The organism is Rhodococcus koreensis, from assembly GCF_017068375.1.
Lineage (GTDB): Bacteria > Actinomycetota > Actinomycetes > Mycobacteriales > Mycobacteriaceae > Rhodococcus_F > Rhodococcus_F koreensis.
Genome location: NZ_CP070609.1, coordinates 6,887,626 through 7,116,590, shown reverse-complemented (window position 1 = coordinate 7,116,590; position 228,965 = coordinate 6,887,626). Strand labels below are relative to the sequence as shown.

208 protein-coding genes and 2 tRNA genes (2 of these 210 only partly in view) are annotated in these 228,965 nt (G+C 68.1%); 82 read left to right on the top strand and 128 right to left on the bottom strand.

The window, feature by feature from the left end; genetic code table 11:
* The 9 genes from nuoD to JWS14_RS32270 all read right to left on the bottom strand — a co-directional run.
* Positions 1-549 carry the 5' portion of an NADH dehydrogenase (quinone) subunit D gene (gene nuoD / locus JWS14_RS32310; protein WP_206015103.1) on the bottom strand. The gene continues 768 nt to the left of window position 1, outside the view, so only the first 549 of its 1,317 coding nucleotides appear in the window; its start codon is at positions 547-549; its stop codon lies beyond the left edge, outside the window.
* Entirely contained in the window at positions 549-1,271 is a 723-nt protein-coding gene (locus JWS14_RS32305; protein ID WP_095861107.1) for an NADH-quinone oxidoreductase subunit C, read from the bottom strand. Before JWS14_RS32305 ends, nuoD begins: the two co-directional genes overlap by 1 nt.
* Before the next feature lie 84 nt (positions 1,272-1,355).
* A complete protein-coding gene (locus JWS14_RS32300) occupies positions 1,356-1,910 on the bottom strand; it encodes a NuoB/complex I 20 kDa subunit family protein (protein ID WP_005574811.1) in 555 nt (184 codons plus the stop codon).
* A 49-nt stretch (positions 1,911-1,959) separates the two neighbouring features.
* Complete coding sequence (locus tag JWS14_RS32295) at positions 1,960-2,319, bottom strand: NADH-quinone oxidoreductase subunit A (RefSeq protein ID WP_015889709.1); 360 nt, start codon at positions 2,317-2,319, stop codon at positions 1,960-1,962.
* Between the two features lie 218 nt (positions 2,320-2,537).
* Positions 2,538-2,960, bottom strand: coding sequence for an Rv3143 family two-component system response regulator (locus tag JWS14_RS32290; RefSeq protein ID WP_206015102.1), 423 nt, complete (start codon positions 2,958-2,960; stop codon positions 2,538-2,540).
* A 106-nt stretch (positions 2,961-3,066) separates the two neighbouring features.
* Complete coding sequence (locus tag JWS14_RS32285; protein WP_072940575.1) at positions 3,067-4,275, bottom strand: serine hydrolase domain-containing protein; 1,209 nt, start codon at positions 4,273-4,275, stop codon at positions 3,067-3,069.
* 190 nt (positions 4,276-4,465) lie between these two features.
* Positions 4,466-5,365, bottom strand: coding sequence for a restriction endonuclease (locus JWS14_RS32280; RefSeq protein ID WP_005253670.1), 900 nt, complete (start codon positions 5,363-5,365; stop codon positions 4,466-4,468).
* Positions 5,366-5,407: 42 nt separating this feature from the next.
* On the bottom strand, positions 5,408-6,820 hold the full coding sequence (locus tag JWS14_RS32275) for a chloride channel protein (protein ID WP_206015101.1): 1,413 nt from the start codon (positions 6,818-6,820) through the stop codon (positions 5,408-5,410).
* Entirely contained in the window at positions 6,817-8,448 is a 1,632-nt protein-coding gene (locus JWS14_RS32270) for an amidohydrolase (protein WP_072940580.1), read from the bottom strand. The genes JWS14_RS32275 and JWS14_RS32270 overlap by 4 nt, the downstream gene beginning before the upstream one ends.
* A 138-nt stretch (positions 8,449-8,586) precedes the next feature.
* Here JWS14_RS32270 and JWS14_RS32265 point away from each other — a divergent pair, with 138 nt between their 5' ends.
* Complete coding sequence (locus JWS14_RS32265; RefSeq protein ID WP_206015100.1) at positions 8,587-9,717, top strand: NADH:flavin oxidoreductase; 1,131 nt, start codon at positions 8,587-8,589, stop codon at positions 9,715-9,717.
* 9 nt (positions 9,718-9,726) lie between these two features.
* On the opposite strand, the gene JWS14_RS32260 is transcribed toward JWS14_RS32265, so the two are convergent.
* On the bottom strand, positions 9,727-10,245 hold the full coding sequence (locus tag JWS14_RS32260) for an OmpA family protein (protein ID WP_072940585.1): 519 nt from the start codon (positions 10,243-10,245) through the stop codon (positions 9,727-9,729).
* 302 nt (positions 10,246-10,547) lie between these two features.
* On the opposite strand from JWS14_RS32260, the gene JWS14_RS32255 reads away from it, so the two are divergent.
* Positions 10,548-10,685, top strand: a complete 138-nt coding sequence (locus JWS14_RS32255; RefSeq protein ID WP_167372164.1) for a hypothetical protein — start codon at positions 10,548-10,550, stop codon at positions 10,683-10,685.
* Positions 10,686-11,010: 325 nt separating this feature from the next.
* On the top strand, positions 11,011-12,252 hold the full coding sequence (locus tag JWS14_RS32250) for an esterase/lipase family protein (protein ID WP_206015099.1): 1,242 nt from the start codon (positions 11,011-11,013) through the stop codon (positions 12,250-12,252).
* 6 nt (positions 12,253-12,258) lie between these two features.
* Here the strand turns inward: JWS14_RS32250 and JWS14_RS32245 are convergent, their stop codons facing one another.
* A complete protein-coding gene (locus JWS14_RS32245; protein WP_095861109.1) occupies positions 12,259-13,029 on the bottom strand; it encodes a CPBP family intramembrane glutamic endopeptidase in 771 nt (256 codons plus the stop codon).
* Positions 13,030-13,207: 178 nt separating this feature from the next.
* Here JWS14_RS32245 and JWS14_RS32240 point away from each other — a divergent pair, with 178 nt between their 5' ends.
* A complete protein-coding gene (locus JWS14_RS32240; RefSeq protein WP_206015098.1) occupies positions 13,208-14,905 on the top strand; it encodes a fumarate hydratase in 1,698 nt (565 codons plus the stop codon).
* Positions 14,906-14,956: 51 nt separating this feature from the next.
* Here JWS14_RS32240 and JWS14_RS32235 read toward each other — a convergent pair whose 3' ends face one another.
* Together JWS14_RS32235 and JWS14_RS32230 are read right to left on the bottom strand one after the other, a co-directional pair.
* Entirely contained in the window at positions 14,957-15,634 is a 678-nt protein-coding gene (locus JWS14_RS32235) for a L,D-transpeptidase family protein (RefSeq protein WP_206015097.1), read from the bottom strand.
* A 55-nt stretch (positions 15,635-15,689) separates the two neighbouring features.
* A complete protein-coding gene (locus JWS14_RS32230; RefSeq protein WP_206015096.1) occupies positions 15,690-16,499 on the bottom strand; it encodes a class I SAM-dependent methyltransferase in 810 nt (269 codons plus the stop codon).
* A 130-nt stretch (positions 16,500-16,629) separates the two neighbouring features.
* Between JWS14_RS32230 and JWS14_RS32225 the strand changes: the two genes are divergently transcribed.
* Complete coding sequence (locus tag JWS14_RS32225) at positions 16,630-18,024, top strand: acyl-CoA dehydrogenase family protein (protein ID WP_206015095.1); 1,395 nt, start codon at positions 16,630-16,632, stop codon at positions 18,022-18,024.
* Positions 18,025-18,036: 12 nt separating this feature from the next.
* On the opposite strand, the gene JWS14_RS32220 is transcribed toward JWS14_RS32225, so the two are convergent.
* From JWS14_RS32220 to JWS14_RS32190, 7 genes are all read right to left on the bottom strand, one after another.
* Positions 18,037-18,387, bottom strand: coding sequence for a hypothetical protein (locus tag JWS14_RS32220; RefSeq protein WP_072940606.1), 351 nt, complete (start codon positions 18,385-18,387; stop codon positions 18,037-18,039).
* Between the two features lie 25 nt (positions 18,388-18,412).
* The gene (locus tag JWS14_RS32215) at positions 18,413-18,982 is read right to left on the bottom strand and encodes a mismatch-specific DNA-glycosylase (protein ID WP_072940608.1); all 570 of its coding nucleotides are present in this window, start codon (positions 18,980-18,982) and stop codon (positions 18,413-18,415) included.
* 88 nt (positions 18,983-19,070) lie between these two features.
* Positions 19,071-20,060 (bottom strand): NAD-dependent epimerase/dehydratase family protein, encoded by a 990-nt coding sequence (locus JWS14_RS32210; RefSeq protein WP_206015094.1) that lies wholly within the window; start codon positions 20,058-20,060, stop codon positions 19,071-19,073.
* A 6-nt stretch (positions 20,061-20,066) separates the two neighbouring features.
* The gene (gene htpG, locus JWS14_RS32205; protein WP_206015093.1) at positions 20,067-21,995 is read right to left on the bottom strand and encodes a molecular chaperone HtpG; all 1,929 of its coding nucleotides are present in this window, start codon (positions 21,993-21,995) and stop codon (positions 20,067-20,069) included.
* A gap of 103 nt (positions 21,996-22,098) precedes the next feature.
* Positions 22,099-22,311 carry a DUF4287 domain-containing protein gene (locus tag JWS14_RS32200; RefSeq protein ID WP_206015092.1) on the bottom strand — a complete coding sequence of 71 codons (213 nt, stop codon included), beginning with the start codon at positions 22,309-22,311 and terminating at the stop codon, positions 22,099-22,101.
* 64 nt (positions 22,312-22,375) lie between these two features.
* Positions 22,376-22,750, bottom strand: a complete 375-nt coding sequence (locus tag JWS14_RS32195; RefSeq protein WP_206015091.1) for a type II toxin-antitoxin system death-on-curing family toxin — start codon at positions 22,748-22,750, stop codon at positions 22,376-22,378.
* Positions 22,747-22,950: a CopG family transcriptional regulator gene (locus JWS14_RS32190; RefSeq protein ID WP_072940618.1), complete on the bottom strand. Its 204-nt coding sequence runs from the start codon at positions 22,948-22,950 to the stop codon at positions 22,747-22,749. The genes JWS14_RS32195 and JWS14_RS32190 overlap by 4 nt, the downstream gene beginning before the upstream one ends.
* 177 nt (positions 22,951-23,127) lie before the next feature.
* Here JWS14_RS32190 and JWS14_RS32185 point away from each other — a divergent pair, with 177 nt between their 5' ends.
* The gene (locus JWS14_RS32185; protein ID WP_206015090.1) at positions 23,128-23,778 is read left to right on the top strand and encodes a hypothetical protein; all 651 of its coding nucleotides are present in this window, start codon (positions 23,128-23,130) and stop codon (positions 23,776-23,778) included.
* Between the two features lie 118 nt (positions 23,779-23,896).
* Positions 23,897-25,552 (top strand): alkaline phosphatase D family protein, encoded by a 1,656-nt coding sequence (locus tag JWS14_RS32180; RefSeq protein WP_206015089.1) that lies wholly within the window; start codon positions 23,897-23,899, stop codon positions 25,550-25,552.
* Here the strand turns inward: JWS14_RS32180 and JWS14_RS32175 are convergent.
* Positions 25,546-26,016 (bottom strand): SRPBCC family protein, encoded by a 471-nt coding sequence (locus JWS14_RS32175; protein ID WP_206015088.1) that lies wholly within the window; start codon positions 26,014-26,016, stop codon positions 25,546-25,548. The two genes, JWS14_RS32180 and JWS14_RS32175, sit on opposite strands and share 7 nt — an antisense overlap.
* 132 nt (positions 26,017-26,148) lie before the next feature.
* Between JWS14_RS32175 and fusA the strand changes: the two genes are divergently transcribed.
* Both fusA and JWS14_RS32165 read left to right on the top strand, forming a co-directional pair.
* The gene (fusA, locus tag JWS14_RS32170; RefSeq protein ID WP_206015087.1) at positions 26,149-28,182 is read left to right on the top strand and encodes an elongation factor G; all 2,034 of its coding nucleotides are present in this window, start codon (positions 26,149-26,151) and stop codon (positions 28,180-28,182) included.
* A gap of 123 nt (positions 28,183-28,305) precedes the next feature.
* On the top strand, positions 28,306-28,728 hold the full coding sequence (locus JWS14_RS32165; RefSeq protein WP_206015086.1) for a hypothetical protein: 423 nt from the start codon (positions 28,306-28,308) through the stop codon (positions 28,726-28,728).
* Positions 28,729-28,735: 7 nt separating this feature from the next.
* Here JWS14_RS32165 and JWS14_RS32160 read toward each other — a convergent pair whose 3' ends face one another.
* Entirely contained in the window at positions 28,736-29,779 is a 1,044-nt protein-coding gene (locus JWS14_RS32160; RefSeq protein ID WP_206015085.1) for a LuxR C-terminal-related transcriptional regulator, read from the bottom strand.
* An 86-nt stretch (positions 29,780-29,865) separates the two neighbouring features.
* Between JWS14_RS32160 and JWS14_RS32155 the strand changes: the two genes are divergently transcribed.
* The 3 genes from JWS14_RS32155 (at position 29,866) to JWS14_RS32145 (ending at position 31,672) form a co-directional block, all read left to right on the top strand.
* Positions 29,866-30,333 (top strand): cupin domain-containing protein, encoded by a 468-nt coding sequence (locus JWS14_RS32155; protein WP_206015084.1) that lies wholly within the window; start codon positions 29,866-29,868, stop codon positions 30,331-30,333.
* Positions 30,330-30,734 (top strand): DUF1304 domain-containing protein, encoded by a 405-nt coding sequence (locus JWS14_RS32150; protein WP_206015083.1) that lies wholly within the window; start codon positions 30,330-30,332, stop codon positions 30,732-30,734. The genes JWS14_RS32155 and JWS14_RS32150 overlap by 4 nt, the downstream gene beginning before the upstream one ends.
* 68 nt (positions 30,735-30,802) lie before the next feature.
* On the top strand, positions 30,803-31,672 hold the full coding sequence (locus tag JWS14_RS32145; RefSeq protein WP_083395577.1) for a PE-PPE domain-containing protein: 870 nt from the start codon (positions 30,803-30,805) through the stop codon (positions 31,670-31,672).
* Positions 31,673-31,675: 3 nt separating this feature from the next.
* Here JWS14_RS32145 and JWS14_RS32140 read toward each other — a convergent pair whose 3' ends face one another.
* Positions 31,676-32,206 (bottom strand): winged helix-turn-helix transcriptional regulator, encoded by a 531-nt coding sequence (locus JWS14_RS32140; protein ID WP_206015082.1) that lies wholly within the window; start codon positions 32,204-32,206, stop codon positions 31,676-31,678.
* Between the two features lie 61 nt (positions 32,207-32,267).
* On the opposite strand from JWS14_RS32140, the gene JWS14_RS32135 reads away from it, so the two are divergent.
* Positions 32,268-33,668 carry an MFS transporter gene (locus JWS14_RS32135; protein ID WP_206015081.1) on the top strand — a complete coding sequence of 467 codons (1,401 nt, stop codon included), beginning with the start codon at positions 32,268-32,270 and terminating at the stop codon, positions 33,666-33,668.
* Here the strand turns inward: JWS14_RS32135 and ychF are convergent.
* Positions 33,658-34,737, bottom strand: a complete 1,080-nt coding sequence (gene ychF / locus JWS14_RS32130) for a redox-regulated ATPase YchF (RefSeq protein WP_072940641.1) — start codon at positions 34,735-34,737, stop codon at positions 33,658-33,660. The genes JWS14_RS32135 and ychF overlap by 11 nt on opposite strands.
* A 46-nt stretch (positions 34,738-34,783) precedes the next feature.
* Positions 34,784-35,194: a CD225/dispanin family protein gene (locus tag JWS14_RS32125; protein WP_206015080.1), complete on the bottom strand. Its 411-nt coding sequence runs from the start codon at positions 35,192-35,194 to the stop codon at positions 34,784-34,786.
* Between the two features lie 119 nt (positions 35,195-35,313).
* Here JWS14_RS32125 and JWS14_RS32120 point away from each other — a divergent pair, with 119 nt between their 5' ends.
* From JWS14_RS32120 to JWS14_RS32105, 4 genes are all read left to right on the top strand, one after another.
* Complete coding sequence (locus JWS14_RS32120; RefSeq protein WP_206015079.1) at positions 35,314-36,891, top strand: FMN-binding glutamate synthase family protein; 1,578 nt, start codon at positions 35,314-35,316, stop codon at positions 36,889-36,891.
* A 126-nt stretch (positions 36,892-37,017) separates the two neighbouring features.
* Positions 37,018-39,321: a carbon starvation CstA family protein gene (locus JWS14_RS32115; protein WP_206015078.1), complete on the top strand. Its 2,304-nt coding sequence runs from the start codon at positions 37,018-37,020 to the stop codon at positions 39,319-39,321.
* The gene (locus tag JWS14_RS32110; RefSeq protein WP_043826878.1) at positions 39,314-39,505 is read left to right on the top strand and encodes a YbdD/YjiX family protein; all 192 of its coding nucleotides are present in this window, start codon (positions 39,314-39,316) and stop codon (positions 39,503-39,505) included. The genes JWS14_RS32115 and JWS14_RS32110 overlap by 8 nt, the downstream gene beginning before the upstream one ends.
* A gap of 77 nt (positions 39,506-39,582) precedes the next feature.
* A complete protein-coding gene (locus JWS14_RS32105) occupies positions 39,583-40,794 on the top strand; it encodes an AI-2E family transporter (RefSeq protein ID WP_072940647.1) in 1,212 nt (403 codons plus the stop codon).
* 7 nt (positions 40,795-40,801) lie between these two features.
* On the opposite strand, the gene JWS14_RS32100 is transcribed toward JWS14_RS32105, so the two are convergent.
* Both JWS14_RS32100 and JWS14_RS32095 read right to left on the bottom strand, forming a co-directional pair.
* On the bottom strand, positions 40,802-43,783 hold the full coding sequence (locus JWS14_RS32100) for an AAA family ATPase (protein WP_206015077.1): 2,982 nt from the start codon (positions 43,781-43,783) through the stop codon (positions 40,802-40,804).
* Positions 43,780-44,964 carry an exonuclease SbcCD subunit D gene (locus JWS14_RS32095; RefSeq protein WP_206015076.1) on the bottom strand — a complete coding sequence of 395 codons (1,185 nt, stop codon included), beginning with the start codon at positions 44,962-44,964 and terminating at the stop codon, positions 43,780-43,782. The genes JWS14_RS32100 and JWS14_RS32095 overlap by 4 nt, the downstream gene beginning before the upstream one ends.
* Before the next feature lie 352 nt (positions 44,965-45,316).
* Here JWS14_RS32095 and JWS14_RS32090 point away from each other — a divergent pair, with 352 nt between their 5' ends.
* Positions 45,317-46,183: a DUF6542 domain-containing protein gene (locus JWS14_RS32090; protein ID WP_206015075.1), complete on the top strand. Its 867-nt coding sequence runs from the start codon at positions 45,317-45,319 to the stop codon at positions 46,181-46,183.
* 28 nt (positions 46,184-46,211) lie between these two features.
* On the opposite strand, the gene JWS14_RS32085 is transcribed toward JWS14_RS32090, so the two are convergent.
* Positions 46,212-47,222, bottom strand: a complete 1,011-nt coding sequence (locus JWS14_RS32085) for a 4-hydroxy-3-methylbut-2-enyl diphosphate reductase (protein ID WP_072940657.1) — start codon at positions 47,220-47,222, stop codon at positions 46,212-46,214.
* Positions 47,223-47,364: 142 nt separating this feature from the next.
* Between JWS14_RS32085 and JWS14_RS32080 the strand changes: the two genes are divergently transcribed.
* Genes JWS14_RS32080 through JWS14_RS32070 form a run of 3 tightly spaced genes read left to right on the top strand, consistent with a single transcriptional unit; the run spans position 47,365 to position 49,485 of the window.
* Positions 47,365-47,997, top strand: a complete 633-nt coding sequence (locus JWS14_RS32080) for a lipid droplet-associated protein (protein ID WP_072940660.1) — start codon at positions 47,365-47,367, stop codon at positions 47,995-47,997.
* Entirely contained in the window at positions 47,994-49,250 is a 1,257-nt protein-coding gene (xseA, locus tag JWS14_RS32075; RefSeq protein WP_072940662.1) for an exodeoxyribonuclease VII large subunit, read from the top strand. The genes JWS14_RS32080 and xseA overlap by 4 nt, the downstream gene beginning before the upstream one ends.
* A gap of 4 nt (positions 49,251-49,254) precedes the next feature.
* The gene (locus tag JWS14_RS32070; RefSeq protein ID WP_015889667.1) at positions 49,255-49,485 is read left to right on the top strand and encodes an exodeoxyribonuclease VII small subunit; all 231 of its coding nucleotides are present in this window, start codon (positions 49,255-49,257) and stop codon (positions 49,483-49,485) included.
* 9 nt (positions 49,486-49,494) lie between these two features.
* On the opposite strand, the gene JWS14_RS32065 is transcribed toward JWS14_RS32070, so the two are convergent.
* Complete coding sequence (locus JWS14_RS32065; RefSeq protein ID WP_009479114.1) at positions 49,495-50,064, bottom strand: DUF4245 domain-containing protein; 570 nt, start codon at positions 50,062-50,064, stop codon at positions 49,495-49,497.
* A gap of 189 nt (positions 50,065-50,253) precedes the next feature.
* On the opposite strand from JWS14_RS32065, the gene glpX reads away from it, so the two are divergent.
* Both glpX and JWS14_RS32055 read left to right on the top strand, forming a co-directional pair.
* Entirely contained in the window at positions 50,254-51,294 is a 1,041-nt protein-coding gene (glpX, locus tag JWS14_RS32060) for a class II fructose-bisphosphatase (RefSeq protein WP_072940665.1), read from the top strand.
* Positions 51,295-51,391: 97 nt separating this feature from the next.
* Positions 51,392-52,795 (top strand): class II fumarate hydratase, encoded by a 1,404-nt coding sequence (locus tag JWS14_RS32055; protein ID WP_072940668.1) that lies wholly within the window; start codon positions 51,392-51,394, stop codon positions 52,793-52,795.
* Positions 52,796-52,856: 61 nt separating this feature from the next.
* Here the strand turns inward: JWS14_RS32055 and JWS14_RS32050 are convergent, their stop codons facing one another.
* Positions 52,857-53,714, bottom strand: a complete 858-nt coding sequence (locus tag JWS14_RS32050; RefSeq protein WP_095861413.1) for an acyl-ACP desaturase — start codon at positions 53,712-53,714, stop codon at positions 52,857-52,859.
* 156 nt (positions 53,715-53,870) lie between these two features.
* Here JWS14_RS32050 and JWS14_RS32045 point away from each other — a divergent pair, with 156 nt between their 5' ends.
* Together JWS14_RS32045 and JWS14_RS32040 are read left to right on the top strand one after the other, a co-directional pair.
* On the top strand, positions 53,871-55,481 hold the full coding sequence (locus JWS14_RS32045) for a serine hydrolase (protein WP_206015074.1): 1,611 nt from the start codon (positions 53,871-53,873) through the stop codon (positions 55,479-55,481).
* A 27-nt stretch (positions 55,482-55,508) separates the two neighbouring features.
* The gene (locus JWS14_RS32040; RefSeq protein WP_206015073.1) at positions 55,509-55,940 is read left to right on the top strand and encodes a limonene-1,2-epoxide hydrolase family protein; all 432 of its coding nucleotides are present in this window, start codon (positions 55,509-55,511) and stop codon (positions 55,938-55,940) included.
* 75 nt (positions 55,941-56,015) lie between these two features.
* On the opposite strand, the gene JWS14_RS32035 is transcribed toward JWS14_RS32040, so the two are convergent.
* From JWS14_RS32035 to JWS14_RS32025, 3 genes are all read right to left on the bottom strand, one after another.
* Entirely contained in the window at positions 56,016-57,383 is a 1,368-nt protein-coding gene (locus tag JWS14_RS32035) for a PhoH family protein (RefSeq protein ID WP_072940675.1), read from the bottom strand.
* Positions 57,384-57,692: 309 nt separating this feature from the next.
* A complete protein-coding gene (gene glyA, locus JWS14_RS32030; protein ID WP_206015072.1) occupies positions 57,693-58,988 on the bottom strand; it encodes a serine hydroxymethyltransferase in 1,296 nt (431 codons plus the stop codon).
* A 66-nt stretch (positions 58,989-59,054) separates the two neighbouring features.
* Positions 59,055-60,275 carry a DUF885 domain-containing protein gene (locus tag JWS14_RS32025; protein ID WP_206015071.1) on the bottom strand — a complete coding sequence of 407 codons (1,221 nt, stop codon included), beginning with the start codon at positions 60,273-60,275 and terminating at the stop codon, positions 59,055-59,057.
* 169 nt (positions 60,276-60,444) lie between these two features.
* Between JWS14_RS32025 and coaA the strand changes: the two genes are divergently transcribed.
* A complete protein-coding gene (gene coaA, locus JWS14_RS32020; protein ID WP_005238987.1) occupies positions 60,445-61,377 on the top strand; it encodes a type I pantothenate kinase in 933 nt (310 codons plus the stop codon).
* Positions 61,378-61,418: 41 nt separating this feature from the next.
* Here the strand turns inward: coaA and JWS14_RS32015 are convergent, their stop codons facing one another.
* Positions 61,419-62,186, bottom strand: coding sequence for an isoprenyl transferase (locus tag JWS14_RS32015; protein WP_072940685.1), 768 nt, complete (start codon positions 62,184-62,186; stop codon positions 61,419-61,421).
* A 161-nt stretch (positions 62,187-62,347) separates the two neighbouring features.
* On the opposite strand from JWS14_RS32015, the gene trhA reads away from it, so the two are divergent.
* Positions 62,348-63,016 (top strand): PAQR family membrane homeostasis protein TrhA, encoded by a 669-nt coding sequence (gene trhA, locus JWS14_RS32010; protein ID WP_072940688.1) that lies wholly within the window; start codon positions 62,348-62,350, stop codon positions 63,014-63,016.
* Positions 63,017-63,022: 6 nt separating this feature from the next.
* Here the strand turns inward: trhA and JWS14_RS32005 are convergent, their stop codons facing one another.
* The 3 genes from JWS14_RS32005 to mca are packed head-to-tail and all read right to left on the bottom strand — an operon-like array spanning position 63,023 to position 66,251.
* Positions 63,023-65,038 carry a thioredoxin domain-containing protein gene (locus tag JWS14_RS32005; protein ID WP_206015070.1) on the bottom strand — a complete coding sequence of 672 codons (2,016 nt, stop codon included), beginning with the start codon at positions 65,036-65,038 and terminating at the stop codon, positions 63,023-63,025.
* 17 nt (positions 65,039-65,055) lie between these two features.
* Entirely contained in the window at positions 65,056-65,376 is a 321-nt protein-coding gene (locus JWS14_RS32000; protein ID WP_072940693.1) for a hypothetical protein, read from the bottom strand.
* Positions 65,373-66,251 (bottom strand): mycothiol conjugate amidase Mca, encoded by an 879-nt coding sequence (gene mca, locus JWS14_RS31995; protein ID WP_087555983.1) that lies wholly within the window; start codon positions 66,249-66,251, stop codon positions 65,373-65,375. The genes JWS14_RS32000 and mca overlap by 4 nt, the downstream gene beginning before the upstream one ends.
* A gap of 190 nt (positions 66,252-66,441) precedes the next feature.
* Here mca and JWS14_RS31990 point away from each other — a divergent pair, with 190 nt between their 5' ends.
* Together JWS14_RS31990 and greA are read left to right on the top strand one after the other, a co-directional pair.
* Positions 66,442-66,867, top strand: a complete 426-nt coding sequence (locus JWS14_RS31990) for a DUF4307 domain-containing protein (RefSeq protein WP_072940696.1) — start codon at positions 66,442-66,444, stop codon at positions 66,865-66,867.
* A gap of 225 nt (positions 66,868-67,092) precedes the next feature.
* Entirely contained in the window at positions 67,093-67,587 is a 495-nt protein-coding gene (gene greA, locus JWS14_RS31985) for a transcription elongation factor GreA (RefSeq protein WP_005238978.1), read from the top strand.
* 80 nt (positions 67,588-67,667) lie between these two features.
* On the opposite strand, the gene JWS14_RS31980 is transcribed toward greA, so the two are convergent.
* Both JWS14_RS31980 and JWS14_RS31975 read right to left on the bottom strand, forming a co-directional pair.
* Entirely contained in the window at positions 67,668-69,017 is a 1,350-nt protein-coding gene (locus tag JWS14_RS31980) for a C40 family peptidase (RefSeq protein WP_206015069.1), read from the bottom strand.
* A gap of 146 nt (positions 69,018-69,163) precedes the next feature.
* On the bottom strand, positions 69,164-71,056 hold the full coding sequence (locus JWS14_RS31975; RefSeq protein ID WP_206015068.1) for a YecA family protein: 1,893 nt from the start codon (positions 71,054-71,056) through the stop codon (positions 69,164-69,166).
* A 120-nt stretch (positions 71,057-71,176) separates the two neighbouring features.
* Here JWS14_RS31975 and JWS14_RS31970 point away from each other — a divergent pair, with 120 nt between their 5' ends.
* Both JWS14_RS31970 and JWS14_RS31965 read left to right on the top strand, forming a co-directional pair.
* Positions 71,177-71,368 carry a hypothetical protein gene (locus JWS14_RS31970; protein WP_009479096.1) on the top strand — a complete coding sequence of 64 codons (192 nt, stop codon included), beginning with the start codon at positions 71,177-71,179 and terminating at the stop codon, positions 71,366-71,368.
* 25 nt (positions 71,369-71,393) lie between these two features.
* Entirely contained in the window at positions 71,394-72,164 is a 771-nt protein-coding gene (locus JWS14_RS31965) for an FAD:protein FMN transferase (RefSeq protein ID WP_206015067.1), read from the top strand.
* Positions 72,165-72,172: 8 nt separating this feature from the next.
* Here JWS14_RS31965 and ilvA read toward each other — a convergent pair whose 3' ends face one another.
* From ilvA to JWS14_RS31945, 4 genes are all read right to left on the bottom strand, one after another.
* A complete protein-coding gene (gene ilvA, locus JWS14_RS31960; protein WP_072940706.1) occupies positions 72,173-73,405 on the bottom strand; it encodes a threonine ammonia-lyase in 1,233 nt (410 codons plus the stop codon).
* Between the two features lie 72 nt (positions 73,406-73,477).
* On the bottom strand, positions 73,478-74,650 hold the full coding sequence (locus JWS14_RS31955; RefSeq protein WP_072940709.1) for a cystathionine gamma-synthase: 1,173 nt from the start codon (positions 74,648-74,650) through the stop codon (positions 73,478-73,480).
* Positions 74,651-74,671: 21 nt separating this feature from the next.
* Positions 74,672-75,205, bottom strand: a complete 534-nt coding sequence (locus JWS14_RS31950) for a hypothetical protein (RefSeq protein ID WP_072940711.1) — start codon at positions 75,203-75,205, stop codon at positions 74,672-74,674.
* Positions 75,206-75,309: 104 nt separating this feature from the next.
* The gene (locus tag JWS14_RS31945; protein WP_072940714.1) at positions 75,310-76,695 is read right to left on the bottom strand and encodes a cystathionine beta-synthase; all 1,386 of its coding nucleotides are present in this window, start codon (positions 76,693-76,695) and stop codon (positions 75,310-75,312) included.
* Positions 76,696-76,830: 135 nt separating this feature from the next.
* Between JWS14_RS31945 and JWS14_RS31940 the strand changes: the two genes are divergently transcribed.
* Positions 76,831-77,853, top strand: a complete 1,023-nt coding sequence (locus JWS14_RS31940) for an SGNH/GDSL hydrolase family protein (RefSeq protein ID WP_206015066.1) — start codon at positions 76,831-76,833, stop codon at positions 77,851-77,853.
* A gap of 107 nt (positions 77,854-77,960) precedes the next feature.
* Positions 77,961-79,178, top strand: a complete 1,218-nt coding sequence (locus tag JWS14_RS31935) for an acetyl-CoA C-acetyltransferase (RefSeq protein WP_072940718.1) — start codon at positions 77,961-77,963, stop codon at positions 79,176-79,178.
* Positions 79,179-79,296: 118 nt separating this feature from the next.
* Here the strand turns inward: JWS14_RS31935 and JWS14_RS31930 are convergent, their stop codons facing one another.
* The 3 genes from JWS14_RS31930 to JWS14_RS31920 form a co-directional block, all read right to left on the bottom strand.
* On the bottom strand, positions 79,297-80,151 hold the full coding sequence (locus JWS14_RS31930; protein WP_174705482.1) for a Bax inhibitor-1/YccA family protein: 855 nt from the start codon (positions 80,149-80,151) through the stop codon (positions 79,297-79,299).
* A gap of 163 nt (positions 80,152-80,314) precedes the next feature.
* Positions 80,315-81,457 (bottom strand): class I SAM-dependent methyltransferase, encoded by a 1,143-nt coding sequence (locus JWS14_RS31925; RefSeq protein ID WP_072940723.1) that lies wholly within the window; start codon positions 81,455-81,457, stop codon positions 80,315-80,317.
* Position 81,458: 1 nt separating this feature from the next.
* Entirely contained in the window at positions 81,459-82,166 is a 708-nt protein-coding gene (locus tag JWS14_RS31920) for a nitroreductase (RefSeq protein WP_095861129.1), read from the bottom strand.
* A 103-nt stretch (positions 82,167-82,269) separates the two neighbouring features.
* Here JWS14_RS31920 and JWS14_RS31915 point away from each other — a divergent pair, with 103 nt between their 5' ends.
* Genes JWS14_RS31915 through JWS14_RS31905 form a run of 3 tightly spaced genes read left to right on the top strand, consistent with a single transcriptional unit; the run spans position 82,270 to position 87,439 of the window.
* Positions 82,270-85,758, top strand: coding sequence for a serine/threonine-protein kinase (locus tag JWS14_RS31915; protein WP_206016236.1), 3,489 nt, complete (start codon positions 82,270-82,272; stop codon positions 85,756-85,758).
* A 58-nt stretch (positions 85,759-85,816) separates the two neighbouring features.
* The gene (locus JWS14_RS31910) at positions 85,817-86,545 is read left to right on the top strand and encodes a flavodoxin family protein (RefSeq protein WP_072940749.1); all 729 of its coding nucleotides are present in this window, start codon (positions 85,817-85,819) and stop codon (positions 86,543-86,545) included.
* 24 nt (positions 86,546-86,569) lie between these two features.
* Positions 86,570-87,439 (top strand): class II glutamine amidotransferase, encoded by an 870-nt coding sequence (locus JWS14_RS31905; RefSeq protein WP_072940752.1) that lies wholly within the window; start codon positions 86,570-86,572, stop codon positions 87,437-87,439.
* Between the two features lie 8 nt (positions 87,440-87,447).
* On the opposite strand, the gene JWS14_RS31900 is transcribed toward JWS14_RS31905, so the two are convergent.
* The gene (locus JWS14_RS31900) at positions 87,448-88,503 is read right to left on the bottom strand and encodes a ferredoxin--NADP reductase (RefSeq protein ID WP_206015065.1); all 1,056 of its coding nucleotides are present in this window, start codon (positions 88,501-88,503) and stop codon (positions 87,448-87,450) included.
* A 157-nt stretch (positions 88,504-88,660) separates the two neighbouring features.
* Complete coding sequence (locus JWS14_RS31895; RefSeq protein WP_072940758.1) at positions 88,661-89,422, bottom strand: SDR family NAD(P)-dependent oxidoreductase; 762 nt, start codon at positions 89,420-89,422, stop codon at positions 88,661-88,663.
* Positions 89,423-89,535: 113 nt separating this feature from the next.
* Here JWS14_RS31895 and JWS14_RS31890 point away from each other — a divergent pair, with 113 nt between their 5' ends.
* Positions 89,536-90,309: an SDR family oxidoreductase gene (locus JWS14_RS31890; protein WP_206015064.1), complete on the top strand. Its 774-nt coding sequence runs from the start codon at positions 89,536-89,538 to the stop codon at positions 90,307-90,309.
* Between the two features lie 76 nt (positions 90,310-90,385).
* Here the strand turns inward: JWS14_RS31890 and JWS14_RS31885 are convergent, their stop codons facing one another.
* Genes JWS14_RS31885 through JWS14_RS31860 form a run of 6 tightly spaced genes read right to left on the bottom strand, consistent with a single transcriptional unit; the run spans position 90,386 to position 96,017 of the window.
* Positions 90,386-91,198, bottom strand: coding sequence for a MaoC/PaaZ C-terminal domain-containing protein (locus JWS14_RS31885; RefSeq protein WP_072940764.1), 813 nt, complete (start codon positions 91,196-91,198; stop codon positions 90,386-90,388).
* A 2-nt stretch (positions 91,199-91,200) separates the two neighbouring features.
* Positions 91,201-92,379, bottom strand: coding sequence for a lipid-transfer protein (locus JWS14_RS31880; RefSeq protein ID WP_206015063.1), 1,179 nt, complete (start codon positions 92,377-92,379; stop codon positions 91,201-91,203).
* Complete coding sequence (locus JWS14_RS31875; protein WP_072940769.1) at positions 92,376-92,807, bottom strand: MaoC family dehydratase; 432 nt, start codon at positions 92,805-92,807, stop codon at positions 92,376-92,378. Before JWS14_RS31875 ends, JWS14_RS31880 begins: the two co-directional genes overlap by 4 nt.
* A complete protein-coding gene (locus JWS14_RS31870; protein ID WP_072940772.1) occupies positions 92,804-93,916 on the bottom strand; it encodes an acyl-CoA dehydrogenase family protein in 1,113 nt (370 codons plus the stop codon). The genes JWS14_RS31875 and JWS14_RS31870 overlap by 4 nt, the downstream gene beginning before the upstream one ends.
* Positions 93,916-94,854 carry a bifunctional MaoC family dehydratase N-terminal/OB-fold nucleic acid binding domain-containing protein gene (locus JWS14_RS31865; RefSeq protein WP_206015062.1) on the bottom strand — a complete coding sequence of 313 codons (939 nt, stop codon included), beginning with the start codon at positions 94,852-94,854 and terminating at the stop codon, positions 93,916-93,918. Before JWS14_RS31865 ends, JWS14_RS31870 begins: the two co-directional genes overlap by 1 nt.
* Positions 94,851-96,017 (bottom strand): acyl-CoA dehydrogenase family protein, encoded by a 1,167-nt coding sequence (locus JWS14_RS31860; protein WP_206015061.1) that lies wholly within the window; start codon positions 96,015-96,017, stop codon positions 94,851-94,853. Before JWS14_RS31860 ends, JWS14_RS31865 begins: the two co-directional genes overlap by 4 nt.
* A 139-nt stretch (positions 96,018-96,156) precedes the next feature.
* On the opposite strand from JWS14_RS31860, the gene JWS14_RS31855 reads away from it, so the two are divergent.
* A complete protein-coding gene (locus JWS14_RS31855) occupies positions 96,157-96,597 on the top strand; it encodes a nuclear transport factor 2 family protein (RefSeq protein ID WP_095861134.1) in 441 nt (146 codons plus the stop codon).
* Here JWS14_RS31855 and JWS14_RS31850 read toward each other — a convergent pair.
* The 3 genes from JWS14_RS31850 to JWS14_RS31840 are packed head-to-tail and all read right to left on the bottom strand — an operon-like array spanning position 96,581 to position 100,369.
* Positions 96,581-97,468, bottom strand: a complete 888-nt coding sequence (locus JWS14_RS31850; RefSeq protein ID WP_206015060.1) for an LLM class F420-dependent oxidoreductase — start codon at positions 97,466-97,468, stop codon at positions 96,581-96,583. The two genes, JWS14_RS31855 and JWS14_RS31850, sit on opposite strands and share 17 nt — an antisense overlap.
* A 13-nt stretch (positions 97,469-97,481) precedes the next feature.
* Complete coding sequence (gene casI / locus JWS14_RS31845) at positions 97,482-99,149, bottom strand: steroid-22-oyl-CoA synthetase (RefSeq protein ID WP_206016235.1); 1,668 nt, start codon at positions 99,147-99,149, stop codon at positions 97,482-97,484.
* Positions 99,150-99,175: 26 nt separating this feature from the next.
* On the bottom strand, positions 99,176-100,369 hold the full coding sequence (locus tag JWS14_RS31840) for an NADH:flavin oxidoreductase (protein WP_206015059.1): 1,194 nt from the start codon (positions 100,367-100,369) through the stop codon (positions 99,176-99,178).
* Between the two features lie 154 nt (positions 100,370-100,523).
* On the opposite strand from JWS14_RS31840, the gene casG reads away from it, so the two are divergent.
* Positions 100,524-102,185 (top strand): steroid-24-oyl-CoA synthetase, encoded by a 1,662-nt coding sequence (casG, locus tag JWS14_RS31835; RefSeq protein ID WP_206015058.1) that lies wholly within the window; start codon positions 100,524-100,526, stop codon positions 102,183-102,185.
* A 73-nt stretch (positions 102,186-102,258) separates the two neighbouring features.
* Here the strand turns inward: casG and JWS14_RS31830 are convergent, their stop codons facing one another.
* From JWS14_RS31830 to JWS14_RS31805, 6 genes are all read right to left on the bottom strand, one after another.
* Positions 102,259-103,071 carry a mycofactocin-coupled SDR family oxidoreductase gene (locus JWS14_RS31830; RefSeq protein WP_206016234.1) on the bottom strand — a complete coding sequence of 271 codons (813 nt, stop codon included), beginning with the start codon at positions 103,069-103,071 and terminating at the stop codon, positions 102,259-102,261.
* 22 nt (positions 103,072-103,093) lie between these two features.
* On the bottom strand, positions 103,094-103,744 hold the full coding sequence (locus tag JWS14_RS31825; protein ID WP_206015057.1) for a PaaI family thioesterase: 651 nt from the start codon (positions 103,742-103,744) through the stop codon (positions 103,094-103,096).
* Complete coding sequence (locus JWS14_RS31820; protein WP_206015056.1) at positions 103,741-104,613, bottom strand: MaoC/PaaZ C-terminal domain-containing protein; 873 nt, start codon at positions 104,611-104,613, stop codon at positions 103,741-103,743. The genes JWS14_RS31825 and JWS14_RS31820 overlap by 4 nt, the downstream gene beginning before the upstream one ends.
* Position 104,614: 1 nt before the next feature.
* Positions 104,615-106,816, bottom strand: coding sequence for an acyl-CoA dehydrogenase family protein (locus JWS14_RS31815; RefSeq protein WP_206015055.1), 2,202 nt, complete (start codon positions 106,814-106,816; stop codon positions 104,615-104,617).
* 22 nt (positions 106,817-106,838) lie between these two features.
* Positions 106,839-108,002, bottom strand: a complete 1,164-nt coding sequence (locus JWS14_RS31810) for a steroid 3-ketoacyl-CoA thiolase (RefSeq protein WP_072940805.1) — start codon at positions 108,000-108,002, stop codon at positions 106,839-106,841.
* Positions 108,003-108,203: 201 nt separating this feature from the next.
* Positions 108,204-108,815, bottom strand: a complete 612-nt coding sequence (locus JWS14_RS31805; protein ID WP_072940808.1) for a TetR/AcrR family transcriptional regulator — start codon at positions 108,813-108,815, stop codon at positions 108,204-108,206.
* A 184-nt stretch (positions 108,816-108,999) separates the two neighbouring features.
* Here JWS14_RS31805 and JWS14_RS31800 point away from each other — a divergent pair, with 184 nt between their 5' ends.
* Positions 109,000-110,538 (top strand): FAD-dependent oxidoreductase, encoded by a 1,539-nt coding sequence (locus JWS14_RS31800; protein WP_206015054.1) that lies wholly within the window; start codon positions 109,000-109,002, stop codon positions 110,536-110,538.
* Here JWS14_RS31800 and hsaA read toward each other — a convergent pair whose 3' ends face one another.
* Complete coding sequence (gene hsaA, locus JWS14_RS31795; protein ID WP_206015053.1) at positions 110,539-111,705, bottom strand: 3-hydroxy-9,10-secoandrosta-1,3,5(10)-triene-9,17-dione monooxygenase oxygenase subunit; 1,167 nt, start codon at positions 111,703-111,705, stop codon at positions 110,539-110,541.
* Positions 111,706-111,871: 166 nt separating this feature from the next.
* Here hsaA and JWS14_RS31790 point away from each other — a divergent pair, with 166 nt between their 5' ends.
* Genes JWS14_RS31790 through JWS14_RS31780 form a run of 3 tightly spaced genes read left to right on the top strand, consistent with a single transcriptional unit; the run spans position 111,872 to position 114,082 of the window.
* Positions 111,872-113,035, top strand: coding sequence for a 3-ketosteroid-9-alpha-monooxygenase, oxygenase component (locus JWS14_RS31790; RefSeq protein ID WP_095861416.1), 1,164 nt, complete (start codon positions 111,872-111,874; stop codon positions 113,033-113,035).
* A complete protein-coding gene (locus JWS14_RS31785; protein ID WP_072940814.1) occupies positions 113,013-113,267 on the top strand; it encodes a hypothetical protein in 255 nt (84 codons plus the stop codon). Before JWS14_RS31790 ends, JWS14_RS31785 begins: the two co-directional genes overlap by 23 nt.
* A gap of 23 nt (positions 113,268-113,290) precedes the next feature.
* Entirely contained in the window at positions 113,291-114,082 is a 792-nt protein-coding gene (locus tag JWS14_RS31780) for an SDR family NAD(P)-dependent oxidoreductase (protein WP_095861144.1), read from the top strand.
* 11 nt (positions 114,083-114,093) lie between these two features.
* Here JWS14_RS31780 and JWS14_RS31775 read toward each other — a convergent pair whose 3' ends face one another.
* Positions 114,094-114,879 carry an SDR family NAD(P)-dependent oxidoreductase gene (locus JWS14_RS31775; RefSeq protein ID WP_206015052.1) on the bottom strand — a complete coding sequence of 262 codons (786 nt, stop codon included), beginning with the start codon at positions 114,877-114,879 and terminating at the stop codon, positions 114,094-114,096.
* 231 nt (positions 114,880-115,110) lie between these two features.
* Between JWS14_RS31775 and JWS14_RS31770 the strand changes: the two genes are divergently transcribed.
* On the top strand, positions 115,111-115,926 hold the full coding sequence (locus JWS14_RS31770) for an alpha/beta fold hydrolase (protein WP_206015051.1): 816 nt from the start codon (positions 115,111-115,113) through the stop codon (positions 115,924-115,926).
* A 70-nt stretch (positions 115,927-115,996) separates the two neighbouring features.
* Entirely contained in the window at positions 115,997-117,223 is a 1,227-nt protein-coding gene (locus tag JWS14_RS31765) for a low temperature requirement protein A (RefSeq protein WP_206016233.1), read from the top strand.
* A 16-nt stretch (positions 117,224-117,239) separates the two neighbouring features.
* Here JWS14_RS31765 and JWS14_RS31760 read toward each other — a convergent pair whose 3' ends face one another.
* From JWS14_RS31760 to JWS14_RS31705, 12 genes are all read right to left on the bottom strand, one after another.
* Positions 117,240-118,076, bottom strand: a complete 837-nt coding sequence (locus JWS14_RS31760) for a DUF427 domain-containing protein (protein ID WP_072940825.1) — start codon at positions 118,074-118,076, stop codon at positions 117,240-117,242.
* A 19-nt stretch (positions 118,077-118,095) separates the two neighbouring features.
* Complete coding sequence (locus JWS14_RS31755; protein WP_072940827.1) at positions 118,096-118,695, bottom strand: helix-turn-helix domain-containing protein; 600 nt, start codon at positions 118,693-118,695, stop codon at positions 118,096-118,098.
* Positions 118,695-119,072 (bottom strand): PEP-utilizing enzyme, encoded by a 378-nt coding sequence (locus tag JWS14_RS31750; protein WP_179377543.1) that lies wholly within the window; start codon positions 119,070-119,072, stop codon positions 118,695-118,697. Before JWS14_RS31750 ends, JWS14_RS31755 begins: the two co-directional genes overlap by 1 nt.
* A 3-nt stretch (positions 119,073-119,075) precedes the next feature.
* Entirely contained in the window at positions 119,076-119,462 is a 387-nt protein-coding gene (locus tag JWS14_RS31745; RefSeq protein ID WP_206015050.1) for a hypothetical protein, read from the bottom strand.
* Between the two features lie 78 nt (positions 119,463-119,540).
* Positions 119,541-120,692 carry an alpha/beta hydrolase family protein gene (locus JWS14_RS31740; RefSeq protein WP_206015049.1) on the bottom strand — a complete coding sequence of 384 codons (1,152 nt, stop codon included), beginning with the start codon at positions 120,690-120,692 and terminating at the stop codon, positions 119,541-119,543.
* Positions 120,689-121,600, bottom strand: a complete 912-nt coding sequence (gene bphC / locus JWS14_RS31735) for a biphenyl-2,3-diol 1,2-dioxygenase (RefSeq protein ID WP_206015048.1) — start codon at positions 121,598-121,600, stop codon at positions 120,689-120,691. Before bphC ends, JWS14_RS31740 begins: the two co-directional genes overlap by 4 nt.
* Before the next feature lie 87 nt (positions 121,601-121,687).
* On the bottom strand, positions 121,688-122,866 hold the full coding sequence (locus JWS14_RS31730) for an acyl-CoA dehydrogenase family protein (protein ID WP_206015047.1): 1,179 nt from the start codon (positions 122,864-122,866) through the stop codon (positions 121,688-121,690).
* Between the two features lie 40 nt (positions 122,867-122,906).
* On the bottom strand, positions 122,907-123,965 hold the full coding sequence (gene dmpG / locus JWS14_RS31725; RefSeq protein ID WP_072940841.1) for a 4-hydroxy-2-oxovalerate aldolase: 1,059 nt from the start codon (positions 123,963-123,965) through the stop codon (positions 122,907-122,909).
* A 38-nt stretch (positions 123,966-124,003) separates the two neighbouring features.
* Entirely contained in the window at positions 124,004-124,909 is a 906-nt protein-coding gene (locus tag JWS14_RS31720; protein ID WP_206016232.1) for an acetaldehyde dehydrogenase (acetylating), read from the bottom strand.
* A gap of 7 nt (positions 124,910-124,916) precedes the next feature.
* Entirely contained in the window at positions 124,917-125,702 is a 786-nt protein-coding gene (locus tag JWS14_RS31715) for a 2-keto-4-pentenoate hydratase (RefSeq protein WP_095861150.1), read from the bottom strand.
* Entirely contained in the window at positions 125,702-127,414 is a 1,713-nt protein-coding gene (locus JWS14_RS31710; RefSeq protein ID WP_095861151.1) for an FAD-binding protein, read from the bottom strand. Before JWS14_RS31710 ends, JWS14_RS31715 begins: the two co-directional genes overlap by 1 nt.
* The gene (locus JWS14_RS31705; protein ID WP_095861152.1) at positions 127,411-128,286 is read right to left on the bottom strand and encodes an alpha/beta fold hydrolase; all 876 of its coding nucleotides are present in this window, start codon (positions 128,284-128,286) and stop codon (positions 127,411-127,413) included. Before JWS14_RS31705 ends, JWS14_RS31710 begins: the two co-directional genes overlap by 4 nt.
* Before the next feature lie 197 nt (positions 128,287-128,483).
* Between JWS14_RS31705 and JWS14_RS31700 the strand changes: the two genes are divergently transcribed.
* On the top strand, positions 128,484-129,020 hold the full coding sequence (locus JWS14_RS31700) for a flavin reductase family protein (protein ID WP_095861153.1): 537 nt from the start codon (positions 128,484-128,486) through the stop codon (positions 129,018-129,020).
* Positions 129,021-129,053: 33 nt separating this feature from the next.
* On the opposite strand, the gene JWS14_RS31695 is transcribed toward JWS14_RS31700, so the two are convergent.
* Positions 129,054-129,947, bottom strand: coding sequence for an IclR family transcriptional regulator (locus JWS14_RS31695; RefSeq protein WP_095861154.1), 894 nt, complete (start codon positions 129,945-129,947; stop codon positions 129,054-129,056).
* 200 nt (positions 129,948-130,147) lie between these two features.
* On the opposite strand from JWS14_RS31695, the gene JWS14_RS31690 reads away from it, so the two are divergent.
* Both JWS14_RS31690 and JWS14_RS31685 read left to right on the top strand, forming a co-directional pair.
* On the top strand, positions 130,148-131,044 hold the full coding sequence (locus JWS14_RS31690; RefSeq protein WP_095861155.1) for a TIGR03619 family F420-dependent LLM class oxidoreductase: 897 nt from the start codon (positions 130,148-130,150) through the stop codon (positions 131,042-131,044).
* On the top strand, positions 131,041-131,523 hold the full coding sequence (locus JWS14_RS31685; protein ID WP_072940861.1) for a nuclear transport factor 2 family protein: 483 nt from the start codon (positions 131,041-131,043) through the stop codon (positions 131,521-131,523). Before JWS14_RS31690 ends, JWS14_RS31685 begins: the two co-directional genes overlap by 4 nt.
* A 71-nt stretch (positions 131,524-131,594) precedes the next feature.
* Here the strand turns inward: JWS14_RS31685 and JWS14_RS31680 are convergent, their stop codons facing one another.
* Entirely contained in the window at positions 131,595-133,058 is a 1,464-nt protein-coding gene (locus JWS14_RS31680) for an MFS transporter (protein ID WP_072940864.1), read from the bottom strand.
* A 247-nt stretch (positions 133,059-133,305) separates the two neighbouring features.
* On the opposite strand from JWS14_RS31680, the gene JWS14_RS31675 reads away from it, so the two are divergent.
* The 5 genes from JWS14_RS31675 (at position 133,306) to JWS14_RS31655 (ending at position 137,501) form a co-directional block, all read left to right on the top strand.
* Entirely contained in the window at positions 133,306-134,241 is a 936-nt protein-coding gene (locus JWS14_RS31675; protein ID WP_072940866.1) for a 3-oxoacyl-ACP reductase, read from the top strand.
* Between the two features lie 25 nt (positions 134,242-134,266).
* Positions 134,267-135,010 carry an SDR family NAD(P)-dependent oxidoreductase gene (locus JWS14_RS31670; protein ID WP_072941198.1) on the top strand — a complete coding sequence of 248 codons (744 nt, stop codon included), beginning with the start codon at positions 134,267-134,269 and terminating at the stop codon, positions 135,008-135,010.
* Positions 135,011-135,033: 23 nt separating this feature from the next.
* Positions 135,034-135,867 (top strand): mycofactocin-coupled SDR family oxidoreductase, encoded by an 834-nt coding sequence (locus tag JWS14_RS31665; protein ID WP_072940868.1) that lies wholly within the window; start codon positions 135,034-135,036, stop codon positions 135,865-135,867.
* Between the two features lie 91 nt (positions 135,868-135,958).
* Entirely contained in the window at positions 135,959-136,498 is a 540-nt protein-coding gene (locus tag JWS14_RS31660; RefSeq protein ID WP_095861156.1) for a MarR family winged helix-turn-helix transcriptional regulator, read from the top strand.
* Positions 136,499-136,514: 16 nt separating this feature from the next.
* Positions 136,515-137,501, top strand: coding sequence for an AraC-like ligand-binding domain-containing protein (locus JWS14_RS31655; RefSeq protein WP_095861157.1), 987 nt, complete (start codon positions 136,515-136,517; stop codon positions 137,499-137,501).
* Here the strand turns inward: JWS14_RS31655 and JWS14_RS31650 are convergent.
* Both JWS14_RS31650 and JWS14_RS31645 read right to left on the bottom strand, forming a co-directional pair.
* Complete coding sequence (locus JWS14_RS31650) at positions 137,473-138,075, bottom strand: metallophosphoesterase (protein WP_072940877.1); 603 nt, start codon at positions 138,073-138,075, stop codon at positions 137,473-137,475. The two genes, JWS14_RS31655 and JWS14_RS31650, sit on opposite strands and share 29 nt — an antisense overlap.
* Positions 138,072-138,506, bottom strand: coding sequence for a hypothetical protein (locus JWS14_RS31645; RefSeq protein WP_072940880.1), 435 nt, complete (start codon positions 138,504-138,506; stop codon positions 138,072-138,074). Before JWS14_RS31645 ends, JWS14_RS31650 begins: the two co-directional genes overlap by 4 nt.
* Positions 138,507-138,677: 171 nt before the next feature.
* Here JWS14_RS31645 and JWS14_RS31640 point away from each other — a divergent pair, with 171 nt between their 5' ends.
* The 4 genes from JWS14_RS31640 (at position 138,678) to JWS14_RS50275 (ending at position 141,091) form a co-directional block, all read left to right on the top strand.
* Positions 138,678-139,121, top strand: a complete 444-nt coding sequence (locus JWS14_RS31640) for a hypothetical protein (protein ID WP_072940882.1) — start codon at positions 138,678-138,680, stop codon at positions 139,119-139,121.
* 154 nt (positions 139,122-139,275) lie between these two features.
* Positions 139,276-139,647 carry a hypothetical protein gene (locus JWS14_RS31635; RefSeq protein ID WP_095861418.1) on the top strand — a complete coding sequence of 124 codons (372 nt, stop codon included), beginning with the start codon at positions 139,276-139,278 and terminating at the stop codon, positions 139,645-139,647.
* 17 nt (positions 139,648-139,664) lie between these two features.
* Positions 139,665-140,441 (top strand): class I SAM-dependent methyltransferase, encoded by a 777-nt coding sequence (locus JWS14_RS31630; protein WP_095861158.1) that lies wholly within the window; start codon positions 139,665-139,667, stop codon positions 140,439-140,441.
* A 71-nt stretch (positions 140,442-140,512) separates the two neighbouring features.
* A complete protein-coding gene (locus tag JWS14_RS50275) occupies positions 140,513-141,091 on the top strand; it encodes an HNH endonuclease (RefSeq protein ID WP_241031531.1) in 579 nt (192 codons plus the stop codon).
* Positions 141,092-141,325: 234 nt separating this feature from the next.
* On the opposite strand, the gene JWS14_RS31620 is transcribed toward JWS14_RS50275, so the two are convergent.
* From JWS14_RS31620 to JWS14_RS31595, 6 genes are all read right to left on the bottom strand, one after another.
* A tRNA-Leu gene (locus JWS14_RS31620) sits at positions 141,326-141,402 on the bottom strand.
* Between the two features lie 50 nt (positions 141,403-141,452).
* A complete protein-coding gene (locus JWS14_RS31615) occupies positions 141,453-142,397 on the bottom strand; it encodes a Ppx/GppA phosphatase family protein (protein ID WP_095861159.1) in 945 nt (314 codons plus the stop codon).
* Positions 142,394-142,948 (bottom strand): DUF501 domain-containing protein, encoded by a 555-nt coding sequence (locus JWS14_RS31610; RefSeq protein WP_072940892.1) that lies wholly within the window; start codon positions 142,946-142,948, stop codon positions 142,394-142,396. The genes JWS14_RS31615 and JWS14_RS31610 overlap by 4 nt, the downstream gene beginning before the upstream one ends.
* Positions 142,945-143,667, bottom strand: coding sequence for an FtsB family cell division protein (locus JWS14_RS31605; protein ID WP_072940893.1), 723 nt, complete (start codon positions 143,665-143,667; stop codon positions 142,945-142,947). Before JWS14_RS31605 ends, JWS14_RS31610 begins: the two co-directional genes overlap by 4 nt.
* A 33-nt stretch (positions 143,668-143,700) precedes the next feature.
* Positions 143,701-144,987, bottom strand: coding sequence for a phosphopyruvate hydratase (gene eno / locus JWS14_RS31600; RefSeq protein ID WP_072940896.1), 1,287 nt, complete (start codon positions 144,985-144,987; stop codon positions 143,701-143,703).
* 198 nt (positions 144,988-145,185) lie between these two features.
* Positions 145,186-145,956, bottom strand: coding sequence for a lytic transglycosylase domain-containing protein (locus JWS14_RS31595; RefSeq protein WP_095861419.1), 771 nt, complete (start codon positions 145,954-145,956; stop codon positions 145,186-145,188).
* 246 nt (positions 145,957-146,202) lie between these two features.
* Between JWS14_RS31595 and efeU the strand changes: the two genes are divergently transcribed.
* From efeU to efeB, 3 genes are read left to right on the top strand one after another with little or no spacing between them, the layout of a single operon-like run.
* Positions 146,203-147,138, top strand: coding sequence for an iron uptake transporter permease EfeU (efeU, locus tag JWS14_RS31590; protein ID WP_095861160.1), 936 nt, complete (start codon positions 146,203-146,205; stop codon positions 147,136-147,138).
* Positions 147,139-147,154: 16 nt separating this feature from the next.
* Positions 147,155-148,294, top strand: a complete 1,140-nt coding sequence (gene efeO, locus JWS14_RS31585) for an iron uptake system protein EfeO (RefSeq protein ID WP_095861161.1) — start codon at positions 147,155-147,157, stop codon at positions 148,292-148,294.
* 2 nt (positions 148,295-148,296) lie between these two features.
* Complete coding sequence (gene efeB / locus JWS14_RS31580; RefSeq protein WP_095861162.1) at positions 148,297-149,577, top strand: iron uptake transporter deferrochelatase/peroxidase subunit; 1,281 nt, start codon at positions 148,297-148,299, stop codon at positions 149,575-149,577.
* A gap of 18 nt (positions 149,578-149,595) precedes the next feature.
* On the opposite strand, the gene JWS14_RS31575 is transcribed toward efeB, so the two are convergent.
* The 25 genes from JWS14_RS31575 to JWS14_RS31455 all read right to left on the bottom strand — a co-directional run bounded on the left by JWS14_RS31575 (position 149,596) and on the right by JWS14_RS31455 (position 184,962).
* A complete protein-coding gene (locus JWS14_RS31575) occupies positions 149,596-153,564 on the bottom strand; it encodes a bifunctional diguanylate cyclase/phosphodiesterase (RefSeq protein WP_095861420.1) in 3,969 nt (1,322 codons plus the stop codon).
* 409 nt (positions 153,565-153,973) lie between these two features.
* The gene (locus JWS14_RS31570; RefSeq protein ID WP_095861163.1) at positions 153,974-154,813 is read right to left on the bottom strand and encodes a glycoside hydrolase family 16 protein; all 840 of its coding nucleotides are present in this window, start codon (positions 154,811-154,813) and stop codon (positions 153,974-153,976) included.
* A 56-nt stretch (positions 154,814-154,869) separates the two neighbouring features.
* Positions 154,870-156,978, bottom strand: a complete 2,109-nt coding sequence (locus tag JWS14_RS31565) for a hypothetical protein (protein WP_095861164.1) — start codon at positions 156,976-156,978, stop codon at positions 154,870-154,872.
* Positions 156,971-157,768 carry a glycoside hydrolase family 16 protein gene (locus JWS14_RS31560; RefSeq protein WP_072940910.1) on the bottom strand — a complete coding sequence of 266 codons (798 nt, stop codon included), beginning with the start codon at positions 157,766-157,768 and terminating at the stop codon, positions 156,971-156,973. The genes JWS14_RS31565 and JWS14_RS31560 overlap by 8 nt, the downstream gene beginning before the upstream one ends.
* A 31-nt stretch (positions 157,769-157,799) precedes the next feature.
* A complete protein-coding gene (locus JWS14_RS31555; RefSeq protein ID WP_072940912.1) occupies positions 157,800-158,471 on the bottom strand; it encodes a DUF998 domain-containing protein in 672 nt (223 codons plus the stop codon).
* 2 nt (positions 158,472-158,473) lie between these two features.
* A complete protein-coding gene (locus tag JWS14_RS31550) occupies positions 158,474-159,715 on the bottom strand; it encodes a hypothetical protein (protein ID WP_095861165.1) in 1,242 nt (413 codons plus the stop codon).
* Positions 159,702-161,075: a lipopolysaccharide biosynthesis protein gene (locus tag JWS14_RS31545; RefSeq protein ID WP_095861166.1), complete on the bottom strand. Its 1,374-nt coding sequence runs from the start codon at positions 161,073-161,075 to the stop codon at positions 159,702-159,704. The genes JWS14_RS31550 and JWS14_RS31545 overlap by 14 nt, the downstream gene beginning before the upstream one ends.
* Positions 161,076-161,077: 2 nt before the next feature.
* Positions 161,078-162,871 (bottom strand): serine aminopeptidase domain-containing protein, encoded by a 1,794-nt coding sequence (locus JWS14_RS31540; protein WP_072940920.1) that lies wholly within the window; start codon positions 162,869-162,871, stop codon positions 161,078-161,080.
* Positions 162,855-164,165 carry a glycosyltransferase gene (locus JWS14_RS31535; protein WP_095861167.1) on the bottom strand — a complete coding sequence of 437 codons (1,311 nt, stop codon included), beginning with the start codon at positions 164,163-164,165 and terminating at the stop codon, positions 162,855-162,857. The genes JWS14_RS31540 and JWS14_RS31535 overlap by 17 nt, the downstream gene beginning before the upstream one ends.
* Positions 164,162-165,112 carry a glycosyltransferase family 2 protein gene (locus JWS14_RS31530; RefSeq protein WP_095861168.1) on the bottom strand — a complete coding sequence of 317 codons (951 nt, stop codon included), beginning with the start codon at positions 165,110-165,112 and terminating at the stop codon, positions 164,162-164,164. The genes JWS14_RS31535 and JWS14_RS31530 overlap by 4 nt, the downstream gene beginning before the upstream one ends.
* 6 nt (positions 165,113-165,118) lie before the next feature.
* Positions 165,119-165,946: a glycosyltransferase family 2 protein gene (locus JWS14_RS31525; protein ID WP_072940928.1), complete on the bottom strand. Its 828-nt coding sequence runs from the start codon at positions 165,944-165,946 to the stop codon at positions 165,119-165,121.
* Between the two features lie 305 nt (positions 165,947-166,251).
* Positions 166,252-167,118, bottom strand: a complete 867-nt coding sequence (locus tag JWS14_RS31520; protein WP_072940930.1) for a nucleoside triphosphate pyrophosphohydrolase — start codon at positions 167,116-167,118, stop codon at positions 166,252-166,254.
* Between the two features lie 4 nt (positions 167,119-167,122).
* The gene (gene mfd / locus JWS14_RS31515) at positions 167,123-170,770 is read right to left on the bottom strand and encodes a transcription-repair coupling factor (RefSeq protein WP_095861169.1); all 3,648 of its coding nucleotides are present in this window, start codon (positions 170,768-170,770) and stop codon (positions 167,123-167,125) included.
* A 119-nt stretch (positions 170,771-170,889) separates the two neighbouring features.
* Positions 170,890-173,325, bottom strand: coding sequence for a glycosyl hydrolase 2 galactose-binding domain-containing protein (locus JWS14_RS31510; protein WP_095861421.1), 2,436 nt, complete (start codon positions 173,323-173,325; stop codon positions 170,890-170,892).
* Between the two features lie 32 nt (positions 173,326-173,357).
* Positions 173,358-174,323, bottom strand: coding sequence for a DUF1839 family protein (locus JWS14_RS31505; protein ID WP_072940938.1), 966 nt, complete (start codon positions 174,321-174,323; stop codon positions 173,358-173,360).
* Positions 174,320-175,270, bottom strand: coding sequence for an amino acid--[acyl-carrier-protein] ligase (locus tag JWS14_RS31500; protein WP_072940941.1), 951 nt, complete (start codon positions 175,268-175,270; stop codon positions 174,320-174,322). Before JWS14_RS31500 ends, JWS14_RS31505 begins: the two co-directional genes overlap by 4 nt.
* Positions 175,267-176,472 carry an acyl-CoA dehydrogenase family protein gene (locus tag JWS14_RS31495; RefSeq protein ID WP_095861170.1) on the bottom strand — a complete coding sequence of 402 codons (1,206 nt, stop codon included), beginning with the start codon at positions 176,470-176,472 and terminating at the stop codon, positions 175,267-175,269. The genes JWS14_RS31500 and JWS14_RS31495 overlap by 4 nt, the downstream gene beginning before the upstream one ends.
* A complete protein-coding gene (locus JWS14_RS31490; RefSeq protein ID WP_015889559.1) occupies positions 176,469-176,711 on the bottom strand; it encodes an acyl carrier protein in 243 nt (80 codons plus the stop codon). The genes JWS14_RS31495 and JWS14_RS31490 overlap by 4 nt, the downstream gene beginning before the upstream one ends.
* A complete protein-coding gene (gene acpS, locus JWS14_RS31485) occupies positions 176,708-177,145 on the bottom strand; it encodes a holo-ACP synthase (RefSeq protein WP_072940945.1) in 438 nt (145 codons plus the stop codon). The genes JWS14_RS31490 and acpS overlap by 4 nt, the downstream gene beginning before the upstream one ends.
* Positions 177,146-177,404: 259 nt before the next feature.
* Positions 177,405-178,835 carry a sugar transferase gene (locus tag JWS14_RS31480; RefSeq protein ID WP_241031529.1) on the bottom strand — a complete coding sequence of 477 codons (1,431 nt, stop codon included), beginning with the start codon at positions 178,833-178,835 and terminating at the stop codon, positions 177,405-177,407.
* A 292-nt stretch (positions 178,836-179,127) separates the two neighbouring features.
* A complete protein-coding gene (locus tag JWS14_RS31475) occupies positions 179,128-180,972 on the bottom strand; it encodes a putative bifunctional diguanylate cyclase/phosphodiesterase (RefSeq protein WP_095861171.1) in 1,845 nt (614 codons plus the stop codon).
* Positions 180,973-180,986: 14 nt separating this feature from the next.
* Positions 180,987-183,110: an Rv1355c family protein gene (locus tag JWS14_RS31470; protein ID WP_095861172.1), complete on the bottom strand. Its 2,124-nt coding sequence runs from the start codon at positions 183,108-183,110 to the stop codon at positions 180,987-180,989.
* Positions 183,107-183,883, bottom strand: coding sequence for a hypothetical protein (locus JWS14_RS31465; protein ID WP_095861173.1), 777 nt, complete (start codon positions 183,881-183,883; stop codon positions 183,107-183,109). The genes JWS14_RS31470 and JWS14_RS31465 overlap by 4 nt, the downstream gene beginning before the upstream one ends.
* A 192-nt stretch (positions 183,884-184,075) precedes the next feature.
* Positions 184,076-184,501 (bottom strand): hypothetical protein, encoded by a 426-nt coding sequence (locus JWS14_RS31460; RefSeq protein WP_095861174.1) that lies wholly within the window; start codon positions 184,499-184,501, stop codon positions 184,076-184,078.
* Positions 184,498-184,962 (bottom strand): GyrI-like domain-containing protein, encoded by a 465-nt coding sequence (locus JWS14_RS31455; RefSeq protein ID WP_072940954.1) that lies wholly within the window; start codon positions 184,960-184,962, stop codon positions 184,498-184,500. The genes JWS14_RS31460 and JWS14_RS31455 overlap by 4 nt, the downstream gene beginning before the upstream one ends.
* A gap of 347 nt (positions 184,963-185,309) precedes the next feature.
* On the opposite strand from JWS14_RS31455, the gene JWS14_RS31450 reads away from it, so the two are divergent.
* From JWS14_RS31450 to JWS14_RS31435, 4 genes are read left to right on the top strand one after another with little or no spacing between them, the layout of a single operon-like run.
* Positions 185,310-186,569, top strand: a complete 1,260-nt coding sequence (locus JWS14_RS31450) for a class I SAM-dependent methyltransferase (protein WP_095861175.1) — start codon at positions 185,310-185,312, stop codon at positions 186,567-186,569.
* Positions 186,566-187,354, top strand: a complete 789-nt coding sequence (locus JWS14_RS31445; RefSeq protein WP_095861176.1) for a glycosyltransferase family protein — start codon at positions 186,566-186,568, stop codon at positions 187,352-187,354. Before JWS14_RS31450 ends, JWS14_RS31445 begins: the two co-directional genes overlap by 4 nt.
* Positions 187,355-187,357: 3 nt before the next feature.
* Positions 187,358-188,008 carry a PIG-L deacetylase family protein gene (locus JWS14_RS31440; protein WP_072940958.1) on the top strand — a complete coding sequence of 217 codons (651 nt, stop codon included), beginning with the start codon at positions 187,358-187,360 and terminating at the stop codon, positions 188,006-188,008.
* Position 188,009: 1 nt separating this feature from the next.
* Entirely contained in the window at positions 188,010-189,050 is a 1,041-nt protein-coding gene (locus tag JWS14_RS31435) for an NAD-dependent epimerase/dehydratase family protein (protein WP_095861177.1), read from the top strand.
* A gap of 19 nt (positions 189,051-189,069) precedes the next feature.
* Here the strand turns inward: JWS14_RS31435 and JWS14_RS31430 are convergent, their stop codons facing one another.
* A complete protein-coding gene (locus tag JWS14_RS31430; RefSeq protein WP_095861423.1) occupies positions 189,070-189,636 on the bottom strand; it encodes a dTDP-4-dehydrorhamnose 3,5-epimerase family protein in 567 nt (188 codons plus the stop codon).
* A 62-nt stretch (positions 189,637-189,698) separates the two neighbouring features.
* Here JWS14_RS31430 and JWS14_RS31425 point away from each other — a divergent pair, with 62 nt between their 5' ends.
* Positions 189,699-190,868, top strand: a complete 1,170-nt coding sequence (locus JWS14_RS31425) for a transferase (protein WP_095861424.1) — start codon at positions 189,699-189,701, stop codon at positions 190,866-190,868.
* Here JWS14_RS31425 and JWS14_RS31420 read toward each other — a convergent pair.
* From JWS14_RS31420 to JWS14_RS31400, 5 genes are all read right to left on the bottom strand, one after another.
* Positions 190,823-191,371 (bottom strand): YdcF family protein, encoded by a 549-nt coding sequence (locus tag JWS14_RS31420; RefSeq protein ID WP_241031528.1) that lies wholly within the window; start codon positions 191,369-191,371, stop codon positions 190,823-190,825. The two genes, JWS14_RS31425 and JWS14_RS31420, sit on opposite strands and share 46 nt — an antisense overlap.
* Positions 191,372-192,940: an oligosaccharide flippase family protein gene (locus JWS14_RS31415; RefSeq protein ID WP_241031527.1), complete on the bottom strand. Its 1,569-nt coding sequence runs from the start codon at positions 192,938-192,940 to the stop codon at positions 191,372-191,374.
* Positions 192,941-192,954: 14 nt separating this feature from the next.
* The gene (locus JWS14_RS31410) at positions 192,955-193,983 is read right to left on the bottom strand and encodes a glycosyltransferase family 2 protein (RefSeq protein WP_095861178.1); all 1,029 of its coding nucleotides are present in this window, start codon (positions 193,981-193,983) and stop codon (positions 192,955-192,957) included.
* Positions 193,984-193,985: 2 nt separating this feature from the next.
* Positions 193,986-195,305 carry a nucleotide sugar dehydrogenase gene (locus JWS14_RS31405; RefSeq protein ID WP_072940966.1) on the bottom strand — a complete coding sequence of 440 codons (1,320 nt, stop codon included), beginning with the start codon at positions 195,303-195,305 and terminating at the stop codon, positions 193,986-193,988.
* Between the two features lie 78 nt (positions 195,306-195,383).
* Positions 195,384-197,540 (bottom strand): heparinase II/III family protein, encoded by a 2,157-nt coding sequence (locus tag JWS14_RS31400; protein ID WP_241031526.1) that lies wholly within the window; start codon positions 197,538-197,540, stop codon positions 195,384-195,386.
* 74 nt (positions 197,541-197,614) lie between these two features.
* Between JWS14_RS31400 and JWS14_RS31395 the strand changes: the two genes are divergently transcribed.
* Positions 197,615-199,006: a putative glycoside hydrolase gene (locus tag JWS14_RS31395; RefSeq protein ID WP_241031525.1), complete on the top strand. Its 1,392-nt coding sequence runs from the start codon at positions 197,615-197,617 to the stop codon at positions 199,004-199,006.
* A gap of 14 nt (positions 199,007-199,020) precedes the next feature.
* Here the strand turns inward: JWS14_RS31395 and JWS14_RS31390 are convergent, their stop codons facing one another.
* From JWS14_RS31390 to JWS14_RS31370, 5 genes are read right to left on the bottom strand one after another with little or no spacing between them, the layout of a single operon-like run.
* Positions 199,021-200,226: a glycosyltransferase family 4 protein gene (locus tag JWS14_RS31390; RefSeq protein WP_095861180.1), complete on the bottom strand. Its 1,206-nt coding sequence runs from the start codon at positions 200,224-200,226 to the stop codon at positions 199,021-199,023.
* Positions 200,226-202,505: a glycosyltransferase gene (locus JWS14_RS31385; RefSeq protein WP_241031524.1), complete on the bottom strand. Its 2,280-nt coding sequence runs from the start codon at positions 202,503-202,505 to the stop codon at positions 200,226-200,228. The genes JWS14_RS31390 and JWS14_RS31385 overlap by 1 nt, the downstream gene beginning before the upstream one ends.
* The gene (locus tag JWS14_RS31380; protein WP_095861181.1) at positions 202,502-203,566 is read right to left on the bottom strand and encodes a glycosyltransferase family 4 protein; all 1,065 of its coding nucleotides are present in this window, start codon (positions 203,564-203,566) and stop codon (positions 202,502-202,504) included. Before JWS14_RS31380 ends, JWS14_RS31385 begins: the two co-directional genes overlap by 4 nt.
* Positions 203,563-205,086, bottom strand: a complete 1,524-nt coding sequence (locus tag JWS14_RS31375) for an O-antigen ligase family protein (protein ID WP_143548879.1) — start codon at positions 205,084-205,086, stop codon at positions 203,563-203,565. Before JWS14_RS31375 ends, JWS14_RS31380 begins: the two co-directional genes overlap by 4 nt.
* A gap of 9 nt (positions 205,087-205,095) precedes the next feature.
* The gene (locus JWS14_RS31370; protein WP_095861183.1) at positions 205,096-206,574 is read right to left on the bottom strand and encodes a P-loop NTPase family protein; all 1,479 of its coding nucleotides are present in this window, start codon (positions 206,572-206,574) and stop codon (positions 205,096-205,098) included.
* Positions 206,575-206,810: 236 nt separating this feature from the next.
* Between JWS14_RS31370 and JWS14_RS31365 the strand changes: the two genes are divergently transcribed.
* A complete protein-coding gene (locus JWS14_RS31365) occupies positions 206,811-207,512 on the top strand; it encodes a GNAT family N-acetyltransferase (RefSeq protein WP_095861427.1) in 702 nt (233 codons plus the stop codon).
* 57 nt (positions 207,513-207,569) lie between these two features.
* On the opposite strand, the gene JWS14_RS31360 is transcribed toward JWS14_RS31365, so the two are convergent.
* On the bottom strand, positions 207,570-208,913 hold the full coding sequence (locus tag JWS14_RS31360) for a polysaccharide pyruvyl transferase family protein (RefSeq protein WP_072940989.1): 1,344 nt from the start codon (positions 208,911-208,913) through the stop codon (positions 207,570-207,572).
* A 206-nt stretch (positions 208,914-209,119) separates the two neighbouring features.
* Here JWS14_RS31360 and JWS14_RS31355 point away from each other — a divergent pair, with 206 nt between their 5' ends.
* Together JWS14_RS31355 and JWS14_RS31350 are read left to right on the top strand one after the other, a co-directional pair.
* A complete protein-coding gene (locus JWS14_RS31355) occupies positions 209,120-210,490 on the top strand; it encodes a glutamate-1-semialdehyde 2,1-aminomutase (RefSeq protein WP_072940992.1) in 1,371 nt (456 codons plus the stop codon).
* A gap of 150 nt (positions 210,491-210,640) precedes the next feature.
* Positions 210,641-211,516, top strand: a complete 876-nt coding sequence (locus JWS14_RS31350) for a class I SAM-dependent methyltransferase (protein ID WP_095861184.1) — start codon at positions 210,641-210,643, stop codon at positions 211,514-211,516.
* Between the two features lie 127 nt (positions 211,517-211,643).
* On the opposite strand, the gene JWS14_RS31345 is transcribed toward JWS14_RS31350, so the two are convergent.
* The 3 genes from JWS14_RS31345 to JWS14_RS31335 all read right to left on the bottom strand — a co-directional run bounded on the left by JWS14_RS31345 (position 211,644) and on the right by JWS14_RS31335 (position 213,982).
* Positions 211,644-212,480, bottom strand: a complete 837-nt coding sequence (locus tag JWS14_RS31345) for a polysaccharide lyase family 20 protein (RefSeq protein ID WP_241031523.1) — start codon at positions 212,478-212,480, stop codon at positions 211,644-211,646.
* A 131-nt stretch (positions 212,481-212,611) separates the two neighbouring features.
* On the bottom strand, positions 212,612-213,253 hold the full coding sequence (locus JWS14_RS31340) for a ScbR family autoregulator-binding transcription factor (RefSeq protein WP_072940999.1): 642 nt from the start codon (positions 213,251-213,253) through the stop codon (positions 212,612-212,614).
* A gap of 117 nt (positions 213,254-213,370) precedes the next feature.
* Entirely contained in the window at positions 213,371-213,982 is a 612-nt protein-coding gene (locus tag JWS14_RS31335) for a TetR/AcrR family transcriptional regulator (RefSeq protein WP_241031699.1), read from the bottom strand.
* Positions 213,983-214,220: 238 nt separating this feature from the next.
* Between JWS14_RS31335 and JWS14_RS31330 the strand changes: the two genes are divergently transcribed.
* From JWS14_RS31330 to JWS14_RS31295, 8 genes are all read left to right on the top strand, one after another.
* A tRNA-Gln gene (locus JWS14_RS31330) sits at positions 214,221-214,291 on the top strand.
* Between the two features lie 76 nt (positions 214,292-214,367).
* Positions 214,368-215,870 carry a bifunctional UDP-N-acetylglucosamine diphosphorylase/glucosamine-1-phosphate N-acetyltransferase GlmU gene (gene glmU, locus JWS14_RS31325; protein WP_095861185.1) on the top strand — a complete coding sequence of 501 codons (1,503 nt, stop codon included), beginning with the start codon at positions 214,368-214,370 and terminating at the stop codon, positions 215,868-215,870.
* Positions 215,867-216,847 carry a ribose-phosphate diphosphokinase gene (locus JWS14_RS31320; RefSeq protein ID WP_072941005.1) on the top strand — a complete coding sequence of 327 codons (981 nt, stop codon included), beginning with the start codon at positions 215,867-215,869 and terminating at the stop codon, positions 216,845-216,847. The genes glmU and JWS14_RS31320 overlap by 4 nt, the downstream gene beginning before the upstream one ends.
* 71 nt (positions 216,848-216,918) lie before the next feature.
* Positions 216,919-217,554: a DUF2461 domain-containing protein gene (locus tag JWS14_RS31315; RefSeq protein ID WP_005238799.1), complete on the top strand. Its 636-nt coding sequence runs from the start codon at positions 216,919-216,921 to the stop codon at positions 217,552-217,554.
* Positions 217,555-217,819: 265 nt separating this feature from the next.
* Positions 217,820-218,383, top strand: a complete 564-nt coding sequence (locus JWS14_RS31310; protein WP_072941010.1) for a hypothetical protein — start codon at positions 217,820-217,822, stop codon at positions 218,381-218,383.
* A 43-nt stretch (positions 218,384-218,426) separates the two neighbouring features.
* Positions 218,427-218,813 carry a hypothetical protein gene (locus JWS14_RS31305; RefSeq protein ID WP_095861186.1) on the top strand — a complete coding sequence of 129 codons (387 nt, stop codon included), beginning with the start codon at positions 218,427-218,429 and terminating at the stop codon, positions 218,811-218,813.
* A gap of 55 nt (positions 218,814-218,868) precedes the next feature.
* Entirely contained in the window at positions 218,869-220,086 is a 1,218-nt protein-coding gene (locus JWS14_RS31300; protein WP_095861187.1) for a cytochrome P450, read from the top strand.
* Positions 220,083-220,676 (top strand): TetR/AcrR family transcriptional regulator, encoded by a 594-nt coding sequence (locus JWS14_RS31295; protein WP_095861188.1) that lies wholly within the window; start codon positions 220,083-220,085, stop codon positions 220,674-220,676. Before JWS14_RS31300 ends, JWS14_RS31295 begins: the two co-directional genes overlap by 4 nt.
* 36 nt (positions 220,677-220,712) lie before the next feature.
* On the opposite strand, the gene JWS14_RS31290 is transcribed toward JWS14_RS31295, so the two are convergent.
* Positions 220,713-222,200, bottom strand: coding sequence for an APC family permease (locus JWS14_RS31290; protein ID WP_095861189.1), 1,488 nt, complete (start codon positions 222,198-222,200; stop codon positions 220,713-220,715).
* Between the two features lie 230 nt (positions 222,201-222,430).
* On the opposite strand from JWS14_RS31290, the gene JWS14_RS31285 reads away from it, so the two are divergent.
* From JWS14_RS31285 to JWS14_RS31265, 5 genes are all read left to right on the top strand, one after another.
* On the top strand, positions 222,431-224,494 hold the full coding sequence (locus JWS14_RS31285; protein WP_095861190.1) for an acetate--CoA ligase family protein: 2,064 nt from the start codon (positions 222,431-222,433) through the stop codon (positions 224,492-224,494).
* Positions 224,495-224,529: 35 nt separating this feature from the next.
* Positions 224,530-225,360: an SDR family oxidoreductase gene (locus JWS14_RS31280; protein WP_095861191.1), complete on the top strand. Its 831-nt coding sequence runs from the start codon at positions 224,530-224,532 to the stop codon at positions 225,358-225,360.
* The gene (locus tag JWS14_RS31275) at positions 225,357-226,790 is read left to right on the top strand and encodes an aldehyde dehydrogenase family protein (protein WP_095861192.1); all 1,434 of its coding nucleotides are present in this window, start codon (positions 225,357-225,359) and stop codon (positions 226,788-226,790) included. The genes JWS14_RS31280 and JWS14_RS31275 overlap by 4 nt, the downstream gene beginning before the upstream one ends.
* 80 nt (positions 226,791-226,870) lie before the next feature.
* Entirely contained in the window at positions 226,871-228,031 is a 1,161-nt protein-coding gene (locus tag JWS14_RS31270; RefSeq protein ID WP_095861193.1) for an acyl-CoA dehydrogenase family protein, read from the top strand.
* Positions 228,032-228,134: 103 nt separating this feature from the next.
* Positions 228,135-228,965, top strand: the 5' portion of a protein-coding gene (locus tag JWS14_RS31265; protein ID WP_095861194.1) for a thiamine pyrophosphate-binding protein. The gene runs 771 nt beyond the window's last position; the window shows 831 of its 1,602 coding nt (coding positions 1-831); it begins with the start codon at positions 228,135-228,137; the stop codon falls past the right edge of the window.

The following is a 228,965-nucleotide window of genomic DNA, read 5'->3' as shown; positions in this document are numbered from 1 at the left end:
ATGGTTCATGCGCAACCCCGTGATGTACTCGAACACATCCAGGACCAACTCACGTTCCCGGAAACCGAACAGCATCGCCGTCACCGCGCCCAACTCCATCCCGCCCGTGGCCAGCGCCACCAGATGCGAGGAGATGCGGTTGAGCTCCATCAACATCACCCGGATGACACTCGCCCGCTCCGGCACCTGATCCGTGATGTCGAGCAACTTCTCCACCCCGAGGCAATACGCCGTTTCATTGAAGAACGGCGACAGGTAATCCATCCGCGTCACAAACGTCACGCCCTGCGTCCACGTCCGATACTCGAGATTCTTCTCGATCCCCGTATGCAGATAGCCGATCCCGCACCGGGCCTCCGTGACCGTCTCACCCTCGATCTCCAAGATCAGCCGCAGCACCCCGTGCGTCGACGGATGCTGCGGACCCATGTTCACGACGATGCGCTCCTCGCCGCTCCCCGAACCCGCGTCCTCCGACGCCGCCTTCACCGCATCGACAACCTCGTCCCAGTCCTGACCGGCAACCGTGAAAACCGTGTCCTCGCTCATCAGCTGTACCCCCGCCGCTCGTCCGGCGGCGCGATCTCCGCGCCCTTGTACTCGACGGGGATACCGCCGAGCGGATAGTCCTTCCGCTGCGGATGACCCGGCCAGTCATCCGGCATCTCGATCCGCGTCAACGACGGATGACCGTCGAACACGATCCCGAAGAAGTCGTACGTCTCCCGCTCGTGCCAATCATTCGTCGGATACACGTCGTACAACGACGGAATATGCGGATCCCCATCCGGCACCGCCACCTCCAGACGGATCCGCCGATTGTGCGTAATCGACAACAACGGATACACCGCATGCAACTCCCGGCCCGCATCCTGCGGGAAATGCACACCATTCACACCCAGACACATCTCGAACCGCAGATCCGGCTCATCCCGCAACGCACGCGCCACCGGCACCAAGAACTCGCGCCGCACACCGAACGTCACCTCACCCCGAAACACCACCACCGACTCCACCGCCACCTCGAAGCCCACCCCCGACTCCGCCAGCGCCGCCCCCAACCCATCCGCCACCTCGTCGAAATACCCGCCGAACGGCCGCGGCGTACTCCCCGGCAACAACACCGGACGCACCAACCGCCCATACCCCGACGTATCCCCACTACCCCGCACCCCGAACAAACCCTTACGCACACCGATCTGCTCTGGGACATGGCTCGCTGCGCTCGCGGGTGCCGGAGCTTGGTCGTGCGGTCTTCCCTCGTCACTCACTCGCTACGCTCCCTCGATCCTCAGTCCAGACCGCACGGCTCCGGCACTTGCTCGGGTTGCTCCGCTCCCTCGCTGCGCGCGCCGTCACCGGAGCAGGCCCTTCATCTGGATGGTGGGGGTGGCGGCCAGCGCGGCCTGCTCAGCCGCACGCGCCACCTCCTCCCGGTGAACACCGAGCGGCATCTGCTGGATCTTCTCGTGCAGCGCGAGGATCGCGTTCAGCAGCATCTCGGGCCTCGGCGGGCACCCCGGCAAGTAGATGTCGACAGGGACGATGTGGTCGACACCCTGCACGATCGCGTAATTGTTGAACATCCCACCCGACGACGCGCACACGCCCATCGCCAGCACCCACTTCGGCTCCACCATCTGGTCGTAGATCTGCCGCAGCACCGGCGCCATCTTCTGGCTCACCCGGCCGGCGACGATCATCAGATCGGCCTGCCGGGGTGAGGCACGGAACGCCTCCATGCCGAAGCGGGCGATGTCGAAGCGTCCGCCTGCGGTGGCCATCATCTCGATCGCGCAGCACGCGAGCCCGAAACTGGCGGGCCACAGCGAGCCCTTCCGGACGTAGCCCGCAAGCCCCTCCACCGTGGTCAGCAGGAAGCCGCTCGGCAGCTTCTCCTCGATGCCCATATCCGACTCTTCTCTTCCGACTTAGCTTTTCGATCGCTGACGGGACCGATCAGTCCCAACTGAGACCGCCACGCCGCCACTCGTACGCGTAGGCGACGGAGACATTGAAGATGAACAGGGCCATGGCCCCGAGACCGAAGAAGCCGAGGGCGTCGAAATGAACAGCCCACGGATAGAGGAACACGATCTCGATGTCGAAGATGATGAACAGCATGGCCGTCAGGTAGTACTTCACCGGGATGCGGCCCGCGCCCAGCGGCGAGGACGTCGGCTCGATCCCGCACTCGTAGGCGTCGAGCTTGGCACGGTTGTAGCGTCTCGGACCGACGATCCTCGCCACGATCACGGAGAACACCGCGAACGCGACCGCAATCGCCCCGAGCACGAGGATCGGCACGTAGACATTCACGCCGTCTCAGCTCCCCTCTTCCCGAGCCTGTCCGCCCGATTCCCGGGCGGTCGTTTCCGAAGCTACGCTCTTGTGAGTTATGCCACAGCGTACAAGGGAAGTCGTCGGGCCCGGCCGATTTGACCGAGCGAGTTCAAGGCGATCTGGAAATGCGGAAAACCGCTGCGGGACAGGCGCTCGATGCGCCTTCGGACGGCGGAATCGGAAGTCAGGAGACCCTAAGCAGAGAGTCGGGTGCGGAGCAGCGCTATGACCGCTTCGGACAACCGGATCGGGTCGAGCGGGTGCGGCACCGCGGCCTCCGCGCGCGACCAGCTGGCCAGCCAGGCGTCGTCGGGACGTCCGGTCAGGACCAGGATCGGCGGGCACTCGTCGATCTCGTCCTTCAACTGCTTGGCGATCCCCATCCCGCCCGCGGGCACCGCCTCGCCGTCCAGGACGGCCAGGTCGATGTCGCCGGCATCCATCTCCCGGATCACCACGGGCGCCGTCGCCACCTCGACGTACTCCAGCTCCGGAAGGTCGGGGTGCGGACGCTTCCCCAACGCCAGCACGACCTTCTGGCGGGTGCTCGCGTCGTCGCTGTAGACGAGGACACGCAACCGATCAGAACGGCTGGTGTGGGCGGTCGCGTCGGTCACGGAGACGATGCTACCGGTCCCCCGCCTTCCAGACCGGCGGCTCGCGTCGATCGAAAAACGGCGCGTCGAAATCGAATTGGTTTGGCCGGCGGCCGCAGCTGCCCGGCTACAGTCTCTCCGCGATGGCGAGCGCCGTGGAACCGAGCTTCGGCAGGCGGAGATCCGCGATGGGGGTCAGCATGTTGCCGAGCCGGTTGGTGACGAAGGCGATCGACAGGCCCGTGTCGGCGTCGGCGAACGCGCCAGACCCACCCAACCCGTAGTGCCCGAACGTATTCGACGGCTGCTTGCGGCGCGCGACCATTCCCGCGTGGTAGCCGAGCCGCCAGTTCATCGGTATGCCCAGTACGTAGTCGCGGGCCGTGGTCTGCACCTGGCTCAGCTGCGCCACGACCTCCGGCGGGAGGAATTCGACACCGCCGACGGTTCCGCCGTTGGCCAGCGCCCCGTACATGCGCGCCAGGGCGCGGGCACTGAACACGCCGTTCCATCCCGGCATCACGCTGTCGTGGATCGCAGGGTTGCGGACGAGGGCGTCGAAACCGGCGGGCATGCCGGCGTCGGCGACGTTGCGGAGACCGGGCAGCCGCGCCATCGCGAACGACGTCGCACCCCACGGAACACCGAACGGGTTGATGTGCGGGAAGGTCCTCGCGATGCGGGACCGCTCGGCGGGCGGCACCTCGTACCAGAATTCCTTCACCCCGAGCGGTTCGGCGACCTCGGTGCGCACCAGTTCGGTGAACGGTGTTCCGGCCGCACGGGACGTCAGTTCGGCGACCAGCGAGCCGAATGTCACGGCGTGATAGCCGGGGGTCTTCAGCCGCCGCCGATCCGGGGTCGCCGCGGCCAGGGCGGCACTGACCAGGCCATGGTCCATCAGACTCAGGGGGCCCGGAACGAGTCCGCGAACGCGGTGCAGTCCGGCGCGGTGCGACAGCAGTTCGCGCACCGTGATCTCGTCCTTGCCCGCGGTGGCGAACTCGGGCCAGTACTGCGCCACCGGTGCGTCGTAGTCGATGATCCCGCGTCCCGCGAGACGGTGCAGCACGGTCGACGCGACGCCCTTGCCCGTGGAGAACGTGAGGGTGACCGTGTCCTCCTGCCAGAACGTGTCGCGGCTCGCCCACCCGGCCCACACGTCGACGACCGGCTCACCGTGGAGGTAGACGGCCAGCGCACCGCCGCCCTGGCCGACGTCGTGGAAGAGCCGGAAGAACTGGTCGACGAGCACCCCGAATCGCCGGTCCGCCAGCATCCCCGCCGGTGGCCGTACGGTGCGGCGCCTCAACGGCCACGGCGATGTGGTCGTCATATCGACTTCCCTCGGTCGCTCTTCACGTCAGTGACATGTGCATTTAACTTCCTCTTTACACACGGGAGAACGCCGTCGGCACCGCTTCAGAGCCTGCGTGATCGCTTCGTGGCCATACCGCAACGGGAAAGAGTGTCCGGGGCCCGGAGGGGTGACTCGACCATGACCCCGGGAGGTGACCCGACCATGATCATTTCGGCTCGAGCGAGTGGAAGTAATCGGACCTGACCTCGACGTCCTCGACGAGACGCGTAGTGGTCTGCACCCCCAGTGAATGCTCCTTCAACAGGTCGCACAGCCGGTCGCCGTCGATCAGGTCGATGGGCGGGGCGCCGTCCCTCTTGGACTCCGTGCGGGCGTCACCAGTGAAGGTTCCGGTCGTGATGAGCAGACCCTTCTCGCCGCGACCCGCCATCGCGCCACGAAAATCGCGCACTGCCCCGGCGCCGACACTGCCGCTGTAGCGCTTGCACTGGAAGAACACGGGGAAACTGAGCAACGACAACTGGTACACGCCGAGGCCCTCGATGTCCCCGTCGCCGCCGCGACCGGTGACGGACGCGCTCGAGAATCCGGCCTCCCGCAGCAACCGCTGGGTCAGCCGCTCGAACGCAGGCGGCGACATCTTCAGAACCGTGTCGAGCAGCAGGTCCTTCCAGTCCGCGTCGTTCTCGGCCTCGGCGATGTTGGCGTCCGGTTCGTCGTTCCTCCGGGATGCGGCCTTCGCCGATTTGCGGGCGGCATTCTTCTTGCGGTTCTCGGCGGAGAACTCGGCGTGCAACGGGCGGATCTCGCTCTCGGCGACCTCGCGGCCCTTCTCCGTCACACTCCACACCCCGCGACGGCTGTTGGTGAGCAGACCCATCCCCTTGAGGTAGGTGCGGGCCCACGCCAGCCGGTACTCGATCTCGGTGCTCGGACCGTCACCGTGCAGCACGCCCTGCACGTCGGACGAAAGACCTTCTCGCTCAACGACTGCGCTGTCGAGCTCCTCGTTGGACGCCGAACCACCGAGAGCAATGGCAGCCTGAAGCGCTGGCCAGAGGAGGTCGACGTACTGAGGAACGTGAACAGTCATGGCCACAAGCATGCCCGAATCCTCCGGGCACTCCGCACACGGACCCCGACCCGATCACCCCGGCGAACCCTGGGCAAGCCGAGCCTCCGCCCGGTTCTCGAGCTGCGCCCGGTAGATCGTCTTCCCCGATCGGCGCACGATGAGGTAGGCGAGTCCGACCGCGATCATCCCCGGCACGAGCACGCCGATGCTTCCCGTCATCTCCGCGACCATCAGCATCACCGCGAGCGGCGCGCGGGCGATGCTCCCGAAACACGCCATCATGCCGACGATGACGAAGGGCGCCGGATTGTCGGGGACGCCCGGGGCGATCGGCTCCAGCAGTCGCCACACCGCGGCACCGGTGAACGCCCCGATCACCATGCCCGGACCGAAGATGCCGCCCGATCCACCGGATCCGATGGACAGCGACGTCGCGAGGATCTTCGCGAACGGCAACAACAGCACCACCCACAGCGGGATGGCCGCGAGGTCGTCGCGGGCCATCGATTGCTGGATCCAGCCGTATCCGCTGCCCAGCACCTCCGGCAGCACCAGTGCCATCAGTCCGACGAGCAGCCCGCCGACCGCCGGCTTGACGATCCGGCTGCCCGGCAGGCGGTGGGTGAGGTCGACGGCGGTGTAGAACGTCCCGCTGTACAGCAATCCGATCAGGCCGCCGAGCACACCGATGAGCGCGAACCACACCAACTGGGCCGGGGTGTCGAAGACGTAGTCCTGGGCGGCGTACCCGAACAGCGGCCCGAAGCCGAGGAAGCTGCCGAACACGGTGTAACTGACGATCGACGTGACGAGCGCAGGCACGAGCACCTCGAAATCGAAATCCTCCTTGTACGGGATGGTGCAGCACAGCACCGCACCGCCGAGCGGGGCGCCGAAGATGGCGCCGATGCCGGAGCCGATGCCGATCGCCACGGCGATGCGGCCGTCCCGCGGGGACAGGTCCAGCCTGCGGGCGAGGAGCGATCCGAAACCCGCCGAGATCTGCGCGGTGGGCCCCTCTCGACCGCCGGACCCGCCGGACCCGATCGTGATCGCCGACGCGACCAGCTTCACCAGCACGACGCGGACGCGGATCATGCCGGGGTCCCGGTGCACGGCCTCGATCGCCGCGTCGGTGCCGTGCCCCTCGGCCTCGGGGGCCAGGGTGAACACGAGGATGCCCGACACGAGACCGCCCAGGCACACCACGAGCGGAATCGCCCACGGTCTGGTGAACTCCCTGCTGCCGCCCGCGCCGCCGTCACCGGCCGCGGTCGGCGGGTGGTACCCGCCGATGTCGACGATCAGCAGTTGCGTCGCCTCCGACAGCGCGACGTAGAACACGACCGCGCCGAGCCCGGCGACGATGCCGATGACGACACCGAGGACCAGCCATTTGCGGGTGTAGCCCGCGGTGCGGATCCAGGCTCCGGCCGGCGCCCCGATCGACCGCAGAGCCCGCGACCAGGACGCCACCCGGATCACTCCAGCTTTCCGAAGACCGTTCGACCCTCCAGGATCGTGGCGAGCACTTCGAGGTCCGCGATGTCGTCGGGATCCACCAGAAGCGGGTTGGCCGACAGCACGACGAGATCGGCGTGCAGCCCGGGGACGATCGCCCCGATCGCGTCCTCGCTCCGGAGGTGCCACGCCGAGTTGATCGTCTCCGCACGCAAGGCGTCCGGGACCGAGATCCGCTCCTCGGGGGCGAGCACCCGTCCCGACCGGGTGCGGCGAGTGACGGCGTCGGCGATGTTGCGCAACGGGTTGGTCGGGGTCACGGGACCGTCGTTGTGGAACGAGATCCGCTGACCCGCCGCGATCGCGGAAGCTGCAGCGGCCCAACATGCTCCGCGTTCGGGACCGAACAGGTCGTCGACGAGCACGTCGCCCCAGTAGTAGAGGTGGTCGACGAAAAGGCTGCACGTGACGCCGAGTTCGGTCGCACGGCGGAACTGCTCCGGGGTCATCGCCCCCACGTGCTCGAGTCGCAGTCGGTGATCGTCGCGCGGCGACTCGGCGAGCATCCGCTCCCACGCGTCGAGGGCCAGGGTGACCGCGGCGTCACCGTTGGCGTGGCAGGAGATCTGCCAGCCGTTCTCGAAGTACGGCTTGCTGATCTCGAGTATCTCGTCCGCGGTGTAATTGGCCTTGCCGCGCGATCCGGCGAGGCCGAGCGACCGGGTGACGTCCGTGTCGAGATACGGGAAACTCGTGGCCGCGTTGCCCACCCACGGCGAGCCGTCCGACCAGATCTTGATACCCACCTGGCGCAGCAGGTCGTCGCCCACTCCGGGTGACACGTCCGTGGAGCGCTCCGGGTTCGACATCTCGTACAGCCGCAGCCGGGTGGTGAGAGCACCGGACCGGGCGATCGCGGTCAGGGCGCTCCGGAAGCGTGGGTCGAATGCCATCTCGCTCGCGGTGGTGATGCCTGCCGCGTTCATCCGCGCGCATTCCGCGGCGAGGAGTTCCGGCAGCCGGGTGGACGCACCGTCGAGGATCGAGGCTGCCACCGCCATCACCGCGGGCGCCTCGAACGCCGAACCGTTCAGGTCGCCCGACTTGTCGCGACCGAAGCTGCCGCCCTCCGGGTCCGGTGTCTTCTTGGACAATCCGGCTTCCCGGGCGGCGACGTCGTTGAAATACGCGACGTGACCGGTGTTGTGCAGGATCACCAGGGAGGTGTCGGGAGCGACGGAATTGAGCCATTCCCGGGACGGTTCCGGCAGCCCCTTCTGGAGCAGAGGGTCCCAGCCGTTGAGCACGGCGCCGTCGGGGTGCTCGTCGACGGCGCGGCGGACGGCGTCGACCACCTCGCCCGCGTCGGCGATGGTCACCGGCCTGATGTCCACCACCGGTTCGCCGAGCAGCACCGCCGAGTTCAGCGGGTGACCGTGCGCCTCGACGAACCCGGGGAGGATGCAGGCGCGGTGCACGTCGACCGCGATCGTTGCCGGTCCGATCAGCGGAAACACCGCGGCGTCGTTGCCGACGGCGGCGATCCGCCCGTCCCGAACCGCGACCGCCCGAGCGCGCGGCGCGGCGTCGTTCATGGTGACCACGTCACCGAACAGCACCAGATCGGCAGGTTTTCCGTCGTTCGTGCCCATCAGTGCACCCTCCCGTCAGACCGGGCGCGGGCGAGTGCCCATGCGCCGGCAGCGAGTGTCGACTGTGACTTCAGATTACAACTACGCAGCAGGTCATATGCAGGAATAGTGCGTACCCGCGATCGGTTACAGACAGGCATGACCGAAACACCTCTGCCCGTGGACGGCCTCTTCGAGCCGTTCGCCGTCAAATCCCTCCAGCTCCGGAATCGCTTCGCGATGGCACCCATGACCAGGGCTTTCTCCCCTGACGGCATTCCCGGGGAGGACGTGGCGGCGTACTACCGCCGGCGTGCGGCGGGCGGGGTCGGTCTCGTCATCACCGAGGGGACGTACATTCCGGACCCCGCAGCCGGATCCCACACCCGGGTGCCGCTCCTCTACGGACAGGACAGCCTCGCGGGCTGGAAGTCCGTGGTGGACGCGGTCCACGAGGAGGGCGGGCAGATCATCCCGCAGCTGTGGCATCTGGGCGTCGAACGCGGCCCGCAGCCGCGCATGAACCCCGAGGTGACGACGGCCAGCCCGTCCGGAATCGCGCTGGACGGAACCCGGCTGGGACGCGAATTCACCGGGTCCGATCTCGACGCGCTGCGCGAGGCCTGGGTGGCGGCCGCCGTCAACGCGCGTGACGTGGGCTTCGACGGCATCGAACTGCACGGCGCCCACGGCTATCTGCTCGACCAGTTCCTGTGGGACCGCACGAACGTCCGCTCCGACGGTTACGGCGGATCTCTCGAGGCCCGCACCCGCTTCCCGGTCGAGGTGGTCGCAGCGATCCGCGAGGCCGTCGGGGACGACTTCGCGATCGTCTACCGCTTCTCCCAGTGGAAGTCGAACCACTACGACTCGCGCATCGCGCAGACCCCCGACGAACTCGCGGCCGTGCTGACGCCCCTCGTCGCCGCCGGTGTCGACGTGCTGCACCCGTCCACCCGCAGGCACTGGGACCCGGCCTTCGCCGAGCTGTCCGGTGAGGACGGCGAACTCGGCCTGGCCGGATGGACCAAGCGGCTGACGGGACTGCCCACGATCACGGTCGGTTCGGTGGGTCTCGACGACGTGTTCACGACGGCCTTCACGTCGGACGGCGCCTCGAACACCGCCGGTGTCGACCGCCTGCTCCGGCAGTACGAGAACGGCGAGTTCGATCTCGTGGCCGTCGGCCGCGCACTGCTGTCCGATCCGGAGTGGGTGCTCAAACTCCGCGACGGCAGGACCGCCGAGCACATCCCGTACAGCAACGAGCACCGGGCGGTCCTGCACTGACCGCGCCGGTCAGCTGTCCTCGACGGTGATCTCCACCTGATCGACGTTCACGCCTTCGGGTGGGTTCGCCGTGCCCTCGGTCGAGATGCGGCTCTTGTCGACCCCCTGCGCCTCGAGGGCGTTCGCGACGGCCTGAGCGCGCTGGTCGGCGAGGAGTTCGGCGGCCGCCTCGTCCGTGTTGCTGGCGTACGCCTCGATCGCGATCTTGGCGTCGCCCGCCTTCATCGCGGCGGCCACCGCCTTGACGGTCACGTCCGAGAGGGCGTTGAGTTCGGCGGTTCCCGACTCGAATCCGATCGGGACCGCCGCGATGGCCGAGTTGATCGCGTTCTGGGTGGCCTCGCGCGCGGTGTTCACGGCGGACGACGCCGTGGCCTGCACACTGCTGATCGCGCCTTCCACCCGATCGGACGCGGAGGCCGTCGTCGTGGTCGCGATCGGAGCCTCGTTCGAGTCGTTGGAACAGCCGGCCACGCCGAGCAGCGCGAGGGCCGCGACCGCGATGCCGGTGACGATGGTCTTGCGCATGATGGTTTCCCCTATACGTCCGTATGTCCGGAAAGCGCTACACGTCGTGGGACGAGGATAGCCCCGCCCGCACCCTCGAAGGTGGGATTCGAACACGGCCCAAGCTCCCACATCGTGAGATTTCTCGGACGGATGTGAATCCGGACACAGGCTTCTCACCTGCCCAAAAACCGTTGATTCGCCTTCCGTTTCAATTCGGTTAATTCCACGGATTGCGATCTCATTTCAATAACGGTAGAAATGAATCCGGCGCCCGCTCAGCGCCAACATAAATGCCCACAACCGAGCAAGGAGTTACACGCATGGATCTCGCCTTCCTGTCCGAATTCTTCTCCGCCTTCTCCGACCTCGCCGGTGCCCTGGACTTCTTCTCGGGTTCCGCCGACGCATTGGGCGGTGGCGCAGACGCCGCAACGGCGGCCGCAGCCACGCTTGGCTAGCATTTCCGCTGGCACAAGACTTGAACACCCGCGACGGGGTTCGTGCGCTCAGGCGCGCGGGCCCCGTCGCGGCGTTGCCGGCAGCGTCACGATCGTGTCGATCACGTATCTATTACGATGAATAATTCGCGACGTGAACATGTTCATTATCCGCGTTACCAGCATTTTCCCCGGAATTGGTCGGTCGACCAATTGATTCGCCATTCGCACGATCAACATTTCCGTTTCACCGTTGGTTTATTCGCGAAATAATCGCGCGCGCTGCACATTTCGGCGGTTTCGCAGCACGCGCACATCTCAGTGCACATGCGTACACTCAAATCTCGTGACCGACCCGCAGATCAGACGCCGCTCCGAGGTGCGGGCACTCGCCCGGCTGGCCCTCGACGAAATCGGGGCCGCCGCCGGCGGCCTCGGCAGCATCCACCGCGCCGTCGCGGACCGGGTCTTCGCCGGAGTACGGCTCGGCGTCGGCACCCATGCCGTCCCCGCAAAGGCGCTCCACGACGAGATCACCGCCGCCGTGTATGCGCTCGTCGCCGACACCGCCCGACTCGGGGGTTCCCTCGCGGGACAGTTCCTCGACTTCCCGTCGGCGGAGAACGTCCCGCCGTCCCAGACGCGCCGCGGAGCCCGGGCCATCGCCGCGATCCAGGGGCTGATCGGCGACGTACTGGAATCGGAGGGGTCCGTGCTCGCCGAACCCCTGGCGATACGGGTAGGCGGCGTCGCACTCACGGCGGCCGAGTCCACGCTCGCCGATGCCTTCCCCCACGCCCGCGGCCGCATCGTCGTCTTCCTGCACGGACTCGTCGAGACCGAGGACGCGTGGTCGCTGGGCGGCCGCCCGACCTACGGTGAACGACTCGAGACCGACCTGAGATACACGGCGCTGCAGATCCGCTACAACTCCGGCCGGCACATCTCCGACAACGGCAGGAGCCTGTCCGACCTTCTGGACGCGGTCACCGAGCACTGGCCGGTGGACGTCGAGTCGATCGCACTCGTGGGGCATTCCATGGGCGGCCTCGTCGCCCGCAGCGCCTGTCGAATCGCCTTCCTCGACGACCGCCCGTGGGTGCGGCGGGTGCGGCAGGTCGTGAGCCTCGGCTCACCTCACCTCGGCGCCCCGCTGGAGCAGGCTGTCCACTTTGCGAGCGCCGGTCTGGCCGCACTGCCCGAGACGCGGGCGATCTCCGGACTCCTGCGCCGGAGGAGCGCCGGCATCCGGGATCTGAATCAGGGTTCGCTCGTCGACGAGGACTGGCGCGGTCGCGACCCGGACGCCCTCCGTGCCGCGGCCACCAGCGAGGTCCCCCTCCTCGACGGCGTGACGTACTGCTTCGTCTCCGCGACCATCACCCGCAGCCCGCGGCATCCGCTGGGCCGCCTGCTCGGCGACGGCATGGTGCTCGTGCCGAGCGCGTCCGGACGGAACCGGACGCGGATGATCGGCTTCCGCGACGAGGACGGCATGCACCTCGCACCCGCGAATCATTTCACGATGCTCAACCACGAGTCGGTGTACGAGAAGCTGCTCGAGTGGCTTGGCGCCCCGAAGACCTGACCCTGCTCAGGCCATGGTCGTGTGCCACACGACGGCGGCCGCGAGCGCACCCGCGCCGTTCAACGACCAGTGCAGCGCGATGGGCGCGATCAGACTGCCGCTGCGGCGGCGGAGCCAGGTGAACACGATGCCCGCGGCCGCGGTGGCGACCACCGCGGCGAGGATCCCGAGCACCTGCCCGAGGACGCCGCCGCCGAGAAAGCTCGACAATCCCTTGTTGCCCGACGTCAGTCCCAGCGAGGACGCGATGTGCCAGAGACCGAACATCAGCGATCCCGCCGCGAAGACGCCGCGGGCGCCGTACACGCGGTCGAGGGTGCCGTGCAGCACGCCGCGGAACGCGAGCTCCTCGGGGATGACGGTCTGCAGCGGGATGACGATCATCGACGCGATCAGGGCGCCGGAGATCGTGGCGTACCGGTCGGCCATGAAGAACGGCCGGGTGATCGGCAGGGCGGCACCGATCGCGACGACGCCGATCACGAGGCCCATCGCCGCGAGGGCGTACAGCGACCCCTTGCGCCAGTGCCGAGGCGAGAGCCCCAGTTCTGCCCAGCCGAGTCCGCGGCGCCGGGTGAGCATGAGCAGCACGACGGCGGCGATGGGAACGGTCGCGATGCTGGCCCACGCGGTGGTGAAGTGCGCGATCAGATTCGTGGCCGCGAGGACGACCACCACGATCGCGATGTCGAGGTAGGCGTGCAGTACGGGCCGCTTGGCACGTGCACCGGACGTCTCGTCGTCAGCGGCTCCGGCGTCCTGGACTGCAAGGGTCATTCGGCCGGCCGATCTCGTTCCGTGTTCAAGCATCCAGTCAAGTGTACGGATTTACTTGTGAGAACTCTGTGAGCCACACCACTGTGCAGGTGAAAGCATGCCCCCGCGTCACAGGGCCGCCGGAGCCCGCGTCTAGCCTGAAGACGAACTTCACACAACCAGCTGTCCAGGAGATAGAATGGCCGACTTCCTCTACGAGGACTTGCTGCCGATCGGTGAGGACCCCACCGAATATCGGCTGCTGACCACCGAGGGGGTGTCGACTGTCGAAGGACCCGGCGGCCGCACCTTCCTGTCCGTCGAGCCCGAGGCGCTGCGCCTGCTCACCGAGACCGCACTCCACGACATCTCGCACTACCTGCGCAGCGACCATCTGACGCAGCTCGCGAGCATCCTCGACGATCCCGAGGCGTCGGGCAACGACAAGTTCGTGGCGCTCGACCTGCTGAAGAACGCCAACATCTCCGCCGCAGGCGTGCTGCCGATGTGCCAGGACACCGGCACCGCGATCGTCATGGGCAAGCGCGGCCAGCACGTCCTCACCCCCGGCGACGACGAGAAGGCCGTCGCGCGCGGCGTCTACGACGCCTACACCCGGCTCAACCTGCGGTACTCGCAGAACGCGCCGATCACGATGTGGGACGAGAAGAACACCGGCAGCAACCTCCCCGCCCAGATCGAGCTCTACGCCGACACGGCGACCGGCCACGAGAACACGTACAAGTTCCTGTACATGGCCAAGGGCGGCGGCAGCGCCAACAAGTCCTACCTGTTCCAGGAGACCAAGGCGATCCTCAACCCGGACGGCATGATGCGGTTCCTCGAGGAGAAGATCCGAGCCCTCGGCACCGCAGCCTGCCCGCCGTACCACCTCGCGATCGTCGTCGGCGGCACGTCCGCGGAGTTCGCGCTGAAGACGGCCAAGTACGCGTCCGCGCACTACCTCGACGAACTCCCCAACGAGGGCGCGATCACCGGTCGCGGCTTCCGCGACCTCGAACTCGAGGAGAAGGTGCTCGAGCTGACCCGTCAGATCGGCATCGGCGCACAGTTCGGCGGCAAGTACTTCTGCCACGACGTCCGCGTCATCCGCCTCCCCCGCCACGGCGCTTCGCTGCCCGTCGCTCTCGCCGTGTCCTGCTCGGCGGACCGCCAGGCCAAAGCGAAGATCACCCCCGAGGGCGTCTTCCTCGAGCAGCTGGAGTTCAACCCGGGCCGGTTCCTCCCCGAGGTCACCGACGCCCAGCTCGATGCCGAGACCGACGGCATCTCCGGCACCGGCAAGGGCGCCGCCGTCAAGATCGACCTCACCAAGCCGATGCCCGAGATCCTCGCCGAGCTGTCCAAGCACCCGGTGAAGACACGGCTGTCGCTCACCGGCCCGCTCGTCGTCGCCCGCGACATCGCCCACGCCAAGATCAAGGAACGGCTCGACGCCGGCGAGGAGATGCCGCAGTACCTCAAGGACCACCCGGTGTACTACGCCGGTCCGGCCAAGACCCCCGACGGCATGGCGTCCGGTTCCTTCGGCCCCACCACCGCCGGTCGAATGGACTCCTATGTGGATCAGTTCCAGGCCGCGGGCGGCTCCATGGTGATGCTCGCGAAGGGCAACCGGTCCAAGCAGGTCACCGACGCATGCAAGTCCTACGGCGGCTTCTACCTGGGGTCCATCGGCGGTCCCGCGGCGCGTCTCGCCCTCGACTGCATCAAGAAGGTCGAGATCGTCGAGTACGAAGAGCTCGGCATGGAAGCGGTCTGGAAGATCGAGGTCGAGGACTTCCCCGCGTTCATCGTGGTCGACGACAAGGGCGAGGACTTCTTCGCCGGCGTCTCCACCCCCACCCTCACCATCGGCAGGCGCCCCGGCCTGTAGGCGGCTCCGCCGCCCGTGAGTGGTTGACGAGTCCAGACACTCGTCAACCACTCACGGGTGCGAAGCGCCTACGGCGATCTCGATCACCGGATTCTTTGCCGGGTCGAGCCGGCCGAGGAGGGTCGTCAGCGTGCCGCGGTCGACGGCGACGCACCCTTCGGTGGTGGTGCCGTCCGTGACGTGCAGGAACATCGCCGAACCGAGGCCGGGGATGCGGGCGGCGTTGTACCCGATCGCGAGCGCGTAGTCGTAGAGCGGTCCGGCCGAGTAGAGGTTCTCGCTGTTACCGCCGGGGCTCGCGTCCTGCCGGACGTGCGTGTTGTACGTCGGCGAGAGCGGATTCGAATCCCACCAGTCACGCCGATCCGACTGGAAGTACGGCATCGCCGTCGCCGGAGCGGGCTGCCGGCCGAACGCCTGCGACAGCGGGAAGACACCGGCGGGGGTGCGGGTGGAGAATTCGTTCGCCGCACCGATTCCTTCCGCGCCGACGTCGGCGGCGACGGGACCCGCGAACACCTGCCACGTGCCGTCCGAGCCCCGCTCCCAGGCGGTCAGTTCGGCGCTCACCGACCCCGCCGACGGGGCGTAGACGGTGATCACCTGGTCCGAGTCTCCGGAGAAGACCGCTCGATCCGGGGCCGCGGAGGCACCGGGCGCGAACACCAGCCCGATCAGAATCACCATCAGCCCCGGCAACCACAGTCGACCCACGCGCAACGTCGTCATGGGGCGAGTGTTCCATTCCCGGGCGCCGGTCGCGAGAATTTCGCTTCGCGGTGCACTACACCCGGCAGAGGATCTCGCTGTGCAGGAGCGCGAACCAGCCGTCGTTCTCCCGCACCCACGCACGCCAGCCGGCCGCGATGCGGTCGAGGTCTGCCTCGGTGGCGAGCCCCAGCGCGAGCGCCCGGTCCGCGTAGGCCGACCGCAGCGAGCGGTCGGCCCAGGACCCACCCCACCACTCGCGATCCTCGTCGGAGGAGAAACACCACGTGCTCGCCGTGTTCACGACGTCGCCGAGACCGGCCTCGTGCGCCCACGCCCGCAGGCGACGGCCGGCGTCGGGTTCACCGCCGTTCGCCCGGGCGACGGCCTTGTAGAGCGCCAGCCATTCGTCGAGTTCGGGTGTCGGCGGATACCACGTGAAGGTGCCGTAGTCCGCGTCGCGGGCGGCAACGATTCCGCCGGGTCGGCACACCCGCTTCATCTCGCGCAGCGCCTGCACCGGATCGCCGACGTGCTGCAGGACCTGATGCGCGTGCACGACGTCGAAGCTGTCGTCGGGGAAGTCGAGTGCGTGGACACCCGATACGACGGTCTGGACGTTCGCGATTCCCCGCTCGGTGAACTCGTTGCGCGCGAGCGAGAGCGCCTCGTCGTTCATCTCGACGGCGGTGACTGCTCCGGGCGCGACGAGTCCCGCGAGGTCGGCGGTGATCGTGCCCGGCCCGCACCCGACGTCGAGCAGCGTCAGGCCTCCGCGCAGATGCGGAAGCAGGTAGCCGGCGGAGTTCTCGGCGGTGCGCCATCGATGGTTCCGCAGCACCGACTCGTCGTGGCCGTGGGTGTAGACCGTCTCGTCGCCGTCCATCCCTCGACGCTAGCAACTCCGATCAGATAATGGGATTGCTGTCCTACTCCTCAGGATTCTGTGATCCACGGTTCTCGAAGACCGTGAGTGTTACGTTGGTGCACACCAACACGGCAACCGAGGGACTGCCATGACTTTCAGCCTCGCGCTCACCCCCGCGCAGAAGAACCTCGTCGAGCGGACGCACGCTTTCGCGGAGAACGTGATCCGGCCGGTGGCCGCCGAGCACGACCGCGCGCAGGAGTTCCCGTGGGACGTCCTCGAGAAGGCCGCGGAAGAGGGCTTCTACAGTCCGCTGTTCTATCGCGACCTGATCGGCGACCCGACCGGCCTGTCCCTCCCCCTGTTCATGGAGGAGCTGTTCTGGGGATGCGCCGGAATCGGCCTCGCCATCGTGATGCCCGCGCTGGCGCTGTCGTCGATCGGACAGGCCGCGACGCCGGAGCAGATGCTGCGCTGGGCACCCGAATGCTTCGGCGAGCCCGGCAACCTGAAACTCGCCGCACTGTGCATCTCCGAACCCGAGGGCGGCAGCGACGTCCGCAATCTGCGGACCACCGCGACACGCGACGGCGACGACTGGGTGATCGAGGGCCACAAGATGTGGATCGGCAACGGCGGCATCGCCGACGTGCACGTCGTGAACGCCACCGTCGACCCGGAGCTGGGGCATCGGGGGCAGGCCCTCTTCGTGGTTCCCGGCGGAAGCCCGGGGATCGAACTCGTCCGCAAGCTCGACAAGCTGGGCTGCCGTGCGTCGCACACGGCGGAGCTGAAGTTCCACCGGGTGCGGGTGCCCGCCGACCACCTGCTCGGCGGCGACGACAAACTGCAGCACCGCATGCGGAAGGCCCGTGAGGTGCAGGAGGAGGTGGCCACCGGCGCGCCGCGGCGGAAATCGGCCACCCTCGGCACGTTCGAGCAGACCCGTCCGATGGTCGCGGCTCAGGCGCTGGGCATCGCCCGCGCCGCGTTCGAGTACGCCACCGAGTACGCGAACCGGAGGGAGGCGTTCGGCGGTCCGATCATCGACAACCAGGGCATCGCGTTTCCGCTGGCCGACCTCGCGACCCAGATCGACGCCGCACGACTACTGACGTGGCGGGCGTCGTGGATGGCGGCGGCGGGCGTGGAGTTCCGTCACGGCGAGGGCTCCATGGCGAAGCTCGCGGCGTCGGAGGTCGCGGTGAGAACCACCGAACGTGCGCTGCAGACGATGGGCGGGTGGGGGTACATCAGTGACCATCCCGTCGAGAAGTGGTATCGGGACGCCAAGCTGTACACCATCTTCGAGGGCACCAGCGAGATTCAGCGGATGGTGATCGGGCGTGCACTCGGCGCCGCGGACGGCGCCCCGCCGCTGCACTTCGATCAGCCGACCGAAGGATCCGCGTTCAACCGGCTGTTCGGGAGGGGCACGTCGGTGCGCACGAAGGCCGGCGAGTTCGCGATGTCCGTGAAGGACCGGATGCCCGAGTCCGCGCAGCGGTTGGCGATGAAGTTCCTTGCCCCACCGAAGAAGTGAACGGGCGCGGGATCAGGTCCAGAGGGCCGCCACGAGCACGGTGACGATGCCGAGCCCACCGACCACGTGCACGAGGTTCGGGCGCTCCTGCCCTCGCTTCTGCTTGCCCCGGACGATCTCGGCGAGCGCGACCACCACGAGGGAGAGCAGAAGCTTCACGCCGATCTTGATGTGGTTGTAGTCCTTGTCCAGTGCGGCCTCCCCCAGCCCGACGAGGATCAGTCCCGTCACGAACTGGAGCCGCGCACCCCACACCATCACCTCGGAGATCCGCGGCGCTGCGAGCACCGCGAAATAGCCGCCGACGAGGGCGGCCATGCCGAGCAGGTGGCAGACGAAGAGGAGGTTGTAGACGACGGTCATCTCCGCAGCCTAGCGACCTGCACGGTCAGCTCGAGACGATTCCGGCCTCGATCGCCGCCTCCCGGTACGACGCGGCGAGGGTGGCGACGGTTTCGTGGGCGTTGAGCCCGCTGGGATTGGGCACCAGCCACAACTCTGCACCCTCGAGGGTGCTCGGCTGTTTGCCCTTCTTCGCTGCACGCTCACCGAATGCCGTGCGATAGGCGGTGATTCCGGCTACGGCGACCACCCTGGGAGCGGTGTCGCGGACGACGGAGCGCAGGCGCTCGGCGCCGACGGCCAGTTCCTCGCCGGTCAATTCGTCGGCTTTCGCCGTGGCACGCGGGGCCAGATTGGTGATGCCGACGCCCCGCTCGATCAGGTGGTCGCGATCCGCGTCCGACATGCCTGCCGTCGGATCGATAGGTCGCTCGATGATCCCGGCGCCCAGCAGAGCCGGATAGAAGCGGTTGCCCGGACGTGCGAAATGCGCCCCGGTCGCGGCCGTCCACAGTCCCGGGTTGATGCCGACGAACAGCAGGCGGCAGCCCGGTCCGATGAGGTCCGGAACCTCGGCGTCCCGGAACGACTCCAACTCCGCGCGGGTGAAGCTCACAGCCGGCCCGCCTCCGCACTCACAGTCGGCCCGCCTCCGCACTCACAGTCGGCCCGCCTCCGCACTCACAGTCGGCCCGCCTCCGCACTCACAGTCGGCCCGCCTCCGTCAGCCCGGCGACGGTGTCGGCCAGGGTCTCCGCCGAATCGCGGTACTTCACGCCGAGTTCGGTTTCGCTCGGCCGGTCGTCCGTGTCGGGCATCCGCGTGTAGTACTCCATCGCGGCCTCAGAGATCGGAGTGCCGAAGGGGACGAACCGGTCGATCGCGTCCACGAGTCTGCCCACCAGACGCAACGCGGCGTCCGGCACCGGGTACACGCCCATCCGTCTGCCGGTGATCGTGGCCAGCATGTCGGCGATCCCGGCGATCGGGATCCGGGGACCTCCGAGCATGAACCGGCGGGCGCCGCTCCCCGACTGGAGGAGGGCGGCGTGCGCTGTGGCCACCTCACGCACGTCGACCATCGTCCATGCGGCGCCCCGCCCGGGCAGACCCCGCAGGTGGACGGCGGCCTCGACTGCCTGGGCGGCCTCGCCGAACTGCTTTCCCGCGGGCGGGCCGACGATCATGCCCGGGTAGGTGATCGCGATGGGTGCGCCGTCGGCCTGCAGGTCACGCGCGTACTGCTCCACGCGCGCCTTGCTGCGGCCGTAGGCGTCGGGGGGCCCGCACACCGGGAGGTCGGGGGTGAGCAGCCGGGCCCCCGGCTGGAACAACGCGGCGATGCTCGAGACGTAGACGATCGGATCGAGGCCGAGTTCGACCGCCGTTCCCAGCACGTTCTGCGCGCCGGCAAGGTTGGTCTGCAGCATCTCCTCCGCGCGACGCGGGTCGACCGCGACGACGGCCGCGGCGTGGATGACGGCATCGCAGCCGTCCAGGGCACGCCGCACGGACGCGGCGTCCGTGATGTCACCGACCACGTGATCGGACGTGTCGAGCCCGAGCGCCGCCGCGCTGGTCACGAGGCGAGCAGGATCCCGCACGAGGAAGCGCACCCGGTGACCGGCGTCCACCGCCCCCTTCGCGCTCCACGCCCCGACGAAACCTGTTCCCCCCGTGACCAATACCAGCAAGGGGAATTACACCGTCCTGGCGAGACGGTTGGCGAGCATGGTGGTGAACCGGGCGGGATCGTCGAGTTCGCCGCCCTCGGCCAGCAACGCCATCCCGTAGAGAAGCTCCGCGGTCTCCCCCAGCGCGGGATCCTCGTTGCGCTCGCCGTGTGCTTCCCGCAGCCCGGTGACGAGAGGGTGGGCAGGGTTCAGCTCGAGGATGCGCTTCGTGGTGGGAACCGGCTGCCCGGACGCCCGGTACATCCGCTCGAGTGCCGGGGACATGCTGAACGCGTCGCCGACGATGCAGGCCGGTGACGTGGTCAGCCGCGTCGACAGCCGCACCTCCTTGACCTGCTCGGTGAGCGCGTCGGCCATCCAGGAGAGCAGGCCGGCGAAGTCATTCTCCTGCTCCTCCCGCTCCGACTCGTGCGCCTTCTTGTCTTCCTCGGTGTCGAGATCGACCTCACCCTTGGCGATCGACTGGAACGACTTGCCCTCGAATTCCGGAACCGCACCGACCCACATCTCGTCCACGGGGTCGGTGAGCAGCAGCACCTCGAAGCCTTTCGCACGGAAGGCCTCCATGTGCGGGGAGCTCTCGAGCAGCTGCCGGGATTCGCCGGTCGCGTAGAAGATCTGCTCCTGACCGTCCTTCATCCGCGACACGTAGTCTTCCAGCGAGGTCAGCTCCTCCTCGCTGTGGGTGGACGCGAACGACGAGATACCCAGCAGCACATCCCGATTGTCGCTGTCCGACATCAGGCCTTCCTTGACCGCGCGGCCGAACTCTGCCCAGAACGTGCGGTAGTCGTCGGGCCGCTCGGCCTTCAGGTCCTTGATCGTGGTGAGGACCTTCTTGGTGAGCCTGCGGCGGATGGCACGGATCTGCCGGTCCTGCTGCAGGATTTCACGGGAGACGTTGAGGGAGAGGTCCTGAGCGTCGACCACACCCTTGACGAAGCGAAGGTATTCCGGCATCAACTGGTCGCAGTCGTCCATGATGAAGACGCGCTTGACGTACAGCTGCACACCCGTCTTCCCGTCCCGCATGAACAGGTCGAACGGCGCGTGAGACGGAATGAACAGCAGGGCCTGGAACTCGAACGTGCCCTCGGCCTTCATCGGGATGACCTCGAGCGGTTCGTCCCAGGCGTGGGCGATGTGCTTGTAGAACTCCTTGTACTCGTCCTCGGAGACGTCGTCCTTCGAGCGCGCCCACAGCGCCTTCATCGAGTTGATCGTCTCGGACGTCGTGGTGACCTCGTCCCCGCCGTCGCCCTCCGCGGGGACCGTGCGTTCGACGTCCATCCGGATCGGCCACGCGATGAAGTCGGAGTAACGCTTGACGAGTTCCTTGATCTTCCGTACCGACGTGTAGTCGTGCAGGTGATCCTCGGTGTCCTCGGGCTTGAGGTGCAGGGTGACGGAGCTGCCCTGCGGGGCGTCGTCGACGGCCTCGATCGTGTACGTGGCCTCGCCGCTCGACTCCCAGCGCGTGGCCTCACTCTCGCCGGCCTTCCGCGTCAGCAGGGTGACCTTGTCTGCGACCATGAACGTCGAGTAGAAACCGATGCCGAACTGTCCGATCAGTTCCTCGGAGGCAGCGGCGTCCTTCGCTTCCCGCAACTTGCGGCGCAGGTCCGCGGTGCCGGACTTGGCCAGCGTGCCGATGAGGTCGACGACCTCCTCGTGGGACATGCCGATGCCGTTGTCGCGGACCGTGAGCGTGCGCTTCTCCGCGTCCACCTCGATCTCGATGTGCAGATCCGACGTGTCGACGTCGAGGTCCTTGTTGCGGAACGCTTCGAGACGCAACTTGTCCAGCGCGTCCGAGGCATTGGAGATGAGCTCCCGCAGGAACGAGTCCTTGTTGGAGTACACCGAGTGGATCATGAGGTCCAGGAGCTGGCGGGTCTCCGCCTGGAACTCCAGTTGTTCGATTTTCGTGCTCACTTCGATTCCCTTCGAACGCAGAACCCTCGACACCAGATTCGTCGGAATGATATCCCGCGGCAAAATTCCGGATTCATCGCGGCGAGCTACCGCCGGTGGCCCGTCAGCCGGCGGCGTCCTCCTTCAGGGTGTGCGCGACCAGCGCGTTGGCGTGGCCGTGACCGAGGCCGTGCTCGGACTTCAGCCAACTCACCAACTCCATGTGCTTGCTCAGCTCGGACGACCGGATGAGCGTCTGCCATTCACTGATCGGCCGACCGTACTTCTCCTCGATCGACGGGAAATAGGACGCGGGACCCTTCACTGGTTCAGCCATGCGCGACACGCTAGCGGAACCCGCCGACACATCCTGTCCGACAAGCATCTTCAGGAAGCGACACTCAGACGGAATGTGCCCATTCGGCGAGCTGGGGCGACACCTCCCGGTACCCCCACTCCCCGCTCGAAACAGCGATGACCAAGTCGTATGCCGGACCTTCGGGAGCATCCAGGTCATAGCCGTTCAATCCGTAGAACACGTGAACCGCCAACCAGGACAGCCGCGTGTTCCCGTCAACGAGGGCATGATTCCTCGTCAAGGACTCGAGCAGGACGGCCGCCTTGTCGTGAATCGACGGATACACCTCTTGGCCGAGCAACGACGTCTGCGGACGGTGGGCCGCCGAGTCGAGCAGCCCGAGATCCCGGACCGACGCAACGCCGAGATCCTCAGCCAGCGAGAGCAAGTCCTCGAGAGTCAGATAGTCGATCGTCACCGCGAGAGGCGGTCCAGCAAGGTGGCGTACCGGTCGCGGCCGCGGCGGGACAGAGCGCGAACCCGCTCGTCATGGGTGTGCCGAGCGGCAGCCTCCAGGATCGCGCGAACCGTCGCTTCCTGCTTACTGACGCCTTGAGCGTCGGCGAGAAGCGTCAGCGCACGCTCCTGCTCCTCCGTCAGTCGCAATGTCATGGCCATATGCCGATGATACCAAAGTGGTAGCAGCTGGCCCTGTAACCCGACCTTCGATCAGGACTTAACCAACAGCAGCGTTTCGTCCTCGCGCGGGACCGGCCTCGCGACCGTACTTGTCGGTCACGTCTGTCAACATATCGCCGATTACTTACATCAGATCTTTGGAAACTCGGGGGAAGAATGTCGATCGAATGCGAATGCGGACGTACGCCACCGGCGGACTACGAATACTGCGGTTGCGGTTCACCAAATCTAGGATTTTCCTCCGCCACTGAGGTGCTGCCACCGACGCTCCACTTCGGATCCAACAACGACGGAATACAGGCAGGTAACGACATCACTGTCGGCGGCAACTTCATCGTCGGCAAGACTCCAGACGATCCGTTCGAACACCGAACTGAGATGCACCGTAAAGTGAAACGCCGCGTGTGGTTACCGGATAATTGGTTGTCAGTCGTCGGTGTGTCACTAGGAATTCTAGTTGCCATCGTGAATCTGAAGTCGAATCAAAGCAACTACATTGCGACCATCGTGGCCTGTGCAATTGTCGCGTTGAGCGGATTTGCCCTGACGATAAATCTCACATTGAGCGCAACAAGATTTCGACCATTTCGGTTCGGGTTACCAGGCTATGCCCTCGAGAGGGACACCGAAGGACAGACCTTTCTCACAGTCCCGAGGGCACGCCACCTTTGGTGCCCGACCGAGCGTTACATGCGTCTCCAACCCGTGGAAGGTCGATCTGAGCTGAAATGGGTCTGCCCGGCGAACCCTGTGCAACATCAGATCGGCTTTGACTTCACCCAGCTACCGAGCCTCGACTCCGCCTAGTGAAACAAATATTCCGCCGAACGTCCCGAGGTGCAGAAGCCTCCCCGCGGTAGCGCGGGGATCCGTAGGCTTATCGCATGTACCGGTCACGCGCGAAGAATCCGGCAGGGTGACGAAAGTGGCGAAGCTGATTCTGGGACCGCTGCTCAGACATGTCGGCACGTCCGACGCGACGGTGTGGGTCGAGACGTCGGAGCCGTGCACGGTCCGGGTCCTCGGCCACGAGGAACGCACGTGGAACGTGTCGGGTCACCACTACGCACTCGTCGTCGTGGACGATCTCGAACCCGGGTCGACCACTCCGTACGACGTGACCCTCGACGGCCGTCCGGTGTGGCCGCTGCCGAATGCCGTCCCGTCGGTGATCCGCACGCTCCGCGAGGACGACGACACCCTCGTCCTGACGTTCGGATCGTGCCGGTTCGCGACGATGTCCACGACGGAGGACAACCGGCACCTCGGCGCCGACGCCCTCGACGCCTACGCGGTGCGGATGGCCGGACAGTCCCCGGACCGGTGGCCCGACGCCCTGCTGCTGCTCGGGGACCAGGTGTATGCCGACGAACTCTCCCCCGAGACCGAGGCGCGCGTCGCCGAGATCCACGACGTGAAGGAGCCACCCGGCCCGCAGGTGCGCAACTTCGAGGAATACACCTGGCTGTACGCCGAATCGTGGTCGGACCCCCAGGTGCGCTGGCTGATGTCCACGGTGCCCACGTCGATGATCTTCGACGACCACGACGTGCGGGACGACTGGAACACTTCCGAGTCCTGGCGCGACGACGTCGAGGCGACGTCGTGGTGGGAGGAGCGCATCGTCGGCGCGTTGTCGTCGTACTGGGTCTATCAGCACCTCGGGAACCTGTCGCCGAGTCTCCTCGCCGAAAACGATCTGTACCAACGTGTTCGGAAGCACGGCGGCGACGTCGAACCGATGCTCCGGGAGTTCGCGTCCGCCGCCGACGAGGAGGCGGACGGCGCGAAGGGCACGCAGTGGTCGTATCGCCGCGACCTCGGCGTCGCGAGGCTGCTCGTCATCGACTCGCGGTGCGGGCGCATCCTCGCCGGCGGTCGCCGCGCGATGGTGTCCGACCCCGAGTTCTCCTGGATCGAGCGTCAGACCGAGGGCGACTACGACCACCTGCTCGTCGGGACGTCACTGCCGTGGTTGCTGCCCCGCGCCCTCCACGACCTGGAGTCCTGGAACGAACGCCTCGCCGGCGGATCCCGCGGCCCCCGGGTGGCGGCCTGGGCCGAGAAGATCCGGCGCGCGGCGGACCTGGAGCACTGGGCAGCGTTTCGTGACTCGTTCGACCGGCTCGCCCGGCTCCTCGCCGATGTCGGCAGAGGCCACCGGGCCGGGCCGGGTGGGCGCGCGCCGTCCACCATCTCGGTGCTGTCCGGCGACGTCCACCACGCCTACGCCGCGCAGGCGCACTACCCCGAACCGCTGCAGTCACTGGTCTATCAGCTGACGTGCTCGCCCCTGCACAACTACGTACCGGCCGCCATGAACGTGACGTTCCGGATCTCGTGGCGGCGCGCCACCGAGCGGACCGTGCGTTTCATCCTGGGCCGGGTGTCGCGGGTGCCGCCCGTTCCCCTCGACTGGTCCAAGGTCGCCGGACCGTTCTTCGGCGATCAGGTGGCGACCCTCCACCTGAAGGGACGGTCGGCCCGCCTCGTGATGGAACAGGCCCGCAACGACAGCGACGGCACACCCCGGTTCAAGACCATGACCGACCTCGAACTGGCGACGGGAAAGGACTACTGACGCTGCTCGGCCGCCGCCTTCAGCTGCGCGAGCCCCTTCTCGAAGTCCTTGCCCACCATCTTGTCCATCGGGAAGACGACTCCCACGATCCTGAAGAAGAAGTTGTTCTTGCCGGTCATCTGCCAGCGGACGGTCGTGCCCGCACCGTTCGGTTCGAGGAGGAACGTCGTGACGTTTTCCGCCTTGAACGGTTTGAGGAAGGTCAGGTCGAGCACGACCTTCGAGCCGGGCACCGACTCGGTGATCACCATCTGTCCCGAACCCGCCTTGCGATTGCCCTCCCATGCGTAGGAAGCGCCCACGCCCGAATCCGGGCCGGAGTACGTGCGCTTCAGATCGGGATCGACGTCCTCCCACGGCGACCACGACTGCCACTTCCGGAAGTCGTCGAGGAGTGGCTGAACGACGTCGGGGCTCGCATCGATGACGGTGGAACGTTCGACGAGGAACTCGGCCGAAGCCATGCGGTCTCCATTCGGTGTCGGGTGTGGCGGACCGAGGTCGCGACCACCTCTTCACGTGGAAGATAACGCCTCGCCACCGGTCGCGCGCGCGGTATCGTCGGGAGCGACCCGTACGACATGGTGGGGGTAGCAGTGACGACCGAGACGGATCTGATCCGCAATATCGCCCTGGTGGGGCATCAGGGTAACGGGAAGACGACGCTCGCGGAGGCGATGCTCTTCCGCGCCGGTGTCGTCACGCGACCCGGACGGGTCGAGAGCGGCAACACCGTGCTCGACACCCAACCGGAGGAACACGACCGCACCCAGTCGCTGACGCTCGGCCTGGCCTCGTTTTCCTGGAACGACTACCGGATCAATCTCCTCGACCCGCCGGGCTACGCCGATTTCGCCGGCGACGCGATGACGGCGCTCCGGGTCGCCGACGTCGCCGTGTTCGTGATCGACGGGGTCAGCGGTCTGCAGGTGAACGACGAACTGCTGTGGCAGGCGGCCACCGAGCGAGCGATCCCGCGCATCCTGTTCGTGAACAAGATGGACAAGGAACGGGCGTCGTTCGACGCCGTCCTGGCCGGGATCCGCGACCATTTCGGGTCCGGAGTCGAACCGGTCGACCTGCCCGTCGGCGAGGCGTCCGCGTTCACCGGCGTCGCCGACCTCCTCACCGAGCACGTCATCCTCTACGACAGCGGGTCCGCGAACACGAGCGACGAACTGCCCGCCGACATCGCCGACCGCGAACACGAACAGCACGAGCATCTCGTGGAGGACGTCGTCGAGATCGAGGACGACCTGCTCTCGAAGTACCTCGACGGCGAGGACATCTCCGTGCCCGAACTCGAGCACGCGCTCCGCGCGGGTTTCGCCGCGGGATCGCTGTGGCCGGTGCTGTGCGGGTCGGCCGTCGATGCGATCGCCGTCGACCGGTTGCTCGACTTCGTGTGCCGGATCGCGCCGGCACCGTCGGAGGTCCCGGGCATCGAGGTCCGCGGTGACGGGGACCGGGTCGCCGAGGTGCGGTGCGATGCGTCCGGCGACCCGCTCGCGTACGTCTTCAAGACGCAGACCGACGAATACGTCGGCCAGGTGGCGTTGCTGAAGATCCTCTCCGGCAGCGTGCACGCGGACGATGTCCTCGTCAACCAGCGCACCGGCGCGAAGGAGCGCCTGCACAACCTCCTTCGCGTCCTCGGCAGCAAGCACACCCCGATCGACAGCGCGGAGGCCGGCGACATCGTCGGCGCCATCAAACTCACCGATGTCTCGACGGGCGACACCCTCGCGCCGATCGGCTCGCCGCTCACCGTCCCCCCGATCGTGCACCGCCGTCCCGTCTACGGACTCGCGGTGGCCGCCGAGAGCGCCGGCGACGAGGACAAACTCGCGACAGCCCTGGCCGAACTCGTCAGCGACGACCCGACGCTGGAGGTCACGCGCGACAGCGAGACCCACCAGACGGTGGTCCGGGGCGCCGGCGACGTGCACGTGCAGGTGGCGCTGACCCGGTTGAAGCGGCGGTACGGCATCACCCTCCTGACCGAACCGGTCAAGATCGCGTACCGCGAGACACTGCTCGGCACCGTGGAGACGGAGGGCCGCCACAAGAAGCAGAGCGGCGGCCACGGCCAGTTCGGGGTGGCGACGGTCCGCTTCGAGCCGCTCCCCCGCGACGAGGGCTACGAGTTTGTCGACGAGACCCGCGGCGGTGTGATACCCAAATCCCTCATTCCCGCGGTCGGAAAGGGGATCGCCGAATCGATGGGACGCGGCGGCAGGCACGGGTTTCCGCTCGTCGACCTGCGCGCCACCGTCCTCGACGGCAAGCATCACTCCGTCGACTCCGACGATTTCAGCTTCCGGATGGCAGGGGCGCTCGCCCTCCGTGCGGCCATCGAGAAGGTGGGCACTCTCGTCCTCGAACCCGTCGACCACGTCGAGGTCACCGTGCCCTCGACGCTGCAGGGTGACGTGATGGCGGATCTCGGCCGGCGACGCGGCCAGATCGAGGGCACCGAACCGGCAGGGGACGGCGAGGTCACTGTCATCGCCTCGGTGCCGACGAGCGAGGTCACCGACTATCCGGTCGCCCTGCGCTCGATGACGCACGGGCGTGGCCGTCTCGCCCTGAGTTTCAAGTGCTACCAGGAGCGGCCCGAACCGCGCTGACAGTGCCCTTCCAGCGCGCACGCAGCGTTCTCCCAGCTTCCCGCGGTGTAGTGGTGTCTCACTCACAGAGGAAGGGCATCGATCATGCGTTCACAATTGGTTCGCGGCATCGGTGGAGCGGCGATGGCAGTAGGTCTCGCATGTTCCGTCGTCGCGTGTAGCTCGGGCGAGTCTTCGTCCGGCACTTCGTCGACCGGCACCGCCGGCAGCGCCGCGCAAGGCGGCACCGCCGGCAGCGCCGTGCAGGGCGGCACCGCCGGCAGCGCCGCGCAGGGCGGCTCCGCCCCCGCGGCGATGAGCGACGTCCTCCAGGCCTGCCTCGAGGACAACGGCGTGCCCGCACCGCCCGACCAAGCCGGCGGCGGGGCACCGGGCGGTATGGCGCCGCCCAGCGGCGAAATGGCATCGCCGGAGGGCGACGGTTCGGCCCCACCCCAGGGCGGCGCGCCGGACGAGTCAGCCGCTCCTCCCGGGATCGACAGTTCGACGTGGGCGGCGGCGCAGAAGGCCTGTTCCCCGCTGGCGACGGGCACCACCGGGTCGTGAGCGGTCGTTAGTTCTCGCGACCGGTCCGCAGCCGCGCGGCGAGTTCCGCGCGGCTGCGGACCCCGGCCTTCGCGTACACCGATTTCAGGTGGTCCTGGACGGTGTTCGCGGTGATGCCGCGACGTCGTGCGATCTCGGACGTCGCGTAGCCGGCCAACACGTCGGCGCACACGTCACGCTCGCGTGCAGTGACCGCATACGCTGCGAGTAACAACCCGGTGAGCTCACCGTCGGCGGCGGGTTCGAGGGTGACCACCGTCTGCGGTTCGTCGCCGCCGATCAAGGCCGTGGCGCGCACCAGAATCCAGCCGCCCTCCGCGTCGCGCACACGCGCCTTGAAGATCCCCGAACCGCTCGACCGCGCCCCGAACGTCGCGGCCCGCAACACCACGGTCAACCTGCCCGGGGCGACCTCGTCGAAGCGGTCCTGCCAGCCGCGGGCAGCGGCTGTGAGCGCAATCGGATCGCCGGCGGCGTCGGTGACCACCACCGCCGGACCGTGGTCGCCGCGACCGGAGATTGCCGGGGCGTGCACGGACGCGGCCCGCGTCGCGACCGCCAGGCCAGGAGCCACGAGTGTGAGGAACTCGAGCTCACGGTCGGTGAAATCCGGCCCGGACCGCACGAATCCGGCCGCACCCCAGCACACCCCGTCGACGCGGAACACGATCCGGACCTCGCTGCGGAGCCCCAGCGGCGCCCACACCGCGCCGTGGCGGAGGCTGTGCGCGACCGCGTCCACGGGTAGGTCCGATGCCCGCACAACGGTCCGGCCGCTGCGGGCGAGTTCGGCGAACGTGCCCGGATCGTCGCCCTTGTACTCGGATTCGGCAAGCAGCGGTTCGTACTGCTGCGGTATCCGGCTGCGCCCGCTGGTCATCGAACTGATCGCGAGGGTCTCCGGGTCGAGCATCGCCCAGCACGTCAGGTCGGTGCGCACCGTCTCACCGACCAGTTCGATGGCGCGCTCGTGCAGCTGCGTGACGCCGGCTCCCGCTCCTGCGAACGCGAGCACCTCCCGCCGCAGCTTTTCCGCCCGAACCTCCAGCATGACCACAGTATGCGCTGGTCACAGGCACACCACCATCCCACATTCCTGGGATGGGTAGAGCGGTGAGCCGGTCCTACCGTCGCAGTATGTCCACCCACGTTCACGTAATCAGAGCAGGCGACGGCAGGCGGTTCACCGCGCCGGACGCCGACATCACGGTCCTGGTCGGCGGCGATCACACCGGCGGAACGTACGAAGTCTTCCTCGTCGAAGCGTCCCGGAGCGCACCGGACGGTCCACTGCACGCCGAGCCGTGGTCGAAGTCCTACCACGTGCTGCGCGGCCGGATACTCGTCCAGGCCGGGGACACCGGGTACGAACTCGCGGCGGGGGAAACGGTCGCCATCGAGGCGGGAACGATGAATACGTTCACAGTCCTCTCCGAGTCTGCCGACTTCCTCCTCGTCGCCGCCGGGGCGTCCCACGGTCGCTTCTTCGGTGATCTCGACGTGGTCGGCCGTGGCGGGCACTCGCCGGAGGTAGTGGCCCGACTGCTGCACGAGGTCACCGACCGCTATGGCGTCGAACTCGCGACCGGGGCGGGTGCGTCATGACCGTCGTCGCGCAGATCGCCACCCTGATCGCCGCGGGAGTGCACCTGCTGGCATTCGTGTGGGAATCGCTCCTGTTCCGCAGACCGTCGGTGCACGAGGGCATCTTCCGTATCCCGGGGGGCGACGTGCCCGCCGCCCATCTGTGGGCGTTCAACGTCGGCTTCTACAATCTGTTCCTCGCCTCCGGCGCCATCGCCGGCGTCATCCTGTGGTGGGCCGGTCAGGACACGCCTGGTCGCACACTCGTCGTCTACACCTGCCTCTTCATGTTCCTCGCGGGCATCGCCCTGGCCGCGTCGGATCGCATGGCGCTGAGCCGGCAGCGTGGCGACGGCGTCGTTGGCGCACTGTCACAGAGCGCGCCGCCACTGGTGGCTCTGATCTCGCTGGCGATCGGGTGACAACCCTTCGCAGTCGATTGCCAGAAACTTCTCAGGGTCGACCGATCGAATCCTTATCGTCCGTCGGCATGATGGACGCCATGCCCCAGGTGACCGTTCTCGCCATCGGTGGTACCGGAGAGTCCCACCCCGATGACCACCGGCGCCACGTCTCCGGACTGTTGTGTGACGTCACCGACGCCCTCGACGACCGATTCGAGTCTCGGTGGGTCGGCTATCCGGCGTCGTACGGGCCGGTCGCCGCGGGCGGGCTCAGCTATCGGCAGAGCACCGAGGTCGGCGTCCGCCGGTTGATCGACGCCATCGACGACGCTCCCGGACCTGTCATGCTGATCGGGTACTCGCAGGGATGCACCGTGATCCGTGAGGTGCTCGGACAGATCGCCACCGGCACCCTGCGCTCCGGCAACCTCGCCGCCGTGGGTCTCGTCTCCGATCCCGAGCAACCGGCGGGAGTGGCTCCGGGGTGCTTCGGGCGCGGTGTCGCGGGTGTCGGCGCGCCGATCCCCGAGTCGATACCGGTCCAGTGGATCGCGCACCCGGACGACATGATCTGCAATGCCAGCGAAGACAGCTATGTCCGCGACATCGCCGACCTCACGCGGTGGATGTCATTCCGCGCAGTTCGGACGTGGCTCACGCAGACGTGGGAACTGATCCGCAGCAACAGCTTCCAGAATGCGGGCAAGACACGATTCAGCCCTCGGCAGTGGCGCACCGACGCCCGTCGCCTGCGGACCGCGATGATCGAGGTGCTCGGCTACCTTCCGCCGCACCTCGCCTGGCGCGGTGTGCGTGTCGTCAACACGCGGGGCGGGCGGCACATCGCGTACGCCAGCGAACCACTCGACGCGAGCGGGCTCACCGGATGTCAGATTCTCGCCCAGTGGCTGCAGGTACGGGCGACGTTCGAACCGCCCCTGCGCGTCGCGGCGTGACGGTCAGGCATCGCCGCGTGACCGCAGCGGGGTGAGCATCCGGCGGGGTTCGCGCAGGGCCACGGCGACGGCGTCGCTGCGAGGGTGGGCGGCCTCGCCCGGCCCGGGGGCGACCACGAGGTCTTCCGGTCCCGGGATCGTGCCGCAGTCGGGGCACCGCCCGAAACGGTCGAGTTGCGTCCCGCATTCGGCGTGCGAGAACATCCGGCCGGGATAACTGCCGGGCGACACGTACTGCTCACCCCATTGGGAGAGCGCATAGATGCTCGGCCACAGCGCCTTTCCCGCCTCGGTGAGTTCGTACTCGGGATGACCGCCGTCGGCGACGCGGACGAGGACACCGGCGTCGACGAGTGCGCCCAGCCGATCCGTCAGGACGGCGCGGGAGATGTCGAGGTGTGCGAGGAGATCGCTGAAGCGGCGGACGCCGTAGAAGCAGTCGCGCAGCACGAGCATCGTCCACCGCTCGCCTACTACTTCGAGCGCGCGAGCGAGGTTGCAGTTCTGCTGCGAGTACCCGGTTCCCAGTGCCATTTCCCCATGCTAGCCCAGCTCGGTCTTGTCACCAGACCAAAATAGTTCTAAGTTCAGTCTCGTGAACAGACCAACCGCGGTTGCCCCACCCGTCCGAGCCCACGCACCCCGCCCGGGAACCACACTGTCCGTCGCGTCGCTCGGCACGTTCGTCGCCCTGATCGCGTTCTGCGCCCCGCTCGGCAACATGCCCACCGTCGCCGCGGCGCTGTCGGCCGGCCCCGCGGCGCAGACGTGGATTCTCAGTTCGATGAGCGTGGGCCTCGCCGCGGTCCTGCTGACCGCGGGCGCGCTCGCCGACGACTACGGCCGGCGCCGGGTGTTCCATTGGGGCGCCTGGCTTCTCGCACTGGGAGCCGTGGTCGGCGCGGTCAGCCAGGAACCCGTTCTGTTCATCGTCGGGCGACTGATCCAAGGGGTGGCGGGTGCAGCGCTCATCGCGGCCAGCCTCGGCGCCGTCGCCCACGCCTTCGCCACTCCGGCGGCACGCGCGACGGCGAGTGGGATCTGGGGCGCGAGCGTCGGCGCAGGCATCGCGGTCGGTCCCGTGCTCGCAGGACTCCTCGACCTCGCCGGATGGTGGCGCGGCCTGTACTGGGCACTCGCCGTCGCATCGCTCGCGATCGGACAGGTCGCGACACGGGCACTGGCGGAGTCACGGTCCGCCGTCCCGAAGCGGATCGACGTCCCCGGTGCGGTCACGCTCTGCGCCGCGATGGTGCTGGTCCTCGTCGCACTGGTCGAGGGCAGGCAAGGCAACACTCCCGCCACCGCCCTCTGCGGTATCGGCGCCGCCGTGTTCACCCTCGCGTTCGTCGGCGTCGAGCGGCGGCGCCCGTTCCCGATGCTCGATCTCGCCTTGTTCCGCCGACGCGACTTCCTCGCCGCCACCCTCGCGGCACTCGCCACCGGGGCGGGCATCATCGGTCTGATGTCGTTCGCGTGCACGTTCCTCGTCAAGACGATGCACGTCAGCACGCTCGCCGCAGCCGGGGTGATCGCGCTGTGGTCCGGCACGAGCGTCGTGGCGTCACTGCTGGCGCGGACACTCCCAGCGCGGCTCGCCGGGACCCCGCAACTCGTCATCGGACTCGCCGGCGTCGGCATCGCCATGCTCACGATGACGGGCCTGTCCCCCGACTCGTCGCTGCTGCGCCTCGTCCCGGGCCTGCTGCTCGCCGGCATCGCCAGCGGGTTGCTCAACGCCGGCCTCGGCCGGCAAGCCGTCGCCAGTGTCCCCGCCGACCAGGGCGGACTCGGCAGCGGCGCCAACAACACCGCCCGCTACCTCGGCTCCTCCATCGGCGTCACCGTCGTCAGCATCATCGCCCTCGACCCCGCAGGCACCATCGACGGCATGATGACGGGCTGGAACCACGCCGCCGTCACCACCGGGCTGATCTCACTCGTCGGCGCAGGAGTCGTCGGGGTGCTGGTGCGAAGAACCGCCGTCAGACGTTGAAGCGGAACTCCACCACATCGCCGTCGGCCATGGTGTAGTCCTTGCCCTCCATGCGGACCTTGCCCGCGGCCTTGGCAGCGGCCATGGATCCGGCGGCGACGAGGTCGTCGAAGGAGACGATCTCGGCCTTGATGAAGCCGCGCTCGAAGTCGGTGTGGATGACGCCGGCGGCCTGCGGGGCGGTGTCGCCCTTGTGGATGGTCCAGGCGCGGGATTCCTTGGGACCTGCGGTGAGGTAGGTCTGCAGGCCGAGGGTGTGGAATCCGGTCCGGGCGAGGGCGTGCAGGCCGGGCTCGGACTGTCCGATCGAGTCGAGCATCTCCTGCCGGTCCTCTTCGTCCAGTTCGAGGAGTTCCTGCTCGACCTTGGCGTCGAGGAACACGGCGTCGGCGGGGGCGACGGAGGCACGCAGTTCGGCGACCTTCGCTTCGTCGGTGAGCACGGCCTCGTCGGCGTTGAACACGTACAGGAACGGCTTGGTGGTGAGCAGGCTCAGCTCGCGCAGCAGCGCGAAGTCCAGCTTGTCCTTCGCGCTGAACAGGGTCGTGCCCGAGTCGAGGACTTCCTGCGCCTTCAGCGCCTCCTCGTGGATGGGCTTGAGCTCCTTGTTCTTCTTCGCTTCCTTCTCCAGGCGCGGCAGGGCCTTCTCCAGCGTCTGCATGTCGGCGATGACGAGCTCGGTCTCGATCACCTCGATGTCGGATGCCGGGTCGACGCGGCCGTCGACGTGCACGACGTCGTCGTCGTGGAAGACGCGAACCACCTGGCAGATAGCATCGGCCTCGCGGATGTTGGCGAGGAACTTGTTGCCGAGGCCGGCGCCCTCGGAGGCGCCCTTGACGATGCCGGCGATGTCGACGAACGACACCGTGGCGGGCAGGATGCGCTCGGAACCGAAGATCCGGGCGAGCTCGGACAGCCGCGGGTCGGGCAGTTCGACCAGGCCGACGTTGGGTTCGATGGTCGCGAACGGGTAGTTCGCGGCCAGCACGTCGTTGTTGGTCAGCGCGTTGAACAAGGTGGACTTGCCGACGTTGGGCAGTCCGACGATTCCGAGGGTAAGGCTCACGGTCGTTGGATTCTACGGCGTCGGCGCCGGATCAACGACCACGCCCTCACCAGCTGTTGGTATTGCTGTTCGCGACGAGGGCGATGATCAGGATGGCGTACCCGATGACGAAGACGACGATCAGCGCCACCCAGATCCACAGAGCGATCTTGCCGAGCCCCTTGGCGCGGTCGGACGCGTACTGGGCACCCTGGTAGTCGCCCATCGCCCACTTCGGGTAGACGTCGTGGACGTGGTTGAACGCGGCGAACGCGAGCGGCCAGAAGAAGAGGACGGCGGCCACCGCCCACCCGGCGTTCGACGGCGGCAGCGGCGGCGGGCCGTACTGTCCCGGGTAGGGCTGCGCCTGCGGCTGTTGCTGCTGCGTCGGGTACTGGTAGCCATAGGCACCCGTGTCGCCCGGCTTCGGCGGCACCGGATTGCTCGACGATTCCGGATTGATCGGTGACTCCGACATGACGCCCCCCTGTCGTGGCAGCTGACCTCGTGCCTCCACTATCCCATCCCCTCCCCATGTGAGTGGGAAAGTGCGCCGGAGTACGCGTCGGCGCTCACGTGAGGTTCTAGTCTCAGCACGTGACCCGATGGTTGATCGTCCTCGCGATATGGATCCTCGGCCTGGGCGCTCTCGCCCTGACCGTCGCTGTGGCCACGGGATGGTGGTTCGCCGCCCTCCTCCTGCTCGCGACTGCCGCTCTGGGCACGTGGGACCTGCTGCAACGGCGGCACAGCGTTCTGCGGAACTACCCGGTGCTGGGGCACGCGCGGTTCCTGCTGGAGAAGATCCGCCCCGAGATTCAGCAGTACTTCATCGAATCGTCCACGGATGGAACGCCCTTCGACCGCGACACCCGCGACCTCGTCTACGAGCGCGCCAAGGGCACGCTCGCCGAGGAGCCGTTCGGCACCGAGCGGGACGTCCACGCCGTCGGCTACGAATTCATGGTCCATTCGCTGCGCGCACGGATGGCCCCGCCCGAACCGCCGACCGTCCGCCTCGGCGGACCGGACTGCGAACAGCCCTACGACATCGCGCTTCTCAACGTGTCGGCGATGAGCTTCGGCTCGCTCTCCGCCAACGCCATCGAAGCCCTCAACGCCGGGGCCGCGCGCGGCGGGTTCGCGCACGACACCGGCGAGGGCGCGATCAGCCCCTATCACCGCAAGCACGGCGGCGACCTGATCTGGGAGATCGCGTCCGGCTACTTCGGCTGCCGCGCGGAGGACGGCCGGTTCGACCCCGCCAAGTTCGCCGAACACGCGGCACTCGACCAGGTGAAGGCGATCTCCATCAAACTGTCGCAGGGCGCGAAGCCCGGACTCGGCGGGGTGCTGCCCGGCGCGAAGGTGTCGAGGGAGATCGCCGAAACGCGTGGCGTGCCGGTCGGGAAAACGGTGATCTCCCCGCCCGCGCACACCGCGTTCTCCACCCCGAACGAGCTCATCGACTTCATCGTCACCCTGCGGAAGCTCTCCGGCGGCAAACCCGTCGGGTTCAAACTGTGCGTCGGATCGCGCATCGAGTTCCTCGGTATCTGCAAGGCGATGTTCGAACGCGACGTCACCCCGGACTTCGTCATCGTCGACGGCTCCGAGGGCGGAACCGGCGCGGGTCCAGTGGAATTCGAGGACAACATGGGCATGCCCCTCACCGAGGGGCTGATGCTGGTGCACAACGCGCTCACCGGCACCGGCCTGCGGGACCGCGTCAAGATCGGCGCGTCCGGGAAGGTCGCCAGCGCATCCGACATCGTCAAACGGATCATCCAGGGCGCCGATTTCACCCTGGCGGCCCGCGCGATGATGTTCGCCGTCGGGTGTATCCAGGCGCAGATGTGCCACACCAACCGCTGCCCCGTCGGGGTGACCACCCAGGACCCGGCGCGGACCCGCGCACTCGACGTCCCCGACAAGGCGGCCAGGGTGTTCCGCTTCCAGAAGTCGACGGTGGCAGGCGCCCGGCAGATGGTGGCATCGATGGGCCTCGACAGCTTCGACCAACTGACACCGGCGATGCTCAACCGCCGGATCGACGGCGTCACCACCCGCACCTACGCGGAACTGTACGAGTGGCTGATGCCCGGCGAATTACTCGAGGACCCACCGTCGGGTTGGCTCACCGACTGGATCGATGCCGACTCGACTCGCTTCTGACGTCGTTTTTTCGTCGAACTGAACGTCGGCGCAATAGGGTGACGGGGGCCACAAAAGATGTGGCACCTGTCGACGGCGTCGCCCCTGGCACACAATGACGACGGGGACGCCGGGAAGGAGTTCGCGATGGCCCTGAGAGCCGCCCCCGAATCCGAGGTCGAGTACCTGAAAACGGATCCGGATCTGCCGCCGGTCGGCGTCGTGGACCGCACCCCGATCTCACCGGCGGCGCGGATCACGTTCGCGGTCCTCGGCCTTCTCGGCGGCATCGCCTGGGTGATGATCGCGTTCGTTCGCGGCGAGAACATCAACGCCGTCTGGTTCGTCGTGGCCGCCGTCTGCACCTACCTCATCGCCTACCGCTTCTACGCGCGGTTCATCGAGCGCAAACTCGTCCAACCCCGTGATGACCGGGCCACGCCCGCCGAGATCCTCGAGAACGGCAAGGACTACATGCCGACGGATCGGCGTGTGCTGTTCGGGCACCACTTCGCCGCCATCGCCGGCGCAGGGCCCCTCGTCGGCCCCGTCCTCGCCGCCCAGATGGGTTATCTGCCCGGCACGCTGTGGATCATCATCGGCGTCGTCTTCGCCGGAGCCGTCCAGGACTTCCTCGTCCTGTGGATCTCGACGAAGCGCCGCGGCCGCAGCCTCGGCCAGATGGCACGCGACGAACTCGGCGTCGTCGGTGGCATCGCCGCGATGATCGGTGTCTTCGTCATCATGATCATCCTCATCGCGGTGCTCGCCCTCGTCGTCGTCAACGCGCTCGCGGAAAGCCCGTGGGGTGTCTTCTCCATCGCCATGACCATCCCGATCGCCCTCTTCATGGGCGTCTACCTGCGGTACCTGCGCCCGGGCAAGGTCGCGGAGGTGTCGCTGATCGGCGTCGTGCTGCTGCTCCTCGCCATCGTCTCCGGCGGCTGGGTGGCCGACACCGGCTGGGGCGCCGACTGGTTCACGCTGTCCAAGGTGACCATCGCCTGGCTGATGATCGCCTACGGTTTCGCCGCCTCCGTCCTGCCCGTGTGGCTGCTCCTCGCCCCGCGCGACTACCTGTCGACGTTCATGAAGATCGGCACGATCGTCCTGCTGGCCATCGGCATCCTGGTCGCGCAGCCCGCCATCAAGATGCCCGACGTCACGACGTTCGCCATCCAGGGCAACGGCCCCGCCTTCGCGGGTTCGCTGTTCCCGTTCCTGTTCATCACGATCGCGTGCGGCGCGCTGTCCGGCTTCCACGCCCTCATCTCCTCCGGCACGACGCCCAAACTGCTGGCGAAGGAAAAGCAGATGCGGCTGATCGGCTACGGCGGCATGCTCACCGAGTCGTTCGTCGCGATCATGGCGCTCGTCACCGCGTGCATCATCGACCAGCACCTGTACTTCGCGCTGAACGCGCCGGCCACCCTCACCGGCGGAACCCCCGAGACGGCCGCGACGTATGTGAACAGCCTCGGACTCTCCAGCCCGAACATCTCCGCGGACACCCTCGCGCAGGCCGCGGCGGGCGTCGACGAGGAGTCGATCATCTCGCGCACCGGCGGTGCCCCGACGCTCGCGTTCGGCATGTCGGAGGTGCTCAGCCAGTTCCTCGGCGGCGCTGCCCTCAAGTCGTTCTGGTATCACTTCGCGATCATGTTCGAGGCGCTGTTCATCCTCACCACCGTCGACGCCGGCACCCGGGTCGCCCGATTCATGCTGTCGGACTCGCTCGGCAACTTCGGCGGACCCGCCCGCAAGTTCAAGGATCCGTCGTGGCGCATCGGCGCGTGGGTGTGCTCGCTCGCCGTCGTCGGACTGTGGGGTGCCATCCTCCTGATGGGCGTCACCGACCCGCTCGGCGGCATCAACACCCTGTTCCCGCTGTTCGGCATCGCGAACCAGTTGCTCGCCGCGATCGCGCTGACGGTGGTCCTCGCCATAGTCATGAAGAAGGGCCTGTTCAAGTGGGCCTGGATTCCCGGTGTTCCCCTCGTCTGGGACCTGATCGTCACCATGACCGCGTCGTGGCAGAAGATCTTCTCCGGCAACACCTCCGTCGGCTACTGGTCCCAGCACGCCGCGTTCAAGGAGGCGAAGGAAGCGGGCAAGACCAGCTTCGGATCCGCCAAGACCCCCGAGGCCATCGACGCCGTCATCCGCAACACGTTCATCCAGGGCACCCTGTCGATCGTATTCGCCGGCCTCGTCCTCGTCGTCGTGGTGGCCGGAGCGCTCGTGTGCCTCAAGGCGTTCCGGGCCGGTGGACTGCCAACCACCGAGGCACCCGAGAAACCGTCGAAGATCTTCGCACCGGCCGGGTTCGTCACCACCGCCGCCGAGAAGGAACTCGACAAGGAATGGAACGAACTCATCGCCTCCGGCGCGGTTCGCGCACCGGGCGCGGCACACACCCACACGGACAGGGCACATCATCATGATGAATAGGGTCGTGGGGGCCGTCCGGACCGCCTGGTGGTGGACGGGGGCGCTGATGGGCGACCACGACTACAGCAGGTACGTCGAGCACCTTCGCCGCCACCATCCGGACGCCGAGGTGCCGAGCGAGCGGGAGTACTGGCGAGCGCGCTACGCGGACGCCGACGCCAACCCGGGCGCCCGCTGCTGCTGACCTCACCGTGCCGGCCCGGCGTTCCCCAGTACTGTCAGTACTGATCGGCTGAGCAGACACGGCAGGGAGGACCATCTGTGACGGAGAAGGAAGCCCCGGCACCGTCCGGGAGCGCGGTCACGAAACCGGACCGCGGGCACCTCATCGGGGTGGGTGCGATGTGGCTGGCCAAGTGGTCGCTGGTCCTCGCGGCAATCGCGCTGGGCGCGTTGCTGTTCGGATGGATCATCGAGAAGCTGTGGGTGATCGTCCTCCCCGTGCTGCTGGCGGTGGTGGTGTGCACGGTGCTGTGGCCGCCGACGCGGGCGATGACGAAGCGGCGTATCCCCCCGGCTGCGGCCGCCGCGACGACGCTCGTCGTGTTCATCGCCGTCGTCGCCGGGATCATCGCCGGCATCGTGCCGTCCGTCGTCAGGCAGGCCCCCGAGCTGGCCAACAAGGCCACCCAGGGCATCAACCAGGTGCAGGACTGGTTGAAGGGTCCACCGATCAACCTGCAGGACGATCAGATCGACCAGGGCATCCACACGATCATCGTGAAGGTCCAGGAGAGTGGAACGGTCATCGCGTCCGGGGTGTTCACCGGTGTCAGCACCGCCAGCTCGCTGCTGATCACGCTGGGCCTGGTGCTGGTGCTGTCGTTCTTCTTCATCAAGGACGGCCCCCGGTTCATCCCGTGGCTGCATTCCGTCAGCGGCGGCCGCGCGGGCCGTCACCTCGAAGAGGTGCTGGGCCGCATGTGGGACACACTCGGCGGTTTCATCCGCACCCAGGCACTGGTCAGCCTCATCGACGCCGTCTTCATCGGCGCCGGACTGGTGATTCTCGGCGTGCCGCTGGCACCGGTCCTCGCGATCCTGACGTTCATCGGTGGCTTCATCCCGATCGTCGGTGCGTTCGTCGCCGGCGCACTCGCCGTGTTGGTCGCGTTGGTCGCCAACGGTCTCACCACCGCGGTGATCGTGCTGATCATCATCCTCGTGGTGCAGCAGATCGAGGGCAACGTGCTGCAGCCGGTACTCCAGAGCAAGAGCATGAAACTGCACGCCGTCGTGGTGCTGCTCGCCGTCACCGCCGGTGGTTCCGTGTTCGGGATCGTCGGAGCCTTCCTCGCGGTGCCCGCCGCCGCCGTCGCCGCCGTGGTGGTGCGCTACATCGGTGAGCAGATCGACGAGCACAGCGCCGAAAGCAACATCCCCGACGCCGTCGCCGCGAACGAAGACCTCGACGACGCCGAACGGGAGGGCGTCACCGTCGACGAGACCGCCGTCGCGTCCAAGCCGGACTGACCGGCGGTCAGCCGGCCACCATCTCCACGGCGGAGCCGGTGCGTCCGCGGATCACGTGCAGCCTGCTCGGGATTCGCTGACGCAGCTCGTCGACGTGACTGACGATGCCCACCACCCGGCCGCCGTCACGCAGCTCGTCGAGGACGCCCATCACCGAGTCGAGGGTGTCAGCGTCGAGGGTGCCGAATCCCTCGTCGATGAACATCGTGTCGAGCACGACGCCACCCGACTCGGCCGCCACCACATCGGCGAGACCGAGCGCCAGCGACAGCGACGCCAGGAACGACTCACCGCCGGACAGGGTCTTGGCCGACCGCACCACCCCGGTGTAGTCGTCGCGGATGTCCAGTCCCAGGCCGCCGCGACGGCCTCGCGGACCGGCCTCGTCGCTGTGGACGAATTCGTAGCGCCCGGCCGACATCCGGCCGAGTCGCGCGGACGCCGACACCGCGACCTCTTCCAGCCGGGCCGCCAGCACATACGACCGCAGCGACATCTTCCTGGCGTTCTGGCCACGGCCCGCGATCACCTCGGCGAGCGCGGCGAGTTCCTCGTGCGCGGCCTGCATCGGGGCAATCGTCTCGGCGGTCTTGTCGAGCTGAGCGACGTACCGTTCCAGATCGAGCAGTCGGCGCTCGGCGTCGGACGCCGCAGCGACGGCGACGTCCACGACCTCCGCCGCCGCGTCGTGAGCCTGCTGGACGGCCGCCAATTCCACGGGTTCCGCGTCGGCGACAGCGGCGACCTCGGGGTCGTCGAGGACGCGGCGCGCCCCGACCTCGGCATCCCGCGCCGCCGTCAGGGCGGCCTCGATCTCACCCCAGCGGGCGGCCGGCCGGACCGCGGCCACGGCGTCGTCGATACTGCCGAAACCGGCGTCCCGGGCGAACGCGCCGGCCTTGGCCGCGAGTTCACGGGCCGCGGACTCTGCTCCGGCGCCGGCGTCCCGCGCGTCCAGCAGTTCCGATGCCGCATCGGCGAGGGCGTCGAGTCGGGCGCGCCGGTCCTCGACGCTCGGGTCGTCGCCCGCCGCCTGACTCACCCGGGCCCGGATCTCCCCGAGCTGGGTCCTGCTCGCAGCGATCCGCTCGGCCACCGTGGCGGCGTCGGCTCCGACGTCCCGCGACCGTTCCTGCAGCCGGCTCTCGCGGTCCCGCAGTTCGGCGAGAGACGCGGACCGGTGCTCCACCTGGTTGCCGAGCGCAGTCGCCTCCCCCACCGCCGTCTCCGCGGCCGAGAGTGCTTGCGCGAGTTCGTCCGCGTCGCCGTCGCCGCCGCGCTGCACGAGCACGTCGATCGCGCGTTCGGCGGCGCCCAGTTTCTCGGTCGCGGTCGTCAACGCCGCCGCGGCCTTCTGCTCCGCCGCGCGTGCCTTGTCCTCGTCGGCCTTCGTGACCGACAGCTCGGACGGTTCGGCGGGCTGCGGATGCTCGGGTGAACCGCACACCTGGCACGCGACACCGTCTTCGAGCGTGCCCGCCAGTTCGGCGGCCATGCCCGCGATCCGGCGTTGCAGCAGGTCGAGCCAGTGTTCGCGCGCGTCCTGGTGCTGCTCCCGGGCCTCGAGCGCCGCGCCCTCGAGGCGATCCCGCTCGACGCGGCGGGTGCGGAGATCCGCCGCCGCGGAGGCTGCGTCGGCTGCCCGGTCCCGGGTGTCGACCAGGCCGGGCAGCGCGGCGCGGGCCTTCTCCGCCGAGTCGAGAGCCTTCTCTGCTTCCCGCAGGGCGAGTGGCAGTTGGTCCCGCTCCCGCGACAGCGCGGCACCGGTCTCGGTGAGTTCGGCCTGCCGGGCGCGCAATTGCTCCACCTCGACGGCGAGGCGTTCGGCGGCAACGGATTCGGCGAGTGCCCCGTCGAGGCGCACGATCTCGTCACGCCAGGTGCGGATACCGGCCCGGATGTGTTCGCGTTCGTCTGCGGTCGGCGGCCAGGACAACTCCGCAACGAGGTCGGCGCCGCCCACCGTCGCGCGCAGTCCGTCGGTGATCGCCCCGACGTTCCGCGCTGCGGCCGCGGCCTTGGCGCGGGCGGCGTCGGCGTCTCGCGCCACCGTCGCGACCGGTTCTGCCCGGCGCGCATCCGCCAGTTCGGCGACGAGTTCGGCCCGCTGGTCGGCACCCGCTGCGTGGGTGTCGAGTTCCGTCTCGGCTCGCCGCCGGCGGTTCTGCAGTTCGAGGACACGGCGCGCCTCGGTGAGCGCGTCACGGGCAACCTTCGCCCGGCTCTTGGCCTTCTGCAGGTCGTCCGCTGCCAGGTCGCGGGTTTCGCGCGCCTCGTCCTCGAGCTTGTGGGCCCAGGTCACCGGATCGGCGTCGGCGCCGCCCTCGATCCCGGCAGCGGTCGCGACCCTCGCGAGCAGCACGTCGACGGCCCGCTGGTGCTCGTCGAGTTCGTGGGCGCTGGTGCGCCTGCGGTCGAGGAACCACTCCTCCACCGTCTCGAATCGGGTGGTGTCGAACAGCCGCTCCAGCAGCTGACCGCGCTCCTCGGTGTCGGCGCGAAGGAACTTCGCGAACTCGCCCTGCGGCAGCAGCACCACCTGGAAGAACTGGTCGGCGCTCATCCCCATCAGCCGCCCGACCTCGTCGGCGATGTCGGGGATCCGGGACAGGTTCTCGCCGTGACCGTCGAGCCACGTCAGCGTGGCCTTCGCGTTTTCCTTGATCGTCCCCGACCCGCGACGCTTGGGCCGCTCGAACTCCGGGCTGCGGACGAGCCGCAGATGCCGGCCGGCGATCGTCGCCTCGAGCGTCACCGTCGGAACGGATCCGGCGGGCGCGTGGTCGGACAGGAGGCGCTTGCCGTCCTTCCGCGCCCCGGGCACGGTGCCGTAGAGCGCGAACGCCACCGCGTCGAGGACCGTCGTCTTGCCGGCCCCGGTATGACCGTGCAGCAGAAACAGCCCGTCCGCACCGAGCCGATCGAAGTCGACTTCCACAGATCCGGCGAACGGCCCGAAGGCTTCGACTTCGAGTCGATGCAGCCTCATGCCGTCTGTTCCAGCGCGACGACCTCGGCGGTGTCCTCGCCGGTCCGGTCGGCGTAACCGAGAGCGGCCTCCACGAGCCGGATCTCGCCCGTCGTCGGTTCGCTGCGCAAATCGGTGAGGAAGCTGCGGGTGATCTGCAGATCACTGCGCCCGTGCACCTTGTCGCGGTACCGCAGATCGTCGGCGCCGTCCGGGCGTTGCCACTCGAGGTGGACGGCGAACGGGAACCGGGTCTGGAGTGAGCGCATGGCGTCGACCGGACGTTCCGGGTCGGTGAGCACCGCCGACACGTAGCAGTCTTCGGCGTCGCGGAACGCGTCGTCCTCGAGCAACTGCTGCACCGTCCCGGTCAGCTGCTTCAGACCGCGGACCACCGGCAGATCGACCCGCTCGACGGAGTGCAGTCCGTCGGCGTCGAGGTCCACCAGGAAGACGGCCTTGCCGTGGGTGCGTTCACCGAACGAGTACGGCAGCGGCGAACCCGAGTAGCGGATGTTCTCGGTGAGGGTCTGCGGCGAGTGGAGGTGGCCGAGCGCGACGTAGTCGACCCCGCCGAAAGCCGAAGCCGACACCGTTTCGACGCCGCCGACGGAAATGGACCGTTCCGACCCGGTGGCCTCCGCCCCCACCACGAACGCGTGGGCCAGCACCACTGATCGGGTACGCGGTGCGTTCTCGCGGCGCGCATCGAGGTCGGTGTGGACACGGCCCATCGCGGCGTCGAGGATCTCGGCGTGCGACCGGGCGGACGGCACGTCGAGTTGGGCGCGGGTGATCTCGGGCTCGAGATAGGGAATGCCGTAGAACGCGACGGGTCCGTGCGCGTCCTCGAGCACGACGGGCGCGCCGATCCCGGCGACCGTCGTCATGAGGTGCAGCCCGCCCGCCCGGGAGAACGCGGCACCCGCGCCGAGCCGTGCTGCGGAATCGTGGTTGCCGGACGTGGCGACGATGACCGCGCCCGCGTCCCGGATGGCTTCGAATCCGCGATTGCACACGGTGACGGCGTCCGCGCTGGGGATCGACCGGTCGTACACGTCTCCGGGAACGACGACGACGTCCACACCGCGCTCGGCGACGAGAGCGGCGATCGCGTCGAGCACACGGGCCTGGTCGGTGAGCAGGTCCACCCCGTGGAACGTGCGTCCGATGTGCCAGTCCGAAGTGTGCAGGATCCTCATGTCCCGAGACCGTAGAGCACGGTGCCGACAACCTCGAACACCTCGGCCGCGTGGCGTCCGAGCGATTCGACGTGTCGGTGGGCGGGTGCACCATGAGCCACACGAATGCACTCGCTGCACTCGGAATGCTGCCGGCGCCGGCCGCGGTTCGGCGCGCCGCCGCCCGGGCGTGGATGGAGTCCCGGGTCACAGTCACCGCCCGCAAGCTCCACGACCTCCACGTGTTCGACGGCGACGTCACCGAGGTCAGCGCCGTCGATTCGTGGCCGCGACGCACAAATCTCGGGGATCTCTCGGGCTCCACCGGTCACGCCAACGGAGCTAGTCAACAAGTTGCCGCTACTGTCGTTGTGTGTCTGCAACCCAACGTGCTCGCTCTGGGGTGCCGCTCGACAGGCGGTCGATTGTCCCTACGGTCCCCGGTCTCCCCTGGTGGGGTGTCATTCTCCTGGCCGTCGGAGTCAGCTTTGTCGGATTCGCTGTCGATGCGGCTCGTGGCACCGAACTCACGGCGGCGTTTTCCACCTTCTACTTCCTCGGCTGTGTCCTCGCCGTGGCGGCTGCCGGCAACCGGGCCCTGTTCACCGCGATCGTCCAGCCGCCGCTGATTCTGTTCGTCGCGGTGCCGCTCGGGCAGAGCCTGATCGCGGAGGAGAACAGCACCGCACTGAAAGACCTGGCGATCAACGTCGCGTATCCGTTGGTCAACCGATTTCCGGTGATGCTCGCCGCCACCGTGGTGACGCTGCTGATCGGTGGGCTCCGCCTCTTCCTGCTGCAGCAGCGCACGACCGGTCCTGCGCGGACCTCGGAGCGGCGCCGTGCGCAGCGGGCGCCCCGCACCGCCCGTCCCCGGCGCGCAGCCGAAGGGTCGGAGCAGTCCCCGCCGCCGCGTCGGGCGCGGGACAGGGACAGGGACAGGGACACCTCGAGGGACGCCGCACGGGAGCACCCTCGGTCGTCGCGACGGGCAGCCACACCGCCGCCCCGCCGCTCGTCCTCGTCGGGCGGGCGCACAGCGCCTCCACCACCGATGGTCGACCGGGCAGCGCAGGCGCCCCGGTCGGCACCGCCGCGGACCACGCAGGCACCGCGATCGGTCCCGCCGCGGACCACACCGCGGCCGCGGCCCGACAACGACGTGCCTGCCCACCCCATTCCGCAGGTGCGCTACCGCGACCGGTACGAGCCGCCGTTCGAGTCGGAGCAGCCCCGCTAGAGGGGCGACAGCGCCGGTAGCGGGCCGATCAGGTCCGCGCGGCGCGAAGCTCGCGCGGCAGTGCGAAGACCAGCGTCTCGTTGGCCGTGGTGACCGGCTGGACGTCGTGGAATCCGTGCTCGTCGAGCAGATCGATCACACCCCGCACCAGGATTTCCGGCACGGACGCGCCCGACGTGATCCCCACCGTCCGGACACCGTCGAGCCAGGCCGGATCCACTTCGCGGGCGTAGTCGACCAGGTACGACGCCTTCGCGCCCGCACCCAGCGCGACCTCGACGAGGCGAACCGAGTTGGAGGAGTTACGGGATCCGACGACGATGACGAGATCACATTCGGGGGCCATCGCCTTGACCGCCACCTGACGGTTCTGGGTGGCGTAGCAGATGTCGTCGCTCGGCGGGTCCTGCAGACTCGGGAAACGCTCCCGCAGTCGGGCGACCGTCTGCATCGTCTCGTCGACGCTCAACGTGGTCTGCGACAACCAGATGACCTTCGATTCGTCGCGGACCGTCACGGCGTCGACGGAATCGGGGCCGTCCACGAGTTGCACGTGATCGGGGGCCTCGCCGGCCGTGCCCTCCACTTCCTCGTGGCCCTCGTGGCCGATGAGGAGGATGTCGAAGTCGTCGCGGGCGAAACGCTTGGCTTCCTGGTGGACCTTCGTGACCAGCGGGCACGTGGCGTCGATGGTGCGCAGATTGCGTGCGGCGGCCGATTCGTGGACCGCGGGAGACACGCCGTGCGCGGAGAACACGAGCAGCGCACCTTCGGGAACCTCGTCGGTCTCGTCGACGAAGACCACCCCCTGGTCGCTCAGCGTCTCGACGACGTGGCGGTTGTGGACGATCTCCTTGCGCACGTAGATGGGGGCGCCGTGCTTCTCGAGCGCCTTCTCCACCGTTTCGACGGCGCGGTCCACGCCGGCGCAGTAGCCGCGGGGCTCCGCGAGCAGTACGCGCTTCCCGCCGTCGGCACGCGACGCTCCCGAATCTGCCGAACGTGTGATACCCACATTGAGTGGAACAGCCGAAGACATGGTTCCAGACTACGGGTCACCCCGGACGGACGACACTTTCGCGGGGCCTCGGCGGGGTAGTGTGCGCATCGTCGCACCGAAGTCGTCGACGCTGTGGGCACGTCGGCTACCCAAACGTGCCGTTGTCAGGCAGGCTGTGGGAATGATTCGTCCCCCGTTCGTGGCGCGTGTCGCCGCCGGAATCGCCGTGACGGCCGTCGAAGAGGCCAGGAAACTGCCGACCACCGCGGCGACCCTGCCCATGACCGCGGTCAGTCAGGTGCTGCAGACCACGATGCGCGTTCAGCAGTCCATGACGGCACTGGCCATCAAGGGCGACCAGGCCTTCGCACTCATCAACTGGACCCACGACGACGAGCAGCCCGCCTGGGCCGTCTTCGACGAGGACACCGATCCGGCGCCCGGCGTCGACGGCGCCGCCGAGGAGCGGTCTGCCGGACCGGGCCGGTTCGCGCTGTACTCGCTGAGCCCGCAGGACGAGAGCGCACCCGAGAAGGTCTCGGCCCCGAGGGCGGCACCCGCCGCCACCAACGGCGCCGCCACCACGAAGACGGCGAGCAAGAAGCCCGCCGCCGCCCGGCCTGCCGTGGCCGAACCCGAGATCGCCGTGGTCCTCGACTACGGCACCCTGACCCTGGCCCAGTTGCGGGCACGTCTGCGCAACCTGTCCGTCGAGGACCTCACGGCGCTGCTGGACTACGAGAACGCGACCCTGGCCCGCGCGCCGTTCCAGACCATGCTGACCAACCGCATCACCACCGCCAAGGCCAAGTGACCTCCGCACAGCCCCGCGCAACCAGTACCGGACCGAGTACCGCCGAGCAGCCGTGGCCGGTCCGCACCGTGTCGGCCAAGGTCGCACAGTGGATCGACCGGCTCGGGAGTGTCTGGGTTGAGGGACAGATCACCCAGATCAACGCCCGTCCGGGCACCCGGACGGCGTTTCTGGTGCTGCGCGACCCGTCCGTCGACATGTCGCTGTCGGTGACCTGCTCCCCGCAGTTGCTGCAGAACTCCCCCGTCCCGCTCACCGAGGGCAGCCGGGTGGTGATGTTCGGCAAGTTGTCGTTCTACACGGGCCGCGGATCGGTCTCGTTGCGGGTCACGGAGATCCGCGCGATCGGGATCGGTGAACTCCTGGCCCGGATCGAGCGGTTGCGCGCGCTGCTGGCCGCCGAGGGCCTGTTCGACCCTCGGCTGAAGCGTCCGCTGCCGTTCCTGCCCGGCACCATCGGGTTGATCACCGGTCGTGCGAGCGCCGCCGAGCACGACGTCCTCAGCGTGGCGCAACGCCGCTGGCCCGCCGTGCGCTTCGAGGTGCGCAACACTCCGGTGCAGGGCGCGACCGCGGTGCCGCAGATCCTCGACGCGTTGAAGGAATTGGACGCCGACCCGCACGTCGACGTCATCATCCTCGCGCGCGGCGGCGGCAGCGTGGAGGATCTGCTGCCGTTCTCCGACGAGACGCTGTGCCGGGCGATCGTCGCGTGCCGCACCCCGGTGGTCAGTGCCATCGGCCACGAACCGGACAGTCCGCTCAGCGACCACGTCGCCGACCTGCGGGCCGCGACACCGACGGACGCCGCCAAGCGGGTGGTGCCGGACGCCGTCGCCGAGCAGGCACTCGTCGGCGAACTGCGGTCGCGGAGCGCGGCCGCCCTGCGCAACTGGGTGCAGCGCGAGTCGCATCTGATCTCCCAGCTGCGCAGCAGGCCGGTCCTCGCGGACCCGTTGCGCGCACTCGACCACCGGTCGGACGAGGTCGAGCGGCTGCGGGAGGCCGGGCGACGCGACATCAGCCGGGCGATCGCCGCGGAGAGCACCACGATCGAGCACCTCCGGGCAAGGCTGACGACCCTCGGGCCCGCCGCGACCCTGGCCCGCGGCTACTCCGTGGTCCAGCGGATCGTGCCGGACGGCGACCCGGAGGTCCTGCGTTCGGTCGACGACGCCCCGCCGGGAACCCAGATTCGCGTTCGAGTCGCCGACGGCGCAGTCCGCGCCGCGGTGATGGGAAAGGACAAGTAGGAACATGAGCAACCCCACCGGAAACGACACCGACATCGCGGAGCTCGGTTACGAGGCGGCGCGCGACGAGCTCGTCGACGTGGTCAAGGTGCTCGAACAGGGCGGCCTCGACCTCGACGCGTCACTCGCGCTGTGGGAGCGCGGCGAGGCGCTGGCCAAACGCTGCGAGGAGCACCTCGCGGGCGCCCGCAAGCGCGTCGAGACTGCCCTCGCCCACGCCGAGGACGAGGGCTGACACTCGTCGTCAGGCGGCGAGGATCGGGGCGTCGGCCGCCGCGGTGGTGAGCTGCTCGAACGCCTCGGGTGACGCACTGCCCGTGACGAGGAGCCGGACGTCGCCGAAATCGGACACCCAGATCGGTTCGACACCCTCCCCGCCGTACACGATCCAGCTGTGACCTGCGACGTCCTCGGTGCCCGTCGCCGTCCGCGGACCACCCGCGACGAACGGCACGAGCACCGTCTCGACGGCGTTGCTCTGCGTCAGCTGGATGTAGCGGCCGGCCTCGGTGATGAATCCGACGGTGCTCGAATCGCCGCCGCCGTCACCGCTGACGATGCTGCGGCTGCCCGAGTTGGGCGTCCAGCCCTCCGGCGTCTCCGGCTTGCGGACCGGGAACGGCAGGTCCTGCGCGTCGTACTTCAGCGCCGCGTCCACGTCGAAGCTGGGAATCGGGCCGCTCGTGGGTCCGCCCGGGCTGAACGTGCATTGGCTGGCGATACCCGCGATCAGCACACAGAACAGGACAAGGGGTACGAGCGACCACACCATGTCGCGGTTGTTGTGCAGGATGCGGGGTTTATCAGATGCCACGCCCACCAGTATCCAGGGTCGGTCCCGGAACAACGATTCTCGGTCCCCTGATTCGCGCCCCAGCAGCGCACGTCACACATCTTTCTGGGAGAATCAGCAGCGAGATCCACCCGACACTCGGCGGCCGACGGCCACCGACACAGCGTCGACGTACAACGTCGACCGTGACTGCACCAGGAGGCACTGCCCATGACGGCTAGCACCACTTCGAGTCGCCGCGAGGCCCCGGACCGAAATCTTGCTCTGGAATTGGTCCGAGTCACCGAGGCTGGTGCGATGGCTGCCGGTCGCTGGGTCGGCCGTGGCGACAAGGAGGGTGGCGACGGCGCCGCCGTCGACGCCATGCGCCAGCTCGTGAGCTCGGTCTCGATGCGCGGCGTCGTCGTCATCGGCGAGGGCGAGAAGGACGAAGCCCCGATGCTGTTCAACGGCGAGGAAGTCGGCAACGGCGACGGACCCGAGTGCGACTTCGCCGTCGACCCGGTCGACGGCACCACCCTGATGGCGAAGGGCATGCCCAACGCGATCGCCGTCCTCGCGGTCGCCGAGCGCGGCGCGATGTTCGACCCGTCCGCGGTGTTCTACATGGAGAAGATCGCCGTCGGTCCCGACGCCGCCGATGTCATCGACATCACTGCGCCCGTCGCCGAGAACATCAAGCGTGTCGCGAAGGTCCGCAAGGCGTCCACCTCCGACGTGACGGTCTGCATCCTCGACCGTCCCCGGCACGCCGGACTCATCCAGGAGGTCCGGGACACCGGCGCCCGCATTCGCCTCATCTCCGACGGTGACGTCGCGGGTGCGATCGCCGCCGCGCGTCCGGACTCGGGCACCGACATCCTGATCGGCACCGGTGGAACCCCGGAGGGCATCATCGCCGCCGCCGCCATGCGCTGTATGGGTGGTTCGCTGCAGGGCCGGCTGGCCCCGACGGACGACGCCGAGCGGCAGAAGGCCATCGACGCAGGCCACGACCTGGATCGCGTGCTGACCACCGAAGATCTCGTGTCCGGTGAGAACGTCTTCTTCTGCGCCACCGGCGTCACGGACGGCGACCTTCTCCGCGGTGTCCGCTACTACGGTGGCGGCGCTTCGACGCAGTCGATCGTGATGCGGTCGAAGTCGGGCACCGTCCGCATGATCGACGCGTACCACCGTCTGGAGAAGCTGCGCGAGTACTCGTCCGTGGACTTCACGGGCGAGGACGGCGCCATCCCGCCGACGTTCTAGGACCTTCGGCCTCGTGCGCCTTTCCGGTAGCAGCAGCAACCGGAAAGGCGCACGGGGAGCACCCCCACGACGCGCTCGAAAGTGGCATGTTTGACGCATGACCGAGAGCAACGAGCAGCAGTACCGGATCGAACACGACACCATGGGCGAGGTGCGGGTGCCCGTGGATGCGCTGTGGCGCGCGCAAACTCAGCGCGCCGTCGAGAACTTCCCGATCAGCGGTCGAGGTCTCGAGCGCACCCAGATACGCGCGATGGGTCTGCTGAAGGCAGCCTGTGCGCAGGTCAACAAGGATCTCGGGCTCCTCGACGCCGAGAAGGCGGATGCCATCATCGCCGCGGCGGGCGAGATCGCCGAGGGCAAGCACGACGACCAGTTCCCCATCGACGTCTTCCAGACCGGTTCGGGCACCAGTTCCAACATGAACGCCAACGAGGTGATCGCGTCGATCGCCGCGGCGAACGGTGTGGTCGTCCACCCCAACGACGACGTCAACATGTCGCAGTCGTCCAACGACACCTTCCCCACCGCGACGCACGTCGCGGCAACCGAGTCGGCGGTGAAGGACCTGCTGCCCGCCCTCGACCACCTGCGCCTCGCCCTGCTTGACAAGTCCACCGAGTGGAAGACCGTCGTGAAGTCGGGCCGCACCCACCTCATGGACGCCGTCCCGGTGACCCTCGGTCAGGAGTTCGGCGGGTACGCCCGTCAGATGGAGGCCGGGATGGAGCGGGTGGTGGCCTGCCTTCCGCGGCTCGGTGAGCTGCCCATCGGCGGCACCGCGGTCGGGACGGGACTCAACGCCCCCGACGGATTCGGACCGAAGGTCGTCGCCGAACTGGTCAAGGCGACGGGCGTCGACGCCCTCACCCCGGCGAAGAACAGCTTCGAGGCGCAGGCCGCGCGTGACGGACTGGTGGAGGCTTCCGGCGCGCTGCGCACGATCGCGGTGTCCCTGACCAAGATCGCCAACGACATCCGCTGGATGGGGTCGGGTCCGCTCACCGGTCTCGGCGAGATCCGTCTCCCCGACCTGCAGCCCGGCAGTTCGATCATGCCCGGCAAGGTCAACCCGGTTCTCCCGGAGGCCGCCACCCAGGTTGCCGCACAGGTGGTCGGCAACGACGCCGCGGTCGCCTGGGGCGGTGCGGCGGGCGCCTTCGAACTCAACGTGTACATCCCGATGATGGCGCGGAACCTGCTCGAATCGCTGACGTTGCTGTCCAACGTGTCGCGACTGTTCGCCGACCGGTGCGTCGTGGGGCTCGTCGCGAACACCGAGCACCTCAAGACCCTCGCGGAGTCGTCGCCGTCCATCGTGACGCCGCTGAATTCCGCGATCGGGTACGAGGAGGCCGCGGCCGTCGCCAAACAGGCGCTGAAGGAGAAGAAGACCATCCGCGAGACCGTCGTCGACCGCGGTCTGATCGGCGACAAGCTGACCGAGGAAGAACTCGACAAGCGTCTCGACGTGCTGGCGATGGCAAAGGTGAAGGACTGACCCCGGCCGACGCGAGAGGGCCCGCACTCGAACCGAGTGCGGGCCCTCTCGCGTCGAAGTCCTACAGCAGCGCGGACAGCTCGTCGCGGGCCTTCTCGCCCTCGGTGCCGAGGTCGGTGCGTCCGGCGATGTTCCACGAGCGGAGCAGCGGGGCGAACACCTTCTCCCCCTGCTGGGCGGGGTCGTAGATGCCGGCCTCCGCGAGCACCGCGGTGCTGTCGGTTCCGCCGGGCAATGCCACGCTCGGCACGTCGAACGCGACGATCCGCGAGGCGATGGCGCGCATCGTCTGGTCGGGCACCAGCTCGAACGCCGCCTCGACGACGTTCCGGTAGAACAGCGACTGCAGTTCGTCGTCCGAGGCCAGCCGCTCGGCGATCACGGCCACCAGCGGGTCCTCACCGAGCGCGGCCGTGTTGTGATGACGCACGGCCGCGGCCTTCTCCTCGAATGCAGAGTTCGCGAGCATCTCGATCAGATGCATCGGCGGCATCGCGTAACCGCGGACCATCTCGTCCATCCGGGCGCGCTCGAGGGCGACGGGATCGACGGCGCGCGTCACCATCAGGTAGTTCCGGAGCACGATGGAGTGCCGGTTCTCCTCCGCGGTCCAGCGGCCGACCCAGCGCCACCACGGGCCCACCAGGGCCAGGTGCTTGGCGATCTCACGGTGGTATGCGGGCACGTTGTCGGCCACCAGCACGCCCACCGTCAGCGCGAGTGCCTCGACGTCGCTCAGGGTCGACTGATCTGCCGACCAATCCGTTCCACCCATGAACGCGAAGTTCTTGCCCTGGTCCCACGGAACCAGATCGTGCGGCTGCCAGCCGTCCGCCTCGGCGATGTGACGTGTGAGGTTTTCGTCCACCACCGGGGCCAGCTCACTGAGCAGCTGCGAGTCGTTTTTTTCAATCGGCATCCGCACACCGTAGCGTCCGCGGCCCGGAGCCGGGTCGACCACCGGTGGATTCGACGTGAACAACGCCGGCGTTGTGACGAAAACATCCAGGTCATGGGCTTGCGATCGTTAGGCTGACAGCTGACGGCTTCCCCGGGCCCGAGCGGAGGATCACCAATGCGCAGACTTCGGAACCTGACGATACTTCTCTCGGCTGTCGCTCTCGGCGGGTCACTCGTGACCGGGTGCGGCTCCGACGCGGACGACGCAGGATCCGCCGACGCGTCCGGCGCCAATCCCACCTCGGAGTCCTCCGGCCCGCCCAACCCGGCCGCCGTCGCGGGCGTCGACATTCCCGACGGCCAGATCGACGATGCCGTGGGCCGCCTCGACGACCTGGCGAACGAGTTGATGGAGAGCTCCGGAATGCCGGGCATGGCGGTCGCCGTCGTCCACGGCGGGCAGACCGTCTACGCGAAGGGATTCGGGGTGCGCGAGGCGGGTACCGATCAGAAGGTGGACGCGGACACCGTGTTCCAACTGGCGTCGATGTCGAAGTCGGTGGGGTCGACGGTGGTGGCCCATCAGGTCGATGCCGGCGTCATCGGCTGGGACACTCCCGTGGTGTCCAAGCTGCCCGGTTTCGCCCTCGCCGACCCGTGGGTCACCGAGCACGTCACGGTGGGCGATCTGTACTCACACCGGTCGGGCTTGCCCGATCATGCCGGCGACCACCTCGAGGACCTGGGGTACGACCAGCAGCAGGTGCTCGACAAACTCCGGCTCGACCCGCTGAACCCGTTTCGGATCACTTACGAGTACACCAACTTCGGTCTCACTGCGGCGGCTGAGGCCGTCGCGGCGGCATCGGGGACGGATTGGGCGACGCTCTCCGAGCAGGCGATCTACGGGCCGCTGGGAATGTCGTCCACGAGTTCGCGGTTCGCCGACTACGAGGCCCGCAGCGACCGCGCCGTCGCGCACCAACTCGTCGACGGCAAGTACGTCGCCGATGCGGTACGCAACCCCGACGCGCAGTCCCCCGCAGGCGGGGTGAGCTCGTCCGTCAACGACATGGGCAAATGGCTGGCAATGCTGCTGGCCGACGGAACGTTCGAGGGCAAGGAGATCGTCTCCCCCGAGGCGCTGCAACCGGCGGTCAGTCCTCAGATCGTGTCCAGCCCACCGCGTTCGATGGACAGCCGTCCGGGATCGTACGGTTACGGGTTCAACGTCTCGACCACCCCGGCCGGCCGGGTCTCCCTGAGCCACTCCGGCGGGTTCCAGCTCGGGGTGGCGACGAACTTCGTCGCGATACCGTCCGCCGACGTCGCGATCGTCGCGCTGACCAACGGGTCGCCCATCGGAATTCCCGAGACCCTCACCGCCGAGTTCGCCGACCTCGTCCAGTTCGGGGAGATCCGCGAGGACTGGAGATCGTTGTATCGGCAGGCCATCTCGCCGATGTCCGAGCCCGAGGGCAGTCTCGTCGGCCAGACGGCCCCCGCGAATCCGGCGCCACCGCAGCCGCTGCCGACCTACACGGGCACCTACAACAACCCGTACTGGGGGCCCGCGGTCGTCACCGAGAGCAACGGCGCGCTGACGCTCGGGCTCGGGCCCGCCGGGCAGACGTACCCCCTGACCCACTGGGACGGCGACACCTTCACCTTCACGCTCAGCGGGGAGAACGCCCCGCCCGGAACCATCTCGAAGGCCACGTTCGCCGGCAACGACGTCACACTCGAGTACTACGACACCGAAGGCACGGGGACGTTCGTCCGCTGAGCCGACACAACCGACGGGGAGAAGATCATGAACACGAACTCGCATGCACCGACGGGAACCGATCGCACGGAGACGGCGGATATCCAAGTGGTCCGGGCATTCCTGGACGCCCTCGTCGCCGGCGATCCGGACACCGCGCAGCAGTATCTCCACGACGACATCGTCTGGCACAACGTGTCGCTGCCGAAGATCCGCGGCATCGGCGCCGTCATGCGGATCTTCCGCGGAATGAGCCGTCCCGGTTTCGGATTCGACGTGCGCCTGCACCACATCGCCGGCGACGGAACGGCCGTGCTGACCGAACGCACCGACGTCCTCATCTACAAGCGGCTGCGCAGCGAATTCTGGGTGTGCGGCACGTTCGAGATGAGGGATGGCAAGATCGCCGTCTGGCGCGACTACTTCAGCAACCGGGATGTCCTCTGGGGCACCCTCAAAGGCATCGTGCGCGCGTTCTGACGTATCCGCCCGATGTCACCTCGGTTCGTTTCGGACCGTGGCGACATCGGGCGGATCACGCTGCAGGGCAGTCGCCTACGGCGTCGGCCCGAACTCCTCCAGCATCTCCGTCACGAGCGCCGCGATCGGCGAACGCTCACTGCGGGTCAACGTGATGTGCGCGAACAGCGGATGCCCCTTGAGCTTCTCGATCACCGCGGCCACACCGTCGTGACGTCCGACCCTCAGGTTGTCGCGCTGGGCGACGTCGTGGGTGAGGATCACCCGGGACCCGGTACCCAGCCGGGACAGCACCGTGAGCAGCACGTTGCGTTCGAGCGACTGCGCCTCGTCCACGATCACGAACGAATCGTGCAGCGACCGTCCGCGAATGTGCGTGAGCGGCAGCACTTCCAGCATGCCGCGGCTGATCACCTCGTCCATCACCTCGGTGCTGGCCAGTCCGTCGAGAGTGTCGAAGACCGCCTGGGCCCAGGGACCCATCTTCTCGCTCTCACTGCCCGGCAGATAGCCGAGTTCCTGGCCGCCCACCGCGTAGAGCGGCCGGAAGACAACGACTTTCCGCTGAGTGCGACGCTCGAGCACCGCCTCCAGTCCCGCCGTCAACGCCAGCGCCGACTTTCCGGTGCCCGCCTTGCCGCCCAGGGACACGATGCCCACACTGTCGTCCAGCAGGATGTCGAGGGCGATCCGCTGCTCGGCCGAACGTCCGTGCAGGCCGAACGCCTCCCGCTCCCCCCGCACCAGCTGCACCCGCTTGTCGGCGTTCACGCGGCCCAGTGCACTCGACGAACCACCCAGCAGCCGAATACCCGTGTGGCACGGAAGCTCCCGGGCCTCCTCCAGATCGACGACGCCTTCGGAGAACAGCTCGTCGATCGACGAGGACGCCACGTCCAACTCGGTCATCCCCGTCCAACCCGACGGAACGACGTCGTGGGCGTGGTACTCGTCGGCCGGGAGGCCCACCGCACCGGCCTTCACCCGCAGCGGGATGTCCTTGCTGACCAGGACGACGTCACCGCCCTCGGCCTCGAGGTTCAATGCGCAGGCCAGGATCCTCGAATCGTTGCTGTCCGTGCGGAATCCGACCGGCAGAACCGACGGGTCGGTGTGATTCAGCTCGACCTGCAGGGTGCCGCCGTCCGTGCCGATCGGCACGGGCTGGTCGAGTCGACCGTACTCGAGACGGAGGTCGTCGAGCATGCGCAGCGATTCTCTTGCGAACCATCCCAACTCGTGGTGATGCCGCTTCCCTTCGAGCTCGCTGATCACGACGAGGGGAAGCACCACGCGGTGCTCGGCGAACCTGGTGACGGCCCAGGGGTCGGACAGCAGTACGGAGGTGTCGAGTACGAACGTACGCACTGCAGAATCCGAAGATTTCCTGGGGGCGACGGACGACTGTCCGGCGCGGGCTGAGACGGAGCGTGAAGCAGTCACGTTGGCTCCTAGGTCTGCGCGGCACCCGCGCAAACTCGGTTCGCTGGACCGGTCCGTCCCTGGTGTGTCACCACACGAGGGCCGGGCGCCGGCCCCCTCGCACTGAGTGTGTCAGCCACGATCAGGACCTCCCGTACAAGCAACTTCCCCGCTGCCTGTTACCCCCGACGGTACTGCCAAACACGCCGATCGGCTGACCGAGCGGCGGGCGTGTCGGTGAACAACTGGTTACACGGAGAAGGCGCTTCGCGCCCGTGCGCCTTTCTGGTTGCTCCAGCTACCAAAAAGGCGCACGGGCGGCGGAGCCGCCTAGATCAGGCGCCAGTCCTCGAGACCCTCGTACAGCGGGAAGTCGGCGGCGAGCTTCGACACGCGGGCCTTCAGCGTCTCGACGTCGGACGCACCGGCGAGCGCGGTGCCGATGATGTCGGCGACCTCGGTGAACTGCTCGTCGCCGAATCCGCGGGACGCGAGCGCGGCGGTGCCGATCCGGAGACCGGACGTGACCATCGGCGGGCGCGGGTCGAACGGCACGGCGTTGCGGTTGACGGTGATGCCGACCTCGTGGAGGAGGTCCTCACCCTGCTGGCCGTCGAGCTGCGAGTTGCGCAGGTCGACGAGCACGAGGTGCACGTCGGTACCGCCGGTGAGAACGCTGACGCCCTTGTCCACGACATCCGAGCCGGTCAGGCGCTCGGCGAGGATCTTCGCACCGGTGAGGGTGCGCTGCTGACGATCCTTGAACTCCTCGGTGCCCGCGATCTTCAGGGAGACGGCCTTGGCGGCGATGGCGTGCATCAGCGGCCCACCCTGCTGACCGGGGAACACGGCGGAGTTGAGCTTCTTCGCCCACTCCTGCTTGGCCAGGATCAGACCGGAGCGGGGCCCGCCGAGCGTCTTGTGGACGGTGCTGGACACGACGTCGGCGTAGGGCACGGGCGACGGGTGCAGCCCGGCCGCGACCAGGCCCGCGAAGTGCGCCATGTCGACCCACAGGTACGCGCCGACCTCGTCGGCGATCGACCGGAACGCGGCGAAGTCCTCGTGCCGCGGGTACGCGGACCAGCCGGCGACGATGACCTTCGGCTGCGCGGCGACGGCGATCTTGCGGACCTCGTCCATGTCGATGCGGTGGTCTTCCTTGCTGACCCCGTACGACTCGACGTCGTAGAGCTTGCCGGAGAAGTTCAGCTTCATGCCGTGCGTGAGGTGACCGCCGTGCGCCAGGTCGAGGCCAAGGAGCTTCTCGCCCGGGTTCATCAGGGCCATCAGGACCGCCGCGTTGGCCTGTGCGCCGGAGTGCGGCTGGACGTTCGCGAAGTCGGCGCCGAACAGTTCCTTCGCCCGGGTGCGGGCGAGGTCCTCGACGACGTCGACGTGCTCGCAGCCGCCGTAGTACCGGCGTCCCGGGTACCCTTCGGCGTACTTGTTGGTGAGGACGCTGCCCTGCGCCTGGAGGACGGCGCGGGGAACGAAGTTCTCCGAGGCGATCATCTCCAGCGTGTTGCGCTGACGGGCCAGCTCACCTGCCATGGCCTGGGCGACTTCGGGGTCGAGTTCGGCGAGGGGGGCCGTGTTGACGTCGGTACCGGGCACAGCGGTCATCGAGGAATCTCCAAGCTGGATGCGGAAACGAATGCTCCCAGTCTACGAACTATCCGTGAGGACTTCCTAACCGCCCGCGGTGAGGTACCCCTCACCGGCACGCAGGACGCTGGGAACGAGCGGCTCGTCGAGCAGTCGGCGGAACCGTTCCGACCGTTCCGCGCCGACCGGCACCTCGGCCAGCCAGCCCCCGAGCAGGCGGTATCCCTCCACGTACGTGCTGGTGTATGCCCGCCACAGCGGCGAGGACAGGAAGCGCAGCGACTGCCGGGTCCGCTCGGGGGTCGACAGGCTCCACCGCTGCAGGAACGCCGCGACGTCGTCGTGGCTGCGGCCTTCGTCGTGCAGCATCATCGCCGCGTCCTGCCGCACCCCGAGCAGCTGTCCGGACGCACCGGACAGGCGTTGCGCCTGCTCACCGTCGAATCGCAGACCGAGGTCGGCGTAGATTTCCTGCGCCCACAGCCCCCAGTCGGACCCGACGATCGATTCGAGCGCGAGGTCGGCGAGGCCCTCGGCCATCAGGCACTGCGGGGTGTTGACGACGAACAACGTCTGCTCGAGTTGTCCGGCGCCGACGAGCCCGGCTTCCTTCCGGCAGTGCTCGGTGTGGTGGCCGGGGTACGACTCGTGCGCGATCAGCCGCGGCAGGTTCGCCATGTGCTGTTCGAGGTCGGAGTTGATCGCGACCTTCGAGCGGTAGTCGCCGAGGTAGTAGTTGAACCCGGACCACGGCTTGTCGCCCACGACCTCGTACTCCACCACCTCCGAGTCGGGCAGCGCGTAGTGCTGCCGCACGAGGTCGCGAAGGGCGCTCGAGAAGGCGTCGACGCATTCCTGCAACCGGTCGGCGGGAATCGCGTCCTTCGCCCGGTGCACCCGGATGCGTTCGGCCAGCGGTCCCGGTCCGGGCAGCACGGCGTCCATCTTCCGGTGTGCCTCCCGGTACTGCTCCTCGTCGCCGCGTTCGATGCGGACGTCGAAGTACGCGTCGACCTCGTCGACGAAGCCGACGTCGTCACCCGCGAATTTGCGCCCCGAGCATTCGAGCGCGCGCAGGTGGACGTCGAGGAACCGGGTCCGCTCCTCGGACAGTCCCGCCGAGGGCAACTCCGCGCGGAGGTTCGCCGCCGTCCGGGCGAGGTCCCTCGGATCGGGCTTCGGCGCGTTCTCTACCTGCCTGCGCAGCGCGGGATCGCCGGTGTACGCGTCGACGAATCCTTCCTCCAGCCGGTCGAAACCCAGCCCGAGCAGCAAGTATTCGCGAACGAACGAATCGGATTCCATGCCGTCCGACCTTAGTCGCAGACGCGTCTGCCTGACCCGCCGACAGCGCAGCCTGTGGCACCAAGCACAATCCGACTATGCAACCGCTACTCGCCAGCGCGACGACGACGGCAGAGATTCTGGGCATGGACCGCTCACTCCCCCGTGTACCCGAGTGTGAGCGGAACTGATGGCGCGGACGAGCGAGTCCAGTCCGTACGTCGAATTCGACCGGAAGCAGTGGCGCACACTGCGTAAGTCGACGCCGCTCGTCCTCACCGAAGAAGAGCTGTACGGACTGCGGGGCCTCGGCGAGCAGATCGACCTCGAGGAGGTCGCGGAGGTTTACCTGCCGCTGTCGCGTCTCATCCACCTACAGGTGGCGGCCCGGCAGCGACTGTTCGCCGCGACCGCGACGTTCCTCGGCGAAAAGCATCCCGACCAGCAGGTGCCGTTCGTGATCGGCGTCGCGGGCAGCGTGGCGGTCGGCAAGTCCACCACGGCGCGTGTCCTGCAGGCGCTCCTCGCGCGCTGGGAGCACCATCCCCGTGTCGACCTGGTGACGACGGACGGCTTCCTGTACCCGACGGCCGAATTGAACCGCCGCGGGATCATGCACCGCAAGGGCTTTCCCGAGAGTTACGACCGCCGCAAGCTGCTGCGGTTCGTCACCGAGGTGAAGTCGGGGGCCGAAGAAGTGGCCGCACCGGTCTATTCGCACATCTCGTACGACATCATCCCCGGCCAGTACCACCTGATCCGGCAGCCGGACATCCTCATCATCGAGGGTCTCAACGTGCTGCAGACCGGTCCGCGGCTGATGGTGTCGGACCTGTTCGACTTCTCGATCTACGTCGACGCCCGGATCGAGGACATCGAGAACTGGTACATCCAGCGATTTCTCGCGCTGCGGAAGACGTCGTTCTCCGACCCCGACGCGCATTTCCACCACTACGCCGGACTGTCCGACCGGGACGCGACGTCTGCCGCGCAGGAGATCTGGCACAACATCAACCGGCCGAATCTGGTGGAGAACATCCTGCCGACGCGTCCGCGCGCGACGCTCGTGCTCCGCAAGGATGCCAATCACTCGATCAACCGGCTGCGCCTGCGCAAGCTGTAGGTGAGTGGCGAAGTGTGTTCCGGCACGCTTCGCCGCTCACGTCAGACGCCGAAGCGGCGGTGCCGGGCGGCGTAGTCACGCAGCGCCCGGAGGAAGTCGACGCGGCGGAACTCCGGCCAGTACGCCTCCGTGAACCAGATCTCGGAGTACGCGCTCTGCCACAGCAGGAACCCCGACAGCCGCTGCTCCCCCGACGTGCGGATCACGAGGTCGGGGTCGGGCTGGCCGGAGGTGTAGAGGTGGCCGTCGATGCCGTCGATGGTGATCGATTTCACGAGTTCGTCGCCCGACAGTCCGGCGAGGAGTTTCTCGCTGAGCAGCGACTGCACGGCGTCGGCGATCTCCTGGCGCCCGCCGTAGCCGATCGCGACGTTGACGTGGGTGCCGGTGCGACCCTCGGTTCCGGCGGCCGCGTCCCGCAGGCGGCGGGACTGTTCGGCGGGCAGGAGGTCGAGGGCGCCGACGATCTTGACGCTCCAGTTCTTGTCCGGTCCGGAGATCTCTTCGACGACGTCGGTGATGATCTCGAGCAGGGTGTCGAGTTCCTCGGGGTCGCGGCGCAGGTTCTCGGTGGACAGCAGGTAGATGGTGGCCATCTCGATGCCCGCGGCGTCGCACCAGCCGAGCATCTCGGAGATCTTCAGGGCGCCCATGCGGTGGCCGTGGCTGACGTCCTCGAAGCCGTTCTCCCGGGCCCACCGCCGGTTGCCGTCGCACATCACGGCTATGTGCCGGGGGTGCTGTAGACCGTCGAGCCGCTTCAGTAGCCGACGCTCGTAGATGCTGTACAGCAGTCCTCGCGCACTCACCTGGAGATCACCATGACACGCAAGACTACGCCGCAGCCGTAGGCGATCCGCGACGGCCGTCACACAGCGCACGACATCCTGCTACCGACGGGTACGCTCTCACCACAAGCTAACCTACGGTTGCGTAGGTTAGCGCCACGCACAGCGAGAAGAGGTGTTCGGTGACCGCTTTCGGCCTCGACGAATTGCCCGTCAAGCCCCGACTGCGAGGGTGGATCCACCTGTGGGCGTTCGGCGTCTCCGTGATCGCCGGCCTCGTCCTCGTCACGCTGTCGGGCACGCAGGTGTCCGCGGAAGCAGCGCTCGCCACCGCGGTCTACAGCCTCACGGTGTGCGGCGTGTTCGGGGTCAGCGCCACCTACCACCGCATCCATTGGAACACGGTCGCGGCCCGCACGTGGATGAAGCGCGCGGACCATTCGATGATCTTCCTGTTCATCGCAGGCAGCTACACCCCGTTCGCGGTGCTGGGTCTGCCGCCCGACACCGGCCGGACGCTGCTGATCGTCGTGTGGGCGGGGGCACTCGCCGGGGTCGCGCTGAAGATGCTGTGGCCGACGGCACCGCGTTGGGTCGGGGTGCCGCTGTACCTGCTGCTCGGCTGGGCCATCGTCCCGGTGGCACCCGAACTGACGCACGAGGTCGGCGTCCTGCCGATGCTGCTGCTGCTGATCGGCGGCATCCTGTACTCGGTCGGGGCGATCCTCTACGCCACAAAGTGGCCCAACCCGTGGCCCACCACGTTCGGGCATCACGAGTTCTTCCACGCCGCCACCGTCATCGCGGCGCTGTGCCACTACATCGCCGTGTGGCTGGTGGTGTTCCGGTAGGCCGGACTACCGGCTCAACGCGGCGGCGAGGTCCTCGGCCGTCGACACCGGGCGGTCGCACACGAACCCGCGGCACACGTACGCCGCCGACGTGCCGCCGACCAGCGGCCGGTCGGCGAGCAGCGGGGACGAATCCGGTTCGCCCCCGACCACGACGGCACCGCCGGGTGCGAGCCTGCGCGCCTCCCGCAGCAGCGCGGAATCGCCGTCGGTGGCCACCGCCACCTGGATCGGGCCGCGCACCGAGGCCTCGGCCACCGCGAGCCAGTGCCCGGCCGATCGCGGTGCGCGCTCCAGGAGCAGCGCGACGCGGTCGAGCGATGCGGCGGCCGCGGTCGCGTACCGGCCCGACGCGTCCGCGTCGGCCACCGCGGCCGCGGTGAGCAGCGCCTCGGCCAGGCACGACGCCCCGGACGGCGTCGCTCCGTCGACCGGGTCGCGGAGACGGGTCACGAGGGTTTCGGCGTCGTCCGCGGTGTCGAACCAGCTGCCCGGCCGCTCGTCGTCGGCGAAATGGATCAGAGCGCGATCGAGCAACGACTGCGCGTGCGCCAGCCATTCGGTGCCGCCGGTCGCCTGATACAAGGCGAGCAGCCCCGTCGCCAGGCAGGCGTAGTCCTCGAGCACCCCGGCCGGCTCGCCCACCGACGTTCCCAGGGACGCCCGCCGCAGCCGACCGTCCACGACGTGCAAGTCCAGCACCACACGCGCGCACTCGGCGGCGGCGTCCACCCATTCCGGTCTACCGAGTCCAGCGCCCGCCTCGGCCAGTGCGGTGATCGCGAGGCCGTTCCAGGCGGTGACCACCTTGTCGTCGCGGCCCGGCTGCGGCCGCATCGCACGACGGGCGAGCAGGGTGTCCCGGATCCGGCGCCAACGGTCCCAGTCGTCCGGGTCGCGCGGGAGCTGCAGCACCGACGCGCCCGCCTCGAACGTCCCGTCCGCGGTCACCGCGAACACCCGGGCCGCCCACTCCCCGTCGTCCGGTCCGAGCACCTCGACGAGCTGCTCCGGGGTCCATACGTACGTGAGTCCCTCGACGCCCTCGGTGTCGGCGTCGAGGGCGGACGCGAACGATCCGTTCCCGGTGCGCAGATCGCGCAGCAGGAACCCGACCGTCTCCTCGGTGACGCGGACGGCCAGGTCCGAACCCGTCCGCCTGCCCAGGTGCGCGTAGGCGCGCAGCAGCTGGGCGTTGTCGTAGAGCATCTTCTCGAAGTGCGGCACCACCCAGGCGGCGTCGACCGAATAGCGGGCGAAGCCGCCGCCGAGCTGGTCGTAGATGCCGCCCCGCGCCATCGCCGACGCCGTCCGAGTCACGACGCCGAGCACGTCCGCGTCACCGGACCGCTCGTACGTGCGCAGCAGGCCTTCCATCAGCGCGGACGGCGGGAACTTGGGGGCTCCCCCGAACCCGCCGCGTTCGGCGTCCTCGTCCCGCAGCACGGTCCCGGCGGCCGCGTCCAGCAGGTCGGCGGTCACCCGGACATCACCCTCGGGGATGCCGCCGGCCCCGCGCCGCAGTTCCGCGACCACCGAGGCGGCCGCGTCGTCGACGTCGCCGCGGCGGTCCCGCCACGTGTCGGCGATGGCCCCCAGCACCTGGGTGAACGACGGCATCCCGCCACGCGGCTCGGCCGGGTAGTAGGTGCCGCAGTAGAACGGGGCCCCGTCCGGGGTGAGGAAACACGTCATCGGCCATCCGCCCTGGCCGGTCATCGCGACCGTGGCGTTCATGTACACGGCATCGAGGTCGGGACGCTCCTCGCGGTCGACCTTGACGCACACGAAATGCTCGTTCATCAGCGACGCCACCGCCTCGTCCTCGAAGGACTCGTGGGCCATCACATGGCACCAGTGGCACGCCGAGTATCCGATCGACAGCAGGATCGGGACGTCCCGTTCCCGCGCCCACTCCGTCGCCTCGGGACCCCATTGCTGCCAGTGCACGGGGTTGTCGGCGTGCTGTCGCAGATAGGGGCTGGTGGACCCAGCGAGCGTGTTGTGTTCGCGTGGGTCCATGTCCAGCTCCTGTTCGACTACTTCTGCAGGTTCGGCGGGGTGTCCGTGGGCTTCGGCGGTTCGGTCTTGCCCGCGCCGCCGCCGTGGATCGCGCCGCGGTCGGTGCCCTCGTCCACTTCCTGGTCCGGTTCGGGGTGCTCCGGCTCGAACGTCTCGGGCAGGTTCTTGAGCTTCTTGTTCATCGAACGCACCAGCAGCACCACGCCCGCGAGCAGCGCAAGAATGACGACGAGGCCGATGGGCGACGCCTTGCCGAATTCGGGACCGGACGGGGTGCTCGGCGTCTGCGCCAGGATGTCCGCAGCGCCGGCCACGATGTTCACCGTCAACGCATTCACTGCTGTCCGTCCTCGTGGATGCCCGCGAACAGATCGCTCTCCGGGATGGAGGTGGTGACCCGCGTCTTGGCGAGCTCGAATTCCTCGGTCGGCCAGATCTTCTGCTGGATCTCGAGCGGAACCGCGAAGAACGAGCCGTTCGGGTCGATCTGCGTCGCGTGGGCGCGCAACGCGTCGTCACGCTGCGGGAAATAGTCGCCACACGTGATCTGGGTGGTGACGCGCGCCATCAGGTCACCCTGCTCGGTCTTCCACTTCTTGAGCCACTCGGCCATCGGGAATTCTTCGCCGCGGCGGTCGTACTCCTCCTGGAACTGCAGGAGGCGCTTCCGGATGAAGCCGTGCGAGTAGTAGACCTTCTGCACCTTCCACGGCTCCCCGGCGTCGGGGAACTGCTCCGGATCGGCGGCGGCCTCGTAGGCGGCCATCGACACCTCGTGGCAGCGAATGTGATCGGGGTGCGGGTACCCGCCGTTCTCGTCGTACGTGGTCATGACGTGCGGACGGAACTCGCGGATGACGCGCACCAGCGCCTCGGTCGATTCCTCGAGCGGAACGAGCGCGAAGCAGCCCTCCGGCAGTGGCGGCTTCGGGTCTCCCTCCGGCAGGCCGGAGTCCACGAAACCCAGCCACTGGTGCTGGACTCCCAGGATCCGCGCGGCCTCGGCCATTTCCTCGATGCGCACCTCGTGGATGCGGTCACGCACCCCGGGCACGTCCATCGCGGGGTTGAGGATGTCGCCACGTTCACCACCGGTCAACGTCACGACCTTCACTTCGTTGCCCTCTGCGGCGTAACGGGCCGTTGTCGCGGCACCCTTGCTCGACTCGTCGTCGGGATGCGCATGGACGGCCATGAGCCGGAATCCGCTCACGTATTCGTTCACCTCAACTTCGCCAGTAGCCGTTGCCGGCTTGTCCGTGTCGCGCGCTCTCGCCTCCGCCATCGCTGACGGCGCACCGACGCACGTCCTCTATAGTTCCACCCGAGAGTTCCGCTTGCAGCCGTGCCCCCGCTCGAGTGCTGTGAGTTACGTGGAACCGGAGCGGTACGAGAGTTGAGAGATGACGAGAACGCTTCCCCCGGGCCGATACACAGCCGCGGCAAAGCCTGCGCGCCCGAAGCGCTGGCTCGTGTGGGCACTCTCCGCGGCGGTAGTCGTCGTCGGCGTGGTTGTGGCACTCGTCGCATACGACAAGTTCGCCGTCTCCGAGATCGACAGTGAAGCCACGTCGTTCGATCTGGTGAGTGATTCGCAGCTCGACATCACGTTCACCGTCACACGGGAGGATCCGTCCCGGGCCGCGGTGTGCATCGTCCGCTCCCGCTCCAAGGACGGTTCCGAGACCGGCAGGCGCGAGGTGTACATCGCCGGCGGCGACAGCCAGACGGTGAAAGTCACCGCTCCCGTCTACACGTCGCGCCCCCCTGCGATGGGCGACATCTACGGCTGCAGCCTGGACGTTCCTGCCTATCTGACCGGCGGCTGACACCCGCGCAGCCGAGCGACCGTTCGGGTTATTCGGGGTTTGCGCTCCCCGATCGTGCTAGAATCGCCTGGTACACGGTTCCGTTTGGAACCGTGTATTGCTGCATTGGCGGCAAGGCGGAAGATGAACGGCCCCGGCCGTCGATTCCGCCGAGCCGTTGATCACTGCTGTTGCAGTGGTCTGTCGAGGGAGCCCGGCGGCTCCAACTACGAGGGAGTGATCGAGATGACCGAGACCCAGGTGACCTGGCTGACCCAGGAGTCACATGACAGGCTCAAGAGCGAACTCGACCAGCTCATTGCCAATCGTCCGGTCATCGCCGCCGAGATCAACGAGCGTCGCGAAGAGGGCGATCTGAAGGAGAACGGTGGCTATCACGCGGCCCGCGAAGAGCAGGGTCAGCAGGAGGCGCGCATCCGTCAGCTCCAGGAGCTGCTGAACAGCGCGAAGGTCGGCGAGGCCCCCACCCAGTCCGGTGTCGCACTGCCCGGTTCCGTGGTGAAGGTCTACTACGACGGCGACGAGAAGGACACCGAGACGTTCCTGATCGCGACCCGCGAAGAGGGTGCACGCGACAACAAGCTCGAGGTGTACTCGCCCAACTCTCCGCTGGGTGGCGCACTGCTCGAGGCGAAGGTCGGCGAGACCCGCGAATACACGCTGCCCAACGGCAGCAGCATGAAGGTGACGCTCGTCAGCGCGGAGCCTTACCACAGCTGATCTCGGATCAACCGCCGAAAACTCCGGTCCGGGCCCAGTGCCCGGGCCGGAGTTTTCTGCGTCGAGCCCTGCGGATGTGATCAGAAGACCCGGCGGGCCTTCATGTCGGCGAACACCGGTCCGATGCGCACCACGTCGCCCGTCGTCGGGGCGTGCAGCATCTGGCCGTTTCCGACGTAGATCGCCACGTGACCCGGCCCACCCGACTGCCAGTTGCCGAACAGCAGGTCTCCGGGCCTGGCCTCCGACAGCGGCACCTCCACACCGACATTCCACTGCGTTTCCGACGTGCGGGGCAGTCTGATGCCGGTGGCGGCGTACACGGCGAACGAGGTCAGCCCCGAGCAGTCGAACCCGCCGCCGGACGGTCCGTTGATGTTGCCGCCGCCCCACACGTACGGCAGGCCGATGAACCGCATGGCCGCCTCCACGACGCGGCTCGTGTCACCAGCGGCCGCACCGTAGAAGAACGGCGACAGCATCCGCGCGAACGACTCCTCGAGCGATCGGATGCGTGCGACGTACGGCTGCGTTTCGTGCTCGTAGTCGAACTTGCCGGCGGGCATGCCCCCGGCGGTCCGGACCGCACCCGCACCGGCGTTGTAGGCGGCGATCGTGAGGTCGAGGGTGTCGCCCTTGACCACGCCCTCCTTCTTCCACCCGTCGATCTGACCGAACAGGTCGCACAGCATCTGACCGGACGCCATCATCGGGTCGGCGACGCCGTTGATGTCGACCTTGCCGTCGCCGTCCGCGTCCTTGCCGTACCTGGCCCAGGCTTCGGGCATGAACTGGCCGGGGCCGCGGGCACCCGCCCGGGACACCGGCGACGTCGCGCCGTAGCGGAACCCGTTCTCGACCGAGTACAGGGCCGCCAGTGTCGGCGGCTTGATGCCCTCGCACAGCGATCCGGCCTTGCGGATCCACGGCGCGAAGACGGCGATGGCGCCCACGGGCGCGAGCGAGACACCGGGAAACCCTGCGGGCACGGACGGGATCAGCGATCCGAGTCCGCTGATGAGGGCCGGTACCCCCGGCAGAGCGGCGAGGCCCCCGATCGCGGTTCCGACGTCGGGGGCACTCATCACGGGGGGCTGGTCGAGCGGGGTGTCCGGCAGGGCCAGTGGCGGTATCGGGGCAGGCGGCGGCACCGCCTCGACGGCGGGCGGCGGCGGAATGTAGGGGTCGGTTGCCTGCTTCACGACATCCGAGGCCTGGGCCACCATCTGCTCGGCCTGCACGCGGGCCGGTTCCGGGAGGGTCGATATTGCGTCGTTTACCTGTTTCTGAACGTCGGGTGAGGCCTGCTCGACCACCTGAATTGCTTCTGCTGCTTGATCTTTGACCGGCTGCGGTATGTCCGCTCCCTGAACGATGGCCCCCGCTGCGGTGGTGATCGCCACGATGATCGCCGCTGCATCAACTGACATACGTGCGCTCCTCCTCCTCGGTGCACCTAACCGAGTGAGTTCACGTTACGACGGGGCACAGCAGATGCGAGGCGATTCTGCGGGATTGATCCGTTTCCTACCGTGACCTGCGGGAGAGCGGCACCCGGCGAATCCCGCCGCCCCGATCACCCGCTCACCGGCACGAATCGTTCGCTGAGGATCTCGACCAGGTCGGCCGGATCCGTGGTTTCGGCGTCCAACGCCGCGAGGAGTGACGCGCGCCGATCCTGCGAGATCGGTTCGATTCCCCCGAAGATCTGCCACGTGTCCCCCGCCGGGACGACGCGGGCACAGATCAGATTCCCGACGTGCAGTTGGTGGCTTGCGGTGACTTCCCTGATGTCGCACCGGTCGCCGGTGCGCAGGTCCCGCAGTGTCAGACCCGTACCCGGCCGGACCTCTTCCACCTCGTGCAGGGACCGTTCGACTTCCTGCCACTGTCGTGCGAGCGCGAATTCGTCCGGGGGCAGCAAGTCGCCGCGGCACTCGACGAAGTCGGCGAACGCACCGCCCTCGAAAAGTGCGACGTCGGTGACCAGAGGGTCCTCCAGCGCATCGAACAGCGCCGCGTCACCGGGCCAGTTCTCGGAACGGATTTCGGCGTAATCGATGATCTGATCGCGCCAGCCGAGTTCCTGCGCGTGCAACTTCGCCTTCTGGTACAGCCACCCGGCCCGCTCGGACAAGGCATGGTCGCCCTTGCCGAGGTGGCACGTCTTGTACTTCCTTCCCGACCCGCACCAGCAGGGATGGTTGCGGCCCAGCCCCGGCCGCGGCGTCGGCTGAAAGTATTCGAGCACCGCGTGCAGCGGCTCCGCATCCCCGGCGGCCATCCGGTTCAGTAACGACAGCCCGCGGACGGCATCGCCGCGGTCCGAGGCGAAACGGGCAAGGTCGAAGAGAGCGAGATCGAATGCTCCATCCAGGACGAGCGCGTGTTCGTAGTGGTCTTCGGCCTGTTTCGGGAAGCCCTGCATCTCGGTGGCCCGGCCGGCGATCCACGACGCTGCGGCTTTCACTTCGCGCGGTCCCGACAGGAGCAGCCGCTGCGCTGCGATCAGGAGCACCTCGGGGTCGACGTCCACGTCGAACAACTCCTGAGCGGCGACTTCCATGACAGCCGGATCGGCGAGGGCCGCGTAGAGCTCCGGCCTTTCGAAGAACCTCGCCTGGATGTCCTGGTCCTCGTCTTCCTCGAGAGCTGTGACCAGCGATACCAGCGTGGCGACGGCCACCGCCCCGTCCATGGGCACCCCGAGCTCGTCGGCGTACACGCCGATCATCAGGTCTCGGCCGTACGACTCGAAATCGAATCCGCGACGGGCGACGAGTTGCCCGGACCTGTCGAGGTCGGCGCCCTCGACTATTTCCGCCAACGGCAGCGCCGGCACGGTGAACGCCGCCGGATCGTCGACCAGAAGGTGCCAGACCTCCTCCTCGAGATCGATCACCGAACTCTCGCTCAGCCGCCGAGTGAGCCGCAGCGCAAGCTCGGGTGCGTCCGCGACCGGCTCGCCGACGAAGTCGAGGCGCACTCCGCCGTCCGTGGCGATCACCGCCAGAAGATCCCCGGGAGAACACTGCGTGAGTGCGCCCCGGGGAAGCATGAGCACTTCCTCGTCCGACCAGTTCGCGCCGAGGCCCCCTCTCGCGGCGAGTTCGTCGGCCTCGTCCTCGAAGAACACGACCTCGAAGCCGTCGACGCCGGGGTCCCCGGATGCGAGGCGCAGAAGTGAGCCGAAATCGTCTGGCGCCACGACATTGGCCGAGATCTCCTCCGCGGTGAGGCGGTGGGTGAGGACACGTCCCGCGAGCAGAACGTCGAGCGCCACCCATCGGTCGTCCGGGAGAGTTCCGAGAAGCGGCGCGTCGAACTCCTCCACGTATTCGATCAGGTCGTCGACACCTCCCCAACCCGAATCCGCAAGCGCGACTGTCAGCTCCCGGTCGGACAGGGGGCCGCGCTCCCGCAGCACAGCCAGAGCGGCATCGAGCAGTTCGTCATGGTCCGCGATCACGGATCCGATCGTAGTGACGACTCCGTCACAGCGGTGGCTGTCGGGCACGACTGCGCACACGGCGCGGAGAGTCAGATTCTTCCCAGGTTGTTCTAAGGTTCGTCGGGGAAGCTGGTCGGCATGAGTGAAGACCGACGGATTTCCCGCCTGCTTCCCGTTCGCCGCGTGTTGGCGGCAGCCGGAATCGCCGGACTGGTCGCCGGTGGCGGTATGGCGGCGGCCGCTGATCCCGCGACCCCCGATTCGACGGTGGCAGCGCCCCTCGTCTCGGCCGGATTCGGCGCACCGGACGCCGTGTCCAGCGGTTCCTGAGATCCCGCAACCGGAGAACCACCACATGACCAGCGCCCGCAGCGCAACCGAATGGTCCACCTGGGGTGTGCACGCACGGATCGTCGTCACCGACCCCGACGCCCTGAGCTCGGCGTCGAACCTGATCCGCGGTTACCTCGCGGCCGCCGATGCCGCCGTCAACCGGGACCGCGCCGACGCCGAGATCCGCGCGCTCGACGAGGGCCCGAACACGGTGACCCCGATGTTCGCGCGGTTCCTCACCGACGCCCTCGCCGCAGCGCGCACCACGGACGGAGCCCTCGACCCCACGGTGTCGGCGCCCGCACCCCACTCGTGGCGGTCGATCACCGTCGACGGCACCGAGGTCACGCTCCCCGGCGGGGTGGAACTCGACCTCACGGCCACCGCGCGGGCGAGTTCCGCCGACCACTGTGCGTCGACGACGGCGGAGTTGCTCGGGTGCGGCGTCCTGGTCGCGCTCGGCGGCGACATCGCCACAGCCGGGACCACACCGCCGGGCGGCTGGCAGGTCCAGGTCCAGGATCTGCCGGGCGATCCCACCTGCCAGGTGTCGATCCCGTCCGGTGCGGCCGTCGCGACCGCCAGCACCGTCAAGCCCCTGCACCCCGACTCCATCTCGTTGTGGCGGACCGTGTCGGTGGTCGCCGCGTCCTGTACCACCGCGCACGCGTCGAGCACGGCGGCGGTCGGGATGGGCGGCGGCGCGATCGACTGGCTCACCAACCTGGAGTTGCCGGCCCGGCTGGTCGATCAGGAGTTCCGGGTGATCACCCTGGGCGGCTGGCCGAGCTAGGTACCGGCCTACTCCTGCAGGCGGACGGCGTACCGGGCGTCGCGCAGGGCCTCGAGGAGATCCTGCCGGTGTCCGGGACCGCGGGTCTCGACGGTGAGGAACACCTCCACCTCGTCGAGTGCGAGTGCGCCGCCGGTGCGGGAGTGGACGACGTCGACGACGCTCGCACCGTTGCCGCTGACCACGCCGAGGAGGCTGACCAGACCACCCGGTCGGTCCGGAATGGTCACGTGCACACCGAGATACCGTCCCGCGGCCCGGAGACCGTGATTGACGACGTGGGTGAGCAGCAACGGGTCGATGTTGCCGCCGGACAGCACCGCGCACACCTTCCCGGTGAGTCCCAGCTCTTCCGTGGAGCAGCTGATCAACGCGGCCACCGCCGCCGCGCCCGCGGGCTCCACGATGAGCTTCGCGCGTTCGAGGCACAGGAGCAGCGCCCGGGACAGCGCGTCCTCGCTGACCGTGACGATCGCGTCGACCTGGGAGCCGACGTGGGCGAACGGCACGTCTCCGGGGCGGCCGACCGCGATGCCGTCGGCCATGGTCGACATGGTCTCCAGCGGAATCGGGCGACCCTCGGCCAGCGAACGCGGCCAGGCCGCCGCCTGCTCGGCCTGCACGCCGACGATCCGCACATCGGGCCGCGTGGCCTTCACCGCGGCGGCGATACCCGCGATCAGGCCGCCCCCGCCGGTCGGGACGACGATCGTGCCGACGTCGGGTTCCTGCTCGAGGATCTCGAGCCCGACGGTCCCCTGCCCGGCGACGATGTCGACGTGGTCGAAGGGATGGATGAGGACGGCGCCGGTCTCGTCCGCGTACGCCTTCGCGGCGACCAGCGCGTCGTCCACCGTGTCGCCGGTGAGGTGGACGGTCGCGCCGTACGCCTTGGTGGCAACGAGTTTCGGCAGGGGTGCGCCGGTGGGCATGAAGACGGTGGACGGGATGCCCAGTTCGGTGGCCGCCCAGGCCACGCCCTGCGCGTGATTGCCCGCACTGGCCGCCACGACCCCGCAGGCCCGTTCCGCGACCGAGAGATTCGCGATCCGGTTGTACGCACCACGAGGTTTGAAAGATCCTGTGCGCTGCAGATTTTCGCACTTCAGCGACACGACGTGCCCACATCGTTCCGACAGCGCCCGGGACGCGATCACCGGCGTCCGGCGCATGACGGGGTCCAGCAGCTTACGGGCTGTTCTGATCTGATCCAGCGTGACAGGCTCCACGCGGGCCAGCATAAGGCGCTCCGCGCCCCGTGCGCCTTTTTGGTAGTGGGGGCTACCAAAAAGGCGCACGGGCGGCGAAGGCGCCTACTTCAGAGCCTGCTCGATGTCGCCCACCAGATCGGCGGCGTCCTCGATGCCGACGGACAGGCGCACCAGGTCGTCCGGCACCTCGAGGAGCGAACCGGCGGTCGAGGCGTGGGTCATGGCGCCCGGGTGCTCGATCAGCGATTCGACGCCGCCGAGCGACTCGGCCAGCGTGAAGATCTCGGTGCGCGAGCAGAAGTCCAGCGCAGCCTGCTTGCCGCCGGCGAGGCGGACCGAGATCATGCCGCCGAAGCGGCGCATCTGCTTCTCCGCGACCTTGTGGCCGGGGTGCGACTCGAGCCCGGGGTAGATCACCTGCGACACCGCGGGGTGCCCGCTGAGCAGTTCGACGACCTTCTCGGCGTTGTCGCTGTGCCGCTCCATGCGCAGCGAGAGGGTCTTGATGCCGCGGAGGGTGAGGAACGCGTCGAACGGTCCGGGGACCGCGCCGGCACCGTTCTGCAGGAACGCGAACGCCGTGTCGAGTTCTTCGTCGTTGGTGACGAGTGCGCCGCCGACGACGTCGGAGTGCCCGCCGATGTACTTGGTGGTCGAGTGCAGCGCGACGTCGGCGCCGAGTTGCAGCGGCTGCTGCAGGTACGGCGACGCGAACGTGTTGTCGACGACGATCTTCGCGCCGGCCTCGTGTGCGATGTCGGACAGTGCCTCGATGTCACCGATGTTGAGGAGCGGGTTGGTGGGGGTCTCGACCCACACGAGCTTGGTGTTGGGCCGGATTGCCGCCCGGACCGCGTCCACGTCGGACACCGCGGCGGGCGTGTACTCGATGCCCCACTGGGTGAAGACCTTGTCGATCAGGCGGAACGTTCCGCCGTAGGCGTCGTTGGGAATGACGAGGTGGTCGCCGGGGCGGAGCGCGGCGCGGAGCAGGCAGTCGGTGGCGGCCATGCCCGAGCCGAAGGCGCGACCGTACGTGCCCGACTCCAGGGCGGCGAGGTTGGCCTCGAGCGGTCGTCGGGTGGGGTTGCCGGTGCGGGCGTACTCGAATCCGTTCCGCATGCCGCCGACGCCGTCCTGTGCGAACGTCGAACTCGCGTAGATGGGGACGTTGACGGCGCCCGTCTGCGGGTCCGGGTCGAATCCTGCGTGCACGGCCTTGGTGGAGAACCCCTGCCAGCTGATGTTGTCCGCTTTGCTGCGCTGCTCACTCATGGCCCCCAGCCTAGTGGGGACCTAATTCTCCAGATACTCCGCGATGGCGAAGGCGACGTCGAGCTTGGTCGCGTCGCTGACGGACGGGTCGAGCGCGTTGACGATGATGCTGTGCTCGGGTGTGAGCAGTGCCATGGCCACGACGTCGAGGACCACCCCGCCGAACTCGGCGGACCGGGGGTCTGCGACGACGTTCGTCCCGTTCCGCATCTCGACGATGACGGCAGGATCGGTGACCTGCGGCCTGACCGATGCGGTGATGGTACTCATCACGTTGGTCGGTCCCTTGGACCACGAGCAGGTCGGATCGGTCGACCCGGGGAGGACGGCCTCGGTGAGATGCGGCCGGTCCGAGACGAGCCGGCCGAGCGCCTTCGTCAGCGCGACGCAGTCGGCGGACGCTCCCGACGGCGACGTGCCCGAAGACACCGATCCGACGTCGGACGATCCCGGCTGTGCGACGGCGGCACCCTCGATGCTGTTCCCGCATCCGGCGGCGGCGAACCCGAGCAGGGCGACCGGAACCACCAGGACACGACGCAGACGAGCACTCACTGTGAACTCCCCCTCACGAACAGCGGACCGGCACCCCACTGTGCACCGTACGTTCCGTGCGCAGCGGGGACCGGCCTTCTCTCGTCTTGCCCTCGACGTGTCGTCTAGGAGCCGGCGCTGAGGAAACCGAGAAGGTCGTGACGGGTGATGACGCCCGCGGGCTTTCCGTCGTCGACGACCATCAGCGCGTCGGTGTCGCCGAGCGCCTTGGTGGCGGCCGACACCGGTTCGCCCGAACCGATGAGCGGGAACGGCTTACTCATGTGCTTCTCGACCGGGTCGGCCAGGTGTGCGCGTCCCTCGAACACGGCGCTGAGCAGGTCGCGCTCGGTGACGCTGCCCGCCACCTCACCGGCCATGACGGGCGGCTCGGCGCCGACGACCGGCATCTGGGAAACCCCGTACTCGCGGAGGATCTCGATGGCGTCGCGCAGCGTCTCGGACGGGTGGGTGTGGACGAGGTCCGGGAGTTCGCCGGACTTGCCGCGCAGCACGTCGCCGACGGTCTTCTCGTCGGGCTTGCCGTCGAGCGGGGTGCGGAGGAATCCGTAGGACGCCATCCACTTGTCGTTGAAGATCTTCGACAGGTATCCGCGGCCGCCGTCGGGCAGCAGGACGACGATGACGGCGTCGGGGCCCTCACGCTTGGCGACCTCGAGCGCGGCGACGACGGCCATGCCGCAGGAACCACCGACCAGCAGGCCCTCCTCGCGGGCGAGACGACGGGTCATCTCGAAGGAGTCGGCGTCGGACACAGCGATGATCTCGTCGGGGATGGACGGGTCGTAGGCGCTGGGCCAGAAGTCCTCGCCCACTCCCTCGACCAGGTACGGACGGCCGGTGCCACCCGAGTACACGGAACCCTCGGGGTCGGCGCCGATGACCTTGACCTTGCCGCCGGACACCTCCTTGAGGTAGCGACCGGTGCCGGTGATGGTGCCGCCGGTGCCGACGCCCGCGACGAAGTGGGTGATCTTGCCGTCGGTGTCGGCCCAGATCTCGGGGCCGGTGGTCTCGTAGTGGCTCTGCGGGCCGCCCGGGTTGGAGTACTGGTTCGGCTTCCAGCCGCCGGGGAGTTCGCGGGCGAGCCGGTCGGAGACGGTGTAGTAGCTGTCGGGGTGCTCGGGCGCGACCGCGGTGGGGCACACCACGACCTCGGCGCCGTACGCCTTGAGGACGTTCCGCTTGTCTTCGCTGACCTTGTCGGGGCACACGAACACGCACTTGTATCCGCGCTTCTGGGCGACCAGCGCGAGGCCGATGCCGGTGTTGCCGGACGTGGGCTCGACGATGGTCCCACCCGGCTTCAGCTCGCCCGACGCCTCCGCGGCGTCGATCATCTTGACCGCGATGCGGTCCTTCGAGCTTCCCCCCGGGTTGAGGTATTCGATCTTGGCTGCAACGGTCCCGTGGTTCTCACCGATGACGGAAGAGAGCTTGACGAGAGGGGTGTTGCCGATCAGGTCGACGACGTGTTCCGCGATGCGCATGGCTCCATGCTCCCAGATGCCCTGATCCGATGCTCACAGACGTCCGGCACGGGGGCCCCGATCCGACTAGATTGGTGCCGACGCAGTCCGCTGGAACCCGTGAGATGAGCACCAGGTAGCGGAAAGGTGAGACCAGTGCCCAAGAGGACCTGGCAGTCCGGAGTGAAGGCCGGCGCCGCGGCTGTCGTGGCAGGTTCGAGCGCAGGCACGCTGTCGTGGGCGGCGTACTCGTATCTGATGTCGCAGGCTACGGCGGCCCGCGGGGTGATCGGCCACAACGTCGCCAAGCCGCCGGAGGCCGACGGCGTCTACTCACCCGGCGCGGCGGTGCCCGAACGCTGGCTGCGGACCACCCCCTACGACGTCCACCTGATGATCTTCGGCGACTCCACCGCCGCAGGGGTGGGCTGCTTGTCGGCGGAGGAGGTGCCCGGCGTGCAGATCGCGCGGCGCCTCGCCGACGAGACGGGGAAGCGGATCCGGCTGAGCACCAAGGCCATCGGCGGTGCCACGTCCCGCGGGCTCAGCGGTCAGGTGGACGCGATGTTCGTCGCCGGGCCACCGCCGGACGCCGCGGTGATCCTCGTCGGCGCCAACGACGTCACGAGCAAGAACTCCATCCGGGCGTCGGCGCGCAGGCTCGGGGAGGCCGTCGAACGGCTCCGCGCCCACGACTGCGCCGTCGTCGTCGGAACCTGCCCCGACCTGGGCGTGGTGACGGCGATTCCGCAGCCCCTGCGGACCGTCGTCCGGACCTGGGGACTACGACTGGCCCGGGCGCAGGCGGCCGCGACCAGCGCGGCGGGCGGCCACCCGGTGGCGCTCGCCGACCTGCTGGCCCCCGAGTTCCTGGCCGCACCCGACCGGATGTTCTCCTCCGACCACTTCCACCCGTCGGCGGCCGGCTACGAATTGGCGGCCATCCAGATCGTGCCCGTACTCGCGACCGCGCTGGGCATGTGGCACGGCGGCCCGCTACCCGACCTGCCGGAGGTGTCGGAGGCCGCGGAATCACGCAAGCTGTCGACCCGGATGACGGCCTCGCTCAACCGTTTTCTGTGGCGACGCAACGTCCGGCGACGCGCACCCGCCCGCCTCGACGAACTCCTCGCGATCGAGGAGGCGTCCGCACCCGGGACGCGAAGGGTCGCTGAGTGAGATGGCGGCGACCCCGGCGGCGCCCGGCAACGTAAGTTGTCGGGAAGGCCACAAAACGGGTGGTCCGAAACACAGTGCAGACCCCCGCAGTTGACAAAGGAGTTTTCATGCCCGAGGCAGTCATCGTCTCCGCAGTACGCTCACCGATCGGCCGAGCCATGAAGGGCTCGCTCAAGACCATCCGCCCGGATGATCTGACGACGCAGATGGTGGCCGCGGCGCTGGCGAAGATCCCCGAACTCGACCCCACCGAGATCGACGACCTGCTCCTCGGCTGCGGCCAGCCCGCCGGACAGTCGGGCTTCAACATCGCGCGCGTCGTCGCGGTGGAACTGGGTTACGACTTCCTGCCCGGCGTCACCGTCAACCGCTACTGTTCGTCCTCGCTGCAGACCACCCGGATGGCGCTGCACGCGATCAAGGCCGGCGAAGGCGACGTCTTCATCTCCGCCGGTGTCGAGTCCGTGTCCAGCTTCGTCACCGGCAACGCCGACGGCCTGCCGAACACCAAGAACGCGAGGTTCGCCGACGCCGAGGCGCGCACCGCGAAGCTCGCCGAGGGCGGTGTCGCCTGGACCGACCCCCGCGAGAACGACCAGATTCCCGACGTCTACATCGCCATGGGCCAGACCGCCGAGAACGTCGCTTCGGCCACCGGCATCACCCGCGAGGAGCAGGACCGCTGGGGCGTCCGCTCGCAGAACCGCGCGGAAGAAGCGATCAAGAACGGCTTCTTCGAGCGGGAGATCACCCCGGTCACCCTCCCCGACGGCACCGTCGTCAGCACCGACGACGGCCCCCGCGCCGGCACCACGTACGAGGGCATCAGCCAGCTCAAGCCGGTGTTCCGGCCCGACGGCACCGTCACCGCCGGTAACGCGTGCCCCCTCAACGACGGTGCCGCAGCGCTCGTGATCATGTCCGACACGAAGGCGAAGGCCCTCGGCCTGACCCCGCTGGCCCGCATCGTGTCCACCGGAGTGTCCGGCCTGTCGCCCGAGATCATGGGTCTCGGGCCGATCGAGGCCGTCAAGAAGGCACTCGCCATCGCGGGCAAGTCCATCTCCGACATCGACCTGTTCGAGATCAACGAGGCGTTCGCGGTGCAGGTTCTCGGTTCCGCCCGCGAACTGAACATCGACGAGGACAAGCTGAACATCTCCGGCGGCGCCATCGCCCTCGGCCACCCGTTCGGCATGACCGGCGCCCGCATCACCAACACCCTGCTCAACAACCTGCGCGAGCAGGACAAGACGTTCGGCGTCGAGACCATGTGCGTCGGCGGCGGTCAGGGCATGGCGATGGTCCTCGAGCGCCTGAGCTAGGCGGCTCCGCCGCCCGTGCGTGGTTGACGAGTGCAGAGACTCGCTAACCACTCACGGGCGCGAAGCGCGAAAGGCCCCGAGAGCTTCTGCTCTCGGGGCCTTTTTCGCGCTTTCGCGCCTAGTCGCTGTTGAAGTAGCTCAGCAGTCGCAGGATCTCGACGTACAGCCACACCAAGGTGACGGTGAGTCCGAAGGCGACGCCCCACGCTGCCTTCTCCGGCGCCTGGGCGCGGATCAGCTGGTCGGCGGCGTCGAAGTCCAGCAGGAAGCTGAACGCGGCGATGCCGATGCAGACGAGGCTGAAGATGATCGCCACGGGACCGCCGTCGCGGAGGCCGAGGCCGCCTTCGGTGAAGAAGCTGGCGATCAGGTTGCCGAGGGCGAGGACGACGACACCGATGAGGGCGCCGATGATCATCCGCGTCAGGCGGGGTGTGACCCGGATGGCGCCGGTCTTGTAGACGACGAGCATGCCGAAGAACACGCCGAACGTGCCGAGCACGGCCTGCCCGATGAGCGCCGCACCGCCGACTCCACCGAACGTGACGTCGGTGAACATGAACGACAGCGCGCCGAGGAACAGGCCCTCCGCGACAGCGTAGGCGAGGACGATGCCCGGGTTGTCCATCTTGCGGCCGAACGTGGCCACGAGGACCAGTACGAGACCGACGAGGCCGCCGCCGATGACGAGCGGGGTCGCCAGGTTCGCGTCGTTGCTCACCAGGAAGTAGGAGATGATCGCCGACACCGTGAGCACGCCGAGCGTGACGCCCGTCTTGGTAACGACGTCGTCGATGGTCATCGAACGGTGGTCGGGACCCGTCCGGTAGGGCTCGGCCTGCGTGTACTGCGGCTGACCGAACTGCTGCGTGACCTGCGCGGCGCCGGCCGTCGTAGATCCGAACGAGGCGTATCCGCCGCTGCCCTCTTGTTTGGGCAGGTTGCGGAACACCGGGTTACTGGTGGTGCGCACCGTGCACATCCCTTCTCGTGGCTCGCCGGGTGGATCCGGGTGTCTTGTACGTTGAACGTCCCGCACCCACCGCAAGTTCCCGTTCGTCGCTTTCGGGTCGGACAATTCGGACTCTACCGGTGCCGCGGGGACACTCGCCAGACGAGGCCGGTCGGCGTGGCGGTCAGGCCACCGACCGGGTGACCGTGAACTTGGGATTCCGCCCGACCACGTCGGTTCTGCCGACGAGCCGCTGCAACCGGCCCCGGTATCCGAGGTGGGAGTTGTACACGGTCCACAACTCGCCGCCGGGCCGGAGCACGCGGCCGGCTTCGGCGAACATCTTCGACGCCCCACCGGTGTGGACGGCCGCGCCCACGTGGAACGGCGGGTTGCACAGGACGACATCCTGACTGTCGGTCGCGAGGCTGGACATGGCGTCGTCGCGCAGGGTGGACACCCGCCCGTCGAGCCCGTTGGCGCGGGCGGTCGCGGCAGCAGACGCCACCGCCGCCGACGACTGGTCCGTCGCGATCACCGACACCTCCGGGAGGAGGCGGGCCAGGCTGACGGCGAGGATGCCGGTTCCGCAGCCGAGGTCCACGGCCGCACGGGCCCGGGGGTTCACCCGGGGCAGGAAGTCGAGGAGGTACCGGGTCCCGATGTCCAGTTTGGGGCCGGCGAACGCCGCCCCGTAGGAGACGACGTCCAGCCCGATCTCGGCGAGGTGATCGGTGACGGGGTACGTCTGCTGCGCCGAGTCCCGCGGTCCGCGCGCGATCAGCACCCGCGACTTCTGTCTGCCGAGGGTGGCGCGGACGTCGGAGAACGACCGCCCGAGCACGTCGTTCATGGCGGTGGAGATGTGCTTGTTGCGTCCGCCCGCGTAGACGACGACGGACGGGTCGGCGTGGCGGGCGATCGTCTCGGCGACCTCGGTGAGCTCGCCGAGGCTCCGCGGCAGCTGCATCAGCACGACCGTCGCCCCAGCGAGCAGTTCCTCGCCGAGCGCGCAGGCCCGGTACCGGTCGGCGAGCCCGACGGTCGCGGCGTTGGCGGCCAGCGCCAGTTCGCCGGTCAGCGGGTCCTGGTGCACGCGGATTCCGGTGGCACCGTGCGTCACCGCGGCGCCGAGGGTGAGGGCACCGTAGTGGTCGCCGATCACGGTGAGCGTCCCGGGAGACGCGGCGGACAGGGCGGCCGCGCCCTCGTCGAGGATCAGCCGGTCGGCGGCGTCGACGGCCGTCAGGTTGGGGGCCTCGACGTCGGGGCGTCGACGCAGCCGGGAGAACAGGTCGTCCCGGTCGAACACTTCGGAGTCGAGCACGTTACCGGGACACCCACTGCGCGACGTGGGCGACGGGTTCCCGGTGGGTGCGGAATCCGTTGACGGGGTTCTCGGTGTCGGGGTACCCGAACGAGATCGCGCAGACCACCCTGCGGTCCTCCTCGAGCGCGAAGAAGTCGTGGATGAACCGCGAGCTTCCCGCGACGGCGGCCTGCGGGATGGTCGCCACTCCGAGGCTCTGCGCGGCGAGCAGGAACGTCTCGACGTACAGGCCGCAGTCCACGGCGCCGTAGGTGCCGAGTGCTTCGTGGGTGGTCACGATCGCGACGTGCGGCGCCCCGAACAGGTCGAAGTTCTTCATCGTCTGCTCGGCGGACGCGGCCCGGTCGCCGGGGGCGATCCCGACGCTGGCGTACAGCTGCATGGCGCACTCGCGGCGGCGCAGTTTGTGTTCGCCCACGTATTCGCGTGGCCAGTCGAAGTCGGACTCCTGCGGGTGGGTGCGGACGTACTCCGCCAGCCCGGCGCGGAACCGCTCGGTGCCCTCCCCCTCGGTGATCGCGACCTGCCACGGCTGCGTGTTGCACCACGACGGCGTCTGCTGCGCGAGCTCGAGGATCCTCTCGATCACGTCGCGCGGCACCTGCTCCGGCAGGTATGCCCTGCAACTGATTCGCGCGTCGAGGAGCTGGGCCAGGGTGCGCTCGGCCGGGGTCGTGCGCGCTGTCGCAATGCCGGTATCCGTCACCGTCGAATTCTCCTCGGGTCTACTCGTTCTCGAACACCGCTCTCCGTGTCGCACGACCGCGATATGCTGGCGTCAGTGCACCGAGAAGGTGATTTCATTGAGTGTGCCACGACACCCGGAAAGCAGTTCCGGGCCGACCGACTCGGATCCGCAGGCTACCAAGCGGATCGTCGTGACCGACATCGTCGCGGAGCTGTCTTCGGAAGGATTCGACGACGCCCGCGAGATCGGCCGGGGAGGGTTCGGGGTCGTGTACCGCTGCCTGCAGACGGCCCTCGACCGCACGGTCGCGATCAAGGTGCTGTCCTCCGATCTGGACGGCGAGGACCGGGAACGCTTCCTGCGCGAGCAGCGTGCGATGGGAAAATTGTCGGGGCATCCGCACGTGGTCGACATCCTGCAGTCCGGGGTGACACGCAGCGGCAGGCCGTACATCGTGATGCCGTACCACCAGCGCAACTCGCTGGACGCCTGGATTCGCCGCGAAGGGCCGCTGCCGTGGAGTGAAACGCTGCGCATCGGCGTGAAACTGGCGGGCGCTCTGGAAACGGCGCACCGCCTCGGCACCCTGCACCGCGACGTGAAGCCCGCGAACATCCTGCTCACCGGATACGGGGAACCACAGCTCACCGACTTCGGCATCGCGCGCGTCTCGGGGGGTTTCGAGACGACGTCGAGCATGATCACCGGTTCGCCGGCGTTCACGGCCCCGGAGGTCCTGCGCGGTGACGCGCCGTCCGCGTCCTCCGACGTGTACAGCCTGGGCGCCGCACTGTTCTGTCTTCTGACCGGACATGCCGCGTTCGAGCGGCGGAGCGGCGAGCGGCTCGTCGCGCAGTTCCTCCGCATCGCCACGCAACCCGTTCCGGATCTGCGGGGCGAGGACATTCCCGACGACGTGTGCACTGCCATCGAGCGGGCCATGTCCGAGGAACCGACCGACCGACCGGAATCTGCAGCGGAATTCGGGCAGGAACTCCGCGACATCGAACGCAGGCACGGACTCGACGTCGACGAGATGGCGCTCCCCGCCGCGGCGGACGAGTTCCCGCGCACCGAGCACAGTTCGACGCCGACCACGCAGTCCGGGCGCAGTCGCAGCTACCGGCGGCGGTCCGGTGCCACCCCGCCGAGCGCCGCCGCCCGGTTCCGGCCGCCGACCCCGATGCGTTCCCTGGTGGAGCGCACCCGCCTCCTGGATCTGCTCCGGCTGGGCCAGCGGCGGCGGTTGACGCTCATCCACGCCCCCGCCGGATTCGGGAAGAGCACCGTTGCAGCCCAGTGGCGCGACGTCCTCATCGAGGACGGCGCCGCCGTCGCCTGGTTGACGGTGGACAACGACGACAACAACGTCGTGTGGTTCCTGTCCCATCTCGTCGAGGCGATCCGCCGGGCCGAGCCGACGCTGGCCGACGAACTGGGCCAGGCGCTCGACGAGAACGGCGCCGAGGCGGAACGGTTCGTGCTCACGTCGCTGGTGAATCAGGTCCACGACAGCAGGCGGCACGTGGTGGTGATGATCGACGACTGGCACCGTGTCACGTCATCGGACACGATCGCGGCGATGGACTTCATCCTGGAGAACGGCTGCCACCACCTGCAGATGGTGGTGAGCAGCCGAAGCCAGGCGGGACTTCCGCTCGCCAAGATGCGGGTGCGTGACGAGCTCGTCGAAATCGACTCCGTGGCTTTGCGTTTCGACCTCACAGAGTCGCAGCGGTTCCTGGTCGATCTGGGCGGACTGCACCTCGACGACTCCGACGTGGAGGCGCTGGAGGAGACCACGGACGGGTGGGTGGCGGCGCTGCAACTGGCGTCGCTGTCGCTGCGCGATCGCGCCGATCCCGGCGACCTCATCCGGCACATGTCGGGCCGCCACCACGCGATCGGCGAGTACCTGGCGGAGAACGTGCTCAGCACGCTCGAGCCTGCGCTGCTCGACTTCATGCTGGCCACGTCGATCACCGAGCGGGTGTGCGGCGAACTCGCGGGCGTGCTGGCGAACGTCACCCGCGGTCAGGCCCTGCTCGAGCAGGTCGAATCGCGCGACCTGTTCCTGCGCAGCCTCGACGAGGACCGGGAGTGGTTCGAGTACCACCACCTGTTCGCCGAATACCTGCGCCGACGGCTCGAGCGCGATCATCCGTCGCGCGTCGCGGATCTGCACCGTGCGGCCGCGCACTGGTTCGCCGATCACCACTACGTCAGCGACGCAGTGGATCACGCACTGGCGGCGGGCGATCGCGACGTGGCCGTCGCGGTGGTCGAGGAACAGGGCATGTACCTGGTGGAGCATTCGCGGATGGTCGCGCTGCTCGGCCTGGTCGACAAGCTGCCGCAGACGCTGGTCGAGTCCAGTCCGCGCATCCAGATCGCGGTGGCGTGGGCGAACATCCTGCTGCAGCGGGTGTCGCCGGCGCTGAAGGCGCTGTCGCTGGTCGCGTCGAGTCTCGAGTCCTCGGCGCTGAGCGAATCCGAGCAGGCGGACATCCGGGTGGAGGCCGACATCGTCCGCGCCGTGATCGCGGTGTCGTCCGATCGCATCGCCGGAGTACCCGACCTCATCGCGGAATGTCTGGCCCGGCCGGAAACCCTACGCGCGTGGGTGGTCTCGGCGGGGTCCAATCTCGCCTCCGCGGTCGCGATCGCCCAGTTCGATTTCGTGGAGGCCCGCCGCCTGCAGGAGTGGGCCACCGGCTACCACCAGCGGACCATCGGACCGTTCAGCAAGATGTACGGCTACTGCTTCGCCGGTATCGCCGCGATGGAGCAACTCGACATCACCGCGGCCGAGGACAACTTCCGGCTGGCAGTGCAGACCGCGACGAAATCGATCGGCTCGCACTCGCACGCCGCACGTCTCGCGGGTGCGCTCCTGGGCGAGCTGATGTACGAACTGGGTCGCCTCGACGAGGCCGAGCGACTTCTCGACGAGAGCTACGAACTCGGACCGGAGGCAGGCATAGTCGATTTCATGATCGCCCGGTTCGTCACGGGCGCCCGGCTGAAGGCGGCACGCGGCGACGTCGTGTCCGCTGCCCGGCACCTCGACGAGGGGGCGTCCGCGGCGGCCTCGCTGGGACTGCCCCGGCTACGGGCCCGGGTCGAGAACGAACGGGTCCGGCTCGGCCTGCCCGCCTCGCCGCAGCCGCCGCCCACTGCCGGGAAACCCACCCGGGAACCCGATTTCGGTTTCGCCGAGATCATCGCGCAGCTCGACGACGCCACCGAGATCCGGAAGCAATCGGCGGTCGAGCCCGACGTCGCGTGCCGCCGCGCGCAGGAGTGGGTGCGCCGGGTCGAGCAGGAGCGCAGACCGAGGGCGGCGATGCAGGCCAATCGCCTGCTCGTCGCGTGCCTGGTCGCCGCGGGACGGGTCGACGAAGCGAAGCCGGTGCTGGCGTCCATCGCCGCGACGTGTGTGCGAATCGGCTTCGTGCGCTACCTGATCGACGGCGGTCCGCGCATGGTGCCCGCCCTGACGGCGCTCCTCGAGGACAGGCGAGCGGGCCGGTGGCCGCCCGACCGGCCGGATGTTCCGGCGGAGTTCCTGGCCGCAGCACTGGAGACGGCGACGCCGATCGAGAGCTAGCTGCGACCTGTCGCCACTTCCGCCACGAAGAGGAACCGCCGCGGCATATCGTGGACTGATGACCGATCCATCGCCGCAGGACGGGCCACGGTTCAGTGGTCTGCGTGCCTTGTTCGTCAACTGCACCCTCAAGCGGTCACCCGATGTGAGCAACACCCAGGGGTTGATCGACCGCAGTGTCGGCCTGATGGAGAAGGAAGGCGTCTCGGTCGACCAGTTCCGGGCGGTGGACCACGACATCGCGACCGGCGTCTACCCGGACATGACCGAGCACGGGTGGCCGAGCGACGAATGGCCACAACTGTTCCGGCGCGTGCTGGACGCCGACATCCTGGTGCTGGCGGGCCCGATCTGGCTCGGCGACAACGGTTCCGTCACGAAGCAGGTGATCGAGCGGCTGTACGGATGCTCGTCGCTGCTCAACGACCACGGCCAGTACGCGTACTACGGGCGGGCCGGTGGGTGTCTGATCACGGGCAACGAGGACGGGGTCAAGCATTGCGCGATGAACATCCTCTACAGCCTCCAGCATCTCGGATACGTGATCCCGCCGCAGGCCGACGCCGGATGGATCGGTGAAGCCGGGCCCGGACCGTCGTATCTCGACGAGGGGTCGGGCGGCCCGGAGAACGATTTCACCAACCGCAACACCACGTTCATGACGTACAACCTGATGCACGTCGCCGCGATGCTGAAGAAGGCAGGCGGGTTCCCCGTGTACGGCAATCAACGCTCGGAGTGGGACGCCGGTTGCCGCCCCGACTTCGCCAACCCGGACTACCGCTGAGCCGTCCCACCCGAGAGGGAAGTCATGTGCCGATTGTTCGGGCTGTCCGCCGCCCCGCATCGCGTTCGCGCGTCGTTCTGGCTGCTGGACGCCCCGGACAGCCTGGCGCAGCAGAGTCACCGCGAGCCGGACGGCACCGGCCTCGGCACGTTCGCGGAGGACGGGACGCCGGTGGTGGAGAAGCAACCGCTCGCCGCGTACGAGGACGCGGAGTTCGCGCAGGAGGCGAAGCACCGGTACTCGGCCACGTTCGTCGCGCACATCCGTTTCGCGACCACGGGCGAACTGCTTCCGCAGAACACTCATCCGTTCGCCCAGGACGGTCGCGTGTTCGCCCACAACGGCGTGGTCGAGGACCTGCCGAAGCTCGAGGCGGAACTGGGCTCCGATCTCGCACTCGTTCACGGCGACACCGATTCAGAACGCGTCTTCGCGCTCGTGACCAGTCACATCGGCAGGAACGGCGGCGACGTCACCGCAGGGATCACGTCGGCCGCGCGGTGGCTGGCCGACAACGTGCCGATCTACGCGCTCAACATCCTGCTCACCACCCCCGGCGAGTTGTGGGCGCTGCGCTATCCGGACACCCACGACCTGCTCTTCCTCGAACGGCGGGCAGGCGGTCCGAGCGGCGGACGCCACCTCCAGCACGCGAGTACCCCCGGCCGGATCCGGGCCAGGTCCGAACATCTCGCCGAGCGTCCCGCGGTGGTCGTCGCCAGCGAGCAGATGGACGAGGATCCCGGCTGGACGCCGCTGCAGCCGGGCGAACTGCTGCACGTCGGCGCCGACCTCGGCGTCACCCGCGAGGTGATCGTCGATCGCCCGCCGCGGTACCCGATCCGCCTCGCCGACCTGAACGCCCGCGCGGCGGCGGCGCAGACCGAGAAATAGCTACCCGGTCAGAACTCGACCCGCACGTGCTCGCTGACGGGACGGGCCTGGCACGCGAGGATGTAGCCGCTCGCGATGTCCTCGGGGTCGAGGATCGATGCGTTGTCCATGTCCACCTCACCCTCGACGACCGTGCATGCGCAGGAACCGCATTCGCCTTCGCGGCAGGAGTAGGGGACGTCGAGTCCCGTGGAGAGCATGACGTCGACGAGCGTCGCCCGGCGCGGCCAGCTGAGGTTGTGCGCCTCGCCGTCGAGTTGCACCTCGACCGTCGACGCCGCTCCCGCTTCCGTGTCCGACAGGTCCTCGACCACGACGTCCGCGAACGGATCACCGGACAGTGAGGTGAACACTTCGGCGTGCACCCGGTCGCGCGGGACGCCGGCGAGTGCGAGCGACTCGTGGATCGCGTCCATGAAGGGGCGGGGTCCGCACAGGTAGGCGCGGTGGTCCCGGAACCGGTCCGACAGGTTGGCAAGCTGGCGTGGTGTCGGCAGGCCCTGCACGCTCTCGAGCCAGTGCACGACGGTCAGCCGGTGTTCGTGGCGGGCGGCGAGGTCCCGCAACTCGTCGGCGAAGATCACCGACTTCTCGTCCCGGTTCGCATACACGAGAACGACTTTCCCGTTCCCTTCGCTCAGCGCTGATTTGAGGATCGACATCACCGGGGTGATTCCGCTGCCCGCGGCGAACAAGATCAGGTCTTCGTCCAGGCTCGCCGGGGTGAACACTCCGGCGGGTGGCAGCACCTCGATGCGGTCACCGACGCCGACGTTGTCGCACAACCAGTGCGAACCGTAGCCGCCCGCGGTGCGCTTGATCGTCACCTTCGGCAGGTCGTCGGTGAACGGCGAACTGGCCAGCGAGTAGCACCGCGCGACGGATCCCGTCCGGTCGCTCGGGATGCGCAGAGTCAGGAACTGCCCGGGCTTGTAGGCGAATTCGTGCCTGCGCTCGTCGGGGACGTCGAACACCAGCGACCGGGCGTCGGACGTCTCCTCCACGACGGCGGCCACGGTGACCACTACTGATCGCGAACTGCGTGGTGTTTCAACGGTCGTCATCGCGACGGTGCCCTCTCGCTACGGTAATTCGATCCTGCCGAAACTAGTGCAGTTCGACAGTGGTGGCCTCAGCCTTTCCCGCTGGGCGGGACCCCGGATTTTCGCCGTCAGCCCCAACGGGACTGCCCGCCGTCAGCCCCAACGGGACTGCCCGCCGTCAGCCCCAACGGGACTGCCCGCCGTCCAGGGGGATGGTCGCCCCGGTGAGGTAGCCGGCGTCCTCGCTCACGAGGAAGACGACGGCGCGCCCGATGTCGGTCTCGGCGTCACCGACCCGTCCGAGGGGGATGCCCGCCACGAACTCCGCCGCCTCGTCCGGGTTCCGGTCCATCCACCGCGCGAGCGCCGGACTCTTCGCGTGCGGGGCGACGGACAGCACCCGGATGCCGTCCCGGCCCCACTCGCACGCCGCCGACCTGGTCAGCGAACGCATGCCCTCCTTGATCGAACCGTAGGCGCCGTAGTTGCTCGCGTCCCAGCGGACGGCCGCCGACGTGACGAGGTTGACGATCACGCCGCCGCCGCGCGAGACCATGTGCGGGTGGCACGACTGCATCATCCGCAGCGTCGCGAGCGGTCCCGTCGCGAACGACCGCTCGTACTCCTCGTCGATCACCGACAGGATCGGTCCCGGTGAGCAGTCGTTGGCGTTGTTGACCAGGATGTCGACGCCGCCGAACACATCCACGGTCCGCTCGACGGCGGACGCGATGTCCTTGCGCCTGCTGACGTCGCACACCACGGGTGCGCTACGGGCGCCGATCGTGGACAGTCGCTCGCACGTGTCGTGCAGTTTCGATTCCGTGCGTCCGGCGACCGCGATCGCCGCCCCTTCCCGTGCGAGGGCGAGGGCGATTCCCTGCCCGATCCCCTGGCCGGCACCCGTGATCAGTGCGACCTTGCCGTCGAGTGTGTTCATGTCCGCTCCCGTTCCCCTACTATCGAGACCAAGCAATTGCTTGGTCGTACATATTCACTGATCACCGCCGAGCGCCGGGTCTCCCCCGCGCTCCCCACTCCGAAGGTCTCCCCGTGACACATCCCCGTCCCCTCGATTTCAGTGGCCGCTCCGTCGTCGTGACCGGCGGTACCAAGGGCATCGGTTTCGTCGTCGCCGAGGCGTTTCTCGCCGCGGGTGCGAACGTGCTCGTGTGCGGCCGGTCCGCGCCGGACACCCTGCCCGCCCACGGTGATCGCACCGCCGCGTTCCGCGCCACCGACGTTCGCGACCACGCCGACGCCGCTGGACTGATCGACGATGCCGTCGCCCGATTCGGCCGCCTCGACGTCCTCGTCAACAACGCGGGTGGGTCGCCCGACGCCGACGCCGCCACCGTCTCGCCGCGCTTCGTCGAGAAGATCGTCGCGCTGAATCTGCTGGCACCCTTCACCGTCGCCCAGGCCGCGAATGCGGTGATGCAGCAGCAGTTCGACGGCGGCGCGATCGTCAACATCGGCAGCGTCTCGGCCCACGATCCGCAACCGGGCACCGCCGCCTACAGCGCCGCGAAGGCGGGCCTGCTCGTGCTGACGAAAGCGCTTGCGCTCGAATGGGCTCCGAAGGTCCGCATCAACCACATCACCACGGGCCTCATCCGCACCGAGAGCGCGGCGTCCGTCTACGGCGATGACGGCGGCGCCGCCGTCACCCGGACCCTTCCGATGGGGCGGATGGCGGTGCCGTCCGACATCGCGGACGCCTGCCTGTTCCTGGCGAGCGCGCAGGCGTCGTACGTCAACGGCGCCGATCTCGCCGTCCACGGCGGCGGCGAATACCCGGCGCGGTACCTCGCGGCCCACTCCTGACCTCGACACCGAACGCCGCACCGGTTCAGTTCACCTGCACCGGTGCGGCATTCGGCGACGGAAGGCGACCGTGCGGTCAGCCGAACGCGGCGCGGGCGCCGGCGATCACCGGCCGGTCGCCCTGGACGAGTTCGAACGACGCATCGTGCGCGTCGCCCCACGCCCGCAACGACGGCGCGTCGCCCGGGTACACCGGTGCGGCGAACCGTCCCTCGAGCCGGGCGAGGTCGGCGGGGTGCACGTCGAGCGCCCGCGCGAGTTCCAGCGCGCTCGCGGCGAGGGTGCACAGGCCGTGCATGATCGGCCGGGGCTGCCCGATCCGCTCCGCCGCCGCCGGATCGATGTGGATGTGGTGCCGGTCGCCGGTCAGCCGGTACAGCGCCGCCTGGTTCTCCGCGGTGTGCAGGACGCGCTGCACGACCGGTTCGCCCTCGGGCCGAGACGGTTTCGCGGGACCGCGATCGCCGCCGAACCCGCCCGCGCCCGGCGCGAACAGCGACCAGGTGGCGACGAAGAACTCTGATTCGACGCGCACGTCGAACACTGCCGCCGAACCCTTGTCCCACACCTCGCCGACGGACGCCGACAACGCGATCTCGCCGCGACGCGGAAGTGGCGCGAGCACCGTCAGTTCCTGCGATCCGTGCAGCGCCGTCTTCGTGTCGAAAGCGCCCCGCGACCCCAGTTCGTCGGGCGCCCACTGGGCGAGCGTCAGAGCGAACGTGGGCAGCACCCGCAGACGCTCCTCGAAGACGAGGTCCAGTTCGGTGGCCCTCGCACCCACCGACAGTGCGTACAGGATGGCATCGCGCTCGTCGTACCTCACGGTCCGGGTGCCGAGGTCCTCACCCCGCCACGCTCCTGCCGTCGTGCGCTCGGTTGTCGTCATGATCAGTCTTCTCTGCCCAGGATCAGGCCGCTGGTGGGCACGGCGGTGCCCGCGGTCACCAGCACGTTGCCGATGCCGTCCGGTTGTGTGGTCGACGTTCCGCGGATCAGGCGTACCGCCTCGGCGATGCCGTTGACCCCGTGCAGATAGGCCTCGCCGATCTGGCCGCCGTGCGTGTTGGATGGGAGGCTGCCGCCGATCTCGAGGTTGCCGTCCCGGATGAAGTCCTTCGCCTCGCCGGGGTCGCAGAACCCGAGTTCCTCGAGTTGCGGCAGGACGAGCGGGGTGAAGTGGTCGTAGAGGATCGCCGCCGCGATGTCGTCCGGCGCGAGACCGCTCTGCCCGTAGAGTTGCCTGCCGACGAGGCCCATTTCGGGTATTCCGGTGATGTCGGGCCGGTAGTAGCTTGCCATCATGTGCTGGTCCTTGCCGGACCCCTGCGCGGCGGCCTTGATCATCGCCGGGGTGTTGCGGAGGTCCTTGGCGCGTTCGGCGGAGACGACGACGAGCGCCTGGCCGCCGTCGGTTTCCTGGCAGCAGTCCAGTAGACGCAGCGGTTCGGCGATCCACCGCGACTGCTGATGGTCGTCGAGGGTGATGGGCCTCCCGTGGAACCAGGCGGCGGGGTTGACGGCGGCGTGCTTGCGGGCGACGACCGCGACCCGGCCGAAGTCCTCGCTCGTGGCACCGTACCGATGCATGTACCGGCGGGCGAACATCGCCACCCACTGGGCGGGCGTCGACAGTCCCTGTGGGGTCAGCCAGGCGTAGGCGGCCCGGTCCGCGGTGCTGTCCATCGGGCGGTCGTGCTGCCCGAGTCCGTAACGCACACCGGACCGTTCGTTGAACGCGCGGTAGCAGACGACGACGTCCGCGATGCCCGTCGCCACGGCCATGGCCGCCTGCTGGACGGTGGCGCACGCGGCGCCGCCGCCGTAGCCGATGCGGGAGAAGAACTTCAGCTCACCGATGCCCGTGTTGCGGGCGACGAGTACCTCACCGTTGGTTTCGGCGGTGTACGTGGACAGTCCGTCCACCTCGGACGGGTCGATGCCCGCGTCGGCGAGCGCGGCGACGATCGCCTCGCACGCCAGTTGCAGTTCGCTGCGTCCCGAGTGCTTGGAGAATTCGGTGGCGCCGATGCCGACGATGGCGGCGGCGCCCGACAGGGGGCTGGTCACAAGTCTCCTCGTGCAGGCAAGGCGACGACGACGGTGCCGGTGGCGTGGTCGCCGAGGCTGTTCGTGCCGCGGATCTTCACGGTCGCGAGGCCGTCGTCCTTCGCGACCACCTCACCGGTCAGGGTCATCTCGTCGCCGGGGTGGTTGGGGACGCCGAGCCGCACCGCGATGCGGCGCAGCGACGCGTGTGGGCCCGCCCAGTCGGTGACGAACCGCCCCACCAGTCCATTGGTGGTGAGGATGTTCATGAACACGTCCTTCGATCCCCGCTCCACCGCGAGGGCCGGGTCGTGGTGGACGTCCTGGAAGTCGCGGGTGGCGAGGGCGGTGGCGACGATCAGGGTGCGGGTCAGCGGAATCACCAGCTCCGGCAGCCGGTCGCCGATCTGCACGGTCTCGTAGGCCGGGGCGCCGACGGTCGCGGTCATGCGACCACCTCGACGCCGGCCGCCAGTTGCGCACCCAGACGCGCCAGGTCGGAAGAGGCGCCGCCGAGTGTGGCGGCGAGCTGTTTGCCCCACAGCAGGTGCCGGTGCACCGGGTAGTCGGTGTCGACGCCGATCCCGCCGTGCACGTGCTGCGTGCGGTGGACGACCCGCTGGCCGCCGTCGGTGGCCCACCATTTCGCCACCGGCACGGCGGTTCCCGGATCCTCCCCGCTCCCGAGGAGCCAGACGGCCTGCCAGAGCGTCACACGCATGGCCTCGAGGTCGATGTAGCAGTCCGCGAGCTGGTGGGTGACGGCCTGGAATGTCGCGAGCGGGCGGCCGAACTGGGTGCGTCCATTGAGATAGGTGACGGCCTGACGGACCGCACCTTCGCCCACGCCCAGCTGCAGGGCAGCGACCGCGAGCTCCGCCCGGTCGAGCAGCCACCGCACCGCGGTACCGTCCGCGGGGCCGAGTGGCTCTGCCGGCGCCCCGTCGAACGTGACGTTCGCGCAGATCTCGCGGGTGGTCGACTCCGCCTGCTGCGCGGTCACTCCCGCGGATTCCGGGTGCACCAGGAACAGCGCCGGACCGCTCACTGTCGCCGCGGAGACGACGAGGCGTTCGGCGACATGCGCCACCGGCACCGCGGCCTTGGCGCCGTGCACGTGCCACCGGCCGTCCACCTCGCGGGCAGTCGTCGCCGGTTCACCGTCCACATAGGGTCCGAACTCCTCGAGTGCGACGGTGAGGATCAGGCTGCCGTCCGCCGCCGCGGGGACCAGGGCGTCGCGTTGGGTGGGCGCCCCGAACTCGGTGATCGCGAGCGCGCCGAGCACGTGCGGCCACAACGGAACCGGCGCCACGGTCCGGCCCTGTTCCTCGAGCAGGACGAACAGTTCCGCGAGTCCCGCGCCGCCGCCCCCGAGGTTCTCGGGCAGGGCGATGCCGAGCAGACCGGTGGTGGCGAGTTCGCGCCACAGTTCCCGGTCGATGCGGTCGGCGGTCGACTCGATTTCCTTGATCCGTTCGGGTCGCGACTTGGCGGCGAATACGTCCGCGGCCAGTCCGCGCACCGCTTCCTGCTCCTCGCCGAATGTGAAGTCCATCAGTTCTCCTCCCATGTGGCGGGCCGGAACGCGGGGAGCGTGAGTTCCGGGTCGGCGTCGATCCAGTCCAGTTCCACCGGCATTCCGATGTGCACGTCCCCCGGTTCGACGCCCGTCATGTTGGTGATCAGCCGGGTGCCCTCCTCGAGTTCGATCACCGCGACGATCAGGGGGTAGTCGAAGGCGTCGATCTTCGGGTGGTGGTTGACGACGAACGTGTAGACGGTGCCCCGCCCCGACGCGTCGACGGTGTCCCACTCGGTGGAGCGGCACTCCCCACACATCGGTCCGGTCGGGTGCCGAAGCACACCGCAACCCGTGCACCGCTGGATGACGAGGCGGTGCTCGCGGGCGGCCGCGAACCAGAAGGCGTTGTCCTCGTTGAGGGCAGGACGCGGGCGCAGGGCGCGCGGGACCGGGCGTTCGGTGGGCCGGAAGCGGAGTGTCCGCCACCGCTGGGTGCCGACGATCTCACCGTCGCCGTTGCGGTACGTCTTGAGCGTGGTGACGAAATGTCCGGCGCCGAGCCCGGTCAGCTTCGCCGCGGACACGGACTCGACCACCTCGGTCATGCTGACCCGGTCGCCGGGGCACAGTTCGGCGAAGAATTCCTGGTCGGAATCCGTGGCGACGACGGACGTAAATCCCGCCTCGTCGAGGGTGTCGACCAGTTCCGTCCAGACGGGTGACGGGTCGGCGCCGGACATCTTGTCTGCGTACGTGCGCATCGTCCACACCTGCAGCATCTGGGCCGGCGCGACGGCACCGGGACGGCCGGTGGCGCGTGCGGCGTCGTCGTCGAGGTAGACGGGGTTCGTGTCACCCATCGCCTCGGCCCAGTGCCGGATCATGGGTGTGTTCACGGGGTCGGGACCCCAGGTGGCAGGGACGATCGTCCGACCCTCGAACGCCCGAAGCCGGGTGAGGAGTTCGCTCATTTCACCCTCTTCTCGCGCACCAGTCCGAGGCCGAGGGTGCCGACCATGTCGCGGAGCACCTCGTTGACGCCGCCGCCGAACGTGTTCACCACGCTCTGCCGTGAGATCTGTTCGATCTGGCCGGCGAGGACCGCTCCCGGTGAGCCGGGGCGCAGCCGGCCCGCGGCGCCGAGGATCCCGAGCAGCGTGCGGTAGACGTCGACGTGGGTTTCGGTGCCGTACGTCTTGGTGGCGCCGGCGTCGGCGCCCGACAACGCGTCCCGCGCGACCGCGGCGGTCATCTTCCAGTTCAGCAGTCGCATCGCCTCGAGCTTGGCGTGGGTGCGGGCGAAGTCCATCTGTACCCAGGGGATGTCGAGTGCGCCGTTCTCCCGGGCCCAGTCGAGAACCTGGTGCCACAAGCCGAGTGTGCGGCCGCCGAGCGCCGCGAGCCCGATCCGTTCGTGGTTGAGTTGCGCGGTGATCAACTGCCACCCGCCGTGGACGTCGCCCACGACGTCCTGATCGCCGACCCGGATCCCGCTGTAGTACGTCGACGTGACTGTCAGTCCTCCCACGGTGTGGATGGGCGACCAGCTGAACCCGGGGTCGTCGGTGGGCACGATGAGGATCGAGATTCCCTTGTGTTTGGGCGCGTCCGCATCGGTGCGGCACGCCAGCCACACGTAGTCGGCGGTGTTGGCGCCGCTGGTGAAGATCTTGTTGCCGTCCACGATCCACGAGTCCCCGTCGCGCACGGCCCGGGTCTGCAGCGCGGCGAGGTCGGTGCCTGCCTCGGGTTCGGTGTAGCCGATGGCGAACACGATGTCGCCGACGAGGATGCCGGGCAGGAACCGCGCCTTCTGCTCCTCGGTGCCGTACTTCATCAGCGTGGGCCCGACGGTGTTGACGGTGACGAACGGGAACGGCAACCCGGCCCGCTGCACCTCGTCGAAGAACACGAACTGGTCTTCGATCGACCGACCCTGGCCGCCGTACTCGACCGGCCAGCCGACACCGAGCCAGCCGTCCTTGCCCAGCAGGCGCACGATGTCGCGGAAGTGTTCGCCGCCGACACCCTCCTCACCTGCGACGCGCCGCTTCTCCTCCGGCAGCAATGCCGCGAAGTAGGCGCGCAATTCCCGCCGGAGTTCCCGCTGCGCGGGCGATTCCCTCAGATCCATCGGCGATCTCCTCATGCCTGTGCGTGGCTGTCGCCACGTGTGTTCTGGACGCTAACCAGCACTCCCCCGCCCCGGTGCCGGTGTCTCGGTCACCGGGAGGCGGCTGTCGCCGATGCCGGGCGTCCGCTGGAATGGTGGAATGGCCACCGAATTCGCTCTCACCGAACTCACCGCCCGCTACGCGCGGGCCGTCGACCGGCGCGAGGCGGCGACGCTCGCGACGCTGTTCGACCCCGACGCGACGTTCGTCCTTCCGCCCGCGTTGACGGGCACCGGCGCGGCGACGGAACTGCACGGCAGTGACGCACTCGCGTCCGCCGTCGTGGACGCCGTCACGCATCTGCATTCCACGCGGCACGTCGTCCACCAGCAGGTGCTCGACGTGGACGGGTCGACGGCGTCGGGTGAGACGTACTGCACCGCCCATCACGTCTACTCCGGCCGAAACGGATTCCGTGACAACCGGATCGCGCTGCGCTACCACGACCGCTACGTGCTCGGCGACTCCGGCTGGCGGTTCGCCCGGCGCGAACTGATCGTCGACTTCAGCGAGGACGTGCCGGTCACCGTGCCGGACTGAGTCCCAGGCGGGCCGAGCAGGCGGCCATCTCGTCGACGACCTGGTCCAGGGACTGCGCGTGCCGGGACGCCGACAGGACCAGCCGGTTCGCGCCCAGGTCCCGGGACCGCTCGAGTTTCGCCTCGTCCAGCCAGGGCAGCGTGGCACCCAGCACGAGGTCGACGTCCGCGGGGTCGCGGCCCGCGCCTGCCGCGGCGGCCCGCATCCGGGCGATCGCCCGATTCAGGTCGTCGCCGGCGAGGCCGAGGGGCTGGAACCCGTCGCCGAGCCTCCCGGCGCGGCGTGCGGCGGCCGGGCTGTGACCGCCGATGAAGAGCGGCACGCCCGAATCCCGCTGCGGTTTGGGCCAACTCTGCGCGCCGCGGAAGGAGAAGTACTCGCCCTCGAAGTCGACCGCGGCGGTGCCCGACCACAGGGCCCGCATCACCGCGATCGCCTCGTCGGCCACCGCGCCGCGTCGGTCGAAGTCGCCGCCGCACGCCTCGATCTCCTCCCGCATCCAGCCGAGACCGAGGCAGACGCGGAGGCGTCCCGCCGACAGCCGGTCCAGGGTGGCGAGGCGTTTCGCCAGCACCACCGGGTGATGGTTGGGCAGTACCAGCACTCCCGTCGCGAGACCCAGGGTCGTCGTGGCGCCGGCGACGAACGACAGCAGTTCCAGGGGGTCCGGGAGGCTGCAGTCGTCGGGCAAGTGTGACTTGCCGGTGGGCGAGTACGGGTATTCGCTCGCCGTGTCCGCGATCACGACCGAGTGTTCGACGGCGGAGATCTCGTCGAATCCGAGTGATTCGGCAGCCCTGGCGAATTCGAGTATCCACTCGGGCTCACCGGCCCGTCCCAGCTCGACGGGAATCACCACACCCAGTTTCATGTCACCCTCACCGTCACACGTGCAGGAATCGTTGCCGGCCGTGCGTGTGGAACTCCTGCTCCAGCGCGGCCTTCTCACTGTCGGTCATCGCGTGGTACTCGGGAACACCGCGTCCCACCCACCGGAAGACCGGATCGTCGCACCGCCAGCGCTGTTCCTGCAGGGTCCGTTTGAGCACCTTGTTCGATCCCGTCACCGGCAGGTCCGTCGACACCCGGACGAATCGCGGGGCCGCCTTCGTGCCCAGGTCGTCCTGGCCGGCGAGGAACGCGGCGAACTCGACCGGATCGAAATCGGTCGGGTCCGACACCTCGACGGCCGCCATCACCTGATCACCCGACCTCGGGTCGGGCACGGCGTACACGCCGGTGGCGATCACTTTCGGGTGGCGGCGCAGAATCCGCTCCACCATCAACGCCGAGGTGTTCTCGCCGTCCACCCGGATCCAGTCGCCCTTCCTGCCTGCGAAGTAGATGAAGCCGGCCTCGTCGACGTACCCGAGGTCGCCCGTCCAGTACCACCCGTGCCTGATCCGGTCGGCGATCGCGTCCTCGTTCTTGTAGTAGCCCTCGAACCGTGCCGCGCCCGCCCTGTCGATCATCTCGCCGATCGCCTCGTCCGGGTTGAGCACCCGGCCGTGCTCGTCGATCCGCGCCCGGGTCTTCTCCGCGAGCGTGTCGGGGTCGACGATGACGATGTTCTCGTTCGCGGGCCTGCCGAGCGCGCCCTCGGGGGCGTGGGGGTCGAGCGTCACCGAACCGGCGCCCTCGCTCGAGCCGTATCCCTCGTACAGTTCGGCGCCGAAGCGGCGGACGAATTCGGCCTTGTCCTCCGGGGACGCCTCGGTCCCGAAACCGCGGACCAGCGTGTTGTCCCGGTCGTCGGGTTGTTCCGGGGTGGCCATCAGGTACGCGAGCGCCTTGCCGACGTAGGTGAAGAACGTGGCGCCGAAGAACCGGACGTCGGGCAGGAAACCGGACGCGGAGAACTTGCGCGGCAGGCAGACGGTGGCGCCGATGGCGAGGGCGGGCGCCCACAGCGCCATCAGCGCGTTGCCGTGGAACAGCGGCATGCAGCAGTAGTCGACGTCCTCGCGCACGTGCCCGTACTTGGCGATGTTCGCGTACGCCAGCCGGGCGAGGCGGCCCTGACTGCACCGCACCGCCTTCGACGTGCCGGTGGTGCCGGACGTGAAGAGCAGCAGGAACAGCGTCGACGGGTCGAGCGCGGGGTCCTCGACCGGGTGCTCCACGGCGTGGGCCGCGACGAGGTCGGTGTAGGCCGGTTCGTCGACCAGCAGGAACCGGTCCTCGGACAGCCCGAGGTCGAGACCCGCGAGCTGCGCCTTCCCCGCGGTGTCCGTCACGATCAGCTGACAGTCGACGTACCGGATCTCGGCCTCGAGTTCCGCCCCGCGGCGGGTCGGGTTGATGCCGACGACGGTGGCGCCTGCGAGGGCCGCGCCGCCCAGCCAGAACAGGAACTCGGGGGTGTTCTCCAGCAGGACGCCCACGTGGAACGGGCCGTCGCGGCGCAGCGAGGACGCGACGCTCCCGCGCGCGGCACTCTCGTGCACGACCTCGTCCCAGGTCCAATCCTGTTCCCGGGTGCGGACTCCCATCCTGTCGTCACCCAGGCGGTCGAGCAGCATCCGGGCGATCGTGGTGCGTTCCAACTCCATCTCTCCTGTCGACACGGCCTGCACGCTCACTGCGCTCGGAGCACGCAGTGGGTGCCACCGTAGATCGCCGTCATGCACTTGTTGCACTGAATGCACAATCCGGGGTTGTGGTTCTCGTCCGTGATGCGGTTGACGAGGTCGGGTTCCCGCAGCAGTGCCCGTGCGACCGCCACGAACTGGAAGCCCTCCTCCATCGCCAGGTCCATGGTCGCCTTGCCGGTGATGCCGCCGAGCAGCACGAGCGGCATCGTCACGGCGGCCCTGATCTGCCGGGCGTCCTCGAGGAGGTAGGCGTCGCGGTAGGGGTATTCCTTCAGGAAATGCTTGCCGACCAACCGGATTCCCAGTTTCGTCGGCTGCGGCATGACGGCGGCGAACTCACGGAGCGGCGCGTCGCCCTTGAACAGGTACATCGGATTCAGCAGCGAACTGCCCGCGGTGAGCTCGAGCGCGTCGAGTGAACCGTCCCGTTCGAGCCACTGCGCCACCTGGATGGCCTCGTCCACCCAGAAGCCGCCGGGCACACCGTCGTCCATGTTCAGCTTCGCGAGGATCGCGATCCGGTCTCCCACCGCGTCCCGCACGGCCCGGGCGGTCTCGAGCGCGAACCGGGCGCGGTTCGCCAGGGATCCGCCGTACTCGTCGGTGCGCTTGTTGACCTTCGGGCTCAGGAAGGAGCTGATCAGGTAGTTGTGGCCGAAATGGATCTCCACGGCGTCAAATCCCGCCTCCACCGCGCGGCGGGCCGCGTTCGCGTGCGCCTCGACGATCCGGGTGATATCGGCCGTCGAAGCCGGCTTGGAAAAGTTCTGCGTGGTCATCCGGAAGGCGCGGGACGGGCCCAGCGCCGGGTACCCGATGTACTTCGCGGCCGCGACCGGTCCCGCGTGACCGATCTGCGCAGACACCGCCGCGCCCTCGCCGTGGATGGCGTCGGTCAGCTTCCGCAGGCCCGGCATCGTCTCGTCGGTCCATTGGATCTGGCCGGGCGATGTCCGGCCGTCGGCGGCGACCGCGCAGTACGCGACCGTCGTCATGCCCACGCCCCCGGCGGCGGGCTGCCGATGGAATTCGATGAGCTCGTCGGTGACCAGACCCTTCGGGGTCAGCCCCTCGTACGTCGCCGCCTTGATCACGCGATTACGCAAAGTGATCGGCCCGAGCCGGGCCGGGGCGAGCGGATCGACCTTCACTGCGGGCGGGTCGAGATCTATCGTCATATGAGTTCCTCCAGCTGCGATTCGCTGTCGAACGTAACGGCGCCGGGATGTCACGGATCGTGGCAGTCTCGCTGAGTGGTAACCACGTCCGGGCGCCCGTCACGGCGTGCCATCTTGTGTCGGTACGAGTGCCCGAGGACGAAAGGTCGCCCCGATGACTGCCCCTACAGATCCACAGTTGCTCCTGGGTCAGGTGATGTCCCGCCTCACCGGACCCGGTGGCCGGTTCGAACTCGTCGAGGAACCGGTACTCGGCACCCGGATGCCCGTGATGAAGAACCGTGGACGCTCGGTCGGCGAACTTCTCACCACGTCACTGAGGTGGGGCGACCGCGACTACCTGGTGACCGCCGACCGCCGGATGTCCTACACCGAGCACGCCGCCGCGGTCGCCGCCCTGGCGACGGCGCTGCGCGAGGACCACGGCGTCCGGAAAGGTGACCGGGTGGCGATCCTGGCCGCGAACACCCCCGAGTGGGTGGTCGCGTTCTGGGCCGCGCAGGTGCTCGGCGCCATCAGCGTCGGATTGAACGGCTGGTGGGTTCCGCGGGAGGTCGAGTACGGGCTGACGCACAGCCGTCCCACCGTGGTGATCGCCGACGCGAAGCGCGCCGAGACGCTCGCCGCGGTCGGCACCGCGGTCCCGGTCCTCACGATGGAGGAGGATCTGCCCGGCATCTTCGCGCGCTACGCGGGCGCCCCCATGCCGCACACCGACGTCGACGAGGACGACCCCGCCGCCATCCTCTACACCAGCGGCACGAGCGGCAGGCCCAAGGGAGCGCTGCACTCGCAGCGCAACATCCTGGCCGTCGTCGACTACCACCGCTTCAGCGACGCCGTGGTCGGCGAATTCAGTGGACGGCCCGTCGATCCGGCCGCGCCGAGCCCGCTCCGCTACCTTCTGACGTCTCCCCTGTTCCACATCGCGAGCCTGCACAATCTGGTGATTCCGCGGCTGGCGACGGGCGGGGCGGTCGTCATGCACCAGGGTGGATTCGACGTCGACGCCGTACTCCGTCTCGTCGAGCGGGAACGCGTCACCAACTGGGGTGCGGTGCCCACCATGGCGTCCCGACTGGTGGAGCACGAGAACCTCGACAGGTACGACCTGTCGTCGCTCACGTCGTTCTCGCTGGCCTCCGCGCCGTCGTCGGTCGCGTTCAAGGAACGTCTGCGCGAGAGGGTGCCGTTCGCGCGCAACGCACTCGTCGACAGCTACGGGCTCACCGAATGCAGTACCGCGATCGCCGTGGCCACCGCCCCCGAACTCGAGCAATTCCCGGGCACGCTGGGGCGGCCGATCATCACGGTGAGCATGGAGATCCGCGACCCGTTCGGGGAGTGGCTGCCCGACGGCGTCGAGGGTGAGGTGTGTGTGCGCAGCCCGTTCGTGATGCTCGGCTACTGGGAGGACGAGGCCGCCACCGCCGCCGCGATCGCCCCGGGCCGGTGGCTCCGGACCGGCGACTTCGGGATCGTCGAGAACGGCCGCCTCCGGCTGACCGGACGCCGCTCGGATCTGATCCTGCGCGGCGGCGAAAACGTGTACCCCACCGAGATCGAGCAGTGCCTCGACGAGCACCCCGACGTGCTCGAGTGCGCCGTGATCGGGACGCCCCACGAGGATCTGGGGCAGGAGGTGGCCGCCGTGGTGGTGTTGCGACCGGGTGCTGCGACCACCGAGGCGGAACTGCGGGACTACGCCGCCGATCGCCTGTCGTATTTCAAGGTCCCGACCCGCTGGCGGATCACCACGGACCTGCTGCCCCGCAACGCGACCGGCAAAATGGTCCGCCGCGACATCACCGTCTGACGCACCGAATGCCGCGGGGGTGCAGTCGAACTGCACCCCCGCGGCATTCGGGTGAGGGAAGACCGGGCGAACGTCAGCGGATGAGGTTGCCGAGATCGACGGGGATCTGCGCCCCGGTGATGTACTTCGCTTCGTCGGAACACACCCACGCGACGACGGCGGCGACGTCTTCCGGCTGGGTGATGGTGTAGGGCAGCGTGTTCTGGTAGATCGAGCCGAGAGTCGACGCGTACTTCGTGATGAGCGGGTGCAGATCGCGCATCTTCATGCCGGTGTCGACCCCCGCCGGGTGCACGGTGTTGACGCGGATGCGGTGCTCACCGAGTTCGTTCGCCATCGTCTTGGCCAGCCCGGTGATGCCGTGCTTGGTGGCGACGTAGTGCCCGGTGAACGGGGTGCCCTTCAACCCGGACACCGAACTGGTGAAGACGACGGCGCCGCCCTCACCCTGTTCGATCAGATACGGAACCGCCGCCTTCGCGGTGTGGAATGTTCCCGTGAGGTTGACGTCGACCGTCTCCTTCCACTGCTCGGCGGTGATCTCCCACGACAGCGCCCCCGAGCAGATGCCCGCGTTCGCGATCACGACGTCGAGGCGGCCCAGCCGGTCGATGCCGTCGGCCAGTGCCCGCGAGAGGCCGTCGAAGTCGCGCACGTCGGCGGTGGCCGCGACGATCCTCCGCCCCGTCGACTCGACCAGCCGGACCGTCTCTGCCAGGTCGTCCCGGGTGGCGCCGGGATAGGGCGTGGACGCGAATTCGGTGCAGGCGTCGATCGCGATGACGTCGGCGCCCTCGGACGCGAACCGGACGGCCTCGGCGCGGCCCTGCCCGCGGGCGGCGCCGGTGACGAAGACGACCTTGTTCTCGAAACGCTGCGGTGACATCACGTTCTGCTCCTGATCCGGGTCATCGTGGGCGGGGCACGGTCTTGTCGACGAACAGTCCCTCGACGGAGACGCACACCTGACCGTCCGCGGTCCGGATGTCGCCGGCGGTGGTGATCTTGCGGCCGTCGACCGACATCAGCTTCCCGGTCAGGGTGAGCGGTTCGAACAGCGGCGTCGGGCGGTGGTAGCGGGTGCTCAACTGCGCTGTCATGCCCGCCTTTCCACCCCACGCGTTGGCGACGCCGAGGACGTGGTCGAGCAGGAGCGCGGACACGCCGCCGTGGACGTGCCCGGGCGGCCCCTGGTACGGGATGGTCAGGGTGACGGTGCCCCGGACCGATCCGTCCGGCAGGCCCTCGAGGACCAGCGGCGGCGCGAGCGCGTTCTCGGGTCCGGTGACGGGATCGTGCCGGGTGACGCCCTCGCCGTTCCACATGTCGATCAGCCGCTCCGCGACGGCGGGCGCGTGTTCCTCTAGGTGTTCGGCGATGCTGTTCAACTCCTCCGCGACACGCTCGAGGTTGGCATTGCCGCGGTCGGTGCGCAGCAACGCGTCGACCACACGCCGGGCGGCCCCGGTCGCCCGGTCGACGGCGGAACCGTCGGGTGGCGACGTCAGCACCGTTCCCGGCGGGCTGCTCTCGAACGTGGGGTGCGTTCCGACGCTCATCCCGTCACCTCCATCGTCGCCTGGGTCAGCACCGGTTGCCCGGCCCGGTCGGGGCACGTCGCGCGGAGGGTGAGCCGGTCGCCCTCCTGCCAGACCGCAGTTTCGACGGTGTCGCCGGGGTACAGCGAGCCCGCGAACCGCACCGCGTAGTGGCGCAGTCGCGTGGGATCGCCGTCCAGCATTCCGTCGACGACGGCCTTGCACACCACACCGTACGACGCGAGCCCGTGCAGGATCGGCCTTTCGAACCCGGCCGCGGCCGCGAACTCGGGGTCCGCGTGCAGTGGGTTGAGGTCGCCGCTGAGCCGGTAGAGCAGCGCCTGCGCAGTCCCGGTGCGGGACACGAGCACCTTGTCGGGCTCCCGTTCGGGGATCGTGGCCACCGACTCGGGTCCCGGGGAGCCGCCGAACCCGCCCTCATCACGGGCCCAGATCTGCATCCCCGTGGTCCACAACGGGTTCCCGCCCGAGTCGGTGGCCGTCTGTTCGAGCACGATGACGGCGGCCTTGCCCTTGTCCCACACGTCGGCCACCCGCGAGGACACCCGGGCCCAACCCGAGGCGGGGATCGGCGCGTGCACGGTGAGCGACTGGCCGCCGTGCAGGATCGTGCGCAGGTCGATGTCGATGCCGGGCAGGCTCAGCCCGGCCTGCGGTACGCCGCCCGCCGAGATGCCCTGCCCCGCGACGAGCGCGAACGTCGGCAGCACGCGCAGGTTCTTCTCGTACACCCAGCGCAGTTCCGCCGGGTCCCGGGTGTTCTCGCCGACGCCGAGTCCGAGGTGGTAGAGCATCACGTCGCGTTCGGTCCACGACAGTTCGCGGACGGCCGGGTCCGCGGCCAGCGCCGCCTTCACGTCGATCGCCATGTCAGGCCACCGCTCCCTGTCCGGGCTCGGGGTCGCGGGGCAACCCCAGCAGCCGTTCGCCGATGATGTTGAGCTGGACGTTGGTGGTGCCACCCGCGATCGACATGCACTGCGAGTTCAGGAACATCTGCGCGTCCGACGTGCGGGGCCGGTCGCCGAGCAGGGCCCGCGGTCCCGCCCAGTCCATCGCCACCTCCCACACCTGCTGGATGTGTTCGACGCCGAGCAGTTTCGCGATCGACGACTCGGCTCCCGGTTGCCCGCCCGCGATCGAGCGCAGGGTGGTGCGCAGTGCCATCAGCCCGCCGGACTGCGCGTCGCAGAGGACCTTGCCGAGCACGGTCAACTGCTCGTCGTCGAGGCCGCCGGGCAGTTCACCGGCCAGGGTCAGCAGCGCCTCACCACCGGAACCCAGCGAGGAGTCGTGCGACAGCGACACGCGTTCGTTGGCGAGAGTGGTGCGGGCCAGCTTCCAGCCGTCGCCCGGTTCGCCCACGAGGAGTTCGTCGGGGACGAAGACGTCGTCGAGGAACACCTCGTTGAACAGGGCCTCGCCGGTGATCTCGCGCAGCGGCCGGATGTCCAGGCCCTCGCCCGCCTTCATGTCGATCAGGAAGTACGACAATCCCTTGTGTTTGGGAACCGAGGCGTCGGTGCGGGCGAGGCAGATCCCCCAGTCCGCCTCCCGGGCCATCGACGTCCACACTTTCTGCCCCTGCAGCATCCAGCCGCCGTCCACCTTCGTGGCCCTGGTGGTCAGGCCTGCGAGGTCCGATCCGGCGCCGGGTTCGGAGAACAGCTGACACCAGACGAGGTCGCCGCGCAGCGACGGCGGCACGAAACGCTGCAATTGGTTTTCGCTGCCGTGCGCGATGAGCGTGGGCACCACCCAGTTGCCGATGATCATGTCGTGCGGCTTCAGCGCGGCCGCGCGCAGTTCCTCGGCGATCACGAGTTGTTCCACGGCACCCGCTCCCCTGCCCCACGGTGCGGGCAGGTGCGGTGCGGTGTACCCCTTTTCGGCGAGGTACGTTCTGCGTTCCGTCTCGCCCAGCGACGCGGCGGACGCGAGTTCCGCGCGGACGCAGGCCCGGGTGCCCGCGGCCTCCGGCGGCAGATCGATGCCGAGCACCCGGCGGGCACCGCCCAGCGTCGCGCGGGCAACGCGCCGCCGCCAGAACGCGGTGGACCCCAGCAGGATCCGCAGCGACTGCGCCCGGCGCAGGTACAGGTGCGCGTCGTGTTCCCAGGTGTAGCCGATGCCCCCGAGCACCTGGATGCAGTCCTTGGTGACGGAGAACGCCGCGTCGGGTGCGGTGGCGCCGGCGACCGCGGCGGCGAGTGACGCCTCCGCAGTACCTGTTCCGGGATTCATCGCGCGGGCGGCATCCCACGCGCAGACGCGGGCCTGCTCCGCGAGGCCGAGCATCCGCGCCACCCGGTGCTTCACGCCCTGGAACTGGCCGATGGGACGACCGAACTGCCGACGCACCCTGGCGTAGTCGGCGGCGGTGGTCACGGCCCAGTCGGCGACGCCCGACGCCTCGGCGGCGAACAACGTCGCGGCCAGATCACGAACGCGCTGCGCATCGATCTGCAGGACATCGGCTTCGGCGATCTCGAGGCCGTTCACCGTCGCGGTCGCGTTGCGGCGCACCACGTCGTGGCTGGGCAGGTCGGTCACGTCGAGCCGGTCGCGGGCGAGCGCCACGAACACGGTGTCGTCGCCGTCCGCGGCCGCGAGCAGGAACAGGTCGCCCACCTGCCCGCCGAGGACGTACCCGGACTCGCCGTCCAGCGTCACCGCTCCGCCGTCCCGGACGAGGCGCAGCGAACCCGGCTGCAGCGCCACGGCGCCGAGGGTCGCACCGTCGGCCAGTCCGGACAGTTCGCCCGTGCGGCCGGACTCGTGCAGGACGGCGCCGAGCAGCACGGTCGGCAGGAACGGCCCGGGCAGCAGGACCCGGCCGAGTTCCTCGGTGACCACGGCCAGTTCCACCAGTCCGCAGCCCGCACCGCCCACGTCCTCCGGCAGGTGCAGTCCCAGTACACCCAGTTCCGCCAACGACTTCCAGAACAGCGGTCGCTGCTCGGTCTTGGCCTCGACGGCCTCCCGGAACACAGCCGGGGTCACGGTTCGCGTGGCCCAGCCTCGCACCGAGTCGCGGAGGTCGCGCTCTTCTTCGGTCAATCCCATTGTCATGTCGGCCTCGATCGTTCGGGGTTCAGATGCGTTCGATGATGGTTGCGGTGGACAGCGCGCCACCGGCGCACATCGTGACGAGTGCGGTGGCGGTGTCGGAGCGTTCCAGTTCGTGCAGGGCGGTGGTGATCAGCCGGGCCCCGGTGGAGCCCACCGGATGTCCGAGGGCGATGGCGCCGCCGTTGACGTTGACCTTCGACAGGTCGGCGCCGTGCACCTGCGCCCACGACAGCACAACGGACGCGAACGCCTCGTTGATCTCGACGAGATCGATGTCGTCCAGCGACATTCCGGCGCGATCGAGGACCATCCGCGTGGAATCGATCGGTCCGTCGAGGTGGTAGTAGGGGTCGGAGCCGACCATGCCGGACGCGACGATCCGCGCGCGCGGCCGCAATCCGAGTTCGCGGGCACGGTCCTCGTCCATGAGCAGAACGGCGGCGGCGCCGTCGCTGATCTGGGACGAATTGCCCGCGGTGTGGATGTGGCCGTCGATCACCGGCTTCAGTGCGGCCAGGGCGTCGGCCGTCGTCTCCCGCAGTCCGCCGTCCCGGGTGACGACCGCGGATTCGCCGGTGGGTGTGCCCGCCTTGTCCACGATGGGGGCGGTGACCGGCACGATCTCGCGGTCGAATCGTCCTTCCGCCCATGCCTGTGCGGCGCGTCGTTGCGATTCGAGGCCGAGGGCGTCGACGTCGCCACGCTCGATCCCGCGCAGGTCGGCGATCCGCTGGGCGGACGTGAACTGGTCGCCCATGTCGATCGACCAGTCGCCGGGGTACGGGTTGCCCGTTTCCGGCGTGGCGGCCTGGCCGAGGAACACCCGGCTCATCGCCTCGACACCGCACCCGATTCCGGCGGAGATCTGGCCGGACGCGATCAGACCTGCCACGACGTGCACGGCCTGCTGGGACGATCCGCAGGCGCAGTCGATCGACGTGGCCGCCGTCGTGTACGGCAAGCCGGCGTGCAGCCACGCCTGCCGGGTCACGTTGTTGGACTGCTCACCGGCCTGGGTGACGCATCCGCCGACGATCTGCCCGACGTCCTCCGGGGCGACACCGGCCCGTTCGAGGACGCCCCGCTGCGCGGCGCCGAGCAGTTCGGCCGGGTGCAGTCCGGACAGCGCTCCGCGCCGGCGCCCGATCGGTGTCCGTGCCGCGTCGACGATGACGGCGTTGCCCATGTTCCGCTCCCTTGGGGTTCTTCTGGCTCGGGTTCTTCTGGCTCGCGGACACGTCCGCGGCTCATTTTTGGAATTTATTCTATTTCTTGAAAGACAGCAATGCCCTTCGTCTTGCGAAGGACAGTTTCCGACCCTGCTCAGCAGTCAGGAATGAATTTCATTTCGGGCGCGCCGGGGAGGCGGCCCCCGCCGGGCAAGCTGTCAGCGGTGCGACAGACCGACCAGCAGCAGGTCGCACGCCTTGCGGATGTCTGATTCGGCGTCGGGAATGGTGACCCGGCCGTTGAGGCAGGACTGGATCACGCCGAACCACAACTGCACCAGCAGGCGCAACGCGGTCAGGTCTTCCTCCGTCGGGTGTTCGATCCCGGCGGCGTCCAGCATGATCTGCCGGAACGCGCGGTCGACCTTCCCCGCGTCCGGCACGGACGCCACGTTGGCGGTGCTCGTGGACTGGATCATCGCCGTGGAGAGCGCGGGTCTGCGCAGCAGACCGCGGGTGGCCCGGACGAGCACGTTGTACACCGCGTCCTGCGGCGATTCCCCGGGCGGCGCACTCTTCTTGAAACCGGCACCCATCCGGTCGATCTGGTCGACCATCACCGCGACGAACAGGTGCGTCTTCGACGGAAAGTACCGGTACAGCGTCCCGATCGCGACACCGGCGCGTTTGGCCACCTCGTGCATCTGGACGCGGGCGAGTTCCTTCTCGGTCGCCAGTTCGACGGCGGCCTCGAGCATGCGGACGTGGCGGGCCCGCTGTTCCTCCGAACTCGGTTCGGCAGCGTCCCGCACTTCGGCGATTCTCGGCACCCTCGATCCCCCTTCACTCCGCACACAGCCCCGGATCCGGTGTCGATTCTCGCACTGGATCGGCAAAGCTTCGAATTTCGTCCGGTGAGTGGGACCGCACGTGCCGCACGCCGCCCGGATGCGATTGCGTGAACCCCACGACTGGACCGTCAGTCACCACAGACCATCAACGGAGGAAACGACGATGCAGGACTGGACAACCGAGTGCGACGTGCTGGTGGTCGGTTCGGGGGGCGGCGCCCTGACCGGCGCGTACACGGCCGCTTCGCAGGGTTTGCGCACCCTCGTCCTCGAGAAGACCCCACTGTTCGGCGGCACGTCCGCGTACTCGGGCGCCGCGGTGTGGCTGCCGGGCACCGCCGTGCAGGAGCGTGCCGGGATCGGCGACTCCACGGACAAGGCGCGCACGTACCTGCGCGCGGTGGTGGGAGACGAGGAGATCGACCGCCAGGAGGCGTACGTCACCACCGCCCCCGAGGTCGTCGAACTTCTCGAACGCGATCCCCACATCGAGTTCGAGTGGCGCGCATTCCCCGACTACTACAAGGCACCCGGCCGCATGGACTACGGTCGCGCGATCAACCCGCTCGATCTGCCGGGCGACGAGGTCGGGGAACTTCGTGAGGTCATCCGGCCGGAGGCCGACGTCGATCGGGCCGGCGAACCGCATCCCGAGGGAACGCTGAACGGGGGTCGTGCCCTGATCGGCCGTCTCCTCATGGCCCTGTACGGCACCGGGCACGCGGAACTGCGCACCGAGACCGCGGCCCGCGCGCTGATCGTCGAGGACGGCCGGGTGGTCGGCGCCCTGGCGACGGATGCGGCCGGTGAGACGATCCGCATCCGGGCGACCCGCGGCGTGCTGCTCGCGGCGGGCGGCATCGAGGGCAGCGCGGCCCTGCGCACCGAGAACGGAACGCCCGGCCGGGCCGAGTGGAGCATGGGACCGCGCGGCGCCAACACCGGTGACCTCCTGCAGGCGGCGGTGGAGGTCGGCGCGGACACCGCGCTGCTCGACGAGGCGTGGTGGTGCCCCGGCGTCGAACTTCCGGACGGCTCCGGCGCTTTCATGGTGGGTGTGCGCGGCGGGATTCTGGTCGACACGTCCGGAGAGCGGTACCTCAACGAGTCGCTGCCGTACGACCAGTTCGGCCGCGCGATGATCGAACACGGCGGCGCCGGGTCCTACCTCGTCTTCGACTCGAAGGAGGGCGGGCCCGTGTTGCCTGCCATCTCCATTCCGCAGATCTCCGCCGAGAAGCACCACGCGGCGGGCACCTGGGTGTCGGCCGACACGATCGAGGAACTCGCGGAGAAGATCGGCGTCCCCGCGGACGCTCTGCGCCGCACCGTCGAACAGTTCAACGACTTCGCCAAGCACGGCGTCGACGAGGCGTTCCACCGGGGAGAGGATCCGTACGACAACTTCTTCTGCCCGCCCGGCACGGGTGCGGACGCCCCGCCCAACCCGGCGCTGAGCCCGGTGTCGCAGGGCCCGTTCCATGCGGCCCGCATCGTGCTCAGCGACCTCGGCACCAAGGGCGGCGTCCGGACCGACGCCGACGCCCGCGTCCTGCGCGCCGACGGCTCCCCCATCGACGGACTGTATGCGGCGGGCAACACCAGCGCATCGCTCAGCGGCCGGTTCTACCCGGGCCCCGGCGTGCCGCTCGGCACCGCAATGGTGTTCTCCTACCGGGCAGTTCAGCACATGCGGAGCTGATTACACGAGGTTGTCCTCCACCGGGAGCCCGAACGCACCCCTGCCGAACAAGGCGAGGGCGCGTTCGGGCTCGTTGGCCACGTGCGCACTGCCCGCGTGGGCGTCGCGCCACGACCGTTCGATCGCGTTGCCGCGGAACAGCGAACTCCCGCCGGCGGTCTTGAACAGCAGGTCGATCGCCTCGAGAGCCCGCTCGGTGGCGCGGACCTGATCGCGGCGCACCCGCAGGCGCAGACCCATGGGGAGTTCCTCACCGGCCTCGGCCAACTCCCACAGTTCCCGCACGTTGCGATCCATCTGCAGGATTGCGGCATCGATCTCGGACGCCGCCCGGGCGACCGCGACCTGGGCGAACTGGTCGTCGACGAATCTGCCGCCACCGAGGCTGAGTCGCACCCGTTCCCGCATGACCGTCAGATAGCGCTCGTAACATCCCGCGACGATGCCGACCCCGGGCGCCGCGACGGCGGTGGTGAAGAGCGTGGCGAACGGCAGCCGGTACAGGGGTCCCCGGTTCACCTTCTGCCCGGGACCGCGCAGTTGCGCCGTCTCGTAGTTCCTCTTGATCCGGTAGTCGGGAACGAACACGTCCCGGGCGCTGATCTCGTTGCTTGCGGTGCCCCGCATCCCCACCACGTCCCACACGTCGTGGATGCGGTAGTCCGACCGCGGCACCAGTGCGGTCATGAAATCGACCGGGCGACCCTCGGTTCCGACGAGCATCGCGCCGAGCAGCGCCCACGACGCGTGCTCGCAGCCCGAGGAGAAGCCCCAGTCCCCCGTCAACCGGTATCCGCCCTCGACCGGGACGAGCCGCCCCACGGGCGCGTAGGCGGACGACACGAGCACCGAATCGTCGTGGCCCCACACGTCGCGTTGTGCCCGGTCGTCGAACAGGGCCAGGTGCCACGGGTGCACACCGAGCACGGACGCCAGCCAGCCCGTCGAGCCGCACACCCCCGACACGGCGCGCACCACCTCGTAGAAATGCACCGGATCGCTCTCGGTGCCGCCGTACCGCCGGGGCTGCAGCATCTTGAACAATCCGGTGTCGCCGAGTTCACGGATCACCTGCTCGGACACCCGCCGCGACTCGTCGACCTTGTCCGCGTACTCCGCGATCGTCGGCAGCAGCCCGCGGACCGATCTGAGGACCTCGTTCGTCATCTGTCGGAGGGTAGGGCGATCGCACCCGCGCGTGGATATGCGTCTCGCTCAACGGGAAACGCCGCCGTCCGCGCGGTCCCGTCCAGTGGGACCACGCGATGCGGGCCGTCGACGCTCACTTAGCGTGCAGGGCACCGCACAAGCCCAGGAGAGGACGGGACGCATCGTGACCACCCAACAGTCCGAGACAGTCGAGGTACGCGAGATCGACGCCGGCGCAGCGCCCACCCGATTCGCCCGTGGATGGCACTGCATCGGATTGTCCGAGGCATTCCGGGACGGCAAGCCGCACTCCGTCGAGGCGTTCGGCACCACACTCGTCGTCTTCGCCGACAGTGCCGGCGACCTCGCCGTGCTCGACGGCTACTGCCGGCACATGGGCGGCGATCTGAGCCAGGGCACCGTCAAGGGCGACGAGGTGGCGTGCCCGTTCCACGACTGGCGGTGGGGAAGCAACGGCCGGTGCAAGAAGATTCCGTACGCGCGCCGGGTGCCGCCGCTCGCGCGAACCCGGTCGTGGCACGCGCTGGACCAGGACGGGATGCTGTTCGTGTGGAACGATCCGGAAGGCAATCCGCCGCCCGCGGACGTCACGATTCCCCGCATCGACGGCGCCCTCGACGACGAGTGGACGGACTGGGTCTGGTACCGCACCACCGTCGACACGAACTGCCGCGAGGTGGTCGACAACATCGTCGACATGGCGCACTTCTTCTACGTGCACTTCTCGTTCCCCACCTACTTCAAGAACGTCTTCGAGGGCCACGTCGCCAGCCAGTTCATGCGCGGGCAGGCCCGTGAGGACATGCGCCCGCACGCGTCGGGTCAGCCGAAGATGGTCGGAAGCCGATCGGACGCCACCTATTTCGGACCGTCGTTCATGGTCGACGACCTGACGTACCAGTACGAGACGCACGACGTCGACTCCGTGCTGATCAACTGCCACTACCCCGTCAGCGCCGACAAGTTCGTGCTGCAGTACGGCATCATCGTCAAGAAGTCCAAGGAACTCGACGGCGACGCGGCCACCGCGATGGCGAAGAATTTCGGCACGTTCATCGCGAAGGGTTTCGAGCAGGACATCGAGATCTGGAAGAACAAGACCCGCATCGAGAATCCGCTGCTGTGTGAGGAGGACGGTCCGGTCTACCAGCTGCGACGGTGGTACGAGCAGTTCTACGTCGACGTCGCCGCGGTGACGCCGCAGATGACCGAGCGGTTCGAGTTCGAACTCGACACCACCCGGCCCGTGGAATCGTGGAAGCGGGAAGTGGAAGAAAACCTCGCACGAAAGGCGCGCGAAGCCGATGCAGCCGCTGCAGTGCACTGAGTGCGGCGCGCGGGTCCTCGTCCAGAAGAACAGCTGGGAGCACACATCCATTCAGTGGGACGACGCGGCCCGCTCCCGGTGCCGTGAGATCGGCGGCTCCGGACCGGGACGCCCCGGCGCTCCCCGGGAAGGGTGCGCGGCGCTGACCGCGTCGATCACCCGGGCCGCGCAGGCGGGTGCCGTGCCGGTGCGCGATCCCGACCCCGTACCGACTCCCGTCGTCGTTCACTGACACCATTCCCGAAGGGACACATCATGATCGACATCGATCACTACGGACCGTGGGCCGTGATCGCAGGCGGCTCCGAGGGTGTCGGCGCGAGCTTCGCCGAGGAACTCGGCCGAGCGGGGATCAACCTCGTGCTGATCGCCCGCAAGCCCGGCCCCCTCGAGGAGACCGCCGCCAAGGTCCGCGCGCACGGCGTCCTGGTACGCACCCTCGCGCTCGATCTCCTCGACCCGGACGCCCTCGACCGGATCCGCACGGCCACCGACGACGTCGAGGTCGGGTTGCTGATCTTCAACGCCGGAGCCAACAGTTACGGGCACGAGTTCGTCAGCGGAGACCTCGCCGGCTTCCAGCGCGTCATCGACCTGAACATCACCTCTCAACTGCACCTGTCGCAGCATTTCGGCACGAGGATGAAGGACCGCGGTCGGGGCGGGATCGTGCTGGTCGGTTCGCTGGCCGGCTATCTGGGGTCGGAAGATCAGAGCATCTACGCCGCGTCGAAGGCGTTCGGCCGGATCTTCGCGGAAAGCCTCTGGCTCGAACTGGCGCCGTTCGGGGTTCACGTGGTCGAACTCGTTCTCGGCGTCACCCGCACGCCGGCGATGGTCCGGGCAGGCCTGAACTTCGATCTGCCGGGGATGAAGGTCGCCGAGCCCGAAGACGTGGCCCGGGAGGGTCTCACGCACCTGGCCGACGGGCCGGTCTGGGTGGCGGGCGGCAACTACGACGCGGCGCAGAAGCGCAGCGGGTTCCCCCGCGACGCACTCGTGCGCGGCGCGGCCGAGGGCATGCGGAAACTTCTGGGGCGCCGGTAGTCCGTGGGCGGTCAGAGGGTGGTGACGAGTCCGCCGTCGATCACGAAATCGGATCCCGTCACGTTGTCCGCCCGGTCGCTCGCGAGGAACACGACGAGATCCGCCACCTCGTCCGGGCGGGTGAACCGGCCCGTGACCGCCTGTTTGGCGACACTCTCCGCCACCGCCTCCGGTTCGCCGCCCGCGGCGCGCGCCACCGTGGCGGCAACCCCGTCGTCACCGAGCCACAGGGCGGTCGACACGGGACCGGGGCTGACAGTGTTCACCCGAATTCCCAAAGGTCCCACCTCTTTCGACAGAGCTTTCGAGAAGTTGGTGAGCGCGGCCTTGGACGCGCAGTAGTCGATGACGGTGGGATCGGGCAGGAAACTGTTGACCGAACTCGTGGTCACGATGCTCCCCCGGCCCGCGGCGATCATCGCGGGCAGCGCGGCCCGGATCGTCCGCACCGCCGACATCAGGTTGAGATTCATCGTCGTGATCCAGTCTTCGTCGGTCACGTCGAGGAAGCCCGTCAGTCTCGGGTGGGCGGCGCCGACGTTGTTGACGACGACGCCGAGACTGCCACGGGCAGCGGCGGCGGCAACGAGTTCGCCCGGGCCGGTGGGGGTCGACAGGTCGACGCTCACCGCCTCCACGTTTCCACTGCGGACGAGTTCTTCCAGTTCCGGGCCGGGCGAACGCGCCCCCGCCACCACGAAGGCACCTTCCGCGGCGAGTGCCCGGGTGATGGCGAGCCCGATACCCTTGCTGGCTCCGGTGACCACGGCGACGGTGCCGCGCAATGCGAGATCCATGGGGTTCCTCCTGACGACGGCGGACCGTGCACGGACGAGCGGAATGTCCCCCTCCGCTCACGCTAGCCGAAATGATGCCGACCGCGCTGCGGGCGAGTAATCTCAGCGACGAAGGGCCAGGCCACGGCGTCGTCCGTCGTACGACACTGCTTCTCGTCGTACGACAGAGGTTGGCGCACAGCCCCCTTCGCCCCTGACCACTGTGTTCCGTCCTGACCCGGGAGACGAGTGATGCGACTTCTTCGACTTCGAACCGCCGTCGCCGCGTGCGCGATCGCCGCGGCCGGTACGCTCACCGTCGGGGCCGGACCGGCCGTCGCCCAGGATCTGCCGACGGTGGTGCTGGTCCACGGCGCGTTCGCCGACACGACCAGCTGGGACGCGGTGGCCGCGGACCTGCGTGGTCGCGGGTACGAAGTCGTCGTCCCGGACAACCCGCTGCGCGGACCGGCGTACGATTCCGCCGCCATCGAGAAGGTGCTCGCGGACATCCCGGGACCGGTGGTGCTCGTCGGTCACTCGTACGGCGGCGCCGTCATCACCAATGTGCACTCGCCGAACGTCGAGGCGCTCGTCTACGTGGCGGCATTCGCCCCGGCGCAGGGCGAGCCGGTGATGCTGAACCTCGACCCCATCCGCTTTCCCGGCAGCCAGCTGCTCCCGCCCGTGCTGCAGGTGAAGGTCGTCGAGAACGATCCCACCGGGATAGCGGGCAGGAACGTCGACGGCTACATCAACCCGGCCGACTTCCATCGGGTGTTCGCGCCGGACGTGTCCGACGCGACGGCCGCCGACATGCTCGCGCACCAGCGGTCGGCCGCGCTGGTGGCGAACCTCGAACCCAGCGGTGCGCCGTCGTGGGCGTCGACTCCCAGCTGGGCCATGGTCGCTCAGAACGATCAGGTGATTCCGGCGGCGTCCGAGCGGTTCATGGCCACCCGGGCGGGGGCGCAGATCACGGAGATTCCCGCGTCGCACGCCGTCCTGGTATCCCAGCCCGTCGCTGTCGCCGACCTCGTGGTGCAGGCAGACCAGGCGACGCCGTAACTGCACAGCCGTGAACGCGCCCGAAGAATCGGCATCGAACGGCAGGAGCCTCGCCCACCGCGTCCAGAAGATGGTCGGCCGCGATCCGGACGAGGAACACCGTGCGGCAACGCCGTTGGAGCTGCTGTTCGACCTGACGTTCGTCGTCGCGTTCGGTGTCGCGGGCAATCAATTCGCCCACCTCCTCGCCGAAGGACACGTCGGCGCCGGGCTGGCGGGTTTCTCGTTCGCGATGTTCTCGACCATCTGGGCCTGGATCAACTTCTCCTGGTTCGCCTCGGCCTACGACACCGACGACTGGATCTACCGCGTCACCACCATGATCCAGATGATCGGCGTCATCGTGATGGCGCTCGGCATGCCGCAGATGTTCGCGTCCATCGACCGCGGAGTCGAACTCGACAACACCGTCATGGTGTCCGGGTACATCGTCATGCGCGTCGCCATGGTGTTCCAGTGGTTGCGCGCGGCCAGGCACGACCCCGACCACCGCTCGGCGTCGCTGACGTACGCCGCGGCGCTCGTTTTCGCACAGATCGGCTGGGTGACGCTGGCGATCGCACCCCTCACCGTCGAGTACGCGTTCGGCCTCGGCGCCGTCCTCATCCTCGTCGAGATGAGCAGCCCCGTCATCGCCGAACGGTACAAGGGCGGAACACCCTGGCACGCACACCACATCGTCGAGCGTCACGGCCTGCTCGTGATCATCACGCTCGGCGAGGGTGTGATCGGCACGGTGGCCTCACTGTCCGCCGTCGTCGAACACCAGGGGTGGTCGCTCGATGCGATACTCGTCGCCGTCGCGGGCATCGGACTCACGTTCGGCCTGTGGTGGGTGTACTACACCCTGCCGTCGGCCGAGGTGCTCGCGGTGTATCGCCGCCGCTCGTTCGTCTGGGGGTACAGCCACATCGTGATCTTCGCCGCGCTGGCCGCCGTGGGGGCCGGGTTGCACGTGGCGGCGTACTACATCGAACACGCCTCCCACATCGGCGCGACGGCGACGGTGCTCGCCGTCGCCGTCCCCGTCGCGATCTACCTCGCGGCCGTGTACCTGCTGTACACGTATCTGCTGCGGGTTCCCGACCCGTTCCACGTCCTACTCCTCGTCCTGACCGCGGCGACGATCGCGCTCGCCCTCGTGCTGGCGGCGCAGGGCGTGTCGATGGCGTGGTGCCTGATCGTGGTGATGCTGGCCCCGGTCGTCACCGTCGTCGGATACGAGTTGCTCGGGCACGCCCACGAGGCCCGGGCACTCGAGATCGCACTCGACGGCGCGGACGCCGCCGAGGACTAGGACCAGGGAGCGAACGCTACGACCAGGGCGTTTCCGGCCGCGGCCGGGCCACACCGTCGACGATCAGATCGAGCCGCTCGTCGAAGAACGCCACGAGTCCCCGGACTTCCGACGCGTCGACGAGGGGCTCGTCATATCGCCACGCGATGTCGTGGAGCACTCCGCCGGCGGTGACCGCGGACCGGTAGGCGGCCTTGCCCTTGTAGGCGCAGTACGTCGTCGTCGCACTCGGTTGCAGTTCCGCGACGACGTCTTCGGGCGGCAGGTAGTAGCGCACCGGAAGCAGTGTTTCGAACAGCATTTTCGCCCGCCGAGTGTCGGCGAGGAGGGTGTCGCCCAGCATCACCCGGATGTGGCGGGACGTGCGGCGAACATCGATGCGCTGGAACGGGTCGTGCGGATGGCCGACGATCTCGTCGTCCTCCTCCAGCCAGCGGTCGAAGCCGTCGAAGTCGAGAACCACGTAGCTGGACAGTTCGTCGTCGCCGGGCCGGAACCCCAGGGCGTACCGTGCTCCGTCGATGCGGATCGCGACGGGCTCGCCCTCCGCACTGTGCACCGAGAACGGTATCCGCGGATCGAGCACCGGCATCGTCGTCACGTCCGGCAGCGCGAAGCCGACGTCGCCGTCGGCCTGCACCGAACCCGGTGGCTCCGGCGACAACTCCGCGGCGATATCCTCCGCCGGCACCGCGTAGGTGGGAACGACGCGCCGCGGTTCCCAGACGAGGACCGCACGGTCACTGTCGACCACCGTGGTCCCGTTCAGCTCGGCACGGATCCGCTTCGCCGTCGGCTCGTAGCGAAGCTCGCGTAGCTGATGTCCGACGGTGTCGCGCAGTCGCAGGCCCATGAGTTCGAGACTAGGCCTCTTACCGGGCCAGGCCGAGGGACGCGATGAGGTCCTCGTGGAACTCGAACCAGACGCGGTGGCAGGAGTCGCGGTCGGTCGCGGTGATCCAGCCCGGATCCGTGCTCGACCGCCCGACGGCGTCGGCAAACCGCTGCTGGTAGCCGGCGAATCGGTCCGTGCCCGCAACCAGGCGCGTCTCGAAATCGGCCAGGGCGTCCGCCGCGATTCCCAGGCGGGTGGTGGTCTCGTCGAGGGTCACGATGGCCTCGCCGATACCCAGCTCGGCCAACTGCCAGGCGGTGCACGCGTCCGCGACGGCGACGTTGTGCGGCAGGAACTCCCGGTGGACCTGCACCACCACGGCACGGATCCCGCACCGGTCGAGGTCGGCGGCGAGCAGTCTTTCGCCGTGCGCCTTCCCGAGATCGGTCAGGGACCAGCCGCTGTCCTCGGCGAAGGGGGTGCGGGTGACCCACCCACGGGCCTGGGCATCGAGCAGGTGCTCGACGGTCGTCTCGACAGACAGGTCGAAACGGGCGGCGATGCGCGCGGTCTCGGCGTAGCCCAGGATCCGCACGGCGTGCAACACCAGAATGTCCGTCGGAGTGCGGTGCGGCATCAGATCCCCCCGGCGTTCGGAACAGCGACGTGCCCGTGCGTGCCGTCCACGCGGACCAGCAGGCCGTCGGTCAGGGTGGTCATGGCCATCGGCGCGGCCAGGACGGCAGGGATGCCGAACTCACGGGCCACAATCGCGGCGTGCGCCAGCACACCGCCGGTCTCGGTGACCACCGCGCACGCGAGGGCCAGCAGCGGGGTCCACGCCGGCGCGGTCGTTCGGCAGACCAGGACGTCGCCCGAGCGGAAACGGACGAAGTCGTCCAGGCCGCCGATGATCCGCGCAGGGCCGACGGCGGTTCCCGGGCTGGCTGCGACGCCCGTCAGCAGAGTGTCACCGTATCGCTCCGACGCGTCCGGCAGGGGGAGAATCGGCACAGCTCATGCCTCCGCGTCGCGGTCGCCGGCTCTGGCAAGGACCCGGTTCAGGCGCTGCTGGGCGGCCTGAGCCGTCCCCAGGCCGAGCGCCTCCGCGATCTGCGGCCAGGTCAGCCCACTGCTGCGGGCGGCGAACAGCAGACCGGCCTCGATCTGGTCGAGCTCGACCCGCGCCGAAGACAGCAGCCGCAGCCCTGCCGCGACCACAGCCGGGTCCGTGCCCTGCGCATCCCGGCCGGCCCACGCCGCGAACCTGACGAGGTCGGTGTCCGACCGCGGCTGCCCGGGATGCTCCCACGGACGCCGCTCGAGCCTCGCGGCACCGGCCTGGTTCAGCGTCGAGCGTGCCGAATCAAGCTCTGCCGCGTGTGTCTGGTCGTCGGTGGTCACCCGACCACTTCACGCCATCAACAGTCTGTTGTCAACAGACTGTTGATGGTCGTGTCGTCCGGTGAGGTCCCGGCACCCTCAGCGGGCGAGGATCCCGGCGACGAAATCCTGCGCGTCCTGCTGCGACGCCCCGATCGTCCCGCGATGGTCCGCACCCTCGTACGTCCGATACGTGAGTTCGTTCCCGTTGTCCTGCAACGTCTTCACCATCAGATCCGTCGACGGTTTGCTCACCACCAGGTCACCGGAACTCTGCGCGACCAGCGTCGGGACCTGCACGTGAACCCTCGACGGCTCCTGGCGGCCCAGGTACTCCGTCAGCGGCCCCAGGTCGGCGTCGGGGCGGAAGACCTGACCCGCAGGCACGGGCGGCACCTTCCGGATGTCGTCGATGCACCCGGTCCGCGCCGCCGTCAGCAGCGGTTGCGCCTGCTCCGTCAACAGCGCCGACGGGTCGATCGCGGGATCGGCGGCCTGCGCGCCGAGGAGGATCAGCGGGAGGAACGCCTCGGCCGCTTCGATACCCGGCACACCCGAGCGGAAGTACTGCGGCGTCTGGTCGAGCCCGTTGCCCGGGGCGATCGCCACCGCACCGCCGAGATGCAGTTCCGGGGCACGCTCCCCGGCCTGCGCGGCGGTGAACAGCGCCGCCTGCCCACCCTGGCTGTGCCCGATCACGAACCACGTCGAGCCGACCGCCGGATCCACGTCGCGGGCGGCGCGGACGATGTCCACGACGGCGTTCGCCTCCGTGTCACCGTTGATGTACGGATGGATTCCCGGCGTGCCCAGACCCTGGTAGTCCGTGCTCACCACCGCGTACCCCTTCGCCACCCAGTCGTCGAGGGACGCATTCACCCCGGAGAGATAACTGTGGGCGGGGCCGCCCGCGAAATCCGCGGACGGGGCGCAGGCGTCCGCGACGCCCGTGGTGCCGTGCGCCCAGCTGATCACCGGATACCCACCCTCGGGCGCCGGCGTGCGGGGAATCGACACGGTGCCCGACACCACGACGGGGTCGCCGTTGCCGTCCTGCGACGCGTAGGTGATCACCTCGTTCCGTCCGGCGCTCGGCAGCGCGGGACCATCGTCCACGGAGCGGGCCGACAGGAGTTGACCCGGCCGGGGCGACGTGTCGGTGACCGTCTCGGATGCCGCACTGGAACAGGCACTTCCGCCGAGGAGGACGAGTGCGGCCACCGCGCCGATGCGGGCGCGCGAGACCGTCATGAGAACGCCGCCAGCGGCTCGGAACCCGACCAGTCGTGGCCCCAGTAACTGTCCGCGGTGATCTCCTCGGCGGTGTAGTGCGCCTCGTCGACGAGCATGCCCTCCGTGCCGAATTCGAGGTCCCAGCCGCCGGGGGCGCGCACGTAGAACGACACCATGCGGTCGTTGGTGTGACGGCCGAGGGTCGACGAGATGGAGAAGCCGAGCTTGCCGAGCCGGTCGAGTGCCTGGCCGACGGCGTCGAGGGAGTCGACCTCCGTCATCAGGTGCACCATCCCGGGTTCGCCGCTGTGCGGCGCGGGGCACAACGCGAGGCTGTGATGGCGCTGGTTGACGCCCATGAACCGCACCCGCCGGGCCGGTCCCGGGGCGTCGGCCGGTCCGAGCCGGATCGCGCCGCGGGGCAGGAACCCCAGCACCTCGGTGTAGAACGTGTAGGCCTCCTCGAACGCCGGCGTCGGGAGGACCACGTGGCCCAGCCCCTGTGCGCCGGTGACGAAGCGGCCCCCGTGCGGGGTGACGACGGGACTGTGGTCGAGCACGGGCCCGAAGAACACCTCCACCCGGGTGCCGGACGGATCGTCGAACGCGATCACCTGCTCGGCGTCGCGGTAGCGCGACTCCTCCTCGGACAGGACGTCGACCGTGACGCCCGACTTCTCCACCTGCTCCCGCACTCGCTGGAGGGCGAACTGGTCGCGCACCTCCCAGCCCACGGCGAGCGCCTTGTCCGTGTCGCCGGGCAGGACGATCAGCCGCGACCGTCGCTCGTCGACGCGCAGGTACAGGCCGCCGGGCTCGGGGCCGGAACCGACGGCCATGCCCAGCCCGTCCACCACCAGCTCCCGCCAGCGTGGCACGTCCTTCGTCTGGATCCGCAGGTAGCCGAGCCCTCGGATGTCGGTCATGTGAAGTCCTTTCCTGGAGGCGGCTCCGCCACCCGTGCGCCTTTCTGGTAGCTGGAACGACCAAAAAGGCGCACGGGCGCGAAGCGCCTAAATCATGGAGCGGTGGATGCCCTGGGGTTCGCCGCCGAGCTGGGTGAGGGCCGAGGAGTGGAAGATCGAGCCCGGCACGTGGATGGCGTGGGACAGGCCGGCGTGGGCGTCCCGCCAGAAACGCTGCATGGGCGTCTTCAGTTGGAGCGCACCGCCGCCGGAGCGCGCGAAGATCTCGTCGACGGCGCGCACCGCCCGCCAGGCGGCGGCCGTCTGGGTGCGCCGACCGATGGAGCGGAGTTCGAACGAGATGTCCTGCCCCTTCTCGGTCATGTCCCAGAACCGGTCGACCGTCTCCAGGATCGCCGCGCGGGACGCCGCGATCTCCGCGGCCGCCTCGCCGATCGCGAACAGCACGTAGGGGTCGTCCTTGATCGGGGTCCCGGAGACGGTGACGCGTTCGCGTTGCGCGTTCAGGTGGCAGGCCAGCGCGCCCTCGGCGATGCCGATGAGCGAGGACGTGATGCCGAGCGGGAAGATGCACGAGAACGGGAAGTTGTAGAGCGTCTGGGTGCGGCCGAACTCCTTCGGCGCGGAACCGTCGAAGACCTTGTCGGCCTGCAGTGTCCGGTGCTGCGGGATGAATGCGTCCTCGACGATCAGGTCCTTGGATCCGGTGCCGCGCAGTCCGACGACGTTCCAGCTGTCCTGGTCGATGTCGTAGTCCGAGCGTGGCAGCAGCACGTGCAGGATCTTGGGTGGCATCACCCGGTTGCCGTCCCGGTCACCGACGGCGGCGCCGATCATGACCCACCCGCAGTGGTCGGTGCCCGAGGAGAACGACCACCGTCCGTTGAGGACGTAGCCGCCGTCGACGGGCACGGCCACCCCCATCGGGGCGTACGGCGACGCCATCCACATGTCGGAGTCCTCGCCCCACACCTCGTCCTGCGCGGTGCGGTCGAAGAACGCCAGTTCCCACGGGTGGACGCCGACGATGCCGCTGACCCAGCCCGCGGCTCCGTCGATGGCGCCGATGCCCATCGCGGTCTCCGCGAACTCGCGCGGATGCGATTCGTAGCCGCCGTATTCCTTGGGTTGCAGCATCCGCATCACCCCGGAGTCGCGCAACCGTTTCGCGGACGTGTCCGACAGGCGCATCAGCTTGTCGCCCTCGGTGCCTTCCGCGCGGATCTCGTCCGCGTACTGTTCGATCCTGTCAAGAACCTGGCCCATGATGATCTCGGCTTTCTGGTGTCGGTACCCGGCGGAACGCCTAGGCGGACTTCTTCTCGGCGACTGCAGGTTCCGCGGACTGCCGGTCCGCGAGGCCGAGGGCGATTTCGATCAGCTGGTCTTCCTGACCGCCGACCAGCTCGCGCCTGCCGGCCTCGATGAGGATTTCCGCACCGGACACGCCGTACCGGCGGGCGTGGGAGTCGGCGTGCTTGAGGAAGCTGGAGTACACGCCCGCGTAACCCATGGTCAGCGACAGCCGGTCGAGCAGGCAGTCGCCGTCCATGATCGGCCGGACGACGTCCTCGGCGGCGTCGATGATCTTCAGAGTGTCGATGCCGGTGCGGATTCCGAGTTTCTCGGTGACGGCGGCGAACGCCTCGACCGGGGTATTGCCCGCGCCGGCGCCGAAGCGCCGGGTGGAGCCGTCGATCTGCAAGGCGCCCGCCTCGACGGCGAGCACCGAGTTGGCGACACCGAGGCCGAGGTTCTCGTGGCCGTGGAATCCAACCTGTGCGTCGTCGCCGAGTTCGGCCACCAGGGCGGACACTCGGTCGCTGACGGCGTTCAGGATCAGCGCCCCGGCCGAGTCCACCACGTAGACGCACTGGCAGCCGGCATCCGCCATGATCCGCGCCTGCTGCGCGAGAACCTCCGGCGGCCGGCTGTGAGACATCATCAAGAACCCGACCGTCTCCAGCCCGAGTTCGCGGGCGAGCCCGAAGTGCTGCACGGAGATGTCGGCTTCGGTGCAGTGCGTGGCGATGCGGCAGATGCTCGCGCCGTTGTCCGCGGCCTCCCGGATGTCGGACTGGACACCCAGTCCGGGGAGCATGAGGAACGCGATCCTGGCCCGCGTTGCCGTCTCCACCGCGGCCTTGATCAGTTCCTGTTCCGGGGTGTGGCTGAATCCGTAGTTGAACGAGGAACCGCCGAGTCCGTCGCCGTGGGTGACCTCGATGACCGGAACGCCGGCGGCGTCGAGCGCCCCGACGATGGAGCGGACGTGGTCGACGGTGAACTGGTGTCGCTTGGCGTGGGAGCCGTCGCGCAGCGACGAGTCCGTCACCCGGATGTCGAGATCGGCACTGTAAGGCATCGGTATTCCTTCGAAGAGTGAATGTGGGGCGGACGCGCTCAGACGCTGGCGCCGAGGATCTGCGTCGCGAAGCTCTCGCCGACCTTGGTGGCGGCGGCGGTCATGATGTCGAGGTTGCCGGAATAGGGCGGCAGGAAGTCGCCGGCGCCTTCGACCTCGAGGAAGATGCCGACGCGGGCGAGTCCTCCGCTGATCGGCGTCGGGTCGTCGAATTGCGGTTCGGCGCGCAGACGGTAGCCGGGGACGTACGCCTGCACGGACGCCGCGACGTCGTGGATGGACGCGGTGATGGCGCCGCGGTCGGCGTCGGCGGGGATGGAGCAGAACACGGTGTCCTTCATGAACATCGGCGGCTCGGCCGGGTTCAGGATGATGATCGCCTTACCCTTCTTCGCCCCGCCGATCGTCTCGATGCCCCGGCTCGTGGTGATCGTGAACTCGTCGATGTTCGCGCGGGTACCCGGGCCCGCGGACGGCGAGGCCACGCTGGCGACGATCTCGGCGTACGCGACGTCGGTGATCCGGGAGACGGCATGGACCATGGGGATGGTCGCCTGGCCGCCGCACGTGATGAGGTTGACGTTCGGTGCGGTGCGGTGCTCGCCCATGTTCACGGCGGGCACGACCGCGGGTCCGAGCGCGGCCGGGGTGAGGTCGACCGCCTGGATGCCGAGTTCCCGGTAGCGGGGCGCGTTCGCCCGGTGCACGTAGGCCGAGGTGGCCTCGAAGACGATGTCGGGGCGCTCGTCCTGGGCGAGTAGCCAGTCGACGCCCTCGGCGCTGGCGATCACACCCCGGTCCGCGGCGCGCTTCAGTCCCTCGCTGTCGGGGTCGACGCCGATCATCCAGCGGGGCTCGATGATCTCCGAGCGGAGGAGTTTGTACATCAGGTCGGTGCCGATGTTGCCGGATCCGACGATCGCGGCGAAAGCCTTGGTCACAATTGTCGCCTTACTTGAATTCTACTGATACGGAGCCGATGTCACTGAAATCGGCGCGGAACACGTCGCCGGGGCGGGCGTCGATCGCGCGGGTGCACGAACCGGGCAGGATCACGTGCCCGGCCTCGAGCTGCACTCCGAAGCTCGCGACCTTCCGCGCCAGCCAGGCCACGGCCTTCGTGGGATTGCCGAGCACCGCCGACGCTTCCCCCCGCGCGATCTCCTCCTCGCCCTGGAACAGCACCGCGGAGATCGCGCCGATGTCGACGTTCGCCGGTTCCACCCGTCCGGCTCCGAGGATCACGCCGGCCGAGGACGCGTTGTCGGCGATCGTGTCGGCGAGCCCGATCTTCCAGTCCGTGATGCGGGAGTCGATCAGTTCGATACTGGGAACGATGTATTCGGTGGCCGCGAGCACGTCGGTCTCGGTGCACCCCTCCCCCGGCAGGGTCTCGCCGAGGACGTATCCGATCTCCACCTCGATGCGCGGGTAGCAGAACTGCGCGGTGTCGATCGGCGTCCCCTCGGCGTACACCATGCTCGACAGCAGATGTCCGTAGTCGGGCTCGTCGACGCCCATCATCTTCTGCATGACCTCGGAGGACAGTCCGACCTTGTGGCCGTACACCGTCTCCCCCGCCGCCAGCCGTGCCCGGATGTTCAGCAGCGCGATCTCGTAGGCGTCGACGACGTCGATGCCCGGGAACACGGTGGTCAGCGGATCGATGGGTGCGCGGTTCCGTTCGGCGTTCCGCAGGAGGTGGGCGGCGGACAGTCGTTGCGCGTCGCTCAGCATCACGCCACCTCCCCCGCACGTGAGTGCTGTCGTGTGTTCCGGGACTCTTTGCCACTCACGTGGGCGGCGTGCTGCGCGGCGATGTAGCCGAACACCATGGCGGGACCGATGGTCGCGCCCGCGCCGGCGTATTCGTTGCCCATCACCGACGCCGACGTGTTGCCGGTGGCGTACAGGCCGTCGATGACGGTCCCGTCCTCGCGGAGCACCCGGGCGTCGGCGTCGGTGACGAGTCCGCCCTTCGTGCCCAGGTCGCCTGCCTCGCAGCGGATCGCGTAAAACGGGCCCTGGACGATCTCGTCGAGGCACGGGTTCTTCATCGTCGGGTCGCCGTAGTACCGGTCGTACGCGCTCTCGCCGCGGCCGAAGTCCTCGTCGGTGCCGCTGCGGGCGAAGCCGTTGAAGCGATCGACGGTCGCGACGAGGGTGTCTGCTTTGACGCCGATCTTCTCGGCGAGGTCACGCAGCGTGTCCGCCTTGTGCACGACACCGGAGTCGTAGAACCCCTGAGGGAACGGCACACCCGGCAGCACCTGCGCGAACGGGTACCGCGACTTCGCCTTGTTGTCCATGACGAACCACGCCGGGACATGGCCGCCGTCGAGTTGGTCGTGCACGAAGTTCACGTACGGCGACGACTCGTTGGTGAAGCGTTCGCCGCGTCCGTTCACGATGACGGACGGCGGAATGCACCGCTCCGACACGAGCGGGATCACGGCACCCATCGGGTGCAGCACCGACGGCATCCACCAGGCGTCGTCCATGAGGTCGACTGCCGCACCGAGCTTCTGGCCGGCGACGATGCCGTCGCCGGTGTTCTCCCGGGCGCCGGCGCTGACGTCCGGAACGCCGTGCCGGGGCAGGTACTTGGCCCGCATGTCCTGGTTGTGGTCGAACCCGCCGGTCGCGAGCAGCACGCCGCGGCGGGCGCCGATCCGGACCGTCTGTCCGTCGCGCTCGGCGAGCACACCCACGACCGCTCCGGTGCCGTCGACGATCAGTTCCGTCATCGACGTCTTCAGCCACAGCGGCACCCCGGCGTCCTTGAGGACCATCCGCATCCGCGCCACCAGTGCGCGTCCGCCGGTCGCCATGTGGCGTCGCCGGACCACGTTGGACGCCACCCGCCACGCCGCCACCAGCGACGCCTTGCGGCCCTTCCACGTGCGCTTGACCATGGCGAGGTCGTGGTAATCCTTCGAGGTGACCCACAGGCCCAGCGGACCCTTCATGCTGTTGGGACGCTGGAACTGCTCGTCCTCCTTCAGCGCCCGGGTGTCGAACGGGATGCATTCGATGGTGCGCCCGAGCGGCCGCCCGCCCTCGTATTCCGGGTGGTAGTCGGAGTAGCCCTTCACCCAGTACAGCTCCATGTGCGGGCTGCGGTCGAGCAGTTCCATCAGCTCGGGACCCTTGTCGACGAACGCGTCGAGGCGGTCGGCGGCGACGGTGCCCTCGGTGATGATGTCGAGGTAGCGGCGGATCGACTCGCGGGAGTCGACGACACCCTTCGCGCGCAGCGTCGGGGCGTTGGGTATCCAGATGCCGCCGCCGGAGATGGCGGTGGATCCGCCGAACGTCGCGCCCTTGTCGATGACGAGGGTGTCGATCCCGCGGTGGGCCGCGGTGATCGCCGCGGCCATGCCGCCGCCACCGCTGCCGACGACAAGGAAATCGACTGTGGTATCGAAGGTTTCTGCGGTGCCGCTCATCGTCCGCTGCCGTCCTTGCGGAGGAGGAAGGCGAGGACGGCGCTCTCGAACGCCGTCTTCTGCTCGATCATCGCCCAGTGCCCGCAGTTCGGGAACACGTGCAGTTCCGCCCGCGGGATCGACCGCATCGGGAGGATCGCCATGTCCAGCGGGCTGACCCGGTCGTCGCGGCCCCACGTGAGCAGCGTCGGCGCCGTCACCTTGTGCAGCTGGGCCCAGTACGGGGTGGCGTCGGACGCGAGTGCCGCCTTGGCGCCTGCCTCGAACGCGGCCTTGCTGTACATCTTGCGGGCGCTGGCGAGGGTCTCGGGGTCGGTGGCCTGCGTCCAGCGTTCCTCGATCAGTTCCTCGGTGACCATGGCGGGGTCGAACACCATCGAGTGCAGCCACGCGATCAGTCGTTCCCGGGTGGGTTCGTCCGTGAACTCCATCAGGAGGTTGATGCCCTCACCGGGACCGGGGCTGAAGAGGTTCCTGCCGATGCCGCCGATGGTGATCAACTTGGCGACGCGGTCGGGGTGTGCGATGGCGAACTGGGTGGCGACGATGCCGCCCATCGAGTTTCCGAGCATCGCCACCTCATCGAGTCCGAGACCATCGAGGAAGCGGAGCACCGCGTCGCCCGCGGTGAGCATCGGGTGGCCGCCGAAATCGTCGCTGACCCCGAATCCCGGGAACTCCAGGATGAAGGTGCGGAAGTGCTCGGCGAAGACGCCGAGGTTGCCGCGGAAGTTGCGCCACCCCGTCACGCCGGGGCCGGAACCGTGCAGCAGCAGAAGAGGCGGACCGTCGCCGGCCTCGTGGTAGCGAAGCACGCCGAGGTCGGTCTTCAGCTCCTTCAGGGTGCCCTCGTAACTCGAGTCAGTCGTCATGGTCGATCACGTTGCCAGCGTGGTCCCGACTCGGACAGGAGCGATCCCGGTCAGCGAGACACCGCACGGCTCGGGCACGGTCCGGGCGGGGACTTCCACTGACCGAGACGGCATCTCGTGACGCTTCGGGGGCGTCTCTAGCCTCGGGGTCGATCGCCGAATCGGTCGGCGACGGAAGAGCAATCGGAGGCGGTCTGATGGCAACCGAACCGGCCGGCAACAAGCCCGCGGCACACCCGGACGCACCGTCACCGGGCGAGATGCGCCGTGCCCTGGGGCAATTCGCCAGCGGCGTGACGGTGGTGACAGGGCTCGACGCGGAGGGCCCGGTCGGTTTCGCGTGCCAGTCGTTCGCGTCGGTGTCGCTGGAGCCGCCACTGATCCTGTTCTGTGCCGATCACCGCGGCCGGGCATGGCCGCGCATCCGGCGGTCGGGACGCTTCACGATCAACGTGCTACACGAGGACCAGACGGACCTCTGCGCCCGGTTCGGTTCGAGCCGGGGTGCCAAGTTCGACGGGCTCGTCTGGGAGCCGTCGGGGTGGTCGACGCCGTCGCTGCCGGGGGTCCTCCTGCGCGTGCATGCCGACGTGCAGTCGGTGCACACCGCCGGCGATCACGACGTCGTGATCGGACGCGTCCTGGAACTCGAATCGGTGTGCGACGAGCGTCCGATGGTGTTCTTCCGGGGCGGTTTCGGCCTCGACGCCGCCCCGCTGCCCGTGCGCGCGTAACGAGTCCGGGGACTCGTCAGCCACGCACGGGCGCTACAGCCATTGCCCCGACTGCACCGCGAGGAGCTGGTCGAGGGTCTCGGTCGACCACGAGCTGTCCGGGATCTCCGGAGTCCGGCGGCCGCGGCGGGGCGTTCCCAGTTCGGGGTGCAGCGTCCGCGTGACTTCCCGGGCTGCGTCGACGACGAGCGGGGCGACGCGCTCGAGTTGGACGGTGCGCGCGTCTCCGCACAGCGAGATGCCGGCGACCGGTCCGTCGGCGCTGCGGACAGCGACACCGACGCACCCGATTCCGCGCACCGCCTCCCCGCGCTCGAAGGCGAGACCGCGACGTTGCCGGATCCGGTTGAGCTCCTGGTGCAACGTGGACAGTTCGGTGATCGTGCGGTCCGTGCTGCGGCTGAGCCGCGGCCCGTACATGCCGTCCACCTGCTCCGGGTCGACCCATGCGAGCATCGCCTTGCCGCCCGCCGTCGTGTAGGCGGGCACGCGCCCACCCACGCGGGACGGCAGGGCCGCGGCCATCCGCCCGCCCACCTTGTCCAGGTACACGCTCTCCGCGCCGTCCAGCACGGCCAGGTGCACGACCATCCCGGTCTGCATGTGCAGTTCGTGCAGCAGCGGGGCCGCCGCGGCCCGGACCTGGCTGTGCCCGTTGTCGCCGCCGCCGAGTCCCATCGCCCGCCGCCCGAGGCAGTAGCCGAAGCTGGCGTGGTCGACCCAGTCGAGACGGACGAGCTGGTCGAGGATGCGGTGCACGGTGGACCGCGGCAGCCGGGTGCGGCACGCCACCTCTTCGAGCGTCAGGCGCGACGTCCGGCCGTCGAACGCGTCGAGGATGAGCGTCATCCGTTCCACCATCGACGGCGGCAGATCCTTCTTCGCAGCGGGTACCGACAGTGCATCATCCAAATCGACGACAGTCATCGACGCCTCCAAATATCCTGGTCACACGCATACGTCCGACAAAAACTGAAATGAATTCTTAAAATGTACCAGCCGCGCCCGCCGCGGGGAAGGAATCGGGCAACCGCCGCGCCCGGTCACCGGGAATCTCCGCGCACCCCGCGGGGTACCTCCACTACAACGGTGACAACAGACGACCCCGAGAGCGGAGTTACGAACTGATGCACATAGGAATCGCGCCGCCCATCGTCATCGCGCACCCCGCGGTCCGCGCGGACTGGGAACTCGGCGCCGGCATCGCGGAGCTCACCGCGATCGCCCGCACGGCCGACCGCCTCGGCTACCACCACCTCACCTGCAGCGAGCATGTCGCCGTCCCCACCGACGTCGCAGTGGAACGCGGCGGCACCTACTGGGACCCGCTCGCGACCCTCGGGTTCCTCGCCGCACAGACCACCGGCATCCGCCTGGCCACGCAGGTTCTGGTGCTCGGCTATCACCACCCCCTCGAGATCGCCAAGCGCTACGGCACGCTCGACGTCGTCAGCGGCGGCCGGCTCGTGCTCGGCCTGGGCGTGGGCAGCCTGCGCGAGGAATTCGACCTGCTCGGCGCCCACTTCGACGACCGCGGCGCCCGCGCCGACGACGCGCTCGCGGCGCTGCGCGCGTCCCTGTCGCAACCGAGGCCCGAGTACCACGGCCCGTTCTACGACTTCGACGGCGTCGTCGTCGAACCGCACGCCGTCCAGCCGCGAGTCCCGCTGTGGATCGGGGGACGCACACTGCGGTCCCTGCGCCGCGCGACGACGCTCGGCGACGGCTGGGTGCCGTTCGGTCTGTCACTCGACGAGTTGTGCGCGCTGCTCGCCCGGGTCGACCTTCCCGAGAAATTCGAGGTGGTCCTCAGCGCAGGCGCACCGCTCGATCCGATCGGCTCACGGGGCGCCGTGGCCCGCTCCCTCGAACGACGTCGCGAGGCCGGCACCACCGTCGTCAGCGCCACCCTCACGTCCACGAGCGCAGCCCACTACTGCGAGCAACTGGAGGCCCTCCGGCAGCTGGGCGACACCCTCGGCCTCTCCTTCCGCACCACGACCGAAGACAGGATCCGCCCATGACCGGCACCGAAGAACTCGTCCGCACACTCGCCGAACGCGTCACCGCCCTCGAGGACAAGCTCGCCATCCTCGAGCTGATGACCGCCTACGGCCCCGCCATCGACAGCGGCTCGGCCGACGCCGTCGCGCGTCTGTGGACCGAGGACGGCGTGTACGACGTCGACACCGGGGTGATGCGCGGGCATGCGGCCATCACGGCGATGGTGCAGTCGCAGGCACATCAGGGCTGGATCGGCGGCGGCTGCGCGCACATGCTCGAGCCCGGGCACGTGCGCGTCGACGGCGATACCGCGGTGGCCACATGCAAGTCGCAGTTGATCATTCACGACGACGCCGGGTTCCGGGTCCACCGGATCACCGCAAACCGGTGGGAGCTCGCCAAGATCGACGGCGAGTGGAAGGTGACCCGCCGCGTCAATCGGCTTCTCGACGGTCGCGAGGAGGCCCGCACCCTGCTGGCCGCGGGGGTGCGCGACTGAGCACGGCTTCGGCTGCACCGAAACGAGGCCCGCAGGTGCTGCGGGCCTCGTCCTGGTGCGGCGGGCGACGGTCAGGCGACCAACTCCGACGTGGGTGCGGCCGCGTCGGCCGGGCGCTCGATCTTGTTGCGGGTGAGGAGAAGTCCCATCACCGCGGCCAGCAGTCCGGCGACCGCCAGCGTGAAGAAGGCGTAGACGAATCCCTTCTCCGAGTACTGGGCGGCGCGGCCCACCAGCACGACGCCGGGGATCGCGACGATGGCGATCATCATCTGGCTGCCGATCGCACTGCCCAGCGAGCCCGACAGGTTCAGCATCCCACCGGCGATCCCCTGCGTCTGCGCGGGCACGGTGCGCATGATGAGATTCGGCAACGTCGCCGACGCGGAACCGAGCCCGAGGCCGATCACCAACTGCCCGAACATCATCTGGACGGTCGAGTCGTGCAGGGTGGCGAGCAGGACCGACCCGAGCGACAGGGAAGCGCCGCCGAACACCAGAACCGGCGCGGGGCCGATGCGCCGGGTGAAGTAGCCGCCCACCGGGCCCGCGATCATCGACACGACACCCGTCGGAACGGTGTAGATTGCGACGGCGAGGGCGGTGACGCCGAATCCGTAGCCGAGACCGAGGTCGGGGTCGGTCATCACGAACATCGGGATGAGCATCGAATGGCTGACCAGGACGAACTGCACGAAACCGCTGGCGGCCAGCGTCTTCGCGACGGGTCCGTGCCTGAGCATCTGCAGGTCGACGAGCGGCTCCTTCGGCGTGCGTTCGTAGACCAGCCAACCGGCGAGAACGGCGAGACCGCCACCCACGCAGAGAAGCGTCTGAGGCGCCGTGTACCCCCACGTGGCGGCCTTGCCGATGCCGAACAGCAGCACGAAGGCGCCGAGACCGAGAATCACCGCACCGAGCACATCGAGTTTCGACCGGGTGCGCAGGGTGGTCTCGGGCACGAAGATCGCGACCGCGATGCCGACGACCACCACGTGGGCAAGTTGCGCCCAGAACACGCCGGTGTAGCCGAAGTGGTCGATGAGATAGCCGCCGATGATCGGGCCGAGGATGGTGCTGGCGCCCATGCCCGTGGCGACAAATCCCACCGCCACGGGAATGATCGACGGCGGCAGGATGTCGCGGATCAGCCCGTAGGCGAGCACGAGGATCGCCATGCCCGCGCCCTGGAGGCCGCGGCCCACGAGGAACAGTTCGAAGGTGGGGGCCAGCGCTCCGAGGAGTGATCCGGCGCCGAATACCGCGGCCGACACGAGCATCATCCGCTTCTTGCCGTAGATGTCGCCGAGTTTGCCGACGAGCGGAGTCGAGGCGGCGAGCACGAGCGTGACGATCGTGATCACCCAGCCGACGTTCGCGGTGCCGAAGTGTTTCGCGATCTCCGGCAGCGCCGGGGTGACGAAGTTGTAGGCGAGCGGGATGACCTCGACCAGAAGGATGATCAGGGCCAGGAGGGCGAACGACTTCCCGCGTGAGAGCGGTGCGCGCTCCGCCTCACCTGGGGACAGGGGCATGTTATGCATATGTGGCTCCGGGGGATTCGAGTGGATCAGCACGCCCAACCTGGCATGACGCACAGTGACGCCGACCACAGTTCCCACTCACCGAGACCTACCCGCGGCCGGTGCCCGGTGACGCGAAACGACACGAATAGTAGAAAACATTCCTGCACGATATTGCGACCATCTAGTGACTGATCAGTAGTTCATGCGATACAACTAGAATGAAATCTAATTTTCTCTTCGCGGATCAGGAGTTCCCATGACGGAATCACTCAGCCTTACCGGACGCACCGCCGTCGTCACCGGCGCCGGCGCAGGCCTCGGCCGGGCCGAAGCCCTCGCACTCGCGGCCGCCGGAGCCGCGGTCGTCGTCAACGACATGGGCGACGGCGCACACGAGGTCGCCTCGCAGATCACCGCGGCCGGCGGCCGGGCCGTCGCCGTCACCGGCGACGTCTCCGACTGGGCGCTCGGCGCGCGCCTCGTCGACGAGGCCGTCAGCGCGTTCGGATCGATGGACATCCTCGTCAACAACGCCGGAATCCTGCGCGACAAGATGATTTTCAACCTCTCCGAATCCGACTGGGACGACGTCATCCGCGTCCACCTGAAGGGGCACGCCGCCACGTCGCGCGCCGCGGCCGTGCACTGGCGCGAGGCGAGCAAGGCCGCCGGCGGCCCGGTGTACGGGCGGGTCGTCAACACGTCGTCGGAGGCGTTCCTGTTCGGGTCCGCGGGACAGCCCAACTACTCGGCCGCGAAGGCCGGGATCACCGCGCTCACCCTGTCGACGGCGCAGGGCCTGTCCCGCTACGGGGTTCGGGCCAACGCGATCTGCCCGCGCGCCAGGACGGCCATGACCGCCGACGCGTTCGGCGAGAACCCGGGCGACACGGGCCTCGACCCCCTGTCCCCCGAACGTGTCGCCACCCTCGTCCACTACCTGGCCTCCCCCGCCGCCGACGCGATCACCGGGCAGGTGTTCGTCGTCTACGGCAAGATGGTCGCGCTCATGGAGGCACCGAAGGTCGAGAACCGCTTCGACGCAGCGGGTTCCGCGTTCTCACCCGAGGAGCTCGACGGCCTCCTCACACCGTATTTCGCCGGTCGCGGACCGTACGAGAACTACGCGGCGTTCAGCGTCGCCGAACTGGAGAAGGTTGCGCTGGCGACCGGCGTCCTCGCCGGTGCCTGAGCCGCGATCGCAGAAGGAGCACACGTTGAGGCTGCACGGAAAGACAGCGATCGTGACCGGCGGCGCCGGCGGCATCGGACGGGCCGTCACGACGGTGTTCGTCCGCGAGGGCGCCAACGTCCTGTTCGTCGACATCGACGAAAAACGCGGTCGGGAACTCGAGCAGAAACTCGGAGCGGCCGCCCGTTTCCTGAACGCCGACATCTCCCGGCGCGAGTCCGCCGAGCAGATCCGCGACGCCGCGGTCGCAGCGTTCGGATCGGTGGACGTGCTGGTCAACAACGCCCACGCCTCGCGTCAGGCGTTGCTGATCGACCACACCCAGGAGATGTTCGACCTCTCGTTCCGCACCGGGTTCTATCCGGTGGTGCACCTGATGCAGGCCTGCTACGAGCAGTTGAAGGCGGCGAACGGTTCGGTGATCAACTTCGCGTCCGGGTCCGGACTCGACGGGATGCCCACCCAGACGTCGTACGCCGCCGCGAAGGAAGCGATTCGCGGGGTGAGCCGGGTGGCGGCCAACGAATGGGCGGCCGATCAGATCCGGGTCAACGTGATCTGCCCGTTCGCCGCGACCGAGGGCGTCCTCGCCTGGCAGGAACAATTCCCCGACCGCGCCGCCGCGTCCGTCGCGAAGGTTCCGCTGCAGCGCATCGGCGACCCCGAGACCGACATCGCACCCGTGGCGGTGTTCCTCGCGTCCGACGATTCCCGATACATGACCGGCCAGACACTGATGGCGGACGGCGGCAGCATCAAGCTGCGCTGATCCGCCCGGACAGGAGAACGACGATGAACGACTTCCAGGGCCGAGTCGCCCTGATCACCGGCGGCGCGCGCGGCCAGGGACGCAGCCACGCGGTGGCACTGGCGGAACGCGGGGCAGACATCGTGCTGTGCGACCGCTGCGAGGACAGCCCGGCGGTGAACTACCCCCTGGCCACCGCCGCCGACCTCGACGAGACCGCCGAACTGGTGCGCGCCACCGGCCGCCGGTGCCTCACCGCCAAGGCGGACACCGCCGACCGGGCCGCGATGGACGCACTCGTCGCGGAGGCGGAGTCCGAGTTCGGGCGGATCGATATCGCGGTCGCGAATGCCGGCGTCTCCGTGGCCGCCCCCGTGCAGTCGCTCACGCAGGAACAGTGGTCGGAGGCGATCGGTTCCAACCTCACCGGCGTCTTCAACACGGTGGGGGCGGTGGCACCCGGCATGATCCGGCGGGGATACGGCCGGATCGTCACCATCTCGTCGATGCTGGGCCGCGCAGGCAGCACCAACATGGCGGCGTACGCGGCGTCGAAGTGGGGCGTCATCGGGCTCACCAAGAGCGCTGCGCTCGATCTCGCCCCGCACGGCATCACCGTGAATGCGATTGCACCGGGCAATATCTCGACACCGATGATCCACAACGACGCCCTCTACCGGATGATGCGTCCCGACCTGGAGGCACCCGCCGCCGAGGATGTGGAACCGGTGTTCCGCAGCCTGCACGCCCAGCCCGTGGCGTGGCTGGACGCCGCCGAGATCACCCGCGTCGTGCTGTTCCTCGGCGCCGAGGGCAGCGCGCACATCAGCGGCATCGTCCTGCCCGTCGACGCGGGTACTGCCGCCCGCGGCCTGTGAGTACTTATCAACCGCCGGACGTTGATAAGTACTCACGGGACGCCTTTGGTCAAGGCTTTGATTAAGCAGTACAGGCCGCTAACCTGGGTTCATGCCCGACGAGACGACCGACCAGAGCGATTTGGACTTCCTGTCCTTCATGGACTTCGCGGTGGGCAAGACCGTCGACGAGTTGCCCGAGGTCGATCCGGTGTCGATGCGGCTGGTGCTCGCGCTGCACCGGGTGACGAGCGCCCTCGTCTACGACCTCGAGGCGACGGTCCACCGGCCCAGCGGGTGGAGCTGGCCGGGGTTCCGGGTGCTGTTCGTGTTGTGGCTCGCCGGACCGTGCGAGGCCAAGCGGGTGGCGTCGCTGTCCGGGATGAGCAGGTCTGCGGTGTCGGCCCTGGTCAACACGCTCGAGCGCGACGGGCTCGTGACCCGGCGACCGTCCGCCGGCGACCGCCGGGCCGTCGATCTCGAGCTGACGGACGCCGGGCGCGAGGCCATCGTCAGCACGTACTCGGCGCACAACAAGCGTGAGCAGACGTGGACCGAGACGCTGACACCGTCGGAACGGGTCGTCCTGATCGGGTTGCTGGAGAAGATGGCGTCGGGCACCGCCGCCCGCGAAGCCGTCAAACGCAGCTAGCCGTGACGAGTAGGTGATGGCCGTGAGCAGCCTGATCCGTCCCGGGGAACAGCGCCTCGTGTCGTTCGACGAGTTCCGCGAGTCGGTGAGCGACGCGTTCGTCCCCCTCGAGATGACGTCGGCGGACCACGACGACTTCCGCGGCGTGGTGCGCGGCGCGACGGTCGGGGCGGTCCGGATCAGTGAGGTCACGGCCGCCCCGCACGTCATTCGGCGCACGCCGCGGACGATCCGCGCCGCCAACCCCGACTACTTCAAACTCGGACTGCAGGTGGGCGGCTGCTGCATCCTCGCCCAGGACGGCCGTGAAGCTGCGCTCACCCCGGGTGACTTCGCGATCTACGACACGACCCGCCCGTATCAGCTGTCGTTCGACGACCGGTTCCGGATGCTGGTCGTGATGTTCCCCCGGCATCTCCTGCGCGTTCCGCCCGACGGCATCGCGCAGCTCACCGCGCGCCGGGTGTCGGGCAGGCAAGGGCTCGGCGCCGTCGTCACGCCCCTGCTGCGCGGACTCGGCGAGCAGATCGCCGACGCCTCCCCCACCGTCGCGCTGCATCTCGGCGATGCCGTCCTCGACCTGGTCGCGGCCGCATTCGCAGAGCAACTCCACCTCGCCGACGGGCCGACCCCGTTGTCGCGCGGCGACGAACTGCAGGCCCGGGTCACCGCGTTCATCGACGAGCGGCTCGCCGACCGGGAGCTGGATCTGCAGTCGATCGCGGCCGCCCATCACATCTCGGTGCGGCACCTGCAGAAGATGTTCGAAGCCGAGGGCGACACGGTGAGCGGATGGATTCGGCGAAGGCGACTCGAGCAGTGCCGTCGAGATCTCGCCGACCCCCGGTACCGCGAGCTGACCGTCTCGGCCATCGGTGCCCGCTGGGGTTTCGCCGACGCCGCCCACTTCTCCCGGCTGTTCAAGGCCACTCACGGATCGACGCCCGGCACCTATCGCGCCGCGGCCACCCCGCTCACGGAGACGGAGCGACGGATTCGATGATCTCCGCGACCTCGTCGACGTGGACGGGTCGGCGCCAACTGTCCCAGCCGACGTGGATCTGCCGGGGATGCACGGCGGCGTCGAGTACAGCGGATTGGTGAGTGTGCCCGTGCAGCAACCAGTCTCCCCCGTCCTGCAGGCGGTACTTCACGCCCCGGTCCTCCTCGGTGTGGTCGCCGGTGTACGGGAAATGGGACAGCAGCACGGTCCGGCCCGCGACCTTCCGTCGCGCGAACAGCTGCACCGACGCGAACGTGTCCAGGAAGACCCGCTGCCTGAGGTGGCTGTTGCGGTTCGCCATCGGGTGGCACGAGTCGTGATTGCCGGGGATCAGATGCAGCTCGACGTTCCGTTTTCGCGCGAACTCGTCCAGCGCGCGGAGCGCCCAGTCCTCGGCGGCTTTACCCCCGACGGTGACGTCGCCGAGTATCCACAGTTGGTCGCCGCTCCCGACGGCGGCACCCAGACTGTCGAGGATGGATTCGTCGTGCGCGTCGATCTCCGCGTCGAAGCCCCGGATCTCCACCAGCCGCGCGTGACGAAGGTGCAGGTCGGACGTGAACCAGACGCTCATGCCAGGAACCGCGACCGCAGCTCCGCGAAGAACGCTGCCGACAGACGTGTGAAGTCGTCGGCTCTCACCCGGATCGGGTCGCCGATCTCGAGCTTCAGAACGGACTGGTCGGGGACATACTTCAGGACGCTGATGCCGCGCAGGACGCCGCCGTTGTTCATTAATGAGTCGACAATGATCTCGACTTCGTTGAGCGGGTTCGCGTCCTTGCCCGTCACCGCCCGGACCCGGTGGACGAAGTAGCGGTCCAGCGCGAGGACCATGTTGCCGAAGAACAGGGGCTCGAAATCCTCCAGCGCGGCGAAGACCTTCTTGCCCGTGACCTCGCCCGCGATCGCTCCCGTCAGCGACGTGTACACGGCGAGTTGCTCCGCGACGGACGCCTCGGCGTGATCGATCTCTTCCTCCGTGTAGTTCTTCCGTCCGAGCACTTCGCCGTCTCCTTCGATGCACCGGGTGCCGGATCGACACGCTGAGAACCCCCAGACCAGCAGTGTTCCACCTTTCGCATCCCAGCAGATCCGGGTTGGAGGTGCGATACTCCCGGGTGGCTCCTGGCTCGTACCAAAACCGGCAACCGAGAAGTCCGGAAGGATGCACCGATGAAGGTCACGATCGCACGAACCGCAGGAATCGCCGCCGCAGTCACCGGCGTGGGTCTGCTCGCCGCACCCACGGCGTCCGCGGCACCCGAGGACATCGCCGTCGACATCACCGACGACGGGAACGCGGTGGTCATGGAAGTCCGGTACGACGTCCCCGGGGCGGTGTTGTGCCTGATGAACGTCCTCCCCGTCGACGGGACCGTGCCCGCCGCCATTGTGGGACCCACCGTCGTGATGGGCGGAGACGACGGCGAACTCCGGGCCACCGTCGACCCCGGCAAGTACTCGGTCCAGTGGTCCTGCTCGAGCATTCCGTCTTTCGAGCAGTGGGGCACCGCTCCGCCGCTGACCAACGGCACCGAGGACCCCACCACCGTCACCGTGACCGACACGTCCGGGCCAGGCGGCGGAGGCTCGTCGGGCAGCCCGTTCGGCAGCTGACGGCCCCCGCGTACGTGAGCGGCAAAGCGTGTTCGAGCACTCTTTCGCACTCACGTATGCGGGATCGGCGAACTTCCTGGGGCGGGGCGTAACGAAACCGGTGCGAGTGGGGATTGACAGTACGGAATCCCGCAACGGACAGGAACCCTCCGCCATGGCTACCGTCACGCACATCGATATCGCTCGCGCCCGCCGCTCTCGTCGGGTTCTCTTCATCGGAAACCCCACCCGGTACAAAGAGGTGTCGCACTGGGCGATGGTCAAGCAGTGGATGGTCGTCCACGGACTCGAGCCCGTCCGGAAGCTGGACGGCCCCGCGCTCTGCGCGATCGTCACCGAGGACGTCCTCGACGGAGTCGGCTCCCCTCAGGACGCGCAGGCGATTCAGAGCGCCCGTGAACAGGGAATACCGTGTATCAGCGTGCACGACAGCACTCAGATCTGGCAGGCCACGGCCCGCGTCCGCGCGTCCATCGCGCGATCCGGGGGCGGCGCACACTCGAGCCCGCACCACCAGGGAGCCTGAGAGAACCGCGGGCCGTCGTGGTCGACTGGGACGGCGAAGGCTACGCCGATGTCGGCGCACTGCAGCGCGCCGTCGCGGAGCAGTCGATCGCGGAGCTCACCCTCGCCGGCACTGAACGTGTGCTGGACGTGGGGTGCGGCGACGGATTCGTCACGCTCCGGATCGCCGAGCGGCTTCCCGGCGGTTCGGTGGTCGGAGTGGATGCCTCCCCGCGGATGATCGCGAAGGCAGAATCGAGGGCGGTGCCGGACGGGGCCCGCGCCGAGTTCCGTTTCGCGGACGCTCGCGACCTTCCGTTCGACCGTGAGTTCGACGTCGCGGTGTCGTTCAACGCGCTGCACTGGGTTCCCGACCTGCAGGTGGCGTTGGCCGCGATCGCCCGCAGCGTCGTGGACGGTGGCCGTGTGATCGTCCAGATGGTGTGCGCCGGTCCACGGACCAGTATCGAAGACGTGATGATGGCCATCTCGGCACGCCCACGGTGGGCGGAGTTCTTCACCGACTTCACGGCGCCGTTCATCCACATCGAGCCCGCGACATTCCGCGGATTCGCGAAAGCGACAGGACTCGACACCACGAACCTCGTCGTCCGGGACGTCGAATGGGATTTCGGCTCCCGAGAAGATTTCGTGCGGTGGTGCACCGTCGGATCCACCGACTGGACCGCGCACCTCGACGACGCCGCCGTCCCCGAGTTCATGGACGACGTCGCACGCGAGTACGAGCAGATCTCCCGACGCCCGGGGTTGTTCCTGTTCACTCAGATGCGCGCGGAACTCGTCCGGCAGTCCTGACAGCGGCGCGTCGGCGGTGGCTCGGGCTTGGCGCTTACTTCCTCGCCCAGCGCACGGGCTCACGCGCTGACTTGAACTTGTCGCGCCATCTCAACGAGGAAGACCTCGCCGAGGTGGAGAGCCTCGGGGACGGCATCACCCGTCTGGAGGATGCGGTCGCGAATCTTCAGCAGCGGGAGGCCGGCATCACACAAATGGTCAACCCGCCGAAGTTCGTCCTCGAGCACTACTCCGACGAGCTCATGAAGCACGTCGGAGTCGAGTTGTCGCCGATCAGCGTGCCGTACCCGGTCTATACCTTCGAGTACGTCAGTGCCGGTGGAAACAGCGGCCAGCGATCATCTGTCACTCTCAACCGGCAGACGATCGACGTGCTGATCGAAACTATGTCGCAGAAGATCAAGTGGCTGAAGAGCGCGGCCGGCCAGCGCGCGCTCATAACCACGACGCTGCGCAACATGATCAAGACCCGTGACAACCACACTTGCCGGTACTGCTCGATTTCTCTGTCGGCGGAACCGCATCTGTTGCTGGAGGTGGATCACATCATGCCTGTGTCCAAGGGCGGTCTGACAGCGCCGGAGAATCTTCAAACCTTGTGCTGGCGGTGTAACCGGACCAAGTCGAACAGGATCATCGCGGCGGGGTAGGGCTTGCCTGCGGTGCGTCATATCGCCTGCCCCGTGCTCTCGCACTCCGCCAGCTCGCACACCTCAAACGACCAGTTCGCCATCCGATGCATGTGTCGCCGACCCTTCGGCCTCGGATCGGACGGACGTCTCGGTCCGTGTCGTGCTCGTGCCGCTCCATCCGATCCAGCCACGCCGCGACCTGGTCAACGTCACCTTCGTAGCGCGAGGCGGAAATGCTCCACTGCGGCTTAATGGTGCCCCCAGTCGGACTCGAACCGACACTTGGCGGATTTTAAGTCCGCTGCCTCTGCCAATTGGGCTATAGGGGCTACCGGTCGCCGAGGGTGTTGCTCGGCGACCGTGCGCAGATCACCCTAGCTCAGGCGATCGACAAGGCGATTCCGTCGAGGATGTCGTGTTCGCTGACGACGAGTTGGTCGATGCCGGCCTTTTTCTCGAATGCGTCGGCGAGGGCGAGGGTCACGATCGCTCCGCCGCCGATGACGTCGACCCGTCCGGGGTGCATCGGTCCGAGCGCGGCGCGTTCGGTGTGGGTCATGGCGATCAGCGAGTTGCAGACCTCCCGCAGCCGGGGCAGCGGGATGCGGGAGAGATGCACCTGTTCGGCGTCGTATTCGGGCAGCTCTTTCGCGAGTGCGGCGATCGTGGTCATGGTGCCTGCGACGCCCACCCAGGTGTGGGCTTGTTCGACGGGGACGCGAGCGAACGCGTCGTCGAGGCGTTCCTGTGCGAAGGCCCGGGCGTCCTCGATCTGTGCGGGCGTCGGCGGATCGTGGTGGAGGCAGCGCTCGGTGATGCGCACGCACCCGATGTCGGTGGAGAACGCCGCGTGAACGCCGGATTCGTCGCCGAGCACCACTTCGGTGGAACCACCGCCGAGGTCCACGACCACGAACGGCCCCTGGGAGGGATCGAGTTCCCCGACCGCACCGTTGAACGACAGTCGCGCTTCCTCGTCGCCGGTGATGACTTCGGCCCCGGCGCCCGGGATGACGGCACCGAGCACGTCGCGGGTCATCGAGAAGAAATCCTCCCGATTGGACGCGTCGCGGGTGGCGGACGTGGCCACCATGCGGACGGCGGTGGCGCCGGCGTCCGCGATCATTCCGGCGTACTCGGTCAACGCGACGCGGGTGCGTTCGATGGCCTCGGGCGCCAGACGCCCGGTGGCGTCCACGCCCTGCCCCAGCCGGACGACGCGCATCTCGCGGCAGACGTCGTGCAAGGCACCCTTGTCGTCGACATCGGCGACGAGGAGGCGGATGGAGTTCGTGCCGCAGTCGACGGCGGCGACGCGCGTCACTGTTCGGGACTTTCGATGTCGTCGATGCCGGGCCAGTCCGCGGGAATCGCGGTGCCCCTCAGCTTTCCGCCTGCCGCGGATGCGGCGAGGGCCACCGACTCGTCGCCGAGCGGGTTGACGCCCGGCCCCTTCGCGAGCGAGTGGGCCATCAGCACGTGCAGGCATTTGACGCGTTCGGGCATGCCGCCGCCGGTGAAGTCCGTTCCCAATGGTTCGATGGCGTCACGCTCGGCGAGATACGACTGGTGGGCGCGCAGGTATGCGGCCGCGAGTTCCGGGTCCTGCCCGAGACGTTCGGTCATCTCACGCATCACACCCGCGGACTCCTGCCTGCTGGCCTCCGCGGTCAGTCGCGGGTCGGTCAGGTAGTACAGCGTCGGGAACGGCGTTCCGTCGGGAAGTTTGGGCGCGGTCTTCACGACGCCGGGTGCGCCGTCGGGACTGCGGTACGCGATCTCGAGCACTCCTCGCGGTTCGCGGCCGAGTTGGGCGGCGACGGCGTCGAGGTCTTCCTGCGGCACGGGGCTGGACGGGTTGGACGAAGTGGTCACCCGGTGGGTTCTCCTGGTTCTGGCGGTACGGGCGGCGGCACCATGGGGGGCGCCGGAGCCGGTGCCGGCTGCACCTCGGGCGCGGCCGGCGGTTCTGAAATGGTCTTCCACAGGTCGGAGTACCAGGGGCCCGCCATCTCGGCGTCCTTCTCCTCCTGCTTCTCCGGCTCCTTGTAGTCGCCGGGCAGCTGCACCTGGAACGGCGTGTCGCCGGGCTTCACCCACCGGAGCCGTCCCCGCGCCTGCGCCTCGATGTAGGCGGGGTCGGAGTAACGCTCCTCGAGAATCCGCAGTTCCCGCAGATCCTTCTCGAGTTGAACCTGTTCCGCTGCAATGCGATCCGCTTCACCACGCTGGGTGAGGTAGTTGCGCAGCGGAACCGCGAGGGTGAGGGCGAGAAGCAGCACGACCATGACGAGGACGAGCGCCTGGCCCGTCGACAGCCCGAGGATCTTGTGCTCGGACCGAGGTATGCGGGCGGCCCCGGTCGCGCCCACCCGTCTCGGGCGGGCGCGGCCGGGGAGCACCTTGCCGGTGTCGGCGCTGTCGACGGCGTCCGGTTTGCCGTCGGCCTGCCCCGGCGTCGTCGACTTGGTGGTGCGGGGGCGTCGCGCTCCGGGAGCGCCCTCCGCGCGGCTTCCGCGGGCCCGTTCACCACGCCCGGTGCCACGGCCGCCCGGACTTGCTCCGGACGACCGCGGCCTGCCGCGCTGTGCCACCTACCCCAACACCCCTCACTCGACTGTCGAACGTCAGCCTTCGAATGCGAACCGCGGGAAGGCGACCTCGCCGGCGTAGCGGGCGGCGTCGCCCAGGTTCTCCTCGATGCGCAGCAGCTGGTTGTACTTGGCGACACGCTCGCTGCGTGCGGGGGCGCCGGTCTTGATCTGACCACTGCCCACGGCGACCGCGAGGTCGGCGATGGTGGTGTCCTCGGTCTCGCCGGACCGGTGGCTCATCATCGTCTTGTAGCCGTTGCGGTGCGCGAGGTCGACGGCGTCGAGGGTCTCGGTCAGCGTGCCGATCTGGTTGACCTTCACCAGCAGCGCGTTCGCGGCGCCCTTGACGATGCCCTCTTCCAGACGCTCCGGGTTGGTGACGAACAGGTCGTCACCGACGAGCTGGACCTTGTTGCCGATCTGATCGGTGAGGGCGACCCAGCCGTCCCAGTCGTCCTCGTCCAGCGGGTCCTCGATGGATACGATCGGGTACGCGTCGACCAGTTCGGCGTAGAACGCCGCCATCTCGTCCGCGGTCCGGTTGCTGCCCTCGAACTTGTAGCCGGTGCCGTCCGTGTAGAACTCGGTGGCGGCGACGTCGAGTGCCAGCGCCACGTCGGTGCCCAGCACCAGACCGGTCTTGCCGATGGCGACGCTGATCAGGTCGAGGGCTTCCTTGGTGCCCGCGACGTCGGGGGCGAAGCCGCCCTCGTCACCGAGACCGGTGGCCAGGCCCTTCTCCTTCAGCACCGACTTGAGGGCGTGGTACACCTCGGCGCCCCAGCGCAGGGACTCCTTGAATGTGGCGGCACCGATCGGGGCGACCATGAACTCCTGGACGTCGACACCGGTGTCTGCGTGCGCGCCACCGTTGAGGATGTTCATCATCGGGACGGGCAGGACGTGGGCGTTGGGGCCTCCGACGTAACGGAAAAGGTCGAGACCGGACGACTCGGCGGCCGCGCGGGCGACCGCGAGGGACGCACCCAGGAGCGCGTTGGCGCCCAGACGCGACTTGTCGGGGGTGCCGTCGGCGTCCAGCAGGGCCTGGTCGACGGTTCGCTGCTCGGTGGCGTCGATCCCGATGATGGCCGGAGCGATCTCGCTCAGGACGGCCTCGACGGCCTTCTCGACACCCTTGCCGTTGTACCGGTCACCACCGTCACGCAGTTCGACGGCCTCGTGCTCACCGGTCGAGGCACCCGACGGAACCGCGGCGCGAGCGAAACTTCCGTCGTCGAGCAGCACCTCGACCTCCACCGTGGGGTTACCACGGGAATCGAGGATCTCACGGGCTCCGACCTGCTCAATGATGGACACTTGCTGATTCTCCTTATATTGGCCTTCGCACTGTGCAGCGACCGGTCCGATCGTGCCAGGACACCAGATCGTGCCAGGACACAGCGTAACGGCACACCGAAACCGGCGCGGGATGGCGCGCCCCGCCGACGGCGATCCGCCCGCGCGACACCTCTCTCGATACGACGGCGATCAGGTCACGAAGCGGTGGTGGAAGGGTTACGGGCGCACCCCGACGGAGTAGGCGGACGCCCGGTCGCGTACCAGGGTGAGGTACTCCCCCGACAGGTTGTAGGCCATCAGAGCCGACTGCCAGCCCTCCGGCGAGGTGAGGTCGCCGCCCCGCTCGCACAGGTAGCGGGCGGCGGTCAACGCCGAGTCGTCGATGTTGTCGGCGTCGGCCACGCCGTCACCGTTCGCGTCGACACCCCACCTCTTCCACGTCTCGGGAATGAACTGCAGGGGACCCATGGCGCGGTCGTGCACCGGGTCGCCGTCCATCACCCCGCCGTCGGTGTCGGGGATCTCGGCGACGCCGGGTCCGCCGTCGAGCGGGATGCCCCGGATCTCGGGCGTCACCTGTCCGGTCGGCCCGACCGTCGAACCGGCGTGCGTGCCGTGCCTGCTCTCGACGCTGGCGATTCCGGCGAGGGTGGTCCACCCGATCCCGCATCCGGGTTTCGTCTCGGCCATCACCGCCGACGCGTAGCCGTACGCCTCGAGCGCGGTACCTCCGACGCCGATCGAGTCGGCCAGTCCGGCGGACCACTCGTGCAGTTGATCCGCGGAGCGTCCCGGCGCGTTGATGTCGATCGGCGGGGTCGCCGCACCGGGACCTGGTGGGATGCCTTCCGGTATGGCGATCCTCGGTTGCTGCTCCCGCGAGCACGCGCCGTAGGCGAGAACCACGACCACCGTCGCCGCGAGCAGAGCGAACAGCGGTCCGGGCCATCGGGAACGACGTGTCGGCCGCGCGGGATATCGGTTCACGTCTCCATCATCCACACCGAACTCGTCGATCCCGGCCAGGCGAGACGGCGTCCACACCGAATACGGGTCACGACACGGCAACACGCCTAACGTAAAGAGTTGTAAAAGTGCAGGTGAGGGGTTCTTCGGACGCGCTCACCCGGTGTATGTTTTTCCACAGGGCTAAGGTTCGCCTTGCCTACTGCAAGGTTGCCTACCCAACCTTGCTGATCGCTCGCGCTCGACCCGCCTCGATCAGGAGTGTGCATGTCAGTTCTCGCCGCAGGGACCGCGCCGTCGATCGCCACACAGCTGTTCGGCAGTGGATTGATCGGTCTGCGCGAGGGCCTCGAGGCGGGCATCGTCGTCATGATCCTCGCCGCGTTCCTCGTGAAAGCCGAACGCAAGGACGCACTCAAATGGGTCTGGCTCGGCGTCGGCATCGCCGTGGCGATGGTGGCGGCGATCTTCCTCGTCATCCACTACGGAACATCCACCGTCACCGGACTGACCGCCGAGATCATCGCCGGCGTCGCCTCCCTCGTCGCGGTCGCGATCGTCACCACGATGGTGCTGTGGATGCGGAAGGCCGCGCGGACCATCTCCCACGACCTCAAGGCCGGCATGGAGAAGGCACTGGTCGCCGGTCCGATCGCGGTACTCACGCTCGCGTTCTTCGCCGTCGGCCGAGAAGGTGTCGAGACCGCGCTCCTCATGGTCGGGTACGCCGAGAACACCGCAGGCAGTGCGTGGCCTCTCGTCGGCCTCCTGCTCGGCATCGTCGCGGCCGCGGTCCTCACCGTGCTGCTGTACATCGGTGCCGTCCGCCTCGACTTCGCGAAATTCTTCAAGTACACCGGCATCTTCCTGATCATCGTCGCCGCCGGAATCCTCGGGTACGGCATCCACGCCCTGCAGGTCGGTGGCGTCCTGCCCGGCGGTTCCGCACTCGCGTTCGACATCTCCGGCGGATACGACGCCTCCAGCTGGTACGGCACCGTCCTCGCCGGCATCTTCAACTTCCGGCCCGACCCGACCGTCCTGCAGGCGGTCGCCTGGGTCGTGTACGTCGTCGTGGTCCTGTTCCTGTTCCTCCGGCCCGTCTCCGCGCCCACACGCGCACCCGAGCCCTCCGCATCCCCGACGGCCTCCGCGGCCCCCGAGCGCACTGCCTCCCCCTCACCCGACGAAACAGTTTCGTGAAAGGCAACGTCCGCCCATGAAGACCATGCGCCGATCCACCTTCGCCCTCGCCTCGGTCGCCGTGCTGCCGCTTGCCCTCGCAGGCTGTACCGAGAAGTCGACGGCGAACACCGACGACATCACCGTCACCGCGAGCGACGAAACCTGCGACGTCAGCGCCGACACCGGGACCACCGGGAGCAGCACGTTCCAGGTCACGAACAACGGCAGCAAGGTCACCGAGTTCTACGTGTACGCCGAGGGCGACCGGGCGATGGGTGAGGTCGAGAACATCGGTCCCGGGCTCACCCGCCAGCTCATCGTGTCGCTGCCCGACGCAGGCACCTACCAGCTCGCCTGCAAGCCCGGCATGGTCGGCAACGGCATCCGGCAGGAATTCACCGTCACCGGCGACTCGATGAGCGCCTCCGACGAGAGCGGGCAGCTTGCCGAGGCAGCCGACGGCTACCGCCGCTACATCCGCAGTCAGGTCGTCGCCCTGCAGGACACCACGCAGCAGTTCGTCGACGCAGTCAAGGCCGGCAACATCGATCAGGCCAAGGCACTGTTCCCCGTCGCCCGCACCTACTACGAGCGCATCGAGCCGGAGGCGGAGAGCTTCGGTGAGCTCGATCCCAAGCTCGATCTGCGGGAGGCCGACCTCGAGCCCGGGCAGGAATGGACGGGCTTCCACCGACTGGAGAAGGACCTGTGGGTGACCGGTCCCCAGCCCGACACCAACGCGATCGCCGACCAACTCGTCGTCGACGTCCAGTACCTCGCCGACCAGGTGAACGCGGAGGACTACGCGATCGACCCCACCAAGATCGCCGGCGACGCGCAGGGGCTGCTCGACGAGATCTCGACGTCGAAGATCACCGGTGAGGAAGACATCTTCTCGCACACCGACCTGTGGGACTTCCAGGCCAACGTCGACGGCTCGCAGGCCGCGGTCGCCGCACTGCAGCCGATCATCGAAGAACGCAATCCCGAACTGGCCGCGAACATCACCCAGCGTTTCGCGGACCTCGATGCCGACCTCGCTCAATACCGCCAGGGTGACGGGTTCGTCTTCTACGACACTGTAAACGAACAACAGCGCCAGGAACTGTCGCGCAAGATCGACGCCCTGTCGGCCGAGGTCAGCCAGGTTCAGGGCGTAGTAGCAGGCGCATAATCATGACTGATCCGACCGATCCGACCGAGACGACCACCACGGTGGACGAGCGCAAGGGCATGTCCCGACGACGTCTGTTCGGCGCCGTCGGGGCGGGAGCCGCCCTGGCAGGCGCCGGTGCACTGGTCGGGCGCGCCACCGCCGCCGAACCGCCGTTCTCGCATGCCGACGTCGTCGCCTTCCGGGGCGAACACCAGGCAGGCATCGTGACGCCCGCCCAGGACCGGATGCACTTCGTGGCGTTCGACGTCACCACGAAGTCCCGGGAGGAACTCGAGGCGCTGCTGAAGAAATGGACCGTGATGGCCGAGCGGATGACCGCCGGCGAGGAGGCCACCCCGGACGGGGCCGTCGGCGACGGCCTGTACGTTCCGCCCAGCGACACCGGGGAGGCGCTCGGCCTGGCGGCGTCCCAGCTGACGCTGACCATCGGGTTCGGACCATCGCTGTTCGACGACCGGTTCGGGTTCGCATCCAAGAAGCCCACGGCGCTCGAAGAACTTCCGCACTTCCGAGCGGACAACCTGGATCCGGCGCGCAGTGGCGGCGACATCGCGATCCAGGCGTGCGCCAACGACCCGCAGGTGGCCGTGCACGCCATCCGCAACCTGGCGCGCGTCGCGTTCGGGACGGCCTCGGTCCGCTGGTCGCAGCTCGGCTTCGGCCGCACGTCGTCCACGTCCACCACCCAGGACACCCCGCGGAACCTGTTCGGGTTCAAGGACGGAACGAACAACATCAAGGCGGAGGAAACCGACGTCGTCGACCAGAACGTCTGGGTGGCCTCCGGCGACGACCAGCCGTGGATGGGCGGCGGCACGTACCTCGTGGCGCGGCGGATCCGCATGCTCATCGAACAGTGGGACCGCACCGTGCTCGGCGAGCAGGAACGCGTGATCGGGCGGTCCAAGGGCAGCGGCGCTCCCCTGAGCGGCAAGGCCGAGTTCGACGAACTCGACCTCGACTCCAAGAAGGGACACGACCCGGTGATCGACGTCGACGCCCACGTGCGGCTGGCGTCCGCGCAGGAACTGGGCGGCATCCAGATCCTGCGTCGCGGTTACAACTTCACCGACGGCTCCGACGGTTTCGGCCACCTCGACGCCGGACTCTTCTTCATCGCCTACTGCCGCAACCCGCAGGAACAGTTCGTGCCGATGCAGCTCAACCTGTCGAGAAACGACGCGATGAACGAGTACATCCAGCACGTCGGATCCGCACTCTTCGTCTGCCCGCCCGGACTCGCCGAGGGCCAGCACTGGGGTCAGGGTCTGTTCACGTAGCCGGCACGGCGCCTCGCGTCAACGGTGCCCGCCGATCAACCGAAGGTCGAGTTGGTCGGGGGGTAACGGCCGACCGTGGTAGTGCCCCTGGGTGACGTCGCAGCCGTACCGGCGCAGCGCGCGCAGGGTGTCCTCGTCTTCGACACCTTCCGCGACCAGCGACGCACCGAGGCTGTGCGCGAGTTCCACCGTCGAACGCACGATCGCGACCGACCGAGGGTCGCTCGCGAGGCGTGCGACGAAGACCCGGTCGAGTTTGAGCTCGTCGACGGTCAGGTCCTGCAGGTACGCCAGGGAAGACCAGCCGGTGCCGTAGTCGTCGATCGACAATCCGATTCCCAGTCCCTGCAGCGCTTCGACCACCCTCCTGGCGCGTTTGTAGTCGGTCATCAGGACGCTTTCGGTGATCTCGAGGATCAGCGTGTCGGCGGGTAACCGAAGGTCGTCCAGGAGTCGGTTGATCTCGGCAACCAGGTCGACGTCGAGGAGATTGGTGACCGACAGATTCACTGCGACGGTGAGCGATATGCCGCGATCGAGCCAGCTCCGCGCCTGACCCAGCGCAAGCTCGAGCACCCTCGTCGTCAGCGGCCGCATCAGTCCGGACTGTTCGGCCTGGGGCAGGAACTCGTCGGGCAGGAGTAGGCCGCGGAGGGGGTGCTCCCACCGAACGAGCGCCTCGACGCCGTGCACTCGGCCGTCGGAGGCGCTGACCTTGGGTTGGTAGTAGCACGTGAGCTCGCCACCGGTGATCGCCGTGCGCAGCTCCTCGACGGTCTGCCGCTCCTCGATGCTGCGCTGGTACTCGGTGGCGTCGTACACGGCGATCGTGCGGCGGGAACACTTGGCGCGATACACCGCCACTCCCGCGCATTGCAGCAGGTCCTGGGGATTGGTGCAGTGTTGCGGGCAGAGGGCGATCCCGATGCACGCCTCGATACGGACCGTGACCTCATCGAGGTCGAACGGCTCGCGAAATGCCTCGAGGAGACGACCCGCCAGCGCCCTGGCGCCCGCGAGATCGGTCCCCGCCGGCAGCAGGACCGCGAAGGCGTCTGCGTCGAGGCGTGCCGGCAGATCGCCCGGTCGCACCGACCGCGACAATCGGTCCGCCACCTGGCACAGCAATTGATCGCCCACGTAGCGTCCGAACGAGTCGTTGATCTCCTTGAAGCGGACCACATCCATCAGCAGCAGACCAGGACCCGGACGGTTGTGGTACCCGGCCGGCTGTACCGCCTGGTCGTCGTACGCGGCCGTCAGCGCGGCCACGATTGCCCGCCGGTTGGCCAGGTTCGTGAGGTCGTCGATGCTCGCCTCGCGATGACTGTCGGCCAGCACGACGACTTGCCGGAACGTCACCGCGAATCGGGCCGCGACCGCGACCAGGCTGAGCGCTGCCAGCAGCACCGCGAGCCTCGGCAGTCGCGCATCGTGGTCGACGACCAGCAGCCCCACTGCTGCGGCGGTGCACACCAGTGGGGGAACCCAGATGCCCAGTCCCGGTAGCTGACCCGACTTTTCTCGACCCGGGGCTCGCCAGCTTGCCACGGCAACGAGCATCACGGCGACGTGTGGGAGTGCATCGACCCATATGTCCACGTCGTGACCGGCAGCACTCCGGAACAGGTACACGGTGTCGGCCACCGCGAACAGCGTGAACCCCGCGACCAATAGGACCCACCGCTGCTCGGCACGCCACCCCAGCATCGCGAGCGCCCCGACTGCGAGTGTCAGCAGCAGCACATCTCCCACCGGATAGGCCAACCCGACGATCACCGTGGCGGGCGATCCGTCGGCCACCGAGTCGATCGGCCCGAATGCGAGGGCAGCCGCCAGCGCCGCGAGCGTCAGACCTGCGGTGACCGCGTCCAACCAGATCTCGGTCGGTATCCGCCGCACCCGTGTGCGCAGCAGCATCACCAACCCGGCATACACGAGTGGGTAGAACGCCAACTTCAGCGGATCGGCCACCGAGGGCGACAGGCCGCCAGTCACCCACGACGTCGCCAGTACAGCGCCCACACCCCAGCTCGTCATGCCCAGCGCGACCAGCACCCACGCCCTCTTCTCGGTCGGTACCCACCATGCGCGAGCAGCGACGAGAAGCGCGGCCGACAGGGCCAGTCCGTCGTAGAGCACCTCGTGCAGCACCACCCAACCGGATTGATCCTCCGACCCGATCGAGATCCCCAACAGGACCACACCGATCAGCAGAATTCCGAGCCTGACCGTGACGCCACACCGCGACGGGTCGGACGGCGACACCCAGTTCGCCCGAATCGACTGTGGCAGGCGATGTGCGATCGTCGCCTCCGGCACGCTGTCGCTTCCCGATACGGCCAGGGGACGCGCGTGCCGCGGTGTGTGTGCGGCCTCCCCGGGGCTGACGACGACGGGGCGGTGGGTCGGGCGGTCGACGTCGGCCAGCGCCTCGAAATCATCGGCGTCGGCCCGGTCGGGGATGTAACTGCGCAGGCAGCCGCCACCGCAGCGTTTGGCCGCATACATCGCGAGGTCGGCCTGTTTGAGCAGGCTCTCGGTCGTCGCGTCGGGGACCTCGGACGTGGCGATGGTGAGCCCGATGCTGGGGCGGATGGAAAGGACGACACCGTCGATGATGAACGGCGGGGTGAAAGCCTCGAGTACCCGATCCGCGGCAGACAGTGCATCCTCGACGCTCCCTTCGACCAGTGCCGCGAACTCGTCACCTCCGAGCCGGGCCACGGTGTCGGTGCTCCGCATGCAGCCGGTGAGTCGTTCGGCGACGCGGATCAACAACTCGTCGCCGGCGGGGTGGCCGAGGCTGTCGTTGACGGTCTTGAAATCGTCGAGATCCACACACAGCACGACGATCGGTGTCGGTTCCCGGCGCCGGCGCTGTACGGCCTGGTCGAGCCGGTCGAGAAACAACGCCCGGTTCGCCAATCCGGTCAGCCGGTCGCGAAAGGCTTGCCGGGCCACGGTGAGCAAGAGCCGTCGGTTCTCGGCCAGCACGATGAACTGCCGCGCGAGCAGGGCGACCACCAGGACGATGATCACAGCGGGAATCGGGCCGGAACCCAGGCCGGGCAGCTCCCGCTGCAGGCCGACCGCAGCAGCCAGCAGCAACGGGAGGTACGGCAACCACAATCGGGTCCGAGACGGAATCTGCAGCGGAACCGGTTCGCGCGACGGCTCGCGGGTGCTCGACAGCGCCGCCAGCCCGAATGCGGCGAAGGCCGCCACCCAGCCCAGGTCGATCACACTGCCGGTGTGATAGCTGCCCATCGCGCTCATGTACGTGAACGCGCTGGCGGACAGCGCCATCAGGACGATCCCGATGCACAGCAACCCCAGGGTCAGACGTTGCCCGGACCGGGCCCGGGCCAGCACTACTATCGCCATCGTGGCGATCACCAGGTCCGCGACGGGATACGCGAGGGACAAGACGAGAGCGACCGGTCTGTCGCTTCCCGCGCGGAACACGCTGCCCAGCACGCTCACCCACGACACCACGAACAGTGAACCGGCCACGATGATTCCGTCCAGAATCAGCCGGGTGCGGGATTGCCCGCCGTCACCCGCCGGGAACAGCAGCAGCGCTGCGCCCGCGCCGACCGGAAACAGCAGGAAGGCCGCGTCCGCCGGCGAGGGGAACGGGATCTGATCGAGCCCCTGCCACACCTCGTAGTAGCACCAGATGGCTTCGCCCACCGACCAGGCCGCGAGCCCACCGGCCAGCGCCAGCCAACTGTGGCGGCGGCCGCCCCGTCCTCTCCATGCCGCCCACGCGGCACACCCGGTCGCGACGAGAGCGAACACCAGCAAGCCCACGCCGACGACCACCGTGGCCGCGAACGCCCGGTCCCACCCTTGCCACCGAGCCAGCGCGAACAGCAACGCCGGCACCGCAATCGTCACTGCGACCAGCCACAGCACGTCGCTCCACAGGACGGCCTTCACATTCGACGACGTCCCCATGCGTTCGGCTGTCCGATGTTCCATCGCCACCATCCGAACTGCCGTCTGAGGCACCTGCGCATACATTCGTTCATTGCGTTATCGGATTCAAAGTTTCCAGACGACCCTATTTACACGATCTATATACTGTAATACAGCCTTATACATACTTAAAGTATGTTATGCCGTCGCGCACCAAGAGGCGACACCCGGGGTCGGAGGGACACGAAGCGCTCAGCGAGGGCGGCCGAATTCTGTGCGCGGTCAGCGGCCGACGAGTTTCCCGATCAATCGTGGGAGCGGCCGCCGGAACTTCGGACAGTCGCACATCGCACAGGACGTGCCCTTGCGGTAATGCTCGTGAGCGGCGAATGGGTGGCCGCAGCGGCACTCGGAGTTCGACACGGCCATGAAGTTGATTCTATTCACACGCCGAATTCGCCGGTCCCTGACGTCACTGGGAGAACCTCACCCAGTCCACCAGCATGGTGGCGGGAAAGCGTGTGGACGGCGTGACCGGGCCGGGCCAGTTTCCGCCTACGGCCACATCCAGCAGTAGGTACGCGGGGGCGTCGAACACCCAGCGTTCCTCGGGTCGGAGATCCGCCGTGGTGACAGTACCGACGATGTTCCCGTCGATCCCCACCGAGATGCGGCCGGGTGCCTTGATCAGCGCATAGTCGTGGAAACCTGCGCTGAGATTCGCGCCGATCGCGCCATCCGTCGAGCGCTCCCAGTGACCGCCGCCGACGGTGGGGCCGTGTACTCCCGCGTGATATCGCGAACCGTCCCCGATCACTTCGAGGATGTCGATCTCTCCGCAGACGGGCCACCCGACGCTGTTGATATTGCTTCCCAGTGTCCAGAACGCCGGATGGATCCCCGGGCCGGACGGCACCTGCATCCGTGCCTCGATCACGCCGTACGTGAAGTCGAATTTTCCACGGGTCACGAGCCGAGCCGAGGTGAAGCCGCCACCGTTTCTGCGCGCCTCGACGACGAGACGACCGTTGCCGTCGAGTCGCGAATTCTGGCGGGAATCGGTGTACACCTGTTTCTCGTTGTTGCCCCACCCGCCGCCCCCGAGGTCGTAACCCCAGAACTGTGGACTGGGTGCAGCATTTGCGGGTCCGTCGAACTCGTCGCTGCCGATCACGGTGTACCCGGGATAGGCGGTCCGGGCGCCTCCGGCGACGGGAACGGCGACGGCCACAGCTGGGGTGAGGGATAGCGCGCACAGCGCCACCGAGCACGTCAACGCCATGTCGAACATGGCCGAGCGCATCCGCTGCATGTGCCGATGCTAAGCGCCCGCCTCGACCGTTCGTGACCGAATACGCCAGGTAGCCGTTACCTCCGCGGCCCCGTGTAACGGAAAATGGTGCTGTCGACGTCCTGCGCGGACACGGACCAGTCGGGGCTGGAACGCAATTGGTCCTCGAAGTTGTCGACCGATCCGTCCGGTAGATAACCGTAGTAGCGGATGGCGGCAGTGCCCTGCGTGTTGAACACGAGATACGTGTCGCCTTCGCGTTCCGCCGCATCCGCGGTGAGCATCTCGATCTGGCCGCCGTGCGGGAAGCCCTCCAACAAGGCCGGCGGCAAGGCCAGCAGGGGTTGATCGAAATCCTTGTCGACGACGGCGAACTTGATGTAGTCGGCGCTGACACGAGTGGGGAGACCCGCGGGATAGAGGGACATGATCGTCGCCGGTGGCTGTTCGTTCGCGAGGATGTCCTCCGCGAACGTCACCTGGGACTGATAGCCGACGACCAGCGACCACAGCCCGTAATACCCTTGCAGGCCGGCAAACGTCACGTATGCCAGTCCGCTCGCGAGTCCGACGGGGACGACTGCGCGGAGCAATCCGGACCGGAACCTGATCGTGAGCGCGTCCACGAGAATCGGTGCGATGAGGATCGCGCAGCCGGGGACGGCATAGAGGTAGACCCGGAAGATCGCCTCACCACCGTAGCTCTGACCCGCCAGCAGGGCGAACGAACTGAACGCCATGACGGTCGCGACCCAGGCGGGACGTTTGCTGCGCCAGAGGAGGATCGCGCAGACCACGGCGAGCAGGATGATGCCCGCGGACAGGGAACGGCACACGGCAGAGGTGAAGATCTTCCCCAACGTGCCGACCGCGGTCACGTTGCTGGCGGCGTTGTCGACCGGGTTGAAACCGGACAGCAGCCCGTACGGTGCCACGATGTCCAGCCGCGGCACGAGATAGGCGACGAGGATCGCGAAGTAGGGCACGGGAAGCCACCACGGTCGGATCTTCCGCGTCACTGCCAGGGCCGCCGTCACACCGAACAGCCAGTAGGGGGTCAGCTGGTGGGTGGGTACCAGCGCAGCGAAGACGAGGATCGACAGGTACGCCGCGGATCGGTGCTCCGTCGACACGACGAGCAGTGCCACCACACCCAGCGCCATGACGAGTGCGATGGCCTGCGGCGAGAAGTAGTCCTGCCCCACCCAGTTGGCGAGTTCCGCGACCATCGCAGCTGTCAGTGCCACCCGCATGTCGAACCCGAGGAGCCGGGCGATCGCGGCGATCACGACCGCCAGCAACACGTGGATCACCGGCGCGAACCAGTGGGCGATGGACATCATGTCTGCCGACGTGATGTCACCGAACCACGCGAATGCGGTGAAGAAACCCGGCCACTCACCGTAGATGTCGACGCCCTTGGGCGGCAGTGTCTGGAACTGCTGGATGTAGTCGACCACGCCGAGGTGCTTGTACGTCCACCCGTAGATGGGCACGTCGGTGACGAGTGTCGGGGTGAGCCGTTCCACCACGATCACACCGAGCAGGGCCGTGGCCGCGGTCCCGACCGCCCCCGCGCGGAGCGCCCAGACGAACGCGCCGAGCATCATCAGCGCGCACACCACCAGGCCGGGCCCGCTTCCGACGAACAACAGGCCGAACTGTGAGTACCCGGTGGTGCCGAGCCCGGCGAGCACCACCCCCCAGAGAGCCAGGGCCACGACGACGAGGATCAGGGGTCGATTGACGCGGGCGGCGTGACCCCAGTGCGACAGACGAAACCACACCTGCTGCAGGGTGACCGCGCGAACCGAGTCGGCGCCGGTGTCGTGCCACCGATGCCGCAGCGCGGACGCGATGACGGCCAGGACCATCACCAGCAGCAGACCGATGGCGGGCCAGCGGTAGAACCAAGCCAGGACGGTGGTGGCGGCGGTCACCACGGACAGCCCGAGGACGGGGACGGCCGCGACGGCTGCGGCGACCGGTATCCGCAGCCACGTCACGATCGCGAGACCAGGGCCGCTCAGTACGAACACCGTCAGGAGTACGGCGCTGACCGGCGACGGAAGCGGCGCAAGGGATGTCAGTCCCGCGACCGCCGACGCCAACGCGGCGACGTCGTAGTACCGGGACAGCTCCGGAGCCGTCCTGTTCACGCGCTCCGCAGTGAGGAGATCACTCATCGGTCACCTTCACCCAATCGACGAGCATCGTCGCCGGAAACGTCGTGTCGGCTCCGACGTCACCCGGCCACCGTCCGCCGACGGCGACGTTCAGCAACAGGGAGAACGGTTTGTCGAACACCCACTCCTGCCCCGGGTCCAGATCCGCACGCGAGAACTCGCCCGTCACACCGTCGTCGATGCCGAACGTGATCCGGTCCGCCGACCGTTCCACCCAGTAGTCGTGAAAACCGTCCGACACGTCGTTGCTGCCTTCGACGTTCAGATACCAGGGTGTGCCGTCCGCGGACGGGCCGTGCAGCGCACTGTGATAGAACGACGCGTCGTTGATCGTCTCGATCACGTCGATCTCTCCCGACTGCGGCCAGCCCACGCGGTTGACGTCCGTGCCCATCAACCAGAACGCCGGATGCAGGCCCTGTCCCTTCGGCATCTTGATGCGGGCCTCGGCACGTCCGTACTGGAAGGCGAAGCGGTCGAGGGTGACCAGCCTGGCTGACGTGTAGCCCGATCCGTCGCGGCGGGCTTCGATCACGAGGTTGCCCTCGCCGTCGAGCCGGGAATTGGCGGGATCGTCCGTGTAGACCTGCGCCTCGTCGTTTCCCCAGCCTCCGCCCCCGACCGCGTGGCCCCAGTAGCGGGAGTCGGGTGAGGTTCCGGCGGCCCCGACGAAATCGTCGAACATGAGCACCGACTCGCCCTTCCCGGATGCCTGCGCGACATCGCTCGACGCATACCACCCGGTGGCGCCGACGCAGGCGAGCGCGAGGAACACCGCAGCCGACGACACTGCACGGGTCCTGCGTGGACGGTTCAGCTGCCTATGCACCGGCTTTGTCTCCGACCCGGACGTCAGCCGAACGCCGAACCGACTGCAGCTGTGTCACGAGGTGGACGCACACGACGAACCCGAGGATCGCCGAGTACGCCGCGACCCGTTCGATACCACCGACGCCGAGACCGAGGTCCCAGGAGTAGGTGAAACAGAAGTACCCCACCAGACCGATCACCCCCAGCGCGAGGGCGACGTACGTTGCCGGACCCGACCTGTGGGGCCATACGGTGAGCGCCGTCGTCAGTGTGAAGAGACTGCCGAAGATGAGGAACAGCGTGGCACCGAGCGAATGCACCTCCCAGTGCGTGTTCGACGGCGCCAGACCGACCACTACTCCGCCGATTCCGGCTACGACGAGGAATACCACCGGAACGAGCGGGAGCACCCGCTCGACGCGGTACCAGAGGACGGCGCCGACGACATATGCGACGCCGACCATGACGAACGCCGCGTCCATCAACAGCGACGTCCTGCTACACGGCGCCGTGCCGTCGGTGCCGCAGAACGGGACGCCGAGGTCGCTGATGAAGTTGGCGGAATAGCTGTAGTGACCGCGCCAGGTTCCGGCGACGAGGAATTCGACGACGAAGAACTGCAGCACGGCGACGGTGAGGTACAGCGGAGTTCGCTTCGAAGTCTCCAGGACGTGTGATGGCATGGCTAGACAATCCTTCGAGACAGGAGAGACAGTGGATCACACAGGGCGTCCGCAAGTGCGTCGCGGACGAGTTCAGGGTCGAACACGTTGTCGTGCAGGGACGCCGACACGTCGAGTTCGGGACCGCGGCGCACCGAGGTGAAGACGATCGACGCCGGATCGGCCGGTTCGCTCAGCGCGGTGACGATCCGCCGGCCGGGCTCGTCGGTCCAGTCGAGATCGGCCAGCATCGCCGCCTCGCCCATGTCGGAGTACACGAGTCTCGCCCGGGGTGTCGCCGCGACGTGGGTGGCCGCGGTGTGCGCCGTGCCGGCACGCACCCGCCTACGGAACTTGGCGATGCTGAGTGCGAGCGAGGCGAGCGGCCTGCCCGACGCGGTGGCCTGCGCGATCGCCGCACTCATCTCTGCGGCATCACCGGGGTCGGACAGTGCGAATCGCACTCCGGCAGCGAAATTTCCGTTCACCGTCGCACCGTCCGGAAGGTAACGGCGGCAGTCGAAAAGGACGTCGACCCTGTCTTCGATCTTCAGGCCACGACTGCGTATCGCCCGCGCGACGGCCGCAAACAGCAATGACGACACCGACGCCCCGGGCAGATACCGATCCCGCCAACGACGGAGTTCCGCGATGGTTCCGGACACTGCGGACGCGACGACCGCAGTGGGCGCTCTGCCCCAGGGTACGACCTCGACGGGACAGGAATCGTGTGCGGTGGAGGGCCGGGATTCGAGGAGCTGAGCGACACGGGCGGGGGACGACGCGAACGCCCGGGTCAGGGCGCGTGCGAGCGGCAGTGCGCTGTCGCGTGTCCGGGCCCATTCGGGGACCGGCGTCCCGCTGCGTCCGCCGGCGACAGCACGGACGAGTGACAGTGCGAGCCTTCCGTCACCGAGTCCGTGCGAGATGTCGAGGAGGAGAAAGTCACCCGCGACCGCGACGTTCAGCGGGTACACGGATGCACCCGCGCGCGCCAGCCCGGTCAGCAACCGAGGCACGTCCTCCCGGGTGCACGGCCCCAATTGCTGGACGTTCCCGAGGAAGTCCTGCGGTCGGTGCTCCCACCGGCGTGACTCGGTGGTCGGGACGAGCCCGATCGGAGTGTGACGTCCACCGGCGTGCGCGAGCACGGTCAGCGTGTCCCGGATCTCGCCGATGCGGGGCAGGCGGACGGGACCGATTGCGGTGATCATCCGGCTGCCGCTGCGCATCAGGTCGCGGGAACTCGCTCTATCCGTCGACATCGGACACCTGCCACATCGGTTTCTGGTTCGCGCTCTTCTTCGCCAGCCACCGCTCCCACTTGGCGCGGTTCTGGAGTCGGCGGAGCCAGGAGATGAGCGGTCCGGCGAGGATCACGGCGGTCAGTGTTTCGGCGGCGAGATACGCCCAGCCCACCCCCGCGACGCCGATCGACGCGCTGAAGACCAGGCTGCCGACGATGATCACCACCGTGGCCAGGCACTGGGTGACGACTGCGAGGGTGAGCCGCCGGTACACCCGTGCGAGACCGTCGTAGACGGCGCCGATGACGGCGAGGGGCACGAAGACCGCGGCGAGATGGAGCAGCGGCGTTCCTTCCGCACGGTATTCCGCCCCGATGACTCCGAGCGCGGGCGGCGCGACGAAGGCCAGCCCGAATCCGCCCACCACCGCGATCACGGCAATGGTGCGGACGAACCGGCGGGACAGGCTGACGATCTTGTCCGGATGCGCGGCGGCCTCGGCCACGAACGGGCCCACCATGAGGTTCACCATGATGTAGAGGGCGCTGACGATCGACCACGTCACCGCGAAGTAAGCGTTCGCCGCGGTGCCGACCCGGGTGACAACGATCAGCGGGACGACGAGCGGGGCAATGGCCCCCAGGGCCGAAATGCCGTACGAGGAACCGAAGTACACCCCGAGTTCCTTGTTGGAAGGCAGCGCGGGTACCTGCCGGTATCGCGGGTCGGACCGGATGCGCAGCCCCATCGACGTCAGCAGAACCACAACGGCGACCGCCGCGGTGACCCCCCAGGACGCGACGATGGCGAGCGCCGACCCGGACGCCGCGAGCACCACGACCGCCAGCAGTTTGGCCAGCGCGTGGAAGACGTTCTTCGACGCCGCCCAGCGGGCCACGCCCAGACCGGAGACGGTCTGGTCCTGCAGCGCGAAGAGCGCGAGGACGACGACGAACACCGGATAGATCGCGATTTCCAAGTTGTTTTCGAACAGCGTGTCCCGCGGACCGAGGACGATGAGCCCGACAGCCGACACGAAGGCCAGCGTGGCCACGGCGGCGAAACCCTTGACCAGCAACGGTCCCGCGCGGTGGCCCGCCACCGGCAGGAAGCGCTCGAACATCGAGCCGAGGCTGAGATTCGAGAGCGTCGACAGCATGATCGCCGTCGAGATGAGAGCGGACGCCACGCCCACCTGATCAGCGGGGAACAACCGCGCAGCCGCGCCCCAGAAGGCGAGGCCGAGGACACCGGTGACGACACTCGACAGCATGAGTGCCATCGAGTTGAGCTGCAGATTCCGCCCCGCAGAGCGCGGTGGCTGCTCGGCACGGTGTCTGGCGCGTAGTTGCGACTGCGTCGCTGTCAGGGATCCCATGACTACCCGACCAACGCCGACCGGGAATCGTCACGGGCGTCGTCGACACGGCCCACGGTCAGTTCACCGAGCGCAGTGGCGAGGACGTCCCGGAGAACCCTGTCGCGCAGGGCGGTGCTGTACAGCGAGTGGTCACCGGACGGGTAGGTGACCAGACGTCCGTTCCAGCCGGCACCCCGCAGCCGGCGAAGGCTGCGCTCGCCGTGGTTCTCGACGAACGCCGCGTAATCGACCGGTGAGAGGAGGACGGTAGCGTGCACGCCGCGCTCGTGAAGCGGAGCGAGCATGACTTCCGGCACCTGCAGCAGCCCGGCCCGGCCCAGCCACAACCAGCCGCGGTAGGGCAACCACACCCGCAGGTATTTCTTCGCCGTCGCCGCGTGCCGGTGGAGCAGCGCGAGCGCTGCCCCCTTCAGGGACCTCCGGTCGGCGTCCATCGTGGACTGCTTCACGAACGCCTTCCGGGTGATTGTCCAGTCCGCCATGTTGACCAGGACCACTGCCCGGACGGGGTGCCGGATGGCGGCGTAGCTCGAATTCCATGCCCCCGAGCACATCCCGGCGAGCACAACCGATCCGGGCGGCGCACCGCTGACGGAGATGATGTCGACGGCGTCGTCCCGGGATTCGTCCGTGTAGATGGTGGTGCATTCGCCGTGCTGCACCAGACCGGTGTCGCCGGTGCCGCGACGATCGAAGCGGACGCTGACGATCCCGTGGGCCGCCAGCTCGCGCGCGGTCTCGGCCCACAGCCGGACCGGTCCCACACGGTGCTCGTTGGCGGTTCCGTGGAAGATCACCGTCGGTCCCGCAGGGCTGTGCGTCGCACCCTGTTCGGCCGCGACGGACGTACGGATCGTGAAGAGTTCGGCCGCTCCCGCGAACTCCAGTGTCTCGATGACCTGCCTGCCGTCGACGGTGCGATCCACCACGGCGGTGGGGCGGAGATCGAGTGCGGCACCGGTGTGGTGGTCGCCGAAGGATGCGGACATCCATGCCGCGATCCGGTCGATGTCGCCGAACGGGTGCCGGACCACGAAGTCCGCCGGCTCGAGGAATGATTCGTAGTCGTGGACGGTGACGGTCTCGGCGTTCCAGGCGGCAACGGCCTCACGCGTCGCGACGGAATCGACCTCACTGTCCCGCACCGCCATCAGGACCTTCGCGCCCGACGGCGGGGTCGCGGCACGCAGAGACATCGCCGACAGGGCCGACGCCGCGGCCGGTGCGAGCACCGCACCGATGAGCGTCACTCGCGGATCGTCCGTGTCCTCGGGACCGACCACCATCTGGTGGAGCGCGGTCTGCTTGCGCAGGTAGGCGCGGCCACGAACCACAGGATCCCACAAGGCCACGGCCCGCACCGGACCGCACACCGCGGCGACCTGTGCGGCGAGCAGGGCGCCGACCCGGAGGCCGACCAACCCGATGTCCGTGATGCCGGAGCTGCGCACGTAGTCGACCGCTCTCCGGATGCTGTCGAGCCACCCCGCGACCGCGTCGGAATCGTCCTGGGCGCCGGACGAGTCGCCGGTGCCGCGGTAGTCGAACCGCAACACCAGCAGCCCTCGAGCGCGTAATTGCTGGGCGAGATACACCATTCCGCGATACGAGTCGACCTGTTCCTTGCCGATCGGCGGGCAGAGGACGACGGCACCGCGGCAGCGGCCGTCGGCAGGACGATCGACGACGGCGAACAGCGGTGCGTCGTCCGGTCCGAACCAGGTGGCGAACCGGGTGCCGTCGGCGCGGCCGCCGAGCGGCTCGGTGCCTACGAGATCAGGATGGGCCGTCATGAGTCACCCCTCTCATCGGCGCCGGATCCCGGCCCTCGACGCGGGCCTTCAGATAGGCGAACGGTCCGCGTGCGATGGACCGGAGCTCGGTGGCCCCGATCCCCTCGGGAAGGTGGTCGGCGAGACGGTCCGGAGGCGTGGCGACGTGGGACATCTTCCGCGACAGACGGAGAAACGTGGGCGCCTGCCGCACCGCGATACGCACCGCGAGCCACGCGGTGCGTGGATGGACGGCGATCTTGGCCAGCCAGGCGCCGAGTCCGAGTCCGTAGCCGCGCGCCTGGACGGCGAGCGCCTCGTTGTCCTCGCGGTGCCGATGCCACACGACCGCCCCGGGTCGGTACGCCAGTTGCCGCCCGGAGTGCAGCACGCGGAAGAACATGTCGAGGTCTTCGCCGCCGTCGGTGGGGGCTCCCGCCCCGAGTGCCTCGTCGAAACCGCCGAGCGCGTACACGGCCTGCCGGTCGACGGCGAAATTCGCGCCGGTGCCGTAGATCCCGACCTGGAAGGGGAAGAGCGGCACGTCGGCGGGCGGGTGCGCGAGGTCGAACAGCCGTGGGACACAGGAACTTGCCCACCCCACCCGCTGATCGAAGTACGCCTGCGCGGGTGTGCGGATCTCACCGCTCGGGACGATCCCGCATACGCACGCCACCGCGTTCCCTGCACCGAAGCCGGCCACGAGTTCGGTGAGCCAGTGCGGGTCGACCACGACGTCGTCGTCGGTGAACGCGATGATCTCGGTGTTCGCCGCGCGGACTCCCGCATTGCGCGCCCGGGACAGTCCGGGCCGGGGCTCGGTCACGACGCGCACGCGGGGGTCACCGAGTTCGGCGACATACCGCTGGGTGGCATCCGTGCGGGATGCGTTGTCGACCACGATCACCTCGTAGCCGGGATGGTCGAGCGACAGGATCGATTGCAGGGCGTCCTTCAGGCTGTCGACCCGGTCGCGGGTACACACCACGACGGTGACGGACGGGCCGGATGCTTCGGTGTCGACGACGCTGTCGGCCACCGCCACCGGCACGAGCCCGTCCAGTGCGTGCCGCAGTGCGGCGGTCTCGAGCCTGCCGTCCTCGATGTCCACCTCGACGAATCCCAGCAGGGTGCGATCTTCTCGCACGAGCAGCCGGGCGCGCCGATAACCCTCGGCTCGGTCCAGCCGGTATTCGGTGTCTTCCCGGACAGGTCCACGTAGTTCGCCGACCCAGACGGCGCCGTCCCACGTCGGCGGGTGATCGCTCTCGAGAGCCGGCGCCAGGTCGATCCGGCGATCGAGTGTTCCAGTCATGCCGTCACCCGCTTCGATCGCAGACCGACGAGACCTCGGACGTATCCGGCTGCGGTCACCGTGAACCCCGCGACCACGGCACCCGCTCGGAACAGTCCGCCGTGCCGAGGGGACGCGATCCCCGCGACGACGGCTCGTGGGAGTACACGTGCGGTGTACGCCCGTTCGCTGCTGAGCGCGTCGCCGGCCCCGACGAGATCGGAGACCAGTGCTTTCGACACGCCCTCGTGGAAGCAGCGCGAGAGGAAGTAGCGGAATGTGGTGCGGTCGTCACTGACGCGGTGCACCACCCTCATCGCGGGGTCGAACAGCAATTGCGCGGTGGGCTTGTGAGTTCGGATCCGGATGCAGAGTTCGGTCTCCTCGCACCCGACCGGCGTCGTCCCGACCCTGCCGATTCCGTCACTGAACCCGTCGACGGTGTCGAAGACCGTGCGCCGCAGAGACATGTTGCAGCCGATGAAGTTCCGCACCGGTTCGATGCGCGTCGGCTGGCCGACGTAGCTGCAGCCGACCACCCAGTCGAACTCGGCGGGCATCCACACGGGGCGGTCGGCCGGCCACGCCGGGCTGGCGAATCCGCCGACACCGAGCACGTCGGGATCGGAATAGTGGGCGGCGGACACGCGATACCAGTCAGGCTCGGCGCGGGCATCGTCGTCGAGGAACGCGATCATGTCGCCCCTCGACGCGCGGACGCCGGTATTGCGGGCGCCGGACAGGCCCTTCGACTCGGAATTGCGTAGCACGGTCACACGAGGTTCCGCTGCGAAGTGCCGTTCGGCACGGGAGAACAACTCCTCCGAATGATCGATCACCAGCAGAACCTCGAGGACCGGCACACTCTGGGCGAGGACCGAGTCGACCGCCGCGCACAGGTCGCTCCACCGTTCGGTGGTGTAGGCGCAGATGACGACGGAGCAGGACACGAGCGTGGACACCGTCATGGCCGCTCAGCCCTGCGGGACGGGCGCCGGGGACAGGTGCGTTGCGGTCGTGCGCTGTTCGCTCCTGATGGTGCGCAACACACGAAGTCCGTCCCGCACTGCGTTCAGGTTGCTCTCGCCGTGGATGCGATCCTGCTCGAAACTCGGGACCTCGGTGATCTTCAGGCCCGCGTTGGCGACCCGCACGTTGATGAGGGTCTCGATCTCGAACCCGTCGCCCCACTGCGCCTCGGCCGCCTCTACCGCGGGCAATGCCATCACCGGGACGTGGTGGCGCCAGAATGCGTTGTAGCCGTAGCACAAGTCGCTGAACGCTGCCCCGAACTTGAGGTTGACGATTGCGTTCAACGCCTTGTTTCCGAGCTTTCGACCGAAGGTGATGTCCGAGCTGCCGCCGCCGTCTGCGAAGCGGGTTCCCTTCGCGAAGTCCGCGCCGGCCACGAGGGCACCGACGAACAACGGGATCTCTGCCGGGTCGGTGGAGCCGTCGGCGTCGATCATCACGATGATGTCGGACGTCGCGACACGGAATCCGCAGGCCAGGGCGTTGCCCTTGCCCTTGCGACTCTGCGTCACGAACTTCGCGTCCGGCCACAGGCTCCGCGCCACATCGACGGTGTCGTCGACTGAATGGCCGTCCACGAAGACGATTTCGTCGATGTCTGCCGGCATGCGCGCGGCGACATGAGGAAGGTTCTTGGCTTCGTTCATCGCGGGCACGACGACGGTGACCGTCGGGCGGCCGGGCGCGCGGTCGGCGGCGCCGGTCTCGTCGATGTCGTGCGCGTCTGTCTCGTCGGAAGGTTCCAGGCGGTCAGGCGTGTACAGGCTCATGTGTCCGTCTCTCATCGTCGGGCAATCGACTCGGCCCGGAAGCGTCACTATGTGTGGTCCCCTGTGGGTATCGGCCCTCGCCCGACCGGGAGCTCGGATACCCACCACGTGCAGTGCGCGAAGACCATAAACACCCGAGCAGAAGGACTTCGCAGTACTTCGAAACGCGTATTTGCAACCAACTGGTCTTCTATGCGCGCTTTAAACTACCTCAGGTTTGTTTTTCGTGCACTACGGACACGGGAGTGATTCATCCCTCAGTTACATTTTGGCAAACCCGAGCGATAACGCCGACCGCCCCGGTATCAGGACGTCCAGTACCCGAGCCAGTCCGCGGGGGCGAGTTCGGTCTTCCCCGCCGCGCGCGCAGCATCCTCGGCCGCGCGGACACGGGCGATCAGGTCGTGCGTCGCCGCCTGCAGCCTCGACTCGGCAGCGACCACCGCCGCGCTGTCCGCCGTGATCTCCGCGGGCACCAGCTCGGGCGGCAGGCCAGCCTTGCTCGCGCGGGCGATGACCTTCGCCGCGAGGGATGCCGCGGGCTGACTCATCGCGACCCCGTCGAGGCAGGAGCTGCGGGCCTTTTCCGCCGCCTTCCGGATCTCCCAGGCCCGTTCCTGCTCGGCGATGTCGATCGGGCCGACGACGTCCTCACCGAGGTGGGGGCTGCGGTGCACGAGTTTGGCGACCAGGGTCGCGGCCACGTCGTCGACGTCGAAATTGCCCGACGCCGAGGCGATGCGCGAATGGAACAGGACCTGCAGCAGCAGATCCCCGAGCTCTTCACGCAGGTCTCCGGGCTCGGCGGACTCGATCGCGTCGAGAACCTCGTACGTCTCCTCGACGAGGTAGTGCGACAACGTCCGGTGTGTCTGCGTCACTTCCCAGCCGCCGTAGCTCCACAACCGGTCCATCACCTCGGCGGCCTCGACGAGGTTGTCGCCCGGGACCTTCGGTGCCGCGATGATCCGGGACCCCGACGCGACCCACTCGCGCACGGTGGGATGGTCGGGATCGGTACTGATCAGGACAGCGGCGCCGGGTGCGGCGGACAGCAGCGTCCGCACGGACTCGGGCACCTCGTCGGTGAACGCCACTCCGCCACCGACCACCCCGACGGCTTCCATCGGGATCGTCGTGGGCCGCAACGGGTCGAGCAGGACCACCGTCATCGGGTCAGGCCTCCATCACCACGGCCCCGGCGGCCTTGCCGTCCAGTGCGAGCACTAAGTCCGCGATGTACTGCAGCAACTCCACGTCGCGCACCCGCTCGGCGCCGATCCCGCCCGAACCCGCCCGGGGCAGCGGCAACTGCACCATGCCGGTGGTGGCGCGGTACTGCGCACTCGGGTAGATCCGCTTGAGACGCAGCTGCTTCGAGTCGGGCAGGGCCATCGGCGCGATCTTCAGCTGCGTTCCGACGACGGCGATCTCCTCGAGGCCGTATTCGCGGGCCAGCAGGCGCAGCTTGGCCACTGAGACCAGTCGGCGAACCTCCTCGGGGAGGGGGCCGTACCGGTCGACGAGTTCGTCCACGACGGCGGTGATGCCGTCGAGTTCGGTGGCGGCCGCGAGCTTTCGGTACCCCTCGAGCCGGAGACGGTCGCTGGTGACGTAGTCCGGGGGGATGTGCGCGTCGACGGGAAGGTCGATCCGGACTTCCTTCGGGGCGTCCTCCGTCGTGATCGGCTTGCCGTCGGCCGCCGCCCGGAAGGCCTCGACCGCCTCCCCCACCAGCCGCACGTACAGGTCGAACCCGACTCCTGCCACGTGACCGGACTGCTCGGCGCCCAGCACGTTTCCGGCGCCACGGATCTCGAGGTCCTTCATCGCGACCGCCATGCCCGCGCCGAGGTCGGAGTTCTGCGAAATGGTCGCCAGGCGGTCGTAGGCCGTCTCGGTGAGCGGCTTCTCCGGCGGGTACAGGAAGTACGCGTAGCCGCGTTCCCGGCTACGCCCGACGCGACCGCGCAACTGGTGCAGCTGCGACAGGCCCAGCGAATCGGCGCGTTCGACGATGAGCGTGTTGGCGTTGGAGATGTCGAGGCCGGTCTCGATGATGGTGGTGCACACCAGCACGTCGTAGTCCCGCTCCCAGAAGCCCTGCACGGTCCGCTCCAGCGTGTCCTCGTTCATCTGGCCGTGCGCGACGACGACGCGCGCCTCGGGGACGAGGTCGCGGATCCGCTGGGCGGCCTTGTCGATCGAGCTGACCCGGTTGTGGACGTAGAACACCTGTCCGTCGCGGAGCAGTTCGCGTCGGATGGCGGCGGCCACCTGCTTGTCGGCGTACGCGCCGACGTACGTGAGGATGGGGTGCCGCTCCTCCGGCGGCGTGAGGATCGTGGACATCTCGCGGATGCCCGCCATGCTCATCTCCAGCGTTCGCGGGATCGGCGTGGCCGACATGGTGAGAACGTCCACGTGGGTGCGCAGCGCCTTGATGTGTTCCTTGTGTTCCACACCGAAGCGCTGTTCCTCGTCGACGACGACGAGGCCCAGGTCCTTCCACCGGATCCCGGTCTGCAGCAGCCGGTGCGTGCCGACGACGACGTCGATCTCGCCGTCGGCCATGCCGGCGACGATCTCCTTGGAGTCCCCGGCATCCGTGAACCGGGACAGCCCACGCACCTTGACCGGGAACGCCGCCATCCGCTCGGTGAACGTCTGCAGGTGCTGCTGGGCGAGCAGCGTCGTCGGCACCAGGACCGCCACCTGCTTGCCGTCCTGCACGGCCTTGAACGCCGCCCGCACCGCGATCTCCGTCTTGCCGTAGCCGACGTCGCCGATGACGACGCGGTCCATCGGGACGGCCTTCTCCATGTCGGCCTTGACCTCGCTGATGACCGTCAGCTGGTCGTGGGTCTCGGTGAACGCGAACGCGTCCTCCATCTCCTTCTGCCACGGGGTGTCCGGGCCGAACGCATGACCGGGTGCGGCCTGCCGCGCCGCATACAGCTGGACGAGTTCACCGGCGATCTCACGAACCGCCTTGCGCGCCTTGCGTTTGGTGTTGGCCCAGTCGGAACCGCCGAGCTTGCTGAGTGCGGGCAGTTCGCCGCCGACGTACCGCGACAGCTGGTCGAGGGACTCCATCGGGACGAACAGCCGGTCGCCCGGGTGGCCGCGCTTGCTGGCGGCGTATTCGATCACGAGGTATTCGCGCCGCGCGCCACCGATAGTCCGTTCGACCATCTCGACGAATCGTCCGATGCCGTGCTGGTCGTGCACCACCATGTCGCCGGCCGTCAGGGCGAGCGGGTCCACCTGGTTGCGGCGCTTGGCGGGCAGCCGCTTGCCGTCGCCGACCGCGGCCACCCGGTTGCCGGTGAGATCGGACTCCGTGACGACGACGAGTCCGGGGGTGGTGTCGCCGCCGGGGAAGACCAGGCCGTCGTGCAGCGATCCGCGCAGCACCCCGACCTGACCGCGGGCGGGCTCCGAACCGGGTGCGAGTTCCGCCGCGGGCACCTCGGCCTCGCGGAGGCGCTCGAGCACACGATGCGCGGTACCGGCGCCTGCGACCACGATGACTGCCCGGCCGCCCGTGCTGACATGGGCGCGCAGGCTCACGAACAGTTCGGACAGCAGCTCGTCGGAACCGCGGACCTGCGGTGCAGGGGTGACCGCCAGCTCCAGCTCCTCGCCGCTGCCGGACGCGAGCGGGCTCAGCGTCCACCACGGCAGACCGGCGGCCTCCGCGGATTCGCGGACCTGGCTGAGCGAGCGGTAGGCGGAGGCGCCGAGGTCGATGCCGTCGCCCTTCAGCACCGACGTGTCGAGCGGGGCGGCGCCGCCGATCGAGGCCGCCGTCCACGACGCCTCGAGGAACTCCTGACCGGTGCGCACCAGGTCGGTGGCGCGTGTCCGGATCTTCTCCGGATCGCACAGCAGCACGTGCGCGCTTTCGGGCAGCACGTCGGTGAGCAGTTGCAGCTGCCCCGGCCGCAGCACGGGCAGCAGTGCCTCCATGCCCTCGACCGGGATGCCTGCCGACATCTTGTCGAGCATCTCGACGAGCGCGGCGTCGGCCTGGTTGTCGACCGCGAGCTGCGCGGCCCTGTCGCGGACGTCCTCGGTGAGGAGCAGTTCGCGGCACGGCGGCGCAATGACGGCGTCGATGTCGAGTTCGGCGAGCGACCTCTGGTCGGCGACGGAGAACGCGCGCAACTCGGTGACCTCGTCGCCCCAGAACTCGACGCGCACCGGATGATCCGCGGTGGGCGAGAACAGGTCCAGGATGCCGCCGCGGACGGCGAACTCGCCGCGCTTGCCGACCATGTCGACGCGCGTGTACGCCATTTCGACGAGCCGCTGGATCAGCCCGTCGAAGTCGTGCTCCACCCCCACCCGCAGCGTGACGGGTTCGATCTCGCCGAGACCGGGTGCCATGGGCTGCACCAGTGAACGGACGGTGGTGACGACGACCTGGAGCGGCGCCCCGTACGAGCGGTCGTCGGGCCGCGCGAGCCTGCGGAGCACCTCCACCCGGCGACCGACCGTGTCGGCGCTCGGCGACAGCCGTTCGTGCGGCAACGTCTCCCACGACGGGAACTGCGCCACGGCGTCGCCGATCATCTCCTGCAGTTCGGCAGTGAGGTCGTCGGCCTCGCGACCGGTCGCGGTGACCAGAAGCAGGTGGGTGCGCTCGGCGAGGGCCGCGGCCACGAACGGCCGGGCGGGTGCGGGTGCGACGATGTCGAGGTGATGCCGCCCGAGGGCCTCGGTCACCTGCGCGACGACGGCGTCGCCCAGCGCGATCTTCGCCAGTCCGGCGAGCGGGGTGTCGGACGAGGGCTCGGCAGCGATGAGCGGGGAAGACAACGACGCACTCCTGAGCAGTGATGACGAACTGCCGGCGAACAGCTCGGGCCGGGACGAGCGGCCAGTTGCGGACTGAGCCAGCCTAGTCGATATCGCACATCGACGAACCGGGGTCCGGATCAGGTGGCGGCCCGCACCACCGGGGCGACGCTCACCGAGTTCAGCGCCCGCACCTGCCCGGTCACCGACTCCGCCGTCCCGGTCCTGCGCACCGGCACGATCCGGGTGCCGCCGGGTGGCAGATGGAACCAGGAGTCGGCGGGTTCGAATCCGCCGAGTTCGAGGTGGACGTACTGCGCAGCGCCGTCGGTGGCGACGTCGACCACCCAGTCGCCGGGCGCCGTTTCCCGCGCCGCCGCCGTCAGGCCGACGGTGCGTTCGAGGGCACGAGCCGGGCCACCGAAGAGGTGAACGGACTCGGCGACGACAACGTCCTCGCCCGACAGCGTGACGGTCGCGCTCTCGTAGCCGCGGACTCCGAACCGATGGACGTGTGTCGCGTCGGTGAAACGCCCGAGCACCGTATCGAGCGACCACCGGCGGGCCGCGTGCGCGGCGAGGGTCACCGGTTCGGCGACGTCGAACGCCCGCGAACCCGTGCGGGTGTGCACCTGCACCCGCAACTCCCCCACGATCGCGCGGGCCGAGTCGTTGACCGCGTCGATGCGCAGTCCGTCCATCCCGTCCTCGCCGAGGAGCACCGCGACCGGCCGGGACAGCCGCCGCATCACAAACCACGGCGCCTTCGGCCTGCCGTCGGAGTCGAGCAGTCCCCACCCGGCGCCGGGTTCGAGGTCGCGGAGCGCGAGCACCAGAGCGCCGTCGCATCCCGAGTCGGGCCGACGCCAGTATCCGAGGGCCGCCGCGAAGGCCTCGCAGACGGCGGCGCGACCGAGGGCCAGGTACCGCTCGGGATCACACCAGCGGACCGTCGACGGCTCCTCACCGAACAGTGTCCGCACGTAATGATCGCGGACGTCCTCGAAGTCCCAGGACGCCCCGTTGTCCCGGGGCACGGCGGCCTTCCACCGCGGATGGTGGCCCGCAGCGGCGAGGCTGCCGAACTCGGTCTCGATCGTCGCGTCCGACGGCGGGATCGAGAACGCGAGGCATTCGGCGGCGAACCGCACCCCGGCCTGGCGGACGTCGGACGGCGGAAGCCGATAACCGCCGACGCCGAAGTAGTGCGAGACACCCGTTCCGACGTGGGTCACGAGCGCGTAGCCTCCCGGCGGCGGGGACGGCGACGACGACACCGCCGCCACCCCCGGCGCGGTCCGCGCGACCACCGCCGGGATCACGTCGTGTACCGCCGGGATGTGCGCCGCGGGGAGCCCGAGCATCGTGGGTTGCTGTTCGGTTTCGCTGCCGCCGCTGAACACGGCGAGCGCGGGGTTCCCGGACAGCGGCCGCAGCACCGCCTCGATCTCCGCGGTCAGCAGTTCCAGGAACGGCTGGTCGTCGGGCGGGTCGAACGTCGACAGCATGGCGTCCTGCCATACCAGAACGCCGAGTTCGGCACAGTCGTCCCAGAATGCGGTGTCCTCGTACAGCATCGTGCCCGGCACCCGGACCATGTTGAGCCCGGCCTGGACCACCCGCTCGAGGGTCTCCCGCGTCTGATCCCGGCCGCCCAGCCCGATCGGATCGACCGGGGTCCAGACGGCGCCGCGGCAGTACACGTCGACGCCGTTGACCGCCAGCCGGAACCCGCCGTCGCTGCGCGCCACGCTCACGGTGCGGAATCCGACGGCGCCCAGGTCGACGACGTGCTCGCCGAGGGTGATGCTCAGCGGATACGTCACCGGGACGCCGTGGGTGTGGGGCCACCACAACCGGACGTCCGGGATGCGCAGGTGGGCGCGGACCTCCCGCGCGCCGGAGCCGGTTTCGACGACGGTCGCCTCCACGGAGACGTCGCCGAGCCGGACGACGGGCGGCGGGCAGGCCGAGCCGTGCACACGCACGGCAAGTTCCAGCACGCCCGTCCCGTCCTGCACCGTGGTGACCACGTGACGGTCCGACAGCACCGGCGCCGTGCGGTCGTGCAGTCGCACGGGCCGCCACGGCCCGACCGGGGCGGGCACGCCGCCGAAGACCGGAGCGCGACCGAGCAGGCTCGTGCGCATCCAGCGCAGCCCCTGCGCACTCGCCAGCGACGACCGCCAGCGTCCGCGGGGCCGCCGGCTGCGCAGCGCCGCGTCGAGCGACGGGAATCGGATCGCCAGCGTGACCGTGCCGGGGCGAGAGTCCACGTCGACCGAGGCCGGCACGAACATCGACTCCGAGGACAGGACGAGGTCGTCGCCGGCCCACACCTCCGCGAGCGAGGCCAGGCCGTCGAACTCGAGCCGCCACGGACCGGGGCCGCCGCCGGACACGTCGGTGACGAACCACCAGTCCACCGCATCGGTCTGCACCGCGCGCGCCGCCGCGACGCCGTCGGCCGCCCGGATCGCGCCGGCCGCGGTTCCCGGAACCTGCGCGGGATACCACGGACCCGGCACACAAGCCAATCCCGACGGATCGGTGACCGAACCCGGTTCCGTTGCCACGCAACGCCACCGGGCGCCGTCGAGTAGATCCACTACGCGCGTCCGACCACGCGCGCCACGCCGTCCACCGATCGTTCCCACGCCTCGGCCATGCCGTCGAGTTGTGCTGACGGGTCGACGCTGCGTCCGCGAGCGGCGCGCGCCATCTGGAACTGCACACTCTTCGCGCCCTGCGCCACCTCCCGGAAGCCCGGAGCGAACGCCGCGGCCCCCGCGAACCCGTTGCGCTCGAGGTACTCGCAGACGTCGGCAGCGAGTTCCGCGGTGGCACCGCACTGCCGCAACACCCCGAACGTCCACAGGTGAAACGTGTCGATGCCCGCGCCGCGGATCCAGGGCACGTCGGCGACCACCCGCTCACCGAGAGCGCGCACCGGATTTCCGTCCGGTCGCGTCGCGAGATGATGCCGCAGCACCGCGTCAAAGCGGCCCGGTCGGTATTCCGGCTCCCCGTCGAACCGGACCTGCTCGACGTACGGCGTGAACGTCGCCGATCCGGCGAGGTCGAGTCCGAACAGCCCGCGAAAGTCGTCCCCGGTCAGCCGGTGATACCCACTGTTATGGAAGTACTCGAGCACACCGGACTCGCGGTCGACGAAGTTCGCGACGATCGTGGTCTTGGTGTGGCTCTCGCGGTAGCCGGTGCCTGCCGTGTCCGGGAGCCAGTGCGCATCCACCTCGACGGTCGACAACATCCCGACTGCGAGATTGTCCTCCACATGGTCGAGGACACCGCGCCAGACGTTCATCTCCCCCACGTCGATCCCGTACAGGGCGAACAGATCCTCGGGCTTGAACTTCAGGAACGTCCACTGCGATCCGTCGAACCGGGCGCCGAATGCGCACGCGGCGGCGGGCACCGGATCGAGCCCGAGCGAGTGGAGTACCTCCACCCACAGGTCGAGGTAGCAGTTGGTCTCGGTCCAGGTCCGTTCGTCCGCGTGGATGGGGTGCGGTTCGTAGCCGTCCGGCGAGATGTCGATCAGCCGGGACGTCACAGCGACATCCGGGATTTCACCGCGCTCGGCCAGCGCGACGGGTCCATGCCGTGGGTCCGCAGCATCGCGAGCGCGATGCGTTCCATCCCGAACCCCACACACGCACTATGCGCGACATCGCCGCCCGCGGTCGCGATGTCGAACGTGACACCGAAATGGTCCTGATGGCAGTTGCACGACACGACGGCGGTCCCGTCGTCGAGATCGCCGTACAGGCGCACCGTCAGCTCGGTCTTGAGGTTCTCGTCGCGCTGGTTGGCGGCCAGCATGCGTCCGGCCCTGCCGAAGAACGGGTCGTTGGCGATCACCGGTGACGCGTCCAGCCACAGGTCGGACAGCACCTCCAGCCCGCGCTCGATCCACGAGTCGCGGTGGTCCGCAGCCTGGTCCGCGGTGCCGATCCGCACGAACTCGTGCATCCGGAACGCCTGCATGCGGGCGGGATCGAACGCGGGCTCGTGCCGGAAGCAGTAGCCGTACACGTCGAGCAGTGCTCCCCCGTCCGGCAGCACTCCCGTGAACATCGGGTACGCGGGATGGCAGGCCGCCGACACCAGCATGGTGTCGGTCGGCTCGAGCCACCTGTCCCAGCTCTCGCCCTCGGCCCGCGCCGCGAGCAGTTGTGCGTGCTCGGCGTTGGTGCCGGTGAACGTGTTGACGGCACCGGTCAGATTCGGGAACGACGCGATGTAGTCGGTACGCTCGAAACTGGTGCGCGGGAACACCGGCGGAAACCGGAATCGGGCCGCGGACGCGCCCGGGCCCGCTGCCCGGACGACTGCGTCGATGCCGTCGACGATGTCCTCGAACAACCCCGACCGTCCGTAGAGGCCGGCGACGGACGTGTCCACCAGGAGCCCGGCTCCCAGCAGTTCCGCCCGGAACGCGCGGCGGGCGCGCTCGAGTTCGCTCGTCTCTTCCTGCTCCACTGCGATATCCGTGCTCATATCGTCCCCCGGTATGCGGTGGCCATCTGCGCCGAGTTGGCCATGATTCGATCGTTGTTGACCATCACGGCCGCACCGTGCGCATCACGCAGGTGCCGGCCGAGCGAGTACTCCGTGTCTTCTCGGTAGCCGGCGATCCCACAGATCAGCAGGGCCCTGCCGACGAGGTCGACGGCCAGGGTCGACGCCGTGACCTTGAGGTTGTTCATCGCCAGCGAATAGCCGACGCCGCAGGCGACTTCGGCCTCCGGCGAACCGGCCGGAGCCGCGTCGGCGTCGTCGAACCGCCCGGCCGCCGCGAACACGACGTCCGCGAACTGCTGATGCACAGCGGCTGCCTCGGCGAGGCGCAGGGCGGCGGGCGACGCCGCGCCCGGCTGCTTACGCGCGGCTACCCGCACGTACCGGCGCGCCTTCTCCACCGCGGCGTCGGCGATGCCGAGCCACACCGCCGACCACACCGAGTGCGACACCGGGAGCATAGTCGTCGCCGAGATCTCCGAGTAGGGATCGGCGACGACGAGATCCGGGGTGGTGGTGGCCCGCAGCACGAACCCGGGACTGCAGGTTCCGCGCAGCCCCAGCGTGTTCCAGTCACCGGTGCGCTCGAGCGTCACGTCGGCACGCCGGCAGATGACGAGCACCTGGTCGCTCGACGGGCTGTCGGGGGTGCGCCGCGCGGTCGCGAGGATCGCGTCGGCGTACTCGCCGTACGAGATGACCGGGGCGTTCTTGACCAGCGACACCACGCCACCGGACCGCTCCACCGCGCAGGTGCTGCGGCGGACGTCGCCGCCGATGCCCAGTTCCGTCGTCGCCGACGCCAGCAGGTACTGACCGGCGACCGCGGCGCGAAGGAAGCCGGCGACGCCATCACCACCCGGATGTCTTACGAGCGAAAGGATCTGGGTTTGGTGCATCGCGAAGATCATCGCGGTCGCGGCGCACTGGCGGCCCAGGGTCCGGGCGATCGTGCACAGTTCCCGAAGTGTCGCACCTTCACCACCCAGTTCCGGAGGGACGGCGCACGAGAGCAGACGCTGGTCCCGGAGCGCATCCACGGCCTCCTGCGGAAAGCGCGCGTCACGATCGACGTCGACGGCCCACCGCGCGGCCACCTCGGCCACACTCGCGGCCCGCGCCGACGGTCCGGAAACCTGGGCGGACCCGATCCCGGTGTCACCCGCGAGGGCGATGCTCATGCCACGCCGAGTTCGACGAGCGCGCCCCGGATGGAGTCGACGCTCGCGAACGTGCTCTTGCGCAGCAACTCGTCGGGGAATTCGATGTCGAACGAATCCTCCAGCGCCAGCATGACGTTGACGCTCGCGTGGGATGTCAGACCGAGTTCGTAGAGATCGGCGCCGACGGCGATGCTCGCGGCGTCGACGGACAGCCTGGCGTGGTCGCCGAGAACCTTGCGGATGGTGTGCTCGCTCATGGGTGGCGTTCTCCTTCGTGATCGGGGGGCGTGCCCAGCCGGGATGCGGTGACCATCGCGATCGCGACGTCGGCCTCGTGCGAGATCGAGACGTCGAACCCGCCGAGCCCCTGCCGCTCGGCGAGTGCCGATGCGTTGCCGGACAATCGCACTCCGCATCCTCCCCAGCTCTCGCGCCGGATCTCGATGGACTGCCACGGCAGGGCGACGTCGCCGGGGCGCAACACCTTGACCACGGCCTCCTTGGCCGCGAATCGGGCGGCCAGCCGTTGGACCCGCGCAGGTCCTGCGCAGGTTTCCAATTCGTGGGGTGTGAAGATTCTGCTCAGATAGCGGTCGCCGAACCGCTCGACACTGCTTCGCACGTGCCCGACCGTCATCACGTCGCACCCGATGCGGGACTCGGGGATCGGCGACACCGAACCACCAGACATCGATCCCCCTGCTCCAGTCTTCGACAGTCCCACGTTTCGTGCGGGAAGCCACTCTCAGCGACTCTCCAGCAAACCCTTCGAGAAGTTACCGTACTTTGCCAAATAAAGACAAGAGGTCCTTCGGTGTGGGCATAAACATACCCCGAGTCTGTAACGCTGTCTCCTCGAAGCCGATGATGTCCGTGGGTTGTCCGCAGTCTCGACGGGCGACCGCCCTACCGCCTCGCACGCCCATGATCGGCGCCGGACCGACACACCCTCAGTACGCGCCTTCCGGTCGCAGCACGGCGCGCACGGTCTTCCAGAGGATCAGCAAATCCAGCGTGAAGCTCCAGTTCTCGACGTAGTGCAGGTCGGTGCGCACCGACTCCTCCCAGCTGAGGTTGCTCCGGCCACTCACCTGCCACAGTCCGGTGAGTCCCGGTTTGACGAACAGACGACGCCGCGCACCGTCGTCGCCGTAACGCGCTACCTCGCATTCCAACGGCGGCCGCGGACCTACCAGCGACATACTGCCCGACACGACATTGAACAACTGTGGCAGCTCGTCGAGCGAATAGCGGCGAATGAACCTGCCGATCCGGGTGACCCGAGGGTCGTCGTGCATCTTGAACATGACGCCGGCGCCCTCGTCGAACGCCTCGAGCTCACGGATTCGAGCTTCCGCATCCACCACCATGCTGCGGAACTTGTACATCGTGAACACCTCGCCGTCCCGTCCGACGCGAGTCTGCTTGAACAACGCCGGACCACGACTGCCGGCGCGGATCGCCCCGCCGATGACGAGAAGAACGGGCGCGATCGCGATGACGATGACGAGAGCGAAGATTCGATCGAAGACATTCTTGATCACCCACGCCGGGCCCGAGTACGTCGGCGCACTCAACTGCATCAACGGGACTCCCGCGACGGGGGCGATGTGCAAGCGCGGACCGACGACATCCATGAGCACGGGCGCAATCAGCAGATCGGTACCGGTGCCTTCCAGCTCCCAGCTCAACCGCTCGGTGCGAGCGGGAGTCCAGCCGCTCGAGGGGAGAACCGCGATCGCTTGAAACGAATGAAGCCTGGTGATGCCGACGATGTCCTTCTCCGTGCCTATCACGGGAGTGTCGTCGATGGCGAGCGGAAGCTGTTCACCCGGTCTCACGTCGGCCAGGCAGATCGCATCCACGCGCCACCCGGCCTGCGAGATGTCCGGCGTGCGCTTGATCAATTCGAGCACTTCGTCGACGTCACCGGCGACGAGGACGGATCGCAGATAGCCTCCCGATCTCCGGCGCCTGCGCAGTGCCCGTCTCAGCACGTAGCGTCCGAGCACCGACAGCGCCGCCGCGAGCGGAAGAGCGCCGAACACCCATGAGTGGCCGTTCGCCGTACCCAGGGCGTACCCGGCGACGGCCATCACCGCGATCACCCACACGTACGCTCGTCCCACTCTGCGAAACTCCTCGGCTCCGCTGCCGAGAATGCGTGGATCCCACGCATGCGCCAACGCCAGGGACAGCATCGTAAGGACCGGAACCGCGACCGCGACCGCGAGGCTCCCGGCCCACGTCCAGAGAGGGATTTGGCGGTAGACGACCGTGACGAAGAGGTCGGCAGCGACGACGCTGACCAGATCGCTGCCCATCGCCGCCTGAGAGTACGTACGCTCCCAGGACGGCCGCGGCGAGGGGGGTTCGGGCACGGAACGACCGGGAATGGTCGGGACCCCCGCCCCCCTACGGCCGTGTGCGCATTGAGATCTGATGAGGAGTTGAGTCCGCTCGGACACGCTCAGTGCCTCGAAATCGCTTCCACATTCGCACATTGATCAAACCCATGCTCGGAGCCCGCCCGCCACCGCGTCGATCCGATCGCGCCGTGGAGTTGATTACTACCCTCAAAACATACTCCGAGTCTGTTATAGCTGCAATCAAATGCCTTTAATTATTATAATTGAAATAAACCGAGCTTTCGGTATGGTTTTTGCTCGACCTTTAAAGGCCTACCTCGATAACTCCGGCCACCAGCAACTTGCCGATCTCCTCCGCCGAGACCGGGCGGCTGAACAGAAATCCCTGCGCCCGATGACATCCCATGTCCAGAAGTTGCCGGGCCGACTCCACGTTCTCGACGCCCTCCGCCACCAATTCCAGGCCGAACGACTCGGCGAGGCCGATGATCGATTTCACGATCGCCCGGTCCTCCGGGTTGGTGTCCAGGTTCATCACGAACCCCTTGTCGATCTTCAACGTCCCCACCGGCAGTGCCTTGAGGTGGCTGAGGGAGCTGTATCCGGTGCCGAAGTCGTCGATCGCGACCTCCACGTCCATCGCATGCAGTCCTTCGAGCGCTTCACGCGTCCAGGTGAGGTCGCTGAGCACTGCGTTCTCCGTGATCTCCAGGCACAGTGCGCCCTTCCGAAGGTCGAACTCCGTCAACGCGTTCGCGACGACGTCGAGAAAGTCCAGACCGGCCAACTGGCCCGGTGAGACATTGACGCGGAGATCCAGATCCCGCTCGGGCACCTGCGACCGCCAGTCGGCCCACTGCCGACAGGCCTTCCGGATGACCCAGCGTCCGAGTTCGCCCGCCACATTCGTCGCCTCGGCGACGTCGATGAACGAGCCCGGTTGCAGCAGCCCGAGCAACGGATGATTCCACCGCACCAGGGCCTCCACCCCGATGATCCGGCCGGTGCTCAGGTCGACCTCGGGCTGGTACTCGAGAAACAGCGACTCGTCCGCGATGGCCGCACGCAGACTGAGCTCGATCATGTTGCGTTTCTCGCTCTCCTCCTGCATCTCGTCGGTGAAGACGCTGATCGCGTTACCGCCCTTGGTCTTCGCAACCATGACGGCCTGGTCGGCCTGGCTGAGGAGCGAACTCGTGGTGGCCTTGCCCGGACGCCCCGCCGCGACCCCGATGCTGACACTGCGGCTGACCACCTCGCGGCCGAGCCGCACCCGTTCGGTCACGACGTCGCGGATGTGCTGCGCCCGTCTCTCCGCCTCCTCGAGACCCACCGACCCTCCGAGCACGAGCACGAATTCGTCGCCGCCCAGCCTCGAGACGAGGTCGTCGGCCTCGCTGGTCGATCTGAGCCGGTCCGCGATCGTCGAGATGAACCCGTCGCCCGCCCCGTGACCGAAGAAGTCGTTGAGGGGTTTCAGGCGATCCAGGTCCAGGAACAGAATGGCGACCGGCCCGGGTTCGGTCGACGCCAGGCGGGTGTCCAGGTGGTGGTAGAGGGCGCGCCGGTTGCTGAGTCCGGTGAGGGAATCGTGATCGGCCGAGTAGCGCAATTGCTCCTCTACGACGATGCGGGCCTGGACCTGGGCGAGCAGTGCGGCGATCGCCTTGAGGACGTCGAGCTCCGGCGGTGTCCAGTCGCGGTCGCCGAACTTGATGAATCCGAGCGTGCCCGTCGTCGTCTCGCCGGACAGCAGCGGAACGGCGGCGAGTGACACCTGCGGCACCCCCGACGCCTCGCGGACCCGTTCGTTGTAATCCGGACCGGACACCTCCGGACGGAAGATGGCGACTTCCTTCTGGTGCTCGATCTGGGCGAAGGTCGGATCGGCATCCTTGAAGTAGACGACGCCGAGTGGGTCGGGGTCGGGGATGAAGGGCCGAAGAGGGTATTCCGCGACCAGGACCGTCGCCGCGATCTGGTGGTCGGTGAACCGGAGAAAGCTGGTGTCGACCTCGAAGTGTTCCACGAGATCCTGCAGCACGCGGGTGGCCACGGCCTTGAACGAGACCGCGTCGACAGGCGTGAGCCGCGACGCCACGGTTGTCACCAGGGTCTCGAGTTTTTCGGTTTGCTTCTCGGTGTTCACGGGCCCTCCTGTCGTTACGATATCCGCCCTCGCACCCGGTCGGCGCGGCGCTCGCTCCGAACCGACGGGCCCGGCGCATGGCTGAGCCGTAACACCATGGCGAGCGCCTCACCTGCCTTCGCTCCGACGACGTCGAACAATTCTTCCCGCAGCCTCTCCAATGGTGCCGCATATTGCGGTGAGAGTTGTTCGAGTTCCGCACTTTCCACACCGTAGAGAAACACCGGCGAAATCGGCTGGACGGCGAGGCCGAGCGCCTGCGCGTGGATCCACACACTTTCGGTCGCCTCACCGCCGCGCACATAGTCCCGTGAGGTGCTGCCCGGAACCGCGACGACCGCGACAGCCGAACTCGAGGCAATCCGGTCGGCGGTGGACTTGCCCAGCGCCTGTCCCGCGTCCTGTGCGCCGAGTCGTTCCATGACCTCGGGTCTCCGCAACAGCGCGAGCGTCGACAGTTCCGCCGAGTCGAGTTCCAGTGCGCGCACGTCGATGCCGGTGTCGACCGAATCCCGGGGTGGCCACCGCAACTCGCCGATCATCTCGCGGTGCAGGGTGGGTGTGAGGAAACGGATGCGGTCCGACTCCGCCAGAATGGCGCCGATCGCCGCGATGTCGTCCCGGTCGGTGACCAGGCAGAGGCGGGCGCCTTCGCGAGCCGCGGCCTCGGCGAGAAGGCCGGCCTGCGAGTCGTCCAACGGCCGGGGGACGCCCAGCCTGCGGTTGGTGGTCCGGTCGAGCATGTGCTCGTAGCGGTCGCTGAGTTCCCGGTCGTTCCCGCTGCCGAACGTCATCGTGGCGACGGGAAGCCCCGGACCGCGGTCGTGGACCGTCACCGCGCCGAGAAGCCCGGCGGCGGACGCGGCGATCCGGGCGTTGTGCAGCGCGGCGCCGACCGCGACACAACTGCCGCGGTACCCGACGTCCATGGCCGTCGTGTACTCCGGGGCCAGGGAGATGGTCAGTCCCGCGTCGTCGGCCGCGATCGTCCACGGCTGGACGTTGCCGCCGGAAGGCGCGCGGGCCGCCGCATTCACGACGGCGTCGACAGTGTCCTGCGGCGGGGCCGCGGCCCGGTTCACCGGTTGCTCCGGCAGGTGTTGCGGCAGCGGTGGATCGGCGAGGGCATCGAGATGATCGTCCAGATCCATCCGGCAGCGACCCGACGCGAGCGGCTGCCCGAGCCCGATGCGCCGCACCGCCGCCGCGACCTCCGCCCCACCGAGCAGCACTTCGCCCCCGAGCTGAGGCCACGTGGTGATGGTTTCGTCCACCTCCACCAACGACGCCGCCATCGTCGCCGACAACTGTCCGGCGTCGAGAATCTGCAACACGAGCGGAATCTTGTCCCGCGAGCCGAGGCCCGCCAGCGATTCCACGTCGACGTCACCGATCACTCCGTGGAACAAGGGTCGATCGGGTTCGACGTCGAAACGCTCGACGTCCAGCAGACCCCGGTCACTGGTCGCCATCAGCACCGGCAATCCCCTGCGCCGGGCCTCCCGCCGCAGGGACACCTTGACGTCGAGGGAGTCGCATTCGTCGATCACCACGTCCGTGCCGTCCAGAAATTCGGCGACCGATACGACGTCGACACCGTCCTTCCATAACGTCACTGTGACGTAGGGGTCGATCTCCGCGACACGGCGGGCGGCGACCACCGCCTTGTTCACGCCGAGGTCCAGAACGGTGCCGGGAACCCGGTTCAGGTTGGACAGCTCGAGCGTGTCGAAGTCCGCGAGCCGCAAGCCGCCGCACGCGCCTTCCAGCGTGAGAGCCAACGCGACGGCGTGACCGACACTGAGACCGACGATCCCGACGGTGACGTCTCTGAGGCGTTCCTGCTCCTGCGCGGTGATCTTGTTCCGATTCCGGTCCAGCCGCAACAGCCGGAACGACGTAGGACCGAGTAGACGCACCACGGTGCGTCGCCACGAGTAGTACGCCCACACCGGAGCCTCATCGAGCACATCTGGGCCCGGCGCGGGAACGAGGGAATGCAGAGCGTCCCGCTGATGGTCGAGTCGATCGACGAAGACTACCGCGGGGTCGCGGCGGAGGCGGTCGAGTACCGCCGCGTCCCCGGAGTGGCCCTCGTCGAGCAGCAGTGCGGTGTACTCACCGTGTGTTTCGTTCACGAGACGCTCCGCATCGGCCGGACGACGTCTCCTCCCGTCCCCGTCGCGATGGCTGCCGACGGCGCCGGTCCGGACGTCGTGAGTAACAGTTGGGCCAGCTGCATGGATTCGGCGCGGCCCCTGCGCCTACTCCGATCCCACCACATCAGCCGTGTCTCGTAGCGGTCATCCGGATAGGGCACGGGAGCAATATGGTCTGCCACTACCCCACCGGTGGTTCGCCACGTGTCCAACACGTGGGATGCGGCGGTCGCGAGCATGAACTGGACGTCGAGCAGATCCATCGAGAAGGTAGCAATACGACCCAGTGCGCCGACGAGTTCACCGCGCCGGGCGGCGGTGTCCGACACCCATGCGCCCTTCGCCTCCACGACACCGAACGGCAGCCGGTCCTCGATCATCCGGCGGACGGCGGGAGCCCCGGGATCGTTTGCCCATTCCGTGATCGCATGCGCCTGACCAGCATAAATGTACGGCCCCTGCGCGCGGACACCCGCTGCGACGGAGCCGTTCGGCTCAATCGCGACGAAGAAGATCGCGGTGCTGTCGCCGTCCTGAATCCGGCGGTACTCGAGCGCCTTCTCGGCGCCGTACTTGCGATAGCCCGCTACCGCTCCCTCGAGATATGCTTCCCACAGCTCGGGCTCGTCGGAGGGCCGGGCGACGACGAAGCGACACTCCGACCGTGGATCCCACACGCTCAGCGTTCGGTCAATTAGGGTGTCTGTCGACCACGCGTCGACCTGCGGACGCGACAGCTGTTCCACTGGCATTGGCTTTCCCATCGGAGTCGGTGCGGCAATTCCGGGGACTCACGGGTTACGTAAAGACCCCAAGAACTGGACACACGAACCCGGTCACAGCCCCGCGGCTACTTATTTTCCGCGTTTACACCGGATTTGTCACCTGAGATGCCACAAATGCGCTCGAAAACAAACTTCAGGTCGGTAATTGTCGACCCGAATTTAAGCGAGGGAAATGAACAGCTCGACGTTGCTCGGAGCGCGGAAGACCTCGATCTCCTCCGCGTAGGCGCGCTCGATGCGCCCTTCCTTCTCCGCCAGCTCGGCCTGAATCCACACGTCCTCGATCGGGTCGGACGATCGTCCGTCGGGCGTGAACTTGGCGAAGTAGCCGGCCGGGACACGCACCAGTACGTCACCGACCTCGAGCTGACCGAGGTCGGTACACCGATATCCGATCACGGCGGTCCACCCCAGATCCGGGACCGCGACATATACGGTGACCAGCTCGGCAGTGCCGCGTTGCTGGATGCGCTCGCGGGTGAACTTCATCAGATCGGTCGAATGCGCCGACGAGCTGAGTTCCGTGCGCGGCAGAACGAGCCCCCCGAAGTCGGCGGACTCACGCTTGACGATCTCGAAACTCATTGCGGCCCCTGCATCGTGGCGGGTGGCACTATCGCCACATACAGATCGATCCCGAATGCGTGCGGGTAGAACTCGAAGTCGCCGGTGTAGGACCTCTCGATCTGCCGCGATTCCTCCGCCTCACGAATCTGCCCCCAGAGCGCGTCGAAAAGGTCGGGAAAGGTTCCGACCGAGGAGAACTTTGCATAGGTTCCCGCAGGAATCCGTGAGACCAGATGCCCGCGCCCGACCTGATCGATCGATGTGCACTCGTAGCCCACGATTTGCGTGTAGTACGAGTTGATCTCGGGAGCGTGGTCGACATAGGCAGACGCCAAAGGCCTGTCCACGTTCTGCGCCAGCAGGGTGGACCACGTCTTTTCGAGATCCTTGTCGCGCGCTTTCCCCAGCGCCCTCTTGGGGCTGCGGACGGCCAGTCCGGCGACCAGCGTCTCTTTGCGTTCGACTATGACGAACGGCATCGGGCACCCTCCGCTGTCACCGGCACATTGGGCCTGTAATGGCTATTAATGTTCGCCCGCCTTTAATTTGGGGGACGAGATATCACCATACCTCCTCCGTATCCCGCGGTCTGCGCCCTTAGTCGCGAAAACCTCCAGGACTGAGAAATCGCCCATTTGACCGAGTCCCCACATGTCGCCAAATAAAAGAACAGTCATCCTTAATTCGGACTATATACATACTTGAAGTTGGTTTAGAGCCTTGCAAGACGACTCCAAGTGTGGTTAATTGGACGGATCGAGACTTCGGGTGTGACGCAACTCACGCGCAGCGGCCTCCAGGTCTCGGTGACGAGGGGAGACTGCCCGTGCGCTGCCGACTGTGCGACTCCGATCGCTTGCGAAGCGTCCTGGATCTGGGAGCGACGCCGCCGTGCGAGCTCTTCTTGACCGAACAGGGCCTGGACGCCCCCGAGACGAACTACCCGCTGCACCTACGCATCTGCGAGGACTGCCTCCTGCTTCAGATTCCGGCCCTGATCTCTCCGCAAGACACCTTCACCGACTATGCCTACTACTCGTCCTACTCGGACTCATGGGTCGAGCACGCACGCCGATTCGTCCACTCTTCGGTGTCGCAACTCGGCCTCGATGGGCGCTCGTTGATCGTCGAGGTCGCGAGCAACGACGGCTACCTGCTGCAGCACGCGGTCGACGCCGGGATCCGCTGCGTCGGAATCGAACCTTCGCACAACGTCGGTGCGGCCGCGCGTGAACGAGGAGTTCCCACTCTCACGGCATTTCTCGACGAGGAACTGGCCGCGCACGTCCGCGCGGAGCACGGGCCGGCAGACCTCGTGGTTGCCAACAACGTGTACGCGCACATCCCCGACCTCCGCGGGTTCACTCGCGCTCTGCGTACCCTCGTTGCCGACGACGGCAGGCTGAGTATCGAGGTGCACCATGCCCTGAATCTGATCGTCCTCGCGCAATTCGACACGGTCTATCACGAACATTTCCAGTACTACACACTCCTCTCCGCGACGCGTGCGCTCGCCACGGCCGGCCTCTCGGTCGTCGACGTGGAACTGCTGGAAACACACGGCGGCTCGATCCGGATCTGGGCGCGTCCCGACACTGCGGGCGCGGTGCCCACACAGCGTGTCGCCGACGTGTTGAAGCAGGAGGAAGAAGCCGGCCTGCACGACGCCGAAGGATACGGCCGACTCGAACTGAAGGCCAGAGCCACTCGACAACAGTTACTCGGGTTCCTTCTCGCCTGCCGAGCCCAGAACAGGACCGTCGTCGGCTACGGCGCTCCCGGCAAGGGCAACACACTGCTGAATTACTGCGGAATTCGTCCCGACCTCCTCGAATACACAGTCGACCGGAATCCCTATAAGCATGGCCGTTTCACGCCAGGCACCCGGATTCCGATTCTCGACCCGAAGCAGATCGAGAAGGATCGTCCCGACGTCGTCCTCGCGCTGCCGTGGAATCTCGAAGCGGAACTGACCGAACAATTGCGATACATCACCGAGTGGGGCGGTGAGCTCGTCTTCCCGCTCCCCTCCCTACACAGCGCGACATTTCAACCCGACAGCGCGGCAAGGAGGCTCACGACATGAAGGTTGTCCTGTTCTGCGGCGGCTACGGCATGCGGATGCGTAACGACCGCAACGACGCCATCCCCAAGCCGATGCAGATGGTCGGCCCTCGGCCGCTGCTGTGGCACGTGATGCACTACTACGCCCATTTCGGGCACAAGGAGTTCATCCTCTGTCTCGGGTACGGCGCCGAGGCCATCAAAGAGTTCTTCCTCGACTACCGCGAAGCGGAGTCCAACGACTTCGTTCTTCACGCCAACAAGATCGAGCTACTGCATTCCGACATCAGCGACTGGTCCATCACGTTCGTCGACACGGGTCTGGAATCGGCGATCGGTGAACGACTGCGGCGCGTGCGGCAGCACCTGGACGGCGACGAGCATTTCCTCGCGAACTACGCGGACGTCCTGACCGACGCTCCCCTCGACGACGTGGTCGCGAAGTTCCACGAATCCGGTGCCGCGGCGTCGATGCTCGTCGTCCCGCCGCAGTCGTCGTTCCACTGCGTGAATGTGGCCGACAACGGTGAGGTCAAAGAGATCATTCCGGTCAGCCGGCTACCAGTCTGGGAGAACGGCGGGTATTTCGTCCTCAGCGACGAGATCTTCGAACTTCTCCCACCGGGTGGCGATCTGGTCGCGGATGTCTGCGAAACCCTGGCGGGCGAGGGCCGGCTGTTCGGATACCGCCACGAAGGGTTCTGGAAGCCGGCCGACACGTTCAAGGAGCGGGCGGAACTCGACGCGAACTACGCAAAGGGCATCCATCCGTGGATGGTGTGGGAGCAACCGGAGGCGGTGTCATAGCCCATGCTCGACCTCCATGCTCTGCGTGTCGCCGAGATCGCCGTTCTCGGTGCGCACTGCGACGACATCGCGATCGGTATGGGCGGGACGCTGCTGACTTTGGCGTCCATGTCGCCAGGACTCCGGGTGCGTGCCCTGGTGTTGTCGGGTGACGACTCCCGGCGAGAGATAGAGGAACGGCACGCGCTCACCGCGCTGTGCCCCGGAGCCGACCTCGAACTCGATGTCCTCGACGTTCCCGACGGCCACGCGCCCGGATACTGGGAGCCGATCAAGACTGCACTCGAGGGATTCCGGCGACGATGCGAGCCCGACATCGTGTTCGCACCGCACCGCGGGGACGCTCACCAGGATCACCGGTTACTGGCCGAACTCGTACCGACCGTGTTTCGGGACCATCTCGTGTTGGGATACGAGATCCTCAAGTGGGAGGCGGACACCCCCCAACCCACCGTCTTCCACCCTTTGATACGAGCGGTGGCGGAGGAAAAGGCCCGGCTTCTCCTGAAGCACTACCCGTCCCAGGTCGACCGCGACTGGTTCGACCAGGAAGCATTCCTGGGCGTCACCCGGCTACGGGGTGTCCAGTGCCGCCGGATGCACGCCGAAGCCTTCGTTCTCGAGAAGGCGGCCATCCGATTCGGAAGGACCTGACATGCGAGTACTCCTCACCGGACACCGTGGCTACCTGGGCACGGTCATGGCTTCGTGTCTGCTCGGCGCCGGTCACGACGTGGTCGGGCTCGACTCGGGACTGTTCGCCGGCTGTATTCTCGGTCCCGCTCCGGTGGACGTGCCGTCGATCGATGTCGACCTGCGCGATGTGCAGCAGTCACATCTCCTCGGATTCGACGCGGTGATCCATCTCGCCGCGCTGTCGAACGACCCGCTGGGTTCGCTCGCCCCCGAAATCACCTACGCCATCAACCATCACGCGTCGGTACGCCTCGCTCGACTTGCGAAAGATGCCGGAGTACAACGTTTCCTGTACGCATCGACGTGCTCGGTGTACGGCTCGGCAGGCGATGAACTCGTGACGGAGAACGCTCCCCTGCGCCCACTCACCCCGTACGCGGAGAGCAAGGTGCGCGTAGAGGAAGACGTGACCGCCCTCGCCGACTCGGGGTTCTCGCCGGTCTTTCTGCGAAACGCTACCGCGTTCGGGTTCTCGCCCTGCCTTCGCGCCGACATCGTTCTCAACAACCTCGTCGGCGTCGCGATGCTCACCGGCACTGTGCGTGTGCTGTCGGACGGCACACCATGGCGTCCGCTCGTACATGCCCGCGACATCGCCACTGCATTCTGCGCCGCACTCGTCGCGCCTGTGGACGCTGTTCACTGCCGCGCCTACAACGTGGGCACGGAGACCAACAACGTCACCGTGGCGCAGATCGCGGAAGCCGCCGCGGCGGCTGTGCCCGACTCGACCGTCGCCGTCACCGGAGAGACTGGCCCGGATCCGCGGTCGTATCGAGTCGACTTCAGCGCGATCCGGACGGCGCTCGACGGATACACACCGCAGTGGACCGTCGCCGACGGCGCGGTCGAACTGTACGAGAACTACGTGCGGTGGGGGCTCACCGAGGAACTGTTCACCACGCGATTCACCCGATTGGCTCACTTGCAGACGCTGCGGGCCTCGGGCGTGCTCGACGAGTCACTCCGGTTTCTCCGTGTCGGGGCCGGACATGGCTGACATCGGCATCTCGCGGTCGTCAGAGACACCGCAGCAGAGCCTCCCAGCTTCCCGCCGAGGCATCGCGTGGGCTCACAGCGGACACCGGGAGCGGCCACTCGATCCCCAGGCTGGGATCGTCGTAGGCCACGGCGAGATCTTCGGTCGGATCGTGGCCGCGGTCGATCCGGTAACAGACGTCGCAGTCGGTGATTGCCTGAAAACCGTGAAGGAATCCCGGTGGCACGAACAGATGCGAGAAGCTGACGTCATCGAGTCTGAACGCCTGCTTCCGGCCGAAGGTCGTCGACGTTCGCCGCACGTCCACGAGCACGTCGTATATCGCTCCCCGCGCGCAACGCACGAGCTTGGCCTCGCCATCTCCCGATCTGCAGTGCATACCGCGGATCACGCCGCGCACCGATCGCGACTGCGAGTCCTGCACGAAGTCCGCGGCACGGACCGGCCGGCCCGAGCACGCCCGGCGCGCGACGGCGTCGTCGAAGATCTGCGCATCGAACGTCCGCGTGAAGAGTCCCCGCCCGTCCCGAAACGGCTCGGGAGTGAAGAGCAGGACGTCCTCGAGTTCCGTGTTTTCCACGCGCACGTCACCATCGTGCCGCATCGTCGTGGGCGGATCCGGCATTTCCGGAAGTCAGGGTGGCCACGATGATCTGCCGCGGATGTGCCGGATCCGACACGGTGCGGGTGCTCGACCTCGGGTGCACGCCTGCTGCGGACCATTTCCCGCCGGAGTGGTCGGCGATCGACTCGTGCGAGTCGGCGCATCCGCTGGCAATGGAGTTGTGCCGACGGTGCGGCCTCGCGCAACTCGCGGAGGACGACACGACGCCCGAGGAGCCGCACGGCGTCGAGCCGCTGGCGTTGCGGAAGCAGGCTGCCGACGCCGTTCGGACGGTCGCGGTGTCGGGTTTCCTCGACGGTGACACCGTACTCGAGTTCGGCAGCCCGCACGGCGGTAGCTGGCTCGGACTGCTCGCGTCGCGCGGATTCTGCCCGCCGCCCCCGGGGAGACGTGCCTCGGTCGTCCTCGACTGCTTCGGCCTAATGCACGAGGCCTGCCAGCGGTCGGCACTGCGGGAACGAGTGAACGCGACGGCAAGTGACGGTGTCCTTCTGCTCCAATTCCACTCTCTCGCTACGATAGTCACACACCGCCAGTGGAACGCGCTGCGGCACGGTCACTATGCGTACTACTCGTTGACCGCGCTGCAGCGGATGCTCACGGACGTGGGGATGAGCGTGTCGCACGCGTGGGAGTTCGACCTCTACGGCGGCACCGTCCTGATTGCCGCGCGGCACGGAGTCCGCTCGGACACATCGCACACCGTCCGCAACATCCTTGCGGCTGAAAACGCCCTGGGGGTGTGCGAGCCGCGAACACTCCGGACCCTCCAGCAGGCTGCGGACGGTCACGCCGGTGCGCTGCATACCTGGCTCGCCACGATGGCCGGTCGCGGACAACGGGTCTACGCATACGGCGCGGCGTCCCGGGCGGTGGCCTTGTTCAGCCGGGCGGGAGTCGACCATCGCGTGTTGTGCGCGGTAGCCGACGCGTCCCCCACGAAACAGGGCCGCCGGATGCCCGGCACCGACGTCCCGATCATCTCCCCTGCGCAGCTGCTCGCGGACGACCCCGACGTGGTGCTGCTGACAATCGCCGACCTGCTCCCGGAGGTGCAGTCGCAGCTTCCGGGGTTGACCGGCAAATGGGTGGTGGACATTGCCGACGGGGACCGGCCGGACGCCGATCACGCACTTGCTCATGGAGGTCAGCAGCCTGGCTGGAACACGCTCCGCACGTACCCTGCCGTCTGATAGCCGCTCTGCCACACCCAATCGGCGGTCGAGATGTCCGCCGGGCTGGCCGCCATCATGACGTCCCCACCGAAGCAGCGTTGAATGATGTACCGAGCCCGTGACACGTGTGGTGTGAACGTGACCACGATGACGCTGTTCCACCCGCCGGCGGTCGCGAGATCGCGGAACGCCTTCGCTTCCCCGGCGGTGGTCGCGGGGTCGGGATCGAAGCACACAAGGGCAAACGCGAACTGCGCCGCGCAAAGTCGAGCGAGCCACTTGTCGGATCCACCGCTCGGATCGGACAGCACCACATTCCCGGCGAGCCCCTCGAGCGCGAGGTCGAGTCCGTACGTATACCGCTCGTGTCCGGGGCCGCCGAGGACGAGGATCGCATCGGCTCGGTGCAGCTCGTCGAGTTGGGGTTCGACATATGTCGGCACACACGCTGCCGTCGCGGTGAGAACGGCCGCAACCACGCAGATGAACATCCAGCGCAACCATCGAGCCGTCCGGCGCACCTAGCGTTCCCCTCTCACGGCTCGTGCGACGCGGCCACCGACCGAGCGGACGGCCTCCCGTATCTCCGCGAAGACGGACGGTGCGACCAGCCGAAGGGTCAGCAGGTAGGCGATCAGGAACGCGACACACTCCAGGGCGATCGCCGCGAGTCCGACTGCGATCGACCGCTGGTCCGACTGCACCACGTACCGTTCGAGCGGCGCGATCACCGCGAACGCCGCAAGCGAGGCGATCACCGGTGGGGCCATCACCCGGGCTATCTCACCGCCCGATGCCCCGACCACCGAGCGTGCGAGTCCGAGCCCGGTGATCCCCACGACGATCGCCGCCCCCGAAACCGCGAGACCGACCCCGGCGAGCCCGAGAGGTAGCAACAGCAGCAGCAACGGGACCCCGGTCAGCAAGCCCGCTGCGGTCATCCAATTCATACGGCTGGATCGGCCGGCGCCCTTCATCGCCTCCGCGCTCACCGAGTTCATCGCCACGCCGAGTCCGAAGCCCGACATCGATGCCACCGCCACTCCGGCACCGCGCCAGGGCTCGCCGAGCAGCACCACGACGGCGGGCTCACCGACGGCGACCATCAGTGCCCCGGCCGGCATCGCCACCCGCCAGATCCAGCTCAGAGCACGCAGGAAGGCGTCCTTGAACCGCTGAGAGTCGGCGGAGATACGAGCGAAGGCGGGAAACAGCACGTACGAGCAGACCTGGACGATCGCCATGCCGGGGAGCAACGCGATCCTGCGGCCGTAGCGGTAGTTGCCGAGCGCAGCCTCGCTCAGCCCGCGACCGATGATCGTCAACTCGACGACCTCCTGAGCCCTGGCGGCCGCGCCGTCCAGCAACAGCGGAAAGGAGAAGACCGCCATCTCACGCCAGAGCCGAATCGAGAACCGCCCACCGAACGGATGCCATCGGGACAGCCACCAACTCGCGACGATCCACACGAGCATCGACGAATACGAGCCGATCACCAGGGACCAGACTCCGTACCCCAGGGCGGCGAAGACAATCGAACCCGCTGCAAAGGTGATCCCGACGGCGGGATCCACGATGATCCGGCGCTTGAACTGGAAACGGCGCTGCATCAGGGCATCCGGGACGGACGTGATCGCGATCAACAACATCGACCCCGACATGGCAGCGGCCACGGTCCCGACCGCCGGGCTGTTGAATATGCGTCCGATCAATGGAGATGCCGCCAACATGACCAGGCTCATGAGGATCCCGGTGCCCAGCGTCACCCAGAACACCGTTGTGGCCGCATTTTCGACGTCGTGCTCGCGCTGAACGAGTGCCTGGGCCAACGTACCGTGGGTGACGACCACCAGAAAGGTGGTCATCACCGTGCCCGCCGCGAACACGCCGACGATCTCGGGACTCAGCAATCGCGCCAGCACCAACGTCTGCACGAACGTCACACCCTGCACGATCAGCAGACCGGCCGCTGCCATCGCCGCTCCGCGGCGCAGCTTTCCGCTCAGAGTGCCGACCGGGACGGTCTCGGGCGCCGGTACAGATCCCGCGTCATCGCGCTCGGGGGCGCGCCCGGGTGTCGACGAACCCACTGCGCCGCCATCGTTCACAGCCGACTCACGGATTCGCTACGCCGACCGATCGTGTGTCCGAGAGCAGCGGTCGCCCGTTGCTTGAGCGGATGCAGCCTGCGCATCGTCTGAGGGAAGAGGAACAACGAGCAGGCCACCAGGGCTGCGCGGAGCGTGTGCCGCTGCGCGAACGCCGCTTTCGCCTCGACACGCGCCGCGACCAGGTCTCCTTCCAGGAGAGACCGTCGAGCCTGCCGCATCGCCTGGTGATACCGCAACCGCTGCAGGTTCGTCCGTAGCGCGTCCAGGTCCTCGGCCCGGCTCGTGGAATGCACCACCGTCTGGAACGACCGTTGAATGCGCCGATCGAACGCCTCGACTCCGGCGGGGTCGCGCGATACCGAGTCCTTCCGGACCCGGCAGCGCGCGAGGCGCTCGGGGAGTATTCGCACGTCGAATCCGGAGGCGACGAGCCGCAGCCACATGACCACGTCCGCCTCGACTTCCTGTGTCGCGTGCTCGTACCCGCATACAGCACTCCACGCCTCGCGCCGAACCGCGCCCGTGTAGTAGGGGATGTACCCCGCGAGCATGTCGGTCAGCGTGAGAGGGTGCCCAGGGTGCGGTCGTGTCCGGAAGCCGATAGAGCGTAGGTATCCCTTGTGTGTGCCACCGTGGTCGTCGAACAGGAAGGCGTCACAGCCCACCGCGTCGATGCCCCGGTCGGCGGCGAGCACCGTCCCGGTGCGCGCACAGAAGTCCGGCATCAGCAGATCGTCGCTGTCGAGCACGCAGAAGTACTGTCCGCGCGCCAGCGCGGCCGCAGCCGTCACGCCCCCCTCGTATCCACGATTCTCTTGTCTCACCAGTCTGATTCGGCTGTCGGATGCGTAGGACCGGACTATCGCCGCGATCTCGTCGGAGCGTCCGTTGTCGACGACGATCAACTCCCAGTCGGTACGGGTCTGGCCGCGCACCGACTCGATCGTCTGCACCAGGTACGGCTCGGTCCGGTACGCGGTGGTCAGAAAGCTGAATGCAGGAAGGGGTCGCGACACGCTCACCGTTACCACCCCAAACCCACGTAACCTTCGCGCCGGCGCCGCTCCTCGGCGCCCGGGAGTCTGACGAGGTCGACCACCGTGTGCTGCGCGCCCGCCCGGTTGACCGCCGCCACCACCGAGGGCTCCCTGGACCCGGCGATGAGCACCTCCGCGTGGTCGAGAACTGCATCGACATCATCGGTGAGAACCTGACCGATGTGCGGCAGCAGTTCCTCGATGAATTCGCGGTTCGCACCCAACAGCCTGGACAGTGCGACATTCGCATCGCAGATCTTGACGTCGTAGCCCTTGCCGATGAGCCTTTCGGCCAGCTCGACCATCGGGCTCTCCCGCAGATCGTCCGTGCCGGGTTTGAACGACAGACCGAAGATGCCGATCCTGCGCTTACCCAATGCGATCACCTGGTCCACTGCCCGCCGCAGGTGCATCTCGTTCGACACCAGCACGTTCGCCAGCACCGGCACTTCGACGTCATGGACTCGCGCGGTATGCATCAGCGCGCGCACGTCCTTCGGCAGACACGATCCGCCGAACGCGAATCCCGGACGCAGATAGGCGGCACTGAGATTCAGTTTCGTGTCGGCGAGGAAGATGTCCATCACGGCGTGTGAGTCGAGTCCCAGAGACGCGCAGATGGCTCCGATTTCGTTGCCGAACCCCACTTTCAGGGCGTGGAAACTGTTGTCGACGTACTTGACCATCTCGGCGACCGGGATCGGAACGCGGAACCGCGGTCCACCGAGCCCGTCGTACAGACCCATGACCTGCCTCCCGCTGCGTTCGTCGCTTTCCCCGACCACCGTCTTGGGCGGATTGAGGAAGTCGCGCACACTGCTGCCTTCGCGCAGGAACTCGGGGTTGACGCAGACGCCGAAGTCGACTCCCACCCGCTTGCCCGATGCGCGTTCCAGTCGCGGGATGAGTATCTCCTCGCAGGTACCCGGAACCATGGTGCTGCGGTAGACGACGACGTGGAAACTGTCCTTGGTGGCCAGGGCGGCGCCAATCTCGTCGGTCGCACGTTCGAGATAGCGGGTGGCCAGTCCTCCCCCCGGCGCGGACGGGGTGCCGACACAGACCATCGTGACGTCGCTGTCGAGGACAGCGCGGGCGGGGTCGTCACTGACGGTGAGCAAGCCTGATTCCACGACCTCGGCGATCAGCTGGCCGATCCGCTCTTCGAAGACCGGGGTCTGGCCTCGGCGCAGAAATTCGATCTTCGAGGAATTGACGTCGACCCCGACCACGGGGAAACCCCGGGATGCCAGGCATGCCGCGGAAACACATCCGACATACCCCAGCCCGAAGACGCTCAGGGCCATCCGACGCTCCGATGGACGTACATACAATTCGGTCGCGCTCATCTCAACCGCCAAAACCAGTAGGGATCTCAAGGTTTGCTAGTGCAGCGTATTCCATACTACGTCCCCGTTTTTAGCTGTGGTTCCGATCGCGCAGTTGATTGTTACTCGATTTAACGCATCCCCATCTCGCCATCTCACGGCGAGGGACCCATCGCGAACAGCAAGGGTGAGGTCTTCGGCCCACGCGCCGCGCTCGTCCATCGGGTTGAGCACGGTAGCGACCGCTACCGGCACTTCGCCGGCACAGCATCCGCCGACCAACCATGACGGCTCTCTCGATTCCAGCCGACACGACCACCAACCGAGGCCGTGCCGGGCGTCGCCCCGTACCTCGTACGGAATCAGCTCAGTGCTGGCGGCGTGGACCAACTGGAGAATCGGCTCCCCATTTCGGCTGGCGAGGTGACCCCCGTCGACCGGTGTGACCTCCAGCGACGGCGACAGCGGCCACGACGTGCGCACCTCGTGGCGGCCTCGGCCTGCGATGAGATCGACGACGAGGACGCTGCCCCGATCCGGCGGCGCGATGAGCCACCTCCGATGCACCACCGGCTTCGAGAGTCTCCCGTAGCCGCTGTGTTCGGCATCGACGACGCTGCGCTCGAGGTCGACCGACCGCACCCGTACGCGGGCATGCTCCGTCCACAGAAACGGCCCGCCGACAACCGATTGGTCCAGGCCGTCGACACACACGGTCGCGTGAGCGCGAGTGCCCCGATGAGCAGCGCGCCAGTCCGGGTGCCTGTAGTAGCTGCCGGTGCCGGGATCGCCGATGACGTCCTCACCGTCGATGCTCAACGTCACTGCGAGGGCGTCGGCGTGCCCGTGTGCGGCGAGCGAGAGGTATCCCAGCGGGCCGACGTCCATAGTCAGCCGCCGCGATCCGGCGCGCAGCACCACCAGGCCGCCGTCCGGAGCGAAGAAGCTGCGAGGACCGGGTTCTGGGACGGCCTCCGATCCGGAAACAGGTTCTGTGCGAGCGTAGTTCATCCAGGCCGCCGACAGCGTCGTGCCGCCCACCCGGCGTGCCGACGCGTTGCGGGTCACCGCGGCGACCGTGCCGAGATGATCTCGGACCGTGCGCACCGGCTCGGCGCCGAGCCGGAGCGCGAAACCCTCGTCGTCGTCTCCGTAGCGTGGCGCCGGGTCACGATCACCGACGAGTGCTGCGATGAAGTCCGCGCTCCGGTCGACGGCGGCGGTCAACTCCGGCGGTGGTCGACCGTCACGAAGCGTCAGCAACGCGGCCACGGTGAGCAGCAGTTCCGACGTGAAGATCTGGTATCCCACCGACTGCTCGGCGCCTGCGCCGTCGGGCAAGATCTGCCGGGCTGCCTCGGCGGACAGCACACGGATCGCGTCCTCCTCCCAGGACTCGGCGCCGGCCAGCTCCGGCAGAAGAATCGCCACTGTGGCGACGCCGGCCATTTCCCCGACGAGGTGGTTGTTGGCCGAGCTGAACTGCGAACGCTCGTCCCAGCAGCGACGGGCAGACTCGGCGAGCAGACGGACGACAGCCCGGAACCTCGTGGTCGTCAACCCGGGCGAATCCCGCAGCCCCTGTAGTGCCACCGCGATCGAGATCGAGCGCACGCCCGCCTCGAATGCACCACGCCATCCGATGCCGAGGCCCGATGGATTCTGTTCGATCCACGAGTCGAGTTGACGAAACGCCGCGTCACTGAATCGCTCCTCACCGGTGAACAACCACGCCTCGGCGAGCCAGGGCAGATGCTGGAGTCGATTGAGCTCCCAGATCCACTTCGGATCACCGTCCGCCGTGCGGTGGTTGATTCGGGATGCGGGCACGACGGGCCAGCCCACTTTCGAAAGCGGGTCGTAGTGCCAGTCGATCGGCTCCGGCAGCGTCACTTCGGGGTGACCGAAGTACGAAAATCGCCCGCAGGCCACACGCTCGGCGGCCGCGATCACCTGCCCGACCGCGGCCGGATGTGCACGGGCGATATCGGCGGCCCGGTCGCGGTCCAGAAGTGCCGGCCGGCCGACGCATTCCCGGAATCTCGCCAATGCGGCGTCCCAGTCCGGTTCCGGCGTCCCCAGCAACTCGGAGTCGGTCGTCTCGCCGCGCCCGCTGAGCGGAAGCAGGCTCCGACCGGCCCGACTCGCACGCCACGCCACCTCGCGCGGTCCCATCGTCCGCAATCGGCGTACGCGCCAGAGGAGTTGACTCACGGCGTCCTCCTTGCGAATACGAGAACCTCGTGCGGCAGGTGACAAGGTGCCGTCGGGCGTGTCAAGCTGACTCGGTGCCCGGCATTCTCGCCTTCCGGCGGTTCGGCCGCTTCCGGTTCGCCCTGACGGCGGCCATTGCAGCCGTCGGACTGATCGCCGCGTGCTCTACGCCCGTGGAAGAACCTCAGGCGCCAGCGCCAGCGCCGGCGCCGGCGCCCGCGCCCGGCGATCCGCACTCCCTCACGTTCCCCAGGACGGCAACGTACTTCCTCAATCAGCAGGAACTTCCGTCCGTCGACGAGCTCGCCCGATATGACGTGGTAGTCATCGACAACGAATGGGCGAACCGGAAGCCGCGCGAGTACTTCGACGAACTCCGTCACGCGAACCCGCGCCTCCGGTTGTTCGCCTACGTGAATGTGGTCGACCATCCCGATCAACTCGGCTCGGAGGCGTACTGGGCCAACCGATACGCGTTGTGGCAGTACGACCAGAACGGCGAAAGTGCGTTCCCGGATTCCTGGCTGGCGCACACCATGGACGGTGCGCCGGTCAGCGAGTGGCCGGAGTCGACGATGACCAACCTCACCGACCAGGCGCCACGGATCAACGGCCAGGTCTTTGCCGAGTACGCCGCGAACTGGGTGGTCGACGACGTCTGGTCTGCGGGGGTGTGGGACGGTATCTTCCTCGACGTCTGGGGCGACCGGATCTACAGTGCGAACCGAGATCACTGGGACATCGATTCCGATGGCACCGACGAACCGGACGACGCGATCTACGGGTTCGGAAACCCCTGGGAGCGTGGCGTGAACCTGGCCGAACAGATCATCCGGCAACGAATTCCGGACGCCATCCTGATCGCGAACGGAGACCGGACGCTGCTGGCGCAACAACTGGACGGCCGGGCGTGGGAGAAATTCGCAGACCCCCGCGCCGACCGGAATCCTATGTTCGACATCGAGCAGTATGCCAGTCTGACTGCCGAGGGGGACCATCGCATGCCCGGCCTGGCGATGACGATCGACAGGCTCGGTCCCGCACCGCATTCGGCACCGGACTTCCAGCGTGCCCGGTACTTCCTGGCGGCGACGTTGCTCCAGGACGGATTCTGGGCCCCGATGGGCGCCGACTACGACGAGCCGGCCTACTTCGACGAGATGGACGGTGGCGGACTCGGCTCGGGGTACCTCGGGCACCCCCTGGTGGCCAACCCGTCGCCGGCCGCCCTGAACGATCCGTATGCGGACGGGGTCGGGTCGCTGGGCCACGGCCTCTTCCGTCGCGACTTCGAGCACGGCATCGTCCTGCTGAACACCGATGGCAAAGCCCGGGAAGTGCAGCTCGAGACACCCTTTCGGCGACTTCACGGCAGCCTGGATCCGAGCACCAACAACGGGGCCACCGTCACGTCGGTGACCCTCCAGCCGAGCGACGGTCTCGTGCTCTTGCGCGAGAACCCGTAACCGCATCCGGTCTCTCATCGCATCACCCGCTCGACCGCGAAGAGCCGCGCGTAGAAGTCGATGAGTGCCCGGCGCGACGTCTCCCACGACAGCTGCTGCTCCACCCGAGCCCGGCCCAGTTCGCCCATCCTGTGACGTTTCCGGGAGTCCCGTAACAGCTCGTCGATCCCAGCCGCGAAGGCCGATTCGTCATTGGCCGGGGCGTAGACAGCGGACTCCCCCGCCGATACTCGCGACTCGACGAGTTCGAACGAGACGAGTGGCCGCCCCATCGCCATGTACTCGACGACCTTGTTCATCGTCGACACATCGTTCAACGGGTTTCGTGGGTCAGGCGCAAGACAGACGTCGGCGGTCGACAGACACCGCTGCACGAACTCGTCGGGGACCCGGCCGGTGAATTCGACCGTGTCCGTGAGCCCGAGCTTCTCGCTGAGGGCGACCATGTCTTCGAAGGCGTCCCCCGCGCCCATGAATATGCAGTGGAGGTCGTCCCGGCCGAGGCCGTCCCGCAGGTGAGCGAGGGCGCGTAACGCATAGTCGACGCCGTCCTGCGGACCCATCACCCCCAGGTATGCCGCGAGATACCGCTTGCCGCGCCTCAGGCTCGGATCGGGGTCTCGGCGGACGAATCGACTCAGATCGGGCGCACTCCGGACGACGGTAACCCGCTCCGGCGCCAGATGACCGCGCTCGAGTGCAACCCGCCGATAGCTCTCGTTCGTCGAGATGACAGCGTCGGCGGCGGCCAGTGTGAGCCGTTCCAGGAGTCTGGTCGCCCAGTAGAGGACCTGGCCGCCTCGGGGAAACCGGGACAGGAAGAGTTCGGGCACGAGATCGTGGTGGTCGAACACGAACTTGGCGCCGACCGGGCGAAGCAGCGCAGCGACGAGGAACAGCAGGTCGGGCGGATTGCAGGCGTGGACGGCATCGACCCGATCTTGTCGGCGCACCCGAAGAGCGAGCCGCGTGGTGTGCCACAACGCCAGCCCGTACTCCCGCAGATAGCCCAACGGCCCACCCTCCGCGGCACGCAGGGGGTAGCGGAGAATGCGGACCCCGTCGATCGTGACGTCCGGCTCCCTGTCCTGGGTGGTCCCCATCGGGCAGATCACTGTGACGCGATAGCCGGCCTCCACCAACGCAGTGCTCTCCTGCCACACCCGGCGGTCGAACGGTACCGAAAGGTTCTCTACCAGAATCAGAATGTGCCGACTCATCACACCTCCACCACTTCGGTGAGCAGACGCTCGAATCCTCGCGCCGTGTCTTCGATCCGGAACTGCTGTTCCACCCGTGCACGCCCCGACAACCCCTGCCGAGTGCGCAGCCCCGGGTCCGCGGCCAGGGCGAGGAGCCGCTGCGCCATCGCATGCGCATCTCCGACCGGCACCACGTAGCCCTGTTCACCATCGGTGACCATGTCTCGCAGGCAACCGCAGTCGGTGACCACGAGCGGCACGCCCGCGGCCATGGACTCGATCGCGATGATCGGCACTCCCTCGTGCACCGACGACAGACAGGACACGTCGAGCCCCGGCAGGAGTTGTCGCACGTCCCGTCGAACGCCCATGAAGCGTGTGCGGCCGGCAATCCCGAGTTCATCCGCAAGAGTGCGTAACTCGGCCTCACGTTCGCCGCCGCCGATCACGACCAGCCGCACCCGCACATCAGACTCCGCCACGGAAGAAATCGCTTCGAAGAGCATCTGGTGCGCCTTCTGATCGCTGAGGCGACCGACGATACCGACGATGAAGTCCCGCGGGTCGAGACCGAATGCGGCCCTGGCAAGCTCGGAGTCGGTGTTTCGCGGCAGCGGAGGCAGCACGATCCCGTTCGGAATCACCACCTCGCGGGTGCGTCGCCAGGCGAAGCGCCCAACACCCTCCTCTCGGCGCAGGTACTCGCCTTGCCGAGGGGCGAGCAGGACGAGCGCGTCGGACAGCCACAACGTTTCCACCGTGGAGCGCGGCAGGCAGCGCTTGCCGACCGACGTCAGGTCCATGTCGTGAGCGGCGACGATGTTGGCACGCGCTCCCGCCAGCCTTGCCGCAATTCGCCCCAGCGCCAGTGCCGCTCGATGATGATGAGTGACCAGCACCACGTCCGTGCGATCGCGTCGCAGGCTGCGGATCAACCGTGGCAGGGTTCGCACGTCGTAGCGCCCCGTACGCCCCAGCACTTCGACCTCGAATCCTGCCCTCCGGAACTCCTCGCCGAGGGGCCCGGCCTCGCGCAGACAGATCAGACGTGGTCGTACGACCCGTGGATCGAAGTTCCGGAACAGTTCCAGCATCAGGAGTTCGACACCCCCGACGAACGTCAAGTCCAACACCAGACTGAGCCGGATCGGCCTCGTCGAACGAGGTGGGAGTCGCCCCGCCACCTCCTCGAGCGCGAGTTCGCTCTCGGCGACGCTTGCGCGCAGGCTGAACTCGGACTCGACTCGCGTCCGCGCCGCGAGGCCCATTTCCCGGGATTTCTTCGGCTCCGACAGCACTCGGAGCAGCTTCTCGGCGAGCGCACGCGGCGAACGCGGGGGCACGAGAAATCCGGTCACCCCCTCCGTGATCATCTCCGGGACGCCGCCCACCGCGGTACAGACCGCCGGCCGACCCGCGGCCATTGCCTCGAGCAGCGCCATCGGAAAACATTCCACGCTGTACGAGCTCAGGACGAAGACGTCCATCCCTCCGAGCAAATCTTTCACGTCGTGACGAGACCCGGTGAAGACCACATGGTCGGCGATGCCCAGCTCACTGGCCAGCTGTTCCAGCTCGCCTCTCATCGGCCCGTCTCCGACCACCAGGAACTTCGCGGCCGGCAGCTCGTCGATGACCAGCCGTGCCGCGTGCAGCAGCGTGGCGTGGTCCTTCTCGGGCCGCAGCGCGGCAAGTATCCCCACCACTCGGTCGAGCGGCCCGATCCCGAACTCCGCGATCGCCGCCCGATCTCCACTCGGATCGAACGCTGCGGGATCCACCCCGTTGTGGATTATTCGGATCTTGCCCGGCGGGATGTGCAGATCGCCGACCAGATAGGAAACTTGCGCCTTCGCCACACCGAAATACGCGCTCGTGACCGGGCCGAGTGCGCGGTCGGCGAACCGCCGAAGGACACTCCTCGTGGTGGTCTCACCGCAGTTGTGAACCCATACGACCGTCCGTGGAACTCGGGCCAGGACAGCCGCGACACGGCCGAGAGTCTCGGCGTTGAAGCCGCGCACGATCATGATGTCCGGGGAAATCCTGCGCGTCTCACGCACGAGGTCCCAAAGGGCACCGACCGCCTGCAACTTCGTTCGTCCCAACGCCAGGGCGGGAACAGCACCGGCCGCCAGGGCCGGATACAGTTCGCCCTCGCTTCCGATGCAGATGACGCTGGGCTCGAACCGTTCTCGGTCCAGTCGGGGAAACAGCGTTGCAGCGTGCCGCTCCGCTCCCCCGACGCGGAGGTCCGGCACCACATGCAACACCCGCAGTGGGCGATCGGCCGTCACCGCCGCACCTCCTGGTAAAGGGCATCGAAACGGCGCCACACGACGTCGACGTCGAATTCGGCCCGGATGCGCTCCAACGCCTGCGCTCCGATGCGGGTGCGGGCATCGTCGTCGTAGACCACGTGACGCAAGGCTTGCGCGAGTGCGTCCACGTCGTCGACCGGAACCAGCACCCCACAACGGTCGTCGATCAGTTCGGGGATGCCCCCCACGGCGCTGGCGACAACACACAGACCGTGGGCCATCGCCTCGAGTATCGCCATCGGCTGGCCCTCGTTGCGCGAGGGCAGGGCCAGTACGTGGGAGCTCGCCAACAATTCGGGCACCCGAGCCGGATCGATCCATCCGAGCACCGTGACGGTGGATCCCACCGACAGCTCGTCGACCCTGTCCCGCGCGCGCTGCACTTCGCCGTCACCGGCGATCGTCAGTCGCGCACGCTCGCCTCCGTCGCCGACCATCTTCGCCCACGCGTCGAGCAACGTGAAAGTCCCCTTGCGATCGCCGATGCAGCCGAGGAACAGCACGTGCACCTGTTCACTTCCGGACGGCTGCCGTACCGGACGGCAAGGCCGGACCGCGTTGGGAACAGAGACGATCCGTGCCTGTGGCGCAATCCGCTCGAGGCGCTCCACCCAGCAGTCGCCGAGCGCCACCACCACGTCCGCACCGGTGAGGGTGGCGCGGACGATCGCCTGAAATGGGCGCGGCGATCGGCTGTAGAACTGATGGAAATCGGAACCGTGCACGTGCATCACGATCGGCACCCGGAAGATTCGACATATCCAGGCGAGGATCACCTTCCGGATGAAGCTGCCGGCGACGGAGGTATGAAGATGTACCACATCCGGCCGGTCGCGAACCAGAGCAGCCACGAACGCACCCAGCCCTGTCGCGAACACCACGATTTTCGTCGCGACCGTCCCGTTCCGGTGAGTGCTGACATGGCGAACGTTCCACAACTCCCACAGCGGAGTGCCTTGCATCGTTCGGACGAAGCTTGCCACGCCGCCCCGGGTGGACGTGCTGGTAGATGCCCACAGGGCCCGCTGCCGCTTCATGTTGGTTCCTGTGCTGGGACCGAGTCAGTCGCGCGTCGAGGCGGATCCGGTGTCATCTGGTCCGCGGGAGCCCGCTCTGCCCAGCCGATTACGATTCCGACGAGCAGCATCACGACCGCGTTCGGAAAGTCGAAGAACCGTAGATCTACCGTGAGGCCCGCGATCACCAGCACAACGAAGGCCATCATCGCCACCAGCGCGAGACGCCTCCCGCACAGGCCGTCGGCCGGCAGCACCCGGAATGCGTGGAAGAGACCACTGGCGAGGAGAAGAAGCACCGCGAGCCACAGAACCAACCCGATCAGCCCCAGTTCCGCCGCGATTCCTAGCTCATTGAAATGGGACGCGATTCCGAAGCCGCGAATCCATGGCACATCCGGCGCCCACCTCTGGTGATGGTACGTGTTCATCGCGGTGAAGCGCCCGATCCCCCACCCCGCCAACGGTTTTTCCTGGACTGCCCAGATCGCCGTCTCCGCAGTGTTGAGCCGATCCTGCAGTTCGTCGGGTGATCCGACGCCACCCGCGGACCGATCGCTGCTGGTGAAGGTCGACCACTTGATGGCCACGGCGGCCGTCATGACCGCACCGGTCATGACGAACCCGGTCCGAAATCCCTTGGCAAACGTCGCACCAATCAAAACCACCACAGTGAATGCCAGCCAGACGACTCGCGTGTGGGTGAGATAGACGCCGTATGCGCACGCTACCGCGATAGCGATGGCCAGAATCCTGCTCCACCGGGGTTCACTGCGCGTTGCGGCAAGAAGGAGCGCCACGATGAAACCGAGGGTCAACACCACGCCGTTGACCACAGGCTGGTCGAAGATGCCGACGGCTCGCCCCTCCCAGCTCGGAGACTCGACTATGTAGCGTGGCCAGACGAGTGCGGTCGGACCATGAAACTGCAGAATGCACATCGCTGCCGAGTAAGCGCCGAGCGACAGGATCGTCCACAGAAGTAGCCGGACTGCAGACGCCCGGTCGAATGTGTACCGCCCCACGAGAAACACCGTGAACGGAATGATGGTGCCGGTAAGTACGAATCGCGGTACGGAGAGTTCTGCGCCGGACAGAGGGATTACGGAGCCGTACTGGTGCGAGGAGAACATCGACATCACGTTCCAGGTGACGTAGAGAACCATTGCACACTCGATGGCGCCCAGACGCGGAGCGCGGTTGATTCCCCGGGCAATCCAGATTGCCCACGCGCCCACAACGCCGAGGTACGCCAGGACGAAGGGATCCACGGGCAGAATGCTGGGTAGGGCGACCCGGAGAAACGTGGTGACCAACAGCAGGAGCACAGCGACCACCGGATCGCGAAGCCCGGCGAAGACGAGAACACTGCCGACGGCGCCGAGCAAGAGGAGCACACCGAATTGAGTCGGCACCTTCGCGGCGGCTGCAAGCACGACGAGCACAGCCACGGGGAACACCGCGCCCACCATCCATCGGGAGGTCCATCCACCCGTGGACGAGACACTGGCGGGGTCGGCGAGGCTCGGTGTCCGTCTCATGTCATCAGGTCACGGACGCGCGGTTCGATCCGGAGCGGACTCGCGGACCTTCACGAGGTCGACCGTTTCCAACTCGTCCGAGTCCGCCGGCTCGGCCGACTCGTCCGACTCGGCCGATGGCGGGATCGGCGCACTGCGTCGTGCGCATCGAGGATCGATGATGACGGCACCAAGCAATCTCGACTCCACCTGCCCGAGCAGCCGACATGCCTCCACCGTTTCGGGGACCCGCGTGCGGCGCCTTTCGACCACCAGCACTACCGCGTCTGCTGCCGCGCAGATCACCTGCGCTTCAGCTGCTTCAGTGATCGGCGGAGCCTCGACGACAACCATGTCGGCGATACTGTGGGCGTGTTGGAGCAGGTTGCCGAACCGCTCACGGGTGAACAGCGCGTAGGGATCACCGTTTCCCGTTCCACTCGGCATCTCCGGCATCTCGCCGGGTACCGCCTCCTGGATGAACCCGGCGATCGCAGGTGGGGTGGCCTCAGCGAGGAAATCCGCAACGCCCGGAACTTCATCGGTATTCGTGGCGCTCTCGGAACCGTGCAGATCCGCCCGCAGAATCAAGGATCGTTCGCCCTGGATCGCCCTGTGCTCGGCAATTGCCCGCGCAACCTGGGCAACGCCCTCCGTACGCCGCGGCGCGGTCACCACAACCGTTGCCGGGCGGGGAAGATCGGCTAAGCCGACGATGTTTGCCAAACGTCGGAATTGCGCCTCGCGACGCTGTTCCGCCCGAGGTTTCCCACCACGCGGAACCTCGACCAGAGTATCCACGCCGACCTTCGCACGCACGTCGTCGGCGGTCGTGAGGCGTTTCGACACCGCATCCAGCGCGAGAGCGGCAACGCACCCGAGTATCAGGCCGCCGAACAGCCCGAGTACCGCGTTCCGTACCAGAGACGGGCTCTCCTCTGCGACGCCCGCAGCGAGCTGCTGATCCTGCAGCTCGTTCGTCGTGTCCAACTCGATCGCAGTGATTCGGTCCTGGAGCTGCGCCATTGCGACGGGGTCTGCTTCGGGGGACGAACGTTGCTCCTCGAGCTGTTGCCTGAGCTCTTCGAGGGTGCCGGCTCTGCCTGCGAACCTGACGGTGTTGACATCGTCGCGGAAAGCCCCGGCCATTGCGGCTGCCGAGGACGCCGCGACCTTGGGATCGTTCGCGGTGGCGTCGATGTAGAGGATCGGACTCGCAGCAGCCGTGCTGGCGGCGAAGGTCACATCGTCGGGAACGTCCGCGCGAGCCCGGATCCGCTCCTGGTAGGGCCCGTTGTTGAAGTAGTCGACATACCCCACCACGAGGATTGCGTCCTGCTCGGGGGCCCGGCCCGGCGAGGAGACGATCAGCGCCGCCCTGCCCGTATAGCTGGTCCCGGCTTCCTTCGCCGCCACGACCGCTCCGAGAACCGCCAGTGCAGCAACGAAGACGACCAACACGCGACGGCGCCAAATGCGCTCGAGCTGGACGTTCAATGTGCTGGTCATCTGCCCCTCCACCATCAGGTTGCGGAGAATTGCGCGCCCCCGCTGAGATGTCGGGCGGCTCGGCACGCCATCGTTCAACCCACGGCGCCGACCCGAAATGTCGACTAAGCGATCTTCCCGACCTCAAGATTAATTTACTCCATAGAAGAGTACCTGCGGTATGGTTTTGGCGGATTTTTCATATTTGACGACTAGCACACGCGGCCGAGTATCATCATTCGCCAGAGGTGAGATCGTTGGATCTTCCGAAAACAAGAGTTGCAGTCGTCGCGGCCGCCAGGTTCCACCTCCGGCCGCTCCGCCGGATTCATCTTGCACGCCGGGCCCCGGCCTTACGCCTCGGCCCGGTAGTCGTCGCCGGACAAGAGGTGGCGCTCCGTTCCCCTCGGCTGTCCGACGCAGCCGCCTGGCGGGAAATTCGGCTGCGAGATCAGCGTCTGATCGAACCGTACTGGGTCAGTTCTGCCCTGAGCTGGCCGGAGCGCCACACCGAGGCGATCTGGGTGGACGAATGCCTCCAGTCACGAAAAGCCGCCCGTGCCGGATTAGCGCTGCCGCTGGTGGTCGAGATCGACGGGCGCTTTGCGGGGCAATGCAATCTCGAGCGTATCGACGTGCGCACCAAGACCGCAGAGTTAGGCATCTGGCTCGACGCCCGGGTGACGGGCAAGGGCGTGTGCGCAGGTGTGGGCGTGCTACTCGCGGAATACGCGATCAGTACGTTGGGACTACGCCGAGTCACCGCGCCCATCTGTGTGGACAATGCTGCGGCTGCGAAGCGTGCTGAGCGCATGGGCCTGAGACGCGAGGGCACAATGGCCAGCTTCCTCGACGTCGGCGGCCGCCGTCGAGATCACGACCTGTGGGCGATCACGCCGGAAATGTGGGCGCTCGCCCCGAAGACGGGGGACCCACATCCCGACACCATCCAACATTGACGGCCCCCTGACCACCGCATTCGCGGCGCGCGATTCGCCCGAAACACGAACGGCGCGTTATCGTTCCGTAGCCCGGCGCGACTGTTCCGACTCTACGAGCGCGAACACTCGCTCGAACGCCTGCTTGCTCGCAGACACCTGCGCGCGTGCCTGCGCACGCAGGTCGGATCGCAGACCCGGGGCCTCCCTCCACATGCGGTGAATCGCACGCGTGAGCCGTTCGTCGAGCCCGTCCTCAGCGAGCTGAACCAACTCGACACCGCCGGGGAACATCCCGCTCAGGCCACCGAGTTTGTCGTCGTAATAGCGCGAAGTCGACAGGCCCACAACCGGAATTCCCTGGGCGAGAGCGAAAACCGCAACGTGGTATGCGCCGGTGACGAGTACACGACATCGCGCCACCTCGGACACCAGGTCCCGGGCACTGGCGAAGCGCCCCACCGTGGGTCTCACGATCGGGAACCCGTCGACCAACGGCATCGTCGAGTGACGATCTTCGGCCTCGTATTCGGAGACGATCAGCGGGACGAGACCAGCGTCGACCGTGCCGGCGAACCCCCTCAACACACGGCCGACGACATCCTGCGCCCTGTCCGTGACCGGGGAGTATCCGGCCACGCGAAGGCAAACCCCGATGTCGGTCCCGATCGTGTCGGATTGCATGCCGTAGGCCAACTCCACCGCGTCGTCCCCGGTAACCACGACCCGCTCGGAAGGCACGCCGAGCGACCGCAGGAGAGCGGGACCTCGCTCTTGCTCTCGGACCGCGATGAGGTCGACCTTCGGCAAGACACGCATGGCATGAGCGAGTATGTGTTCTCCTGTGAGCGGTCCGATGCCCTGTCCGCACATCGCGGTCGGTATGTGCAGGTCAGCCGCACGCTCGAGCAGATCGAGGGTGCGGTGAGCCTGGTAGGGATCCACGTCGGTCATGTAGCCGCCGCCCATCGCGAGCACCAGTGAGGCATCGCGGACGGCCATCGGAATGCGCGGAATTCGCCCGGTTTCGTCCGGCACGGCGGTCGGTGTGCGAAGGGAGTCCCGGACCTTGCGCGCGTAGTGCCGTGGACGATCAGAGACAGCCCACCAGCCCGCCGAGACCGGGCCGACCAACCGGGGCCCGGCGTACGCTGGCACCTGCCACCACGGTCCGGATCGTGACCATCTGCTCCCACGTCGATAGGTCACCGGCTCGGCGGCGGGAGCGAACGCGCGCAGCAACGACGGTGCGTAGGTCAGAACGCCGAGCCGCGCACCCGGCCATCGCTCACTCAGGCGCCGGACGGTGACGTCGAGGATGGCGAGGTCACCTCGATTGGTAAGCCAGTACTCCCCGTTCTCGATCAATACACGCACAGTCGAACTGTCGATGCCCGTCGAGTCGGCCTCATAGTTCGCCATTACTGTCCTTGAACGGTCCGGAGAGATATCCAGTACGGCTCCAGTCTCGCGCAGCAGCGCTGGGCCGACAACAGTCTCGTCAGATGCAGCCGGGGAACAGATTTCCGATCGACGCCACTTGCGAGTGCACCCCAGCGGGGAGAGACTCGTCTCGACAGTACCGCACACTTGTAGGCACTGCACCCTCCACACCCCGGAGTTCGGCTATGTCGATTGCACGCGACGACGGCTCAGCCCGCAGGTCGTTCACACGCTCCAACGAACTGCAGTCCCGGCTGAACAGATTGGTCCCGGGCGGCGCGCACACCTATGCGCGCGGACCCGACCAGTATCCGGACTTCATGGCGCCCGTTCTCGTTCGCGGTTCAGGCGCCCGCGTATGGGATGCGGACGGAAACAGTTTTGTCGAATACGGCATGGGTCTGAGATCGGTGACGTTGGGGCACGGCTACCGTCCTGTGACGGACGCCGTGTGTGCGGCGATCGCCGATGGGACGAACTTCAGCCGGCCGACCGAACTCGAACTGCATGCCGCGGAAGATTTCCTCGAACTGGTTCCCGCCGCGGACATGGTGAAGTTCGCCAAGAACGGGTCGGACGTCACCACCGCCGCGGTCCGCCTTGCACGGGCGGTGACGGGTCGAGATGTGGTGGCCATCTGCAATCAACCCTTCTTCTCGGTCGACGACTGGTTCATCGGTACCACCGCGATGAACAGTGGCGTCCCCACCGATGTCGCCGCCAGATCCGCCGGTTTCGCGTACAACGACCTCGCTTCGCTCAGCGCACTTTTCGACTCGAATCACGGTCAGATCGCCTGTGTCATCCTCGAAGCCGCCACCGCAACGGCGGAGCCGGAACCTGGCTTCCTGCAGGGGGTCCGCACCCTCTGTGACCGACACGGCGCACTACTCATCTTCGATGAGATGATTACCGGATTCCGCTGGTCGGCCGGCGGTGCACAGTCGGTCTACTCGGTCGAACCCGACCTGTCGTGCTGGGGAAAGGCCATGGGCAACGGCTTTCCGATCTCGGCCCTCGCCGGTAAACGTGAGTACATGGACCTAGGGGGCCTGAATACGGACCGTGAGCGTGTGTTTCTCCTGTCGACCACGCACGGCCCCGAGTGCGCCGGGCTGGCGGCCTTCCGAGCGGTCGTTCACGTCTACGCCACCGAAGACCCCATATCGCACATGATGCAGTCGGGACAGCTCTTGGCCGATGGTGTCAACGCAGCCGCAGCAGAGATGGGTGTCGCAGACTACGTCCAAGTGATCGGCAGGCCATCCTGCCTCGTCTTCGTCACCCGAGACCCCGAACGTCAACCATCGCAGGAGTTCCGCACGCTCTTCCTACAGGAACTGCTGTCGGGCGGGGTGCTCGGTCAATCATTCGTCACATCCGCAGCACACACCCCGGCGGACATCGCCCACACCCTCGAGGCGACCCGACGTGCCCTGCAGACCTACAGCAAGGCAATCGAATCCGGCAGCGTGGCGGAATTCCTCCGCGGCCGGCCCGTCGCCCCCGCCCTCCGCCGGTATGCCGCACCCCGCAGAATCGGCCCATCGGACTAGTCGCCGGGTTCGCCTCGGAGGCGCCTCCCCGATGTCTACACTGAAGTGTGTAAGGCGGATCTCCGTCCTCGAGCGATCCTTCCTGGTCAGAGCTCTCGGGAGGTCTCGGCCGGAACCCTCACTTCAGTTTCACGGGAGGACTCGATCGATATGTCTCATCCACCGGGCGAACCATCGAAACACTGGCCGCCGCCAGAAGACCGGGACAGAGTTCACTGGCACATCGAACGCGAACTGCGCGAGGAGCTGTTGGCCAGCACCCCCGACACGCGGGAGGCTGTCACTCGTGACGTATACAACCGCCTGTTCGAGGAGGTTCCATGGCATCGAGCGCATGTTACGGACGCGGCGTCCGAAGAAGCCTTCGAAGAGGTATGGTTCCAGCAGTACGGAGCTCTGACTCGGCCAACGGACACCTTGGTCGACGTAGGCTGCGGGACAGGGGCGCTGATTCGCCGGTTCGCGCCCGCCGTGCGCGACTGCATCGGCATCGATGCCTCGGACACGATGGTGAAACTGGCGGACCAGGAGCGACCGGCCAACGCACGCTTCATGGTCGGTAGCGTACTCAACCCACCGCTCCCGCCGTCCTCCGCCGATTTCGTGGTAAGCCGTCAGGTCATGGAGCACCTGCACCCCGACGATGTTCCCGAGCATCTGGCCGCGGTACGGAAGATTCTGCGTCCGGGAGGTCGCTTTCTCATCGAAACACCCAGTCGACTGACCGGCCCTTGGGACATTTCGCGCGGCTTCACTCCAGTGGCCACGGGCTTTCACTTGAAGGAATACACCAACGGGGAGTTGGGCGCCATGCTGCGCGATGCGGGTTTCCGGCGCGTGCGCGGCCGCGCCGTGCCGAGTCGGATATTGACACACCTCGGCAGGATCAAGCGTCACGCGTATGTGCCGGTCGCAGTGAAGGCGATCATCGAGCGTCCGTTGCAGGCAGCCCCGCCGTCCCTTCGTGCGAAGCTCGCCGGCCCACTCGCGGTCCGTGAAGTCATGTTGATCGCCGAGCGCAGGTAGCGCACACCGAAGGGACACGAGGACCGCCGCGCCCTGTTTCACTTTCCCTGTGAGATAAGCGATTTGGGGTAGCGGACGTCCAGATCCGTCGCAATGTGATTCACAGGGCGGGACCGTCGACTGTCGCCTACAGCGCCCCCTCCTCGGTGGCACACCGGAATCCCGCGTGGAAAACGACACCGGTGGGTTGCATTTGTTCCCGGTAGTAGCCCTCTTTGTAATAGACGGTGGACGTGCCGGGAATCAGTGTACGGACGAAGTATGTGTCGGCACCGTTGGCGAACGTCTGCCGTACGCCGTTGAGCCACAGCTTGATCCATCCGGTCGCGTCCGACGCCGACCAGTTGATCTGCATCTTCACGTCATGCCAACTCCCCACGTCCAGTGGGGTGTCGAAGATGGACAGCGTTTCCAGATCGGCGCCGGGAAGCGACTGCTTGTTGACGACGAGCGACCAGTAGCCGTTCCGCTGGCTCACATACCATCCGACCGGTGGGCTTCCGATACTCACGTCCTGGTGCCACTGGTTCGTCAGCCCCCAGCCCAGGCTGGCGTGGTTCTGTGGAAATGTGGAGTCGAATTTAGTGGCGAACTGATACCAGCGTGCCTGGCCCTCGAAGCCGCCGGTGTCGTTCCCGGCCGCCACCTCGGAACGCTCACCTTCCCCGAACGACGGGGCGTCGCCGCTGCGGACCTCGAAGCGAGCGGCCTGGCCATATGTCGCGTCCGGGACGATGCTCGCGGAATAGGTGGGGACGTAGCCCGTTCCGGGGCCGTTGTAGCTCTTGTTCTGCACCGAAGGCCATTGAGAGAAGTTGCCGCCGCTGTAGTCGCCCGTGAAGACCCGCCCCGCGGTCGGCGCGGCGCTTGCCGCTACCGTCACAGCAAGCGGTGTGACCGACATGGCAACGACGACGGCCGCAACGGCCACACGCGAAGCAAACACAGGACGCGAGCGGAACATGGTGGCTCCATCACTTTGGGTGAGCGCGGCCTCCCACAGCCTTCTGTCCGCCCCCAACATAGGCAAGAGAGCTATCCATCACTTTGATGATGAGCGTACTCAGCCTGACATCTGGAAGCTAGTGGCTCCGGTCAGCGCAGTAGGCGCCGCGAAGCGAACTGGCGGAAGTACACGAGCTTCGACGGCTCGACCAGACCGGGAAGGATGAAGTACCAGACCCGTTCCATGCGACGCGGGAGATCATCGAAGGCGCCGGTCGCGCTCGCGACGACGTGAGCCCCGAGCAGCGACCCGAGCAGGAATGTGGACAGCGTCGTCGCGGAGACGTCGTCCTCCGCGAGAATGTCGCCCTCCTCGAGCGCGCGGGTGACGAGTCGTTCGAAACCCTGCTGCCACGACGCCACGACGTTGCCGTGCGTACCCTGGTAGTCGCCGATCTCGTGCTGCAGCCGCAACATCGCCGCGACGATCGGATCGGCACTCGCGGCCTCGATCGCCACGTAGGACAGGGCGACGAGCGCCTCCAGCGCCGGCGTCGGCCCGTCACTCACGGACGTCATACCTGCCGTGAGGCGGATCTGTCCCTCGTCGATGACACCGCGGGCGAGGTCTTCCTTCGAACTGAAGTGGAAGTACAACGCACCTTTGGTCACACCCGACTGCTCGATGATCTCGTTGAGACCCGCATTCGCGTAGCCGAGCCGTAAGAACACGTCGGCCGCCGCCATGAGGACCGAAGCCCGAGTTACCTCTGCTCGAACCTGTCTCGCCATCGACTGCCTCCCGAACAACCCCCCCGACGGGGCGCGCAAACTCCAGCGAACCCTAGCACTTGACAGGCTCAGCCCTCCGGAAGTTGAACCGCGAGTCGGAAAACGAGAACACGTTCACTACGGCGTCGCGCGGGGCCGATCGGTGCCCAACTGTGGATCCGCCTCGAGATTGGTCAGCCCGTTCCAGCACAGGTTGACGAGATGCGCGGCGACGACCTCCTTCGGCGGCGTCCGCTCGTCCAGCCACCACGTCGCGGTGGTGGACACCATTCCGACCAGCGCCTGCGCGTACAGCAGGGCGAGATCCGGATTGAACCCTCGCCGCGCGAAGTCGCCTGCAAGGATGTGCCCGACCTGGCCGATCGCCTCGTTGAGCAGGCTCGAGTACGTTCCGTCCGGCGCCGCCACCGGCGAGTCGCGGACGAGGATGCGGAATCCGTCGGTGTGCTCCTCCACATAGGTGAGCAGCGCCAGCGCCACCCGCTCGACCCGGATCCGGGAGCGGTTCTGCTTCAGCGACGACGTCACCATCTCCAGCAGCCGCGACATCTCCCGATCCACGACCACGGCGTAGAGGCCTTCCTTACCGCCGAAGTGTTCGTAGACGACCGGCTTGGAGACGTGGGCGCGCTGTGCGATCTCCTCGATCGACGTCGCCTCGTAGCCGCGCTCCGCGAACAGGGCTCGACCGATCTCGATCAACTGCTCCCGGCGTTGCGTGCCGGTCATCCGGGTGCGGACCGCCCTCTCGGGGGTCGCGTCCACGTCCGTGGGTCGGGGCACCGAGGCACCATCCTTTCCTGACACTCGCGACGACGAAGCGCCACGGGCAGCGCCGAAACACTGCAGGTAGCACCCACTCTATCGGGGCGTTCGGGACAAATTTCGGCAGCGGTTCGACGTCCGGCGGGTCGGCATGCGAGGATTCTCTCGCGCAAACGGGCGTGACACCCCGTGTGTGTGGCAATCCGCCGTAGTGTAATGGCAGCACCTCTGATTTTGGTTCAGATAGTTCAGGTTCGAGTCCTGGCGGCGGAGCAGAAGCCTGCGGAGATAATTCCTGCAGGTGGAGCTGTCGAGAACAGCAAGAGTGGAACGACCCAGAGGGAGCTTCATGCCAGTGCAGACCGCCGTGGTCGTCCTCGCCGCCGGCGCGGGAACTCGGATGCGGTCGAAGACCCCCAAGGTGTTGCACACCCTGGGCGGACGCACGATGCTGGCGCATTCCCTGCACGCCGCCGCGGAGGTCGATCCGACGCACCTCGTCACCGTCGTCGGTCATGACAAGGAACGCGTCGGAGTGGCCGTCGGCGCGCTCGAGACGGAACTGGGCCGCCCGATCGCGATCGCCGTACAGGAGGAGCAGAACGGCACCGGGCACGCCGTCGAATGCGGCCTGTCCGCCCTGCCCGCCGACTTCCACGGGACCGTGCTGGTCACCGCCGCGGACGTCCCCCTGCTCGACGGCCGCACCCTGCACGCTCTCGTCGACGAGCACCGCAGCGAACCCACCCCCGCGGCGGTCACGGTGCTGACGTTCACCGCCCCCGAGCCCCGGGGCTACGGTCGGATCATCCGCCTGCCCCACGACGGTGAGATCGCCGAGATCGTGGAGGAGGCCGACGCCACCGAGGAGCAGGCGGCCATCACCGAGGTCAACGCCGGCGTGTACGCGTTCGACGCCGAGTTCCTGCGCTCCGCGCTCGGGCAGCTCAACGCGAACAACGCGCAGGGCGAGCTGTACCTGACCGACGTCGTCAAGATCGCCCGCGAGGCCGGCGCCCCCGTCTTCGCCGCCCACCTGGCCGACTCCGCGAAGGTCGCAGGCGCCAACGACCGCGTCCAGCTGTCGAGGCTGGCCGCCGAACTCAACCGCCGGACCGTCGAGAACTGGATGCGGGCCGGGGTCACCGTCGTCGATCCGTCGAGCACCTGGATCGACGTCGGCGTCACGATCGCCCGCGACGTCACGATCCATCCCGGTGTGCAGCTGCTCGGCACCACCTCCGTGGGTGAGGACGCCGTCATCGGTCCCGACACCACCCTCACCGACGTGTCGGTGGGCGAAGGTGCCAGCGTGGTGCGTACCCACGGCTCGGAATCGACGATCGGCGCGGGCGCCACCGTCGGTCCGTTCTCCTACCTGCGTCCCGGCACCGTCCTCGGTGCGTCCGGCAAACTCGGCGCCTTCGTCGAGACGAAGAACGCCGACATCGGGGCACACACCAAAGTTCCTCACCTGACCTACGTGGGCGACGCCACGATCGGCGAGTACAGCAACATCGGTGCGTCGAGCGTGTTCGTCAATTACGACGGCGTCGCCAAGAGCCGTACGGTGGTGGGGTCACACGTCCGGACCGGATCGGACACCATGTTCGTCGCTCCGGTACAGGTCGGTGACGGTGCTTACACCGGCGCCGGCACGGTGCTGCGTTTCGACGTACCGCCGGGGGCACTCGCGGTCTCCGGAGGGAAGCAGCGCAATATTGACGGCTGGGTGCAACGAAATCGGCCCGGTACCGCCGCCGCCGAGGCGGCAGCCGCCGCGGGACCGCACCACAGTTCAGATCTGCACGAAACCGAGAAGCAAGATTTAAAGGATGGCATAGAGCAGTGACCGCGAATTGGATCGACAACCAGAAGAACCTCATGCTTTTTTCTGGTCGCGCGCATCCGGAGCTGGCCGAACAGGTCGCGAAGGAACTCGACGTGCGGGTCACCCCGCAGACTGCCCGTGACTTCGCGAACGGCGAGATCTTCGTCCGTTTCGAGGAGTCGGTCCGCGGCTCCGACGCCTTCGTGCTGCAGAGCCACCCGGCGCCGCTGAACACGTGGGTGATGGAACAGCTGATCATGATCGACGCGCTCAAGCGCGGATCGGCCAAGCGCATCACCGCGATCCTGCCGTTCTACCCGTACGCCCGCCAGGACAAGAAGCACCGCGGCCGTGAGCCCATCTCGGCTCGCCTGATCGCCGACCTCCTCAAGACGGCCGGCGCCGACCGCATCATCACGGTCGACCTCCACACCGACCAGATCCAGGGCTTCTTCGACGGCCCCGTCGACCACATGCACGCGCAGGGTCAGCTCGCCGAGTACATCCGCGGCAACTACGGCACCGACAACATCGCCGTCGTCTCCCCCGACTCCGGTCGCGTCCGGGTCGCCGAGAAGTGGGCCGACACCCTCGGCGGCGCGCCGCTGGCGTTCATCCACAAGACGCGCGACCCGCTGGTGCCGAACCAGGTGAAGTCCAACCGCGTCGTCGGTGACGTCGAAGGCCGCACCTGCATCCTGATCGACGACATGATCGACACCGGTGGAACCATCGCCGGCGCCGTGAAGATCCTCAAGGAAGCCGGCGCGGGCGACGTGATCATCGCCGCCACCCACGGCGTCCTGTCCGACCCGGCGGCCGAGCGTCTCGCCGCATGTGGTGCGCGGGAAGTCATCGTCACCAACACGCTCCCGATCGACGAGTCGAAGAAGTTCCCGACCCTCACGGTGCTGTCCATCGCGCCGCTGCTGGCTCGCACCATCAAGGAAGTTTTCGAGAACGGCTCCGTCACGTCGCTGTTCAACGGCAACGCCTAGGCGCTTCGCGCCTGTGAGTGGTTGACGAGTCCAGGGACTCGTCAACCACTCACAGGCGTAGCCTTGCCCGTGTGTTCACCGGGATCCCCACCGCTGCTCTCGACTTCTACGAGGACCTCGAGGCAGACAACAGCAAGAGTTTCTGGACCGCGCACAAATCCGTCTACGACGACTCGGTGCGCGCACCCATGACCGCCCTGCTCGCGGAACTCGAATCGGAGTTCGGCGCGGGCAAGGTGTTTCGCCCCTACCGCGACGTCCGGTTCTCGAAGGACAAGACGCCCTACAAGACCCATCAGGGCGGATTCGTCGAGACCCGCCCCGGCGTGGGCTACTACGTGCAGATCGACGCGGCCGGACTGTTCGTCGCGGGCGGCTTCTACTCGCATACCCCGCTGCAGGTCGGCCGCTTCCGTGACGCCGTCGACGACGACCGCAAGGGTCGCGAACTCGTCCGGCTCGTGAAGAAGGTCCGGTCGTCCGGCTTCGAGATCGGCGGCGACACGCTGAAGACGCGCCCCCGCGGTGTCGCCGAGGACCACCCGCGCCTCGACCTGATGCGGCACAAATCGCTCACCGCCAGCCGGAGCTACCTCTCCCCCGACTGGATCGAAACTCCCCGCGCCGCTGACGAAGTCCGCACTGCCTGGCGTTCGATGCGCCCGCTCGTCGACTGGCTGACCACCGTGATCGGTGCCGGAGAATGAAACTTACCGGTCGGGAAAACATGTGTGGCACACAGCGTTTCCTCGGCACTTTCCGGGGCCTCGACATGATCTTCGTCACGCTTGGCCGCAGAACCGCAGGTCGTACTTACGGCGATGTGACCCGCACGCGCGAATTCCCCTACTGTGGCTCGTCGTGATCGACGCGCAGACTCTCTCCGGCCCTATCGATATCGCTGCAATTCGAAACGTCCGGCGTTGGTCGCCGGGGGCGTGCGTATGGTGCGGAGACGACAACGCAGTCGAGATGTTCCGTAACGAACCTCGGTGTGGCACTTGCCGCGAGAAGGAAACGGTCATCGACGAAGCCCGCCGCTTCCTCGGCATGTACGGACTGCGTCCACTCGGCGGCACGTTGCAGTCCGACGACGACGAGGAGCGCGAGCACCGGGTCAACGCCCGCGACGCGCGCCGCGACCTCAACGAGACGAAGCTCTCGGAGCTCCCGGACCCGGCCGCAGTGCGCAAGGCGCTCCGTCCCCGGGCTGCCAGCGTGGTGTCGGAGCCGCGCAGCACCGCCCATTCCGGAACGTCGTCGGCCACTGCGTCGTCTCGCCCGAGCGCGTCCCGCACGTCGGCCACGCCGCCGGTGGCACCGGTGCGCACCGACGCCGTCGACGTCGCCGCGCTCGAATCGCGCGTTACCGGCCTGCTCGATCAGCTCTCGGCCATCGATGCTCAGATGAACCTGATCGGTGAGCCCGCCGGCCTCGCCGCACGCGCCCGGATCAGCGACCTCGAGAAGCAGCGCGCCACTGTGCTCCGCACCCTCGCGGCACTGGAGAAGGCCCGGATCGCGGCCGGCCAGTAGGCCACATCCTCCGGGCTGCCGCAGGGTGATACCGTCGCCCTTCGTGCAGCCCGTCTCCTCTCCCACCGCGCTGGTCATCGACGCGAAGAAACCGCCGATGGGCCCGATGCTGGTGACGCCCAATGCCCGGATCAACGGCTTTCCCGTGCCGCTTCGGTGGGGTCACAACGTCATTCCGGCGCCTCCCGGTGTGCACCACATCGAGATCGCGGTCCCGTGGATCTGGGAGCAGGGCAAGGCGCAGATCACCGTCGACAACCGGTACCACCCGGCGCCCCCGGTGTATTACGCGTCGCCGTTCAGCAGTTTCAGCAAGGGCGCCATCGACCACCGGCCGGTGAAGAATCCCGGTTTGCTCGGACTGCTGCTGATTCTCACCCCGGTACTCGTGATGATCCTCGCCGTGGTGGCGTTCGCCCTGTTCGGCTAGGCGCCCGGCCCCTAGCACCATTGACACTTCTGGCGATGTGTCTCACCATCGATACATGACCGCACATGTGTCGAGCGTCTCGTTCGTGCCGAGGTCCGGACCCACGTGGCGCGCCCCGTGGCAGATGTACGCCGCCCTGCGCGACCACGACCCCGTCCATCGCGTCGTCCCCGAGGACGCACCCGGGAACGACTACTGGGTGTTGTCCCGGCACGCCGACGTCTACGCGGCGGCCCGGGACGCCGAGACGTTCTCGTCCGCCGCCGGCCTCACCACGACGTACGGCGAGCTGGAGAAGATCGGCCTGCAGGACAATCCGCCGCTGGTGATGCTCGACCCACCCGACCACACCGCGTTCCGCCGCCTCGTGTCGAAGGGATTCACCCCGCGCCAGGTCACCGCCGTCGAACCGGCGGTCCGGGCTTTCGTGGTGGAGCGCCTCGAACGACTGCGGGAGGCCGGCGAGGGCGATGTCGTGAAGGAGCTGTTCAAGCCGCTGCCGAGCATGGTCGTCGCCCACTACCTCGGCGTCCCCGAGGAGGACCGGGCGCAATTCGACGGCTGGACCGACGCGATCGTCGCGGCCAACGCGCAGGGCGACACGCTGCAGGCGACGGGTGCGGTCACCGATCTGATGGGCTACTTCGGCGGACTGATCGAGCGGCGGCGCACCGACCCCGGAGACGACACCGTCTCGCACCTCGTCGCGGGCGGGATGGGAGCCGACGGCGATCTCACCGGACTGCTCTCCATCCTCGGTTTCGCGTTCACGATGGTCACCGGCGGCAACGACACGACCACCGGAATGCTCGGCGGCGCGGTCCAGTTGCTCACCGAACACCGGGATCAGCGCCGCGATCTGATCGACCACCCGGAGCTACTCGGCGACGCCGTCGAGGAATTGCTGCGGCTCACCGCCCCCGTCCAGGGCCTCGCCCGCACGGTGACCCGCGACGTCGAAATCGAGGGCACCACCATCCCCGAGGGCCGGAAGGTGTTCCTGCTGTACGGCTCCGCGAACCGCGACCCGCGCCGGTTCGGACCGGATTCGGAGGAGCTGGACGTGCGCCGCAGACCGACGCAGATCCTCACGTTCAGTCACGGCGCCCACCACTGCCTGGGTGCGGCCGCGGCCCGGATGCAGGCCCGGGTAGCGCTGGAAGAACTGCTGGCCCGCTGCCCCGACTTCACGGTCGACGTCGACGCCGTCGTCTACGCCGAGGGCAACTACGTGCGCCGCCCGACGAGCATCCCGTTCCGGGTGCGCGAATGAACGCCGACTGGATGCGCGACGAACGACCCCGCCTCGCCGCCGAGCGAATCCTCGACGTCGCCGCCCAGCTGTACGTCGACAACGGCATCACCGCTGTCGGTATGGCCGACGTCGCCCGGGCGGCCGGATGTTCCCGCGCCACGCTGTACCGCTACTTCGACAGCAGACAGGCATTGCAGCTGGCGTTCGTCCACCGCGAGGCCCGGCGCATCGGCGCACTGGTCGCGGAGGAGGTGTCCGGAACCGCCGACCCGAAGGACGCGATCGTGGAGGCGATGCTGGCCGCGATCCGGCTGGTGCGCGCCGACCCCACTCTGGCCGCGTGGTTTCAGCTCGGCGACTCGGGCCTGGCCGCGCAGATCGCGCACTCGTCGGATGTCATCGAGTCGCTGGGCACCGCGTTCCTGGGGCAGGCGGGATTCTCCGGAGAGGAGACGTCCAGGAAGGCTCGGTGGCTCGTCCGCATCATCGTCTCGCTGCTCGCCGTCCCGGGCATCGACGACTCCGACGAACGCACCATGCTCGAACAGTTCGTCGCACCTGCATTGGTCGCACACGATGCCGACGAACGGGACGCTCGTTCGATCTGACGCAACGAGCGTCCCGTTCGTCCGGCAGAACGACGGTCAGCGCACCACGCCGGCCTGCTCGTCTGCATCGACCTCGAGGGTCGTCTTCCGGTCGGATTCACCGATCCGCGCGAAGACGAGCGGCTTGCGGAGCCGCAGGTAGCAGTACAGGGCGAGGTAGCCGAGCACGGTCGCGAAGAAGATCCACGCGACCACGCCTCGCGCTCCGGACGGGAACGGGTTGAAGCTGTACCAGTACACGAGCACGGACCCGATCGCGGCGAGCACGGTCGCGAGTCCGATGCCCAGGCGCAGCGACCGCGACCGCACCGCGCAGTAGCCGGCCGCCAGCGCGGTGAGTCCGTATGCGGCGATCAGCATGTAGCCGGCGTACGTCCCGAGCAAACCGTACGACGTCTCCGCCGTCGTCACCAGCACGCCGAGGAGCCCGGCCACGAGGTAGATGACGCCGAGGGTCGTCACCGCGCCGACGGGAGTTCCGTGGCCGGCACTGACCTTGCCGAGGCGGGCGGGCAGCAGACCGTCGCGGGCCAGGGTGTACACGGTCCGGCTGGTGCCTGCCATGACCCCGAGTGTGGATCCGAAGAAGCTGACGGCGACACCGATGTCGATCAGATAGCCGAGCCACCCGACGCCGTTGTGCTCCGCCAGGGTGTCGAGGGGTGCGTTCATGTTCTCGATCGGCAACCCGCGGAAGCCGAGCACGATGATGTAGGTCGCGACGATGTAGAGCACCCCGCAGGCCAGGACCGAGCCGACGACGGCGAAGCTGATGGCCCGCTTGGGATGACGCGCCTCGCGGCCCAGCGTAGCGGCGTGGTCGAATCCGGCGAGGGAGAACACGGAGAAGCCTGCGGTCGCGAGGATCGCTGTGGCACTGAAGCCGTGGAAGTCGAACTGCCGGCTGTCGATCGGTCCGGTGTCCGAATTCGCGAGGACCACGACCAGGAGCACGACGATCACTGCCACCGTGAAGAATTCGATGACCAGCAGCAGCTTCGCGGACAGTTTCACCTCACGAAGGTTCAGGGCGGTCACCGCGACCGCGACGGCCCCGGCGCAGATGCCGAGCGTCCACGTGCTCGCAGGCAGACCCACCTTCTGAAGGAACGCGTCGAGGTAGATCGCCGAGCCGATCACGCACGCGGGTCCCGCGACGAGTGACGACGCGAGGTGGGTGACCATGACGAAGAATCCGGCCGGTTTGCCTGCCGCGCGAGCCGCGAGTCCGTACGTCCCTCCGGTGGTGGTGAAGCGTTTGGCCAGCCAGCCGATGCCCCCGGCGAATCCGAGGACCAGTACCGAGGTCACGGCCCACGTGATCCAGCTGAGGTTGCCGGCGATGGTGACGACGACGCCGATGGCGAGGGCCAGCGTCGACGCGGGCGCCAGAATGCCGAGCGAGACGCCGAACACCGCCCACGTCGGGAGGATTCCGCGCGGCAGTTGACCGGCCTCGGCGTCGGTTTCCGCCGAGGACGTCATCGTGTCCTCCGTGGTCGATCCATCGTGCACAGTCTTCATGAATGCTCCTCGCGGATGACAGGACAGAGAGTGTCGAATAGTTGGCTGGTGGGCCAGTTATGAATCATCGTGAGGGCGATCACACCCGATGTCAAGAGCGCATCGCGCCCCGAGCGACGTCCGGAAGGCGGGTTGACAGCCCCTGTGAGTGCCGCCACAATCTAAATTGACTGATGAGCCAGTTATCTATTTTCCGATCGACAGCAACGTGAGATCGAGGAGAATCCCCTATGACCACTGTGGTGGCCGAGTCCGTCACACAACTGAGCGCCTTCTCCGACCCTGCCTCGGTAGCCGTCGTCGGCGCCTCCGCCGATCCCGCGAAGTGGGGTTACTGGCTGGCGAGCGGCGCCCTGATCGGCGAGCACCGCCGCCGAGTCCATCTGGTCAACAGGAGAACCGACACCCTCCTCGAACACCCGTGCCACCCGAACCTGTCGGCCCTCCCCGAGGTCCCCGACCTCGTGGCTCTCTGTGTGCCGGCGCCGTTCGTCTCGGACGTGGTGGACGAGGCCCTCGCACTCGGCGTCCGCGGATTCCTCGGCGTCACCGCGGGCGTGCCCGGCGAAGCCGAGCTCGCGGCCCGGATCCGCAGTGCCGGAGCGCGACTCGTCGGCACCAACAGCCTCGGCATCTACGACAGCGCCACCGACCTCTCGCTGGCGTGGGGGCGGTTCACACCCGGGCCGCTCGCCATCATCTCGCAGAGCGGGCAACTCGGCTCCGAACTCGCGACGCTCGGCGCCCGGCATGGCGTGGGCGTCTCCCGGTTCGTTTCCATCGGCAACCAGTCCGACGTCACCGCAGCGGAACTGCTCGCCGATCTCGGCAACCACGACCCGACGCGCGTGATCGCTCTGTACCTCGAAAGTTTCAGCGACGGTGAATCCCTGTTCCGGACGTTGCGTGCCCTGCGGGACACCGGACGACCGACCCTGTTGCTGACCGTTGGCGCCAGTGCCGCGAGCACGCGCCTGGCACGCTCCCACACAGGCTCACTCACCTCTGCCGTGGATGTCGTCGACGCGGCCTGCCGCGCGGCAGGCGTGCTCCGCGTGAGCACCCCCGACGAGTTGATCACCGTGGCCCGCGCATTCCTCTCCACCACCGTTCCCGTCGGCAACCGCGTCGCCATCGTCGGAGACAGCGGCGGGCAGTGCGCAATCGCCGCGGACGTGACGAGCGCGAGCGCACTGACGGTCCCCGACTTCTCGCCGGCGCTCGCCGAATCCATTGCGCTGCAACTGCCTCCCGGTGCGGCCAGCAGCAATCCGGTCGACCTCGCCGGGGCGGGTGAGCAGGATCTGGGAAGTTACGCGAGCGTCGTCGAGCACCTTCTGCGTGCCGACGAGTCGGACGCCGTGGTGCTCACCGGGTATTTCGGCTGCTACGCGCGGGACGCGCCCACTCTCGCCGAACGCGAAGCGGCCGTGGCCGAACGGATCGGCCGGGCGTCCGCAGAGACGGGCAAACCCGTCGTCGTCCACACCATGGCTCCGGAATCGCGCACCGCAGAGGCGTTGTGGCGGCACGGCGTCCCCGTGTTCGACACGATCGATTCCGCGATCCGCGCCCTGTCCGGGCTGTCCCGCCTGCGACCGCAGAAGCAATCGAATCCCACTCTCTCCGAGCCTGTTCCGAAGGACGGACTCCGGGCGGGATACTGGGCCGCGCGGGAACTTCTCACCGACCTCGGCGTCGCCTTCCCCGACGGCGCAGTCGTGCGGACCCATGAGGAGGCGGTCGACGTGGCCGGCCGGCTGCGTGCCCCGTTCGTCCTCAAGGCGAGCTGGCTCGAGCACAAGAGCGAGGCGGGCGGCGTCGTGGTCGGCATCGACGGCCCCGAACAACTGGCGCGCACCTTCCAGGACATGCATTCCCGGCTCGGCGACGGCGACTACGTGCTCGAGGAGCAGGACACCCGGGCGGGCACCGTGGAAATCCTGGTCGGCGCACGCCGCGATCCCGACCTCGGTCCGGTGATCGTGGTGGGCGCCGGCGGCACCGAAACCGAAGTACTCCAGGACATCGGACTCGAATCGGCCCCCGTCGGACCCGACGACGCTCTCGCGATGCTCGAACGCCTCCGCTGCATGCCGCTTCTGCGCGGGTGGCGCGGACGCCCCGCGGTGTGCGTCGACGGTCTGGTCGACGTGATCACGCGCGTCTCCCGGTTGATCGCGGAACGGCCCGACATCGCCGAGATCGAGTTGAATCCGGTCCGCGTCGCCCCGGACGGAGCACTCACCGTCGACGCGCTCGTCGTGGCCGCTGAACCGACCCCCGCCCCGTGAGTCCATATCCCGAGACAGCACAGGAGAACCATGCGATGACCGAAACCCACTCCCCCAGCCTCGTCCCGAACACCGCCGACGAATTCCGCGGCCGTGTCGCCGTCGTCACGGGTGGCGGCTCCGGTATCGGACGCGCTGTCGCGATGCGGTGGGCAGCCGCGGGCGGCACCGTCGTCGTCTTCGGCCGCAGGCAGAACGCGCTCGAGGACACCGTCCGGGCGGCCGAGCGGGTCGGCGGGAAAGCCGAGGCCGTGGTGTGCGACGTGCGGGATTCCGACGCCGTGGACGCGGCAATCGACGGGGTGGTCGACCGCTACGGCCGACTCGACGCCCTCGTCAACAACGCCGCAGGCAATTTCGTGGCACCCAGCGAGGACCTCACGCCAGGCGGGTGGAAGGCCGTGGTGGACATCGTCCTGAACGGCACGTTCTACTGCACCCGCGCGGCAGGCCGCCACATGCTGGCGACCGGCCGCGGCACCATCCTCAACACCATCGCCAGCTACGCCTGGCACGGTCACCCCGGCACCGTTCACAGTGCGGCGGCCAAGGCGGGTGTCGTCTCCATGACGCGCACCCTGGCCGTGGAATGGGGCGGCCGCGGCGTCCGGATCAACTGCATCGCACCGGGACCGACCGAGACCGAGGGAGCCGGCGCGGCCCTGTGGCCCACCGAGCAGGACCGCGCCCGAGTGCTGTCGAGCGTCCCCGCTGCCCGCTTCACCACGCCGGAGGAGGTCGCCGAGTCCGCGGCCTTCCTGCTCAGCGACCGCTCCGGCTACGTCACCGGAGAGGTCCTCGTCACCGACGGCGGCCAGTGGCTCGGCAAGTCCGTGTACACGGATTCGCGAGCGGCGGCCCGATGACCACCACGATTCACACTACCTGGGACCGCGACTCGATCCTCGTCGGCGGGGACTGGATTCCCGTCACCGACTGCACGGAGGTGCACGACCCGGCCACCGAATCGGTGATCGGCCGGTCCGCGTCGGCCGGCATCGCCCACGTCGACGCGGCCGTCGCGGCGGCACGCTCCGCCGGAACAGTCTGGGGTGCACGTGCTCCCGAGGATCGCGCCGAGATCCTCGACGCGTTGTGCACCCAGCTGCGCGCGCGGAGGCAGCTCCTCGTCGACACCACCGTCGCGGAAGTGGGTGCCCCCGTCACCGTGGCCGAGGAAGCGCACATCGACCTCGGTATCGAGATCCTCACCTCGTATGCCCGGCTCGCCAGGGACCTTCCGTTCCGGGAACGGCTGGGCCGGACGCTGCTGCTGCGCCGCCCCGCGGGTGTCGTCGCCTGCATCACGCCGTGGAATTACCCGTTCTACCAGCTCGCGGCCAAGGTGGGAGCGGCTCTCGCGGCGGGATGCACCACCGTCGTGAAGCCGGCCGAGCTCACCCCGCTGTCCACCTACCTGTTCGCCGACGCCGCGATCGATGCCGGCCTTCCGGCAGGGGTACTGAACCTGGTTCCGGGCAGCGGTCGAACGGTGGGGGCCGCGCTGGCCGCGCATCCCGGGGTCGACGTGGTGTCCTTCACCGGCTCCACCGCAGTCGGCAGGGGCGTCGCACACGCCGCCGCCGAATCCCTGACACGCGCGTGCCTCGAGCTCGGCGGCAAGTCGGCGTCCGTGGTGCTCGGCGATGCCCCGCTGCCGGCAGCGGTCACCGCGACCGTCGACGCCGCCATGCTCAACTCGGGTCAGACGTGCAGCGCGTGGACTCGCCTGCTCGTGCCGCGCACACGGTACGAGGAAGCGGTCGAACTCGCCGCCGGCCACGCCCGCACGTTGCGGGTGGGTGACCCCAGGGACCGCGCGACGCAACTCGGCCCGGTGATCTCGGCTGCCCAGCGACGATCGATCGCGGAGGCGGTCGACGCGGCCGTGGCCGGCGGGGCCCGCCTGGCAGCGGGAGGTTCCGGCATGCCCGCCGGCCTCGAGACGGGCCACTACCTGCGACCGACGGTGCTCGCCGACGTCGGGCCGCACGACCCGATCGTGCGCGACGAAATCTTCGGACCGGTGCTGGTCGTCCTGCCCCACGACGGCGACGACGACGCGATCCGGCTCGCCAACGACAGCGACTACGGGCTCGGCGGCGCCGTGTGGTCCGCCGACCCGGAACGGGCACTGGGCGTCGCGGCCCGGATGGACACCGGTCAGGTCGACATCAACGGCGCCCCGTTCAACCCCGAGGCCCCGTTCGGGGGCTGGAAGTCCTCCGGCCTGGGCCGCGAGCTCGGCCGGTTCGGCGTCGAGGAGTTCACCGAACTGACGGCGGTGCAGCGCTGACCGTCGCACCTACATCCCCACAACCCCATACCCACAGCCCCGCACCGACTCAACCGCATTCGAAGCGAAGGAACCACGATATGACCACCACGAACATCCCCGCCTGGCCCCTGACCGACGAGCAGAAGCAGATCATCGAGCTGTGCCGCGACTTCGCGCAGAAGGAGATCCGGCCCCGCGGCCGGGAGGTCGACGAGGCGGATGTCGTGACACCCGTCGACATCTTCGCCAAGGCCGCCGCGGTGGGCATCACCGACTTCATGATCCCCGAGGAGTTCGGCGGAGGCGGCATGGGCGACGTCTTCACCCAGTGCCTCGTGCAGGAGGAACTGTGCTGGGGTGACCCCGGCATCGGAAACCTCTTGTGCTCCAACGGCTTCTTCTCCGATCCGATCATGGTCCTCGGCACGGAGGAACAGAAGAAGCAGTGGCTCGGCCCCCTCACCGGACCGAACGCCCCGATGACCTCGCTGGCCACCACCGAACCTGGGTCCGGCTCGGATGCGGCGTCGATCGTCACCACGGCCGAGCGCGTCGACGGCGGCTACCGGCTGGGCGGGCAGAAGGCGTGGATCTCCAACGCCGGCGCCGCCCAGTTCTACGTCGTGTTCGCGAAGACCGACCGCACCCAGCGGTCCGGTGGCGTCTCCGCGTTCCTGATCGAGAAGGGCGCCGAGGGAATGACGTTCGGTGAGCCGATGAAGAAGATGGGGCAGCGCGCCATCGTGTGCCGGGAGATCTTCTTCGACAACGTGTTCGTCCCCGAGGAGAATCGTCTCGGCGCGGAAGGACAGGGCTTCTACGGACTGATGGGCACATTCGACATCTCACGGGTCGTGCTCGGGGCGGCCGCCGTCGGCGCCGCCCGCGCCGCCTACGAATACGCCCTCGACTACGCCAAGACACGGAAGCAGTTCGGGGTGCCGATCATCGAGCATCAGGCGGTCGCCTTCCGGCTGGCAGACATGGCGACGCGGATCGAATCCGCACGGCTGCTGGTCCATCACGCCGCCCGCATCATCGACAGCGGCGGCAACGCCCGGGGCATCGCCGCCATGGCGAAGCTGACGGCATCCGAGACCGCCATGTTCGTCACGCATGCCGCGGTGCAGACGCTCGGCGGCTGGGGGTACTCCCGCGAGTACCCCGTCGAGCAGTGGATGCGCGACGTCAAACTGGAGGAGATCGAGGAAGGCACGTCCGACATCATGAAGCTCGTCATTTCCCGGAACCTGGACTGAACGACGTGGGTGCGCGGCGGCGGACACACCGTCGCCGCGCGCCCGTCCGGGCACCCGCGCACCATCCGCACACGAACACTGCACAGCCCATGGGAGGGCATCGATGACAAGCCAGAACGGCGGCCAGGCACTCGTCGCGGCCCTCGCCGCACACGGAGTCGACACGGTCTTCGGCATTCCGGGCACCCACAACCTCGCCATCTACGCCGCCTTCGCCGACTCGCCGATCCGCTCCGTCCTGACGCGGCACGAGCAGGGGGCCGGTTACGCCGCCGACGGATATGCGCGCGTCACGGGCAAACCCGGCGTCTGCCTGACCACCACCGGTCCCGCCATCCTCAATGCCGCTGCCGCAGCGGCGCAGGCGTGGTCGGATTCGGTCCCGGTTCTCTTCATCTCACCGGCCCTGCCGCTGACCCACCCGGGGAGGGGAAACGGCTACCTCCACGAGGTGAAGAATCAGCACGCGGCGCTCGAGGCGATCGTGTCCTACAGCCACCGGGTCACCAGCGTCGACGAGATCCCCCGGGCGATCGCCTACGCGTTCGCCGCCATGAGCTCCGGTAGACCGCGGCCGGTGCACATCGAGATCCCCGTCGACATCCTCGACGCGGAAGCCGACGTCCGGATCGTGGCCCCGGTCGAGTCCGCTCCACTCGCCGCTCCCGTGCACGCGGTGACCGACGCGGCGCAGCGCCTCGCCGCCGCACAGTCTCCTGTGCTGGTCGTGGGCGGCGGGGCCCGGTCGGCGGCCCCGCAGGTCCGCGCCCTCGCCGAACGTCTGTCCGCCCCCGTGCTCACGACGACCAACGGGAAGGGAGTCCTCGACGAGGACCACCCACTGTCGGTGGGAGCCGGCGTTCACCATCCGTCGGTCCGCGCCGTGCTCGAGGCCGCCGACTGCGTTCTCGCGATCGGCACGGAATTCGCTCCC

What these genes read in the sequence shown, in the direction of transcription:
- JWS14_RS31905 (WP_072940752.1), top strand. Translation starts at nt 86,570, where the DNA reads ATGTGCCGATTGTTCGGGCTGTCCGCCGCCCCGCATCGCGTTCGCGCG.
- JWS14_RS32110 (WP_043826878.1), top strand. Translation starts at nt 39,314, where the DNA reads ATGAATAGGGTCGTGGGGGCCGTCCGGACCGCCTGGTGGTGGACGGGG.
- JWS14_RS31555 (WP_072940912.1), bottom strand. Translation starts at nt 158,471, where the DNA reads ATGCCATCACACGTCCTGGAGACTTCGAAGCGAACTCCGCTGTACCTC.
- JWS14_RS32005 (WP_206015070.1), bottom strand. Translation starts at nt 65,038, where the DNA reads ATGGACCCACGCGAACACAACACGCTCGCTGGGTCCACCAGCCCCTAT.
- JWS14_RS32245 (WP_095861109.1), bottom strand. Translation starts at nt 13,029, where the DNA reads ATGACCCTTGCAGTCCAGGACGCCGGAGCCGCTGACGACGAGACGTCC.
- JWS14_RS31495 (WP_095861170.1), bottom strand. Translation starts at nt 176,472, where the DNA reads ATGAGCATCGCCCTCGCGGGTGACACCGGGATCGGGTCCGCCCAGGTT.
- JWS14_RS31340 (WP_072940999.1), bottom strand. Translation starts at nt 213,253, where the DNA reads ATGGCGAGACAGGTTCGAGCAGAGGTAACTCGGGCTTCGGTCCTCATG.
- JWS14_RS32080 (WP_072940660.1), top strand. Translation starts at nt 47,365, where the DNA reads ATGATTCGTCCCCCGTTCGTGGCGCGTGTCGCCGCCGGAATCGCCGTG.
- JWS14_RS31980 (WP_206015069.1), bottom strand. Translation starts at nt 69,017, where the DNA reads ATGTCAGTTGATGCAGCGGCGATCATCGTGGCGATCACCACCGCAGCG.
- JWS14_RS31350 (WP_095861184.1), top strand. Translation starts at nt 210,641, where the DNA reads ATGTCTCATCCACCGGGCGAACCATCGAAACACTGGCCGCCGCCAGAA.
- JWS14_RS32190 (WP_072940618.1), bottom strand. Translation starts at nt 22,950, where the DNA reads ATGGCCATGACATTGCGACTGACGGAGGAGCAGGAGCGTGCGCTGACG.
- glpX (WP_072940665.1), top strand. Translation starts at nt 50,254, where the DNA reads ATGACGGCTAGCACCACTTCGAGTCGCCGCGAGGCCCCGGACCGAAAT.
- JWS14_RS31705 (WP_095861152.1), bottom strand. Translation starts at nt 128,286, where the DNA reads ATGACGACTGACTCGAGTTACGAGGGCACCCTGAAGGAGCTGAAGACC.
- JWS14_RS32115 (WP_206015078.1), top strand. Translation starts at nt 37,018, where the DNA reads ATGGCCCTGAGAGCCGCCCCCGAATCCGAGGTCGAGTACCTGAAAACG.
- JWS14_RS31970 (WP_009479096.1), top strand. Translation starts at nt 71,177, where the DNA reads ATGAGTGAAGACCGACGGATTTCCCGCCTGCTTCCCGTTCGCCGCGTG.
- JWS14_RS31865 (WP_206015062.1), bottom strand. Translation starts at nt 94,854, where the DNA reads ATGAGCGAACTCCTCACCCGGCTTCGGGCGTTCGAGGGTCGGACGATC.
- efeU (WP_095861160.1), top strand. Translation starts at nt 146,203, where the DNA reads ATGTCAGTTCTCGCCGCAGGGACCGCGCCGTCGATCGCCACACAGCTG.
- casG (WP_206015058.1), top strand. Translation starts at nt 100,524, where the DNA reads ATGACTGCCCCTACAGATCCACAGTTGCTCCTGGGTCAGGTGATGTCC.
- JWS14_RS31710 (WP_095861151.1), bottom strand. Translation starts at nt 127,414, where the DNA reads ATGAGCGGCACCGCAGAAACCTTCGATACCACAGTCGATTTCCTTGTC.
- JWS14_RS32155 (WP_206015084.1), top strand. Translation starts at nt 29,866, where the DNA reads ATGTCCACCCACGTTCACGTAATCAGAGCAGGCGACGGCAGGCGGTTC.
- JWS14_RS32040 (WP_206015073.1), top strand. Translation starts at nt 55,509, where the DNA reads ATGAACACGAACTCGCATGCACCGACGGGAACCGATCGCACGGAGACG.
- JWS14_RS31780 (WP_095861144.1), top strand. Translation starts at nt 113,291, where the DNA reads ATGATCGACATCGATCACTACGGACCGTGGGCCGTGATCGCAGGCGGC.
- JWS14_RS31870 (WP_072940772.1), bottom strand. Translation starts at nt 93,916, where the DNA reads ATGGACTTCACATTCGGCGAGGAGCAGGAAGCGGTGCGCGGACTGGCC.
- JWS14_RS31755 (WP_072940827.1), bottom strand. Translation starts at nt 118,695, where the DNA reads ATGCCGCACCGCACTCCGACGGACATTCTGGTGTTGCACGCCGTGCGG.
- JWS14_RS32025 (WP_206015071.1), bottom strand. Translation starts at nt 60,275, where the DNA reads ATGGAATCCGATTCGTTCGTTCGCGAATACTTGCTGCTCGGGCTGGGT.
- JWS14_RS32255 (WP_167372164.1), top strand. Translation starts at nt 10,548, where the DNA reads ATGGATCTCGCCTTCCTGTCCGAATTCTTCTCCGCCTTCTCCGACCTC.
- JWS14_RS32230 (WP_206015096.1), bottom strand. Translation starts at nt 16,499, where the DNA reads ATGGACGGCGACGAGACGGTCTACACCCACGGCCACGACGAGTCGGTG.
- JWS14_RS31370 (WP_095861183.1), bottom strand. Translation starts at nt 206,574, where the DNA reads ATGACCAGCACATTGAACGTCCAGCTCGAGCGCATTTGGCGCCGTCGC.
- JWS14_RS32235 (WP_206015097.1), bottom strand. Translation starts at nt 15,634, where the DNA reads ATGACGACGTTGCGCGTGGGTCGACTGTGGTTGCCGGGGCTGATGGTG.
- JWS14_RS31640 (WP_072940882.1), top strand. Translation starts at nt 138,678, where the DNA reads ATGAAGGTCACGATCGCACGAACCGCAGGAATCGCCGCCGCAGTCACC.
- JWS14_RS31650 (WP_072940877.1), bottom strand. Translation starts at nt 138,075, where the DNA reads ATGAGCGTCTGGTTCACGTCCGACCTGCACCTTCGTCACGCGCGGCTG.
- JWS14_RS31295 (WP_095861188.1), top strand. Translation starts at nt 220,083, where the DNA reads ATGAACGCCGACTGGATGCGCGACGAACGACCCCGCCTCGCCGCCGAG.
- JWS14_RS32185 (WP_206015090.1), top strand. Translation starts at nt 23,128, where the DNA reads ATGTCGATCGAATGCGAATGCGGACGTACGCCACCGGCGGACTACGAA.
- JWS14_RS31665 (WP_072940868.1), top strand. Translation starts at nt 135,034, where the DNA reads ATGAACGACTTCCAGGGCCGAGTCGCCCTGATCACCGGCGGCGCGCGC.
- JWS14_RS32280 (WP_005253670.1), bottom strand. Translation starts at nt 5,365, where the DNA reads ATGCTTGTGGCCATGACTGTTCACGTTCCTCAGTACGTCGACCTCCTC.
- JWS14_RS31875 (WP_072940769.1), bottom strand. Translation starts at nt 92,807, where the DNA reads ATGACCGCGACCGTCGGCGCCCCGGCCTACGAGACCGTGCAGATCGGC.
- JWS14_RS31575 (WP_095861420.1), bottom strand. Translation starts at nt 153,564, where the DNA reads ATGGAACATCGGACAGCCGAACGCATGGGGACGTCGTCGAATGTGAAG.
- JWS14_RS31435 (WP_095861177.1), top strand. Translation starts at nt 188,010, where the DNA reads ATGCGAGTACTCCTCACCGGACACCGTGGCTACCTGGGCACGGTCATG.
- JWS14_RS31760 (WP_072940825.1), bottom strand. Translation starts at nt 118,076, where the DNA reads ATGGGCCTGCGACTGCGCGACACCGTCGGACATCAGCTACGCGAGCTT.
- JWS14_RS31860 (WP_206015061.1), bottom strand. Translation starts at nt 96,017, where the DNA reads ATGGATCTGAGGGAATCGCCCGCGCAGCGGGAACTCCGGCGGGAATTG.
- JWS14_RS31775 (WP_206015052.1), bottom strand. Translation starts at nt 114,879, where the DNA reads ATGGATCTCGCATTGCGCGGCACCGTCGCCGTGGTCACCGGAGCCAGC.
- JWS14_RS31850 (WP_206015060.1), bottom strand. Translation starts at nt 97,468, where the DNA reads ATGAAACTGGGTGTGGTGATTCCCGTCGAGCTGGGACGGGCCGGTGAG.
- JWS14_RS31405 (WP_072940966.1), bottom strand. Translation starts at nt 195,305, where the DNA reads ATGGCCCTGAGCGTCTTCGGGCTGGGGTATGTCGGATGTGTTTCCGCG.
- glyA (WP_206015072.1), bottom strand. Translation starts at nt 58,988, where the DNA reads ATGACCGCTGTGCCCGGTACCGACGTCAACACGGCCCCCCTCGCCGAA.
- coaA (WP_005238987.1), top strand. Translation starts at nt 60,445, where the DNA reads ATGGCGCGGACGAGCGAGTCCAGTCCGTACGTCGAATTCGACCGGAAG.
- JWS14_RS31815 (WP_206015055.1), bottom strand. Translation starts at nt 106,816, where the DNA reads ATGACAATGGGATTGACCGAAGAAGAGCGCGACCTCCGCGACTCGGTG.
- JWS14_RS32165 (WP_206015086.1), top strand. Translation starts at nt 28,306, where the DNA reads ATGGCAGTAGGTCTCGCATGTTCCGTCGTCGCGTGTAGCTCGGGCGAG.
- bphC (WP_206015048.1), bottom strand. Translation starts at nt 121,600, where the DNA reads ATGACCGACATCCGAGGGCTCGGCTACCTGCGGATCCAGACGAAGGAC.
- JWS14_RS31500 (WP_072940941.1), bottom strand. Translation starts at nt 175,270, where the DNA reads ATGAGCACGGATATCGCAGTGGAGCAGGAAGAGACGAGCGAACTCGAG.
- JWS14_RS31955 (WP_072940709.1), bottom strand. Translation starts at nt 74,650, where the DNA reads ATGAGTGAGCAGCGCAGCAAAGCGGACAACATCAGCTGGCAGGGGTTC.
- JWS14_RS32160 (WP_206015085.1), bottom strand. Translation starts at nt 29,779, where the DNA reads ATGCTGGAGGTTCGGGCGGAAAAGCTGCGGCGGGAGGTGCTCGCGTTC.
- greA (WP_005238978.1), top strand. Translation starts at nt 67,093, where the DNA reads ATGACCGAGACCCAGGTGACCTGGCTGACCCAGGAGTCACATGACAGG.
- JWS14_RS31695 (WP_095861154.1), bottom strand. Translation starts at nt 129,947, where the DNA reads ATGACTGTCGTCGATTTGGATGATGCACTGTCGGTACCCGCTGCGAAG.
- JWS14_RS31565 (WP_095861164.1), bottom strand. Translation starts at nt 156,978, where the DNA reads ATGAGTGATCTCCTCACTGCGGAGCGCGTGAACAGGACGGCTCCGGAG.
- JWS14_RS32285 (WP_072940575.1), bottom strand. Translation starts at nt 4,275, where the DNA reads ATGACGACCACATCGCCGTGGCCGTTGAGGCGCCGCACCGTACGGCCA.
- JWS14_RS31390 (WP_095861180.1), bottom strand. Translation starts at nt 200,226, where the DNA reads ATGAGTCGGCACATTCTGATTCTGGTAGAGAACCTTTCGGTACCGTTC.
- JWS14_RS31570 (WP_095861163.1), bottom strand. Translation starts at nt 154,813, where the DNA reads ATGCAGCGGATGCGCTCGGCCATGTTCGACATGGCGTTGACGTGCTCG.
- JWS14_RS32260 (WP_072940585.1), bottom strand. Translation starts at nt 10,245, where the DNA reads ATGCGCAAGACCATCGTCACCGGCATCGCGGTCGCGGCCCTCGCGCTG.
- JWS14_RS31690 (WP_095861155.1), top strand. Translation starts at nt 130,148, where the DNA reads ATGCACATAGGAATCGCGCCGCCCATCGTCATCGCGCACCCCGCGGTC.
- JWS14_RS31765 (WP_206016233.1), top strand. Translation starts at nt 115,997, where the DNA reads ATGGTCGGCCGCGATCCGGACGAGGAACACCGTGCGGCAACGCCGTTG.
- casI (WP_206016235.1), bottom strand. Translation starts at nt 99,149, where the DNA reads ATGGAGTTGGAACGCACCACGATCGCCCGGATGCTGCTCGACCGCCTG.
- ilvA (WP_072940706.1), bottom strand. Translation starts at nt 73,405, where the DNA reads ATGCTGGCCCGCGTGGAGCCTGTCACGCTGGATCAGATCAGAACAGCC.
- JWS14_RS31550 (WP_095861165.1), bottom strand. Translation starts at nt 159,715, where the DNA reads ATGTCGACGGATAGAGCGAGTTCCCGCGACCTGATGCGCAGCGGCAGC.
- JWS14_RS32300 (WP_005574811.1), bottom strand. Translation starts at nt 1,910, where the DNA reads ATGGGCATCGAGGAGAAGCTGCCGAGCGGCTTCCTGCTGACCACGGTG.
- JWS14_RS31425 (WP_095861424.1), top strand. Translation starts at nt 189,699, where the DNA reads ATGATCTGCCGCGGATGTGCCGGATCCGACACGGTGCGGGTGCTCGAC.
- JWS14_RS31895 (WP_072940758.1), bottom strand. Translation starts at nt 89,422, where the DNA reads ATGAACACACTCGACGGCAAGGTCGCACTGATCACGGGTGCCGGCCAG.
- JWS14_RS31655 (WP_095861157.1), top strand. Translation starts at nt 136,515, where the DNA reads ATGGCCGTGAGCAGCCTGATCCGTCCCGGGGAACAGCGCCTCGTGTCG.
- JWS14_RS32140 (WP_206015082.1), bottom strand. Translation starts at nt 32,206, where the DNA reads ATGGCACTGGGAACCGGGTACTCGCAGCAGAACTGCAACCTCGCTCGC.
- JWS14_RS31910 (WP_072940749.1), top strand. Translation starts at nt 85,817, where the DNA reads ATGACCGATCCATCGCCGCAGGACGGGCCACGGTTCAGTGGTCTGCGT.
- JWS14_RS31840 (WP_206015059.1), bottom strand. Translation starts at nt 100,369, where the DNA reads ATGACGATAGATCTCGACCCGCCCGCAGTGAAGGTCGATCCGCTCGCC.
- JWS14_RS31935 (WP_072940718.1), top strand. Translation starts at nt 77,961, where the DNA reads ATGCCCGAGGCAGTCATCGTCTCCGCAGTACGCTCACCGATCGGCCGA.
- JWS14_RS31280 (WP_095861191.1), top strand. Translation starts at nt 224,530, where the DNA reads ATGACCGAAACCCACTCCCCCAGCCTCGTCCCGAACACCGCCGACGAA.
- efeO (WP_095861161.1), top strand. Translation starts at nt 147,155, where the DNA reads ATGAAGACCATGCGCCGATCCACCTTCGCCCTCGCCTCGGTCGCCGTG.
- JWS14_RS31525 (WP_072940928.1), bottom strand. Translation starts at nt 165,946, where the DNA reads ATGAGCCTGTACACGCCTGACCGCCTGGAACCTTCCGACGAGACAGAC.
- JWS14_RS32145 (WP_083395577.1), top strand. Translation starts at nt 30,803, where the DNA reads ATGATGGACGCCATGCCCCAGGTGACCGTTCTCGCCATCGGTGGTACC.
- JWS14_RS31810 (WP_072940805.1), bottom strand. Translation starts at nt 108,002, where the DNA reads ATGGGCAACGCCGTCATCGTCGACGCGGCACGGACACCGATCGGGCGC.
- JWS14_RS31820 (WP_206015056.1), bottom strand. Translation starts at nt 104,613, where the DNA reads ATGGCGATCGACGTGAAGGCGGCGCTGGCCGCGGACCCGGCCGTCCGC.
- JWS14_RS32225 (WP_206015095.1), top strand. Translation starts at nt 16,630, where the DNA reads ATGACTTTCAGCCTCGCGCTCACCCCCGCGCAGAAGAACCTCGTCGAG.
- JWS14_RS32045 (WP_206015074.1), top strand. Translation starts at nt 53,871, where the DNA reads ATGCGCAGACTTCGGAACCTGACGATACTTCTCTCGGCTGTCGCTCTC.
- JWS14_RS31675 (WP_072940866.1), top strand. Translation starts at nt 133,306, where the DNA reads ATGACGGAATCACTCAGCCTTACCGGACGCACCGCCGTCGTCACCGGC.
- JWS14_RS31490 (WP_015889559.1), bottom strand. Translation starts at nt 176,711, where the DNA reads ATGAGCGAGCACACCATCCGCAAGGTTCTCGGCGACCACGCCAGGCTG.
- JWS14_RS31375 (WP_143548879.1), bottom strand. Translation starts at nt 205,086, where the DNA reads ATGAGACGGACACCGAGCCTCGCCGACCCCGCCAGTGTCTCGTCCACG.
- efeB (WP_095861162.1), top strand. Translation starts at nt 148,297, where the DNA reads ATGACTGATCCGACCGATCCGACCGAGACGACCACCACGGTGGACGAG.
- JWS14_RS31360 (WP_072940989.1), bottom strand. Translation starts at nt 208,913, where the DNA reads ATGGCGAACTATGAGGCCGACTCGACGGGCATCGACAGTTCGACTGTG.
- JWS14_RS31460 (WP_095861174.1), bottom strand. Translation starts at nt 184,501, where the DNA reads ATGAGTTTCGAGATCGTCAAGCGTGAGTCCGCCGACTTCGGGGGGCTC.
- JWS14_RS31785 (WP_072940814.1), top strand. Translation starts at nt 113,013, where the DNA reads ATGCAGCCGCTGCAGTGCACTGAGTGCGGCGCGCGGGTCCTCGTCCAG.
- JWS14_RS31715 (WP_095861150.1), bottom strand. Translation starts at nt 125,702, where the DNA reads ATGCTGAGCGACGCGCAACGACTGTCCGCCGCCCACCTCCTGCGGAAC.
- JWS14_RS32085 (WP_072940657.1), bottom strand. Translation starts at nt 47,222, where the DNA reads ATGTCTTCGGCTGTTCCACTCAATGTGGGTATCACACGTTCGGCAGAT.
- JWS14_RS32175 (WP_206015088.1), bottom strand. Translation starts at nt 26,016, where the DNA reads ATGGCTTCGGCCGAGTTCCTCGTCGAACGTTCCACCGTCATCGATGCG.
- JWS14_RS31680 (WP_072940864.1), bottom strand. Translation starts at nt 133,058, where the DNA reads ATGCCCCTGTCCCCAGGTGAGGCGGAGCGCGCACCGCTCTCACGCGGG.
- JWS14_RS31530 (WP_095861168.1), bottom strand. Translation starts at nt 165,112, where the DNA reads ATGACGGTGTCCACGCTCGTGTCCTGCTCCGTCGTCATCTGCGCCTAC.
- JWS14_RS31540 (WP_072940920.1), bottom strand. Translation starts at nt 162,871, where the DNA reads ATGACGGCCCATCCTGATCTCGTAGGCACCGAGCCGCTCGGCGGCCGC.
- JWS14_RS31285 (WP_095861190.1), top strand. Translation starts at nt 222,431, where the DNA reads ATGACCACTGTGGTGGCCGAGTCCGTCACACAACTGAGCGCCTTCTCC.
- JWS14_RS31440 (WP_072940958.1), top strand. Translation starts at nt 187,358, where the DNA reads ATGCTCGACCTCCATGCTCTGCGTGTCGCCGAGATCGCCGTTCTCGGT.
- JWS14_RS31445 (WP_095861176.1), top strand. Translation starts at nt 186,566, where the DNA reads ATGAAGGTTGTCCTGTTCTGCGGCGGCTACGGCATGCGGATGCGTAAC.
- JWS14_RS31310 (WP_072941010.1), top strand. Translation starts at nt 217,820, where the DNA reads ATGTTCCGTAACGAACCTCGGTGTGGCACTTGCCGCGAGAAGGAAACG.
- JWS14_RS31770 (WP_206015051.1), top strand. Translation starts at nt 115,111, where the DNA reads ATGCGACTTCTTCGACTTCGAACCGCCGTCGCCGCGTGCGCGATCGCC.
- JWS14_RS31355 (WP_072940992.1), top strand. Translation starts at nt 209,120, where the DNA reads ATGTCGATTGCACGCGACGACGGCTCAGCCCGCAGGTCGTTCACACGC.
- hsaA (WP_206015053.1), bottom strand. Translation starts at nt 111,705, where the DNA reads ATGACGAACGAGGTCCTCAGATCGGTCCGCGGGCTGCTGCCGACGATC.
- JWS14_RS32150 (WP_206015083.1), top strand. Translation starts at nt 30,330, where the DNA reads ATGACCGTCGTCGCGCAGATCGCCACCCTGATCGCCGCGGGAGTGCAC.
- JWS14_RS31825 (WP_206015057.1), bottom strand. Translation starts at nt 103,744, where the DNA reads ATGAGCGTCGGAACGCACCCCACGTTCGAGAGCAGCCCGCCGGGAACG.
- dmpG (WP_072940841.1), bottom strand. Translation starts at nt 123,965, where the DNA reads ATGCCTTACAGTGCCGATCTCGACATCCGGGTGACGGACTCGTCGCTG.
- JWS14_RS31885 (WP_072940764.1), bottom strand. Translation starts at nt 91,198, where the DNA reads ATGACGACAACCGAGCGCACGACGGCAGGAGCGTGGCGGGGTGAGGAC.
- JWS14_RS31945 (WP_072940714.1), bottom strand. Translation starts at nt 76,695, where the DNA reads ATGCGCATCGCGGAACACGTCGTCGACCTGATCGGCAACACCCCTCTC.
- JWS14_RS31900 (WP_206015065.1), bottom strand. Translation starts at nt 88,503, where the DNA reads ATGACGACCGTTGAAACACCACGCAGTTCGCGATCAGTAGTGGTCACC.
- JWS14_RS32265 (WP_206015100.1), top strand. Translation starts at nt 8,587, where the DNA reads ATGACCGAAACACCTCTGCCCGTGGACGGCCTCTTCGAGCCGTTCGCC.
- JWS14_RS31740 (WP_206015049.1), bottom strand. Translation starts at nt 120,692, where the DNA reads ATGACGGTCTCGCGCGCCCGCATCGGCGCGGTGGCCGCACTCGTCCTC.
- JWS14_RS32100 (WP_206015077.1), bottom strand. Translation starts at nt 43,783, where the DNA reads ATGAGGCTGCATCGACTCGAAGTCGAAGCCTTCGGGCCGTTCGCCGGA.
- JWS14_RS31730 (WP_206015047.1), bottom strand. Translation starts at nt 122,866, where the DNA reads ATGGGCCAGGTTCTTGACAGGATCGAACAGTACGCGGACGAGATCCGC.
- JWS14_RS31300 (WP_095861187.1), top strand. Translation starts at nt 218,869, where the DNA reads ATGACCGCACATGTGTCGAGCGTCTCGTTCGTGCCGAGGTCCGGACCC.
- JWS14_RS31545 (WP_095861166.1), bottom strand. Translation starts at nt 161,075, where the DNA reads ATGGGATCCCTGACAGCGACGCAGTCGCAACTACGCGCCAGACACCGT.
- JWS14_RS31635 (WP_095861418.1), top strand. Translation starts at nt 139,276, where the DNA reads ATGGCTACCGTCACGCACATCGATATCGCTCGCGCCCGCCGCTCTCGT.
- JWS14_RS31990 (WP_072940696.1), top strand. Translation starts at nt 66,442, where the DNA reads ATGACGAGAACGCTTCCCCCGGGCCGATACACAGCCGCGGCAAAGCCT.
- JWS14_RS31535 (WP_095861167.1), bottom strand. Translation starts at nt 164,165, where the DNA reads ATGACTGGAACACTCGATCGCCGGATCGACCTGGCGCCGGCTCTCGAG.
- acpS (WP_072940945.1), bottom strand. Translation starts at nt 177,145, where the DNA reads ATGTCTGGTGGTTCGGTGTCGCCGATCCCCGAGTCCCGCATCGGGTGC.
- JWS14_RS32270 (WP_072940580.1), bottom strand. Translation starts at nt 8,448, where the DNA reads ATGGGCACGAACGACGGAAAACCTGCCGATCTGGTGCTGTTCGGTGAC.
- JWS14_RS32095 (WP_206015076.1), bottom strand. Translation starts at nt 44,964, where the DNA reads ATGAGGATCCTGCACACTTCGGACTGGCACATCGGACGCACGTTCCAC.
- JWS14_RS31455 (WP_072940954.1), bottom strand. Translation starts at nt 184,962, where the DNA reads ATGCCGTTCGTCATAGTCGAACGCAAAGAGACGCTGGTCGCCGGACTG.
- JWS14_RS31800 (WP_206015054.1), top strand. Translation starts at nt 109,000, where the DNA reads ATGCAGGACTGGACAACCGAGTGCGACGTGCTGGTGGTCGGTTCGGGG.
- JWS14_RS31380 (WP_095861181.1), bottom strand. Translation starts at nt 203,566, where the DNA reads ATGAAGCGGCAGCGGGCCCTGTGGGCATCTACCAGCACGTCCACCCGG.
- JWS14_RS32050 (WP_095861413.1), bottom strand. Translation starts at nt 53,714, where the DNA reads ATGCCGATTGAAAAAAACGACTCGCAGCTGCTCAGTGAGCTGGCCCCG.
- JWS14_RS31660 (WP_095861156.1), top strand. Translation starts at nt 135,959, where the DNA reads ATGCCCGACGAGACGACCGACCAGAGCGATTTGGACTTCCTGTCCTTC.
- JWS14_RS31270 (WP_095861193.1), top strand. Translation starts at nt 226,871, where the DNA reads ATGACCACCACGAACATCCCCGCCTGGCCCCTGACCGACGAGCAGAAG.
- JWS14_RS31965 (WP_206015067.1), top strand. Translation starts at nt 71,394, where the DNA reads ATGACCAGCGCCCGCAGCGCAACCGAATGGTCCACCTGGGGTGTGCAC.
- JWS14_RS31290 (WP_095861189.1), bottom strand. Translation starts at nt 222,200, where the DNA reads ATGAAGACTGTGCACGATGGATCGACCACGGAGGACACGATGACGTCC.
- JWS14_RS31830 (WP_206016234.1), bottom strand. Translation starts at nt 103,071, where the DNA reads ATGTCACCGCAGCGTTTCGAGAACAAGGTCGTCTTCGTCACCGGCGCC.
- JWS14_RS31520 (WP_072940930.1), bottom strand. Translation starts at nt 167,118, where the DNA reads ATGACGGTGGTCCTGCTCGACCCGTTGCGGCCCACGACGATCCCGATG.
- JWS14_RS32055 (WP_072940668.1), top strand. Translation starts at nt 51,392, where the DNA reads ATGACCGAGAGCAACGAGCAGCAGTACCGGATCGAACACGACACCATG.
- JWS14_RS31275 (WP_095861192.1), top strand. Translation starts at nt 225,357, where the DNA reads ATGACCACCACGATTCACACTACCTGGGACCGCGACTCGATCCTCGTC.
- JWS14_RS32220 (WP_072940606.1), bottom strand. Translation starts at nt 18,387, where the DNA reads ATGACCGTCGTCTACAACCTCCTCTTCGTCTGCCACCTGCTCGGCATG.
- JWS14_RS31465 (WP_095861173.1), bottom strand. Translation starts at nt 183,883, where the DNA reads ATGCCAGTGGAACAGCTGTCGCGTCCGCAGGTCGACGCGTGGTCGACA.
- JWS14_RS32200 (WP_206015092.1), bottom strand. Translation starts at nt 22,311, where the DNA reads ATGGCTGAACCAGTGAAGGGTCCCGCGTCCTATTTCCCGTCGATCGAG.
- JWS14_RS31855 (WP_095861134.1), top strand. Translation starts at nt 96,157, where the DNA reads ATGGCCACCGAATTCGCTCTCACCGAACTCACCGCCCGCTACGCGCGG.
- JWS14_RS31345 (WP_241031523.1), bottom strand. Translation starts at nt 212,480, where the DNA reads ATGTTCCGCTCGCGTCCTGTGTTTGCTTCGCGTGTGGCCGTTGCGGCC.
- JWS14_RS31685 (WP_072940861.1), top strand. Translation starts at nt 131,041, where the DNA reads ATGACCGGCACCGAAGAACTCGTCCGCACACTCGCCGAACGCGTCACC.
- JWS14_RS31700 (WP_095861153.1), top strand. Translation starts at nt 128,484, where the DNA reads ATGGCAACCGAACCGGCCGGCAACAAGCCCGCGGCACACCCGGACGCA.
- glmU (WP_095861185.1), top strand. Translation starts at nt 214,368, where the DNA reads ATGCCAGTGCAGACCGCCGTGGTCGTCCTCGCCGCCGGCGCGGGAACT.
- JWS14_RS32070 (WP_015889667.1), top strand. Translation starts at nt 49,255, where the DNA reads ATGAGCAACCCCACCGGAAACGACACCGACATCGCGGAGCTCGGTTAC.
- JWS14_RS32240 (WP_206015098.1), top strand. Translation starts at nt 13,208, where the DNA reads ATGGCCGACTTCCTCTACGAGGACTTGCTGCCGATCGGTGAGGACCCC.
- JWS14_RS31335 (WP_241031699.1), bottom strand. Translation starts at nt 213,982, where the DNA reads ATGACCGGCACGCAACGCCGGGAGCAGTTGATCGAGATCGGTCGAGCC.
- JWS14_RS32125 (WP_206015080.1), bottom strand. Translation starts at nt 35,194, where the DNA reads ATGTCGGAGTCACCGATCAATCCGGAATCGTCGAGCAATCCGGTGCCG.